The following is a 183,172-nucleotide window of genomic DNA, read 5'->3' as shown; positions in this document are numbered from 1 at the left end:
CGCTTGGGACATAGAGGATTTGGACGCGATCGCGCTCATGTTCGAGGTTCCGCTGGAATCACTCACAGCGGACCCCCCGCAGTACTTGAGCCGCCTGGGGGAATCGAACCCCCGACCTTTTCATTACGAGTGAAGCGCTCTACCGACTGAGCTAAGGCGGCGTGCCGTTTAGGCGACGCGAGTCTATCGCGCGCAGGGGTGGAACGCGAAAACGGGTGGTCAGGTGGTGCGGGCGGTGATGAGGGTGGCGACCATGGCGGCTACGGCGAAGCGGGGTTTCACGTTGAGGTCCAGCGCTTCTCGGCAGGCCAGGACTGCGTCGATACTGCGTAGGAGGCCTTCGGGGCGTACGCCGGTGGCTAGGTCGGTGATCTCGCTTGCCATGTCGGGGTGGGTGAGGGTGATGGGGGTGCCGCGGCCTGCGAAGCGCATGGCCAGGGCGTCGCGGTACATGCCCGCGATGTCGATGAGGGCGCGGTCGAGGGCGTCGCGGCCGGTGCGGGTGGCGCGGGATTTCTGGCGGCGTTCCAGGTCCTTGAGGACGCCTGCCGAACCGCGGGTGGCCGAGGCCGCGCCCTTGCCGGTGCCGCCCGCGCCGAGGGCGGTGGCGAGTTCGTCGCGTTCGTGGTCGTCGCGGTCGGCGCTCATCAGCTTGGCCTCGTCGTCGGCGGATTTCACCAGTTCGTCGCCGGCTGCGTAGGCGGCACCGGGGCGTTCGGTCGCGGTGACCAGGGCGAGGGCGCGTTTGCGTCGTTGGCGGGCATCTTCGTCGGTGGCGAGGCGGCGGGCTCGGCCAACGTGACCGCCACTCACCGAAGCCGCCCAGTCGGCGGTTTTCGCGTCGAGGTGGTCGCGCTCGCGCAGCACCTGGGCGATGGCGGGGACGGTTGGGGTCACGAGGTGGACGTGTCTGCAGCGGGAGCGCAGGGTGACGGAGATGTCCTCGGGGTCGACGGTAGGCGCGCACAGCAGGAAAACGGTGCGGGCCGGTGGTTCTTCGACCACTTTGAGCAGTGCGTTGGCCGCACCCTCGGTGAGGCGATCGGCGTCTTCGACGACCACGACCTGCCAGCGTCCGGTACTCGGACGCCGGGCCGCGATCTGCACGATCGCCCGCATCTCCTTGGTACTGATGCTCAGACCTTCGGGGATGATGCGCCGCACATCGCCATGAGTCCCGGCCATCGTGGTGGTACAGGCGTGACACTTTCCACAGCCGATGGCGTCGGGATCGGTGCATTGCAAAGCCGCCGCGAAACACAGCGCCGCTACCGACCTACCCGAGCCGGGAGGGCCGGTGAACAGCCACGAATGCGTCATCGCCCCGGTGACCACACCGGCCCGTGCGGCCTTCGCGGCAGCGGCCAGCTCGGTCTCGACCACGTCCTGGCCGACCAGTCGATCGAAGACACCTGCCACGCGCTACACCCTAGCCGCGGGGTCCGACAGGGCTGACGGACGGCCGGGGCACCGATCAGCCTTCTTCTGTCCCAGCGGACTTGGCGACAGCTTTCTTGGCCGGAGCTTTCTTGGCCGCCGTCTTCTTCGCGGTGGTCTTCTTGGCCGCGGTCTTGGTGGCCGTCTTCGTCGCGGTCGACTTGGCCGCGGTCTTCTTGGCGGGCGCCTTCTTGGCCGCCTTCTTCGCGGTCGTCTTCTTGGCAGCCTTCTTCACCGGGCCACGCGCTCGCCGATCGGCAAGCAGCTCGGAGGCACGCGCGTCGGTGATCGACTCGACCTCGTCGCCCTTGCGCAGGCTCGCGTTGGTCTCGCCATCGGTGACATACGGGCCGAAACGACCGTCCTTGATCACCATCGGCTTGTCAGTGGCGGAGTCGTTGCCCAGCTCACGCAGCGGTGCCGCGGCCGAGGCCTGACGCCCGCGACGCTTGGGCTCGGCGTAGAGCTTCAGCGCCTCCTCGAGCGTGACCGAGAACAGCTGATCCTCGGTCGCCAGCGAGCGAGAATCGGTGCCCTTCTTCAGATATGGGCCATAGCGGCCGTTCTGCGCGGTGATCTCCTCGCCCGAGGTGGGATCGTTGCCGACCACGCGGGGCAGCGAGAGCAGCATCAACGCGTCGTCGAGAGTGATCTCGGCCAGGTCCATCGACTTGAACAGCGAACCGGTGCGCGGCTTGACCTCCGCGGCCTTCTTGGTCTTCTTCGCGGGCGCCGCGTCGGGATCGGGTGCGGGCGGTTCCGGCAGCACCTCGGTGACGTACGGGCCGAAACGTCCTTCCTTGGCGACGATTTCGTTCCCCGACACCGGGTCGACGCCGAGCGAACGACCTTCCTGCGGCGTCGAGAACAGCTTCTCTGCGACCTCGGGCGTCAGCTCGTCGGGCGGCAGATCGTCGGGCAGGTTCGCCCGCTGCGAGATCCGATCACCTTCGGGGTCATCGGGATTGATGATCATCCGCTCGAGATACGGACCGAAGCGGCCGACGCGGACCACGACATCGCGGCCCTCTTCGTCGACGAACATCTTGATCGAGTTCACTTCGCGCGCGTCGATGTCGTCGAGCTGCACGGAGACCATCTTCTTGAGGCCACCCGAGCGCGCGACCGAACCCTCGGCGCCGGATTCGCCGCCGAAGTAGAAGCTGGACAACCAGTTTCCGCGCTGCTCGCGTCCACCGGCGATCGCGTCGAGGTCGTCTTCCATCGCGGCGGTGAAGTCGAAGTCGACGAGTCGACCGAAGTAGGCCTCGAGCAGACCGACCACCGCGAATGCCACCCAGGCCGGGGCCAGCGCGCTGCCGCGTTTGTAGACGTACCCGCGATCGAGGATCGTCTTGATGATCGAGGAGTAGGTCGACGGGCGGCCGATGCCGAGGTCTTCCAGCGTCTTGATCAGCGAGGCTTCGGTGTAGCGGGCGGGCGGGTTGGTGCTGTGGCCGTCGGGGTTGAGTTCGACAGCGGTGACGCTCTGGCCCTCTTCCAGTGCGGGCAAACGGGATTCGGCGTCGTCGGACTGGCCGCCCGCCTCCTCGTCCACACTCTCGACGTAGGCCTTGAGGAACCCGGCGAAGGTGATGGTGCGACCCGAGGCCGAGAACACACACTCCTCGCCGGTCCGCGCGGTGCCGGCGATGCGCAGGGTCAGCGTGGTGCCGCGCGCGTCGACCATCTGCGAGGCGACCGTGCGCTGCCAGATCATCTCGTAGAGCTTGAACTCGTCGTTGTCGACCTTCGAGGCCAGCTGACCTGGCGTCATGAAGGTGTCACCCGAGGGACGGATCGCCTCGTGTGCCTCCTGCGCGTTCTTGACCTTGCGGGTGTACTGGCGCGGCGACGGCGAGACGTACTCCGCGCCGTAGAGCTGGGTCGCCTGCGAGCGAGCCGCCGCGATCGCCGACTCCGACAGCGTCGTTGAGTCGGTGCGCATGTAGGTGATGTAGCCGTTTTCGTACAGCCGCTGCGCGACCCGCATCGTGCGCTCGGAGGTGAACCGCAGCTTGCGGCCCGCTTCCTGCTGCAACGTGGAGGTCATGAACGGCGGATACGGCTTGCGTGTGTACGGCTTGGCCTCGGCCGAGCTGACCTCGAGCGCGGCACCGTCGAGCGCCTCGGCCAGCCTGCGGGCATAGGCCTCGTCGAGCACGACCACACCGGTGACCGACTTGAGCTGACCGTCGGACCCGAAGTCACGACCGGAGGCGACACGATCGCCCTTGACCTGGACCAGACGCGCGCCGAACGTACGCGGGTTGGTCGAATCGGACTTCTCGTCGGGACCGGCGTCGAGTTTGGCGGCGATATCCCAGTACCCGGCCGAGCGGAACGCGATGCGCTCACGCTCACGCTGCACGATCACGCGGGTGGCGACGGACTGCACGCGACCGGCGGACAGCCGCGGCATGACCTTCTTCCACAGCACCGGCGAGACCTCGTAGCCGTAGAGGCGGTCCAGGATGCGGCGGGTTTCCTGCGCGTCTACCAGGTCGTTGTCGAGCTCGCGCGTGTCGGCGGCGGCGGCGAGGATGGCCGGCTCGGTGATCTCGTGGAAGACCATCCGGCGAACCGGGACCTTCGGCTTGAGCGTTTCGAGCAGGTGCCAGGCAATCGCCTCGCCCTCGCGGTCGGGGTCGGTGGCGAGATAGAGCTCGTCGGCATCGGCCAGCAAGCTCTTGAGCTCGGCGACCTTGGCCTTCTTATCCGGGTTCACCACATAGATCGGCTCGAAGTCGTGATCGACATCGACGCCGAGGCGTGCCCACGGCTGCCCCTTGTATTTGGCCGGCACGTCGGCGGCACCGCGCGGCAAGTCGCGGATGTGGCCCACCGAGGCCTCGACCGTGTAGTTGCGACCGAGGTATGGCGCGATCTTGCGGGCCTTAGTCGGCGACTCGACGATCACGAGACGACGCAGGGGTCGGCCCTGATCGGCTGAACTGCGGTCTCGTGTTGCCACCGGCGAACACCTTCCTTCTAGATCCGCGCGTCGGGAGGTCCGCTCGGTGCACGGCTGGGGCAGACGGCGACGTTCGGACATCACCACCAGTGACGTTTATACCCTGCGCACGTGGGGTAGAGGCATTTGCGGCGTTTCACGTCGCGGGCGCTGTCCTGGGCGATGCTACCCGGAAATGACTCGTCCCCCTCCTCCGCATGCGGAGGAGGGGGACGAGGCGTTGTTGTGTTTCGCAGCTCAGGAGAGCGCGCGAACGCCGGTGGCCTGCGGGCCCTTGGTGCCCTGGCCGACCTCGAATTCGACCTTCTGGTTTTCCTCGAGGGTACGGAAGCCCGTGCCCTGGATCTCCGAGTAGTGGACGAAGACGTCAGCGGAGCCGTCCTCGGGCGCGATGAAGCCGAACCCCTTCTCCGCGTTGAACCACTTCACAGTTCCCTGTGCCATTCTGTTTCCTTCTCTTTCTACCGGAATCGGCGGACAACTGGGTTCGTCCACCGGGCCCGTTCCGACCGCTGTACTGTTGGTCCCCCTGCAAGGAAATCCTGAGCACGGCGTTCGCAACAACGATCCTGCTGATGGTTTGGACCTTGGATCCGTCCCTCGAACACAGAAGCTTGCGACCGAGACCCAGTGAACCATGTCTCTGAGCAATTCAACAGTCGAGTTACCGAGTATTTGCAAAATTCATGATCTTGCGAATGTGCAGGTAAGGGACAGATTGGGTGTATCCATACTTTTGGTCTGTTTGCTTAGTGATAACCGAGTGAGCTTCCAGCAAACATGCTGTGACCCAGATCGCTACTGGGTTACGAAATCCCAGGTAGTGGTTGTCGCACACACACGTTTCACACTTCGTGTGTCGCGTGAGAGAAGGACTGGATGAATCCGGCAGACCGGACCGAGCTCCGAGAGCGCAATTCGAGCGAGAGCTACGGGCGATCGTTGCTGAATCGTGTCCTGACCGAAGCGGCCGCGGGCGGCAACCCGCTGACCCACGTGGCGGAGCTGCCCGCGCAGCGCGCCCGCACTACCGCGTGGCCGGAATGGGTGCCATCGCCGCTGGTCACAGCCCTGGACGCACAAGGAATCTCGCTGCCGTGGGAACACCAGACCCGCACGGCCGAGCTGGCGGTGGCCGGAAACCATGTCGTCGTGAGCACGGGAACCGCATCCGGGAAATCGCTCGGCTACCAGTTGCCGGTGCTCACCGCGCTGCACGACGAGCCGCGCGCGACCGCGCTGTACCTGTCCCCCACCAAGGCGCTCGGCGCCGATCAGCTCCGCGCCGTCGGCCGGCTGATCCATGACAACCCCCTGCGTGAGGCCCATCCGGCGAGCTATGACGGCGATACTCCCGCCGAGGTCAGGCAGTGGGTGCGGGCCAATGCACGCTGGATCTTCACCAATCCCGACATGCTGCACGTCGGGATTCTGCGCTCGCATCAGCGCTGGGCGCGGGTGCTGCGCCACCTGCGGTATGTGGTGGTCGACGAATGTCACGCATATAGAGGAGTGTTCGGATCGCACGTCGCGCTCGTGCTGCGCAGGTTGCGGCGGCTCGCCCGGTTCTACGGCGCCGATCCGGTGTTCGTCCTGTGCTCGGCCACCAGTGCCGACCCGGCCGCGTCGGCGAGCAGGCTGATCGGGGCGCCGGTTGTCGCGGTCACCGAGGACGCCTCGCCGCGTGGTGCCCGGACCGTCGCACTGTGGGAACCGCCGCTGAGCGCCACGGTGACCGGGGAGAACGGGGCCCCGGTACGACGGACCGCGACCAGCGAGGCGGCCAAGATCATGGCGGCCCTGGTAGCCGAGGGTGCACGGACTCTGACCTTTGTTCGCTCTCGGCGCGGTGCCGAGCTGATCGCGCTTGATGCGCGCCGCGTCCTTGCCGAAACCGCCCCTGAGCTGCAGGAACGGGTTGCCGCTTATCGAGCGGGTTACCTGGCCGAGGACCGGCGTGAGCTCGAGCAGTCGCTGTCGCAGGGGACGTTGCTCGGCGCGGCAAGTACCAACGCGCTCGAACTCGGCGTCGACATCGCGGGGCTGGATGCCGTGGTCATCGCCGGTTTTCCCGGGACGGTCGCCTCGTTCTGGCAGCAGGCAGGACGGGCGGGCAGGCGGTCGCAGGGTTCGCTGGTGGTGCTCGTGGCAACCGACGATCCACTGGACACCTACCTGGTGCATCACCCGGAAGCACTGCTCGATCGACCGATCGAGTCCACCATCACCGACCCGTACAACCCTTATATCCTCGGTCCCCAGCTGCTGTGCGCCGCGATGGAGCTGCCGCTCACCGATGAGGAGACGAGCGAGTTCAGGGCCGACGAAGTGCTTGCTGACCTGGCTGAACAAGGTTTGATCCGACGCAGGCCGAGCGGCCGTGGCACGGGCGCTCGCTGGCATATCACCGCGCATACCCACCCGCACGACGACGTCGATGTCCGCGGCGGGCTCGGCTCGCCGGTCGCGATCGTCGACGCCGAAACCGGGCGCCTGCTCGGCACGGCCGATGCGGGCCGGGCACCGGCGACGCTGCACACAGGGGCTGTCCATCTCCACCAGGGCGAGACCTATCTCGTCGACGAACTCGACCTCGAGGGTGGTGTCGCGTTCGTCAACGAGGTGGATCCAGGCTTCACCACCAGCTCCCGCCAGATCACCTCGATCACCATCGAAGGGGTGATCGAGGAGCACACGTTCGGTGCGGTTACCGCGGCATCGGCGCAGGTCGCGGTCACCAACCAGGTCGTCGGCTACCTGCGGACCCTGGTGACCGGCGAGGTACTCGACCAGGTGGAGCTCGATCTGCCCGCGCACACGCTGCACACCAAGGCTGTTCTGTATACCGTCGCGCCCCAGTTGCTCACCGCCGCCGACATCTCCGACGAGCAACTCCCCGGTGCGTTGCACGCGGCCGAGCACGCCGCTATCGGCATGTTGCCGCTGGTCGCGGGCTGCGATCGGTGGGACATCGGCGGTGTCTCCATCGCCGAACATCCCGATACGGGTGCGCCGACGGTGTTCGTCTACGACGGCCAGCCCGGCGGCGCCGGCTTCGCCGAGCGCGGATTCGCCCAGCTCACGGCCTGGTTATCCGCCACGCTGAGTGTGATCCGCAGCTGCGCGTGCCAGGACGGGTGTCCCTCCTGCGTGCAGTCGCCCAAGTGCGGCAACGGCAACAACCCGCTGGACAAGGGCGCCGCCGCGCGCCTGCTGGGAGCCGTTCTCGGCGAGCTGCGGACACAGGGCGACCAGCCTGCGGTTTCCTGATACGCGCAGGCCGACCTCGTGATCGGCGATACACCTCGCTGCCGGAATCCTGGTCATTCGTCCGAATTAGTGTTGACCAGCAGTGATATGCCGACCGGTGCCCGATACCCGAATAAAAAGGACCACTTTTCTATTAACTGGCCCATAGCCGACCAGCACTACCGGCACCGCCTAGCCATACTTTTCATTTTTTTCCTTCCAGATCAAAGAATGCGCATGAAAGAACGCAAACGCCTTTCGGCAAATGCCGAAATGGTTCGGTCCGGAACAACCACTCGACCAGTGATAACACTTGGGCGTCACCCATTCTCTTCCACCGGACCCGCACGGGCCGACGCGTACACAGTGCGCACACCGAACACTCCCGCCGACACATTCGCCTCGACTTCGACAACAACGTCCCATTGCGCGACCACACATCTCCGCACCCGAACCCCCATCCGCCGGGCAACGTCCCCGGCCTCGGCACACCCCGCCTCCGCGCCCTCTGCCAACACCACCGCCGCGCCCAACGCTCCGAGATCTGCGGCCCCCTGCGCCCGATGCCGAGCGACCACCACGGCACCCACCTGCGCAACCACCAACGTGAAACAGATCAACGCCGCCAACACCACACACACGAACACCGTGGCCCCACCCCCATCGCCATCCAGCCCAAGCCACGCCGACCTGGAGCCGACGTGCGCGTCTGCGGTTCCCTTCGCGGACGTATCGCGCCTTGCCGTCACGGGTTCGCTCCTGGCTCGGTGACGGCTACGGCCTCGGCGCGAAGGCGCAGGCCGGGCAGCAGTGGGGTACCGGCGGCGACAGTGGCTACTACTCGGTCGCCTTCGGTGCGGAGTTCAACCGTTGCGCCGGGCGGGGCGACGGACTCGCCCGCGGCGATCGCGCGCGAGGTGTCACCGCGGGCGGCCAGGCGGGCGGTTTCGCGGGCCGCGTCGATGCAGCGGACCTGGGTGGATCCTGCGAGGAGCGCACCGATGCACAGGGCCACGGCGCAGACCAAGGCGGCGAGGGCGATGGCGGCCTCGACCGTCACCGCACCCCCATCACCACCGAGAGTGCCTGTGCTGTCGCGGTTTACACGCTCGTGTTGAGCGCCTTGTCGATGATGCCGGTCAGCGCGTTGACGATGCTGTCCCCGGTCACCACCCCGTAGAGCACCGCTCCGAAGGCTGCCGCGGCGATCGTTCCGATCGCGTATTCCGCCGTGGACATGCCGTCGTCGTCGATCAGCAGACGGGTGAGTCGGGTGCGGACCCCCAGGTATACCGTGTGGACGAATGTCATCGTGATCCCCTCTCTGGTTGCACCGTGCGGCTGGTCCGCGCGGTGAAGATTCGGTGGCCTCGTCGAGGCCGGTCACAGCAGCCCACCGCCGCCGAGCACTCGGTCCGCGAGGCCGATAACGACCGGGACGATGCCGAGGCAGACGAAAGCGGGCAGGAAGCACAGGCCGAGCGGGCCGCCGATCAGCACGCCGGCGCGTTCGGCACGCGCGACGGCAGCGTCTTCCACGGCTTCGCGACGCTGCGTGGCCAGTTCCGCGACCGCGGCTGCCAGCGAGGCGCCGGACCGGGCCGAGCGACGTGCCATCCTGGCCAGCGACTCCACGTCATCGGCACCGGCCGACCCGACGGCATCCGCGGCCGCGCGCTCCCACGCCGTCGCCGCGTCGGCACCCAGCGCGAGCAGGTCTGCGGCCCTGAGCAATGCGGCCCGCAGCACGGGCGGCGCTGTCGGAGCACTCGCGCGCGCGGCCGCGGCCATCGGGAGTCCCGCCCGCAGGCAAGCAGCCAGCAGATCGAAGGCGGACGCGGATCCGAGCGGGTCTTCCTTCGTGGGCCCACGCGCCGCCGTGGCGCCGCCAACCGGCGCCGCCCCGAGCGCCCGCACCCGCCTGCTGACGGCAACCCGCCCCGGCAACAACACAATCGCCACCGCCGCGATCAGCAACGCTCCCGGCGAAGCAACTTCAGCCATCTCCTGCACAGCACTCCCCCTCGTTGATGTTTATCCACACCTGTCCACACCGGTCACCCTGCGCTCCCGCGGGGGCATCACATCTATCCACAGGGCTTCGCGAAATTGCCCACTACCGCTCACTGTTCGACCTCGACCGGGCCCGTGGCTCTTCTGTCCACAGGGCATTCGCACCACGGCCAACTGCCTCCGACTGGTCGCCCCGACACAATGCAGATCAGGCCGTGCTCTTGCGGGTGATGACATCTGTCCACAGCAATCCACAGCAGGCGAGGGCCGCGCCCAGTGGGAGGAGGAGTTCGCCGGCCGGGGAGGTGAACAGGATGGTCAGTGGGGCGGCGCCCATCAGTTGGCCGAGGCCGATGCCGACCAGCGGGAGGCCTGCCAGGACGGTGGCGGAGGCTCGGGCGCCGGCCAGGGCAGCTTCGGTACGGTCTCGGAAGCGGATGCGGCCGAGAAGGTCGGTTCTGGCGGCGGCGAGCAGTTCTGCCAGGGCGAGGCCGTGTTCTTCGGCCACGCGCCAGGCGGCGGCGATCCTCGACAGTTCCTCGGCGACAACTGAATCCGGCTGTGCCCAACCGTCGGCACCGGAACCGCCGAGGCGGCTGCGGCCCGCGCTGATCGCCAGTACGCGTGCGGCTTCGCCGCGCGATTCCACCGCGGCGGATTCGGCCGCCGCGCTCGGATGGGCGCCGACGCGGAGCTCGCCGACAACGGCCTCGAGGCCGGCCAGGAGGTGTCCACATTCCCGGCGTCGTTCGCGGTCACCTCGACCACGCCGCTTCCGCACCGCCACCGTGACTCCCAACATGAGAGCCGCCAGCCCGACACCAGGGCCGAAAATGAATGCCACGCACACCGATCCGATTCCTGCACACCACTCCACAGGCACTCGCCGCGCCGCCCTCCGCCCGTCCGCGCCGAACAGGCGCGCGAACCGCCGCTGCCCGCCAGCCACCGGAAGCACCAGCACCGCAACCGCACAACAGAGCAGAGCGCTACCCATGAACCCACCTCCCACAAGACGAAACCTGCTACTCGATCGGCACCGGCCGAACGTCTCGAGCCACGCCTGGCGCAGCGGCTCTCCCTGTCCACCAATCTGATTCGGTGATCTGGATACCGATCGGACGGTGACGCAGCCATGAGACCGCTCATCCGAGTCGCACTTCGAGTAGTCGCCGAAGTTCGGCGGCCGCGGGAGCGGGATGGCCGTCCGACCGCCAGGCCGGTGCGATGTGGACACCATCGGAATCGCGTTGCAGAACACCGATTTCGCGGAGCGCGCGGGTGCCGTCGGAGCGGCGGTGGACATGGAGGACCACCTGAACAGCAGCGGCCAGCTGGCTGTGGAGGGCCGCGCGGTCCATGCCGCCGAGAGCGGCCAGCGCTTCCAGGCGGGCGGGGACTTCCTGGGGTGAGTTGGCGTGGACGGTGCCCGCACCGCCGTCGTGACCCGTGTTGAGTGCGGTGAGTAGGTCGACGACTTCGGCACCGCGAACCTCGCCGACGACAATGCGGTCCGGGCGCATTCGCAGCGCCTGGCGCACCAGGTCGCGGACCGTAACAGCGCCCACCCCTTCGACATTGGCGGTCCGGGCGACCAAGCGCACGACGTGGGGATGGACCGGAGCCAATTCGGCGGCATCCTCGACGCAGACGATCCGTTCGGCGGGATCGACGGCAGCGAGCAGGGCGGAGAGCAAGGTGGTTTTCCCCGCTCCGGTACCTCCGACGACGAGGAAGGCGAGGCGGGCGCGGACGATGTCGCCGAGTAGTCGGCGGGCGTCCGGGGGAATCGAACCGGCGGCCGCCAGCGCGTCGAGGCCCTGGGTTGCGGGGCGCAGGACGCGAAGGGACAGGCACGTGCCGTCATGGGCCACCGGCGCGAGGACGGCATGGAGTCGAACGCCGAACGCATCGCCCAGTGTGGCCTCGGTTCCGGCGAGCTTGCCGTCGACCCAGGGTTGAGCGTCGTCGAGTCGACGGCCTGCGGCCAGGGCCAAGCGCTGGGCAAGGCGGCGAACAGCCGCTTCGTCGGCGAAGCGAACATCGGTCAGCTCCAACCCTCGACCGCGGTCGACCCACACCGAATCAGGGCCCGTGACCAGCACATCGGCCACCCGAGGATCGTGCAGCAACGGTTCGAGCAGCCCCGCCCCGGTCATCTCGGTTTGCAGCAGGCGCAGGGCCCGGAGCAGATCCGTGTCGGCGAGCACACCGCCCGCTTCGGTACGAATCGCAGCGGCCAACTGCGCGGCGTCGGGGACACCGGGATGCTCGGCGAGCCGCTCGCGGACACGCTCGAGGAGACCGACAGTGACGAAAGTGGTCATGGTGCAACAACTCCGACCACGGCGGATACCGCATCGAGGACGTCCAGATCTTCGATCAGCTGGACGGTGACGACAGCGGTCATGACGCGTCAGCTCCGACCATCGCGAGGACGGCATCGGCAGCGTCGCGGAGGGGACCGCGGCGACGGACGCTCAGACCGCCGCGTTCGAGGCGCGATGCCAGGCCGGCTTGTCCACGGACCGCGGCGAGCAGCGGCAATCCGAGCAGCTCCGCCACTTCCGCGCCCCGCAGACCGCCGGGTGCGGGACCTCGGACGATCAAGCCGCGGTTGGGGTTTCGCTCTCCCAGGTAGGCAGAGACGATTTCGGCGGCGGCGATGGCGCGCAGCCGCGCGGGGACGATGAGGACAACCAGGTCGGCGGCGTCGAGCATCGCGTCGGCTGCGGGGCCACGCTCGCACGAGACATCGCAGACAACGAGATCGCCCGCATCCCTGCCGGATTCGATGACCGCGCGCATCGCCGCCGGAGACAGTTCGGTCGGTGCGCAGCCGTTTCGAGCACGCCCGGCCACCGGCACCGACTCCGGCGCGGAATATCCGGCTCCCGTTCGTCCGGCCGCGAGCACCGACCCGGTCGAGCCTCCGATAGCCGCACGGGTCGCGGAAGCCGACTCGACATGAGGCCCGGTGCCTCCGTCGGCCCGTACCCGTCCGCAGGACAGCACCGCCAAACCGGGCGACGCGGCGGGCAGCGCATTGTGTAGCGCCGCGGCGGACACCCGCCCGTCCTCGATGACGAGGTCGGGCCATCGCAGCCCTGGGACATTCTCCATGCCCAACACCAGGTCGATCCCGCCGTCGAGCGGGGCGCCGTCGATTAGCACCGTGTCGCGGCGGACCCGGCGTGCGGCCCCGCGCAGCGCGGTGGCGGCGGCGAGGGTGGACGCCCCTGCACCACCACCCGCCCCGACCACCGCGATGACTATCCCTTCGCCCGTGCGGGATTCGGCGTGTTCGGCGAACTGTTCGACCAACGCGACGGCATCCGAAGGCAACGCGACCACTCGTTCGGCACCCACCGCCGTCGCCGCCTGCCAATCGGGCACGGCGGGTTCCCCTTCGGTGACCAGGACGACCCCTGTCCGGCGCGGGCAGCCGGCGACCGCCGCGGCAACGGCGGCGGCGGTATCGAGGATCACCATCCCGGCCCCAGCCCACGCATGCCTGCCGACGGGCATCGCCCGCTCCTCGGTGACTCGTTCGGCGGCCGCCGCGACCCGGCGGACCTCCGCGCGCAGCCGTTCGTCGCGCACGAGAACCAGAGCGGGTGCGATCCGCGGGACCGCGAGGGTGGTGTTCATGCGACTCAGCGTTGCCGAGCGAGGACGTTGTCAACACCCCGAAAGTGCCGATTGTGGATAACTCGGGGGTGTGGAGAACTTTTCCGATCGTGCCCGGAATAGAGGACGGCCCCAGCCGGGGGGGAGGAGGCTGGGGCCGTCGGGTTCAGCCCCGGGGGGTCGGGCTGAACGCGCCTGGAACAAGTCCAGGTGCCAGCAATACTACACCCACCCCCTGCCGCGGGCGCAAGTAGCATTCGCCGACATTCTTCGGCGATTCGCGCCACTCGGCGTCCACGGGGCAAACCCTTTTCGATGGTGCGGACAGTCGAATCTGCGGTGCGCGCAGGTCGTGCCTATTCTGTTGACGTGACGCCAGAACGCGACCAGACCTCGCCTACGGACACAAGACTCGGCACATCGGGCGCGGCCCCGGTGCCGGGCGGACGGGTGGCCGCGTTCTTCGATCTCGACAAAACGGTGATCGCGAAGTCGAGCGCGTTCGTCTTCAGCAAACCCTTCTACGCACAGGGTCTGATCAACCGCAGAGCCGTGCTGGAGAGCAGCTACGCACACTTTTTGTTCCTGCTTTCCGGTGCCGATCACGACCAGATGGAACGGATGCGGGCAAACCTCGCGAATATGTGCGCGGGCTGGGATGTGGAGCAGGTGAAAACCATTGTGGCCGAGACGCTTCACGATCTGGTCGACCCGTTGATCTACGCCGAGGCCGCCGATCTGATCGCCGATCACAAGATCCGCGGGCACGACGTGGTGATCGTCTCGGCCTCGGGTGAGGAGATCGTCGGACCGATAGCGGAGGTGCTCGGCGCCTCGCATACCGAGGCGACCCGGATGGTCGTCGAGGACGGCAAGTACACCGGCGACATCGAGTTCTACTGCTACGGCGAAGGCAAGGTGTCGGCGATCGAGAAGCTCGCCGCCGAGCAGGGCTATGACCTGTCGCGGTGCTACGCCTACTCCGACTCGGTGACCGACGTGCCGATGCTGAGCGCCGTCGGCCATCCGACCGCGGTCAACCCCGACCGCGCGCTGCGCAAGGAAGCGGCGAGCCGCGGCTGGCCGGTGCTCACGTTCTCCAATCCGGTATCGCTGTGGTCGCGGTTCCAGACGCCGTCGAGCACCACCGTCGCCGCGACAGCCGCCGTGGGACTGAGCGCGATCGTCGCCGGCGCGATCAGCTACCGACTGCTGCGCAAACGACGCTGACATGCACAGCTCGAGCACGAATTTCCGAGAGACACGCCGGTTTTATGGGGATTCGGTAATGCTCTCGAAACCCTTGATGTGAGTGCCGTCACAGTGTAAGAATGGAGTTACGGAAGGACGGAAGGCCAAGACGGAGCCGGAAGAGAAGGTTTCGCCTCCCATCCCACCCTTCCCAGCACGGACACCAGGCACCCACGCGGAGCGCGCCGCGACAAGGCCGAAAGAGTTGTGGGCCTGCGAAATTCGAGCCGACGTCGGCGAATGCCTCGCACAGGTTGCGGGGATGAACCGGCGGGGTTGGGATGATCGCCGAGGCCACCGAACACAACCCACCCTGCACGCTTGGTAACCGGGTGTTCCGTGCTAGCGGGCGGTGAGGTCGAGCAATCGGCAACGCCGCCCGTTTCGATGTGTGCGGCCGACTCAGCCGGCCGCGGCGTCGGCGATCGAGTTCGCCTCGCGGGCACCGTCTTCCAGCGCCCCCGCACAGAACAGCACCCAGCCGCCGACGCCCTCCGCGGTGCCCATGCCGAATCCGGCCGCCGCGTCGAGGTAGGCCTGACGACGGCGCAACCAGAACACCTCGGGCACGCCGAGGCTGTGCGGATCGAGCCCACTGGCCACCGCGACCAGGCGCGAAGCAGCGCGCGCGACGACCCCGTCACCGGTGCCGAACGGACGCAACGACAGCAGTTCGCCGTGCACGATCGCCGCGACCACGGGGGCGGGCGCCTTGCTCGACTGGACGGTTTGCGCGAGCATATCGAGCCGTTCGGCGACGCCCGGCGTCGAGCGCGGGCGGCCGAGCTCCTGCTCGTCGGTCACCAGGTCGGCGGCGGCGAGTAGGTGCAGCCGGGCCAGCGCTTGCAGCGGCGCGCGGCGCCAGGTCCCGACGAGGTTGGTGAGCGCGTCGCCGTCGAGCGCCTGACCCACCCGCAACGCGCCGGCCAGTACCGGATCGCTGACCTGGCCGTCGGCGGGCAGGTCGGTGCTCGCGCCTTCGATGGCGGCCGAGGAACGCGCGGCCCGGACGGCGGCTTCGGCGGCGGTGGTCGCCCAGCCACGCCGGTTCGACTTGTGCCGATGCACGGCCGCGAGCGCGTCGCGCGCCTTGTCGGCGGCTTCGCGCACGCCGGGCAGGTCGACCAGGGGCTGCAGCGGATCAGTCACGGCATGGAGGTTACCGCTCGTACAGTGACGCCCCCACGGTCACGTACAACCCGCGCACCGTCGGCCAGCTGCGATCCGGCCACGGCACCTCGGCGAGCCGCTTGGCCGCCGGGGTCACCGCCCTGCGCCGCCGCGCTTCCCGCTCGGCCAGCCGTTCAGCATCGATACGATCCACCGGCGTCTCCAACCCCTGCGATCCACACCGCCACCTCGGACGAACCCACGCTACGCCGATGAGCTGCGCTTTCGGAGAGGTTTCGGCGCGGCCTGCTTGCACGATCACGCCGGTCGCGGTTACCCGGTGAGCAGCTCCCGCCCCGGAATCGCCTCGAGCAGCGCCCGCGTGTAGTCCTCGCGCGGCGACGCGAACACCTCGTCGGTGGTGGCCGCTTCCACCACCTTGCCTTCGCGCATGACCAGCACGTTGTCCGCGATCTGCCGGACCACGGCCAGGTCGTGGGTGATGAACAGGTACGTCAGCCCCAGCTCGGCTTGGAGGTCGTTGAGCAGGGTGAGGATCTGGCCCTGGACCAGCACGTCCAGGGCCGAGACCGCCTCGTCGCAGACCACCATTTCCGGTGAGAGGGCCAGCGCGCGAGCGATCGCCACTCGCTGACGTTGCCCGCCCGACAATTCGTTGGGATAGCGCCGCAACACCGATGACGGCAGCGACACCTTGTCGAGCAGGTCACGCACCACCGCTTCGCGCTCGGTGGCGGTACCGATCTTGTGCACCCGCAGTGGTTCCTCGATCGTGCGGAAGATCGAGTACATCGGATCGAGCGATCCATACGGATTCTGAAAGATCGGCTGTACCCGGCGACGGAAAGCGAACGCGCCCTTGCTGTCCAGCTTCGCGACGTCTTTACCGTCGAAAGCCACTGTCCCCGAAGTTGGTTCGAGCAGGCCGAGCACCATCTGCGCGATGGTCGACTTGCCCGAGCCCGATTCGCCGACGATCGCGGTGGTGGTGCCGCGGCCGACCGTGAAACTCACGTCGTCGACGGCAACGAAGTCGACCGACTGCCACGGCCGCCTACCGCGAATCTTGAACGCCTTGGACAGGTTTCGCACATCGAGCACGGCGTCGGACAGATCGTCGGAGACCTTCTCCGCGGCCTCGACGGCTTGCGCTCGCACCTCGGCGCGCTGCCGCGACGACGACATCCGCGACGCCGCCAACGACGGCGCCGAGTTCACCAGCTTCTTGGTGTAAGCGTGCTGCGGATCACGCAGAATCTGCAGCGCCGGACCGGATTCCACCACCTTGCCGCGGTACATCACCACCAGGTGCTCGGCCCGTTCCGCGGCGAGGCCGAGGTCGTGGGTGATCAGCAGCACCGCGGTCCCCAGCTCGGTGGTGAGCTGCTCGAGATGACCGAGGATCTGGCGCTGGACCGTGACGTCGAGCGCCGAGGTCGGCTCATCGGCGATCAGCAGTTTCGGCCTGCACGACAGCCCGATCGCGATGAGCGCGCGCTGGCGCATACCGCCGGAGAACTCGTGCGGGTACTGGTTCACGCGGCGTTCGGCATCGGACATGCCCGCCTCGGCCAGTAGTTCCACCGAGCGTTTGCGGGCTGCGTCACCGGTGGCGATACCGTTGGCCACCAACGTTTCCCGGATCTGGAAGCCGATCTTCCACACCGGGTTCAGGTTCGACATCGGGTCCTGTGGGACCAGGCCGATACCGTTGCCGCGGATCGCGACGATCTCCTTCTCCGACGCCTTCGTGAGGTCCTTGCCGTCGAAGACGATCGAGCCGCCGGTCACCTTGCCGGTGCCGGGCAGCAGGTCGATGATCGCGTGCGCGGTGGTCGACTTGCCCGAACCGGATTCGCCGACGATGGCGACGGTCTGACCGGGATAGACGGTGAGGTTCACCCCGCGAACGGCAGGGATCTGCTTGCCGTCCGAGGTGAAACCGACATCCAGGTCACGGATTTCGAGCAGCGGCTCGGTTTTGTCGAGGTTCATCGGGTGCGCTCCTTCGGATCGAGCGCGTCGCGCACCGCGTCGCCGAGCATGATGAAGCTCAGCACCGTGATGGCCAGCGCGGTCGCCGGATAGAAGAGGATCGGCGAGGTACGGATCTCGGTCTTGGCACGGTCGATATCGGCGCCCCACGACACGATGCTCGGCGGCAGGCCGACGCCGAGGTAGGACAGCGTCGCCTCGGTGACGATGAAGACGCCGAGCCAGATCGTGGCGACCACGATCAGCGGGCTCGCCGAGTTGGGCAGCACGTGCTTCATCAGCGTGCCGAGACGCGACACACCCAGTGCCTTTGCCGCGGTGACGTATTCGCTGTTCTTGGCTTCGATCACCGCGCCACGCGTGATGCGCGCGGCCTGCGGCCAGGTGAAGGCCACCAGGATCGCGACGACCGTCATGACCCCAGCGGGCCGCAGCAGTTGCAGCAGCACGATCGCGGCCAGCACCATCGGAACGGCGTAGAAGACCTCGGCGACGCGCGAGACGATCGTGTCGAGCAGCCCACCGTAGAAGCCGGAGATCGCGCCGAGGACGCCGCCTACCAGTAGGAACAACACCGCCGACGCGATACCGACGGTCACCGACGCACGCGCGCCGTAGATGGTGCGCGCGAAGACATCACAGCCCTGCTTGTCGAAGCCGAACGGATGACCCTCGCGCGGGCCGTCCATGCCGAACTCGCCGAGGCACAGCCGCGGGTCCTGGCTGGTGAACAGCGAAGGCCACACCACCACGAGCATGACGAACACGATCAACACCACCGAGACCAGGAACACCGGGTTGCGCCGCAGTCGGCGCCACGCGTCGCCCCAGATGCTGGTCGGGGTGCCCTCGTCCAGCACACGGTCGGTGGCGAGCACCTCCACCTCGTCGGGTGGGGCCACGAAATGCTGTTGCTTGTCATGCATAGCGGATCCTCGGGTCCAGTACGGCATAGAGCAGGTCGATCACGAGGTTGACGAGCAGGAACAACACCACCAGCACCGTCACGAACGACACCACGGTCGGCGGCTCGCCGCGGATGATCGCCTGGTACATGGTGCCGCCGACGCCGGGAATGTTGAAGATGCCCTCGGTGACGATCGCGCCCGCCATCAGCGCACCGAAATCGGCACCGAGAAAGGTGACGACCGGGATCATCGAATTCCGCAGAATGTGCACGCTCACCACGCGACGGCGGCCGAGCCCCTTCGCGGTGGCCGTGCGAACGAAATCGGCGGATTTGTTCTCCGCCACCGAATTTCGTGTCAGCCGGAGCACATAGGCGAACGACAGCGACCCGAGCACGAACGCGGGCACGATCAACTCGCTCAGACTCGCTTTACCCGTGACGGTGACCGGGGCGATCCCCCACTTCACACCGAGCAGGAATTGCGCGAGATAACCGACGACGAACACCGGCAACGCGATGATCACCAGGCTCGCGATGAGCATGGTCGAATCGAACAGCTTGCCCTTGCGCAACCCGGCGATCAGACCGAACAAGATGCCGAAGAAGCCTTCGATCAGCACGGCGAGAAACGCCAGTTTGATGGTGATCGGGAAAGCGCGTTCGAGTTCTTCGCGCACCGGTCGGCCCGAGAACGAGGTGCCGAAATCTAAAGTGAGAATCCCCTTCAAGTAATGCAGATATTGCATGATGAACGGCTGATCGAGGTGATATCGGGCGCGCAGTACCGCCTCGGCGGCGGGCGTCAACTGTTTCTCGCCTGCCAACGCCTTGATCGGGTCACCCGGAATCAGAAAGACCATCGCATAGATGAGCAGCGTCGCGCCCAGGAACACCGGGATCATCTGGAGCAGACGCCGAAGTACATACCAAGCCATCGTTTCCTCCGAAAACGACTGGGGCCGAGCCACTTCGCAGTGGCTCGGCCCAGCTGTCGAGTTCTATTTCTCGATGTTCTCGAAGTCGAACAGGCCGTTCCAGGCGAGCTCGGCCTTGGTGACCTTGTCCGAGCGGCCCGCGTTGGCGACATAGTCGAACACCGGGATGTCGGCCATGTCCTTGATCATGATCGCCTGTGCTTGCGCGATCAGCTTGTAGGAATCCGCCTGTGTGGGGGCGGCGAGGGCGGCGTCGAACAGCCGGTCCACCTCGGGATTGTTGTAGTTGACGTTGTTGGTCTCGGAGAAGCTGTAGTACTGCGAACCGAGGAACTGCATCATCGTCGGGTAGTCACCCTGCCAGCCGTAGCGGAAGGCGGTGCCGATGGTCTTGGCGTTCACCGCGTCACGGATGTTCTTGAACGTCGGCATCGGGTTGGCGACCGCATCGATACCGAGGGTGTTCTTCACGCTGTTGGCAACGGCCTCGATCCAGGCCTGATGGCCGCCATCGCTGTTGTAGGTGATCTGGTACTGACCCGACCACGGCGAGATCGCGTCGGCCTGCGCCCACAGCTTCTTGGCCTCGTCGGGGTTGTAATCGAACACTTCCGCACCCGGCAGGTTCGCGTTGTGACCGGGCAGGGTCGCCGCGGTGAAGTCGCGCGAGGGCGTACGCGTGCCGTTGAAGATCTTGTCGATGATCTGCGGGCGGTTGATCGCCATCGAGATGGCCTTGCGCCGCAGCACGCCTTCCTCGCCACCGAAATGCGGCACCGTGGTCTGGATTCCGATGTGCTGGTTCTGCGCGGTCGGCTTGGTGATCGCGCGATCGCCGAGATCACTCTGGTAGGTGGTGATCGCACTGTCGGGAATGGTGTCGAGCGTGTCGAGGTTGCCGGCCTGCAGATCCGCGTACGCGGTGTCGTAGGACTGGTACATCACGAATCGCAGGCCCTTGTTCTTGGCCGGTCGGCCACCGGGGTAGTCCGGATTCGGCGTCAGATCGATCTTGACGTTGTGTTCCCACGAACCGAACGCGTAGGGGCCGTTGCCGATCGGCTTCTCACCGAACGCCTTCATATCCTTGAAAGCGGCTTCGGGCAGCGGATAGAACGGCGCATAGCCGAGCGCGCTCTCGAAGTCGATCGACGGCGACTTCAATTCGACGGTGAAGGTACGGTCGTCGACAACCTTCAAACCCGACATCGTCTTCACAGTGGGCTTTTCGGCGCTCACCTCGTCGAATCCGGCGATCGTGCTGTACACGTAACTTTGCAGCTGCGCGTTGTCGGCGAGCGCGCCGTAGTTCCACGCGTCGACGAAGGACTTCGCCGTCACCGTGGTGCCGTCGGTGAACTTCCAGTTCGGCTTGATGGTGATCCTGTACGACTTGCGATCGGTCGTCTCGATCTTCTCGGCCATCTCGTCGTGGGCTTCACCGTTGGCGTCGTAGTACTTCAGCCCGGCGAACAAACGGTCGACAACGCGCCCGCCCATGTTCTCGTTGGTATTGCTGGGCACCAGCGGATTCTGCGGCTCGCCCGCATTGGTGGTGACGATGCTCGCATCAGCACTGTCGTCGGACGAGCACGCGGTGAGACTGAGGCTTGTGGCCACCAGTCCCGCCGCGACCAGCGCGGTCGCTCTGATGAATCTCAACGCTCTCTCCCGGTTCAATTTCCGTGGCTAACGGTCGGAGGTTAGCGGCTCCGGCTGGATCTTTCAGCGATCCGAGCCTTTTTCACGTCACATGTATCAATACGGTTACTCGCTGGAAACGCAGGAAAAAATACCGAGCCCCTCCTGCTCGGCAGAAAAAAATGAACAAATATCGGGATCCGTCAGCTGAACCGTTGATTAAAAACGATAGCCCGCGACCGTCCGGTCTGTCCGGCGAAGTCGTCGGATGAACTAGACCTATTGACCGCGGGCAAACATCGCTGGGACAACGGGCCACGGTGGCGGGTCTGTTGACTACTGTCGAGACTCACCGGGCCGAACCCGGCGACCGACCCGACCGCACAAGGCATGTGAGGCTGAACCGACGTGACCGAAACCGCTGCAGGACACCAGGACTCGTTTCCGCCGAGTGCGGAATTCGCCGCCGCCGCCAACGCGGACGCCACGCTCTACGCCCGTGGCGAGACCGACCGCGACGGCTTCTGGGCCGAACAGGCCAACCGGCTGCACTGGCACAAACCCTTCACCGAGGTGCTCGACTGGTCCGCCGCGCCGGTCGCGCGCTGGTTCGGCGACGGCGAACTCAACGTCGCCTACAACTGCGTCGACCGCCATGTGATCGACGGATACGGCGACCAGGTGGCCATCCACTGGGAGGGCGAACCGGGCGATTCGCGCGACATCACCTACCGCGCACTGCTGGAAGAAGTCTCGCGGGCGGCCAACTACCTGACCGAACTCGGGCTGGAGGCAGGCGATCGCGTCGCCATCTACATGCCGATGGTGCCCGAGGCGATCGTGTCGATGCTGGCGTGCGCGCGACTGGGACTCACGCACTCGGTGGTGTTCGCGGGCTTCTCGCCGAGCGCGCTGCGTCAACGGGTCGACGATGCCGAGGCCAGATTGATCATCACGACCGATGGTCAGTGGCGGCGCGGTAAGCCCGCACCGCTCAAGGAGGCCGTCGACGAGGCACTCGCGGCCAAGGGTGACGTGCCGTCGTCGGTGGAGCACGTGCTGGTGGTGCGCCGGGTCGGCACGGAGGTGCCGTGGACCGACGGGCGAGACCTGTGGTGGCACGAAACCGTCGCTGCCGCTTCACCTTCCCACGAAGCACAACCCTTCCCCGCCGAGCACCCACTGTTCATCCTCTACACCTCCGGCACCACCGGCAAACCCAAGGGAATCCTGCACACCACCGGCGGCTACCTCACCCAAACCGCCTACACCCACCACAACGTCTTCGACCACAAACCAGGACAAGACATCTACTGGTGCACCGCCGACATCGGCTGGGTCACCGGACACAGCTACATCGTCTACGGACCACTGGCCAACCGCGCCACCCAGGTCGTCTACGAAGGCACCCCCAACTCCCCCGACGAACACCGCCACTTCCAGATCATCGAAAAATACGGCGTCACCATCTACTACACCGCCCCGACGCTGATCCGCACCTTCATGAAATGGGGCCGTGAGATCCCCGACGCCCATGATCTGAGCACCCTGCGACTGCTCGGCTCCGTCGGCGAACCGATCAACCCCGAAGCCTGGCGCTGGTACCGAGAAGTCTTCGGCGCCAACAACACACCCATCGTCGACACCTGGTGGCAGACCGAGACCGGCGCCATCATGATCTCCCCACTGCCCGGCGTCACCACCACCAAGCCCGGTGCCGCCATGGGCCCACTGCCCGGCATCTCCGCGACGGTCGTCGACGAAGAGGGCAAGCCGGTGCAGCTCGGCGAGACCGAGGCCAACGGGTACCTCGTGCTCGACAAGCCGTGGCCGTCGATGCTGCGCGGCATCTGGGGCGATATGGACCGCTACCGGTCCACCTACTGGGACCGCTACGCCGAGCAGGGGTGGTACTTCGCGGGTGACGGCGCCAAGCTCGACGCCGACGGCGATCTGTGGGTGCTCGGCCGCGTCGACGACGTCATGAACGTCTCAGGACATCGGATCTCCACCGCCGAGGTCGAGTCCGCGCTGGTCGGGCATCCGGCCGTCGCCGAGGCCGCGGTGGTCGGCGCCACCGACGCGACCACCGGGCAGGGGATCGTCGCGTTCGTCATCCTCACCGGTTCGGCCGTCGCGGCCGAAGGCCTCGTCGCCGAACTGAAGGCGGAGGTGTCCAAGGAGATCAGCCCGATCGCGAAGCCGCGCGAGATCCACATCGTGCCCGAGCTGCCCAAGACGCGCAGCGGCAAGATCATGCGGCGACTGCTGCGTGACATCGCCGAAGGGCGCGAGCTCGGCGATACCTCGACGCTGGTCGACCCGGGTGTTTTCGAGGCCATTCGCGCCGGCGACAACTGATTCGGACCGGCCGGTGACCTCCGATGTCACCGGCCGGTTCCGTTAAGATCGCGCAGAGGTATGCCGGGAAGTCTGGTCGGCATGCGGTCGTGAATCCGAGTCGATGAGCGTCCGCAGCCACGTCGACCCCTGCCGGAAGGATTGCCCTTGATCACGCGCGTCCGCTCCGAGCTAACCCGCTATCTCCGCACCGAAACAGTCGGCGGCGCGCTGCTACTCGTGGCCGCCGCGGTGGCCCTGATCTGGGTGAACTCGCCGTGGGGCGCGAGTTATCAGACGATGATCGACACCCACCTCGACATTTCCGCGCTGCACCTCGACCTCACCCTGGCCGACTGGTCGAAGGACGGGTTGCTCGCGATCTTCTTCTTCGTCGCCGGGCTCGAGCTCAAACGAGAGTTCGTCGTCGGCGAACTGGCCGACCCGAAACGGGCCGCGCTGCCGATCATCGCCGCGGTCGGCGGGGTGATCACCCCGGCGGTGATCGCGCTGGTGGTCGGCCACGGTGTGCCCGGCATGGACAACGGCTGGGCCATTCCGGTCGCCACCGATATCGCCTTCGCGCTCGCGATCCTCGCGATGACCGGCTCGCGGATCCCCACCAGCGCACGGGTGTTCCTGCTGAGCCTGGCCGTTGTCGACGATCTGCTCGCCATCGTTCTCATCGCCGTGCTGTTCACCGCCTCGCTGTCGCTGCTGTGGCTGGCCGCCGCGCTCGCCTGCTGCGGTGCGTGGGCGCTGGCCCAGAAGCTGCGACTGCACACGCCGCTGTTCTACATTCCGGTCGCGCTGGTGTGCTGGTACGCCCTGCACGAGGCGGGCATCCATCCGACGCTGGCCGGCGTCGCGCTCGGACTGCTCACCAGGGTGCGCAAGGATCCCGGCGAGAAAATCGCGCCCGCCACGCATCTCGAGCATGTGGTGCAACCGATCTCCGCCGGGTTCTGCGTGCCGATGTTCGCGCTGTTCGCCTCCGGTGTGCCGCTCAACAGCGCGGTGTTCGGATCGCTGTTCACCGACCGGCTCGCACTGGCGATCATCCTCGGGCTGTTGCTCGGCAAGACCATCGGGATCTTCGGGGTGAGCTGGGTCGTTATCAAGCTCGGCTGGGCGAAACGCCCAGCCGGACTGGAGTATCGCGACATGTTCGCCCTGTCGGTACTCGGCGCGATCGGGTTCACCGTTAGCCTTCTCGTGGCGGAACTCGCGCTCGCCGACGTCGGCACCGATGCCATCGATCTTGCCAAGGCCGCCGTTCTGGTGACCTCGATGGCAGCATCACTGCTCGGATCGGCGCTACTGTTGCGCCGAGGACGTGTGCACCAGGCGCGCCGCGATGCAGACCAGTTACCACAGGGAGAAGGGTCGACGAAGTGAGTTACACCCAAGGCGGAAATGACGGTCGGACGGTCACTTCGATCCCGTTGACCGACGCCAATCCGCCCGGATCGGCGAGCTTCGGCAGCCTCGTGCGCGATGCCACCGAGCAGATGTCGACACTGGTTCGCGCCGAGGTGGCGCTGGCCAAGGCCGAGGTCACCGGTGAGATCAAGAAAGGCCTCACGGGCAGCGTCTTCTTCATCCTCGCGCTGACAGTGCTGCTGTTCAGCTCGTTCTTTTTCTTCTTCTTCCTCGCCGAGCTGCTCGACATGTGGCTGTGGCGCTGGGCCGCGTTCCTGATCGTGTTCGTGCTGATGGTGCTCACCACCGCCTTGCTGGCACTGATCGGGTGGCTCAAGGTACGGAAGGTGCGCGCGCCGGAGAAGACGATCGGCTCGCTCAAGCAGGCCGCCGAGGTGCTGCCCGCCGCGTTCACCCACCGCGACACGACCGACGCGCACGCGGCCATCGGATCACGTGGTCATGGCGTCACTTCGCTGGACAAGTCGAGCAACCGATGACGCGCCGGGCGGGCCCGGTCGCGACAGCCGGACCCGCCCACTAGGCTCGATCGGCGTGTCGTCCAACTCATTCCCTGATCCCTCCAGCGTCCGTTTCGACGGACCGTGGACCCACCGGGACGTGCACGCCAACGGAATCCGTTTCCATGTAGTCGAAGCAGTCGTCGCCGACGCGGTCGGCGCGGACCGCCCCGAGGCGCCCCTGGTACTGCTGCTGCACGGCTTCGCCGATTTCTGGTGGTCGTGGCGCCATCAGCTGACCGCGCTCACCGACCACGGGTACCGCACCGTCGCCGTCGACCTGCGCGGATACGGCGATACCGACAAACCACCGCGCGGCTACGACGGCTGGACTCTCGCCGGTGACATCGCCGGGCTGATCCGGGCGCTCGGGCACACCGAGGCCACGCTCGTGGGGCACGCCGAAGGTGGACTGGTCTGCTGGGCCACCGCGGTGCTGCACCCGCGACTTGTCCGCTCGATCGCGCTGGTCAGCTCACCACATCCGGCCGCGCTGAAGAGCGCCGTCCTGCGCGACCCGGCGCAACGGGCGACCTGGCTGCCCGACTTCCTGCGCTATCAACTGCCGCGCTACCCCGAGAACCTGCTCACCCGGCGTGGCGGGGCCGAGGTGGAGCGATTGCTGCACGATCGGGTCGGTGAATCCTGGTCGCGCAGCGCGGAATTCGTCGAGACGGCGTCCCGGATGCGGCACGCCATCCGGATCCCCGGAGCCGCCCACAGTGCACTGGAGTACCAGCGCTGGGCGTTTCGCAGTCAGTGGCGGCCCGACGGCAAGCGGTTCATGGCGACGATGCGCACACCGATCGACATCCCGGTGCTGATGCTGCGCGGCGAGGACGATACGTATCTGCTGGACGCCACCTACCAGCGCGGGGCGGCGCTGTCGCCCAATCGCACGTTGGTGTCGATTCCGCGTGCCGGGCATTACGCGCACCAGGAGAACCCGAACGGGGTCAACGAGGTGCTGACAACGCGCTGGCGCGAACAGAACGGCGTGAACGGATCGCCACACGACGACCTCGTCTCACCCTGAACTCAGCTCAGTACGCAGGCTCCTGTGTCTACTGGGGCGCTGCTGGGGGCGGCGGCGGCCAGTTCGGTGGCGACCTCGTTCAGGGTCAGAACGTAGCCGGTGTCGTCGTCGGTGACGGCGGCGCCGAAGACGACGCCGAGTAGTTGACCGTCGGCGTCGACCAGTGGGCCGCCGGAGTTGCCCGCGCGGACCTGGCCGCGGACGGTGTACACCTCACGCTCCACGGTGCCGTCGCGGTGGATGGTCGGGCCGGTGAGGTCGAGGGTCTCGCGGACTCGGGCGGCGCTGGCGGTGTAGGGGCCGCCACCGGGGTAGCCGAGCACGATGGCGCTCTCGCCCGAACTCGCGGGCTCGGGGGCCTGGTTCAGGACCGGGGCGGTGAGACCGGGAACGGCAAGCACCGCGATGTCCTTCGACGGGTCGAACAGCACCACGGTGGCGTCGAGCGCACCGCGCGCGGTGTCCACCGACACGGTGTTGGTGCCCGCGACGACGTGTGCGTTGGTCATCACGCGTTCCGGCGCGACGATGAAGCCGGAACCCTCGAGCGCCCGCTGGCAGCTGGGTGCGGTGCCGCGGATGCGCAGCACGCTCTGCTGCAGCGACGCCGCGACCGGGCTCGCCAGCACTGACGGATCCGGCGGTTCGACGGCCGCGATCGGCGCCCGGCCGAACGGGCCGATCACATCGGGCAAGCCGGACGTGTCGAGCAACCTGGAGAATTCGTTGGGTACCTTGCGCAACCAGTCGGGCGCCACCGAGTTGACATCGGCGAGCACCTTCGACCCGTTGATCGCGGCGGCGACCGAAGGCTGGGACGCGGTGGCCAGCGGCAACGCGAGCAGCCAGGCCGCGACCAGCACGGTCACCGCCTGCAACACCGCGCCGACCACGCTGTCCACACTGCGCGCGACAGGCTGACGGATACCGGTGCGCGCGGCCCGGCCGAGCACCATGCCCGCGACCTCACCGACGATCACCAGCAACACGATCAGCAGGATGCCGCCGAGTACCCGGCTGCGGCCCTCACTGAGGTGTTTGAGGATGTGCGGTGCGATCAGAATGCCCGCGACCGCGCCGAGCGCGACACCGAAGAACGCCAGCGCCGACGCCACCGCGCCTTGCCGCCAGCCGGTGGACGCCGCGACCAGCGCGATCAGCACCACCGCGATATCGAGCCATACCGACGCGCTCACAGGGTCATTCCGACCGCAGCCAGCGAGCTCTCCAGGTCACGCACGTCGCCCCGATCCCAGTTTCGTTCCCACCCAGCGGATTTGATGATGCCGGCGAGGATACCGCCGGTGAGTCCCCACACCAGCATGCCGTCGACCTGGAACGCGGGGCTCTGGTAGCCGAGACTGCCACGCACCATGAATCTGTGTGCCGGATCGAGCAATTCGGCGAGCGGCACCCGCACGACACGCTCGGTTTCGCCCTGATCGACGACGCGAACGTCACTGGGTGCCCGCCAGTAGCCGAGCACCGGTGTCACGTCGAACTTCGACGGCGGAACGAACAGTTTCGGCAGCAGAGCGAACGGCTGGACACCCGCCGGATCGAGACCGGTTTCCTCGGCGGCTTCGCGCAGCGCGGTACCGACCGGGCCGTCGTCGCCAGGGTCCTCGGCGCCACCGGGGAAGGCGATCTGGCCGCGATGCTGACGCATGGTCGAGGCGCGCTGGGTGAGCAGGACGTCGGCGTCGGCGGGCAGGCCGCCGGGCGCTGACTCGTCGGCGTCGGGCGATCCGCCGAACAGTACGAGGACGGCGGCCTGGCGTGGTTTGCCGGTCACCGACATGACCCGGCGTAGCGCTCGGGAGGTAGCGAGGGTGTCGTCGGCGTCGGGTCCGCCGGATCTGATCGCGGTGCGCAACCAGGAGGGAACGCCGGAATCGTCGAGCCTCGCTACATCGTTCACGCCATCGCCTTCGATCCGCACGCCATCTTTACGTCCTCTGTCATACCGTGACCCCGAGCTTCGCGGCTACCGTATCCGCGATGTCGGCCACGTCGGCAAACGTACGCACTTCCACACTCGCGATGGTGCCGTCGGCTCGCACGAGCACCGAGACGGGCAGCACCGCCGGAGCACCGACCGCACTGCGCACCGCGGCCCGCGGATCCTCGACACCGGGCAGGGTGATGCCGAGCCCGCTCAGGCGCGACAGCGCCTTCGCCTCGTCGGGATCACTGTGCACGGTCATGACCGTGAGTGCCGAGCCCGCCCGCTGCGCGAATTCCTGCAGGTGGGGCAGCTCGACAGCACAGGGGCCACACCAGTAGGCCCAGAGATTGAGCAAGGCGGGCTTTCCCGCCAGCGCGACGCCGAGGTCGACCGCCTGGCCGTCGAACAGACAGCTCACCCCGAGACCGGCCAACGGCCCGGATACGGGCGCAAACGTCGGTATCGGCGTCGGGCACGGGGGCAACCCCGCTGCCGCCCGTTCCTCGGGCGACACGCCCGACGTGTGATGTGAAGTCTGCGAAACAGTGCCGGTCGTCTCGGAGCCCTGGCGCGGCCACAGCGCCACCGTGCCCGCGGCAACCAAGATCACCGCGGCGAGCACCCAGCGCAACGCGGGCCGCCGCAGCAGCGAGGGTTCGCTCACAGGCCGACCATATTCAGCAGGTGTTCGCGCTCCGGGCCCTTCACCAACTCCGCGGCCACCGCCGGATCGGTCGGGCCGAGCCCGAACGACGGGCAGTCGGCGGCGAGCACGCAGGCTCCGCACGCCGGTTTGCGCGCATGGCACACCCGTCGCCCCTGGAAGATCACCCGGTGCGAGAGCATCGTCCAGTCCTTGCGCTCGAACAGCGCGCCGACCGCGTGCTCGACCTTGACCGGATCTTCCTCATCGGTCCACTTCCAGCGGCGCACCAACCGGCCGAAGTGGGTGTCGACGGTGATACCCGGCACGTCGAACGCGTTGCCGAGGATGACGTTGGCCGTCTTGCGCCCGATTCCGGGCAATTTCACCAATTCGTCCAAAGTGTGAGGTAATTCACCGTCATATTTTTCGACCAGCGCCTGGCCGAGCCCGATCAGCGAACTGGTCTTGTTCCGGTAGAAGCCGGTTGGCCTGATGTATTCCTCCAGCTCCACCCGGTTGGCCTGGGCGTAGTCGTAGGCACTGCGGTACTTCGTGAACAGGGCAGGCGTGGTGAGGTTCACTCGAACGTCGGTGCACTGGGCGGACAGGATCGTCGCGACGGCCAGTTCCAGCGGAGTGGTGAAGTCGAGCTCGCAGTGCGCGCCGGGGAACGCGTCGGCGAGCGTGCGGTTCATCCGGCGTGCGCGACGGACCAGCCCGATCCGCGTTTCCGCAGCTATCGCACGGTTCTTGCGCTTGCGGGCGGCCGTGATGCCGGTGGGTACGGCAGTCGTGACCACTGCCGGATCGGCGTCGCCGGCACCGGCGGGGGCAGGGGAATCGGGCACTGCTTCACCATACGGAATCACTACGACAACATTGCCCGGCCAGTTTGGGCGCTGTGTTCCATCTGAGACCTGGACCGTGTTTACTGCCAGTCATGCAAGGACTCGCTGTGGTGCTCTTCCCAGTGCTGTTGATGCTGTTCGCGCTGGGGATGGAGCGGGTCGAGAATCGGCTCCGAAAGCTTCTCGAACCCGACGAAGAGGTTCAGCAGTACCTGGACAACGCCAGCAACGCCGAAGTGAAAGAGCTGACGAAGCTCGGCCTGCCCGCCGCCGTGGCGCGCGTGCGCAAGCGCCGCTCCCGCGACTCCGAAATGGACGTCGCCAGGGCAAGTTGAGCTGTAAACCCGACCTGGGACTTCACGTCGCCAGGTCAAGCTGTAGCTGTAATCCCGGCCCGGCACCGACCAACATTTTGACGTCGCCAGGGCCATCTGACCGATCGATTCACAGTGTGCGCACATCGCGCAATCCACTCTTTACGTGGTGTCTGTCACTGCGGTGCCGGAATGCCGCGTAGACTGCGCGGTTGGTCGATTCGCTCGACCAGGTTCGCAAGCCATATCCCTAAGGAGCACATTCGTGGACGAGGCCCTCGCCAGAGCAGGCATCTTCCAAGGCGTCGAGCCCACCGCGGTGGCCGCGCTCGCCAAGCAGCTGCAGCCCGTAGATTTTCCGCGCGGCCACGTCATCTTCAACGAGGGCGAACCCGGCGATCGGCTGTACATCATCACGACGGGCAAGGTGAAGATCGGCCGACGGTCCCCGGACGGCAGGGAGAACCTGCTGACCATCATGGGCCCGTCCGACATGTTCGGTGAACTGTCGATCTTCGATCCCGGCCCGCGTACCTCGACCGCGACCACGGTCACCGAGGTCCGCGCCGTGACGATGGATCGCGACGCACTCAAGTCGTGGATCGATCAGCGCCCCGAGATCGCTGAGCAGCTGCTGCGCGTGCTGGCACGACGCCTTCGCCGCACCAACAACAACCTCGCCGACCTGATCTTCACCGACGTGCCAGGTCGCGTCGCCAAGGCGCTGCTGCAGCTCGCACAGCGTTTCGGCACCCAGGAAGCGGGCGCGCTGCGCGTGACCCACGACCTGACCCAGGAAGAGATCGCCCAGCTGGTCGGTGCTTCTCGGGAAACCGTCAACAAGGCGCTCGCCGACTTCGCCCATCGCGGGTGGCTGCGCCTCGAGGGCAAGAGCGTGCTGATCTCGGATTCCGAGCGTCTGGCACGTCGCGCTCGCTGACGTTCGAACATCTGCCGTCCCGGTACGGCGGGGCCGCGTCTGCGTGTGGGCTCGTGAGGAGAGGGCCTCGTCCACACCATCGCGGTTTCGTCGTGCCGGGACGTCTGCGTTGTCGCCCGGACATCACTCGATCGCCGACACAGTAAGCGTGTCGGCGATCGAGTGAGTGGTTCAGTTCTGTTCGGCTCGCAGGTATTCCAGCTGCGCCTGCACAGAGCTTCGCGCAGCGGGCCACAGCCGTTTGTCCACATCGGCGTACACCTTGCGGACCACGGCGAGAGCGCCCGCGTCGGAACCCAGTTCGACCAGCGCGGCCCGCACCTGCTCGAGCCGCTCGCGCCGATGGTCGAGGTAGTACTGCACGACCGGCGCGGCGTCGGCGTGATCTGGCCCGTGCGCGGGCAGCAATGCCTTGCCCGCGCCCAACTCACGCAGCGTTTCCAGCGACGCCAGGAAGCTCGCCAGCGCACCCGGTGCGGATTCGAGCACGGTGGTGCCACGGCCGAGCACCGTGTCACCGGTGAGTACCGCGTCGTCGAGCAGCAGGCTAACCGAATCGGTCGTGTGTCCCGGCGTGCCGAGCACCGTGATCCGCAGGCCCGCGGCCTCGATCACCTCACCGTGCGCCAACGGCGGCACCGCACCGCGCAGGTACTTCGGATCCACCGATCGCACCGGCGTCCCGGTGGCCTTCACCAGGTGATCGATGCCGCCGGTGTGATCGTGGTGGTGATGGGTGATCAGGGTCAGCGCGATCCGACCGCCGGTGGCTTCGACGATGTCGGCGGTGTGTTTCCTGTCCTTCGGTCCCGGATCGACGACCACGTAGGAGTCGCTGTCCGGGCCGCGCAGCAGCCAGGTGTTGGTGCCGTCGAGCGTCATCTGACCGGGATTGTCGGCCAGTAGTACCGATGCCGTCGGGGTGACCTGCCTGACCTGGCTGTACGCGGGATGTTCTGATGCCATGACCGGCTGCCTATCCGACCTCGACGATCAATTCCACCTCGACGGGTGTGTTCTTGGGCAGTTCCGAGACGCCGACAGCCGAGCGCGCGTGCGTGCCCGCCTCGCCGAACACCTCACCGAGGAAGTCCGACGCACCGTTGATCACGATCGGCTGATCGCTGAATCCGGGCGCCGAGGCGACGAAGCCGACCACCTTCACGATCCGCACCACCTGGTCGAGCCCGACCAGATCGTGCACGGCCGCGAGCGCGTTCAACGCGCACAGCCGAGCGGCTTCCTTGGCCTGCTCCACATCCACCTCGGCCCCGACCTTGCCCACCGACGACAGCTCACCGTCGACGAAGGGCAGCTGGCCGGAGGTGTACACCAGCGAACCGGTGCGCACGGCAGGGATGTAGGCCGCGACGGGGGCGGCGACCGGCGGCAGTGTGACACCGAGCCGGTCGAGCGCGTCCTTCCACGCGGTAGCCACGGCTACTTCTGCCGCTTCAGGTAGGCGACATGCTGCTCGCCGGTCGGTCCGGGCAGCACCGAAACCAGCTCCCAGCCGTCGGACCCCCACTGATCGAGGATCTGCTTTGTCGCGTGCGTCAACAGCGGCACGGTCGCGTACTCCCAACGGGTGACTTCACTCATGGTGTGAGTTTAGGGCTCACCCCGAACGCCTGGGAGAAACGGGTTATAGGCTCGGCCACGTGGGAGCACCAACAGTAGAGCCGGTTTCGTCGGTTCCCGAACCGTCGACCGGATGGCCACAGCGCGCGGCCAAGGCCCGCTTGCACTACGTCACCGGCAAGGGGGGTACCGGCAAGTCGACCGTTTCGGCCGCACTCGCGCTCGCGCTCGCCGCGGGCGGACGCAAAGTGCTGCTGGTCGAGGTCGAGAGTCGCCAGTCCATCGCGCAGTTGTTCGACCGGCCACCGTTGCCACCCACCGAGACCCATATCGCCAGCGCCGACGGTGGCGGTGAGGTGACGGCGCTGGCACTGGACATCGAGTACGCGTTCCTCGAATACCTCGACATGTTCTACAACCTCGGCTTCGCGGGCCGGGCGATGCGCCGGATGGGCGCCATCGAGTTCGTCACCACCATCGCGCCTGGTCTGCGCGATGTGATCCTCACCGGCAAGATCAAGGAATGTGTGGTCCGCACCAGCAAGGACGGCACGCCCGCCTATGACGACATCGTCGTCGACGCGCCGCCGACCGGTCGGATCGCCAGCTTCCTCGACGTCACCACGGCCATGGCCGAGATCGCCAAGGGCGGCCCGATCGCCTCGCAGGCCGTGGGCGTGTCCAACCTGCTGCACTCCGATCAGACGATGATCCACCTGGTGACGATGCTCGAGGCGCTGCCGGTGCAGGAGACCGCCGACGCGATCGCCGAACTCACCGCCGACGATCTGCGGATCGGTACGGTGATCGTCAACCGGGCGGCCACCGCCCAACTCACCCCGGCCCAGCGCGACGCGGCCGTGGCGGGCGAACTCGACACCGCCGCCATCGCCGCCGACTTGGCGAAGGCCGGAATCACCCTGTCCGATTCGGACTTCGACGGCTTGATCGCCGAAACGGTCGACCATGCGACTGTGCTCACCGCGCAGAACGCGAGTGCCGCCGAACTGGCGCAGATCGATGTCCCCCAGCTGTCGCTGCCCGCCCTCGGCGACGGCATCGACCTGGGCGGCCTCTACGAACTGGCCGAACAGCTATCCGCGCAGGGAGTCCGATGAGCGAGCACGTTTCCACCCCGTTATTGGACGTTTCGAAGATCATCGCCGATCCGACCGCCAAGGTGATCGTGTGCTGCGGGTCCGGCGGGGTCGGCAAGACCACCACCGCGGCCTCGATCGCGCTGCGTGCGGCCGAATCGGGGCGCAAGGTCGTGGTGCTGACCATCGATCCGGCGCGCAGGCTGGCGCAGTCGCTCGGCGTCGCGGAGCTGGACAACACCCCGCAGCGCGTCGAGCTCGGTCCCGAGGTGCCCGGCGAGCTGCACGCGATGATGCTGAACATGCGCCGCACCTTCGACGACATGGTGCTCGAGCACACCAGCGCGGACAAGGCCGAGCAGATCTTCGCCAATCCGATCTATCAGACCGTGGCGTCGTCGTTCGGTGGCACGCAGGAGTACATGGCGATGGAGAAGCTCGGCCAGCTCACCGCGCGCAAGGAGTGGGACCTGATCGTGGTCGACACCCCGCCCTCGCGCAACGCGCTGGACTTCCTCGACGCGCCCAAGCGGCTCGGCACCTTCCTCAACGGCAAGATGATCCGGCTGATCATGGCGCCGGGGCGCGGTGTCGGCCGAATCGTCACCGGTGCGATGAGCCTGGCGATGCGCGGGGTGTCGACGATTGTCGGCGGGCAGATGCTCAAAGACGCCTCGACGTTCCTGCAGTCGCTGGAATCGCTGTTCGGTGGGTTCCAGGACCGGGCCGAGCGGACGTTCGCGATGCTGTCCAAGCCGGGCACCCACTTCCTGGTGGTCGCGGCGCCCGAGCCGGACGCGCTGCGCGAGGCGTCGTTCTTCGTCGACCGGCTCTCGACCGAGCAGATGCCGCTGGCCGGGCTGGTGCTGAACCGAACGCACCCCGCGTTGTCGGGCCTGTCCGGTGATCACGCGCTGACCGCGGCCGATCAGCTGGCCGAGACCGATCCGCTGACCGCGTCGGTGCTGCGCATCCACGCCGATCGGGTAGCGACGGCGGCGCGGGAGCGTCGGCTGCTGCATCGCTTCACCGGGGCGCACCCGCGGGTGAAGATCGTCTCGGTGACGTCGCTGCCCTTCGAGGTCTCGGATCTCGAAGCACTGCGCGCTGTCGGCGATCAGCTGACAGGTACACCGGCCTCGGGCTGAGGCGATTCAGACAAATCCGCTATAGCTCGCAATCCGGCAACACCCACCAACGGCGCCGATTCCGCAAACCAAGCGGTCTCGGCGCCGTGTGTGATATCGGCTCGGTCTCGCCTGCTAGATCGCCACCTGGTGCTGCCGCTGGGCGTTGAAGAACTCCGCCCACGACGTCACGTCGGGATGCTGTTTGAGCAGCGCACGCCGCTGTCGCTCGGTCATCCCACCCCACACTCCGAACTCGACCCGGTTGTCGAGCGCATCGGCACCACACTGCATCAGCACCGGGCAGTGACGGCAGATCGTTGCCGCCTTGCGCTGTGCCGCGCCGCGAACGAACAGCTGATCGGGGTCCACTTCCTTGCATCGCGCCTGGGCAACCCAAGCGATCCTCGCCTCGGCCTGCTCTACATCCAGTCGAGCGATGGGGGTTGTGATGTGCATTTGATGTGCCCCTTTGCAGTCCGAACACCGTTGTGCGGCGCTCCAGAATCGCGAGCGCGGATCACAGCAACCCAACTACCGCTGCGGTCCGCACCACATTCCACTTTGAGTGTTAGCTCTATCACACTGGGTTCTCAATCTAGGTAAAGGTATGGCCGTTACGCAAGACCACCCCCCGATTTTTTGGTACGGCCGTCCCTTCAAATCGGGGCAGAAGCGGGCAGTACTGCTGTTCACCGGCGTGGCCGGTCGCGACACGCCGATGTGATCATTTTGTTGACACGCCCGAGCAACCCCCCTGGCACCACCCGGACATTCTGGTCAGACCAAGCAGTCGAGCAGCACAGCCGTGAACCTCACCACGCCACCCTCTAGTCTGGGATCGTGCCGATCACTCAAACGCTCGCGAGGCTGGCCGGCAGCTGCGCGCTGGCCGCCGTGCTTGTTGCTGGGCTGTTGTTCCCCTTGGCCGGTGGATTCGGGTTCATCTCCAACCGTGCCGCCGATGCCGTCGACAATGTCTCCGCCGAATTGGTGGAGGGCACGGTCCCCGCCGTGTCGACCATGGTCGACGCGAACGGGTCACCGTTGGCGTGGCTCTACGAACAACGCCGCTTCGAGGTGCCGAGCGACAAGATCTCCAACAACATGAAGCTGGCGATCGTGTCCATCGAGGACAAGCGCTTCGCCGATCACAAGGGCGTGGACTGGCAGGGCACGCTGCGCGCGTTCCTCACCAACACCTCCTCCGGTGCGGTGCAGCAGGGCGCCTCGACCCTGGACCAGCAGTACGTGAAGAACTTCAACCTGCTGGTTGTCGCCAAGACCGACGCCGAGCGCCGCGCCGCGATCGAGACGACACCGGCGCGCAAGCTGCGCGAGATCCGGATGGCGCTCACGCTGGACCGCGAGCTGTCCAAGGACGAGATCCTCACCCGCTACCTGAACCTGGTGCCCTTCGGCAACGGCTCGTACGGCATCCAGGACGCCGCCCAGACCTACTTCGGCATCGACGCGTCCCAGCTCAACATCACCCAGTCGGCGATGCTGGCGGGCATGGTGCAGTCCAGCTCCAAGCTGAACCCCTACACCAACGTGGCCGGTGTCACCGACCGCCGCAACACCGTGCTCGACACCCTGATCCAGAACATCCCGCATCGCGCCGAGGAGTTCCGCAAGGCCAAGAGCGAACCGCTCGGCGTGCTGCCCGAACCCAAGGGCCTGCCGCGCGGCTGCATCTCCGCCAACGACAAGGGCTTCTTCTGCGACTACGCGCTGCAGTACCTGGCCGAGGCCGGGATCAGCCGCGAGCAGATCGACAAGGGCGGCTACCTGATCAAGACCACCCTCGATCCAGTGCTGCAGGAATCGGTGAAGCGTTCGGTGAACGAGCAGGCCGACCCCAACCTCGACAACATCGCCGAGGTCATGTCGGTGGTCGCGCCCGGTCAGGATTCGCATCCCGTCCTCGCGATGGCGTCGAGCCGCACCTACGGCCTCAACCGCGACGCCAACGAGACGCTGCTCGGCCAGCCGTACTCGATGGCCGGTGACGGCGCGGGCTCGATCTTCAAGCTGTTCACCACCGCCGCCGCGATGGAGAAGGGCCTCGGTATCGCCGCCCAGGTGGATGTGCCGGGCACCTACGCCGCCAGGGGCATGGGCTACTCGAACTCGCCGGGCTGCCCGGCCGACTCGTGGTGCGTGAAGAACGCGGGCAACTACCCGGGGTCGATGTCGGTGACCGACGCCCTCGCCACCTCGCCCAACACCACCTTCGTGAAGATGATCCAGGACGTCGGCGTTTCGGCCGCGGTGGACATGGCGGTGCGCCTCGGCATGCGGTCCTACACCAAGCCCGGCACCTCCGGGCGGGGCAATACGAGCCTCGCCGACCACATCAAAGACAACAACATGGGTTCGTTCACCCTCGGCCCGTTCGCGATCAACCCGCTCGAGCTGACGAATGTGGCCGCCACCCTTGGTTCGGGCGGCAAGTGGTGCCCGCCCTCGCCGATCAAGGAGGTCGTCGACCGCAGTGGCAAGGCCGTCCCGCTCACCCAGCAGGCCTGCGAACAGGTGGTCGACCCCGGTCTGGCCAACACCCTCGCCAACGCGATGAGCAAGGACGACACCAGCGGTACCGCCGCGGGCGCGGCGCGGGCCGCGGGGTGGGCGGCGCCGATGTCGGGCAAGACCGGCACCACCGAGAGCCACCGTTCCTCGGCGTTCCTCGGCTTCACCAACGCGCTGGCCTCGTCGGTATACGTCTACGGCGACAGCCCGACCCCCGGCGAGATCTGCTCGTTCCCGCTGCGCAACTGTGGCGCCAGCGATGCCTCCGGCCTGTTCGGCGGTAACGAACCGGCCCGCACCTGGTTCAACGCCATCAAGCCGTTGATGGATCGGTTCCCGCCGCCCGGTCTGCCGCCGGTGGACGACAAGTACGTCCGTGGCGCGAACAACTCCCAGGTCCCCGATGTGGCGGGCAAGTCGCAGGGCGAGGCCACCTCGATCCTGTCCGGCGCCGGCTTCCAGGTCTCCGCGGTGACGGGAGCGGGTTCGCAGCCCAAGGGCACGGTGATGGGCAGTTCGCCGAACGGCTCGGCCATTCCGGGCTCGATGGTCACGATCTACATCAGCGACGGGACCGTCCGAGTGCCCGCGCCGACGACTCCCCCGCCCGCCGCGCCCGCACCGGCGCTGCCGGGGTTGCCGCAGATCCCGCGCCTGCCACCGATCCCCATCCCGGTGCCACGCTAGTAACGCGAAAGGGCCGCCATCCCAGTTCGGATGGCGGCCCTTTCGTTTGTTTGCTACAGCCGGGCTTTGACCGCGGCCGAGATCCTGGAACCGTCGGCCTTGCCGTCGGCCAGCACCGTGGCGGCCTTCATGACCTGCCCCATCTGCCGCATTCCCGGCCGTTCACCGAGCTGCTCGGCGACCTGGGCGATCGCGGTGTCGGCCACCTGGGCCACCTCCGCGTCGTTGAGCTGAGTGGGCAGGTACTCCTCGATGATCTCTTCCTCGGCGCGCTCGTTCGCGGCCAGTTCGCCGCGACCGTTCTGCTCGTAGATCACGGCCGCCTCGTTGCGCTTCTTCGCTTCCTTCTGCAACAGGGCAATGACATCGTTATCGGAGAGCTCGTGCGCTTCGGTTCCCGAGACCTCGGAGTTCTGGATAGCGGCGAGCAGCATCCGCAAGGTCGCGAGACGCAGTTTGTCCTTGGCTTTCATCGCGGTGGTCATATCCGCGCGCAGCTTGGCTTTCAGTTCCGACATGCGGTTTACCGTAGTCGTTCGCCGTCGGCAGTCCCATCACATTTCCATCGCGGAGGAAATTCCGACCGTTTGTGCGGAAACACACGCGCCGATCCGGGAGGGGGTCGCCTATGCTGGGCAAATGCCCGTTATCTCGACGTCCGCTGTCCGCCGAACCGCGTTGGGAGCCGCTGGGGCCGCCGTCGCAGGTATCGGCTACGCCACGCTGATCGAACGGAACGCGTTCGTCCTGCGTGAAGCCACGATGCCGGTACTGGCGCCCGGGTCGCCCACGTTGCGCATTCTGCACGTCAGCGACCTGCACATGATGCCGGGACAGCAGCTCAAACAGCAGTGGCTGCGCGAACTCGACCGGCTCGAACCCGACCTGGTCGTGAATACCGGCGACAATCTTTCCCATCCCAAGGCCGTGCCCGCCGTTGTGCAATCCCTCGGTGCGCTGCTGGCTCGCCCCGGCTTGTTCGTGTTCGGTTCGAATGATTATTTCGCGCCGGTACCGAAGAATCCGCTGAAGTATTTCAAGAAAGATCACCGTCGCGTCTACGGCGACCCGCTGCCGTGGAAGGACCTGCGCGCGGCATTCACCGAACGCGGCTGGCTCGACCTGACCCACACCCGGCGCGACCTCGAGGTGGCGGGCATCCGCATCGCCAGTGCCGGCGTCGACGACCCGCACCTGCAGCGCGACCGCTACGACACGGTCGCCGGTGCGCCCAACCAGCTGGCGCAGCTGAGCATCGGTGTCACCCATTCGCCCGAGCCGCGCGTGCTCGATCGCTTCGCCGAAGACGGCTACGACCTGGTGTTGGCCGGTCACACGCACGGCGGGCAGCTGGTCGTGCCCGGTTACGGCGCGCTGGTCACCAACTGCGGGATCGACAAGTCACGGGTGAAGGGCGCTTCCCAGTGGGGCGAGCACACCCAGCTGCACGTCTCGGCGGGCATCGGCACTTCCCCGTGGGCGCCCTACCGCTTCTGCTGCCGCCCCGAAGCCACGCTGCTCACCTTGGTCGGCGCCCAGCCCAAACGGCCCTCCGCCGACACCGGCTTCGGCATTTCGACCTCGCGGGCCGTCGCCCGCTAGGGCCCGCCTCGAACCCCCACCTGACCAGCCAATTTAACGTTTCACGACCCCACGTTGTAAGCTACTTCAGGTTCGCCTCACGGGGTGTGGCGCAGCTTGGTAGCGCGCTTCGTTCGGGACGAAGAGGTCGCAGGTTCAAATCCTGTCACCCCGACGTGTTGGTTGAGACACAGAAGAGCCCCTGATCAGTTCACTGGTCAGGGGCTCTTCGCTTGTCTGTGGGGTTTTGCGGTCGAGGGGGTTCGGCCAGCAGATGGTGAAGGTCGTGAGGGAGATCAGCCCGAGGATGAGGGCCAGGATGGTGGGAGTCATGGGAATCGCCCTTCCGGGATGAGCGGAGTGAGCGCGGCGGTGGGCTCGTGGTTCGAGTGTGGGCGTCTGCGTGGCGGGTGGGATTGCCTGCGTGTTCGGGGTTGGTTGAGAAGTTCTCCCGTCGCGGGGCTCGGCGTGGTGAGGATGCCGGTGTGAGCGATCGATAACCTGGCGCTTACTTTCTGTCACTTGATAGAAATTAGCGATCGATAGCGTATACACCCATGTCGACAAGGGTGGATGCACCGGGCGAAGGCTCCGGAAGGCCGTTGCGCGAGGTCGTGTATTCGACGTTGCGCGGTGAGTTGATGAACGGGGACATCCGGTTCGGGGAGCGGCTCACCGAGCCGAAACTGTCGACCAGGTTCGGGATCTCTCGCACGCCGGTTCGGGAGGCGCTCACCATGCTCTGCTCGGACGGGCTGCTGCAGCGCGAGGAGTTCGGGTTCAGTCCGGTGCGGCCGAGTGTGGCGCGGATTCGCGATCTCTACGAGCTGCGGCTGACCCTGGAACTGGGTGGGATGACGCGGGTACGCGCGGATTCGCGGATCACCCACGACGAGGCGCTGCTGCGTGCCGAGCAGCGGAAATGGTTGGCCCTGCAGGCCGACCCGCCCGCCCAGGAGCCGGGATTCGTCGTTGTCGACGAGGAATTCCATGTCACCTTGCTGACCGCGGCGGGCAATGCCGAGATGGTGCGCGCGCTGGTCGCGGTGAACTCCCGGATCCGGCATGTGCGCATGTACGACTTCATGATCAACAACCGCATCGAGACCACGATCAGCGAGCACCTCGGCATCCTCGAGGCCGTCCTCGCCGGTGAGCTCACGCTGGCTCAGCGACTTCTGCACACCCACATCGGCGACTCGTTGGACGTGGTGCTCGAGCGCATCTCACGTGCCGTCGCCGCCATGTCGTTAAGCGAATAGAGGAGCTTCAATGTCTGTCACCCCATCCGCGCGGGTCGCCGCCGCCTACGCACGGATCGCCGAAGTGGATCGGCCCGAAGTATGGATCACGCTGCGTCCGCAGGAGGTCCTGACCACCGAAGCCACCGAGCTGGAACGCCGGCTCGCCGCGGGCGAGAAACTGCCGCTGGCGGGTCTGCTCCTCGCGGTGAAGGACAACGTCGACGTGGCCGGCCTGCCCACCACCGCCGCATGTCCTGAATTCGCCTATGAGGCAACGGAAACCGCTGAGGCTGTGCGACGGTTGGTCGCGGCGGGTGCGCTGGTGCTCGGCAAGACCAACCTCGACCAGTTCGCCACCGGACTCGTCGGCACTCGCAGCCCCTATGGCGCCGTGCGCAATGCCCTCCATCCCGAATTGATCTCGGGCGGTTCGAGTTCCGGCTCGGCGGCAGCTGTCGCGCTGGGGATCGCCGACCTCGCCATCGGCACCGACACGGCAGGCTCGGGCCGCGTACCCGCCGCACTGCACGGCATCGTCGGCATCAAAGCCACTCTCGGCGTGATCCCCGCCCATGGCGTTGTCCCCGCCTGCGCCGACTATGACGCGGTCACCATTTTCGCCGCCGATCTGGATTCAGCCGTCACCGCCGCAAAAGTCATGGCGGGCAAGGATTCTCGGGATCCGCGCAGCCGCGCATGGCCCGCAGACGTCCGTCTCGCAGTCTCCACCGAACCCGCGATCGCAATCCCTCGACCCGAAGACCTGGAACCGCTGAGCCCGGCCTACCGCACGGCGTTCACCGAAACTGTTGCGGCCCTGCATGCTCGAGGCCTGCACACCACCGAGATCGACATCTCGCCCCTGCTCGACGCTGCCCGCCTGCTCTACGACGGCGCGATTGTCGCCGAGCGATACGCGGCGGTCGGCGAGTTCGTCGACAAGGGCGCCCCAGGCCTGGACCGCACTGTCGCCGGAATTATCAGCGCCGCAGGAGAACTCGACGCACACGCCTTCGCGCAAGACCTCGATACCCTGGCCCGCGCCCGCACCACCGCGACAACACTGCTCGCCGACTTCGACGGCCTCCTGCTTCCCACCACCACCGAACACCCGTCGATCGCCGAAGTCGAGGCCGACCCACTCGCGATCAACCGCAGGCTGGGCACTTACACGAACTTCTGCAACCTCCTCGACCTCGCCGCCGTCGCGATCCCCGGCACACCCACCACCGACGGTCGCCCGTTCGGCGTGACAGTCGTAGTCCCGGCCTTCGCCGACCAGCTCGCCGTCGACCTCGCCGCCCGCATCACCGGCACCCCGACCCCGCTACTCGTGGAAACCGGTGTGCCCCTTGCGGTTTTCGGCGCCCACCTGCGCGGCCAACCCCTGCACTGGCAACTCGAACAACTGGGTGCCCGCTTCGCAGGCGAGATCACCACCACCGACGCCTACCGCCTCACCGCCCTCGACACCACCCCGCCCAAACCCGGACTGGTCCGCCACGGCGACGGAGACGGCGCGCCGATTCTCGGCGAACTGTTCCTCGTCTCGCCTGCGGGCCTCGGCCGATTCCTCGCCGAACTACCCCCGCCGATGGCGTTGACCAGCATCGATCTGTCCGACGGACGCGCGGTGATCGGCTTCGCGTGTAGCTACGACGCCGCCGTCGCCGCCACCGACATCACGCGGTACGGGAGCTGGGTGGCGTATCTACGGGATCGGTGACCTCGATGCCGAGCTCGGTGAGCAGGCCCGTCACGCGATGACCGATGTCGTCGCGGATGGGCCGCACATGCTCGACCTCTAGCCCGGCCGGATCCTCGATGATCCACTCCTCGTAGCGCACCCCCGACACCAGCGGACAGGTGTCACCGCAGCCCATCGTGATGATCACATCGGCGGCCCGGATGATCTCATCGGTCCACGGCTTCGGATACTCGCGCGAGATATCGACCCCGACCTCGGCCATCACCGCCACCGCGGCCGGATTGAGCTGCCCACTCGGCACCGACCCGCCCGACCAGGCCACCGCCCGGCCCAGCGCCAGCTCCTCGAAGTAGCCGAGCGCCATCTGCGAGCGGCCGGCGTTGTGCGTGCACAGGAACAGCACCGTCGGGCGCGGCTTGGCCACCTTGCCCTCGATCTTGGCCAGCGCCTGTAAGCGCTGGCGCCCGAATCGCTCGGCGAGCAGCGGTAAGTACAGCGTCACGGTCGCCCTGGCGACGAAGTCGTCGTAAGAGGAATGCAGGACACGATGGATCGTTTCCAGCTCGAACATTGTCGCGAATTCTTCGCGCAGCCGCACCTCGGCACGGTCGAGCGCGTCGGAGTGCTCCGCCATATCGACCATCCCTCAACACTTACCTGAATCCTGGCCATACGCAAACGTCCGGGCCGATCACCCCTCGATCAGATCGGCCCGGCACGCGTACTCACCGACACAACGTGGAACTCCTCGGCCCAGCCCGTCGGTGTGGTTACCGTCGGCAGTGCGTCTTCAGCGTCTGGAAGAGCCACCTTCTGGTCTGCACCGCCGGGCCCGACCGATCACCCCTCGAGACCGATCGGACCCGGTTGTTCCGGTGTCTGAAGCAACAATGCGGTGTCGGTCTCTAGAGCTTCTTAAGAACAACTTGTCGGCAAACGGGGGTCTTCGGCGATGATGGAGGTACCGACGCAAGGAGAGCCATCATGGAGACCGCGATCGTCTGGTTGTTGGCCAGCATTCTGTACTGGTTCAGCAACTTCTGACAGACACCCGATACCGCCAACGGGAGAGCCCGGGAACCAGGCCCTTCGCCCAGCCATGACACGAGGCAGGTACGCGATTGCGGTACCTGCCTCGTGCGTTGCGCGCATCACAGCGAGCCGTCGGAATAGTTCGCACACAGCCGCCGTTGAATCCACTGTCGACGTCCGAACAGCCCCGGGCCTCACCCCATAGTCGCTACGAGCGACCACCCGCCGAGAGGCGCTTGTGGGGCGTCGGCCCCAGCGAACGCCGCCAGGTCACCCTCATCGACCTGGCGGCGTTTTTTATCTGCCAGACAGACTGTCGGCGCTGCATTGGTACGGGTCGCCGGTCCTCGTCGGATGGCTGAAGATGGCCGTATGACTTCGGATGGGCGGTTGCGGCGGGGGTTGGGGCTGGGGGATTCGGTGGTGGTGGGGTTGGGGGCCATGGTGGGGGCCGGGATTTTCGCGGCGTTGGGGCCTGCGGCGGGGGTGGCGGGGTCGTGGTTGTTGGTCGCGTTGGGGGTGGCGGCGGTGATCGCTTATTGCAACGCGATGTCCTCGGCGCGGTTGGCTGCGCTGTATCCGGTGTCGGGCGGTACGTATGTGTACGGGCGGGAGCGATTGGGGGCGTTCTGGGGGTATCTGGCGGGGTGGGGGTTCGTGGTCGGGAAGACGGCGTCGTGTGCGGCGATGGCGTTGACGGTGGGCAGTTACGCATGGCCGGGGCAGGCGAGTGCGGTGGCGGTGGGGGCCGTGGTGTTGGTGACGGGGATCAACTATGTGGGGGTGCAGAAGTCGGCGCTGGCTTCGCGGGTGATCGTGGCGTTGGTGTTGGCGGTGCTGGCGGTGGTTGTGGTCGTGGGGGTCGGTGGGAATCATTCGGGGGCAACGGTTCTCGATGCGGAGATCGGGCCGTACGGGGTGTTGCAGGCGGCGGGGTTGTTGTTCTTCGCGTTCGCGGGGTATGCGCGGATCGCCACGCTCGGCGAGGAGGTGCGTACGCCGGAGCGGACAATTCCGCGGGCGATCATGCTCGCGTTGGCGGTGGCGTTGGCGGTGTACGCGCTGGTCGCGGTGGCCGCGTTGGTGACGTTGGGGTCGGGTGGGCTGGCTGCGGCACGCGATCCGCTCGCGCAGGTTGTCGAGGCCGCGGGTGCGGGGTGGCTGGCGCCGGTGGTGCGGGTGGGTGCGGTGCTGGCCGCGGCGGGGTCGCTGCTGGCGTTGATTCTGGGGGTTTCGCGGACTTCGCTGGCGATGGCGCGTGACGGTCATCTGCCGAAAGCCCTGGCCGAGATCCACCCGAAGTACGCCGTCCCGCATCGGGCCGAACTGGCGGTGGGTGTGGTGGTCGCGGTGCTGGCGGCGACAGTGGACCTGCGGGCGGCGATCGGGTTCTCGTCGTTCGCGGTGCTCGCGTACTACCTCGTCGCCAATCTGTCGGCGGCCACCCTGACGGCCGCCGAGGGGAGGCCGCGACGCTGGGTTCCGGTGGTCGGCGCGGTGGGGTGCGTGGTGGTCGGGTTCGCGTTGCCGATCGGATCGGTGCTGGCGGGGCTCGGGGTGCTCGCGATCGGGGCGGGGGTATACGGGATTCGCCGTGTTGCGGTCAGATGAACATGGCGGTGAACAGTGGCCGCGGCGGCCACGCTATACGGGTTACGGTGCGCGCCAAGGGCTACTCTCGCCCGCATGCGGCACATCACGAGCGTTTTCGCAGGAACGATCGCGGCAGTGCTGACCTCGGCGAGCCTGTTCGCCGTCCCCGCCCAGGCCGCGCCGAGCACGACCTGTGCGGTGACATCCGGTCGCGACCTGGAACGTGCCGAGCCCGAGCAGGTAGGGCTCGATTCGGCGAAACTCGAAGCGGCACTGCAGTTCGCGGCCACGCGCAACCGGCTCAACGTGCAGATCTTCCGGCACAACTGTCTCGTCGGTGAAGGACTGCGCAACGACGAGACCGGCAATACGCCGTGGAACATCTGGAGCGTCACCAAGTCGGTGGTGTCGATGCTGGCCGGAATCGCTTCCGACCAGGGAAAACTCGACGTCGCCGCGCCCATCGACCGGTATCTGCCGCCCGGCCTCGGCGACGCGGCGCACCGGTCGATCACCGTCGAGAACCTGCTCACCGAGACCTCGGGCATGAAGGTGGGGGTGCTGTCCGAGGGCATCACCGCGGTGATCCCGATCGACCCGCACTCGGCGGTGCAGGCGCTGTCGGTGGAGTTGACCAACCCGCCCGGTACCACCTTCAGCTACAGCCAGCGCAATGTCGACCTGCTGTCGTATGTGATCGAGCTGGCCGTCGGCGAACCGCTGCAGCAGTTCGCGCAGCGAGAACTGTTCGACCCGCTCGGCATCCCCCGCAGCGACTACTACTGGGCGAGCGACCGATCCGGCCACACCTACGGTTACGCCCACCTCATGCTGCCGCCCAACGATCTGGCCAAGATCGGGCTGCTCGTCTCGAACGACGGCCGCTGGGGCACCGACCGCGTGATCTCCTCGGACTACCTGCGCCGAGCCCGCACACCGTCGCAGGCGAACAGCTGCTACGGCTACCTGTTCTGGCTCGGTGCCGACTGCGGCGAGGCCCCCGACTTCCTGCCCGACGACTCGTTCTTCATGTCCGGCCTCGGCTTGCAGAACATCTTCTTCCTCCCGAGCCTCGACCTGACGGTGATGTGGACCGGCCCCTTCGGCAACCAAACCGCCTACGGCCCCAGCGGAATCCTCGCCCACGCCGAAGAACTCCCCCACGAATTCTTCCGCCGCCTCTTCGCCGCCATCACCGACACCCAGGTCCCGATCGCCGCACCCTACGTAGAACCCCCACTCGAATTCGACGCAGCCAAACTCATCGACGCCAACATCCTCCTGGCCGTCTTCGGCATCGGCCCCGGCGCCTACCCCGGCTGCACCGTCTTCGACTGCCTCGACCTGCCCCTAGCCGCCCCCTTCGCCGGCATCCCACCAGGCTGCGCCATCCTGGCCTGTGTAGGCAACGACCCTCGAACCCCAGGCATCCGCCCAATTCGCTGAGCACAGTAAGGCCGGGCCATCGCTGACGATGACCCGGCCTCGACTACGAGATTCAGCGGTTTTCCAGCAGAACTTCCGCGATCTGAATCGTGTTCAGCGCGGCACCTTTTCGCAGGTTGTCGCCCGAGATGAACAGTGCAAGACCGCGACCGCTCGGCACACCCGGATCCTGACGGATACGCCCGACCAGCGAATCGTCCTGACCAGCGGCGGCCAGCGGAGTCGGCACGTCGACCAACCGCACACCCGCCGCCTTGGCCAGCAGTTCCTTCGCCTGCAACACCGAAATCGGTTCGGCGAATTCGGCATTGATCGACAGCGAGTGCCCGGTGAACACCGGAACGCGCACGCAGGTGCCGCTCACCAGCAGATCGGGCAACCCGAGAATCTTGCGACTCTCGTTGCGCAGCTTCTGGTCTTCGTCGGTCTCGAAAGAACCGTCGTCGACGAGCGCACCTGCCAGCGGGATCACGTTGAAACCTATCGGCGCGACGTACTTGTTCGGCGCGGGGAACTCCACGGCCGAGCCGTCGTGCACCAGCTTCTCCGCGTCGGCGGCCACCGCGCGAATCTGCGAGGCGAGCTCCTCCACACCGGCGAGTCCGGAACCCGAAACAGCCTGGTAGGACGACACGATCAGGCGCTGCAGACCGGCGACATCGTGCAGCGGTTTGAGCACCGGCATCGCGGCCATCGTGGTGCAGTTCGGGTTCGCGATGATGCCCTTGGGCAGGTGGCGGGTGGCTTCGGGGTTGACCTCCGACACCACCAGCGGCACCTCGGGATCCTTGCGCCAGGCCGAGGAGTTGTCGATCACGGTCACACCGGCCGCGGCGAAACGCGGGGCCTGCACACGCGACATGGTGGCACCGGCCGAGAACAGCGCGATGTCCAGACCCGAGGGGTCGGCGGTCTCGGTGTCCTCGACGACGATCTCGCCGCCGCGCCACGGCAGCGTCTTGCCCGCGGACCGAGCGGAGGCGAAGAACCGCACCTCGTCAGCCGGGAAGTTGCGCTCTTCGAGCAGTTTGCGCATGACGGTGCCGACCTGACCGGTCGCTCCGACGACACCTACACGTACACCCATTGCCTAACGCCCCGTTCCGCCGTGGACGACAGCGGCTTCGTCGCCGCCGAGATCGAATGCCTTGTGCAACACCTGGACCGCTTCATCCAGTTCCGTGTCACGCACCAGCACCGAGATCCGGATCTCCGAGGTGGAGATCAGGTCGATGTTGACGCCGGCGTTGGCCAGTGCCTCACAGAAGGTGGCGGTGACGCCGGGGTGCGACTTCATGCCCGCACCGACCAGGGATACCTTGCCGATGTGGTCGTCGGAGAGGATCTCGGCGAAGCCGATCTCGGCCTGCCGCTCGGTGAGCTTCTGCACCGCGCGGACCAGGTCGGTCTTGGGGCAGGTGAAGGTGATGTCGGTCTTGCCCGTATCGACCTTGGAGATGTTCTGCAGCACCATGTCGATGTTGATCTCGGCGTCGGCCACCGCGCGGAACACCTTGGCCGCGTAGCCCGGCTCGTCGGGCAGGGCCACGACGGTCACCTTGGCTTCGCTGCGGTCGTGTGCGACGCCGGTCAGGATTGCCTGCTCCACGGGAATGTCCTCCATCGATCCGAAAACAGTGGTGCCGATCTTGTCGGTGTAGGACGACCGAACATGAACGGGAACGTTGTAGCGGCGCGCGTATTCGACGCAGCGCAGCATGAGCACCTTCGAGCCGCAGGCCGCCATCTCGAGCATCTCCTCGTAGGAGATCTTGTCGAGCTTCTGGGCGTCGGGCACGATGCGCGGGTCGGCGGAGAAGATGCCGTCGACGTCGGTGTAGATCTCGCAGACATCGGCTTTCAGTGCCGCGGCCAGCGCGACGGCGGTGGTGTCGGATCCGCCGCGACCCAGCGTGGTGACGTCCTTGCTGTCCTGGCTCACGCCCTGGAAGCCGGCCACCAGCACGATCTGCCCCTGGGCGAGGGCCTCCTGCAGGCGGCCCGGGGTCACGTCGATGATCTTGGCGTTGCCGTGCGCGCCGGTGGTGATCACGCCGGCCTGCGAACCGGTGAACGAGCGAGCCTCGGCGCCGAGTGTGTGAATTGCCATGGCCACCAAGGCATTCGAGATGCGCTCGCCGGAGGTGAGCAGCATGTCCATCTCGCGAGCAGGCGGCGCGGGGGCCACCTGCTCCGCGAGATCGAGCAACTCGTCGGTCGTGTCACCCATGGCCGAGCACACGACTACTACGTCGTGTCCCTGCTTCTTGGTCTCCACGATCCGTTCAGCGACGCGCCGGATCCGCTCGGCGGTAGCCACCGAGGATCCTCCGTACTTCTGAACTACGAGAGCCACAGCAGGTCCTTCACGATCGAGTGTCAGATTGGTATCAGCGCCCAAGAGTACCGGCCCCGGGCCACCGGTTTCGCTGCTACCTACCCTGCCTGTGGAAAACGACACAGGCTTGTCACCTGTGGCTGACCACCGGATTCAGCTCCGATCGAACCAGGTGACCTGCGTGCCGGTGGCGAATTCCCGGCGCCGGACAGGGGTGAAACGTGTCGGTTCGAAGGCGCCCGTGAACACCGATACCCCGGCACCCGCGACGACCGGGTAGCTCTTGAGGATCAGCTGGTCGATCTCGCCGATGAGCTGGGAGGCGAGATTTCCGCCGCCGCACAGCCAGATGTCCGCACCGTCCCGGCCCTTGAGTTCGCGCACGAATTCCACCGCGTCACCGGAGACGATCTCGACGTCGGGATGCTGCTGTTCGAGTGAGGTGGAGAAGACGTACTGCTTCATATGAGCGAAGGGGCTCGGTGCGCCCGCGGCGAGCCCCGGTTCATAGGTGCCGCGGCCCATCAGCACGGTGTCCCAGTTCTTGTTGGGCGTAGCCACGTCCATGCCGATGTGCGGACGCAGATGTGTGGGGATGGCTTCCGGAAATTCGGAGCCGAGGTCTGCGGCGTATTCGGGCCCGACCGGATAGAAGTCGACCTCGCCGCCGGGACCTGCGATGTAGCCGTCGAGGGAGACGCCGATGTAGTAGACAAGCTTTCGCATGGGTACCGCCTCAGTTGTTGTACTCTGCTTGAAGTGGTTTCAACGTAGTACTACAGATGGAGTGGTGTCAAGTGCGAACCAACCCCGAACGACGACAAGCCCTACTCGACGCGGCCATCGAGGTCCTCGCCGACGAGGGCGCCCGCGGCCTCACCTTCCGCGCGGTGGACAAGGCGGCCGCCGTCCCCGCGGGCACGGCGTCGAACTACTTCGCCAACCGCGACGAACTGCTCACCCAGGCGGGTGTCCGCTTCTACGAGGTGGTCCAGCCGAGCGAGGAGACGATGGCGCTGGTCAGCGACGGCCCGAAGGACGTCGAGAACATCACCGCGCTGATGAAAGAGGTGGTCGGCCGCCTCGAATCGCATCGCAAGGCCTATCTCGCGCTGCTGGAACTTCGGCTGGAGGCGACCCGGCGACCCGAACTGCGCGAGGTGCTCACCGAACGCGTCCGCGCCGACATCGATTTCAACGTGCGCAACCACCTGGCATCCGGCCTGCCCGGCGACGCGGAGTCGGTACTACTGCTCTACCTGGCGCTCAACTGGCTCATCGTCGAACACCTCACGCTGCCGGGAATCTTCACCGAGCAACAGAGCATGGCACTGATCGAAACCGCCGTAGAGCGTGTGATACGCAGCTGAGCCGGTCATTTGACCAGACCATAGACGTGTTGACGATCACTAGTACGACTGTGCACAATCGGGCGCGAATGCTGCGGGGGTTCGGAGGATAGACAAGATGCGCTCGAAGATCGACATCCGATTCACCGTTGACGCCGAGATCGACCAAGTGATGGACGCACTACTGGCCGTGGACCTGATGTCGGAGTGGTCGACCTCGCTCAGTGATGTCCGGGTCGGGCCACGCGATGCCGACGGCAGGCCGCGCCGGGTTTTCGCCACAGCCCATTTCATGGGCAACTCCGACGCCCAGGTGCTCGAATACTCCTGGGAGCGGTACCGGTCGGAATGGCGGGTCGTCGACAGCAGTCGCGGCTCCAAGGGGGGCGGCTATATCGAACTGCTCGACACCCCCGAGGGCACCGAGGTCGACTACCACGTAGAGCTGTCCCTGCCACTGCCCATTCCGGGAATCCTGTTCAACCGTTCGCTGCGCAAGTTGCACGACGAGACGGTCGCGAACTTCATCGACTTCGCCGAGCGGTTCCCTGAGATCAGGGGGTACGCGGTCGGCTAGCGTCGTCGATCGGCAGTCCGCGCGCATCGCCGCCCGGGGTGCGACGATTGACGCATGATCGGAAATCGACGGGTCCGGTTCCAGCCCGTGACCGAAGAGAACTCGGTGACCCAGCTGGAGTTGTTCTTCGACCTGGTGATCGTGTTCGCGTTCACGATGGTCACCGCACTGGCCGCCGACGAGACGACCGCGGCGAACATGCTGCGGGCGACGCTGGTGCTTGCCCTGATGTGGTGGCTGTGGATCGCGTATTCATGGCTGGGCAATGTGGTGCGGGCCGACGAGGGCATCACGCGGGTCGCGATGTTCGTCGCGATGGGCGGCGCGTTCCTGGCCGCGCTCACCATTCCCGAGGCGTTCACGGATATGACCGGCGGCTGGTTCGGCCCGCTGGTCTTCGCCATCGCCTACCTGATCGTGCGATTGGTGCATGTCACGGTGTTCTGGACGATCAGTGCCGGCGACTCCCAGCTGCGCGGGCAACTACTGCGCTGGGCGCTCGGCTCGATCACCGTCGGCACCGCGCTGCTGGTCGTCGCCGCGATGACGACCGGCCTGACCCAGATCCTGCTGTGGCTCGCCGCGATCGTCGGGGACATGGTGTGGACCTGGGCGGCGGGCACCGACTGGCGGCTCAACTCGGCCAAGCACTACGCCGAACGCTACGGACTCATCATCATCGTGGCGCTGGGCGAATCCATCGTCTCGATCGGCATCGGCGTGGCCGGGCTGCCCATCTCCTGGCCGATCGCGGTCGGTTCGATGCTCGGCTTGGCCATCTCGGGCCTGCTGTGGTGGTTGTACTTCGATGTCGCCGCGATCTCCATCGAGCACGCCTTCGCTCATGCCAAAGACGCACGGCAGATCAAGATCGCCCAGATCACCTACATGTACGGGCATTTCCCGATGATCGTCGGCATCATCGGGCTCTCGCTCGGGTTGAAGAAGGTGCTGTACTACGTCGGCGATTCGTCGCATCACACGCTCACCGATGCGCTGTACGGCATTCCGCTCGGCGCGCTCTACGGTGGTCCCGCGCTGTTCCTGCTCGGCATCACGTTCGCGAAATACTATGCGACCAAATCGCTGTCGACCGGACGGCTGATGGTCGCCGCGTTGCTGTTCGCGCTCATCCCGTTCGTTGCCCACCTGCCCGCGCTGGCTTCGCTCACGGTGCTGTGCGCGCTACTGGCCGCGCTGGTGATCTTCGAAACCGTGCGATTCGCCCAGCCGCGCGACGAGATCAGGCACGCTTGATCTGACCGAGGTGGTGGCGCACGCTGTGCTCGGCGGGCGTCGCCCCACGGTGCGAGGGCGGGACCTTCACCCCGGCGCGCACCGCGTCGTTGATCTGGTCGAGGTTCTCGCGCAGCATGTCGGCGACGAGTTCGTCGGTGCGCGGGTCGTCGAGCAGTTGGCGCAGCATGCGGTAGACCGTGTCGGCGACGAGCCGGATGATGTCGTCGTGGAACGGCACGTAGCGCAGTTTGCCGGTCTGCGGATCGTTCTTGATCAGGTCCATGATCAGCTGGTCGACCTCGGCGTGGTTCTCCTCGAGCGCGGCGGCGATGTTCTGGGTGTAGTGGCCGGCGCGCAGGACCTTGGAGACCTCGTCGAGGATCGCGATCGTCATCGGGCGCTTGATGACGTCGACGATCGTGCCGACGAACCGGTTGACGATCGTCGCGGTGACCCGCTCCCCCAGTGCCCGGTCGGCGACCCGGCCCAGCCGGATCAAGATCACCACGATCCGCAGCAACCGGAACCCGCGGAACAGCGGGCTGGTCACCGGGATCATGCCGAGGACCTCGTACCAATAGATGAACGGGTACGACCACGGCCAGCCCGCCCGCCGCCACCGCCACCCGAACTCGACGGCGAAAATCGCGCAGATCGAGGTGTCGACGATGACGATCGCGTGATAAGTCGAGCCACTGACGTCGAAGAACGTGATCCACACGACCAGCACCACCGAGATGATCGCGAGGATCAGCATGAAGATGTCGGTGCGCAGGGTGGGCGTCTTGGAGCGCACGTCCGGCAGGGCCTCGACCCGTTCGATCCCCGGTGAAGCCACTGTTGCTCCTGAATATCTGGCGGTCGGCGCCGCGTAGGTCGGCCTGGACATTCCAGCCAACGCTAATTGGTCGACCGGCGCCGCGAGGGGAGTTGCCGACGCCGGTCGGTGGCGTGTTCAGCCGCGCAGGACGGCCTCGATATTGCGTTCGGCCAGTGCGGTGATGGTCAGCGACGGGTTGACCGTCGCGGTGCTGCCGGGGATCGCGGCACCGTCCATCACGTAGAGGCCGGGGTGGCCGTGCACGCGACCGTAGGCGTCGGTGGCCTTGCCGAGGACCGCGCCGCCGAGCGGGTGCGCGGTGAACTGGGCGTTGGCGTCGTAGCCGAGCGCGCCGTATTCGGCGACCGCGCCCGCCCGTTCGGCGATCCGGTGGTCGACCGCGCGGGCCGCGGCGGCGACCGCGTGCTGCGTGCCCGCCGACCAGTTCAGGCCGACGCCGCCCGAGGCCGCGTGGTAGCCGAAGCGGGCGCGGGTCGGGTCGAGGACCATGCCGAGTGAGGCCAGCGCGCCGGTCTCGAACGGGATGCCGGGGATGTACCAGTTCTCCAGGGTGAGCGGGACGCTGGATTCGTCGTAGATCCGGCTGGCGCTCGGCACACCTTGGCCGTGGCCCGCGATGTTGCTCGCGCCGCGGGCAAGCACCACGTCACCGTTGGTGCCGAAGCCGTCGCCGATGTGCTCGTTGAGGTTGGGCAGCGCGCCGGTGGCCTGGGCGCGCACCAGCAGCTCCGAGGTACCGACCGAGCCTGCCCCGAGGAACAGCTTGTCGCAGGTCAGGTTGCGGGTGCTCAGCACCTGGCCGGTCGGGGCCAGCTTCGACACGGCGACGACGAATCTGCCGTTCGCCTCCTGGGAGATGGCGTCGACGCGGTGGCCGGGGAACACCTGGGACTTGCCGGTCTCGCGGGCGTAGCGCAGGTAGTTCTGGTTGAGGTCGAACTTGGCGCCGTTGGAGTTGCCGAGGTTGGAGCGAGCCGTGGTGGCCGAGGCACGCGAGGTTCCCGCGAGCTCGCTGCGCAGCACGTCCCAGGTGAAGGCCGAATCGTTGGGCAGCGGCTGGTAGCCGGCCGCGCGCACTTGGTCGTCCCAGGCGCGCGAGTGCGCGAACGGGGAGGACTGGTAGATGTCGGCGGGCATCGGGTCAAGGCGCAGCATCTGGCGCACTCGCGGGAAGTAGACGCGTTCCAGCTCGCCGTAATCGACGATGCCACCGAAAACTTGGTCGAACAGCCTGCGTTCCGGCGCCACCATCGCCCCGGTGAAGATCACCGATCCGCCACCGACCGCGGCCGCCCGCCACACCTCGATACCGGGATACTCGGTCACATCCAGCACCCCGCCGAACACGCCGAAACTCATCGGCACTTTCGTGACACCGGTGAAACTCGTGCGATGCCAGAAGCCGCGGCCGTCGGGCAGATCGTCGCCGGTGAAGATCTCACGCCACGGATCGTTCGGCCAGAGCGAGCCCCGCTCGAGCACGGTATTGGCGATCCCGGCCTCGGCCAGGCGCAGCGCGGTCACCGCGGCTCCGAAGCCGGATCCGATAACGATGGCCTGCGTATGCGCGGGCGCGTCCGGGATCGGCGCGAAGATCTCCGGCACCCAGGACTGGAACATCGCCTCACGCGGATCCGCCGAAGCGGACGCGCCGCTCAGCGTCGTCCCCACGGCACCGGCAACAGCCGCCAGTCCCGCCGCCTTGAAAAAGGCACGTCTGTGCACCAGGCCACCTCCCTCATCACGCATGGCCGACGCGAAGAATACCCGCAAACACGACGAATCGCCCGGTAGTACCCACATTTGTCGCAAGTCACGACGGGCGCGCGGCGCTCAGGTGGTGAGCAGGCGAATCACCGCGATCGTGCCGACCACCACGATCACCCCGCGCAGCACATTCGGCGGTAACTTCCGGCCCACCTTCGCGCCCAACTGTCCGCCGATGATGGAACCGACCGCGATCAAGGCGACCACCTGCCAATCCACCTCGGCGATCACGATGAAGATCACCGCCGACACCCCGTTCACGATCAGGGCGAGGGCGTTCTTCACGCCGTTGAGGCGCTGGATGTCCTCGTGCACGAATACACCGAGCAGACCGATCAGCAGCACACCCTGCGCCGCCCCGAAGTAGCCGCCGTAGATACCGGTGGCGAACACCGCGACCAGCAGAATCGGGCCACCGTGCTCGGGCGTCGCCGACTCACCGTCCGCCCGCCGCTTCTTCACCCACGCGGCCAGCCTCGGCTGCACCACAACGAGGATCAGCGCCACGATGATCAGGACCGGGACGATCGCCTTGAACGCCGCCGCGGGCATCGTCAGCAGCAGGATCGCGCCGGTGATGCCGCCGAGCAGCGAAGCGGTACCCAGCTGCAGCATTCGCGACCGCTGCCCGCGCAGTTCCCGCCGATACCCGATGACCCCGCTCACCGAGCCGGGGACGAGCCCGATCGTGTTCGACACATTCGCCGTCACCGGTGGCAACCCGAACGCGAGCAGCGTGGGAAACGTGATCAGCGTGCCCGATCCGACGATCGTATTGATGCCACCCGCCGCGATACCCGCGACGAAGATGGCCACCTGTTGTAACCAAGTCATTCGAATTCCTTTGGTACGTCTCGTCGGACGCGCAGGTCCGTACAAGCGTGCGTTATGAGGGAAACCGTACTGGGCAACTGAACAGCGAATTCGGCGAGGCCGATTCCTCAGGCCGCTGACAAGCGAGGGTGGGCACGCGGTAAGCTCGGAGGATCATGCTGCAGCGGGCTCTTCTTCTCGGCCGCCGCGACGGGTCCTGATACGGACCGGCTCCCGTCGCGGGGTTCCAACGCGCCGGTCGACCCGCTCCCATCAGGGAATCCTTCACACCCACGGAGAAACTTGCATGTCCTCGGCTGACGCATTCGTATCCGCTTCGCGCACCATTTCGGCCCCCGGCAAACCCGCACCGGCCGACCAGCCCACCTGGAACAACCAGAAGAACTCCTCGATGCCGTCGTTCCGGTATCGCCCCTTCGCCGAAGAGGTCGAGCCGATCACGGTGCCCGACCGCACCTGGCCGGACAAGATCATCGATCGCGCCCCCGCGTGGTGTGCCGTCGACCTGCGTGACGGCAACCAGGCCCTCATCGACCCGATGAGCCCGGCCCGCAAGCGCCGCATGTTCGACCTGCTGGTGCGGATGGGCTACAAGGAGATCGAGGTCGGTTTCCCGGCCGCGAGCCAGACCGATTTCGATTTCGTCCGCGAGATCATCGAAGACGGCGCCGTCCCCGCCGACGTCACCATCCAGGTGCTCACCCAGTGCCGCCCCGAGCTGATCGAGCGTACCTTCGAGGCCTGCGCGGGCGCACCGAACGTGATCGTGCACTTCTACAACTCCACCTCGATCCTGCAGCGTCGCGTGGTCTTCCGCGCCGATCGCGACGCGGTGAAGAAGATCGCCACCGATGCCGCGTCGCTGTGCCTGGAGATCGAGAAGCGCTATCCCGACACCGAGTGGCGCTACGAGTACAGCCCGGAGTCCTACACCGGCACCGAGCTCGACTACGCCCGTGAGGTCTGCGACGCGGTCTCCGAGATCATCGCGCCGACTCCCGAGAAGCCGCTGATCATCAACCTGCCCGCGACCGTCGAGATGGCCACGCCGAACGTGTACGCCGACTCGATCGAGTGGATGCACCGCAACCTGGCCCGCCGCGACTCGATCGTGCTGTCGCTGCACCCGCACAACGACCGTGGCACCGCTGTGGCGGCCGCCGAACTGGGCTACCAGGCCGGCGCCGACCGCATCGAGGGCTGCCTGTTCGGCAACGGTGAGCGCACCGGCAATGTCTGCCTGGTCACCCTGGGCATGAACATGTTCTCGCGCGGCATCGACCCGCAGATCAACTTCTCCGATATCGACGAGGTCCGTCGCACGGTGGAGTACTGCAACCAGCTGGCCGTCGCCGAACGTCACCCCTACGGCGGCGATCTGGTCTACACCGCGTTCTCCGGCAGCCACCAGGACGCCATCAACAAGGGCCTGGACGCGATGAAGGCCGCCGCCGACGAGCAGGGCGCCGACGTGTCCGACATCGTCTGGGAGGTCCCGTACCTGCCGATCGACCCGAAGGACGTCGGCCGCACCTACGAGGCCGTCATCCGGGTGAATTCGCAGTCCGGCAAGGGCGGCGTGGCCTACATCATGAAGACCGATCACGGGCTGGTGCTGCCGCGCCGCCTGCAGATCGAGTTCTCGCAGGCCATTCAGGCGATCACCGACGGTGAGGGCGGCGAGGTGACGCCCAAGGAGATGTGGGACGTCTTCGCCACCGAGTACCTGAACCCGCTCCTGCCGCTCGAGCGGATCAAGCAGAAGGTCACCGCCGCCGAGACCGACGGTGGCGTGGACATGATCATGGCGACCGTGAAGGTCGAGGGCGTCGAGCAGGAGATCAACGGCTCCGGCAACGGCCCGCTCGCCGCGTTCGTCGACGCGATCGCCACCGTCGGCTTCGACGTGCGGGTGCTCGACTACAGCGAGCACGCCATGTCCGCGGGCGACGACGCCCAGGCCGCCGCCTACGTCGAGGTCGCGATCGGCGACAAAGTCGTGTGGGGTGTCGGCATCGCCACCTCGATCACCACCGCCTCGCTGCGGGCCGTCGTCTCGGCCGTGAACCGCGCCGCGCAGTAGGTTGCTCTATGGCGGCCGGGACCTGAGGTCCCGGCCGCTTTTTGTCCCTGTGGATAGATTCTGAGCCTGTGGACAACTTCGGTTCGAAGGGCCGACCTCGTCCTGGATATGCCGGTTGAGCTGGGCGCATTCGAATCCGCCGCACGGTGTGAGAGCGCCTGCCCCCGGCGCGCGAAAATTGCCCCCGTGTTAGCGTTTTGGGGCATATTCAGCGCCGAGCTTTCTTGCTCGTTCAGCGAGCAAGTGGGGGAACTGTGACCAACAACGACCATAATCCGACCTCGCCGCCGTGGCTGCAGAGTCCGTCGGCTGACGCGTCCGAAGCTGCGTCCGGTCCCTCCGGTGTGCAGACCGCGACCGAAGACGACCTCGAGCCCGCCGACACCACCGCCGAGCCGACCGGTGAGGCAAGCGATCCGTCGACCGGTGAGCAGCCTGTCGCGGAGCCCGCCCATGCCGGCCTCGCCGACCAGACCGTCTACCAGCCGGCCGGTTTCGCGCCGCCGGGCCAGTTCGCGCAGGGCGCTCCGTATTCGGTGCCCGATCCGTACCAGAGCAGTGACGCGCAGCCGATGGTGAACGGCCCCGAGCAGCAGCAGCCGTGGTTGCCGAGTCAGCCTGGCGAGCAGCCGTGGTCGCCGGGTCAGCCTGGCGCCGAACAGCCCTATCCGGGTCCGCACGCGACCGGTGAGCAGCCGCACCCCGGTATGCCGCCGCAGTACCCCGGTGCCGAGGGACAGCCGCAGTATCCGGGTGCCGAGGGTCAGCCCTACCCCGGTCCCGAACAGCAGCAGCAGTTCCCCGCCCCCGAGCAGGGCCCGCAGTCCGAGCCCATCTACAGCTGGGCGCCTCCGCCGCCGCCGATGTACCAGCAGCCGATGCCGGGTGGGATGCCTCCGGGTCAGCAGCCTGAGCATCAGGGACAGTTCCCCGGCCAACAGGGACAATTCCCTGGTCAACAGGGGCAGTTCCTCGGTCAACAGGGGCAGTTCCCCGGCCAGCTGGGTCCGGCGGGTCCGCCGCCCGGCCAGCAGTGGGGAGGCGGCCCGGTGCAGCAGCAGCCGTTCCAGCCGCAGCACATGCAGGGACCTGGCCAGCCCGGCCATTCGGTCAACGATCTGAACCTGCTCAAGCGTGCGCGCAAGTCGCCGCGCAGCGGGTGGCGCAAGGCTGTGCACAAGGTGTCCGGCGGCGTGATCAACCCGGGTGAGTCGGCGGCCGATGTCGTCTACCGCGATCTTGGCGAGCGGGTCAACCAGCCCGTGCGCGGCGATTACCGGATCGCGATCCTCTCGCTCAAGGGCGGCGTCGGCAAGACCACCACCACGGTCGGTCTCGGCTCCACCTTCGCCTCCCAGCGTGGTGACCGCGTCATCGCCATCGACGCCAACCCCGACCTGGGCACGCTCGCCCACCGGGTGCCGCGCCAGACCCGCTCGACGGTGCGCAACCTGCTCGAAGACCAGCAGATCACCCGCTATTCGGACGTACGCGCACACACCTCGCAGGCTCCGAGCCGACTGGAAGTGCTTGCCTCCGAGCAGGATCCGGCCGTGTCGGAAGCCTTCAGCGAGGCCGACTACCGCAAGGCCATCGGCATCCTGCAGTCGTTCTACAACATCATCCTCACCGACTGCGGCACCGGTCTGATGCACTCGGCGATGTCGGGTGTGCTGGATATGGCGAGCTCGCTGGTGCTGGTCACCTCCCCCGCGATCGACGGTGCGCGCAGCGCGTCGGCGACGCTGGACTGGCTCGACCACCACGGCTACAGCAAGCTGGTCGAACGCACGGTCGTCGTCGTGAACGCTTCGCGCCGTGGCGCTTCCACGGTCGACCTGGACCAGCTGCGCAAGCTGTTCCTCGACCGCACCCGCGCCGTGCAGATCGTCCCGTTCGACGATCACCTGGCCGAAGGCGCCGAGATCGACCTCGAGCTGGTGAGCAAGCCGACCCGTCGAGCCCTGCTCGAACTGGCCGCGATGGTCGCCGACGACTTCGGCTACCACGCCCAGCAGCCACAACAGCAGCAGTACCAGCCCAGCCAGCCCTACCCGGGGCAGCCCTACCAGCAGCCGGGTCAGTTCTGATCTGAGCGTCCTCGCCGGAGCGCCGAGATCAGTGCGGTTCCGTCACCGCCCGCGCCGCGGTCTCGAAGGCGTCGAGCACCGTGGCGATGGCGGGGCTGCGGTGCGCTTGCGGGCGGGTGATGGTCTCGTAGACCCGGGCCGCGCGAACCCCGGCCAGCGGTAGTACCGACAGGTCGGGGTGGGCTACGGCGTAGCGCGGCATCAGCGCGACGCCGTAGCCGGAGACCACGAGCGTTTCGATCACCCGGAACTCGTTGAGCCGTTGCGCGATCCGCGGCCGTACCCCGGTGACAGTGGCGATGGACTCGAGCACGTCGTCGACCGGGAACCCGCCGCGCACGCTCACCCAGGTCTCGTCGGCGAGTTCTTCCGGACGCACCGAAGAACGCCCAGCCAGCGGATGATCCGGCGCGACAACGACATCGATCGGCTCCCGCATCAGCAATTGTGCCGACAACCGCGGCCCGGACAACGACGGCGCGCGTTCATCACGATGGGTGAGCACGATGTCGTAGTCGGCCAGCAGCTTCGACGCCTCGCTCGGCGGCAGATCCTCGTCACCCGCGACCAGCTCGACCCCGCTGCCCGCCATCGCGGCCAGCACCGGCGGCAGCAGCAACGCGGCCCCGGACGGGAACGACGCCACCCGCACCTGTCCGCGAGGTGAGCCCCGATAGTGCGCCATTTCGGCGGTGGCCCGCTCCATCGCGGCGAGCACATCGTCGGCCCGCAGCACCAGTGCCTGCCCCGCGTCGGTGAGCCGCACCCGTCGCCCGTCCGGTTCCAGCAGGGCGACCCCGGCCTCCCTGGCCAGCACCTTCAACTGTTGTGAGACCGCCGATGGCGTCATCGACAGCACCTCGGCGACGGCGGCGACCGTGCCGCGGTCGGCCAGCTCGCGCAGAATCCGCAATCGCTCGATCGAGAACATGAAGCAAAACTACGTTATCCGTCCATATTTATTCGATTGTGCTGATCTTTAGCCACCCGCACGATAAGGGCGTGACCTCCCGTGACCGCCTGCTCGGACTGACCGTCGTCGTGCTCTGGGGCCTGAACTTCCTGGCCATCCGCATCGGCCTCGACCATTTCCCGCCCTTCTTCTTCGTGGCACTGCGCTTCGCCGTCATCGCGATCCCCGTGCTGATCTTCATCCCGCGTCCCGCGGTGCGAACCCGCTGGCTGCTGCTCTACGGCACAGGTTTCGGCATCCTGCAGTTCGCGTTCCTGTTCACCGCGATGCGCGTCGGCATGCCGACCGGTCTCGCATCCCTGGTGTTGCAGTCCTCGGCCCCGTTCACGGTGGTGCTCGGCGCGGTGCTACTGCGCGAGCGGTTGCGGCCGGTGCAGATCGCCGGGCTTGCGGTGGCCGTGCTCGGCATGGTGGTCATCGGCGCCGACCGACTCGCGAACGCCACCCTGCTGCCGGTCCTGCTGACGCTGGCGGGCGGGCTCGGCTGGGCTTTCGGCAATATCGGCGCCCGCCAAGCTGGCACCGACTCCCCCGGCTACAACCCGATGCATCTCGCGCTGTGGATCTCGGTCGTACCCGTCTTACCGATGCTGGCGCTGTCGATGGCTGTCGAGGGGCCTGGAACAGGTTTCCGCGCGATCGGTACCGCCTTCTCCGCCGACGGTCTGCCCGCGCTGGCCGCGCTCGCCTACATCGCCCTGCTCGGGACAGTCTGCGGATCCGGCCTGTGGACCTACTTGATGAGCCGCTATCCGGCGGGCACGGTGGCGCCGTTGTCGCTGCTCGTGCCGGTGGTCGGCATCGGCGCGGCCTGGGCGGTCCTCGACGAAGAGCCGTCGGTGGCGGCGCTGATCGGCGGGGCGATCGTGATCGCGGGCGCCTTCGCGGCAACGACCACCCGCGGCATCCGCAAGACACCCGCACCCGCTCCCACCGCCGAATTGGCGCGAGCCTGAGTCCGAATTCAGCCCACGGCCGCCCGAGCTCTGGCTAGCATGTGGACCGGTCGCCCGATGCGTTTCCGCGCGACCGGTCGGTTTCGAGCTCGCGAACGACGCACAGGTCGATACAGCCAGGTCTTCGCCGCGCTCTAGAGTAAGAGCAAATTCCAGGCAATACTCGAGCAAGGCAGCGGAACAGCGTATGGCGGAACAGCGGTTGCCCGTTTCGCGAAGGACTATTCTTCGCGGCACGGTCGCAGCGGGGGTGATATCGGCGGGGGTCGTTGCCGGAGCGCCGGGATTCGCCGCGCCACCCGGCCGCCGGGTCGCAGTACTCGGCGGTGGTGTCGCCGGACTCACCGCCGCTCATGAGTTGGCCGAGCGCGGGTTCGAGGTCACCGTGTACGAAGCGCGGGCGCTCGGCGGCAAAGCGCGCAGCGTCGGCGTACCGGGCACCGGCCGCGACGGCAGGCCCGATCTGCCCGGTGAGCACGGGTTTCGTTTCTTCCCCGGCTTCTATCAGAACCTGCCCGACACGATGCGCCGAATTCCGTATCCCGGCAACGCCGACGGCGTGTGGAACAACCTCATCGCGGTGCCGGAAGCCAGGTTCTCGCGTCGCGACGGCGACGACATCCTGCTCGCCCTGCCCGACGGCATCACCGCCGCGCAGGCGACCCCGGATTCGATCAGGGAAACCCTAGCCGCCACCATCACCACCACCGCCAAGATGTCGGCGGCGGAGGGGATGTTCTTCGCCAACCGACTGATGGTGTTCAACACCAGCTGCGATGCCCGCCGGTTCGGCCAGTGGGAGCACACCTCCTGGTACGACTTCGTGCGCGGACACGAGCGTTCGCACGAATTCCGCGCGATCGTGTCCAGGTCGCTGACGTCGATCATGGTTGCCGCCAAGGAGGATCTGGCCAGCACCCGCACCATCGGCAGCATGGGCGAACAATTCCTCGGCAACCCGCTCGGCCTCGGCAACGACGGCGGCCTCGACCGCGTGCTCAACAACACGACCAACACCGCCTGGATCGACCCGTGGGTGCGCCACCTGCGTGGCCTCGGCGTTCGCTTCGACATCGGCGCACGGGTCAGCGAACTGGAAATGCGCGACCGACGCGTTCGAGCCGCTCGTATCACCGACGCCACCGGCGCACGCACCGTCGAGGCCGACTATTTCGTGGTGGCGCTGCCGGTAGAGCAGGCCAGAAAACTGTGGTCGTCGCAGGTGCTCGCCGTGGCACCGGAATTCTCCGCGATGGATCGGCTCTTCGTCGATTGGATGAACGGAATACAGATCTATTTCCGTGCGCCACTGCGTATTTCGCGCGGGCACACGGCCTATGTCGATTCGCCCTGGTCACTCACTTCGATCAGCCAGAATCAGTTGTGGACCGATGAATTGCCGTCCTTCGGCGACGGTTCGGTGGCCGATTGCCTCTCGATCGATATCTCCGACTGGCATTCGCCCGGCATGCTCTACGGCAAACCCGCCACCGCATGCACCCACGAGGAGATCTTCCGCGAAGTCTGGGCGCAGTTGAGCAGCCATCTCAACGATCGCCAACAACTACTTCGCCCCGCCGACGTCCATTCCTGGTTTCTCGATCCGGGCATCACCTGGCAGGGCAGTCGCAACGAGAATGCCGACCCGTTGCTCATCAACACCGCGGGTTCGTGGGATGCCCGGCCCGAGCCGCACGGTCCGATCGAGAACCTCTTCCTCGCAGGCGATTACGTGCGCACCGACATCGACCTGGCGACCATGGAGGGCGCCAACGAGTCGGCCCGCGCGGCGGTGAACGCGCTGCTCGACGTGGCGGGCTCGCCCGCGCAGCGCTGCCGTGGTTTCCGCCTGCGCCGCACCCCCGAACTCGAGCCGCTGCGGGTCATCGACACCGACCGCTACGCCCGCGGCCTACCCAATCTTTTCGACGACCGCACCTGACCCGCGACCACCGAACCGCACGTCACACCCGTCTCCCACGTGCGCGCAACACCGTGTGACACCCTCCCGCATGCGGCGCGTAACACCGCGTAACACCGCGCACATAGACTCGCGGCGTGGCAGATATCTCGGTGCGTGGGCGCTTGGCCTTGCGAGCAGCGGCGGCAGCGTCGTGGGCTTCGCAGAAGGCGGGTCGCGGCAAGGGTTCGATGATCGGCGGCCTGATCGCGTTGAAGATCGATCCGTCGATCATGACGCAGCTCGGGCGCGGTCGGCGAACAGTGCTGATCACCGGCACCAACGGCAAATCGACCACCACCCGGATGACGACCGCCGCGCTCGGCACGCTCGGCGCTGTCGCCACCCAGGCCGACGGCGCGAACATGGACGCGGGCATCGTGGCCGCGCTCAGCCTGCACCCCGGGGTGGCGCTGGCCGCGATCGAGGTCGACGAGCTGCACCTGCCGCACGTGAGCGACGCGCTCGACCCCGCCGTCGTCGTCCTGCTCAATCTCAGCCGCGACCAGCTGGACCGGGTCGGCGAGATCAACATGATCGAGCGCAAACTGCGCGCCGGGCTGTTGCGTCATCCCGACGCGGTCGTCATCGCCAACTGTGACGACGTGCTGGTGTCCTCCATCGCCTACGACCACCCGAATGTGGTGTGGGTGTCGGCGGGCAGCGGCTGGGCCGTCGACGCAACCAGTTGTCCGCGCAGCGGCGAGCCGATCGTCTGGGAGGGCGAGAACTGGCGCTCGACCGGTGCCGATTTCCATCGCCCGCAACCCGTTTGGTGGCTCGAAGGCGAAGATCTGTGCGGCCCCGAAGGTTTCCGGTCTCCGCTGCACCTGGCGCTGCCAGGTCGCGCGAATCGCGGCAATGCGGCCCAGGCCGTGGCCGCGGCGGTCGCGATGGGCGCCGAACCGGCGAAGGCAACCGATGCCACCGGCACCGTGCGCGAGATCGCGGGCCGCTACCGCACCGTCACCGTGGACGAGCACGACGCGCGCCTGCTGCTCGCCAAGAACCCCGCGGGGTGGCAGGAAGCGCTGTCGATGATCGATCCGGCCTCGGCCGGTCTGGTGATCGCGGTGAACGGTCAGGTGCCCGACGGTGAGGACCTGTCCTGGCTGTGGGACGTGCGGTTCGAGCACTTCGAGGGCGTGCAGGTGGTCGCCTCGGGCGAACGCGCCACCGACCTCGCCGTGCGCCTCACCTACGCGGGCGTCGAACACACGCTCGTCCCGGATCCCGTGCGCGCCATCGCCTCCTGTCCCCCCGGACACGTCGAGGTGCTGGCCAACTACACCGCGTTCCGCGATCTCAACCGTGACCTGGAGGGCCGCAGATGAGCGAGTCAACCGTTCGTATCGGCCTCGTCCTGCCCGACGTGATGGGCACCTACGGCGACGGCGGCAATGCCCTTGTCCTGCGGCAACGCCTGCGGATGCGGGGCTACGACGCCGAGGTCATCGACATCACCCTCGCCGATCCCGTCCCGGATTCCTTCGACATCTACACCCTCGGCGGCGCGGAGGACTCGGCCCAGCGCCTGGCCACCCGCCACCTCCAGAAGTACCCCGGCCTCCAGCAGGCCGCCGCCAAGGGCGCCCCCGTCCTGGCCATCTGCGCCGCCATCCAGGTGCTCGGCAACTGGTACGAGACCTCGGCGGGCGAAAAGGTCGACGGTGTCAGCCTTTTCGACGTCACCACCGCGCCCCAAAAGGTTCGCGCTATCGGCGAAGTGACCACCACGCCCCTGCTCCCCGGGCTCAGAGCACCCCTCACCGGGTTCGAAAATCACCGGGGTGGAACAACTCTGGGCTCCGATGCCGCTCCGCTCGCCCGCGTCACCCGTGGTGTCGGCAACGGCGTGGGCGACGGCACCGAGGGCGTGGTCCAGGGCTCGGTCTTCGGTACCTACCTGCACGGGCCCGCGCTGGCCCGCAACCCTGAACTGGCCGACCTCCTCATCGCCATGGCCCTCGGCATCCCGGCCACCGACCTGGCTCCCCTCGACCTCCCCGAGGTCGAGCGGCTCCGCAAGGAACGCCTGCGCGCCTGAGCCGACGCGATCACCCTGCGGCCCGGCTACTCCGCGGCTGCCTCGGCGGGCACCTGCCTGCGGGTGATGAGCCAGCCGACGAGTGCGGCGAGCGGGAACATCAGCACGCCGTACACCGCTGCGGGGATGGCCATTTCGGTGCTGTCGAGGACGCTGATCGCGATGGTGATGGCGATGGTGCTGTTGTGGATGCCGACCTCGAACGAGCAGGCGATGGCCTGGCGGTCGGCGACGCCGAGCAGGCGGGGCAGGAAGTAGCCGACTGCCAGGCTGATCAGGCAGAACACGACGGTGATGGCGCCGACGTCGGCGAGCGAGTCGGCCAGCGTTTCGCGTTCGCTGACGATGGTGCCGACGATCACCAGCAGCAGGGTGATCGCCGAGCCGATGCGCACCGGCTTGTCCATCCGGTCCGCGAACGCCGCCGACCAGCGGCGCACCAGCATGCCGAGGCCGACCGGAATCAGCACGATCGCGAACACCTGGATCACCTTGCTCAACTGCAAGCCGACGGTGCCGCCCTCGCCGGAGGGCTCGAAGTAGCCGATGGCGAAGTTGGTCACCAGCGGCACGGTGACGACCGCGACGATCGAATTGACCGCGGTCAGTGACACATTCAGCGCCACGTCACCACGGAACAGGTGGCTGAACAGGTTCGCGGTGGTCCCGCCGGGCGAGGCGGCGAGCAGCATCATGCCGACTGCCAGGATCGGCGAGAGATCGAACAGCAGCACCAGCCCGAACGCGACCACCGGGAGCACCAGCAACTGGCAGGCCAGCGCGATGGCGACAACGCGCGGCGTCTTCGCGATGCGGGCGAAGTCGGCGCCGGTGAGCGAGAGCCCGAGGCCGAACATGATCACCGCCAGCGCCAACGGCAGACCGACTGATACCAGTGGAGAGTTCATAGCCACACACTTCTCATCGAGCATTCCGAGCCGAGGTTGTCGACCGGATTGAGACGCGTCAGTCTCAAGCTCGCAGCATAGCCAGCTGTGACGCCTGTCGCAGCTGAATCGACAATGCGTTGCCGCGTTACACGATGGCCTCCGGCACAGCGGCCTGACTGCTGTTGCACAGTTCGTGGACGAAGCGCATCTTCTCCAACACCCGCTCGGGCAGCACGAAGGGGTAGAGGTCGTCGCGGCCCATCGAGCGGTTGACCATGTTCAGCGACCAGGTCAGTGGCAACCAGAGCTCGATGATCTTGTCGAACCCGGCCCGCCCGATCTGCGGACGGTCCAGCGTCGCGCCGGCGGGCGCGATACCGAACGCCGCCGCGGTATCGAGGGTGTCGCGGATATGCAGGTAGTGAGCGAAGGTCTCGGCCCAGTCCTCGGCGGCGTGCATCGTGGCGTAGGAGGAGACGTAGTCGCTCTTCCAGCCTTTGGGCGCGCCCTGCGAGTAATGGCGGTCCAGCGCTTCCTGATAGTCGGCGAAGGGGTCGCCGAACAGCTCGCGAAAGCGTTGTAGCGCAGCGTCCTCGGCGACGAGCACGGGGAAGTAGTAGTGCCCGATCTCGTGCCGGAAGTGACCGAGCAGCGTGCGATACGGCTCAGCCATCTCGACGCGCAACTGCTCGCGATGCGGGTCGTCGGCTTCGGCCAGGTCGAGGGTGACCACACCGTTCATATGGCCGGTGATCACATCGTCGGTGCGGCTGGACAACAGATCGAAGGCCAGTCCCTGCTCTGGGTCTTCCTCCCGGCCGACGATCGGCAGACCCAGCTCGACCAGTTCGAAGATCAATCGCCGTTTGGCCTTCTCGGCTTCGGCGAACTCGACGAGCCCGACTTTGTCGGAATTGTTGGGCCGAGTCCTGGTGAGCTTGCACGAGACACACAGACCGGGGCCGGACGCGTCACCGTCGACCAGCCAATTGCACTGCGCCACATGCAGGTTGTCGCACAGGCGGAAGCGATCACTGTCCACGACACCCGCCACGTGATCTATCGGTTCGTCGCCGGGTGGGACACCGATCACCACCAGCGCCCGCTCACTGAGGCTCAAACCCAGTGCGCTACGACACGACAGGCAGACAGAATTCTCGAATGCCAGCTGCTGACCACAATTCGGACAGACGAAATCACGCACGGACTTACACCTCCATCGGGGCTACATCAATCGGGGCTACATCAACTGAGACTTTGATCGTCGACTGCTTCGAGTCCGTGTAGATGATGCCACGCAGCGGCGGAACATCCTGGTAATCGCGGCCCCACGCCACCGTCACGTAACGCTCGTCGGCGAATTGGTCGTTGGTGGGGTCGAAGGCGATCCAGCGGCCGGTGCGGTCGGTGTCGTCGGTGTCGGGCAACCACACCGCGGCCCAGGCGTGCGTGGCGTCGACGCCGACCATGCGTTCTTTGCCCGGGGGCGGATCGGTGGCTAGATAACCGGAGACGTAGCGGGCGGCCAGACCCTGGGAGCGCAGGCAGGCCACGCCGATCCGGGCGAAGTCCTGGCACACGCCTTCGCGGGCGGCGAACACGTCGGCCACGCTCGTGCTCACCGTGGTGGAGCCCGATCGGTACTGAAAGTCGTTGTGGATGCGGGTGTTCAGCTCCGTGACGGCTTCGAGCAGTGGCCTGTTCGGTGGGAAACTCTCCGCGGCGTAGTCGATGACGTCGGGGGTGATCTCGGGTGGGAGCAGGTCGAGCGTGAACTCGACCGCGAGCGGGCCGGTGGCAGTGTTGGGACGTGCTGCTTCCCACGGCATGTCGGCGCCCGGCAGCGTCTCGGGGTGCTCGCCGTCGACATCGACCAGGGATTCGCCGGTGACCTCGAGGTTGCGGTGTTCTGAGGTCACATGGAAGTACGTGGTGGTGTTGCCGTACACGTCGGTGCCCGCCGAGCGGTCCGAGGGCACCGGGTCGATGTAGATCTCGTGTTCGAGCAGTCGCTGACCCGGATATTCGCGCGGGGTGAGATAGGCGCGACCGTAGGAGCTGGTCACCTCGGCGGAGTAGCTGTAGGTGGTGCGGTGCACCACCATGTATCGCCGGGTCATCCGACCATCCTCGTGTTGCCACCGAAACGGTGTACTGCCGCGTATCGCCCGCTCATCCGACCATCCTCGTGTTGCCACCGATGCGGTGTACAGCCGCGTATCGCCAGCTCATCCGACCATCCTTGTGTTGCCCCACAGGGGCTGAATTCCCAGCGGTACAGCGAGTTTGGTGGTTTCGAACGATTCGGCCAGCTTGCGCAATCGCAAGTGCACCCCCTCCAGCAGTTCCACCAGCTCGGTGCGGACGCCGTCGTCGTCGGCGTGTTCCAGGTCGGCCGGGTCGACGCGGCGCAGCATGCGCTGGGCATCGGCGAGCAGGCGCTGCGAACGCGAAGCGCCGGAACCGCCCGGCAGCGCTTGGAAGTCGGTCTCGAGACGGTCGAGCTGATAGATCAGGGAACGCGGATTGCCCGGATCGAACAGCAGCAGCCCCGCCAGCGCGGCCACGTGCGCCGAACCACGGTGGCGGCGACGGTAACTCACCGCCGACTCGGTCGCGGTGAGCACCGCCTCCGCGACCACACCCTGTACCTCGGCCGTACTCTTGCGCCCCAGCGCGGCATTGAACAGCGATGTCACGGCGAGCCCACGCTCGATCCGTTTGCCGATATCCATGACGTACCAGCCGGTGTCGCGCACCAGCGATTCCGCGCCGATCCCCGACAGCGACAACAACGCCGCCAGCGTCAGCGAATGCACCGCCGACAGCGCCGTCTCCTGTTCGGTACTGGCACTGCGGAATTCGGCCAGCGCGCGATCGACAGCACCGACGACCATCCAGGTGTCACCGGACAGCTGATCGCGCACCCCCCGCGCGGCGGACCCGTAATGGTCCACCGCATACGACAGCGACCCGGACAACTCCCGATCCCCGGTCAACGAGGCCAGGTACTGGAACCCCTCGGCGGAAGCACCAGCCACCGCCCGCCGCGCGGCCACCCCTTCCTGACCACTGGAATCCATCGCACGATGGGTGAACTGCCCCTGCGACTGCCGCGACCGCGCGAGAAGCGGCTCGGGCTCGGGCTCAGGACCCGGCACCGGTTCCGCCCCACGCTCGGGCGTGACACCGGTGGTGCGCAGCGCACGAGCCAGCGCACTGGTCCCCGCCCGCTCCCACGGCGCCTCCGCTTCGTCATCCTCGGAGTCGATTTCTACCCCCTCCGCGCCGGTCAGATCCTGCCCAGCCGACAGACCTGGCCCTGCGGACTGACCCGGCCCCACGGACCGACTCTGCCCGGCCGACTGGCCCTGGCCAGCCGACTGACTCTGCCCAGCCGACTGACTCTGCCCAGCCGACTGACTCTGGCCAGCCGATTGGCTCTGCCCGGCCGACTGGCTCTGCCCGGCCGACTGACTCTGCCCGGCCGACTGACCCTGTCCCGCCGACTGGCTCTGCCCCGTGGAATGGCTCTGCCCAGCCGATTGCCCCTGCCCTGCGGACTGGGTCTGCCCCTCCGACTGTGATGCCTCCAGATCAAATGCCGAGTCGTGAGGTGATGCGTTCGTTGATGTTTCGTCGTTCGATGAGGATCGGGCCGACGGTGTGTCCGTTGAGTCGCGAGTCGAGCCTTCGCCATCGGCGGCCGAATCATGTTCTTCGACATCTGGATTCGAGGACTTCGCAACGGAATCGGCGGACCGCACGGACACCAACTGGCCTATTCCGTTGGGCAGCACCGACTGTGGCGCGACCGTGCCCGTGGTGATCGACAGGGCGCGCATGAGGATCGGTAGTGCCTCCGCGCCGTCGAGCCAGGGGCGGTAGCGGTAGTCCTGGTAGACGTCGTGGGTGGCGGCGAGCAGGCGAACCACCGCCTCGGCGCGTTCGCTGTAGCGGCCCATCCAGAACAGGTCGTTGAGCACGCGCGGCGAACTGATCGCCTCGACGACCGGCACCGCCCTGCGCAACCGTTCCTCGTGCGGCGCTTCGGAACCCACCGCGGGAACAGTGGCCGGGGCCGCGCGGACCCACACGTCCTTGGCGGCCACCTTGATCACGCTGCGGGTCGGTTCGAGCCGCATGCGCTGCTGGCCGAGTCCGCCCGTCATCGCCGTGTAGCCGCCCCGCCTGGCCAGCGAGAACAATCGCATGCCCACCGGCGCGGGCGCCAACCCCGCAGGCCCGTCGACCGCGGGCGCCACCGAGAACTCGGCGGGTTCCTGCCCGACCCACTTCCACCGCTCGACCTCGATCCGGGCGGCGAAGTCGGCGCGTTCGGCGGCCGACAGGCTCGGTCCGAAGATCGTCGAACCGTCGACGGCAGAGCGGAGTACGAGGTCACCGACGTGCGACACCATATGCGCGCGCTCGGTATCGTCGCCACCCCAGTAGGCGGGGGTCGCGTCGAGCAGCAGCTCCTCGCCGAGCACAGAGCGGGCGATGCGCGGCAGGAACGGGCTCAGCGCGGGCGATTCCAGCAGCCCGCTACCGAGGGTGTTCACCACCGTCACCGCCCCGCGGCGCAATACCTCGACCAGCCCGACCACCCCGAGCCGCGAATCGGGACGCAGATCCAGCGGGTCGGAGAACTCGGCATCGACGCGCCGCAGCACCACATCGACCCGTTCCAAGCTGCCGAGCGAGCGCATCCACAGCGCGCCGTCGCGCACCACCAGATCGGAGCTCTCCACCAGCGGAAAACCGAGCATCTGCGCGAGATAGGCCTGGTCGAAGGCGGTTTCGGAATGCGAACCCGGGCTGAGCACGACGACGACCGGCTCTTCCCCATCGGCCAGTTCGGGCGCCGCCTCCTCGAGCATCAACCGCATGGCCCGCGCGAACGGGCTCAGTGGTCGCGGCCCCGCGTGCTCGAAAGCTTCGGGAATCGCCGAGGCCACCACGCGGCGATCGGCCAGGGCGTACCCCGCGCCCGATGGTGCCTGCGCCCAGTCGGCCAGCACCCGGAACTGCCCGTCACTCCACCGGCTGATGTCGCATGCGTGCAGGAACAACTGGTGGGTGCCCGGGATCGTGATGCCGTGCGCGGCCCGCACATACCCGGTGCTGCCGAATACCACCTCCGGCGGCAGCAGACCCGAGTTCAGCAGCCTGCGCGGGCCGTACACATCGGTGAGTACCTCGTCGAGTACCCGCGAACGCTGAACCAGCCCGGATTCCAGGTGGGTCCAGTCCTCGGCGGAAACCAACAGCGGAATCGGATCGAGGCGCCACGGCTGCGGGATCGCGGTGTCGGTATCGCCGCCGAGGCCGACCTCGGTGTAGGTGACACCGTCGTCCTCGATCTGCCTGCGTACCCGGTGATCGATCCGATCGATCCCACCGACGCCCTGGTCGATGAAGTCGGCCGACAGCTCCGACCACATCGACCGCACCCGCCCGCGCCCGTCGACCAATTCGTCGTAGTACCCCGTGGTCGGGCGACCGCACTCGTCGAAGCGCGCATCCGCCGAACTGTGTGCCCGATACCGCGCGAACTGCTCAGCGACCTGAGCGCGCGCGCCCGAACCCCGGCGATTCCCGTCCCGTTGCGCTACATCGCGCTGAGTCACCGAGCCTCCTGTAGTGATTGCGGCTGGCGCCAAATGACCGACTACGTACCCCACACTGTCCGCGCGCGGCGTAGGTCCAGGATGCCTGGTGCGCCGACATCGGTCGACTGTGCCGAAATCTTCGCACGGAGTTCGGCGGGATCCATCGGGTTCACCGTATGTCCGGCGGCCTCGAAGCGACGGTTCCGGCGTGACTGGGCGGCAACGGCGTTGACGGGGGCGTCGTCGTAGGCACGCCCGCCGGGGTGCACGACGTGGTAGGTGCAGCCGCCGCGGGAGATGCCCGTTGTGGCGTCTACCAGGTCGAACACCAGCGGAGCGTCGACGGTGATCGAGGGGTGCAGGGAGTTCGGCGGCTGCCAGGCGCGGTAGCGCACACCCGCCACCTGCACGTCGGATTTGTCGGTGGCCAGTAGTGGGACCGGCATACCGTTGCAGGTCAGGATGTAGCGACCGCGATCGGCGCCGACCAGGCGCACCTGCAGACGTTCCACCGACGAGTCGACGTAGCGTGCGGTGCCCTGGCCGGTGGTTTGTTCCCCGAGGGTGAGCCACGGTTCGATCGCGCCGCGCAGTTCCAGCTCCGCCTCACCGATCATGGCGGTACCGATGCGGGGGAAACGGAATTCGGTGAAGGGGTCGAGCCAGGCGGTGTCGAAGTCGACACCCGCCGCGCGCAGGTCGGCGGCGACTTCGGCGATGTCGTTGTTCAGGAAGTGCGGCAACAGGTAGCGGCCGTGCAGGTTGGCACCGTGGCGGATCAGCGGCGCGCGCAGCGGCTTGTCCCAGAACATCGCGACCAGGCCGCGCACCAGCAGCGACTGCACCATCGCCATCTGGAAATGTGGCGGCATCTCGAAACCGCGCAGTTCCAGCAGCCCGAGCCGACCGCGAGCGGAGTCGGGGCTGTACAGCTTGTCGATGCAGAATTCGGCGCGGTGGGTGTTGCCGGTGAGGTCGGTGAGCAGGTGCCGCAGCGCACGGTCGATATGCCAAGGGGCCGACTGGATTTCGTAGGGCGTAGGTCCCGCGGTTTGCGCGGACAACCTGGCGACCTCGGCGAAGGCGATCTCGAGCTCGTAGAGTGCGCCTTCGCGACCCTCGTCCGCGCGGGGCGCCTGCGAGGTCGGGCCGACGAAACGGCCCGCGAACAGGTACGACAGCGCGGGGTGACGCTGCCAGTAGGTGAGCATGGAGACCAGCAGGTCGGGGCGCCGCAGCATCGGCGAACGCGCGGGCGTGACCCCGCCGAGGGTGATGTGGTTGCCACCACCGGTGCCGCCGTGTGTGCCGTCCACGTCGAAGGACTCGGTGCTCAGCCGGGCGATCCTGGCCTGCTCGTAGAGGGTGTTCAGCACCTCGGCCTGCTCGGCGAACGAGCTGGTCGGCATGATGTTCACCTCGATCACACCGGGGTCGGGCGTCACCGAGAAGGTATGCAGCCGTGCATCACTGGGCGGCGCGTAACCCTCCAGCACCACCGGCTGACCGATCGCCACCGCCGCCGCCTCGACCTTGGCGATCAGATCGAGGAAGTCGTCGAGCTCGGTGACCGGCGGCAGGAACACGTGCAGTCGCCCCTGCCTGACCTCGGCGACCAGCGCGGTCGTCGGCGTGAAATCGGCCGACTCCACCGCGGCGGGCGGCTCGACCCGTTCCGCGCGCAACGGCTGCTGATACAGCGGGTCGCTGTCGGGCAGGATCGGCGGCGCGTGCCATGACACCGATCCGATCGGAAGGCGAAGTCCCGCAGGCGAATCACCGTCGGCCAACACGATCCGGCCGCGGCCGTCCGCAGCACGCCCACGCCGCAGCTGCCAGTCGGCACTGGCCCACCCCGCGCCATCCGAGCGCCGATGAATCGGCAACACATAGGCCGACGGCTGATCGACCGACTCCTCCAAACTCTCGAGCAGTACCCGCCGCACCTCGGGCGAGTCCTCGGTCGGGTCGATATCGGCGGGCGGTGGATCGCCATACGGCGCGCTCACCGTCGCCGCCAGCCGCGCCAACGGATCCTCGAACGCGGGCCGCACCTGCACATCCGGCAAGCCGAGGGTGCCTGCGATCTCAGCGATCAACGCCTTGGCCGCGCCGATGTCGGCAGCGGGCGCCCGGTCGGGGATCACCCCGGCGGCCGCGTTGATCGGCTGCGAGCGGGCCAGCTGGATAGGCGGGAAGACCGATCGCGGCGCGCTCCCAGCGTCCTTCTTGCCGCGAAGCTTCTTCTTCCCCACGACTTTCCGCCGTTCGACCTTCTCGGCTGCCTTGGCCGACTCCTTCGCTTCCTTCTTCGAGACCTCGGCCGTCTTCGCCGGGCGGACGGTGCCACCGGCGTCGGCGCAGGCCTGCTGAATCTCCGCGGCCCGCCGATGTTCGGCGGCGACCAACTCGACGGGCTCCTCGATCAGCGCCGGTCCGTCATCGAACTCCACTTCATCCAGATCCCCTACCTCGTCGGCAGGTTCCGCCACCGCCGCCGCGAGATCATCGGCGCGGTCGAGCCGATCGACACCGCCCGACTCGCCCTTCCCTCGGCCATCGTCTTCCTCGGCGAGCCCCAGCGCGACAACCGCGGCGGCGACTTCGTCACCTCCGACCCGAGGACGCGCATCGAAGACCGCGACCATGTCGACCGGGGCGACGGGCAGATGCGCATCGAGTACCGATACCGCGTCGGGCTCGTCCGCGTCGACCGAGCCGGGCACGGCATAGGACGCGTCAACGCCGTTTTCGTCGGCCAGCCCCAGCGCGACAACAGCGCTCGCGACCTCGGCCCCGGCCGGCGCATACCCGTTCGAGTGACCGTTCCCCACCGTTGCGGCGGCAACCGGTGGCACCGGCGTGTGCTGCGCCACCGGCGTCCACGGATCGGTGAGCAGATCCTGACGCTGCCAGATCGGCTCACCGTCGGCCCGCCACGCGATCGCGATCTCCCAGCGCGGCAACGGCTCTCCGGGATACCACTTGCCCTGGCGGTACTGCACGATGCCGGTCGGCGCGTAGATCGCGCGGAGGCGGTCGGCCAGGTCGACCGCGCGCTCGCGTTTGTGCCTGCCGTCGGCGTCGGTGGTCCATTGCGCGCTGACCTGGTCGTCGATGGAGACGAAGGTCGGCTCGCCGCCCATGGTGAGGCCCACATCGGCCGCGGCCATTCGCGCGTCGATCGCGGCACCGGAGGCGACGATGCGCTCCCACTGAGAATCGGTGTAGGGCAGGGTGACTCGCGGATCCTCATGGATGCGCCGAACCACATTGCTGAAATCGAGGGTGGCCTCGGTGATCCCGGTCGCCCCGGTGATCGGAGCCGCGGCGCCGGGATGCGGAGTCGCGGCGAGCGGAATGTGGCCTTCGCCCGCGAACAGGCCGGAGGTGGGATCCATCCCGACCCACCCCGCGCCGGGCAGATACACCTCGGTCCAGGCGTGCAGGTCGGTGAAGTCGGCGGTCGGGCCCGACGGACCGTCCAGTGACGGCACGTCGGAGGTGAGCTGGACCAGGTAGCCGGAGACGAAGCGCGCGGCCAGCCCCAGCTCACGCAGCACACCGACCAGCAGCCAGGCCGAGTCGCGGCAGGATCCGAGCGCGGTGCGCAGGGTGTGATCGGGCGTCTGCACGCCCGCCTCCATACGCACGGTGTAGTCGACCGAGTTGCGCAGCGCGTAGTTGAGTTCGACGAGATAGTCGATGGCACGGATCTGCCCCTGCGGCCGATGCACCCGCGCCCATTCCCGCAGCAACTCCCCCGGGCCGCTCCCCGGCTCCCCCTCGTCGACGCGCCGCAGATACGGCGCGAGATCCTCGGCGAGCGCGGTCTCGTACTCGAACGGGAAGAACTCCGCGTAGTCCTGGATGAAGAAGTCGAACGGGTTGACCACCTCGAGGTCGGCGATCAACCCGACGGTGATCGACAACTCCTTCGTCGGATTCGGGAACACCAGGCGCGCAACGAAATTGCCGAACGCGTCCTGCTGCCAGTTGACGAAGTGCTCAGCCGGGGACACCTCGAGGGAATACGCCTCGATCGGGGTCCGCGAATGTGGCGCCGGACGCAACCGCACTTCGTGCGGGTGCACCTCGACGAGACGATCGAAGGAGTATGCCGTGCGGTGCTCGAGTGACACCTTGATGCCCATTCACCAAGTTGACCACACACCACCGACACCGCGCGGGCCGACGAAACCGGAATTTCCCGACCGGCCCCCCTTTCGAAACACCGCGGTAATAGCCCGACACCGACGGTCTCGGCCCGCCCCGCCTCTGGACTGACCGGAGGGTGCGACGAAGGAGTACCCGGAGGGAGGGAAGAGGCGGGTTACAGGGCCGAGACCCGCGGCGCCAGCCGCTAGGATAACGCTGTGAGCTACGACCACATACTGCTGCCGTCCGGCGTCGCCAGCTCCGTCGACGAGATCGACGCGTATCTGGCCGCCCAGGAAGGCGTCACCGAGTCCGAACCGATCGCCGAGATCGCGGCCGAGCTCAATACTCGCAACGCCGAACTGCCGGTGGACGACTCGTTCCTCAGCGTCGAATCCGTCGGCGGCCCCAGCGGCAACACGCTCTACATCCCCTCGCCGTACGACGCCATCGGCTTCGTCCGCAACCTGCTCTTCGACCTCGCCACCCCGCGCGGCTACGCCGTCTACGACCCGCAGCTGACCTGGTTGATCGACCCGGCAGGCCACATCCCGATCAATGTCACGCACGGCGGCGCGGGCGAATTCCCGTATCTCACCGAGGAATTGGCCCACCTGTGGGTCGCCGGGCTCGCCGCCCCCAACCCGTACCTCATCGTCGAACAGGGCGAACAGCGCTACATCCAGACCTACCGCGACACGAGTGGCCCGTACACCCTCGAATACCGCGACGGCGCCCGCGACCGGCACTTCGGCACGACCCTCGAAGACCCGGCGCAGGTCGCCGACATCATCTGGGACTGGGCCAACGGCAAGCCCGCCACCGGCGACGGCGTCACCTGGACCCGCGTCGACCTCTGATTCCGACGTGACCGGCGGCGCCCCGACGCCACCGGCCCACCGGTCCTACAACGTCCGCCTGCCGGACAACGCACGCCCGAGGGTCAGTTCGTCGGCGAACTCCAAGTCGCCGCCCATCGGCAGCCCGGAGGCCAACCGCGTGACGGTGAGCCCGGGGAAATCGCGCAGCATCCGCACCAGGTAGGTGGCCGTCGCCTCGCCCTCGGTGTTCGGGTCGGTCGCGATGATCACCTCGCTCACATCGATGCCGTCCTCCTGATTACCGATGCGGGTGAGCAGTTCCCTGATCCGCAACTGATCGGGCCCGACGCCACTGAGCGGATCGAGCGCACCACCGAGCACGTGATAGCGACCACGGAACTCGCGGGTGCGCTCGATCGCCTGCACATCCTTGGGTTCCTCGACCACACAGATCATCGTGCGGTCGCGGCGTTGGTCGGCACAGATACGGCACAGCTCACCATCGGCGACCGTGCCGCACGACACACAGAACTGCACGCCGTCGCGCACCTTCTGCAGGGCGGCCTGCAGCCGGTCGATATCCGGCGGCTCCACCGCCAGCAGATGAAAAGCGATGCGCTGTGCGCTCTTCGGACCGACGCCGGGCAGTTTGCCCAGCTCGTCGATCAGATCCTGAACCGGCCCCTCATACATCAGAAGTCGGGCAGACCGGGCACCGAACCGCCACCGAGACCCTGCGACAGCGGGCCGAGGCGTTCAGCCGCGAGCTGCTGCGCATTGGCCATCGCGTCGTTGATCGCGCCGATGACCAGGTCCTGCAGTCCGTCGACATCCTCTGGATCGACCACCTTCGGGTCGATCGTCAGCGCGATCACCTCGCCGCTGACCTTGATCGTGGCCTGCACCAGACCGCCGCCTGCCTGACCGGACACCTCGGTCTCGGCGAGCTCGGCCTGCGCCTGCATCACTGCCTGCTGCATCTGCTGAGCCTGGGCAAGCAGTGCCTGCATATCGAACTGACCATCACCGGGTTGCACAACACTCCTGTGTTTTCGGCGGCCGGGGCCGCGGGGATCGGGCACGTGCCGTCGTCAGTTTAGTCGGGGGGAACCCTCACCTGAGGGGTGGATCCGTTGGCGGTTCGGGATACGATCATGCGAGGTAGGGCAATGATTCAGCAATCTCTAGGAGATCAGATGAATGCATCCCGTGCGCGGCTGATGTCAGCGTCGGCCTTGTGCACCGCTGTCGCCAGCCTGCTTCTTCTCTCACCCGCCGCCGCGTCGGCCGATTCCGCGGCCGGGATCGCCGACTACGGCAACGGCTGCCTGCTCGATCCAGGAAATCGGGCGGTGACCGTTGATTCGTTGCGCTTCCGATGCTCTGTCACGCAGCAGGATCAGATCTATCGCGACGCGCAGGCCGGTGCGATCGCGACGGGTCTCACCAACGGCTGGGTGACGCGCCCACCGCAGCTCGAGGCGGCCGCGCCCGCGCTGTGGATCGGCAAGGTGTTCCGCACCGGACCCGACGGTGGGTCACTCACCAATCGGGTCACCGGTGCCGGAATCGAGGCGTTCCCGGCCGATGTCTATCGAGCACCGTCGATCCTCGACGGCGCCCCCACCTGGGCGCTGAACTACGCGCCGTCGCCCACTCCGCAGGTTTATGACGAGATCCGTGAGGTGACCCCGGGCGTCTGGTTCGGCTACTCGTGGTGGCGTGAGGGATCGTGGCCGCTGCTGGCCGCCTTCGTTTTGACGCCCGCATAACTATCTTCTTGACCCTCCACTGACTGGAGGGTGTTTTCTGGACCTCATGACAGCAACCGTGGCGATCGGCGAGTTCGCCCGCCTCACCCATCTGAGCGTCAAGACGCTGCGGTATTACCACGAGATCGAGCTACTCGAGCCCGCCGCGGTGGACGTGGGCACCGGGTACCGCCGATATTCCACCGACCAGGTGGAACGGGCACATCTCATCCGCCGCCTGCGCGACTTGGAGATGCCGCTGCCGGAGATCCGCACCGTGCTCGCCGCGGCCGATCCCGCCGAGCGCGACACCGCCCTGCGGGGGCATCTGGCCCGGATGGAGGCGGCGTTGGATCGCACCCGCGAGGTGGTGGTCTCACTGCGCGCCCTGCTCACCGCGCCGCCACCGCCGATCGAGGTCGACTACCGGATCGAGCCCGCGTTCACCGCGCTCACGCTCACCCATCAGGTCGAGCGCTCCGCCATCGCCGACTGGTGCGGTACCGCATTCGAGCAGCTGTACACCACCCTGCTCGAGTCGGGCGTCACCCCGGGAGGCGTTGCGGGCGCGACCTATTCGAACGAATTCTTCACCGACGACAACGGCATGGTCACCGCGTTCGTGCCGTTGCCACCCGGCGCGGACGTCGTTCCCACCGGCGCCTTCGCGGTCGTCGAATTCCCGGCAGGCAATTTCGCCGTGGCCGTGCACGACGGCCCTTTCGAAGACTTCGACCGCACGTACGGCGCACTCGGCAGCCACGTCGCCGAGCACGGCGCCACACTTCCCGACGCACCGGTCCGCGAGCGCTATCTCGTCGGCCCGGATGTCACCGACAACCCGGCCACCTACCGCACCGAAGTGTGCTGGCCGATCACCGAAAGAGAGATCTGATGACCATCGCCCTGGCGAATGTGACGATCGACTGCGACAACGCCGCCACCTTGGCCGAGTTCTACGCCCAACTGATGGACACGACCGTCGATCCGCAAGCATCGGAGTTCTTCGCGACCGTCGGAAAATCCGCGGGCGCCACCCCGCTGCTGATGTTCATCAAGGTCCCGGACAAGAACCCCGGCAAAAACGTCGTTCACCTGGATTTCGCCTCGGCACAGGCACTGGACTACATCGAGCGTGCGATCAGCTTGGGCGCCGAGCACATCGCCGACGTCGACGAATACGGCATGCGGTGGACAACCCTTGCCGACCCCGAAGGAAATCTCTTCGACATCGGCAAGGTCTGACCAACGAGCAGGGCCTGGGTTCAGGCCAGTTCGCGCGCGAGGTTGCCCAGCACCTCGGCCTGGATCTTCTTCAGGCCGAGCGGGGCGAAGATGCCCTCGAAGATGCCCGAGATGCCGCCCGCGCCCTTCCAGGTGGTCTCGACGGTGACCTTCGAGCCCGCACCGTCGGGGGTGACGGTGTAGGTGGTGACCATCGTGGAGTTGGCGTCGCGTTCGGTGAGGACCGAATCCGCCACCGTCACCGTCGCGCGCACATTGCGTGTGCGCTTCTCGGTGGCCTGCAACGTCCACTCCACCACGGTGCCCGCGCCCTGACCACCTTCGACAACCTTGTAGTCGCGGTAGTGCGCGGAGAGAATGCGCGGCCGGATCGTCTCGTAGTCGCCGATCGCCGCGAGCGTGCGCTGCGGATCCGCGGCGACGGCGACCGAACTGCTGGCGCTGACCTGTCCCACTGTTGACTCCTTGCTGGGTGGTGGCGATATATCTCGACCGGGTTACATCCTGCCCTGTCCCCGACCGGTTCTCCCGACCAGGCCGGGACGGTGCGGGAACATGTGCGTGACTTTTTGTCGCGGCGCGCAGGTATCCGGTGGCTCGGCGGACGGGGTCGTACTAGCGTCAACGGGGTGGCAGTGAGTCTTTTGGGTAGGGCTGGTCACGAACCGGCCGCACGCGAATCCGGATATGCCGCGCATCGAGCGGGCGTGGCGCGATTGCTGGAAAGCTATCGCGCCATTCCGCCCGGTGCCGTCGTCCGACTGGCGAAGAAGACATCGAACTTGTTCCGGGCCAGGGCGGCAACCACCGCGCCCGGTCTCGACGTGTCCGGCCTGGGGCAGGTGATCGCGGTGGATCCACAAGCCCGCACGGCCGACGTCGCGGGCATGACCACCTATGAGGACCTGGTGGCGGCCACCCTCCCGTACGGGCTTGCGCCGCTGGTTGTTCCCCAACTCAAGACCATCACGCTGGGCGGGGCGGTGACCGGCCTCGGCATCGAATCGACCTCGTTCCGCAATGGTCTACCCCACGAATCCGTGCTGGAAATGGACATTTTGACCGGTTCCGGCGAGATCGTCACCGCGACACCGGATGGCGAGCACGCCGATCTGTTCCACGGCTTCCCCAACTCCTACGGCACCCTCGGGTACTCCGTCCGGCTCAAGATCGAGCTCGAACCCGTGCCGGGGTTCGTGGAACTGCGGCACGTGCGCTTCCACGACCTGCGCGAACTGGAAGCCGAACTCGAACGGATCGTCGTCGAACGCCGCTACGAGGACGAAGACGTCGACTACATCGACGGCGTGGTGTTCAGCGCGGACGAGAGCTACCTGACCCTGGGTCGCAAGACCGACGAGCCGGGCCCGGTCAGCGACTACACCGGCATGGACATCTTCTACCGCTCCCTGCAGCACGCGGACGGCGTGAAACGGGACCGGCTGACCATCCACGACTATCTGTGGCGCTGGGACACCGACTGGTTCTGGTGCTCGCGCGCCTTCGGCGCCCAGAACCCGAAGATCCGCAGACTCTGGCCGAAGTCGCGCCGCCGCAGCAGTTTCTACTGGAAACTGGTCGCGCTCGACCGCAAGTACCACTTCGACGATCGCAGGCAGGCCCGCAAGGGCAACCCCCCGCAGGAACGCGTCGTGCAGGACATCGAGGTACCGGTGCAACACACCGCCGACTTCGTCGAATGGTTCCTGCGGGAAATACCGATCGAGCCGATCTGGTTGTGCCCATTGCGCTTGCGTGCGACCGAGGACGCGTCGGCGACGGACGGTGCACGTCCGTGGCCGCTGTACCCGCTCGAACCACAGCGCACCTACGTCAATGTCGGATTCTGGTCGGCGGTGCCGACCGAGCGAGGTCAACCGGAAGGGGCGGCCAACCGCGCCATCGAGAAGATCGTGTCCGCGTTCGACGGACACAAGTCGCTCTACTCGGACTCCTACTACGACGAAGCCGAGTTCGCCGAGCTCTACGGCGGCGACATCTATACCGAACTGAAGACCCGTTACGACCCGGACCAACGACTGCTGAATCTGTATTCGAAGGCGGTGCAACGCAAGTGACGACATTCAAGGACCGATCCGATAAGGCCGTTGGCCTGACCGAACTGGGAACCCGGCTCAATATCGCCGAGGTCGTCGAAAGCCTCGTAGACGGCGATATCCCCGTCCGCGTCACGGCCTACGACGGCAGCGCGACCGGCCCCGAGGGCGCGCCCTACACCCTCGACATCAAGACCCCCCGTGGTATCAACTACCTGGCAGGCGCCCCCGGCGACCTCGGCATGGCGCGTGCCTATATCGCGGGCGACATGGCTGCCGGCGGAGTACATCCCGGCGACCCGTACGACCTCTTGAAAGCCATGCAGGACATGAAGTTCCATCGTCCTTCGGCACTGTCACTGGTCACCATCGCCCGTTCGCTGGGCTGGGAGCGGCTCAAGCCGATCGCACCCCCGCCACAGGAGACGCTACCGCGCTGGCGCCGGATCGCGCTGGAAGGCCTGCGCCACTCCAAGACTCGCGATGCCGAGGCGATCCACCACCACTACGACGTCTCCAACAAGTTCTACGAGTACGTCCTCGGCCCGTCGATGACCTACACCTGCGCGGTGTACGGCGACGAGAACGCGACCCTCGAGCAGGCGCAGGAGAACAAGTACCGCTTGATCTTCGACAAGCTGCGGCTGAAGGAAGGCGACCGGCTGCTCGACATCGGCTGCGGCTGGGGCGGCATGGTCCGCTACGCGGCACGCCGGGGCGTGCGGGTGATCGGGGCGACACTATCGGCCGAACAGGCCGCCTGGGCCCAGCAGAAGATCGCCGAGGAAGGCCTCGGCGAGTTCGCCGAGGTCAGACACAGCGACTACCGCGACATCCCCGAGGGCGAATTCGACGCGGTCTCCTCGATCGGCCTCACCGAACACATCGGCGTGCACAACTACCCGTTCTACTTCGGCTACATCAAGGACAAGCTGCGAGTGGGCGGCCTGTTCCTCAATCACTGCATCACCCGCCACGACAACACCCGCACCACCAAGGCGGGCGACTTCATCGACCGCTATGTCTTCCCCGACGGTGAGCTGATCGGCTCCGGCCGCATCATCTCCGATATCCAGAACGTCGGCCTCGAAGTGCTGCACGAGGAGAACCTGCGCGAGCACTACGCGCTGACGCTGCACGAATGGTGCAAGAACCTGGTCACCAACTGGGACGAGGCCGTCGCCGAGGTCGGCGAGGGCACCGCGAAGGTGTGGGGGCTGTACATGGCGGGCTGCCGACTCGGCTTCCAGCGCAACGTGATCCAGCTGCACCACGTGCTCGGCGTGAAACTGGATTCGAACGGCGCCTGGGATGTCCCGTTGCGCCCGTGGTGGCAGCCTTAGACCGGGTGAGCTCAGGCAAGTAATTCGTCGAGGAAGCGGCGGGGCAGGTCGTGCAGGATCGGATGTTCCTGCCCGTCATGGGATTGCGTGCGCAGCACATGGAGCAGGCCGACCACACCCGGCCCCGCGTCCAGCAGCGGCCGGGTCCAGCCGAGGTCGGCGCAGGTGCGCAGGACCGGCAGTACCAGCCCGGTCGCTTCCCCGACCCACCCGGCCGAGGCCAGGCACTCCGCGAGCAGCAGGGTCGCGTCCATTTCCGCGCGGGGACGTGCTTGCTCGAGCGTTCGCGCGTAGATCACCCTGGCGTGGCGCGCGGCCCGATCGTCGGCGCGTAGCCGCTGCTCGCCGAGCAGGACCCGGATATCGGCGATGGCGCGCGCCTCGGTGATCAGCACGGCGGCGCCCTTCTTGCGCCGGGCACCGTTACCCGAGGCGTCGGGGGCGAAGTTGTCGTCGCCGGTGGGCAATCCGAGCCTGGACTGTTCGGCCCGCACATGGGCATCCAGACGGGCCAACCCGTTCTCCGCGGCCACGCGCCCGCCTTCCGCGAGCCGGGCCGAGGCCGTGTACTGGTCGCCTAGCGCGGCCTTCACCCTGGCCCCGATCACGAAGGTCGCGATCAGGAAGTCGACGGGCCCGACCCGGGTGACCAGCTGGTGGCTCTCGTCGAGCAGCCGGTCGGCCAACGCCAGATCACCACGGCGATAAGCCAGTTCACCGAGCATGGCCGCCGCGATGCGGGCGGCGTCCGAGCGTGGACCCGCCCTGACCCGCGCCGTCTCGTAGGCCTGCTCGAAACAGGTGGTGGCGGCGCCGATATCGAGCCGCTCGTACGCGGCGTCGCCCAGCGCGCAGAGGCCGAACACCGGACCGAGCGGGTCCTTCGACTGTGTGTGATAGTCCGCGGCCCAGTCCTGCAGCGCGGTCACCGCGTCGAAGTCGAACTCGCAGAGCCGAACGAACGACATCAAGTTGGCGGCGGTCGAGACGGTCCAAGCGGGCAGGTCACCGGGTTCTTCCAGGAGGCCGGCCAGGCTGTCGGCCACCTCGGCGGTGTCATCGTGGGCCACCCGGTCGGCAGCGTCCAGAACGGTTGCCACGCAACGCTGTTCGGTCAGCTCCGGCGCGCCGGGCGCGCTACGGGCCAGCAGGTTCGAGAGCCTGCCGAGCGCGCTGCGAGCGGTTCCGGTCTGCTGCATGTTCATATTCGCCCTGGCCACCGCCATCAACAGCTTCGACCGCGAAGTCACCTGCTGCACAGGCAGTTTCGAGACACTGCCGAGCAGGGTGGCCAGGCGGGAGCCGTCGATCAGGTCCATGCCGCCGCTTTCGAGCAGGTCGGCGGCGAGTTTGAGATCGGTCGCGGCCAGCGCGTGGTCCACCGACTTGCGCAGCAGTTGGTGCTCGGCGTACCAGCGAGCCGCCCTGCGGTGCAGCACTTTCGAACGGCCGGGATGCTCGCGTTCGAGCCGGGCGCGCAGATGCTCGGCGAACAGCGGTTGCATGCGGTACCACTCCGGATCGTGCTGGATCCGGTGCAGGAAGAGCTCACGCTGCTCGGCCTGTTCCAGCAGCACAGCGCCGTCGGTGACGTCGGCCAGTAGCGCGGCCAGTGATCCGTTCACCCGCTCGACCACCGAGATCGCCATCAGGAACTCGAGTTGCTCCGGCGCCAGCGCGTCGAGCACGTTCTCGGCCAGGTACTCCCGCATCCCGTGGCCGCCCTCGGCGAGCGAACTCAGCAGCTGCGCCGGATCGGCCTTCCCTCGCAGGGTCAGGCTCACCAGCTGGATCGCGGCGGGCCAGCCGTCGGTCGCGGTGTGGATCTGCTCGACCTGCTCATCGGTGAGCGCGAAACCGTTGCGCTCCACCAGGATCTGCCGGGTCTCCGATTCCGTGAGCCGCAGTGCGGCGGCGTCCAGCTCCACCAGCTCGTCGCGCACCCGCAATCTGCTGATCGGCAAGCCGGACTGATCACGACTGGTGATGACGAAACGCACGTGGTGGCAGCCGTTGTCGAGCAGCGTCGCCATCGCGCGTTGCACGCCGGGGTCGCGCACGCGGTGCCAGTCGTCCACCACGACGACCACCGGTCGCCCGCTGGCGTGGACCTCATCGATCAGGGTGGCGATCACGTAGGCGACCGCGTCGGCCGGGCGCTCCTCCAGCACCTGCTCGAGGCCCGCGCCGACCTCTGGGCGCACCCGGTGGATGGCCTCGATGAGGTGGGCGAGGAACCAGATCTCGCTGTCGTCGTCCTGGTCGACGCCGAGCCAGGCCACCGGAATATCGCGGGTGGCCAGGTCCGCGCGCCACTGGGTGGCGATGGTGCTCTTGCCGAAACCGGCGGGCGCGTGGATCAGGGCGAGTCGACGATCGCCGCCCTCGCGCAGCACGTCGAGCAACCGTTGGCGCGGGAAGGGCTCGCGCGCGGGCGTCGGCGGGCGGAACTTGGTGGCGGCGGTCGGCGGCAGGGTGCCGGTGGTCGAGCTCGGCATGGGTACCGAGGCACCGGCGGGCTGCAGCGTCAGCGGCCAGCTGCGACGGCCGGTGACCGATTTCAGGACCTCGGGTGTGTCCTCGGTGGGTTCCGCGGAGTCGAGCAGTGCCATTTCGTCGGACATCTGGCCGTGCGCGCGCTGGACATCGCGCAGCAGTTCGCCGAATTCGTAGGCCGAGGCCGGGCGGTCGGCGGGATCGGGCGCCATGGCCCGTTCGATCACCGCGGCCACGTCGGCGGGGAAGTCCTGGGCGCGCAGGTCGGGGACGTGCTGGGTGGTGATGCGCAGGAACTGGGCGACCACCTTCTCGCCCGTCTGGCGTTCGAAGGCGGCGTGGCCGGTGAGCAGGGCGAACAGGGTGGCACCGAGGCCATAGATATCAGACCGCACGGTTGGTTCATGGCCCTTGAGCACCTCCGGGGCGGTGAACGCGGGCGATCCGGTGATCAGGCTGCTAGACGTCTGGAAGCCGCCGGGGATGCGCGCGATGCCGAAGTCGGTGAGTTGCGGTTCGCCGTAGCCGCTGATCAGCACGTTGGCCGGTTTCACATCCCGGTGCAGGATCCCCGCCCGATGCGCCGACTCGATCGCCGCGGCCAGCTTCACCCCGGCGCGCACAGTGTCCGACCAGGTCAGCGGGCCGCGATCGTGGATGAGTCGTTCGAGCGAGCCGCGCGAGCAGTACGGCATGACGATCAGCGGCAGCCCGGTCTCGGTCACATCGACCTGCAGGATGTCGACGATGTTCGGGTGCCCGGACAGCTTGCCCATCGCCTGTTCCTCGCGCAGGAACCGTTCCCGGCTCTCCACATCGATCTCCGAGGACAGCACCTTCACCGCCACAACCCGATCCAACGCCGGCTGCAGAGCCCGGTACACAACACCGAACCCGCCGCGCCCGATCTCCTTGGCTCCCGTGAGCCCCATGGCGTCCAACTCGGCGATCACGGCCTCGTCGGGCTCCCCCGGAGCCTTCGTCCGCTGCGTATCGAGACCCACCGGTGCCGCCTCGACTGGCCCGCGCCGCATACGCGTCGGCTCCGGATCCATGTGACCACCTCTCACAAAATCGGCGGCACCGGCATTTCGGTCGGTATGCGGAATCGACATCACCGCACATATCCAAGCTAGCGCGATCCGGCATCTATCGGGTGGAGATTCGATGCTGTGGCGGCAACGGTTGTCCGAACCGTGTTTCAGCGCACGGCGAGCGCGATCAGTTGAGTGCGCTGTTCGGCCGCGAAGTTGTTGTCCGCGACCAGCACCAACGTGCGCTCACCCGACGGCAGGCGCGGGCCCCACGTCATCGCTTCGATGTTGTCGACGGCCTCGATCCCGAGATCGGTCAGATCGGCGACCAGCCGCTTGGTCACCGGGCGCGCACCCGCGATCGGCGCGTCGAGCACGTTGCTCGCGGCCGACGTGTCGATCTCGAAGATCCGCACCCGGTTGCCCACCCCCTTGGCGAAAGCCCGTTCCACCACCAGCAATCGCGAGGGATCGAGCGCGTCATCGGCCAGAATCGCGGTGACGCCGTTACTCGCCTGGCCCGCCTCCGGCTGTGACTCGGCAAACACCGGTTCCAGCGGATACGCGTACTGCGCCAGTACCGGCCCGAACCTGGCCTGCACGGTGATCCGCGTCGTAGCGCCCGCCGTCGTGGTCGCCCCCGGCCCGTCCTGGAGCAGCGGCCCTTCCATCGCGGTCACGAACAACGCCCCGCCCGCCGCGAACGTCGCCCCTTCGAGCGCCTGATTCTGCCGAGGACCTGAATCAGCCTGCATCCGTTCGTTTTCCGGTATCGGGAGTTCCGCGACGAACCCGCCATCGGCGCGAGCGACCCGCACCGACGGATCCACGAGCACCCCACCGGCCCGCTCACCTTCCTGCGTCCAGAAGTAGTCGCCTGTCCACGGGTCGACCCGAATATCTTCCGGATCCACCGACTTCGGCGCATACACCGCCCCGTCGGCACGCCGCAGCGGTGTCGTCCCGGTGAAGCTCACCGGACCGATCCCGCTCTCCCCCACCGGAATCCGGGCGGTATAGACCCGCGCGGGCCCCTTCTCCGACCGATCATCACTGATCAACACGTATTCCCCGGTACCTGCCAGATAGTCGATCCCCGACAACCCGCCGACCACAGTTCCCCGGAAGTCCGAGTCGTGCGCGACAACCTGCTCCCCCAGTACCCGAACGCCGGGATCGGCCACCGCCCCCGGCGCGCTCACCCCGACCACCATCGCACCGAAAATTGCCGCGGCTACCCGACGTCCCATGGGCCGCAACGCTATCCACCCCAGCACACCGCCGGGTGAACACCATCCGAACTGTCTGCCCGCTACGACAATGTCACCGACGTCTGCGCAAAGTAGGGTCGATGGCACTAACCGGACGGGCTCGGGGCCGTCGGGACAACAAGGGGGAGTTCGGTCATGACGTATCCATCGGGGCAGCAGGATCCGGCGGCGTGGGGACAGCCGCCTGCCACCTACGCACAGGAGATCGCGCCGCTCGGCCCGCCGCCGAAGTCGAACGCGGGGTGGATCGTCATCGCCCTGGTGGTGATCGCCGGGCTGATCGTCGGCGCCGGGCTGCTCATATCGGCTGGTAGCCACGTTGCGGGCACCGCGGTGGCCGCGTCGGCGACCGGCAAGCCGTCTGCCACTTCCACCACCTCCGCGAAACCGACAACGACCACCAAGCCCAAGCCCAAGGCTGGGGGGCGGTTGACTTACACCGACTACGAAGGCCCGTGGAACTTCAAACTCGGCGATGTCGAGATGAAAGCCGACTGGGTGGAGGGACGCGACCACAACGATTGCGCGCCGATCGCCAAGGGCAGCAAGATCACGGGTCTCGGCTGTCAGCACGCCACCGAGATGCTGCTGACCGCCGAGGGCGGGGCCGTGAAGTTCACCCAGTTCGTGCTGGCGATGAAGGACGCGGCGGCCGCCGAGACCGCCGCCGAGCAGATCGAGGAAGAGGATCTGAACGTGCGCGCCGCGGGGATGATCGACGACTTCGCGACCGGCAAATGGAAGGCCGGAGCCTCCAAGGAGTTCGTGGTGATCACCCTGGTGACCGCGACCGGGGCAGTCGAGGAGGCGCGCGTCGAGAAGTATCTGCGCTACCGCCACGGCGACATCGTCGGCGCGATCGCCTTCCGCTAGGGCACTTGCGACCCACCCCGAATCAGCGAAGAATTGGTTCCTCGGTGAGCGCGGCCGTGGGCCGTGCTGGCTTCCACACGGTGGACCACGACATGACCGCTCATCACCCGAGCAGAAGCGAGATGTCATGTCCGCGCTGGTACGTATGAGTTTCGACGCGCCCGAGGAAACCCGGCCGTTCGAGCAAGGTAAGGGTCGACTCGACCTGGTCAACGTCGAAAACGGCCCGGTCGGCCGTGCCGTCTTCGAACCCGGTTGGCGTTGGAGCGACCACGTGAAGCCGATCGCGGGCACCGACAGCTGTCAGGCCCCGCATATCGGCTACTGCCTGTCCGGTCGGCTCGTGGTCCAGATGGACGACGGCGAACAGCAGGAATTCGGGCCCGGCGATGTCATGATCGCCGCCCCCGGTCATGACGCGTGGGTCGTCGGCGCCGAGCCGTGCGTGATGCTCGACTGGCAGGGCTTCGCCGACTACGCCAAACGCTGACAACGACGCAACGCCCGCCACCTCAGCGAGGTGACGGGCGTTGCGACCCGGCCGAAACCGGAACTACCTACTTACTTGCGCAGCGAGGCCGGAACCTCGAAGCGCGGGCCGAACTTCGCGGCCAGCTCGTCGGCGCGGGCCACGAAGGCCTCCTGGCCACCGGGGTAGCCCACGATGAACTGGTGCGAGCCACCCGACCAGGCCGGGAAGCCGATGCCGAAGATCGAGCCGATGTTCGCGTCGGCGGTGCTGGTGAGCACGCCTTCGTCGAAGCACTTCTGGGTCTCGATGGACTCGGCGAACATCATCCGGTCCTTGAGATCCTGAAAGGTGACACCCTCCGGGAGCTCACGGCTCGTGTTGAAGATCTCGCGCAGGTCGTCCCACAGGCCGGTGGCCTTGCCGTCGACGTACTCGTAGAAGCCGGCACCGCCCAGCTTGCCCTTGCGGTCGTACTTCTCGACCAGGGTGTCGAGGACCTCGGCGGTCTTCGCCGACGCGGCATTGAGCTCGCCACCGGCAGCGACGATGGCCGCGGAGGTCTCCTTGTAGATCTTCTGCATGGTGGTGAAGTTCAGCTCGTCGCTGAGCTTCAGCGGCGCGGCCGGGTAGCCCGCCTGCAGACCGGCCTGCTCGACGGTGGCCGGGTCGACACCCTCGGCGACCATCGAGATGGCCTCGTTGATGAAGGTACCGATCACGCGCGAGGTGAAGAAGCCACGGCTGTCGTTGACGACGATCGGGGTCTTCTTGATGGCGAGGGTGTAGTCGTACACCCGGGCCAGCGCCTCGTCGGAGGTGTTCTTGCCCTTGATGATCTCCACCAGCGGCATCTTGTCCACGGGGGAGAAGAAGTGGATACCGATGAAGTCCTCGGAGCGCTTCACACCTTCGGAGAGCAGGGTGATCGGCAGGGTGGAGGTGTTCGAGCCGAGCAGGGCATCGGCGTCGACGATGTCCTCGATCTCCTGGAAGACCTTGTTCTTGAGCTCCGGGTTCTCGAACACGGCCTCGATCACGAAGTCGACACCCTTGAAGTCGGCCGCGTCGGCGGACGGGGTGATCCGAGCCAGCAGCGCGTCGGACTTCTCCTGGGTGGTCTTGCCACGCGAGAGTGCCTTGGCCTCGATGGCCTCGGCGTAGCCCTTGCCCTTGACGGCGTTGGCGAGCTCGACGTCCTTGAGCACGACCTCGTAGCCGGCCTTGGCCGAAACGTAGGCGATGCCCGCGCCCATCATGCCGGCGCCGATGACACCGATCTTCTTGATCTCACGCTTGGGCACATCCTCGACCGACGGACGCGAGCCGCCACCGTTGATGTGGTTGAGGTCGAAGAAGAACGCCTGGATCATGTTCTTCGCGACCGGACCGGTCAGCAGGCTCGTGAAGTAACGGCCCTCGATGGTCAGCGCGTTGTCGATGTCGACCTGCGAACCCTCGACCGCCGCGGCCATGATGGCGCGCGGGGCCGGCATGTTGGCGCCCTTGATCTGCTTGCGCAGGTTGGCCGGGAACGCGGGCAGGTTCGCCGCGAAGGCCGGGGTGGACGGGGTGCCGCCGGGGATCCGGTAGCCCTTCTTGTCCCACGGCTGCGCAGCGTCGGGGTTGGCCGCGATCCACACCTTGGCGGCGGGGACGAGCTCCTCGACGGTGGCGACGACCTCGTCGATCAGGCCGATTTCCTTGGCCTTGGTGACGCGGTGACGCTGGCCCTGCAGCAGCACCTGCATCAGCGCGTTCTGCAGGCCGAGCATGCGCACGGTGCGGGTCACGCCGCCGCCACCGGGCAGCAGGCCGAGGGAGACCTCGGGCAGGCCGATGGCCGAACCCTTGACGTCGGCCGCGATGCGGTAGTGGGTGGCCAGCGCGATCTCCAGGCCGCCACCGAGGGCAGCGCCGTTGATGGCGGCGACGACCGGCTTGCCGAGCTGCTCGAGGCGACGCAGCGGGGCCTTGACGTCGGTGACCATCTTGACGACCTCGGCCGCGTTGTCCGGGCCTACCTTCATCATGTTCTTCAGGTCGCCGCCGGCGAAGAAGGTCTTCTTGCCCGAGGTGATGACGACACCGGTGATGTCGTCCTTCTCCGCCTCGAGGCGATCGACGGTGGCGTTCATCGACGCGAGGTATGCGTCGTTCATGGTGTTGGCGCCCTGGCTGGGGTCGTCGATGGTGAGGACGACCACGCCGTCGGCGTCCTTCTCCCAGCCGATGATGTTGTCAGTCATAGTTTTTCGTTCTCCTGTGAGAAGTTTCGGCCGGGAATCAGACGCGCTCGATGATGGTGGCGACGCCCATGCCGCCGCCGATGCACAGGGTGATCAGGCCGTAGCGCGCGTTGCGACGCTCCAGCTCGTCGAGCACCGTGCCGGTGATCATCGCGCCGGTGGCACCCAGCGGGTGGCCCATCGCGATCGCGCCACCGTTGACGTTCAGCTTCTCGTCCGGGACGTTCAGGTCCTTCTGGAACTTCAGCACCACGGAGGCGAAGGCCTCGTTGATCTCGACGAGGTCCATGTCCTCGATCGTCAGACCGGCCTTGGCCAGCGCCTTCTTGGCGGCCGGGGTGGGACCGGTCAGCATGATCGTGGAATCCGCACCGGAGGTGGCGGTGGCGACGACGCGGGCACGCGCGGTCAGACCCGAGTTCTTGCCCGCCTCTTCGGAACCGATCAGCAGCAGGGCGGCGCCGTCGACGATGCCCGAGCTGTTGCCACCGTGGTGGACGTGATTGATCTTCTCGATGTAGGTGTACTTCTGCAGCGCGACAGCGTCGAAGCCACCCATCTCACCGACACCGGCGAAGGACGGGTTCAGCTTGCCCAGGTCGGCGGCGGTGGTGCCGGGACGCATGTGCTCGTCGCTGTCGAGCACGACGAGACCGTTCTGGTCCTTGACCGGGACGATCGACTTGGCGAAGTAGCCGCCGGTGGTGGCCTTGGCCGCCAGGTCCTGCGAGCGCACGGCATAGGCGTCGACATCGTCGCGGGAGAATCCCTCGATGGTGGCGATCAGGTCGGCCGAGACACCCTGCGGCACGAAGTAGCCGTCGTAGTTGGTGGCCGGGTCGAGCGCCCAGGCGCCGCCGTCGGAGCCCATCGGCACGCGCGACATCGACTCGACGCCGCCGGCGATGACGAGATCGTCGAAGCCGGAGCGCACCTTCTGCGCAGCCAGGTTCACGGCCTCGAGGCCGGAAGCACAGAAGCGGTTCAGCTGGAAGCCACCGACGGTGTCGGGCAGGCCGGCGATGGTGACCGCGGTGCGGGCGATATCCATGCCCTGGTCACCGACGGGGGTGACCACGCCGAGGATGAGATCCGAGATCTGGTCCTCGTCGAGGTTCGGGAAGCGGCCACGCAGCTCCTGGATCAGACCAACAGTCAGATCGATCGGCTTGACCGAGTGCAGCGAGCCGGTCTTCTTGCCGCGGCCGCGCGGAGTGCGGATGGCCTCGTAGATGTAGGCCTCTGTGGTCATATCGGAGTGTTTCCTTCCTTGGGGTGCGGTGGCCGCACGAACGCCATGACCGATCGCCTCAGCGCCGTACAAATCCCGGCAAGCACCAGCGGAACATAGGACCATGCTCAACTGCCGTTCCCGGCCACCCGTTCATACTACCGTGGTGTGCGAACTCCGGTTAACTTAACGCGGTGCGGACGGTGGCTGTCAACCATCCAGACTCTTTGCTCCGAACTGTTCACGTAGCAACGCCAGGGCGACCTCGTCCGGGTCTTGACGGTCACCCGGGGCCACCGGCACCGCGGCGGCGGCCAGCATCTCCCGTTCCTCCTCCGCGGTCGGCGGTCCGAGAACGGCGGCGGCGCGTGCGGAATCGTCGCCGGACCGGGACTCCGATCCCTCTTCCGGGCCGGGGTCATCGGGTAGGTCAGGGAAATCGGGCGGCGGAATGTCATCGTCGGACGGTCGGTTCGCCCGGTTCGGCGGCTGGTTGCCCCCGGCCTGACTCGGCCGCGAGAACTTCGGCCGACCCGCGGGCTTGCTCTCGGGATTTCCGTTCCCCCGCGCAGGCCCGGACTTGGCGGCGGGCGCGGGTCGCGGCGCGGGCGCCCCGGTCTCCCAGCGCACATCCAGCTCCCGCCCGAGCACGGCTCGCACCGCCGACCGCACCGCCTCGATATTGCGCGGATCGGACAACCGCTGCGCCAACGGCGGACTCTGATGCGCGAAAACGATCACCTCACCGTCGACCCGCGACACCGCCGCCCCCGACAACAGCGCCTGCAAGGTGGCCCCGAACTCCCGCACCCGCCCCTTGATCTCCGGCCACGCGGCATCGACGATCCCGACCAGATCCTCGGTGGGCGCCGCCGCCCGCGCCGCGCTGACCTGCGGCTCCGCCGGTAGGTCCGGCGCGGCTTCGGGCTGCTCGTCCGATGCCGAGTCAGTCTGTGGCGCTTCGACATCCGCCGGAGCAATGGATTCGACCGGCGCCGGGACAGGATCAGGGCTTTCGGCGGGCGGGTTGTCGACGGACTGGGCGACCGCAGCTTCTTCTGTCGATCCGTCCTCAGGCGAAGAGGATTGGGGTGCAACGGCTTCCGCCGGTGGCGGCACGTCCGCTGCCGTCCGCACCGGCGGAACGGGCGGCGTGTCTTGCACAGGCGGTGCGGTTTGCGCGGGCGGCACGTCTAGCACCGGCTGGGCGGGTCGCGCGGGCGGTGCGGTTTGCTCCGACGGCGCGGGTCGCACAGTCTGGGCAGCTCGCACGGGCGGTGCGGTTTGCACCGGCGAGACGTTCTGCACAGACGGTACGGTTCGCGCGGGCGGCACGTCTTGCACCGGCTGGGCGGTTCGCAGCGGCGGTGCGGTTTGCACCGGCGACACGTCTTGCACCGACGGCGCGGGGGCAGCCGGGACCTCTGGTGTGGCCTGAGCGGGGCTGTTCCCTTCCGACGCCGCAGGGCCGGCAGCGGTCGGAGGTGCTGAACTTCCTGCGGCAGCTTCCTTTTCGGCGCGGACAGCGGCGAGAAGTTCCGCACCTCGGCGGCCGACGCTGGACGACGGCGCGGAGGGGCGCTCGACAGGCGATTCACCCGCGGCCGGTCCTGGCCGGGCGGGAGCCGGGACGGAACCACCGGCGAATCCGCGTTCCAATCGCTCCAGCCGTTGCAGCGTCGCCGACTCGGTGTCGGAAACCGAGGGCAGGAGCATGCGGGCGCAGATCACTTCGAGGAGCAGGCGAGGCGCGGTGGCGCCGCGCATTTCGCCGAGGCCCTCGTGCAGGAGTTCGGCGTAGCGGGTGAGGGTGGCGGGACCGAGGCGTTCGGCCTGATCGCGCATGCGCTCCATGACGTCGCCGGGGCCGGAGACCAGGCCGCGGTCGGCGGCGTCGGGGACCGCGCGCAGCAGGATCAGGTCGCGCAACCGTTCGAGCAGGTCGACGGCGAATCGGCGTGGGTCGTGGCCGGCCTCCATCACCGAGTCGACCGTGTTGAACAGGGCGGCACCATCATTGGCGGCCAGCGCGTCGATGGCATCGTCGATCAACGCCACATCGGTGACGCCGAGCAGCGACACCGCGCGCGGGTAGGTGACACCGTCGGGCCCGGCACCGGCCAGCAGCTGGTCGAGCACGCTCAGGCTGTCGCGCGGCGAACCACCACCGGCCCGGATGACCAGCGGATACACCGCCTCCTCGACCGGCACCTGCTCCTGCTCGCAGATCTTGCCGAGCAGTCCGCGCATGGTGGCGGGCGGCAGCAGACGGAACGGATAGTGGTGCGTGCGTGAGCGAATCGTCGGCAGCACCTTGTCCGGCTCGGTGGTGGCGAAGATGAAGATCAGGTGGGCGGGCGGTTCCTCGACGATCTTGAGCAGCGCGTTGAAACCGGCCGTGGTGACCATGTGCGCCTCGTCGACGATGAACACGCGATACCGCGACTCGGCGGGCGCGTAGAACGCGCGATCGCGCAGCTCACGGGTGTCGTCGACACCACCGTGACTGGCCGCGTCGAGCTCGATGACGTCGAGATTGCCGGACCCACCCGGCCCGAGCGCCACGCACGACGAGCACGTACCGCACGGCGTGGACGTCGGCCCGTCCACACAGTTCAGCGAGCGCGCGAGGATCCGGGCGGACGAGGTCTTACCGCAGCCACGCGGCCCGGAGAACAGGTACGCGTGGCTGATCCGGCCGGTGTCCAGCGCTGTACTCAGCGGGTCGGTGACGTGCTCCTGACCCACTACTTCCGCGAATGTCGCCGGTCGATACTTCCGGTACAGAGCCACGACCCACAGGCTACCGACGGTGTCCGACACGGTTGATCGGCGGCTGGCACTGCGGCGGTGCGAGGTTACGAAGGCTTCACCATGATGTGACTCAAATCACATTGGATTTTGCGGTATGGAGCGTACTGCCAAAGCATGCCGCTGGGCGCAACAGTCGAGCTATCGACTGCCACTCACGCGGTGAATTCACCATCGAACAGTCAATTGATCCTGGTTGCCCTGGCAATGCAAACCAATTCCCTGGTTGGAGGCTTCTTACTGGATGTAACGAAATCATGAACGGTCGTGACAGTGGCGCAAGTGCCTGGCTACCGTGGATCTCGGCAACTTCGGTGGCCAAACCTTCATCAGGTTGGTGACCCCGGCCGGTCCCTCATCCCGACCGGGGCACAACCTTCGCGCACCGATCGCTCCCCCACCGCACCGACCGGAGGAACGTTTCCCCGTGCTGTCGTGTGATGACATCGCATCCGCCTGGCTCGCCCACACCGACTTCGCCGGCGACAACGCCGCGGTCGGGCTACTGAGCCGGGCGATCAGCCCACAGGACTTCGACATCAAACGCGACTCGTTACCCGTCGCGGCCGCGGCCGACCCGGCGACCGCCGACGCCATCCTGCAACTGCTCGAACGCGGGCAGGTACCCACGATGGCGGCCATTCGCACGCTCACCGCGCAGAACGAAATGCGCCGCGAGGCCGAACGAATCGAGCGGCTCGGCCGCCGCGCCCAGCGCAGTATCGACGAGTTCGGTCGCGTCCTTGCCCGCCTCGCCGCGGCGCACTGGACCGACCACAACATCGGTCCCACCAGGCGCGATATCCTCGCCGACGCCGAGGTCTGCCAGCTCATCGCCGATCGGGTCGGCGAGATCGCACCGTCGGCGGTGAAGCATCTGTGGCTGATCGAACGGGCGCAGCGGGCGGGCTGGATCGCCTCCAACGCGAGCCCGGGTTCGCTGTGCCCGGCGCGGCGCTGGCACACCGCGAAATACGGCAATCGGGTCTCGCAGAAACCGGTCAACATAGTCGGCAAGCTGGTTGCGGGCTTCGTCTCCGACCACACCGCCGCCCGCGGCAAGCCGCCGAGCTGGGCGGTGCTCGCCCGTGACGCGCGCGACGACCGCGGCCGCCGCCTGTTCTTCGACGTGGCCGACGCGCACGCCCAGCGCCGCTGGCTCACCACCGCCGAATGGCTGGGCGACTGCGATGACCTGCCCATTCCGGGCAAGCGCGGCGCACGGGCACTGGCCAAGGAAAACCGGGGCTAGCGCTGCCGCCCGAGGTGAGCGTTCGGTAACTTTCTCGCAACGCACTCACGCGTGAAAGGAGTTACCGTGCCCGCAACGATCGACCCCGCGGCCACTGCTTGGCTACTCGCGGCTACCGCCATGGTGCTGTTGATGACGCCCGCACTGGCCGTCTTCTACGGCGGGATGGTGCGCTCGACCGGCGTGCTGAACATGCTGATGATGAGCTTCATCGCGATCCCGCTGGTCACCGTGGTCTGGCTGGTCGCCGGTTACAGCCTCGCGTTCGGCGATGATGCGGGTGGTGGCCTGATCGGCAATCTGGAACATTTCGGGCTGGCCGGGATCACCCCCGGCTCCGTCCGCGGCACCATTCCGGAACTGCTGTTCGTCACCTTCCAGCTGACCTTCGCGATCCTGACCGCCGCCCTGGTCTCGGGCGCCATCGCCGATCGCGCCAAGTTCGCGGGCTGGATGGTCTTCGTTCCGCTGTGGACGCTGGCGGTGTACGCGCCGATCGCGCACTGGGTGTGGGGACCCGACGGCTGGCTGCTGAACTTCGGCGCGCTCGACTACGCGGGCGGCCTCGTGGTCGAGATCACTTCCGGCGCTTCCGCTCTGGCCTTGGCGCTGGTCCTCGGGCCGCGGATCGGTTTCAACATCGATGCGATGCGTCCGCACAACCTGCCGTTCGTGCTGCTCGGCGCGGGTCTGCTGTGGTTCGGTTGGTTCGGTTTCAACTCGGGCTCCGCGCTCGGCGCCACCGGCACGGCGGCGGCGGTTTTCCTGAACACGCTGGTCGCGGGCAGTCTGGGCATGCTCGGCTGGCTCATCGTCGAACAGATCCGCGACGGGCGGCCCACCACCTTCGGCGCGGCCTCGGGTGCGGTGGCCGGTCTGGTCGCGATCACCCCGTCGTGCGGCGTGGTGAACACCCTCGGTGCGGTAGTGGTCGGCCTGGCCGCCGGTGTGCTGTGTTCGTTCGCGGTCGGCTGGAAACACAAAGCGGGCTATGACGATTCGCTCGACGTGGTCGGCGTGCACTTCGTCGGCGGCATCGTCGGCACGATCCTGATCGGCCTGCTGGCCACCCAGGTGATGACCGGCGGCGTGAACGGCCTGTTCTACGGTGGCGGCTTCGCCCAGCTCGGCAAGCAGCTCGTCGCGGTGCTGGTGGTCGCGGCCTACGCCTTCGCGGTCTCGTGGGTGCTCGGCAAGGGCATCGACAAGATCATCGGCTTCCGCGTGAGCAAGGAAGACGAGACCGCGGGCATCGACTTCGCCCTACACGCCGAAACCGCCTATGCCGAAGGGGTACACGGCAGTTCGCCGCGCCGCTTCGGCGAAGGCCACTACGGGACCTAGTTCACTTCGCTCGCGGCGACCGTGAAGGTGTTGCACTGGGCGGTGAGGTTGCGGTCGAGGCCGGCTTCGAACCACTGACCGCCGTGCTCGGCGGTGCCGTGGTCGCGCATGTCGCCGGGGCCGTCGCCGCGGCCGTAGGAATCCCTGGTGGCGACCGTGACCTGCGACGACGTCAGCGAGCCACCGCCTTTCGACGAGGCGATGAACATGCCGTCGAAGCAGTTGGCCTGCAGCTCGACTCGGCGCGAGAGCTCCAGGCCCTTGGCCGAGCGGGCGCCCGCGTCGACGCGCTCGCTGTTGGCCTTGCGCAGGATGCCCGACTGGGCCTGCACGTGGTGGCCGTACTCGTGCGCGAAGACCGACAGGTACACGACCCAGTTGTCGCGGAACTGTTCGGTCTGCAGCTGGCTGATCGGCATGTAGATGGTCTTGTTCGCCGGGCAGTAGAAGGCGGCGAAGTTGCTCGTCGATCCGGTGCACGGGGTGGTGATGCCGTCGGTGGTCGCGGTGATGCTGAGGGTCGGCGACTCGAAGGGCAGATTGTTTTCCGCCAGCAGCGGTTTCCACGCCGATTCGAGGCACTGCGCGGCCGATTCGAAGAAGGCGCGGGCCTTGTCGACCTGGGTGCCCCACGGCGCGTAGTCGCACGATGCGGGGATCAGGGTGCCGTCGGCGTCGGTGAGCAGGGGGTTGTCGCCGGTCGCGGCGGGCGCGATGCCGGGTTGGGGGGCGTAGGTGGTGGTCGGCTCGGGGCCGATCGCGCCGATTCCGAGGTCGACGCCGGTATCGACGGCGTACTTCACCAGGCCGCCGACCAGCAGGAAGATGACAACGAGGATCAGCGAGGTGAACCCGCCGCCGCGTTTACGTGGCGGCGGAGTCGGTCTGCCGGGCGGGCCGTAGGGCATCGGTGGTGGGCGGTACCCCGGCGGCGGACCATATGCCGGACGCTGGCCGAAACCCTGTGGATAACCCTGAGGCTGTGGATAACCTTGCTGCCCGTACCCCGGTTGTGGCCGGTACCCCGGGGGCGGACCATAGCCGGGGGGTGGTGGAACCGGTCGTCCACCTGGGCCATTCGGCCCATAACCGTACGGTGGTTGAGTCACTCCCCCGTACCCCCCTCGTCTCATGAGTATTATCGTCGACAGCCGCTGACGCAGAATAGCAAGCTGTCTAGAGTAAGCACCCATGCTGACTTTTCGGGGGGGCGCCGCGGGCGCGCTGCTGCTCGCTGCGGCGGGTGTGCTCGTGGCCGCGCCGGTAGCCCACACGCAGCCCGCGACCTCCGGTGTTTCGATCATCGCCGACCTCACCCTCACTGAAACCGGTGTGCTCGAGGTCATCGAAACTGTCGCGGTACCCGCCGGTGGAAATTTCACGATGTCGCTGCCGTTGCGCCTCAAGGTCGGTGACGACGTCGAACGGGTTTTCAAGGTCACCGATGTGACCGCGAGCGGTAGCGGCACCGCGACCACCGTCAACGACCAGTTCGTCGTCGAGGCCGAGCCCGGCGAATCGAAGTTCACGTATACGGTGCACAACACCGTCTCGGACATGCCAGGCACCCAGGTGTTCCACTGGCTCGGCGTCCTCAATGCCGACATCGCCGTGCTCGATGTCTCGGTGATCAGCCCGAGCTTCCAGATGGGCATCGTGGACTGCAAACTCGGCTCCGCGGGTAATGCCAAGCCGTGCGCCGATGTCCACACCGAACCCGACGGCGTGCTGTACCTGCACCAGACCGACCTGCGCAAGGGCGACGCCATCGACCTCACCCTGCAGATGCCCCCCGGCACCGTGCCCGCGAATGCCGATGTGCGCGGCGGTGGTACGGGTCCGTTCGCCTTCACCACGCCCGTGCTCGCCGCCTTCGGCGCTCTCCTTCTCGCCTTGGCCGGCATGATCGCCTACGTGCTGCTGGCGCGAAAGCGGGCCGCCGCGGCTGTGGCGGGCAGCGACGCGTTCGATCCGCTGATCGACCAGGGCGGGCGCGTGGAGTTCACCTCCCCCGACGGCGTGCTCCCCGGCGAAGCGGGCCTGATCATCGACGAACACGCCGACCCGGTCGACATCGCCGCCACCGTCGTCGATCTCGCCGTCCGGCGCTACCTGTGGATCACCCCCGTGAACGCGCGCGGCGAAGACGATTGGCGCATCAGCCGCGTCAACGCCCCCGACGACCAGCTGCGCGAATACGAACGCACCGTCTACGACATGCTGCTCCCCGAGGGCACCGACACCGTCGCCGTCCGCGAACTGCGCGCCCCCGGCCGCCTGCAACTGGACCCGATCCGCGCCGCCATGCGCAACGACGCTGTTGCCACCGGCGCCTTCGCCGACCCGAAACAGCGTGCCCTCCCCCGCTGGATCGGCGCCGCCCTGATCGCCCTCGGCCTGGTCATCACGGTCACCCTCGCCCTGACCGCGGGCCACGCCCTGGTCGGCGTAGCCATCGCCCTCGCAGGCGGCGCGGCCGTGCTGCTGCCCAACTACCTGCCCACCCGAACCCCCCTCGGCGACACCGTCGCAGGCCGAATCCGCGCCATGCACCGCGGCCTCGACACCGTCACCCGCGACCGCATCCCCCCGATCGACCAGGAAACGATCTTCTCCCGCGCCCTCCCCTACACGGTGATCAGCGGCCGAGCGGACAACTGGATCCGCACCTTCCGCGACATGAACCCCGCCGACGACTCACAACCAGGCCTCTACTGGTTCGCCGGCTACGACCGAGACCCCAACCTCCACCGCTTCGCCGCCCAATTCCCGTTCTTCATAACAGCATTGGAAGGCGCTTGTTCCGCCTCTCCGCGTATTTAGCGGAGCGCCCGGGAGCTCGACTGTTGGCTCCCGGCCTTACGTCGGGTGTGTAGTAGGTGGGAGGTGGTTGGGGAGTTACCCATGTTCTTGCGTGATCAGTGGGTTGCGCGTCTTCCACGACACTAAACCCGGCGAACAGCCGCCAGCGGGTCCGCGTACAGCGCACTCAGCGAGGTAACCACCGCGGCGAACTCCTGCACCTTCCCCCCGAATCCGCTGATCCGAATATCCGTGGCAGCCAACTGCGTGCTCTGCGAAAACGCCCGAGCCACATGTCCCAGCGCAGGCCGGTATCCCGTAAAGGCCTGCCCGCCCAACACGACTCGATCCGGGTTCAGCATGTCCCGCACCAGCGCGACAGTCTGCCCGAGCATCGTCGCCCGCTCGGCGAGCAGTTCCCGCGCCGACTCCGACCCGGACTCGGCGGCCCGATACAGATCGTTGATCGTCGTCCCGGCAGTCCCGTTGTGCGCCGGGATGATTCCGCGACCCACGGCCCGAGCCTGCAACGCCCGATCACCGACGGTCACTTCCAAGCACCCACGGCGCCCGCAGGTGCACTGCACATCGGACCCGGTCGGGAGGTGCGCGATCGACCCGGGACCGTTGCTCGGCGTATGGACCCGGCCGTCGAGAGTGACGGCGATTCCCGCGGTCTCACGAACATAGAAGTAGAGGCTGCTGCCGTGCTGAGCGGCGGGAAGTTCGGTATCGGGTTCGGGCCTGCGTGCGTCGAAGGTCGGCAGCAGCAGTTCCGAAGCCGCCATCGCCTCGACGTGCGGTGCGACGGAAACCGGCAGCTCGAGCACATCACCGAGCACCTGCCCGATCGGCGCGCCCTTCCATTCCAGCTTCGGATGGTCGACCACACCGGTCTGCGGATCCACCCGCCCACCGATCGCGACACCCGCCCACAGCGGCGTGCGTCGATGCCACCGCTGCAGGAACGCCTTGGCGCTACGAGCCACGGTGGTGACCGCGAATTCCTGGCCGGTCTGCGGGGTCGCGATGGCGAGTCCACCGAGAATCCGCCCACGCAGGTCCGCGGCGACGATCTTCGTCGCCTCGGCGCCGATATGGATGCCCAGCGTCAGATACGAGTCGTGATCGATCTCGAACGGTACCCGCGGCCTGCCGACAGCACCGGCTGCGGTGAGATCGGGCCGCTCACGCAGCAGCCCAGCCGAAAGCAGTGACGCCACTTGCCGATTCACGGTGGCGATACTCAAACCTGTTGCCCGCGCGGCATTGTCACGCGAAACGGGCCCGGAAGCCGCGGTGCGCAATACCGCGGCGGCGGGGTTGTCGCTGCGCCGCAGTTCCGGCGGCACAACGGGTCGGGACACACGAGGACGACCAGCACTCGTCCGGGAGACGGGGCGATCGATGATGGGAGCAGACATATGAAGTTCCTTGCCAAAAGCCCGTTATCCCAACGGGATTGCCTACACGTACGACGTGGCAGCCAAGGGAGCCGGAAACGACTCAGCCGCAGTGGCAGGAACGACACAGTTCACGCGTCAACGGCAACCGCAAACCCAGAGCGGCGGTCACGTAGGTGACCCGCTGGGCGGTGAGATCGTTGCCGGACATAACAATCAAGTTAACACCGAATCCGGACCCATCCAAGCCGAACCGGCGAATTGTGCGATGCGGCACACTATCACCGCAGGTCAGCGCGACGCCGTGGCAGCGAAATAGCGGTATACGAAAACCCCCTGCCGAAACCGGAGTTCCCGTGCAGGGGGCTCGAAGACCGGCTGACGTTACTTGGCCGGAGGGGTGAAGGGCTGGTTGATCGTGGTGAAGTACTGCACGGCAGCGGCGAGCGCGACCGGGCCGGTGATGAAGATCTGGCCGATCAGCACACCGATGAAGCCGACAGCGCCGGCACCGGCGATGCAGGCCACGACCGGGCCCGCACCGAACAGGGTGGCCAGCGCGGCGGTCACGACGGTGCCCGCGATCGCACCGGCGATGCAGCCGATGGCCGCACCGGTGAGGCCGCCGACCAGGGTGCCGACGGTGGCGCCCAGCGCGATGGTGGAGGTCAGACGGCTCCAGGCGGCCTGCTCACGCTCGTACTCGGTCTTCCACGGTGCCTGGTTCTCGTAAGGCAGGGCGACCGGCTTGTAGACGGCCCTGGCCGGGTCGACCACGGGGGTCAGGGTCGCGGTGTTACCCGAGATCTCGGCCGCGATCGGCAGCTGATAGTCGTCGAGCTGGTAGGTCAGCGCGGTCGAGGCGACGGTGATGCCGCTGGGGGCCTTGATCTTGAACAGGCCGTCTTCGGCGACGAGTGTGCCCGCGTCGGTGGTGATGACGGCCTTGGAACCATCGGCGACCTCGGCGGTGTAGTTGATCGGAGCGGCCTCCTGCTCGGCCGGAGCCGCGACAGAGGTACCCGCGGAAACACCAGTTGCCATCGTCAAGAGTGCCGCAACCACGGCGAGCTTCCTCATCTTCATAACTTGCCAATCCCTCATCTTGGTGGAGCTGTTCGAATTGCCAGCTTCGAGCAGTTCCACTCCCGTGACGAGGGAAAAAAGCAGCCGGATCTTAACTAAGAATTCATTTCGAAGTCTTCGCCGCCGCCTTGGCCTGCTTCTTGAATTCCCTTACCTCCGACAATGTCTCGGCGTCGACCACATCGGCAACCGAGCGTCGGGACCCGTCATCGCCATAGGATCCGGCCGCTTTCCGCCAGCCGTCGGGCTGCACGCCACGCTGTTTGCCGAGCAGTGCGAGAAAGATCTTCGCCTTCTGCGCCCCGAACCCCGGCAGGTCCTGCAATCGGCGCAGCACCTCTTTCCCGTCCGGGTCGCCCGCGGTCCAGATCCGCGCGGGTACACCGTCGTAATGCTCGATCACGTACTGGGCCAGTGCCTGCGCCCGCCGCGCCATCGACCGGCCGTAGCGGTGAATAGCGGGCGGAGTCGCCGCGAGCTCCTCGAATTCGGCCGGATCCGCCTCGGCGATCTGCCGCAGCGAGAAACTCCCCATCCGCTCGGCGAGTTTGCGCGGCCCACGAAACGCATGCTCCATCGGGTACTGCTGGTCGAGCAGCATCCCAAGCAGCAGCGCGAAATCGTCGGTGCTGAGCAGTTCGTCGGCCTCGGGTTCCTGCGCGAGGCACAGCGTGCGAGTCACCGCAAAAGCTCCGAGGAAACCCGTGGCTTCAGCCATAGGGAGGAGCCGAAGTGCTGGTGACGGGTTCTTCTGGTTCTCCACATAGTGATGCCTTCTCCAAGGGACGCTGGTCAACCGTGCGACGAAGTATGAGCTAGCCCACAGCGGTAGGTATAGTCGAACATATGGTCGAGACCGTGCGCTACACCTACCGCCTGCGCCTCGGCGCACGGGCGGAGCGCGCACTGTTCGAGGAGTGGCACCGCTGCCGTTTCCTGTGGAACGAAGCCGTCCACCAGCAGCGTAGCGGAGGGAGGCCCACATTCTGCAAGCTCTCCAAGTTGCTCACGACAGCTCGCGCGTCGACATCGTGGCTCCGCGACGGGTCGCAAGTCACCCAACAACAGACGCTGCGCACCTACGCGGCCGCCCTCACCGATTCCTACCAGGTTATCGGTCGTGGTCGTCCGAAGGTCAAGGCGCGGAAGACGACGCTGCCGTCGCTCGAGTACACCACTCGCGGATTTACCATCCGTGACCGCCGACTGCGGCTGGCCGGTGGGGTGACTGTCCCGGTTGTGTGGTCGCGTGAGTTGCCGTCTGCACCGACCTCGGTCCGCGTCTATCAGGACTCGTTGGGGCACTGGTACGCGTCGTTCGTGGTCCGCTGTGAGGTCGAGCCCCTTCCCGCAGCCGAGGGCAGAATCGGTATCGACTGGGGCGTCACGACAACCGCGACCACCACCGACGCCGCCTATGACCTGCCCTACGTCGGGCACCGGCGCCGCTGCGCGGCCGAACTCGCGAAGGCACAGCGGAAGATGGCCCGCCGCAAGCGTCCGAGTGGAGCCGCCCCGTCGAAGGGGTACCAGCAAGCTAGGCGGCAAGCCGCACGACTACACAAGAAGGCGGCCCGGCAGAACACGCATGCCGCCCGGGTGTGGGCGCGTCGTGTCGTGGCCGATCACCAGACAATCGCGGTGGAGGACTTCAAGCCGAAGTTTCTGGCCCGCTCGACGATGGCGCGCAAGGCCGCGGATGCCGCGATCGGTGCGGCCAAGCGGGAACTGATCGAGCGTGGCGTGCGGGCGGGCCGGAAGGTGGTGTTGGTTGCGCCCGCTTACACCACGATGACGTGCTCTGAGTGCTTCGCGATAGCCAAGCAGCGACTCGGGCTCGCCGAACGAATCTTCCGGTGCGAGGGCTGCGGTCACACCGCGCACCGTGACCGGAACGCTGCCAGGATAATTCTGGCCACGGTAGAACTCGACCGTGCTGGTGCTGACGACATAAGACACTGCTCGCCTCCCTCCTAGGATGCGGGCTGCGCGATCCGAGCCAGAAATCCCCGGCTTTAAATCGCGGGGAAGGGTTAACGTGACACATTTCACCAGTAGCCTCTGAGTCCATGCTCACGAGGACTGCTCCCACACTGGCGGTGCGAATGACCGACTACACCCCGCGACCGGCCCGCTTCGACCAAGCGGCCCGGGATCAGCTGATCGACGCCCATGATCTGGAAGTCACCCAACCCGGCATGCGCGCACTCGGCGCGTGGAGTCACTCCGCGCTGGCGCTCGCGCCCGGCGAGAGCGCCCTCGATATCGGGTCCGGCACCGGATCGGAGGTGATCACCTTCGCCGAACAAGTCGGGCCCGACGGCACCGCGGTCGGCGTCGAGCCGGATCCGAATCTGCTGGGCTCGGCGCAGCGCAGCGCGGTCGAGTCCGGGTCGAGCGCGACATTCGTCTCCGGCGATGCCTACGGGCTGCCGTTCGGCACCGACACCTTCGACGCGGTGCTGTGTGAGCGGGTGTTCCAGCACCTCACCGCACCCGCGCGAGCCGCCGCCGAGATCGCCCGGGTGCTGCGCCCCGGTGGGCGCGCGGTGGTGGTGGACTGCGATTGGTCGACCGCGATCGTGCATCCCGGCAACCCGCGGGTGGTGAGCGCGGTGATCGACACCCTGATCTCCTCCACCACCAACCCGCACTCGGGCCGTCGTCTCGCCGGACTCCTCACCAGCGCAGGCCTGGTAGTCGACGAGATCGGCTCGCACGCGCTGGTCCAGGACCGCACGGTCGGCGCCGGCTCCCTGGTCCGCCGAATCGCGGACCTGGCCGCCCTGCGCGGCGTGATCACCGCAACCGAACGCGACCAACTCCTCGCCGACCTCCGAGCAGGCGCGGACCGAGGCGACATCCACATCTCGGTAACCCTGTTCGGCGCACTGGTACACAAACCGAACTGACATCGGGGCCGGGCGCTCGACGCGCCCGGCACCGATGGCTCAGTGCTCTTCGATCAGCTTCTCGGTGGCCGCCAGCAGCACACAGGTCGCCAGCCCGTCCATCGCCTTCTCCAGCTCCGGCAATTGCGGGAAACTGGGAGCGATGCGGATGTTCTTGTCGTCGGGATCCTTGCTGTACGGGAAGGCCGAGCCCGCGGCGGTGAGCGCGATGCCCGCCTCCTTGGCCAGCGCGATCACCCGAGCGGCGGTGCCGTCGAGCACATCGAGACTGATGAAATAGCCGCCCTTCGGCTCGGTCCACGACGCCACCTTCGACGCGCCGAGGCGGTCTTCCAGGACGCGGCGCACGAGCGCGAACTTCGGTTCCAGCAGCGCGCGGTGCTTCTGCATGTGCTCACGCACGCCCTCGGCGTCGGTGAAGAAGCGCAGGTGGCGCAGTTGGTTGACCTTGTCGGGCCCGATGCTCTTCTTCGAGGCGTGCGACAGGTACCAGTCGATGTTGGCCTGTGACGCGCCGAAGAAGCTCACGCCCGCGCCGGCGAAGGTGATCTTGGAGGTCGACGCGAACACCAGCGGACGATTCGGGTTACCCGCCGCCGCGGCGAGGCCGAGTACGTCGACCACCGGGTCCGCGGTGTCGGTGAGCGGGTGCACCGCGTAGGCGTTGTCCCAGAACAGGCGGAAGTCCGGCGCCGCGGCGGGCATCGAAACCAGTTCGCGGACAATCTCTTCGGAGAAGGTGACGCCGGTGGGGTTGGCGTAGTTCGGCACCGCCCACAGGCCCTTGATCCGCGGGTCGTTCGCCAGCAGCGCGGCGATGGCGTGGGTGTCGGGGCCGTCGTGGCGCATCGGGATGGCGATCATCTCGATGCCGAGTGCCTCGGTGATGGCGAAGTGCCGGTCGTAACCGGGGGCCGGACACAGCCACTTGATCGGCTCGTCGTCGACCCAGCGGCGCGGGGAATCGGGGGTGCCGTAGAGCATCGAGAACACGATGATGTCGTGCATGATCTCGAGGCTGGCGTTGTTGCCCGCCAGCAACTGCTCGACCGGGATGCCGAGCAGTTCACCGAAGATGGCGCGCATTTCCGGCAGGCCGGTGAGGCCGCCGTAGTTGCGGCAGTCGGTACCCGAACTGTCGCGGAAGTCGCCGTCGCCCGGTAAGGACAGCAGCGGCGTGGACAGGTCGAGTTGTTCCGGCGACGGCTTACCTCGGGTGAGGTCCAGCGTGAGCTTCTCGGTTTTGAGCGTCGCGTAATTCGCGGTCTGGGACTCGTGCTCGGACACGAGTTCCTCGTGGCTCATCAAACCGATCTGCGTTTGCCGGGGCATCCTGGGCAGCCTTTCGAAGCAGCAAGGTGGGGGAATGCACGCTGTGCGTGCCAACACCCGCAACGTTACCCGGCTGTTGCTCGGAATCGGCGGGGTATTCGGACCCGGATCAGGCTCGCACGCTGCGAAGGTGCGTAGGCCGATCGATCGAACGGGGACCCCTGGAAATTAAAGGGGACCCCGCGCACCCGGCAGAGCCCGTTGACCCTTGCTGCCTTCCGGCCCTGGGGGAGTTCACAGGATGCGCGCCGCGCGGGATCCGTCGGCCAGTGTAGCGGTAGTTGCGGCTACTAGCGATTCCGGTCTTCGAACAGCAGGTCGGCGGCTCGGGTGAGAACTTCCACGCGGGTGCGGCCCGCGTGGTCGGCGGCCAGGAAGTGACTGCCGATGGTGGCGCAGAAGGCGAGCAGGCTCCTGGCTTCGACCTCGTCGGGATCTTCGCAGAACACGCCGATTGTCTCGCGCAGCAACGCCATTCGCGCGTTGTCGACGCGGCGCAGGCGTTCGGCGACGGCGTCGTCGCGGCGGGCCCAGTCGCGGATCGCGAGGTCGATCGGGAGCAGCCGATTGCTGGAGAAGGTGAGCAGCCCGGCCACCCGCGCCTTGGTCTTGGGGTCGAGTGTCTCGACGCGCTCGAGCACCTGGTCGGTCGCCTCGCTCTCCCACACGTCGAGCATGGCGGTGAGCAGCGCGTCGCGGTCGGAGAAGTAGCCGTAGAACCCGCCTTTGGTCACGCCGATGCGCTTGGCCAGCGCCTCGATCCGCACGGCGTCGACACCCGAGGACGCCAGCACGGCCAGACCTTCCTCGATCCATCTGGCCCGGGGAGTTCGCGCGGTACCCACGACGTGTTCCTCCTCATATTCCTCGGCTGTCACCACAATGAGCGCCCGGTCCCCGAGTGTACGCAACCGTATAGTCACCACCTTGTCGTCGACGCTGGCTACGATCTACCCGATATCGGCAGCGGGGGTTCGGTGTTCCCCATGACAGAAGAGGGGGGCTCGATCGTGACCGGCCCGAATCAGCAACCACCCGGCGGCGGCGTGCCGCCGTCCGACCCTACTGTCGCCTGGTGGGAACGCCCCGGCGAAGGCGCAGGTCAGAACCCCGCACAAGCCGACCCGACGGTGCTGCGCGGCAATATCGGCGCGCCCGGCCCGTACACCGCACCGCCCGCGGCCACGCCATATCAGAGCGGCGCCAACCCCTACACCGCGCCGCCGACGCCATATCAGAGCGGCGCGAACCAGCAGCCGTTCGCGCAGCCGCAGCAGTTCCCACCGCCGCAGCCGTTCGCTCAGCCGCACTATCAGGCTCCGCAGCCGCAGTGGGGCGCGCCGCCGCGCCCACCCTCATCCGGCAACAAGACGCTGTGGTGGGTGCTCGGGTCGATCGCGGTCGTCGCCGTCCTGGTGATCGTGGGCATCGCCGTCGCGGTGAACAAGGCCACGGACTCGTTCGGTCCCGACTCGGACAAGTGGGCGGGTGACTACGAGTTCCAGAAGGGCAAGAACGCCTGCGACCTGGTGGATCTGTCGGTGCTGAACCAGTGGGCCACCACCCGTGAGACGACCACCCACACCGAGCGCGAACCCTACGAGTACATCGGCGGCGGCTCCTACAACTGCGACGCCAAGAACAAGGACTCCGGGCGCAACGCCGACGAGGCGAGCCTGTCGCTGCAGGTCGAGTTCAAATCCGACACCGGCATCGAATCGGACTACGCCCGCTGGAAGAGCTCCGACACCAGGACCACCGGCAAGGGACACGAGAACGGCCCGGTGAGCGGCCTCGGCAGTGAGGCCTACTACGCCAGCGAGCAGCAGATCTACGGCTCGATCCCCAACGACTACACCTACGTCGTCGCGGCGATCGACAGCAACGTGTCGGTGAAGGTGGAGATCGAAGTGTCCACGATGGGCAGCTACGACCGCGCCGCGATGTCAACGGCCGCCGAAGCACAGGTCCGCAAGGCCATGGCCGCTCTGAAGAAGTAGCAGGTCAGACCTGGTCGCCGAGGGCCGGTTTGGCATCGACCCCCTGCGACCCGCTATGCTGCTCCACGGAGGATTCGCCTAGTGGCCTATGGCGCTCGCCTGGAACGCGGGTTGGGTTAACGCCCTCAGGGGTTCAAATCCCCTATCCTCCGCAACAGCAGGGCCCTGATCGGTTCGCCGGTCGGGGCCCTGCTCGTTTAATCGGTGGATCTGTCAGTGGGCTTCCGTAGAGTGAGCCCCGATGGTGCGGGAGACCCCCACCACACCCATGTACCGTCGTCGCCGCCCCAACACAAATGTGCGTGCCGACACAGTCCATTGGGTACCCAGCCTTAGCGCCGGTCCGCGTTCGGACCGCGCCGGTCGATGCCACGAGCGCGTCGACCGCAAAAAATCAGAAAGTACAAGAACGAAGTGAATACATCACCTGAAACGAGCATCGGGCGCGACGCGTCCGGGCAGATCCGGCTGATGCTGCGTGATCACAAAGCCACCACCGGGCCGATCGACGGCGCCTGGTGGCCACGAACCGATCAGCCGATGACCGAGTTGCACCAGTTGGTGGCGGCGGTCGGACCGCGGATCGGCAAGCTGGCCCGGCTCGGATTCGACTGGACCGCCAGTGAATCCGGTGACAGCACAGCCCGCAACGACCAGGCCGCGCGCATCATGCACGTGGTCGGCAGCAACGGCGCCGAGCTCGCGCTGCTGGTCATCCCGGCGGCCACCGAAGCACCGGCCGCCCGCAGCCAGATGCGCTGGGCGGCAGGCAAGCCGCGCATCCAGGACCCGGCGCCCGCCGACAGGGCGGCCGCGGGGCCACGCACCCTCGTGCAAATCTGACCAGCACCCTCGTGCAAATCTGACCAGCACCCTCGTGCAAATCTGACCAGCACCCTCGTGCAGATCTAGTTCATCGGTCACTGGTGTAGGTCGGGTCGAAGTCGCGCGGCGCACCGCGGCGACTCAGCAAGCGGTCGAACCATTCACCAAGGATGACGCCCGCGGCCAGCGCGCAGCCGACACCGAACGCACCGAGGATCTGCCCGAAACCGAGCACGGTCTCATCGTCGAGCAGGGCATACAGCCCGCGATACACCTTCAAACCAGGCAACAGCGGCGTGATGCCCGCCGCCGCGACGACCAACGGCGGCGTGAGCGCGCGACGCGCCATCAGACCACCGGCGAGACCGATCAGCGTCGCCGCCAGGCCCGAAGCCACCACCGGCCCGAACCCGATGTACTGCGCACCGAGGAAGGCCATGGTGCCGCCCGCGCCGCTGAGCCCGGCCGCGACCAGCGCCCGTCGCTCCGCGTAGCAGGCCAGCGCGAACGCGATCGCCGCGACGGCACCCGCGATCAGTTTGATCGGCAGATATTCGATATCTCGGCCGGCGCTCGCCGCGATCTGCGGCACCGCGATCCCCATCATGGTCGAAACGCGCAGCGCCAGACCGATCCCCGCGACGATGCCCGCGGTCATCATCACCACTTCGAGCATGCGGGCCGCGGCGGTGATCGGCGCGCCGGTGATCGCGTCCTGCACCGAACCGACCAACTGCAGACCCGACAGCAGCACCGTGATCCCCGCGGCCACGATCAGCGCGGCATCGGCGCGCCAGTGGTCACTGAACGCGGCGAGCGCGATGGCGGGGGCAGCGGCGATGACACCACCGATCATGTGCTGGAAGAACAACGGCAGGCCGAGTTGATGCAACACCCGGTTCACCACGTCGATCACCGCGGTGGTCGCGAAACTGATGGCGGCGAGCATGAACCCGCCGCCGAGCAGCACCGCGATCGCCGCCGCGAGCAGCGACCAGCCCGCTGTCGACACCCAGCGCGGATAGGGGTGGCGCGACGAGATGAGCTCGTCTAGGGCGGCGTGCGCCTGGTCGACGGGGACGAGCTGGCTGCGGATGCGGCGGGTGAGCCGGTCGACCGCGGCCAATCGGGTGAAGTCGAGCGAGCGATACTTCACCACCCGCATATCGCTGGCGGGTGGCAGTCGCGTCCCGCGGTCGGCCCAGATGCGGATCGCGTCGAAGGTGACATCGATGTCGCAGTTGTTCAGACCGTAGGTGGAGGCGATGAAGCGGACCTGCGCGGTGGTGTCACCGACACCGGTGCCCGCCGCGAGCACGACCTCACCCACCCGCACCGCCAGATCGAGCACCCGCGAGACCTCGGCGTCGTCGGCCAGGTCGATCGGCTGGAGTGGGGTGGGTGCCGCGACGATGTTGTCCGCGGTGGCGCGTTGCGACGGCAGAATGAACGGTCGGCGCAGTCGCCACCATCGGTGCCGAAGACCCGGGCGTTCGATAACAATGGCGCCGTCGCCTTCCGCCAGGTGGTCCGCACTCATACCTCGACGGTAACGGCGATCGCAGCGGCTTCGTCTTCTCGCAACCAGTTCGTCAACGTGTCGGGGCCGCCGACCTGGACTTCACGCTCAGATGTCCTCGATCAAGCCGGTGCTGTACGCCGTCGCCGCCAGGTGCTGTAGGCAGCGAGGGCCGCATTCGTTGTGCTGAGTCAGCACGAAACGGGCCTGCTGGAGCGAAGAAATGGAAGAATCGGCCACACAGTCGGCATGTGCGGCGCGCCAGTGGTCCTCGTCACGGAGGGTGGCGGCGCGCGAGGTCGGCGGGTCTGGTGCGGATGTGTCCAGCAGGGTGTGACGGGAGGGGCAGGCGATGGAGGCGATGACTGTATGAACACCGGGACGGGGAAGGTGATCCAGGAGCGGCGCAGGCTGCTCGGGCTCTCCCAGCCCGCGCTGGCCACCGCGATCGGGGTGAGCTCGCGCCAGATCACCAGGTACGAATCCGAGGAGCAGTCGCCGACGCTGCCGGTCGCGGTCCGATTGGCCGACGCGTTGCAGGTCTCGCTGGCGGAACTGGCCGGCATCGTGGACAACCGCGTCGACCTGGCGGGCCACTGGTGGGCAGCCTGGCAGAAACCGGCGAATCACCCGGACGAGGTCGAGATAGCGGCGGTGACGATCCGGCACGAGGGCGACCATCTGATGCTCGACTCGGCCGCCGAACCGCCTGCGCCCGAGACTGATCCGACCACTCAGATGCGTGGCGAGATGCGCGTGTGGGAGGGCGAGGCGCTCACCGGCTGGATGCGTGGCATGGATATCGCGTTCCCGGTCGGCACCATCTACTACGCGCTGCATCCCCAGGGTGCTCATGCCGTCGGCTCGTGGACGACGAAGTCCGGTCCCGACGGTCTGGTGCGCGGCTGGAGCGTCCTGGCGCGGGAGAAGTCCGACGCCGAGAAGCTTCTCGCGGAGATGTTGCGCACCGACGGCAGCGTCGAGTCGTGGCCCGGTCCTTCGCGCTCGGCCTGAAGCCGTCGGCGGATCTCGGCGACGCTGGAGCGCGTGCGCGCGGCGGGCGGCGTGAGTAGTAGGTAGCGGCTCAGCGCCCCGAACACGCACAGCGCCAGAGCAATCCACAGATAGATCTCCATCGGTTCCCCTCCGAACGAGTCAGTGCTTGCACGAGTGGCGCGGTATGGTGGGAGCTGAGCCGCCACGAAAAGTATGGTCGCCGCCAAGACCTTTTGGACAGCAAAAAGCGTCTACAAACGTCTACAGTTCTCTACGATGGGTTCATGTCCAGTCGGGGCGAGCAGGGGAACGGCGTCGTCGGAGCTCGGTTGCGGCGACTGCGGGAAGAAGCAGGATTATCGCTGGCCGCGTTGGCCACTCGCGTTCCCTACAGCAGAGCGGCGCTGGGGCACTACGAAACCGGTACGCGCGCCGCATCTTTCGAGGTCATCACCTGGTACGAGCGGGTGCACGCACAGTCGGCGCCCGCGCTGCCCGCCACTCGTCGACGGGATCCGCGGGCTGCCGATACCGCTCTCGCGACGGCGATCTCGGCCGCGCACCGGCCCGGACCGCTCATCGAGATCGGGCGACCGCACCGGACAGACAGCGGATCCGGGTACTTCTGCCCGTTCCGTATCGACGGTGTGATCGAAGGACAGGCCGCTGGAACGGATCCGGCGACGGCGCTGCACTCGGCGCTACTGGCGGTGGGCGCCGAGTTGAACCGAGCGGGAAACAGCGTCGGCCCAGGTCGAATTCGGTGATGTCGGTGGCGCCGCCCGGGCATGTAGGCGATCAGCGGTGCGCCGCGACAACCGCAGCCAGCGACTCGGCGAGCAGTTCCAGGTAGCGGTCGGGGTCGGGCACTGCCCGGAGATCGGAATGCACTGACAGCGTCACCGTTTCGCCGATTCCGTGCACCCCGTGAGTCAGGTGCATGACGGTGCCGAGGGCAGGAAAACCGGCGGTGAACAGGACCGAGGCGCCCGCGAAAGCGAGATCTGCCCGGCCCCGATAGACACTGGAGACGACCGTGTTGCCATCGAGAACCGCGGGCACGTTATCCAGGTCGGCGCGTTCGACATCGCGTCTCGCCAGGACTGCAGGGACCGCCTCGCCGACTCGATCCTGGACGGAGAGCAGCGGATTCAGTGCTCGTTCGCGACGGGCGGCGAGGTCGTCGGCGATCAGATTCGCCCGGATCCGCAGGTCGGGTTCGTCGATATGCAGGTCGATGGACAGTCCGCGGTAGTTGTTGCGGGCCGCGCTCGGCGCCGGAAGTGCCATCGGCAGGGCCGTCCCCAGTCGTTCCGGTCGCGCACCGCGCTCGGTGAGGTAGTCGCACATTGCTCGCGAAATCGCTGTCAGCGCAACAGTGGTAACGGTTTTGCCCGGAATGCGCAGGCTGCCGACGTCGACAACCAGCATGCGAACGTGGTGTTCGTCGCCCGTGACCGCGGGATTCAGCACACACGGCGCGAATCCGGTTGCGGCCGCGGGCACCTCGCCGGCAGCCGTCCGGTCGGCCAATTCCCGTTGTGCCTGGTAGGCGGCGCGGCCGCGCCACGCCGTCGCCGCCAGTTGTCGGGGAAGACGCAGCACTCCAAGCACTCTCGGAGCTACCCGTCGAGCAATCCATCCACAGGGTTGTCCACAGGAATCCACAGGCTGTGTGGGAGTTTGCGCAGGTCCGACCGGGCGATATGCCGAGTTATCCACAGGCGCACCGGGTGTGCTGTGGACAACAGCGGGATCGGCAGCCGCACTGAAGAGTGCGCGCGCGATGGCGGCGGCACGGGTGCCATCGGCCAGTGCGTGTGAAAGTTGTAGCACCACCACCACAACGGGCTCCGCCGCCTGCGGCGCGGTGTGAATATCGCGGAAAACATGTATGCGCCAAGGGAATTCGGTCGGCTGGACACCGGTTCCCAGGAGTTCGCCCAGATTCGTGAGCAGTTCTTGCCATGACCGGCCGTCCGGCCGGTGGTGCACGAATTGCTGGGACGCGAATTCGGCCGGAACCCAGCGCGGATAGCCGAGATCGCCCGGTATCTCCTGTAGGCGGATCCGCAGATCCGGAATGCGCGCGGCGCGCGCGGCGACGAAAGCGCGGAGTTCATCGGTGGCGGTGTCGGTTTCGGCGAAAGCGTAGAGCATGAACACATCGTTGACGGTGCGGCGCGACAGCCAGAACATCGTCGCGTCTCGCGCGGCCATCGTGGTCATCCGGCCACGATAGGCCAACCCTACGAGGTCACTGAGAAGGCCCCGAGTCCGCTCGACTCGGGGCCGGTATTGCCCGTTCGAGATGCACCACGCGATTCAGCCGCGCGCGAACTCTCCCGAGGTGACATCGGCGAGAAAGGCTCGCCACTGGCCTGGACCGAAGGCCAGCACGGGTCCGCGGCCGCGATCCTTGGTGTCGCGAACGGCGATATCGCCGCCGGCGAGAAAGGCAACTTCGACGCAGTTCCCATCGGGTCCGCTGTAGGTGCTCTTCCGCCACACAGCGTCGGTCACATCAACTTCCACGGCACTTGTCTCCTTTGGTTCATCGAGAAGAGGGATAACTCCTGGAATCGTTGAACATTGTCGAAATCCGGCGCGACCGACGAGTTACTTCGCGGCACACACGGCACTGCCACGCGGCGCGCGCAACCGACCGGCACGAACCAGCACAACAAGGCGTTTCCGCCCCCCGGGGCTGCCCCGGCGGAAGAAACACTAGCAGGTCTTCCGCAATGTTGCGGAAGAGAATTTGCTTTCCCATATCGTTTTGCCAAGCTTGCGAAGCTTCACGTTTGCGGGGGCATTGCCAGGCCCTCTTACCCATTCCTGATCCGGTTGACACCTCTTGATTTACTTCCATGTGATTAGTCCGTGATACGTCAATTTCTCGCGCACCACATCCGTCCCACGAGCACCATCCAGGGCAGGCGTGGATCATGGGGTAATGATCTCCCGTGACCGAGACACCGCAGGTCGTGCCCGTAACGACCGCCCCCGCGATCGCCTGGGCCGACCGCTGCCCCCCGGCAGTGTCGGAGTCGCCCGAATTCCCGACGACCTCGAGCTCGGACCCCAGCAAACTCTCACCTTCGCTCAGCAACTGCTGGACGACGGATTGGCATTCAACGCCCACGAGGTATTGGAGGCGGCATGGAAGAACAGGCCGGTTGCCGAGCGGATGCTCTGGCAGGGGTTGGCGCAGTACGCCGTCGGTCTCACCCACATCCAGCGTGGCAATGCCAAAGGCGCGGGTACCCTTCTGCGCCGCGCGAGCGAGCGGCTCGGGTCATATCCGGCGAATGCCCAGCAGCACGATGTGGACCGGACCGGGCTGATCGCGCACGCGCAGGAGTTACTCGACGCGCTCGATGCCGGTGAGCTCGTCGCCGAGGAGCGGCTGCGGACGCGACTGTGCCGAGCGCCCGCCTAGAATTCAAGGGTGCCGACGAGTCCGCCGACCAGCCACGGCGCGCCTGCGAGTTCCGGCGCGGCCGACGACAGCGCGCGCACCGGAGCGGGACGCTACGCCCCGAGTCCGTCGGGCGAGCTGCATGTGGGGAACCTGCGTACGGCAGTGCTGGCCTGGCTGTTCGCGCGAACCTCGGGGCGCGAGTTCCTGATTCGCGTCGACGACCTGGACCGTGTTCGCCCCGGTGCCGCGCAGCGACAGCTCGACGACCTCGCCGCGATCGGCATCGATTGGGACGGCCCCGTGGTGTACCAATCCGAACGACTGTCGCGCTACGAGGCCGCGGTCGCCGAACTGACCGCGGCGGGGCGCACGTACGAATGTTTCTGTACCAGACGAGAAATCCAGCAGGCCGCCACCGCGCCGCACGGGCCGATGGGCGCCTACCCCGGCACCTGTCGTGACCTGAGCGAGGCCGACCGCGCGGCCCGGCGAGCCGAAGGACGCGTCGGCGCAGTGCGTTTGCGTGCCGACGTGACCGAGTACGAGTTCACCGATCTGCTGCACGGCCGATACCGGGGCGCCGTCGACGATTTGGTGTTGCGCCGGGGCGACGGTGTCCCCGCATACAACCTCACCGTCGTGGTCGACGATGCCGCCCAGGGCGTTGACCAGGTAGTTCGCGGTGACGACCTACTGCCGTCCACCCCGCGTCAGGCGTATTTGGCGCAACTTCTCGGACTCGCCGTCCCGACCTACGCCCACGTGCCGCTCGTGCTCAACGAGCAGGGCAAGCGGCTCGCTAAACGTGATGGAGCCGTGAGTCTTTCGGATCAACGCGCCCTGGGCAACACGCCCGAGGACGTGGTAGCGGCAATCGCGAATTCGCTGGGTTATACCGCACGGACGACTGCCGCGCTACGCGAAGTTTTCGACCCCGCCCGCATCCCTGAAAAACCGTGGATACTCGAGCCTATCGGGTTGTTCTGACCTGAGGGATGTCCGTAACGTACGCATCGACCGATCTAGAAGATCAAAACGAGGACTGAGATTATGACCAGCGGTGGTTACGACCCCAACCAGTACCCGCAGGGCGGTCAGCCCGGCGGCTACGGCCAGGACCCCTACGGCCAGCAGCAGCCGCAGCCGGGCTACGGACAGCAGCAGCCGTACGGCCAGCCCGGACACGGCGGGGCACCCCAGCCCGGTTACGGCCAGCCGGATCCCTACGGTCAGCAGCAGCCGGCCTACGGGCAGGACCCGTACGCTCAGCAGCAGCCGTACCCGCAGGGTGGCGGCCAGCAGCAGGGCTTCGTCGGGACGCAGCCTGCCGACCTCGGCATCCGGATCGGCGCGCGCATCATCGACCAGCTGATCGTCGGCATCCCGCTCTCGATCGTGGTCGCGCTCATTCTCGGCGGCGGCAACAGCTTCCAGCTCGTCGGCGGTGCGCTCATCTCGCTGGCTGCCTACGGCTACTTCGTGGCCATGGAGGTCACGCAGCAGGGCCAGACACTGGGCAAGAAGATCCTCGGCCTGCGGGTGCTCGCGCCCGGCGGCGCGCCTGCTCTGACGCCGGAGCAGTCACTCAAGCGCAACCTGTTCGTGGTGGTCGGCGCGATCCCGTGCCTCGGCTCGCTGATCAGCCTCGGCCTGATGATCTACATCATGGTCACCATCTCGCAGGATCCGAACAAGCAGGGCTGGCACGACAAGTTCGCCGGCGGCACGCAGGTCGTCAAGGGCTGATCCCCTTCACCTGACGAAACAACAGGGGCGCTTCCGGATTCCGGAAGCGCCCCTGTTCGTTGTCGAGGTCAGTAGGTCGTGGACGAGTCGAATCCGCCGGCGATGCCGAGCACTACGAAGAAGAGAATGTAGAGGATCCAGCCGACGATGGCGAGGACACCGATCCAGATACCCGCCTGGGCCATGCCCTTGCCTTCACCCCCGCGCTCCTTGATCTGGTTCAGCGCCATCACACCGAGGACGATGCCGACGATCGAGCCGATGCAGGTGCACAGGCCGACCAGCGAGGCGATCAGCGCGCCGATCGCCAGACCGTTGGTGCCCTGCGGCTGCGGGTACTGCCCGTACGGCTGATAGGCACCCGAAGCCGGATAACCGCCGCCGTACTGCGGCGGCTGCCCATAGGCGGGCGGCTGGCCCGGCTGCTGGTACTGCGGCTGCGACGGTGGCTGTTGCGGATACTGCGGCTGCGAAGGGGGCGGCGTCGGCTGCTGTGGGTACTGCGGCGACGACGGGTAACTGGAAGGCTGCGACGGTTGGGCGGTGGGATGCTGCGGCACCGAACCCGGCGCGCCGGACTCCGGCGACACGCCAGAGCCGCCGTACTGCTTCCACCACTCGTCGGAATCGCCGGGATTCGTCATAAAGACAGCGTATTCCACAACCGCCAAGCGTGGCGCATCGCTTCCTTGGGAGAATAGGGGCCGTGACTGATACGAACTCGCTAGACAAACCCGCCCAATCTGGGCACCCCGCGCCGGAACATGCGGCATTCGCCCAGGTTGCGCGGGGGTTCTATCCGGTAATCGTCGCCCTGTTCACCGCGACGCTGATCATCTCCAACATCTGCGCCACCAAGGGTGTGGAGTTCTTCACCGACAGTTCGGTGATGCTCGGCCCGATCCAGATCCTGCCGATCGCGACCGACGGTGCCTTCTTCCTGTTCCCGCTGGCCTACATCCTCGGCGACGTGCTCAGCGAGGTCTACGGCTTCCGCGCCACCCGCCACGCCATCTACACCGGTTTCGGCGCGCTGCTGCTGACCGTCGGCTGCTTCTATGTGGCCATCCAGCTCCCCCCTGCCGGGTTCTACGAAAACCAGGAAGCCTTCCGCACGGTCCTCGGCACCACTCCCCAGCTGGTGCTCGCGGGTCTCGCCGGCTACTTCGTCGGCCAGCTGCTGAACTCGGCCACCCTGGTGCTGATCAAGGAACGCACCAAGGAAAAGCACCTGTGGGCTCGCCTGATCGGCTCCACCGTCGTCGGCGAGTTCGCCGACACGCTGATCTTCTGCTCGATCGCCGCTACCGCCATCGGCATCAACACCTGGCAGTCGTTCATCAACTACGTCATCGTCGGCTTCCTGTGGAAGACCCTGTGCGAGGTGCTCGTCATGCCGATCACCTACCGCGTCATCGCCGTCCTCAAGAAGACCGAACCGACCTACGCCCCGGCGAAGGCCGGCGCGCTGCACGACTAGTCGCGGTACGGCGGCGGATCCGCGAGGTCCGCCGCCTACTCCCCCGGCACCTTGATCCGACCGCGCCACTGTCCCAAGAACTCTTTCTTGAACTCGTCGAAGTAGCCGCCTTCGATGCTGGCTCTGATCCGATCGACGAGCCGAATCGTGAAGCGCTCGTTGTGAATCGTGCACAACGTCGCCGAGAGCATCTCTTTCGCCTTGAACAGGTGATGCAAGTAGGCGCGGGTGTAGTGGGCGCAGGTGTAGCAGTCGCACGTCTCGTCGATCGGTGTGAAGTCCCGACGGAACCGCGCGGTGTTGATGTTGAACCGCCCCTCGTCGACATAGATCGCCGCGTTCCGTGCCACCCGCGACGGATTCACGCAGTCGAACGTGTCCGCCCCGTTCTCGATCGCGGTGAACATGTCCTCCGGCTCGCTGATCCCCAGCATGTGCCGCGGCTTGGCCTCGGGCAGCTCATCGCAGCACCACCCGACGGTCGTTCCGAGATTGTGCTTTTCGAGGGCCCCACCGATCCCGTAACCGTCGAATTCCGTGCCGCCTGCCCCCCGAATCGTCTCCAACTCACGACAGGCCTTGCGTCGGAGGTCTTCGTACTGCGCGCCCTGGATCACCGCGAACAGCGCCTGATACGGCCGATGACTACGCACCGCGGTGAGCCGTTCATGTTCGTCGATGCAGCGCTGCGCCCATTCGTGCGTCCGCTGCAACGACTTCTCCTGATAGCCACGGGTATTCATCAACGTGGTCAGCTCGTCGAAGGCGAACATGATGTCGGCCCCGAGCTCGTGCTGGATCCCCATCGACACCTCGGGCGTGAAGCGATGCTTCGAACCGTCCAGGTGCGAACGGAAGGTGACCCCGTCGTCGTCGACGGTGGCCAGTCGCTCCTTGCCCGCCGCGATCACCTGGTCGGATCGGATATTTACGGCCTCCATGGCGAGAACCTTCTTGAACCCGACTCCCAGCGACATCACCTGGAAACCACCACTGTCGGTGAAGGTGGGCCCCGGCCAGTTCATGAACTTCCCGAGCCCACCCGCTCCATCGACAACGTCGGCGCCGGGCTGCAGATACAGGTGGTAGGCATTGGCCAGCAGCGCCTGCGCCCCGATCTCCCGCATCGTCTCCGGCAGCACAGCCTTCACCGAAGCCTTCGTGCCCACCGGAATGAAAGCGGGCGTGGCGATCTCACCGTGCGGGGTGGAGATCACTCCGGTCCGACCGTGCCTGCCCCCGTCCAGACGGGTGCCTACTTCGAAGGAGAACTCGCTGCTATCGGCCACCGACCCATCGTGCCAGGGCCGCGATGCCGCGTTCTATTGAGCCGCTGCGAACTGGGCGTTGTACAGGTTGTAGTACGGCCCGCGCTCGGTGAGCAGCCGCTCGTGGGTACCGTGTTCGACGATCCGCCCCTTGTCCATCACCACGATCAGATCCGCGTCCCGGATCGTCGAGAGCCGATGCGCGATCACGAAACTGGTGCGATCGCGACGTAGCGCCGCGGTGGCGTGCTGGACCAGCGACTCGGTGCGGGTGTCGACCGAGCTGGTCGCCTCGTCCAGGATCAGGATCGACGGCTTGGCCAGGAACGCGCGGGCGATCGTGATCAGCTGCTTCTCACCCGCGCTCACCCCGCCGCCCTCTTCGTCGATGACCGTGTCGTAGCCGTTGGGCAGCGAGTGCACGAACCGGTCGACGTAGGCCGCCCTGGCCGCGGCCAGGATGTCGGCTTCCGACGCCGCCGGGTCGCCGTAGGCGATGTTCTCGCGGATGGTGCCCTTGAACAGCCAGGTGTCCTGCAGCACCATGCCGATGCGCGAGCGCAGATGGTCGCGGGTGATGGTGGTGATGTCGACATCGTCGATCGCGATGGTGCCCGCGTCGAGTTCGTAGAAGCGCATCAGCAGGTTCACCAGCGTGGTCTTGCCGGCGCCGGTCGGCCCGACGATGGCGACCACGTGGCCGGGATCGGCGACCAGCGAAAGTCGTTCGATGACAGGTGTTTCCGGGTCGTAGCCGAAGGACACCGCCTCGAACTCCACCCGCCCACGATCCACCGGGCGCGCGATCTCCACCAGCGGATCGGGGCTCTGTTCCTCGGCATCGAGGATCTCGAAGATCCGTTCCGCCGAGGCCACGCCGGACTGCAGCAGGTTCGCCATCGCACCGATCTGGGTGAGCGGCTGGCTGAACTGGCGCGAGTACTGGATGAACGCCTGCACCTCGCCAAGCGACAGGTTGCCGGTGGCCACCCGCAGCCCGCCAACCAGCGCGATGAACACGAAGTTCACGTTCCCGAGGAACATGATGGCGGGCATGATCAGGCCGGAGATGAACTGCGCCTTGAAGCTGGCGTCGTAGAGCTTGTTGTTGCGCTTGTCAAACTCCTCGCCGACTTCGCGGCCGCGGCCGAACGCGGTGATGATCTCGTGGCCGGTGTAAGCCTCTTCCACCGAGGAGTTCACTTCGCCGGTGAACTTCCACTGGTCGACGAAGTGCGGCTTGGATCGCTTGGCGATCTGCGCGGTGACCACGATCGCGGCGGGCACGGTGAGCAGCGCGATCAGCGCCAGCAGCGGCGAGATCCAGAACATCATGATCAGGATGCCGACCACGGTGAACAGCGAGACCAGCAGCTGACTCATCGTCTGCTGCAGGCTCTGCGAGACATTGTCGACGTCGTTGGTCACGCGGCTGAGCACGTCACCGCGCGGTGCGGTGTCGAAGTAGCGCAGCGGCAGCCGGTGCAGCTTGTGCTCCACCTCGTCGCGCAGGCGCTTGACGGTACGGTTGATGACGATATTGAGCAGATAACCCTGCAGCCAACCGAACACCGACGCCGCGACATACAGCGCGAGCACGAGCATCAGCACCCGGCCGACGGCATCGAAGTCGACGCCGGTACCGGGGATCACGTTCATCGCCGAGAGCATGTCGGCGCGGGTGGTCTCACCCTGGCTACGCAGCAGTTCGACCGTCTGGTCCTTGGAGAGACCGGGCTCGAGCTGCTTACCGACGAACCCGTCGAACACCAGGTTCGTCGCCTTGCCGAGCAGGTACGGGCCCAGCGTATTCAGTACGACCGAGGCGATCACCAGCGCGACGATCATGCCCGCGGTGAACTTCTCGGGAGCCAACCTGCTCAGTAGTCGCTTCAGCGACGGCGTGAACGACTTGGCCTTCGTCCCCGGCGCTCCGGGAACGGGTCCACCTGGCCTCATCGGGCTTCCTCCACGCTCAGCTGGGACTCGACGATCTCGCGATACTCCGAGCAGCGCTGCATCAAGTGGTCATGGGTACCGATGCCTGCCATCGCGCCGTCCTCGAGGACGACGATCTGGTCGGCGTCGCGAATCGTCTGAATCCGCTGGGCCACGATGATCACCGACGCGTCGACGGTCTCTGGCTTCAGCGCGGCGCGCAGTCTGGCATCGGTGGCGACGTCGAGCGCGGAGAACGAATCGTCGAACAGGAAGATCCGCGGCTTGCGCACCAGCGCGCGGGCGATACACAGTCGCTGCCGCTGACCGCCCGACACGGTGGTTCCGCCCTGGGCTACCGGAGTGTCGAGACCCTGCGGCATCTCGCGCACGAAATCGGCCGCCTGGGCGACCTCGAGCGCGTGCCAGAGTTCTTCGTCGGTGGCCTCGGGCTTGCCGTAGCGCAGGTTGGTCGCGATGGTGCCGGAGAACAGGTACGCCTTCTGCGGCACCAATCCGATTCCGCTACGCAACAATTCGAGGTCGAGGTGACGCACGTCGGTGCCGCCGACATAGACCGCGCCGTCGGTGACGTCGATCAGGCGCGGGATCAGGTTGATCAGTGTGGTCTTACCCGAACCGGTGGAACCGACAATCGCGGTGGTGGTGCCGGGCGTGGCCTCGAACCGGATGCCGCGCAGCACGGGCTTCTCCGCACCGGGGTAGGCGAATTCGGCGAATTGCATATCCACCGTGGCCTGGTCGCCCTTGAACGACTGCGGCAGCCGGGGCGGGCGGACCGAGGATTCGGTCTCGAGCACCGCGCCGATCCGATCCGCGGAGACGGCCGCACGGGGGGCCATCATCGCCAGAAACGAGGCCATCATGACGGCCATCAGGATCTGCATGACATAGGACAGCATCGCGGTGAGCGAGCCGATCTGCATCGTGCCGTTGTCCACGTGGTGACCGCCGAACCAGATCACCCCGACCGCGGTCAGATTGCTGATCAGCATCACGGTCGGGAACATCAGCGCCATCAACTTGCCCACCCGCAGCGAAGTGTCGGTGAGCGCGGTATTGGCCATCCCGAAGCGCCAGATCTCCTGCCGCTCGCGCACGAACGCGCGCACCACCCGGATCCCGGTGATCTGCTCGCGCAGCACCCGGTTGACCCCGTCGATGCGGTCCTGCATCTCCCGGAAGCCCGGCACCATTTTGGCCACGATGGTGCCCATCGACAGAGCAAGGGCGGGCACCGCGATCAACAGCAACCACGACAGCCCGAGGTCTTCGCGCAGCGCCATGATGACGCCACCGACGCACATGATCGGCGCCATCACCAGAATCGTCACCGACATCACGATGAGCAGCTGGACCTGCTGGATGTCGTTGGTGGAGCGGGTGATCAGCGAGGGCGCGCCGAACATTCCGACCTCCCTGGCCGAGAACGTCTCCACCCGGTGCAGCACGCCACCGCGCATATCCCGACCGGCGCCCATCGCCGCCTGCGCACCGAAGTACACCGACGCCGCCGAGGCCAGGATCTGCACGCAACTCACCGCGAGCATCCACAGACCGGTGGTCCAGATGAAACCGATATCGCCCTTGGTGACACCGTCGTCGATCAGGTCGGCATTGAGGCTGGGCAGGTAGAGCATCGCGATAACCGAGATCAGCTGGAGGACCAGCACAGCCACCAATTGGGGCCGGTAGGGGGTGAGGTAGGTCCTCAGCAGGGTGATCAACATGATGGATCGAAGGCTACCTCGCGCCGGTCACCGACGCCCCGCCCTTTTACCCACCCTGTGGATAACTTCGAGCCTGTGGACAACTCAGGTTCCGGCGGGGGTGCGCGGTTCGCGCCGCACCCATGCGCCCGGGTCAGCGACCAATTCGCCGATAAAACCGGGCAGTCGGTCGGTAGCGATATCAGCGATCGAAACGTTCTCGAGCACCGCTCTGATGTTCACTCGCAGCGCGATCCACACCTGCTGCAACGGCTCCCCCGCACCCGGATAACGCACATCCTCCGGCCGCTGCCCGCGCACCGAGGCCAGCGGCGATTCCACCGCGCGAATCACATCGGCCACCGAGATCTCCGTCGCGGACCTGCCGAGTCGATATCCACCGTCGGGCCCGCGCCTGCTCAGCACGAGCTCGGCGCGACGCAGTTCGGCCAGCACCGTCTCCAGCACCTTCGGTGGGATCTGCGCGGCGGCGGCGATGACCTCGGACTTGACGACTCCGTCGGCCGCGGCGAGTTCGAGCAGCGTTCGCACCGCGTAATCGACCCTGGCGGTGATATGCACGGTGTCGAACTTACGCGGTGCCGCACGCTGTGAGCACGCAGGTCGCCGCGTCGAGGAGGGTCTTCTCGACCTCCTCGTCGGTGGCGCCCGGTGCGAGCTCCGACGACAGCAGTGCCACCCCGAGCACCTCGATGGCCGCGGAAGCGCGCAACGTCGAGGCACGGGTCGGATCGGGTCCGGCCAGCCACAGCCGCAGCTCACGGGTGGGTTCCATCAGATCGGGGTAGCGGTCGGCGATGGCGTTGACGATGGCCGCCGTGTCGCGCACGCAGAGCGCGCCCGCGTCGCGGTGGCGGATCATGCCGCGCAGATAGGTACGAAGGACCGCGCGGATCCCCTCGTCGTCGTACGGGACGGCGTCGATGTCCTCGACGATGCCGCGCATGTGATCGATGATGGGATCGATGATCGCGAGGAGCAGATCGAGCTTCGACGCGTAGTGGTAATACAGCGACGCCTTCGTGATTCCCACCACATCCGCCACTTCGCGCAGGCTCGTCTGCTCGAAACCCTTGGCGGCGAAAAGGGAAACCGCCGCGTCGCGGATCGCCTGTTTGGTGCCCCCACCTGCGGTGACGGTGTCGGCGATGTGTCGGGCAGGCATGGCGCCAATCCTCCCATGGTTCGGTGTGGCGGAACCTGTGCCCTCAATATCGAGGTTGCTCCTCCACTTATCCACTAGGTAGTCTACCTACCGCACGGTAGGCAGAAAACGATGTTGTGGAGGCGGGTCCCGCAGGGGTGGCCCGCGAGTGCTGTCTACGAGCCATGCCACACCCACCCGTTCTTCGCGCTAGGAGCACCCGCGTGTCCGTATACCTGTACAGATGGGGAAAGTTCGCTTTCCGCCGCAAATGGATCGTGTTGCCCGTCTGGCTACTGCTACTCGTGCTGCTCGGCGGCCTCGGCGCCGCGCTGAGCAAGCCGATGTCCAACGACTTCAGCATGCCCGAGCTCCCGTCCGCTCGCGCCAACGAGATCCTCGACAAGCACTTCGAAGGCATGTCGGCGCAGTTCTCGATGGATGCCGTCACCGGCACCTACGTCATCGGCGCCCCGGAGGGTGAGAAGCTCACCGACCCGGCCAACCGGGCCGCGATCGACGCGTTCATCGCCAAGCTCAACGACCTGTCGATCGTCGATCACGACAAGAAGCTGACCAGCCCGGTCGCGGCCACCGAGGAGATGGGCTGCCTCACCGCCCCTGACCCGTCGAAGTGCTCGTCCGCCCCGCTCAATGTGCTGAGCGAGACCGCACCCGACACCGTCGGCGTGCTCAGCGTCCCGTTCACCATCAAGGCCGTCACCGACGTGACCGACGCCGAGCGCGACGCCGCCTTCGAGGTCGGTGCCGAAGCCCGCAACGCCGGGCTGACCGTCGAGCTCAGCGGCTCGATCGCGATGAAGCAGGAACAGCCGAGCGGCAAGGCCGAACTGATCGGCATGGGTGTCGCGCTGATCGTGATGGTGGTGGCCTTCGGCGCCATCGTCGCCGCGGTCGTGCCCATCATCACCGCCATCGTCGGCCTCGGCGCGGCGACCTCGCTGATCATGCTCGGCACCTCGGTGATGGAGGTGCCCGGCTTCACCACCTTCCTGGCCTCGATGATCGGCATCGCGCTCTCGATCGACTACGCGCTGTTCATCGTCTCCCGATACAAACACGAACTGGCCGTACGTGATTCGGCCGAAGAAGCCGCGGGCACCGCGCTCGGCACCGCCGGTTCGGCCGTGGTGTTCGCGGGTCTCACCGTGATCATCGCGCTCGGCGCACTCGGCATCGTCGGCGTGAACTTCCTGACCTTCATGGGTCTGGGTGGCGCCATCGCCGCGGCATTCGCCGTACTCACCGCCATCACCCTGATGCCCGCGCTGATGGGCGCCTTCGGCAAGGCACTGTTCAAGCCGAAGCTGCCGATCGTGGCGCAGCACGACCCCGAAGACGAGACCTCGGTAACCACCGGCCAGCGTTTCGCCAAGCTGATCGCCAAGGCACCGTGGGTCGCGCTGATCCTGTCGGTGCTCGTGCTCGGTGCGCTCGCCGCGCCCGCCGCGGGTCTGAACCTCGGCCTGCCCGGTGACGACAGCATGCCGAAGACCTCCACCATCCGTAAGGCCTACGACCTGCGGACCGAAGGTTTCGGTGAAGGCAGCAACGGTGTCCTCATGGTCGTCGCGGATTTGACTGCGACGCCCGAGGCCGAGCGTGAGGCCGCGGTTGGAGCGCTGCGTGCCAAGCTCGAGTCCTACGAAGGCATGGATTACGTCACCGAGCCGGTGTGGAGCAAGGACAATCAGGGCGCCATGCTCAACGGTGTCCCGGAGTCCGGTCCGAACAACCAGGACACCAAGGATCTGGTCGCCGAAGCACGTGGCGCGGAAGCGGATCTGAACGCGCAGTACGGCATGGAGTACGGCATCACCGGCACCACCGCCATCTACGCCGATGTCGACCAGGTGCTGCTCAGCAAGATCCTGCCGTACCTGGCGATCGTGGCCGGTGCCGCGTTCATCCTGCTGATCCTGGTGTTCCGCTCGATTCTGGTTCCGCTCACCGCGGCGCTGGGCTTCCTGTTGTCGATGGCGGCCACCTTCGGTGCGACCGTGCTGATCTTCCAGGAGGGCGCGTTCGGCCTGATCGAGGATCCGCAACCACTGGTCAGCTTCATGCCGATCATGTTGATCGGCTTGGTGTTCGGCTTGGCGATGGACTACCAGGTGTTCCTGGTGACCCGTATGCGCGAGGAGTTCGTGCACGGTAAATCGCCCAAGGACGCGATGGTCTCCGGCTACCACCACGGTGCCCGCGTGGTGACCTCAGCCGCGATCATCATGATCTCGGTGTTCGGCTCCTTCATCCTGGAAACCGACGTCACCGCCAAGTCGTTCGGTTTCGCGCTGGCCGCCGGTGTGGCGATCGACGCGTTCATCGTCCGCATGATCGTCGTCCCCGCGCTGCTGGTGATCATGGGCAAGTGGGCCTGGTGGATGCCGAAGTGGCTCGACCGCGTCGTGCCCGATATCGACGTCGAAGGTGCGAAGCTCGAGCAGCTGCGCAACGAGACCGTCGAAACGGTGAAACACCCGGTTTCGGTCGGCTGATCCGGCACTGAACCGCACGGCCCCGCAATCCGCTCCAGGATTGCGGGGCCGTTTGTTTTCGGCATCCGCGCTGGAGGGGTGCTTGATATCGCGGTTGCCGGACAGCAGACTCAGGGCTAGTTCGACCCGGCTATACCTCCGATCCGCGCTCTGCACCGATCCACGAGGAGAAGAACCGTGTCCATCTATCTCTACCGGTGGGGCAAGCTGGCCTTTCGCCGCAAATGGATTGTGCTGCCCGTCTGGTTGCTGTTGTTCATGGTGCTCGCGGGACTGGGATCGTCGCTGCAGAAGCCGATGACCGACGACTTCTCCATGCCGGACCTGCCCTCGGAACGGGCCACCGAAATTCTCGACAAGCACTTCCCCGGCATGTCCGAGGCCTTCGCTTTCGACGCGGTGACCGGCACATATGTCGTCGGCGCGCCTGCGGGGCAGAAGCTCACCGACCCGGCCAACCGGGCGGCGCTCGATGAGCTGATCGGCGGACTCGGCCGACTCGACATCGTCGACCACACGAAGCCGATCGAGAATCCGATCACCGTGACCGAGGAAATGGGCTGTCTCACCGGGCAACCCGATCCGTCGACCTGCAGCGGCGCGCCGCTGAACGTGCTGAACAAGACCGAACCCGACACCGTCGCCTTCTTCAGCGTTCCGTTCACGATCACCGACTTCGCCGATATCACCGCCACCGAACGCGAAGCCGCCTACAACGTGGGCGATTCCGCCCGCGCGGCCGGGCTGACGGTCGAGATCAGCGGCACCATCGCGATGGAACAGGAGATGCCGAGCGGCAAGTCCGAGATGATCGGTATGGCCGTGGCATTGGTGGTGATGATCGTGGCGTTCGGCGCGATCGTGGCCGCGTTCGTGCCGATCATCACCGCGATCGTCGGACTCGGTGCGGCGACGTCGCTGATCTTCCTGTCCACCTCGGTACTTTCGGTGCCGAGCTTCACCACGTTCCTGGCCTCGATGATCGGCATCGCGCTCTCGATCGACTACGCGCTGTTCATCGTCTCGCGCTACAAACACGAACTGGTGGTACAGGATTCAGCCGAGGAGGCAGCGGGCACCGCATTGGGTACCGCGGGCTCGGCGGTGGTGTTCGCCGGGCTCACCGTCATCATCGCGCTGGTCGGACTGAGCATCGTCGGCGTCAGATTCCTGACGTTCATGGGTCTGGGTGGCGCCATCGCCGCCGCGTTCGCCGTACTCACCGCCATCACCCTGATGCCTGCCCTGCTCGGCGCCTTCGGCAAGGCCCTGTTCAAGCCGAAGCTACCGCTGATCGCCCAGCACGATCCCGAGGACGACAGCGTCGTCACCAACGGCACCCGCGTGGCCAAGGTGATCGCCAAGTTCCCCGCGATCACGATGATCCTGGCCATCGTGGTGCTCGGCCTGCTCGCCGCGCCCGCGCTGAACCTGAACCTCGGGCTGCCCGGCGAGGACAGTCTGCCCAAGTCGACGACTGTTCGTAAGGCCTACGACCTGCGCACCGAAGGGTTCGGCGAGGGCAGCAACGGCGTGCTCCAGGTGGCCGTTGACCTCAGCGACACTCCCGTCGACCAGCGGCCGGAAGCTCTGAAAGCCTTGCGCGACAAGCTGTCCTCCTATCCCGACATGGATCTGGTCACCGAGCCACAGCTGAGCGAGGACGGGGCGGGCGCGCTGATCAACGGCATCCCCAAGACCGGACCCAACGCGCAGTCGACGAAGGATCTGGTGCAGTCGGCGCGTGACGCGGAAGCCGATCTGCACGAGCAGTACAACATGTCGTACGGCATCACCGGCACCACCGCGATCTACGCCGATATCGACCATGTGCTGTTGAGCAAGATCGTGCCGTACATGGCGATCGTGGCCGGTGCCGCGTTCATCCTGCTGATCCTGGTGTTCCGCTCGATTCTGGTTCCGCTCACCGCCGCGTTGGGCTTCCTGTTGTCGATGGCGGCCACCTTCGGTGCGACCGTGCTGATCTTCCAGGAGGGCAAGCTCGGGCTGATCCAGGACCCGCATCCGCTGGTCAGCTTCCTACCGATCATGTTGATCGGCTTGGTGTTCGGCTTGGCGATGGACTACCAGGTGTTCCTGGTGACCCGCATGCGCGAGGAATACGTCCACGGCGCCGAGCCCACCGAGGCGGTGATCAAGGGCTATCACCACGGAGCCCGCGTGGTGACCTCGGCGGCGATCATCATGATCTCGGTGTTCGGTTCGTTCCTGCTGGAATCCGATGTGACCGCCAAGTCGATGGGCTTCGCGCTGGCGGTCGGCGTGGCCTTGGACGCGTTCGTCGTCCGAATGGTGCTCATTCCCGCTTTGCTTGTGCTGCTGGGCAAGTGGGCGTGGTGGATGCCGAAGTGGTTGGACCGGATCGTGCCCGATATCGACGTCGAGGGCTCGCGGCTGCGCGAGATCCAGACCGAACAGCGAGTGGTCGCGCCGGTGCACGACTGAGGACCGATAGCCGGGGGCGCAGGTCCCCGGCTATTGACTCGGTTGTGGCACTTGACATTCGGTGACGCGCGGATTGAGCCCGATGTAGTTGGTCGGCCCCGCCGCGGCGGTGACCGCGATGGTCGCCCAATCCGAGCATTTCTTGGGCAGATGTGCGAAGTGATGTCGCTGACCGGCCGCGAGCAGCCCGATGGCGACCCAGCTGAGCACGACCAGAACCATAAGTTTTCCCCCGAGCCCCATCCCGGACTTCGCGGGTGGCGGCCGTCGCCCGCGCATAATCATCGTTCCTTCCCGGATTCGGTGTGACCCAGTCTATTACGCGAGGAATACACCGCAGGTCGGACGAGGTGAATACCCGACGACAGATCTTGCCGCTACCGGGTGGTCCGCACTCCCCCGCACTGCGGCTTCCGACTGCCGGGCCGAGCCGCGGCAGGCGGGCGGATGCCGTGCCTGATCGCGTTCGCGGCGTGGATTCCGATGGCGAAGTCCTTCAGTTGCTTCAACATATCTCCATGGTCCGACTTCCGCGTCATCGGCAGAAGTGGCATAGATGACGACTATCGCTAAGATTTAGACATGAGCTCTGTTTCCGTGCTGGCCTACGACGGGATGACGGCGTTCGAAACCGGCATCGTCGTCGAAGTCTTCGGCCTGACCTGGCCCGATATCTCCCAGCCCTGGTACGAGCTGAAGATCTGCACCGAAACCCCCGACCCCGTCCGCGTGATCGGCGGCGCGACCCTGTCCAGCCCGCACGGTCTCGCGGAGTTCGCCGCCGCCGACACGGTGGTGGTCCCGAGCGTCGCCGACCCCCGCGCGCCGACCTCGCCGGCCTTGATCGACGCGCTTCGCCATGCGCACAGCAACGGCTCACGCATCGTGTCGATCTGCTCAGGCGCCTTCGCCCTCGCCGCCGCGGGCCTGCTCGACGGCCGCCGAGCCACCACGCACTGGCGATACGCCGACCTCCTGCGCGAGCGCTACCCCCTGGTCGAGGTCGACCCCGAACCCCTCTACACCGACGAAGGCGACATCCTGACCAGCGCGGGCTGCGCGGCCGGCCTCGACCTCGCCCTCCATCTGGTGCGCAACGACCTCGGCGCGTCCGTCGCCAACGCGGTCGCCCGCCGCCTCGTCATCCAGCCCCACCGCACCGGCGGCCAAGCCCAGTACATCGAAGCCCCCATGCCCCCCGAACCTCTCGACGCCCCCATCGCCCGCAGCCTCTCCTGGGCACTCGAACACCTCGCCGACCCGATCGGCGTACCTGACCTAGCGAGAGTGGCAGGCTTGTCCCCGCGCACCTACCTACGCCATTTCGTCCGCGAAACCGGTTCGACCCCGAGCAAATGGCTGATCGCCCAACGCATCCAGGCAGCCCTGGCAATGCTCGAGACGGGCGACGCCCCGATCGAGGAGATCGCGACCGCCGCCGGTTTCGCCACACCGGTCACCTTCCGCCACCACTTCGCGAAAGCGGTGCGCACCTCCCCGTCGGCTTACCGACGCACTTTCCAGACAAGAAAAAGCCCCTCACCTGCGTGAACAAGTGAGGGGCTTTGGCGGTGGCGGAGGGATTTGAACCCTCGGAGGGGGGTTACCCCTCACACGCTTTCGAGGCGTGCTCCTTAGGCCGCTCGGACACGCCACCGCCGACTACGGTACCGGACCGGTCCGAGGATTGTTAAATCGGCTGGTCAGCGTTGGTTTTTGAAGAAGGTGTCGAGCAGGGCCACGCAGTCGGGTTCGAGGACGCCGCCGCGGACTTGGGGGCGGTGGTTGAGGCGGCGGTCGCGGACTACGTCCCAGAGAGAGCCGACGGCACCGGTTTTGGGTTCCCAGGCACCGAAGACGACCTTGCCGATACGGGCCAGGACCAGAGCGCCCGCGCACATGGTGCAGGGCTCGAGGGTGACAGCGAGGGTCGCGCCTTCGAGTCTCCAACCGTCGCCGTTGACCGCGGCGGCCGCGCGCAAGGCGAGGACTTCGGCGTGCGCGGTGGGGTCGCCGAGGGCTTCTCTGGCGTTGGTGGCGCGGGCCAGTTCGCGGCCTCGTGCGTCGAAGACGACGGCGCCGACCGGCACATCGCGCGGGTCGGCGTCGGCTGCGGCCGCCAGGGCGGCGCGCATCATCTCTTCGTCGGTCACCTCGGCATTTTGTCCAGGACCGCGGCGAATTCGTCGGCGAAACCGAGGCGCTGGGCGATCATGCCGAGCTGCTCGTCGGGGTAGAGGTCGGTTTCGGCGATGATCACGCTGAGGACCGGTTCCGGGAGGCCGAGGTCGGCGAGGACACCGAGGTCGCCCTCTTCCCACGGTTCGACGTCGTCGAGGTCGTCGGGGTCGATGTCGGGGATCTCTACATTGAGCGCGTCGAGGACGTCGGCGGCGATGTCGTAGTCGATCGCCGCGGTGGCGTCGGAGACGAGCAGGCGGGTGCCGCTCGGCGCCGGACGCAACACGATGAAGAATTCGTCGTCGACGTCGATCAGCCCGAACACCGCACCTGAGCTGCGCAAAGACTTCAGTTCGGTCTCCGCGGCCGACAGATCGTGCAGGGCTTCCGAGCTGAGCGGACTGACCCGCCACGTGCCTTCTTCGCGGACCACGGCCACTGCGAACCCTTCGACGTCGAAGTCGTCATCCGACGTCGCCCTGTTCGTGCCCGAGCGCTGTGCTGCCATGGACCAAACGGTAGTCTGTCGGACCCCTAATGATGAACTCGTGTGCCAATCTGTTCGGATGAACATCGACCAGCGTGGGCCTGTTTGCGTCCTCGGGACCGGCCTGATCGGCGGTTCACTGCTGCGCGCCGCCGTCGCATCCGGGTACGCGGCGTTCGGGTACAACCGCTCCGAATCCGGGGTTTCCGCGGCACGTCTGGACGGATTCGATGTCTCCGGCGACCTGTCCGCGGTGCTGCGCCGGGCCGCCGAGGTGGACGCGCTGCTGGTGATCGCGGTGCCGATGCCCGCCGTCGAATACCTGCTGGCCGACATCGCGGTGCTGGCACCCCGATGCCCGCTGACCGATGTCGTGAGCGTGAAGGGGCCGGTGTTGGACGCGGTGCGAAAGCACGGGCTCGAGGCTTTGTACGTGGGTGGACACCCGATGGCCGGTACGGCCGAATCCGGTTGGGCTGCTACCGATTCCACGCTCTTCCAGGATGCCGTGTGGGCGGTGGGGGTGGACGAGGGCACACAGGTGCAACCGTGGTCGCGGGTGGTGCGGCTCGCAGTGGATTGTGGGTCGGTGGTGGTTCCGGTGCTCGCCGAAGAGCACGATCAAGCCGTCGCGCGGATCTCGCATCTGCCGCATGTGCTGGCCGAAGCGCTGGCCGCCTCCGGCGCTACCGGCGGGAAGCTGGCGCTCGGTCTGGCAGCGGGTTCGTTCCGCGACGGGACCCGCGTCGCGGGCACCGCCCCCGACCTCGTTCGCGCCATCTGCGAACCGAACGCGACCGCACTGCAACAGGTACTCGACGAAGCCATCGAGACACTGGTCACTGCCCGTGATGCCCTGCGTACGGACGGCCACCTCGGCGAACTCGTCGAGACGGGTTTTCGCGGCCGCACCGCCTACGACAACCGCTCGACCTGGGATATCTCCGGCATCACGCCGGGCACCGCCGACTGGCTCGGCGCATTGCATCGCGCTGGTCGAGACGGCGGTGTACTCCGCGCGATCTGATCCCCTGCGGGTCAGGCGCGTTCGGCAAGTCCCGGGTAATCGAGTACGAAGCCCTCCGGATCAACCGTCAACGTGGCGCTCGAGACCGGGGACAGGACGTTGATGCCGTCGGCCGCGCTCGAGTAGGTGAGCTCGGCTTCCTGCACCAGCAGGTCGGGCAGTCGCACGTAGACGACGGGGACCTGGACGTCGCCGACGGCGTTCTGGAGGCAGAAGCGGCGGATCGGCAGGGTGTTGAAGAACGGGCTCAGCACTACGTCGACATCGAGGGCGCCACCGAAGGTGGAGCGCACATGGGTGCCGCCTGCGTCGACGAGCCAGTAGTTCTCCTCGTCGCGCGAGATCGACGCGTGGCGTTCACCGGCCGCGGTGGTGGTGCGCAGCGACAGCCGCCTTGTCGCCCCCGCTTCGTCGGTGACCAGGTCGTACGACGCGCTGAACGCCGGGTGCTCGTCGCCGGCACAGCCGATCATCCGGCCCGCGGCCCTGATCCGATTGCCGTTCACCGTCACCCGCACCGACTCGATGCGGGTGTTGTCGTGGGCACGCCAGGTGAGCACCGCGGGCCACCGGGAGGCCGGTCTGATCTCGGTGGGGCCGTCGGCCGGGCCCGGGGCTGGGGTCGTCACCTCTCTACGGTAAGCGACACCGGCCCCACCGCTGCACAACACGGTCGCTTCACACCAGCGAATCCCGCCACGCGGCGTGCAATCCGGCGAAGCGTCCCTGGCCGGCGATCAACTCGGCCGGTGCGCCGTCTTCCACGATCCGGCCGCCGTCGAGCACCAGCACTCGGTCGGCAATGGCCACGGTGGACAGCCGATGCGCGATGATCACGGCCGTCCGGTCGCGCAGCAGGGTCTCCAGCGCGTGCTGAACGAGCCGCTCACCGGGGATATCCAGGCTGGAGGTGGCCTCGTCGAGCACGATCACCGCCGGATCGGCCAGGAACACCCGCGCGAACGCCACCAGCTGACGCTGCCCCGCCGAGAGCCTGCCGCCGCGCGTCCGCACGTCGGTGGCATACCCGTCGGGAAGTCCGGCGACGAACACGTCCAACCCCACCGCCCGCGCGGCCGCGGCGACCTCGGCGTCGGTCGCGTCGGGCCTGCCGAGCCGGATGTTGTCGGCGATGGTGCCGGAGAAGAGGTAGGCCTCCTGGGTGATCATCACGATGTGCCTGCGCAGCTCGGCATCGGCCAGGTCGCGCAGGTCTACGTTGTCGAGCGTGATGACGCCACCGCTCGGGTCGTAGAACCGGGTGAGCAGTTTCGCCAGCGTCGACTTGCCCGCGCCGGTGGCACCGACCAGCGCCACCACCTGCCCGGCCGGGATCGCCAGATCGAATTCCGGCAGCACCGAGGTGGTGTTGTAGCCGAACCAGACCTTTTCCATCCGCACCGCACCGGTGGCCCGTTCCAGGACGACCGGGTGTTCGGGTTCGGCGACGACCGGTTCCTCCTCGAGCACGCCGGAGATCTTCTCCAGCGCCGCCGCGGCGGACTGGTAGGAATTGAACACCTGCGCGAGTTCGTCGAGCGGACCGTAGAACTGGTCGAGGTAGAGCAGGTACGCGGCGAGCACACCGATCGCGAGATTGCCCTCCATCACCTGCCAGGCGCCGACCAGCAGCACGATCACCGTGGTCAGTTTGCCGATGAAATTGGACAGCCCCACGTAGTCGCCCATGCCGCGGACCGCGGTGGTCGTCGCCTTCTGGTACGCCGAGTCCTCGACGCCGAGGACCTCCTCGTTGCGATGTTCACGACGGAACGCCTGCACCGCCCGCATGCCGCTCATCGACTCGACGAACTGCACGACCACCCGCGAGATCGCACCGCGCGTGCGCCGGTACCCGGCCCGCTGACGCCGCTGCGCCCACCGGGTGACCAGCACCAGCGGCACGAACCCGATCAGCACGATCGAGGCCAGCAGCGGGTCGAGCCAGATCAACAGCGCCGCGATGGTCACCACCGAGATCACCGCGCTCAGCGCCTGATTCAGCGCCCCTTCGAGCAGTTCCTGCAGGGCTTCGATATCGCTGGTGAGCCGGGTGACGACCTTGCCCGAGGTGTACGTCTCGTGAAACGACACGCTCAACCGCTGGGTGTGCCGGAACGCGCGCACCCGCAGGTCGAACAGCACCCGCTGACTCAGCGACCCCGAGGCGCGCAGGAAAGCGAACGTGGTGAACCCCGACAGCAACGTCACCGCGACGAACCCGGCGACGGTCGCGATCATCGGCGTCCAATTGCCTTGGCGGCCTTGGTTGATGCCGTGGTCGAGCCCGTAGGCGATGAACAGCGGCAGCGACACCTTGGCCGCGTTGTCGAGCAGGATCAGGACGAAGGTGAGGATCGCCTGTTTGCGGTAGGGCCGCACCAGGTCGATGAGCAATCGCCGGGATCGCCCGGCCAGCACCAGGTTTCCGGTGCCGGTGACGGTGTCGTCCTCCTTGGCGATACCACGCCAATCGGCCGCCAGATCGGATTTCTCCTCCGGCGCTGCCTTTTCCGTGATCTCGGTGCTCATGCTTCACCTCCCATCAGTTCGCGGTAGTGGCTGCTCGTGCGCAGCAATTTCTCGTGACTGCCCTCGGCGACGATGCGCCCGTCGGCGAGCAGGGCGACTCGATCGGCCAGTGCGGCGGTGGACGGCCGGTGCGCGACCAGCAGGGTTGTCGCGTTGGAGAGGACAGCCCGCAGCCGATCCTGCACGCGCTCTTCGGTTTCCACGTCCAGCGCCGAGAGCGGATCGTCGAGGACCATGATCCGGCCGTGCGCCTCGGTATCACCGGTGAGCACGGCTCTGGCCAGTGCCAGACGCTGGCGCTGGCCGCCGGACAGACTCATGCCCTGCTCACCGATGCGGGTGTCGAGCCCCCACGGCAAGGCGTCGACGAACTCGCTCGCCTGCGCGATATCGAGCGCCTGACGCACATCGGCGTCCGTGGCCCGCGCGTCGCCCAGCGCCACGTTCTCGCGCACGCTGGCCGAGAACAGCACCGGCTCCTCGAAGGCCACCGTCACCACCCGGCGCAGCTCGGCCAGTCGCAGGCTGGCGATGTCGACCCCGTCGATGGTGATGCTGCCGCCGCTCACGTCGTAGAGCCGGGGAATCAGTTCGAGCAGCGCGGTCTTTCCGCTGCCCGTCGCGCCCACCAGCGCGACCGTCTCCCCCGGTCGGATCCGCAATGAAATCTCTTCCAGCACGTCGTTTTCCGGGCTGTCATCGGATCGCGGGTAGGCGAAGCGAACCCGGTCGATGACCAGCTCCCCGTGTAGCGCGACCGGTAGTTCCGTCGGATGCGGTGGGTCGGTGATGTCGAGCGGGGTGTCGATGATCTCCCAGAAGCGATCCGCCGCGGTGCGCGCCTCGAACAGCTCCGACAACAGGAAACCGAGCCAGATGATCGGCCACTGCAGAAACGTGGCCAGCGTGATGCTCGCGACGAGCGTGCCCATCGTCATCGACCCTTGAACCACCGAGTAGCCACCGACCCCGAGCGACAGCGCGATCGACACGGTCGGCAAGGTCACCAACGCCGACCACAGCGTGGCATCCAGGCGCACCTTCTCCATTTCGGTGCGCTGCAGTTCTCGGGAGAGAGCGGTGAAACGCGCACCGAAGAACCGGCCGCGACCCAGCGCCTTGAGCACCCGCACGCCCTGCGCGGATTCCTGGGCGATGGTGGCCAGGTCGCCGGACTGGTCCTGCGAACGCCGCGACGCCACCTCGAACCGGCGCACGAATCGCGCGCAGAACAACGTCAACGGCAGCGACGTCACCGTGAATATCAGTCCCACTTGCCAATTCATCGCGAACAACACGATCAGCCCGGTGGGCATGATCACCCCGTTGACGATGAGGAAAGGGCCGGCGAACGCGACGAACCGCCGCATCACCGACAGGTCGTCGATGGCGCGCGAGAGCAACTGACCCGACTGCCAGCCGTCGTGACGGCCGATCGAGAGCGCCTGCAATTGCGTGAAAAGCTTGGCACGCATGGCGATTTCGAACATCGTCGAAGGCTTGGACACCAGCCATCGCCTGCCCCACATGCCGAACGATTCGAGCGAGCCGAGCAGGAAGATCAGCGCGACCGGCGCCAGCAGACCGACGAAGTCGCGCCGCGCGATCGGCCCGTCGATCACCCGCGCGATGACGAGCGGAATCGCGATCGCGGTACTCGCGGTGACGATCGCGAGCGCGTTGGCCAGCAGCAGCGGCACCCGATACGGCCGGAGATAGGGCAGAAATCGCCGCAGCGACCGCATTCCCCCACTCGGCCGCGGCGTGCGCCGCTCCGATCTGTCGGCCTCCGATTCGGCGGCCGCCAGCTCTGATGTGACAGACAAAACTCCCCCTTGATGCCCGGTCGGTTGGTTGGTTTCCGGAAACGGACGCATGGTGATGTTCGCACCAGGGTCCGACAAGTTCGGCCCATCAAGAGTCCCAGAGCACCCCCACCCCCGGCCACCGATTTTCCTCGGCCCGAGCGCGCCCGTCTACCCCTGCCGCCCGACTGGTCACCCTGCGTCGGGGAGGATTCGTGCGCGGCCTGTCCGTGTGCGGCGGACCGATACAATTCGCCGCAGGCGCGAGGGAACGCTGACGAGCGGACACCCGGTGGCCGCTGACCCGAGCGCGCCGGCGCTCCAACACACACAGGAGTCTCGTTGTCGCGGATGGTCGGGTTGTTCGCCGGGATCGGCGGGCTCGAACTCGGTCTGAGCGGGCACGGTTGGTCCTCGGAGTTGCTGTGTGAGATCGATCCCGGCGCTCAGGGCGTGCTGGCCGCGCGATTCCCCGACACCGACCTGCACGGCGACATCACCCGATTGCGGTCCCTGCCCGCCGGTACCGAGCTGGTCGCGGCGGGTTTTCCCTGCCAGGATCTCTCGCAGGCCGGGCGCACCGCGGGCATCACCGGTCGCCGATCCGGCCTCGTCGACGAGGTGTTCCGGTTGGTTCGCAGGCAGCGTGGGCCGCGGTGGTTGTTGATCGAGAACGTCCCGTTCATGCTGCAGCTGGGTCGTGGTGCGGCCATGCGTCACATCACCGCCGCGCTGGAGGAGCTGGGGTACAGCTGGGCGTACCGGGTCGTCGACGGGCGCGCGTTCGGCTTGCCGCAGCGGCGTCAGCGCGTGCTGATGCTGGCTTCGCGCACCGAGGATCCACGTCAGGTGCTGTTCGGTGACGACGCCGGTCCGCGCGACTACGGCGACCCGGACTGCGATCCGTGCGGTTTCTACTGGACCGAAGGTGTCCGCGGGCTCGGCTGGGCGGTGAACGCGGTGCCGACCCTCAAGGCCGGTTCCGGTCTCGGCATCGCCAGTCCGCCCGCGGTCCGACTGCCCGCGGGCGAGATCGTGACGCCGGGCATCGTCGACGGCGAGCGATTACAGGGCTTCGACGCCGATTGGACCGCCCCCGCCCTCGACGTCGCGGGCGTGCGCCAAGGTCATCGTTGGAAACTGGTCGGCAATGCGGTGAGTGTGCGGATGGCGAACTGGGTCGGCGAACGCCTGGCGGCGCCGTCGGACCCGCTCACCCTGGGTGAGCCGCTCGGCGCAGGCCAACCGTGGCCGAGCGCCGCTTGGGGTCACGCGGGCGTCGTGCACCGCGTTCCGCTGTCGACCTGGCCGGTCCACGAACCCTACGAGGACCTGAAGAACTTCCTCACCGAGCCCCGCCTGCTCTCCCCGCGCGCCACCGCCGGATTCCTACGGCGCACCTCGATGGGGAACCTCCGCTTTCCCCCCGGCTTCCTCGACGATGTCCGCGACCACCTCGACCGCATGGGCGGCTGGGCGGCATGAGCGCATCGGCCGCGCGAAAGCTCGTGACCGACTCGGCGACCAGTGCGCGAATGTCCAAACAGCGGCGTGCGAATACTGCTCCCGAGCTGGCATTACGCCGCGAATTACACCGGGCGGGCCTGCGCTATTTCGTCGATCGTCCACCCATCAAAGGCCAACGTCGACGCGCGGATGTGGTGTTTCCGCGGTTGCGCATCGCCGTCTACGTCGACGGCTGTTTCTGGCATCGATGCCGCGATCATGCGACCGAGCCGAAGAACAACGCGCAGTGGTGGGCCGACAAGCTGGCAGGCAATGTGGCCCGCGATCGGGCTACCGATGCCGCGTTGACGGCGGCGGGTTGGGAGGTCGTGCGGGTGTGGGAGCACGAGGATCCACAGGCGGCGGCCGAGCAGATCACTTCGCTCGTGAAGCGCTCCCAGCCCAGCTGAACCGCGGTTTTTCAGCGACGATGCGGGCTACGTTCGGCGCGGACCCGTACCCGTGCGCGCGACGCATCCGCCGCGACGAAGCCGGACACGGCCAGCGCGAGAACAGTGGCGAAGCTTGCCAGCGCGATCACGTAGCTCATCGAGGACCTCTCCGTTGGTTACCAACCACCCTGCACGGTGAACCTGACAGCAACCTGTGCGTGCCTGTGATGCTAGCTCTCGACGCGCCTGCTTCGGGCGGTCGAGACCGGACCCGCACAATGTCGGTGTGACCGAATCCGCACGGCACACCCGTGGCTACTCGTTGCTGATCGCCATCGCGATCGCCATCGCGGGCCTGTGTTATTCGTCGTGGCTGCTCGAATTCGTACTTCCGATCGACACCGACCCGGTCAACGACTTCCTCAGCGAACTCGACGCCGAGGGCAAGCCCTACCGCGAGGTGTTCGGCACCGCCGACAAGCTCGTCGGCCTGTTGCTGATCCCGGCGGCCCTGGGTGGACTGCTGGTTTTCCGGCGCCGTCGGCTGACCACGATCGGCTGGGTCGCCCTGCTGTGCTTCGGCGCGTCCACCATCGCCGACACCCTGTTCCCACTGAGCGATTGCGACCCCGGTACCAACGCTTGCGGCAGCGGACTGTTCCCTCAGCTACACCAACCACACGCGCTGACAAGCACCCTGGCCGTCACCTCGATCGCGGTGGCGGCATTCGCCTTCAGTGCCGCGGCTTTCCGCTACCGACGCTGGCGGATCCTGCGCGAATTCGGCGTCGCCGTGCTGGTCCTCGGGTCGGCGGCGACCATCTGGATGATGGTCGCCGACAACCTCTCCGGCTCCTACGCTCTCGGCATCGCCCAGCGAATCCAGGTCGGCGCCATGTCGCTGTGGCTACTCGCCCTGGCCGCCGCGGTCCTCGTCGAGGGACGCGAGTTGACTACTCGACAGTGATCTTCACCGTGTAGCCGTCGAGCTTCGCAGGGAGTTTGGTGGTGTCGACCTCGAGCACCTCGCCGGTGTCCTGGGTGCCGTTGGGCAGTGTCTTGGGCTTCAGACCGAACGGCGGCTGTTCGCCCTGGCTGGCGGCCAGGCCGAAGTCGCTGTCATTGGCGATGTAGATGGTCTTGCCGCCATCGAGGGTGGCGATGCCTTCGATCTTGTCGTGGCCGAAGAACCGGCCCTTCTCATCGAGCAGGGCGACCAGCGCGGACAGGTCGAGGTTGCTCGTCTTCGCGACGGGGGTGACGCCCACCTTGGTCAATGCGGCGACGGCGTCGGCGGTCGGGATGACGCCGATCAGCGTTTCCAATGGCTTGCCGTCGATCAGCAGGCCGCCCTTCTCCGCGTCATAGATAGCGCCGGGCACCTTGGACTGTGGGCCTACATCGGTCGCGCCCGCGATGTCGATGGTCCAGATCTTCTTGTCCGACTCGGGTGCGAGGTTGCCATCGCGCTCGGCGACCAGGAAGGTGGTGGCGCTCAGCGCGGTGATCTCGGAGACCGCGACCTTGGACTGCTTCGGGTTCTCCAGCGGGTACAGGAATTCCTTCTGCGCTTTGCTCATCAGATCGACGGTCACGATGCGTGTGAACGGCACCTCCTTGGCCGAACCGTTCAGGCCGGGAGTATTGAGCGCGCTCTGGACCACGCCGACCAGGGTCTTGCCGTCGGGGGTGATGGTCAGCCCCTCCATGCCCTGGTTGGGGGTGCGCAACGCGATTTCCTTCGGCAGTCCCTTGCCCGGTGCGAGCCGCTCGATCTCGGTGCCCTTGGCATCGAAATGCACCAGGAACGGACCGTATTCGTCGGAGATCCAGAAAGTGCCGTCGGCCATCGCGACCAGGCCTTCGGGGTCGAGGCCGTGGTCGGTCGGCGGCAGGACATTGCCCTGTAGATCCTTGATGGTCTCGCCGGTGCTGGCCGAGATGTCGACCTGGCCGTTGAACGGTGCGCCCGACTTGCTGCGCAACTCGATGCTCGACTGCAGGACGGCCTTGTCGTCGACCAGCTTGAACCGTCCGATCTTGGGCACGAAACTCGGTGTCGGCGTGAGCTTCTCGTTCTTGGCGGGCCCATCGACGTTCGGGCCACGGTCGGTGAGCCCATAGAACTCGCCGACGCTACCCGGTACCGCGGTCCAAGCCGAGCCGAAACCGCTGCCCTGCACCGTGGTACCACCGAACTCGCCGAGCACCGGAATGTCGGTGGTGTAGAGGCGAACCGCGTCGGTGGTGGTGACGGTGAACTGGTCGAAGCCGGTGTAGTCGGCGCTCGGGGTGTACACGTAGGCGCCGTCGGCGCGGCGAGTGACATTGCCGTGCTCGGGCTCGAGACTGACCCCGAGCTCCGCACTGGCGCCCGCCTTGTCCAGCAGTTCGTCGAGCGAGATCACCAGCGGCTGATCCTTGCCTGTGGCGAAGCGGTCAGCGGTATCCGGTGCGCAGCCTGCCACAACGGCGGCGGCGCACAGAGCGGCGGTGAGGGGAAAGAGGCGAAGACCTGGACGTGCGTTCACCTGCCATACATACCGTCGCGAGCCGACCAACAGGCGACCGGCAAATGAATTGCCCGCCTTCACTTGGTGGACCATTCTGGCAATCATGACCACAACTCGGGTGAACATTTCCTCAGCCTCCGATTTCGAAGATGTCGTCGGGTATTCGCGGGCGGTACGGGTCGGCAACCAGGTCGTTGTCAGTGGCACAACGGCCGCTGTCACCGGTGGTGGTGCTGTCGGCGGCGACGACATCGGCGCCCAGACCCGTGAGGTCTTGGCCCGCATCGCCACTGCTCTCGAGCAAGCAGGCGCGAGCCTGCGCGATGTGGTGCGCACACGCATGTTCGTCACCGACATCGCCCGCTGGCCCGAGGTCGCGGCCGCCCATGCCGAGGTGTTCGGCACGATCCGCCCCGCGGCCTCGATGTACGAGGTCACCGCGTTGATCGCCCCTGGCCTGCTGGTGGAGATCGAGGCCGACGCGATCATCGCTGGCTGAATCGTCACACGCGCAGGCACCGACGCGCAGGCGTAGACGACCGATTTATGCCCAGTTATCCACAGGCTCAGAGTTATCCACAGGGCAATGTCGACGCCGTCGTTCTCGGGTGTGCGCCGACCGTGGAGCACTACTCTCGAATTCGTGACCAGCGAAACGGCAACTCCCACCGACCTGCTCGATCAGGTCGCCGCGTCCACCGCGCGCGTCGACACCGCGATCGGCAGGCTCACCGATGAGGCATTGGCCGATCCGTCCCTGCTACCGGGATGGACCCGCGGTCATGTGCTGGCTCATCTGTCACGCAATGCCGACAGCCTGCTGAACCTGCTGCTGTGGGCCCACACCGGAATCGAGATGCCCCAGTATCCGAGCGTGGAAGTCCGCGATGCCGATATCGAGGCTGGCGCACCCCGCCCACTCACCGTGCAGCACGCCGACTTCACCGCCACCGCGCACCGCTGGCAGGCCGTCGCCGGCACCATGCCCGCCGGCGACTGGCAGGCCGAGATCCGCAACCGCCAGGGCGGCACCCTCACCGCCGACCAGATCCCGTGGATGCGCCTGCGCGAGACCGAAATCCACCACGTAGACCTCGACATCGGCTACACCCCCGCCGATTGGCCCGCCCCCTTCGTAGCCCGCCTACTCCCCGAAACCATCATCGACCTCTCAGCCAAGCTCCGCCCCGCAGCCACCCCCACCTTCGACATCCAGTCCACCGACACAGATTTCATCGCCACCGTCGGCCCCGGCCGCCCCCACCACACCGTCCTGGGCCCCGCCTGGGCCCTCCTGGGATGGCTCCTCGGCCGCACCTCCGGCAGCGACCTGACCGGCCCACTACCGCCGCTCCCCGCCTGGAAGTAGGCACGGCCGGGAGTCCGCGCGGTCATCGAATACCGATTTCGGGTGAGGTCAGCGATTGCTGAAGATCTCGTCCGTGGTCAGCCTCGAAATGACCGACGCCCACCAACAAAAAATCGACCCCGCATCAGCTGATACGGGGTCGATCTCGGTGCGCCCGAAGGGATTCGAACCCCTAACCTCTTGATCCGTAGTCAAGTGCTCTATCCGTTGAGCTACGGGCGCATGGTCGTGCTTTTTCAGTTGTACCCAGCGAGCTGGGTGTGGCGGAGGCGAGAGGATTTGAACCTCCGGTCCCCGTGAAGGGACAACTCATTAGCAGTGAGTCCCATTCGGCCGCTCTGGCACGCCTCCTGGAGCCTTCTCTTTCGAGGGCACCGGTCCTTGTCGAACCGCCGGGAATGAAGATTACACGAGCGTGGGTAGTAGTCCAAAACGCCTGGTCAATCAGCGTAAGTTGCTGTCGAACCAGTCGTAGATACGGGTCTGGGAATCGATCCGGATGGCGGCGGCCGCGTCGTCCTCGGGGTCGGGGCGGTCGGCGCGGTGGCTCAGGCCGGGATAGGTGATGGTGAGACTGGCCACATTCGCCTTGGCCGTGGCCTCGCGCAGGCGTTCGACCGCTTCCGGTGGGGTGGCCGGGTCGTTGTCGCCGAACAGGCCGAGCCAGGGAGCTTGGAGGTCGGCGGCGACGTCGACCAGGGCTGCGTGCTGATCGACGAGCGGCTCGGTGATGCCGGGGGCGGACACACTCACCGCGGCGCCGATCGGGCGGGTGGCGGCGACGAGGAAGGCGGCGGTGCCCGCGCTGTCGAAGCCGAGGACACCGATCGTGTCGGGAAAGACGCCGCGGCCGGTGAGCCAGTCGAAGCCGGCGTCGAAATCGTCGAAGAGTTCCTCGCCGAACACCTCGTGTACCTGCGGGTCGGTGATGCGGTCGAAAAGATGCGGGGCGACGACGATCCAGCCCTCGGCGGACAACGCTCGCATCAGATCGAGCAGTCGAGGCGAGAATTCCCGGGATTCGTGCAGGACGACGATGCCGCCGCGGGCCACCCGTTCGGGCTCGACCACCGTGATGGGCACGGCGGTGCGTCGCACGACTGCGACCGACTCGGCATCCGCCGACCGTAGGGGGGCGACATCATCGTAAGTGCCCGGCATCAACCCAGCGTAGGCGGCAGAACTGGACTTGGGTAGGCCTGGCGGGCCGCGCCGCATGTCGCGACGGCCGACAATCGTAGAGTGAAGGCGTGACCGCGCACATCCGCCCCGACCTCGCCACCATCCCGGCCTACGTTCCTGGCCGCAACCACCCGGGTGCGGTGAAGCTCGCGTCCAACGAGACGACCTTCGGACCGTTGCCGAGCGCGGCCAAAGCGATCGCTGAATCCGCCGAGCAGGCCAACCGCTACCCGGACAACCAGGTCACCGAGCTGCGCGCGGCACTGGCCGAGTTCCTCGGCGTCACCGTCGCGAATGTCGCGGTCGGCTGCGGCAGCGTGGCTCTGTGTCAGGAGCTCGTGCAGATCACCTGCGACGCACCCACCGACGAGGTGATGTTCGCGTGGCGCTCGTTCGAGGCATACCCGATCGTCACTCAGGTCGGCAACGCGACCGCGGTGACGGTGCCGCTGACCGAGGGCTACCTGCACGATCTGGACGCGATGGCCGACGCGGTCACCGAGCGCACCAAGCTGATCTTCGTCTGCAATCCGAACAACCCCACCGGCACCGCACACGGGCGCGCCGAGCTGGAACGGTTTCTGGATCGGGTGCCCGCGCACGTCCTCGTCGTGCTCGACGAGGCCTACTACGAGTACATGCGGCTGACCGCCGATACCCGCCCCGACGGCATCGAGATCGGGCGCACGAGGCCGAATGTGATTGTCCTGCGCACTTTCTCGAAAGCGTACGGTCTGGCCGGTTTGCGCGTCGGCTACGCGGTGGGCGATCCCGAGGTGATCACCGCGCTGCTGAAGGTGCACATCCCGTTCAGTGTGAACCGCGTCGCGCAGGCCGCCGCGATCGCCTCGCTGCAGGCACGCGGCGAGTTGCTCGATCGCACCGAAGTGCTGGTGGCGCAACGGCATCGGCTGCGTGACGCGCTGCTGGCCGCGGGCTACGAGGTGCCGTCGAGCGAGGCCAATTTCGTGTGGTTGCCGTTGGGCGAGCGCAGCATCGAGTTCGCCGAGGCGAGTGCCGCTGCGGGCGTGCTGGTTCGGCCGTTCGCCGGTGACGGTGTGCGGGTGACGGTCGGTGATCCGCACGAGAACGAGCAGTTCCTCAGCTTCGCCACGGCGGGCGAAACGGCTGCCCGATTCCGTTAGCTCGGGACACCGTCAGCCTCCCTTGACGCGGGTTGCGATGTGATTACCGCGAATTCGAGCACACTGCCAGCACACCGGTCGTAGGCTTGTCCGAAGCTGATTCACGTCGATCGATTATTCGGTCGGCGCGCGCCACCGGTCGAGTGTGTGTGTTCTCGGCGGGCAATCTCCCCGCATCCCGGGCACGCCCGCACGGCCCGCACCCTGCTGCCCGACCGGAGATGCACTGTGAACCAAGGCTCTCGCCCCGCCGTCTGCGAAAACCCTGCCCGCATAGTCACTTCGGCGGCCGACATCGAGCTCGCCCGGCCGCAGGCGCTCGAACTGGACCGCCGTTTACGCGACTGCGACGAGTTCTTCCGCTACCCCGAGCTAGGGCACCTGCCGACGCAGCGTCGTCTCAGCGCGCTCGCCGAATTGCGTGATACCGGCACCTACCACCAGACCGCCGAGGAGATCTTGATCGGCGCGAAATTGGCGTGGCGCAACCACGCTCGCTGCGTCGGCCGCAAACACTGGCGGACGTTGAAGCTGCTCGATGCCCGGCGAGTAACTACCGCGCGGGAACTGTCCGAGGTGTGCTGGCAGCATCTGCGCCTGGCCACCAATGGCGGCGCGATTCAGTCGATGATCACGGTCGGCCCGGCGCGCGAACCCGGCGGTGGTGAATACCGGATCGAGAGTTCGCAGCTGATCCGCTACGCCGGCTACCGCAACGGCGACGGCACCGTCACCGGCGATCCGGCCAATATCGCGGCCACCGAACAGGCCCGCGAGCTGGGCTGGCGCGGGGAGCGCACGCCGTTCGACGTGCTGCCGGTGCTGATCAGCACGCCCACCGAGGACGTGCAGTATTTCGACGTTCCGCGCGAGCTGGTCCGCGAGGTCGACCTGATTCATCCCGACTACCCGTGGTTCGCCGGACTCGGACTGAAATGGCATGCGCTGCCCGCTGTTTCGAATATGGATCTGGACATCGGCGGCGTTTGCTACCCCTTCGCCCCCTTCAACGGCTGGTATGTCGGCACCGAGATCGGGGCGCGCAATCTCAGCGACGCCGATCGCTACAACATGCTGCCGCTGATCGCCGACATGATGGGACTCGACACTTCGTCGGTGCGGACGCTGTGGCGCGACAAGGCACTCATCGAGCTCAATCATGCTGTGCTGCACAGTTTTCGGGCATCGGGTGTGCACATGGTCGACCACCACACGGTAGCCAAGCAGTTCTGTGATCACGTCCAGCGCGAGGAGGCCGCCGGGCGCGCCTGCCCGACCGACTGGAGTTGGGTCAACCCACCCATCTCGTCGGGCCTGACACCCACCTTTCACCGCTACTACGACGCCCCGGACCTGGACATTCGACCTAATTTCGTTCGGCGAGACTGATCGGCGGCGGGTTGTCCGGCCTGGATTTCGCTGCTCGGCGACGGGTTACGCAGGCCCCGGCGCGGGCGTAGGGTTCTCGGTACGGGCCGAATCGCCCTGGTCCGGCTCGTTTCGACGAGCAAAGGAGACCCCGATGAGCACCGCATCCAGTTCGGGATTCGATGCCGACGCACTGCGCCGCGGCATCGAAAACCGCGATGCCGCAACACTGCTGACGCTCTACAGCGACGATGCCGACATCCGCATGATCGACCACCGCGACCAACCGAGCCATCCCCGGGTGCTGCACGGCCGCTCGGCGATCAGCGCGATGTTCGACGACGTGTGTGCCAGGGAGATGACCCACTCCCTCGACAGCGTCCTGATCGACGGCGACCACATCGCCTTCGTGGAATCCTGCCGCTATCCGGACGGCACCCGCGTCCTCGCCCACTCGATGGCCGACCTACGCGATGGCCGCATCGTCGACCAGACCTCGATCCAAGCGTGGGATGAGGGATAGTCAGCCGGAAGGCCTCATCGACGGCCACCTGGTGCCGAAAGCTGCGGAGATGCCCACCGCAGCGACGGTGGGCGGCTGGAGGTCCGTGCAGATCAGACGACGATCAGGGCCACGTACGCCGCCAGCATGATGAAGACGAACACCAGCGCGATATAGCTGAACACCACGCCTGGGGCGCTCTGACGCTCGGCAGCCAGCATGCCCTTCATATAGATCTGCGCGGGCGCGGTGTAGTGCACCTCGGTGGTGTACCCGGGGAAGACCTGGACCTGGGCGAAGTTGCCACCGTAGGCCATCCCCCACTGCGTCGTGTCGACTGACACCGTGTGCGTACCGGGTGGTCCGGGCACAAAGTTGGCACCCCACCGGGAGTTGGGGATCTGATAGCCGTTGACCGAGATCTTCGTGCCGATACCGAAGGCGATCGGAAGCTTCCACGTGTGGATGACGATTCCGGTCTGCCCCGGCACCGCGCGGAACTGTTGCTGCGCCGGAACGGCGGGCCCGGGTACGACACCGGTCATGAGATTCCCCTCGAGCTAACTGACTGACGGGCCCGAGCCCGCGTTTGCGGAGACGGAGGGATTTGAACCCCCGATGGTTTTACCCATGCTCGCTTTCAAGGCGAGTGCATTCGGCCGCTCTGCCACGTCTCCCTAGGAGGAGATGGTAGCTGATCCGACTGGGCCGTCGCTCCTGGATTCCGACCGGCCTCGGAGTCGCGACATGGCGGTGCGGTCCTGGTGGCGGGAGGAGCGCGGGTGGAGGATTGGCACCATGTATGCGATTGCGCTGAACGGATTCGGTGAGCCCGATGTGATGGAGTGGACCGAGGCGGTCGATCCGGAGCCGGGGCCCGGTGAGGTATTGGTGGAAGTTGTTGCGGCGGGGGTGAATCGGGCTGATGTGATGCAGCGGAGGGGGTTCTATCCGCCGCCCGCCGGTGCCAGTTCGATTCTCGGGTTGGAGTGTTCGGGGACGATTGTGCGGTTGGGGGCGGGGGTGACGGACTGGCAGGTCGGGGATCGGGTGTGCGCGCTGCTGGCCGGGGGCGGGTACGCGCAGTTGGTGGCGGTGCCCGCCACGCAGCTGTTGCCGATACCGGAGGGGATGGATGCCGTTGCCGCCGCGGGGTTGCCGGAGGTGGCGGCGACGGTGTGGTCGAACCTGGTGATGACGGCGGGTCTGGAGTCGGGGCAGCTGGTGTTGATTCATGGTGGGGGCGGCGGGATCGGGACGCACGCGATCCAGGTGGCGCGGGCACTCGGGGCGCGGGTGGCGGTAACGGCCGGGTCGGACGAGAAGCTGGCCAGGTGCGCCGAGCTGGGAGCGCAGATCCTGATCAACTACCGGACCGAGGACTTCGTCGCGGTGGTCGCGGAACAGGGTGGTGCCGACGTGATCCTGGACAACATGGGCGCGAAGTATCTGGAGCGGAATGTGGAAGCGCTCGCATCGCAGGGGCGGCTGGTGGTGATCGGGATGCAAGGCGGCGTCAGCGGGACACTGAATATCGCCGCGCTGCTGCGTAAATGGGGCACCGTCCACGCGACCAACGTGCGCAGTCGGCCACAGGTGGGAGCGGGGAGCAAGGCCGAGATCGTCGCGGCGGTCCGCGCACAGCTGTGGCCGCGGGTGAGCGCGGGCGAGATCGTGCCGGTGATCTCCGCCGAGTTGCCGATCACCGAGGCGGCCCGCGCGCACGAGATGCTCGACGAATCGCAGACCTTCGGCAAGGTGATCCTGCGGGTCCGGGAGTGAGCGTTCACCCCGGCGCGAACTACTCCAGCGCGCTGAGCGCCCGTCCGAGCTGGTCGATCTCGTGGCGCGTCGTATAGGGCGCCACACCGATCGTCACCGCCCCGCCCTCGTCGTTCACGCCGAGCGCGTCGAGCAGTCGACTGCCGCCGTGCACACCGCTGACCGTGCCGATCCTCGCGTCGGCCAGCTTGGCCGCCACCTTCTCCGCCTGCATCCCGGCCATCGTGAAACTGACCGTCGGGATGCGGGTGGAGGCGCGGCCGATCACGGTGAGGTTCTCGACCTTCTCCAGCACCTGCATGAGGTGGTCGAAGAGCTGATCGTGGTAGTCCTGCAGCGAGGTGATCGACATCTCGAGGCGTTCGCGGCGGGTGCCGGTGGCGCGTTCGTCGAGTCCGGCGAGGAAGTCGATGGACTCGGTGAGTCCGGCCAGCAGCGCGTACTGGTGGCCGCCCACTTCGAGGCGTTCAGCGCCCTTGGCATAGGGGTTCAGCGACATCGACGGGATGCGGTCGAGGAACGCCGGGTCGCGGAAAACGAGCGCGCCGACCTGCGGGCCACCCCACGACGGTGCGCTCAGCGCGACCACGTCGGCGTTGAGATCATCGATGTCGATCAGCGCGTACGGAGCCGCGCCGAACGCGTCGGCCACCAGCAATCCGCCCACGTCGTGCACCCGATCGGCCGCCACCCGGACACCCGGCGCCGAACCGACGATCGGGGACGCCGCGGTGAGCGCGACCAGGCGCGCGGTGGGTCCGATCAGCTCCTCGAACTGCCACGACGGCATCTCGCAGGTCTCGATCTCCACCTCGGCCCAGCGCACATGCGCGCCGTAGCGGTTGGCGATGCGCAGCCACGGGGCGACGTTGGCCTCGTCGTCAAGACGGGAGAGCACGATGCCGGTGCCGAGGCCGAGGCGTGAGCTCAGCGACTCCGCCAACCAGGCGAGCAGCACCGCGCGATCGGGTCCGAGCACGACGCCGGCCGGATCTCCACCGACCAGGTCGGCGACCGCTTCCCTGGCGGCGTCGAGGATCGCGCCGCTGCGCGATGCCGCACCGTGGCGGCCGACATGGGAGAACGACGAGGTACGGAAACCCGTTGAGACGGCACGCGATACCGAATCGGGAACCAGCATCCCCGCCTGCGGGTCCAGATGGATCCAGCCGTCGCCCAGGGACGGTATCAGGCCCCGAACCCTCGCGACGTCATAAGTCATGGTGGCCACTTTAAGGGCAGGGGGCGTCCCGGGGTAACCGCGTGGGGGTTTTCGCGCGAACCCGGCACACGCGCAATGATAGGGACATGACGCACTCGGAGGATGTCCCCGAATCCATCGTCGTGATCGGTCCCGACGGCCGTCCACTGACCGTGCCCGCCGACGGCGACGCGCCCACGTTCACCGGGCAGGTCGTGCCGGACGACGAGAAGCCGGCGAGTGATTCCGGCGAGTCGCTGACCGACATGGTCGAACAGCCCGCCAAGGTGATGCGCATCGGCACCATGATCAAGCAGCTGCTCGAAGAGGTGCGCGCCGCTCCGCTGGACGACGCCAGCCGCTCGCGGCTCAAGGAGATCCACAAGTCCTCGGTCCGCGAGCTCGAACAGGGCCTGGCGCCGGAACTGCGCGAGGAACTCGAGCGCCTCACCCTGCCCTTCACCGACGACTCGGTGCCATCGGACGCGGAACTGCGCATCGCTCAGGCTCAGCTCGTCGGCTGGTTGGAGGGCCTGTTCCACGGCATCCAGACCGCGCTGTTCGCCCAGCAGATGGCCGCGCGCGCCCAGCTCGAGCAGATGCGTCAGGGTGCGCTCCCGCCGGGAATGCACGCCGCCGAGACGAAAGCCGGTGGGCATGTGGGCGGCGGACAGTACCTGTAGTCCCGGGCCTCGAACACCCGGCGCCAGCCGGAAAACAACACTGTAAGGTCGGGGACCGTGCCCAGCGCTGCCGCCCGTCCCGACTCTGATCTGAGTGACGCGCGTACTGAAGAGAGCCCCGTGCAATCCGAAGACACTCCTACCGACGCCGAACTGGCCGAAGACGCCACGGCCGAGCACACCACCGACGCACCCCTGCTGGTGAAGACGCCGATGGTGTCGGATTCGCAGACGTTCGGGCGTGCGTTCAAGGACATGCGCGACGGCCTACATCAGCGCGAGCTGTGGTTGTCGCTTGGCTGGCAGGACATCAAGCAGCGTTACCGCCGGTCGGTGCTCGGTCCGTTCTGGATCACCATCGCAACCGGTTTGCAGGCGCTGGCGATGGGGCTGCTGTATTCGACGCTGCTCGATCAGCCGATCAGCGAATACCTGCCGTATGTGACCGTCGGTTTGATCGTGTGGAACGTCATCAGTGCTTCGATTCTCGAGGGCTCCGATGTGTTCATCGCCAACGAGGGCCTGATCAAACAGTTGCCCTCGGCGCTGAGCGTGCACGTATATCGCCTGGTCTGGCGCCAGTTCCTGTTCTTCATCCACAATGCGGCGATCTACGCGGTGCTGGTGGTGGCGTTCTCGATCTGGCGTGATCTGAACTTCTCGGTCCTGCTGGTGATACCCGCGATTCTGCTGCTGTTCCTCAATGCCATGTGGGTGACGATCGTCTTCGGCATCTTCTCCACCCGCTACCGCGACATCGCCCCGATCCTGGGCTCGATGACGCTGATGCTGTTCGTGCTGACCCCGGTGATGTGGTCGACGAAGGCGCTCGAGGACTCGGTCGGCGGCGCGGGCGACCGGGCCAAGCTGCTCGAGATCATCCCCACCTACCACTACCTGGAGATCGTGCGCGCTCCCCTGCTCGGTGAGCCCTCGGAATGGCATCACTGGGCGGTCGTCGTCGCGATCACCGTGGTCGGCTGGGTCGTGGCGATCCTGGCGCTCAAGCAGTACCGTGCCCGCGTCCCGTACTGGGTTTAGGAGCAGTTCTCGATGAGCCGTGTGAGTATCGAAACCCATGAGGCGTGGGTCGAGTTCCCCATCTTCGACGCCAAGTCGCGATCGCTGAAGAAGGCGTTTCTCGGCAAGGCGGGCGGCGCCATCGGGCGCAACAGCTCCGATGTGGTGGTGGTCGAGGCGCTGCGCGACATCAACCTGTCGCTGAAGGAAGGCGACCGGGTTGGTCTGGTCGGCCACAACGGCGCCGGTAAGTCGACGCTGCTGCGACTGCTCTCCGGCATCTACGAACCTTCGCGCGGCAGTGCGCGCATCCGCGGCCGGGTGGCGCCGGTGTTCGACCTCGGTGTCGGCATGGACCCGGAGATCTCCGGCTACGAGAACATCATCATCCGCGGCCTGTTCCTCGGCCAGACCCGCAAGCAGATGCTGGCCAAGATCGACGAGATCGCCGACTTCACCGAGCTGGGCGAATACCTGTCGATGCCGCTGCGCACCTACTCCACCGGTATGCGGGTGCGGCTGGCGATGGGTGTGGTCACCTCGATCGACCCCGAGATCCTGCTGCTCGACGAGGGTATCGGCGCGGTCGACGCGGAGTTCATGAAGAAGGCGCGCACACGACTGCAGTCGCTGGTGGCGCGGTCGGGCATCCTGGTGTTCGCCAGCCACTCCAACGAATTCCTCGCCCAGCTCTGCGATACCGCGATGTGGATCGACCACGGTCAGATCCGCGAACAAGGCGGGATCGAGGACGTTGTGCGAGCGTATGAAGGGCCCGAGGCGGGTAATCACGTGGCACAGGTGCTACGTGAGCTGGAAACCGAGGGCGCTGACAGCGCGACGGGCGAGAAGAAGCTGGAGCAGAATCAGGTATGAGCGGTCAACGTGACGAGGCTGCCCCGGCCGCCGTGCCGGGTGGGTTCAGCATGACCGACCGCCTGGAGGCTACGACCCCGGCGCCGATCGAGCCCGCCGCGGTACTGCCGGAGGAAGCCGCGCACGGCAACGTCGTGCTGGCCGATGACGCGGAATTGCCCGTTGGTGCCGAACCCGCCGACCTCACCACCGAGACCGGGCCTGCCGCGCGGATCATCGCGGTGGTCGTCACGCACAAGCGCCGTGAGCTGCTCGCCGAATCGTTGAAAGTGCTTGCCTCACAGTCGCGTCCGGTCGATCATCTGATCGTCGTCGACAACGCCAACGAGGACGCGGTGGCCGAACTGGTCGCCCAGCAGCCGATCGAGGCGACCTACCTGGGGTCGCGCCACAATCTCGGCGGCGCGGGCGGTTTCGCGCTCGGCATGCTGCACGCGCTCACGCAGGGCGCGGATTGGGTCTGGCTGGCTGATGACGACGGGCGGCCAGAAGGCCCCGAAGTGCTTGCGACACTGATTGATTGCGCGCGCAGGCACAACCTGGTCGAGGTGTCGCCGGTGGTCTGCGATATCGCCGAACCGGATCGCCTCGCGTTCCCGCTGCGGCGTGGCGTGGTGTGGCGGCGGTTGCGATCGGAGCTCGGTGACGAGGACTTCCTACCCGGCATCGCCTCGCTGTTCAACGGTGCGCTGATCTCGGCGAAGGCCGTCGACCTGATCGGTGTGCCCGACCTGCGGCTGTTCGTGCGCGGTGACGAGGTGGAGGTGCATCGCCGCCTGGTCCGCTCCGGGCTGCCGTTCGGCACCTGCCTGCAGACCGCCTACCTGCACCCCAACGGCGCCGAGGAGTTCAAGCCGATCCTGGGCGGGCGGATGCACACCCAGTACCCGGACGACCCGGTGAAGCGCTACTTCACCTACCGCAACCGCGGGTACCTGATGTCACAGCCGGGTATGCGAAAGCTGTTGCCGCAGGAGTGGATTCGGTTCTCCTGGTTCTTCCTGGTGACCCGCCGCGACCCGGCCGGACTCAAGGAATGGTTCCGGCTGCGGTCTCTCGGCCGCAACGAGCACTTCGGCAAACCGGACTAGCCCACCGTCCTCTCCGGTCCCGCGCTGTGCCTGGCCGCACCCACTCTGCTGGCGTGCGATGTGAACATCATCGTCCTGACTTCACACGAAACACCCGCGTGCGGGATGGGTGTCCGACGGTGCGCGAAAAATAGGTTGCCGGGTGCTGCCGGGGTGCGGCAGAGTTGACGGCGAAACGTTGGAGAGGAGGTGGATGTCCGTGAGTACACGCGTGTGGATTGCCGTGGCCGGGGGGCGTGATCGTGCGCCCGCCCTGGTTGCTCCGGACATCACCTCTACTCGCTGAACCCCTCGTTCGGGTTCGGCACCCGACGAAGGATTTTCTCACCATGGTCGACTACGACCTGCTCGTCCCTTACGGCTGGACTGAAGCCGTAGCCGCTGAATACCTGCCGCTGGTCGGCGATCTCGTGCCTGCTCGCATCGTGCGGATGGATCGCAGTGAATGCGACGTGGTGACCCCGCGTGGCCCGGCGAGAGCCTCCTGCCCGCGCGACATCACCGGACTGTGTACCGGTGACTGGGTCGGGCTCGATCCCGAAGGCGCTGTGCGTCAACTGCTTCCGCGCAAGTCGGCGATCATGCGATCGTCGGTGTCGGGGCGCTCGGTGGGCCAGGTGCTGGCTACCAATGTGGATACCGTGCTGATCTGTTCGGCCGCCGACGGTGATGTCGACCTGGGGCGGATCGAGCGGATGCTCGCTCTGTCGTGGGAGAGCAACGCACAGCCGGTGGTTGTTCTCACCAAAGCCGATGCGGCGGACTATCTTCCGCTCGATGAGGTCCGTGCGGTCGCGCCCGGTGCCACGGTGGTGGCGGTGAGCGCGGCCGCCGAGGTCGGCCTGGATGTCCTCACCGCGGTGCTCAGCGGCACCGTGGCTTTGATCGGCCCGTCCGGTGCGGGCAAGTCGACCCTGGCCAACGCACTGCTCGGCGCGGAAGTGTTCGCCACCAACGCGGTACGTGCGGTGGACGGCAAAGGCCGACATACCACCGTGCACCGTGAGCTTCGGCCGCTACCCGGCGGCGGTACCCTCATCGACACCCCCGGCCTGCGCGGCATCGGCCTCTACGACGCCGCCGACGGTATCGGCAAGACCTTCAGCGACATCGAATCCCTCGCCGCTGATTGCCGTTTCGCCGACTGTGCCCATGAAGCCGAACCCGGCTGCGCGGTCCGGTCCGCCCTCGCCGACGGCACCATCACCGAACGCAGGCTGACCAGCTACCGCAAACTGGCCAGGGAGAACGAGTGGATGGCCGCCCGCACCGACAAGCGCCTGGCCGCCGAACGCGAACGGGTCTGGCGCGACATCTCCAAGCAGCAGCGCAAGCAGTACCGCGAACGAGGACGACGCTGATCCCGAACAGTCGCTCGTAGCGGGGCCCACTTGGACAATCGATCACCAGGCCATCAGGGAGACATCGCCCGAGAGCGAAAATCCCTGAGGGCCTGGTGATCTTGATCGGCGGTATGCGATCAGCTTGGGTCGATGCCGTAGAGGCGGGCCCAGTTCTCGCGGCTGGTGAGTTCCGGTACCGCGGCGCGGTATTCGGCTTGCAGCGCGGGCAGGTCCTTGCGGAGCTTGCGCAGGGTGCGGTAGGCGCGGATCAGCAGTGTGCGGGCGCGGGCCTTGTCGCGGCGGCGGACACGCACGCCGGACTGGGAGGCGTCGGTGACGACCACGTGGTCGAACAGGCCGACGTGCCACCAGTGCGCGTCCTCGCGGGTGACGCCGATCAGGCCGGGCTGGGTGCGGCCGGTCCACTGGGTGATCGCGCGCTTGATCAGAACCAGGGTGACGCGGCTGGGTTCGCCGCTGGCTCGGCGCACGGTGATGTCGGCGGAGTTCACCGGTGGGGTGGCCGCGGGGTGCTTGATCGTTTCGGGGTAGTCGTTGCGGGTCGAGCGGGCGGCGGCGAGGGCGTCGATACCGCCGTCGCGCAACGCCTTCGGGCCCTTCATGAAGTCTTCGATGCCCTGCAGCGTGGTGTGCACGAGGCCGTACTGCATGCCGACGAGGTGCTCGGCGATGTAGCGGAAGAACTCGCGCGTGATCGCCTTGCCGTCGAGATCGGTGTGCAGTGCGCCGACGATGAGCGAGTTACGGGTGGAGAAGTAGCGCGCCCAGTCGTCGTAGTCCTTCCAGTAGAAGTCGGCATGCCACACGGCCGCGTTGGGGAGCGTGACGGTGACGAAACCGTGCTCGCGCGCGCGGATGCCGTACTCGACGTCGTCCCACTGGAAGAAGATCGGGACCGGAAGGCCGATCTTCTTCACGACCTCGGCCGGGATCAGGCAGGTCCACCAGGCGTTGTAGCCCGCGTCGACCCGGCGCTCCTGGTTCTTCTTCAGCATGGAGGTGTTGCGCAGCGCCTTCGGCACCTTCTGGCCGTGCTTGAGCTCGTGCAGGTGCACCTCCTCCGCGCCGACATTGAGGAAGTCGGGGTTGAGCAGGAACAGCATCTGCGCGCCGACCAGGGTCGGTTCGACGGTCAGGTTGGCGAAGGCCTGCAGGCGCAGGACCGTCTCGGGCTCGCAGAGGATGTCGTCGTCCATCAGGATGACGTCGGCGTGCTCGTTGGCCGCCGACACCTCGTACAGGCCACGGGTGAAGCCACCCGCACCGCCGAGGTTGGGCTGACGGATGTAGCGCAGCTTGTCGCCGAAATCGGGCCGGACCTGCTGGAACAGCGGACGGTCCTCGACCGGGTCGGTGCCCTGGTCGACCACGTACACCGCGTCGATCGCGGCCAGCACGGTCGCGTCCGAGGCCAGCGCGGCGACGGTGTGCGCGCAGTCCTCGGCCCGGTTGAAGGTGCAGATCGCGATCGCGACCGGGCGCACGGTCTCGGGCGCCTGTGCGGTCCAGGCCAGTTCGGTGATATCGAGTTCGCCCCCGACGGCGTCGAACTCGAGCCACAGCGCGCCACCGTCGACGTACTGATCCAGCGGCGCGGTCAGCGAGACGTGCCCGCTGCTGGTCGCCACCAGCGAGGCGATGATCCGGCGATGCCCGGCGATATCGGAGGCGACCAGGCGCACGTTCGCCTTGTGGCCGACCGTCAGCTGCGCGCCGACCGACACCTCGGTGACGGTGGTCCAGCGCTGCCAGTAACTGGCGGCGAGCCGACCGAAGTAGGTGTTGGTGTGCGCGGTCGCGCCCTTCGGCAGGTGCAGCGAGTGCCGTTCGCGGACCGCAGCACCCCCCTTGACGACGGCGTAGAGGTCATCACTCACCCTGGCCGACGGCCCGGTGAAAATGCCTCGGGCCAGCACGAGCCGTTCGGGCGCTGAGTGTTCGCCCCGCAGCGATGCGGGCGCGTCCTCGCGCCGATCGTTCGACTCGGTCACGGCTGTGGTAGCCGACTGCTCCATGAAGTCCTCGAAATTCTCGGTATCGACTGCGCCGGCGCAGGCAGTCACGTAAAGAAGGGCGCGGCGGGCGGGGCGAGGATATCAATCACGGGCCACCCGCGCGTCGTCAGTGAGGCGTAGTCGCACCCCGCGCGTGTTGCTCACCACTTGCCGATGAGCCGGTGAAAACGAACTTTCCGTAGGCCCAATAGCGGAATACGACCGCCATGGTCTGGCCGATGACAGTGGCGGAGATGTTGTCCGCCAGCGGCGACGACAGATCGAGCACATAGCGGGAAAACCCGAGGCAGCCGAGTTGCAGGAGGATCGCTACGACATTGACGATCGCGTAAAGAAGATATTCCCGACCCGGGCTCTCGGACTTGCGGTGGGAGTAGGTCCACCACTTGTTCCCGAAGTAGGTGACCACCGTCGCCACCACGATCGCGATGATCTTGGCAACCAGCGGCGAGTGATAGAGCACACCCTCGGAGAAGCCGAATCCGCCACCCCAGAACACCAACAGGTTGTAAGTCCCCGCGTCGACGAGAAACCCGACCGCCCCGACAACGAGGAACGCGGCACCTTGCCGCAACCCCGCCACAACCCTCGACATCAGGGGAACAGCAGACGGTTCAACAGATCGCGACACGCCCTGACGGTAGCCAACCACCACCCCGACCCCTAGGGAGGGTCGGCCACGCAGTGGCCGGTCCGCGGCCGGGTCGCCGGTCAGGTGCCGTTGCGTAGGCGACGAAGGAGCAAGCAACGGTGCCTGACCGGCGGCCCCTCGGGGCCGCGGACACCCGGGCCCCGGCCCGGCAACAATCCTGTAGCCTCCCGGTGTCCTAGTTGCTGCCTAACACCGAGGATTGACCCAGGTGGACTCCACCGAGCTTCGTATTGCCGCCGTGGTCCCCTGCCACAATGAAGAGGCCGCGGTCGCCAAGGTCGTCGCCGACCTCAAGGCCGCCGTGCCGGGGATCGTCGTCTATGTCTACGACAACCTGAGCACCGACCGTACCGCCGAACGCGCCCGCGAGGCCGGGGCGATCGTGCGCTACGAGAACACCAAGGGCAAGGGCAATGTGGTGCGCCGCGCCTTCGCCGATATCGATGCCGACGTCTATCTGATGATCGACGGCGACGACACCTACGAGGCGTCGGCCGCACCGCTGATGATCAAGACGCTGCTCGAAGGCCCCTACGACCACATTCTCGGCGTGCGCAAGCAGGACGACGCCGACGCCAGCGCCTACCGCAGCGGCCACGAGACCGGTAACAAGGTGCTCAACGGCGTGGTCGGCAAGGTGTTCGGCGAGAACGTCGAAGACATGCTGAGCGGGTTCCGGGTGTTCTCGCGCCGGTTCGTGAAGAGCTTCCCGGCGGTGTCGCGTGAATTCGAAGTCGAGACCGAACTGACCGTGCATTCGCTGCACCTGCGCGTGCCGCAGACCTCGGTATCGGTCGGCTTCCGCGACCGTCCCGCGGGCAGCGAATCCAAGCTGCGCACCTACCGTGACGGCACCAAGATCCTCGCGCTGATCCTCGGCCTGGCCCGTCACGAACGCCCCGTCGCGTTCTACGGCCTGTTCGGCACCATCGCCTGGTTGGTCTCGGTGATCCTCACCGTGCCGATCGTGATCGAGTTCTACAACACCCACCAGGTGGCGCGGTTCCCGACGCTGTTCCTGGCCTTCACGCTGCTGCTGCTCGGCAGCCTCGCCTGGACGGCCGGCCTGATCCTGGACGGCATCCGCCGTTCGCGTCACGAGACCGCGCGGCTGGTCTACCTGCGGTATTCGGCCGCCGGGGTGAACGAAGACGTCGCGGCCGGAGATCGTCGGTGACCACCTCTGTCGAGCCCGAGAAGACCGTCGAGCTCACCGAAACTCCCGCGCGTAAGGATCGAGCCCTGGCGCCGGTGCGTGCGCTGACCCAGCGTTTCGGCGCGGCGACGGTCGCGTTCGCGCTGGTCGCGACCGTATTCGGTGCCGTGTTCGCGGTGCTCACGCCCGCCTTCTGGGGCCACGACGAGATCACCCAGTTCGGCCGCGCCTACCAGGTCGCGCACGGCGGCGTGTTCCCGCAGCGCATCGTCGACGATCGCGGTGTGGCCTACGGCGGACAGATCCCCGTCAGCGTCGACGAGCTGATGGGCTACGCCTTCACGGACTACAACGACAACCCCGACGAGCCCGACGCGATGGTGGCCGACCCCGGCGCCTACGACCGGCTCGGCGCGGCCGAGGTCTCCGCGACGACGCGGCAGATGTGGTTCACCAATACCGCCGCCTACTCGCCGGTGCCGTACGTGCCTGCGGCCATCGGCATTCGGCTGGGTGAGGCGCTCGGTCTCAATGTGGGTGGCATGTATTTGCTGAGCCGCTTCGCCGGGCTGGTCGCCTATCTGTCGGTCGTCGGATTCGGGCTCTACGCGCTGCGTGAGCGGCGTTCGCAGTGGCTGGTATTCACCGTGGCGGTGCTGCCGATCGCGCTGTTCCAGGCGGGCACCGTCACCGCGGATACGCTCACCAACGCGCTCGCCATCATGGTGTCGGCGCTGCTGCTGAAAGCGCTGTTCGTCGGTGATCGATTGCACCGCACGGAAACCGCCGCGCTGCTCGCCGCGACGATCGCGCTGCCGCTGAGTAAACCGACCTACGTATTGCTGGCGATGCTCGTCGTCGTTGTCCCCGCCGACCGGCTCGGTTTCACCGGAAAACTGAAATTCGTCCCGTGGGCATTCGCGGTGACCGGCGGTGTGCTTTTCCTCGCCTGGACGAAGATCGCGGCGCCCACCGGCGACGGCATGGGCCTGATGCGTCCGCCGCACCAGTGGGGTCAGGTGCGCCCCGGCGATCAGCTCAGGGGAATCCTCAGCGACCCGGTGCAATTCGTGCACACCTTCGGCGAGAGTATCGCGCTGCGCGACCATCGCTGGTTCAACCAGTTCTTCGGTGAACTCGGCTTCGCGTATGTGGACGTGCCCGCGATTTCGATGCTGGCGTGCCTGCTCGCCTTCGCGGTGAGTTTCGGGATCATCGACCGAATGAGTACTGCCACAGCCACTTTCCGTCGCACGCTGATCGTGGCGCTCACGGTGCTCGCGAGTGTGGCGATGATCTATGTGACGCTGTACATGTCGTTCACGCCGGTCGATTTCTATCTCATCGACGGTGTGCAGGGTCGGTATTTCGTGCCGCTGGCGATCATGGGCCTGGCAGTGCTGGCGCGCGTTGTTCCGCTGCGGCTCACCAATTCCGACGGTGTGATTCCGACCCGCGGGACCGCGATCACCGTCGCCTGCGCGTCGACCTTCGCGCTTATCGCAACTGCCGCAACGTATTACACCGTCGTCTGGGGATAATTCCCCAGACGACGGTGGGGAATTACAGCGTCTTTTCGCCCGCGGCCGCGTAGGCGCGTTCGGTATCGGCCTTTTTCGGCCGCCACCACTGCTCGTTGTCGCGGTACCAGGCGACGGTGTCGGCCAGGCCCGCGCGGAAGTCCGCGTAGCGCGGTGACCAGCCCAGCTCCTCGCGCAGCAGGCTCGCGTCGATGGCGTAGCGCTGGTCGTGGCCGGGGCGGTCGGTCACATGATCGAAATCCGTGGGATCGCGATCGAAAGCCCGCAGAATGAGCTGGACCACAGTGAGGTTGTCGAGTTCGCCCTGCGCGCCGATGAGGTAGGTCCGGCCGGTGCGGCCGCGCTCGAGAATGTCCCAGACCGCGCGATTGTGGTCGTCGACGTGGATCCAGTCGCGCACCTGATGGCCCGCGCCGTACAGCCGCGGGCGCACACCGTCGATCAGATTGGTGATCTGACGGGGAATGAATTTCTCCACGTGCTGGTACGGGCCGTAATTGTTGGAGCAGTTCGACAGGGTCGCGCGGACACCGAAAGACCTGGTCCAGGCGCGAACCAGCATGTCGCTGCCCGCTTTGGTCGCCGAATACGGGCTCGACGGGTTGTAGGCGGTGGATTCGGTGAACCCCGGCTCGTCGGGGGTGAGATCGCCGTACACCTCGTCGGTGGAGATGTGGTGGTAGCGCACGTCGTGGCGGCGCACCGCCTGCAGCAGCGAGTAGGTGCCGACGATATTGGTCTGCACGAACGGCCACGGCTCGGCCAGCGAGTTGTCGTTGTGGGATTCGGCCGCGAAATGCACGACCGCGTCCACGCCGCTGACCAGATTGTCGACCAGATCGAGATCGGCGATATCGCCGTGCACGAATTCGATCCGATCCGCTACCGAATCCAGCGACGCTCGGTTGCCCGCGTAAGTGAGCGCGTCGAGCACGGTCACTTGGACATCCGGGCGCGTGGCCACGGTCTGCTGGACGAAATTTGCACCGATGAACCCGGCCCCGCCGGTTACGAGCACTCGCACTCGGTCAACGATACGGGCATTGCGCGGACCCTCGTGACGAAAGCGGCACCGTTATGTGTTGCTGGAACGTCTCTGTCCTGTGACCGAGCGTATATTTACAGAGTGATCTCCGTCACACTACCTGCAAGTAGGTTAAGACTGAGAGTCGGTTTTCCTGAGAAAAACCCCGGTCAACGCTCAGGTTTCTATCAGCGCACCGGTGTCGGAGTATCAATGGTGAACAAAACTTGAACTAACAGTCACAGCAGGTTCACCTCTGGTTAGCTGCGAGAGCATTTGATCTACCAGTCCCCTCCGCACGCTCCAAACTTGAGGTTCAACAAAAATGCTGATGAGGAAATTCGCCGCCACCTCGGCGCTGCTGATCGCTGCCATGGGCGTCACCGCCGGCACCGTCAACGCCGCGCCGGTCGAAGAGGCCGCTGCAATCAACTACACCGCCGAGGTCGTCGACGGTTCCAAGTCCATCATCACCATCGACTCGGGCTCGCTCGTCGCCGAGGATGGCCAGTTCAAGATCAAGGCCGCCGATGGCAAGACCGTTGCCTCGACCGCACTGGCCTACCAGCTCGACGACTACCAGCTGCCGATCGCGGCCGAGATCTCGGGTAACACCGCGACCCTGACCCCCGTGGTCGACCCGGCCCAGGCCGTCTACAAGCCGGTCGCCCTGCCGTACGAGAACCAGGCACCGTGGAAGACCGAGTACGAGCGTGAGCAGGCCGCCTGGAGCCGTCTGACCTCCACCATCTCCATGGGCGCCACCATCGGCACCCTGGTCGGTGGCCTCGCCGGTGGCGCCATCGGCTGTGTCGCCGGTGCGCTCGCGGGTACCGTCGTGACCGCCGCGCTGGCCACTCTGTTCGGCGCCGGTCCGGTTGTCGGCTGCATCGCGGGTGCGGGCGCTGTCGGCTTCATCGGTGTGCTGATCGGCCAGATCCTCGTGACCGGCCCGGTCGCGATCGCTGCTGCGATCCAGTACTTCACCACGATCAACCAGCCCTTCACCCCCCCGGCCAAGTAATTTCGCCGTAGGACAGAAGGAAAGCGGCCCCGGCCCGGAGAAATCCGAGCTGGGGCCGCTTCTTTGTGTCCGAGTACCGAGTGTGGCTCGGTCGGCCGACCGTGATCAGGACCGCCCGAGCCGTTCTCAGGCCGTCCGCGCTCGCTGCGCCGGTTCCACCGCACCACGGACGAACTTCGCCACCCGCCCCAGCGCCGAACGACTCTCCGGCATGCTCGGCAGAATGCTCATGAACGCGTGCACCTGCCCCCGCCACAGCTCGAGGGTGTTGGGCACGCCCGCGGCGGTGAGCCGATGGGCCATCAGTTCGCAGTCGTAGCGCAGCAACTCGTCCTCGGCGGCGATGAGCAGCACCGGCGGCATCCCGGCGAGGTCGGCGTTCACCGGCGACAGCGCGGGATCGAGGGGGCCCGCGTGCTCGGCGCCGAGGTGGACGACCGCCTCGAGCCCTTTGAGCGGGATGTAGGCGTCGCGGTCGATATTGACGTACCCCTCTTTGGCCCGGTAGTCCAGATCGAGCAGCGGGCTCAGGCCGATGAGAGCGGCTGGCAGCGGCAGGCCGAGTTCGCGGGCGCGGATCGCGGTCGCGAAGGTCAGGAACCCGCCTGCCGAGTCACCGGCGATCACGATGCGCGCCGGATCGGTGCCGTGGCGAAGCAGCCAGCGGTAGGCGAGTACGCAGTCGTCGATCGAGGCGTCGATCGAGCCGGGCAGTTGCCGGTATTCGACGTTGAGGACGGGCAGCCCGGTGCGCCTGGCCAGTCCGGCCGCGATCGGCCGGTGCGTGCGCAACCCGCAGACCGCGAAACCGCCGCCGTGCAGATAGAGCACCGCGCCGTGGCGCAGTGCGCGCGAGCCGCCCGCGGGGCGCAGCATTTCCATGAGGAACCCGTCGAGCTTGATCTGCTCGCGTTCGACACCCTGCGGATCGGGGCGAAGTCGCGAGAGCAGGTCGACCGCGACGGCGCCGACCGGGATGGTGGCCCGATTGATGGGGACGGTGCGCAGCAGCGGTCCGATCAGACCGAGGCAGGCGCCCATCAGGACCCGGGAGGAGGTGCTGGTCCGGCCGGAGTTGACGATGATGCCCGGCTCCGGCCTACTCGCCGTGCTGATCGGGGCCACGGGCGCGAGCCCACCCATCACGCCGGTGATCTTCGCGGTTACCATCGCGCACCTACCTCACAGCTGGCGCGTCGACCCCAGACCAGGCGTAAGCCCCCCGGATCGGATGTCGGCGCTGACATCTAACACAGTGATGTTTCACACATCGACACTCACATAATCAGATGAGCGTCGTGTCTGTCTCAGTTATCGCCCGACACGCCCGGTCACCAAACCTTCGTGATCAATTCGCCGACGTGTCGGAACCTCCCCGACGCCGAGGAGGACGGAACTGGCAGACTTGCCACCTATGCGCGGAATCATCTTGGCGGGCGGCACCGGTTCACGGCTGCACCCGATCACGCGCGGGGTGAGCAAGCAGCTCGTCCCGGTCTACGACAAACCCATGGTCTACTACCCGCTGTCCACCCTCATGCTGGCAGGGATCGACGACATTCTGGTGATCACCACGCCGGAGGATGCCGACGCGTTCGCGCGTCTGCTCGGCGACGGCAGCCAGTTCGGCATCGCGATCAGCTATGTGGTGCAGCCCGAACCCGACGGCCTCGCGCGCGCCTTCACCCTCGGGGCCGCGCACATCGGCACCGAACCGGCCGCGCTGGTCCTCGGCGACAACATCTTCCACGGGCCGGGCCTCGGCGCCAGTCTGGAACGCTTCCACGACATCGACGGCGGCGCGGTGTTCGCCTACTGGGTGAAGGACCCGACCGCCTACGGCGTGGTGGAGTTCGATCACGGCCGCGCGGTCTCCATCGAGGAGAAGCCGAAGGTCCCGCGCTCCAACTACGCCATCCCCGGCCTCTACTTCTACGACAACGACGTGGTGCAGATCGCCCGCGAGCTGAAGCCGTCGGCGCGCGGAGAATACGAGATCACCGACATCAACCGCGCCTACCTCGAACAGGGCAGGCTCAGCGTCGACGTGCTCGCCCGCGGCACCGCCTGGCTCGACACCGGCACCTTCGACTCCCTGCTCGACGCCGCCAACTACGTGCGCACGATCGAAGAGCGGCAGGGCCTCAAGATCGGCGTGCCGGAGGAAGTGGCGTGGCGCCGCGGCCTGATCTCCGACGAGCAGCTGTGCAAGCTCGCCGAACCGATCGTGCGTTCGGGCTACGGCCGCTACCTGCTCGACCTGATCGACCGCGGAAAAGACTGGTAGGCATGGAGTTTCGTGAACTGGCGATCCCTGGTGCCTGGGTGGTGACTCCGCGGCTGCTCGGCGACGACCGCGGCATGTTCTGCGAGTCGTTCAAGGCCTCGGAATTCGAGAAGGCCACCGGTCGCCCGTTCGAGCTGCACCAGGTGAACACCTCGGTCTCGGCGGCCGGCGTGCTGCGCGGGATCCACTACACCGACGATCCGCCCGGTCAGGCCAAGTACGTGACCTGTGTGCGCGGGGCGTTCCTGGACGTGGTGGTCGACCTGCGGCCCGGTTCGCCCACCTACGGCCGGTGGGACAGTGTGTTGCTCGATGACGTGGCCCGCCGCTCGGTGTTCCTGTCCGAGGGCCTCGGCCACGCCATCCTCTCGCTGGAGAACCGCTCGACGGTGACCTACCTGTGCTCGCTCGAGTACTCCCCCGAATTCGACAGGGACATGGACGCTTTCGATCCACGCCTCGGTATCGACTGGCCGACCGAGGGCCGCGACGGTCGCCCGCTCACCTATGTTCGCTCGGCGAAAGACGAAGCGGCGCCGAAGTTCTGATTCACGTGAAACGCTGAACGGCACCACCTGCGCAAGGTGGTGCCGTTCAGTGTTGTGACGATCAGGCCGGCTCGAGAACCTTCGCGTCGACGGCCGGTGCGCCCTCGACCGGCTTGCGGAACCGAGGCAGGAACACCGTCAGCGCCAGCAGCGCACCGACGACGGTGACACCCGCCGCGAACTGCAGACCCGGCCGGTAGCTGTCGAGCATCTCCTGCGGAGTCGCGCTCGTGCCGTGCCCGCCGGAGGTGACGATGGCGGTGGTCACCGCGAGCACGATGGCCGCGCCGACCTGCATGGAGGTCTGCAGCACGCCCGCCGCGAGACCCTGCTCGTCGTCGTCGATACCGCTGGTGGCCTGCACATTGATGGCCGGGAACCCGACCCAGCCGATGCCGATCAGCAAGATGGCGGGCAGCAGCATGGTCCAGTAGTCGGGCGCGGTGTCCAGACGCAGGAACAGCAGGTAGCCGATGGCCATCACGCTCAGGGTGACCGCGATGACCGGCCCGGTGCCGAAACGGTCGATCAGCTTCTCGGAGAAGAAGGCCGACCCCACGACCATGATGCCGACCGGCAGCAGCGCCATCGCCAGCTTCAGCGCCGACCATTCCAGGGTGTCCTGCATGTACAGGGTCACGATGAACTGCCAGGAGAAGTAGGAACCGGCGACCGCGATGATGGCCAGGCTGGCCCGCACGAGCGTGGCCTTGCGCAGGATGCCGAGGCGAACCAGCGGGTGCTTCACCCGCTGCTCGGTGATCACGAACGCGGCGAACAGGGCGATCACGGCGAGGAACGAGCCGATGGTGCGCACCGAGGCCCAGCCGACTTCCGGCGCGGTGACCACGGTGTAGACCAGCAACAACATGCCCGCGGTGGACAGCAGCGCACCGAGTAGATCGTGTCCGCCTTCTTCGGCCTTACCGTCCTTTGGCACCAGCGCGAACGCGGCGATCAGGGCCGCGATGGCGATCGGGACGGGCAGCAGGAAGGTCCAGCGCCAGCCGACGCCGGTCATCAGGCCACCGAAGAGCAGGCCCATGGAGTAACCGCCCGCGCCGAACACGGTGTAGATCGACAGCGCCTTGTTGCGCGCTTTTCCTTCCGCGAAGGTGGTGGTGATGATCGACAGACCGGTCGGCGCGGTGAACGCGGCGGCCAGGCCCTTGATGAAACGGGTGGCGATCAGCAGGGCCGGGTCGCTCACCAGTCCGCCGATGAGCGAGGCGACGGCGAACACCGCGAGAGCGATGAGGAAGACCTTGCGGCGCCCGAGCAGGTCGGCGGTGCGTCCACCGAGCAGCAGCAGGCCGCCGTAGCCGAGGATGTAGCCGCTGACGAGCCACTGCAGGGTGGAGGTTTCGAGGTCGAGTTCGGCGCCGATGGACGGCAGGGCGACGCCGATCATCGAGACATCGAGGCCGTCGAGGAACAGAACGATGCACAGGGTGATCAGCAAGCCCCAGAGGCGGAGCGGCCATCTGGTGGGATCGGTCGCCTGATCAGCGGCCGAGAGCGAGGCTGTCGAAGTCATGCGAGGGACATTACATGCGCACGCATTAATTGCCAACACATAAAATGACGTTGCATGAACATGCTCGCACCTCTAAGATGGGGCCATGTCGAACCCGGCCGTCACGTCAGCTCGGCGCAACGAAGCGCCCACCGAGCTGGTCGGTCAGTGGCGCGAACTGCTCGGTAGGCACGCCGCCGTGAGTTGCGCGCTGGAGAAGGCGCTCCAAAAGGACCACGAGATCGGCCTCAGCGAATTCGAAACGCTGGACCGACTCGTCGACGCGGCATGTCAGAAGTACCGCATGACGGAACTGGCCCAGGACATCTACCTGAGCCAGAGCGCGCTGTCCCGCGCCGTGGCCAGGCTGGAACGCGACGGCCTGGTCGAACGCAGCATGTGCGATATCGACCGCCGCGCCATCTTCGTCCGGCTCACCGACAAGGGCAGGGCGGTCTACGACCGGGCCCTGCCCACACACCGCTCGGTGCTCGCAGGCACCTGGGACAGCCCTACAGCGTGCCCGTAGCCGCCACCGCGATATCGGTGAACGCGCGACGGTAGCGATCGCACTCGGCGGGTTTGTCCAGATAGGTACTGCCCGCGAAGGTTTCCACGTAGACCACCGGCGGCTCCGGTCGATCCACCGAATCGTCGACCTCGAAATCCAGGATCACGAACCGGCCCGATTCGAGTCCGGCGTGATAGCCGGAATCGGCCGGAACCACCCGGATACGCACCGATTCCCGTTCGGCCAGCTCCCGTAATCGCGCGAGCTGGCCCGCCCGCACGCGCTCGTCACCGATCGTGCGGGTGAGCACCGACTCGGCCAGCACCACGTCCAACCGCAACGGGGCTTCGGCCCTGGTGACCAGCGCCTGCCTGGCCGTCAACACCCGCAGCCTGCGCTCGAGTTCCGACTCGGTCAGCGCCGGTATCGTCTGCTCGAGCAGCGCTTTCGCGTAATCCTCGGTTTGCAACAGCACCGGGATCAGCCCGTCCTCGTAGAGGCACAGGCCCGCAGCGGCCTCCTCGAGGCCGATGTAGACCTCGAATCCCTCCGCGATCACGTCGCCGTAGCTCGTCCACCAACCCCGTGCCTTGGTTTCACGAGCCAACGCGGCCAGCGGTTCGATCAGATCGGCAGGCGCGCCGTACACCTTGCACATGGCCTCGACGTCGAGGCTGCGCAACGACGTCTGCCCCGTCTCGATCCGCCAGATCTTCGCTTCCGACCACTCCAGTTGCGCCGCAGCGGTTCTCGTCGTCATCCGCGCACGATTGCGCAGGTCACGCAGGTGCCTGCCCAGCTGCCTGCGCGGCATGGTCGAACCGGTGACGCCCTGTGGTGAAGCCATAGTTCCCCCCTGTATCCGAACTCCGGTCCGCGGACAGAACTTTCGCCAGACCGGCCTACGCAGCCGACATATCGCCGGATCTGCGTACGGATTGTTTCACAATGAATCGGACACCGCGCAAGACCTATTTTTTCTTCCGGAATCGCCAGAACTGCACTGCTCGAACGTCTTCGGAGAGCTGGCTCACCGGCTCGGCGACATCGGACAGCGCCTGGAACAGGCCATCGGCCAGGTCACTGATGTGTTCGACCCGACCGGCCAACCGGGCGGCGTTGTCGGCGAATTCGAGCATCAGGCGCACCGAGGCCGCGATGGTGAGCCCCAACGGAACCGCCACCAGCGCGGCGAACACCCCGAGCACAGCGGAGGTCTTCCACATCAGCACCGTGAAGGCGATCGGCAGGCCGATGCCGAAGGACGCGACGCCGAGCACGTAGGCCAGCGGCAGCAATGTCCTTGTCGCAGGCCTACGGAACTGCACGTCGAGCAGGGAACGGGCGGCTTCGGCGGCCCACTGTTTGGCGGAACCGGTACTGCGGAACGGCTCTTCGAACCCCGAGTCGCGGGCCAGGTCGGCCTGGTAGGAGACTTCACCGGAACCACCCGGCCGCTTGCCGTCGGCCTCTTTCCAAGACAGCCAACGTGATTCGGCGTCGAATTCCTCGGCATCCTCATCGTTGGGCTCAGGAGGGCCCGGCGCTTCGGTCATATCCGAATCCTGCCCGTTTTCGCCCCCGGCGCCAACCTGGGCGGACCGTTACCTGCGATAGCGAAGGTTACCGAACTGAGACGAAGCAGACACTCTCGAATATTTTTCGGTAACGGCGTAACGACTCGACCACCCCGCGCCGATACGCCCATGAACGCAGGAACAGAGCTTTTCGGGGAAATGGAGAAAACAGTGCGCACGACGTTTCCGACCACCACTACGGCCGCCGACAAAGGTGCCGCCGCGCAGGAGTACGCCGCGCGTGGATGGACGGTTGCCGAAACAACCAACGGCCTCTGCTTGATCACCGACGACGAGGTCTCGGCCATCGAGATCACCGGCGAGATCGCAGGCGAGGTCCGCCGCTTCCTGCGCGCCAACAACCTGTCCGGCCCCGTGATCGAGATCCCGGGCGCCGAGCGTCGCGAGATCCACCTGGTCACCGGTGTCAACAAGGCCGCCATGGCGATCGAGGCCATGCGTGAGGCAGGCGTCATCGTGCACACCGACGGTGCCAGCATCCCGCTGCCGCCGACCCAGCTCGCCGCGGGCAGCGCCTCCTGGGGCGTCGCGCCCTCCGAGGCCCGCTGGATCCCGCCGGTCGTCGCCCTCGGTGCGGCTGTGCGCTCGGCGGTGTCGCGCAAGCAGTCCCGCAAGCGCGCGACGCTCACGCTGGCCAGCTGAACTGAACCTCCGCGAACCCGCGGCCGCGACGCCTCCCCGACGTCGCAGCTCGCGGGTTTTCGGCGTTTGGCGGCCATCGCCTGCCCGCCTGCGCTAAGCATGAGAGATGGCTCCGCGTTCGCTGCTCCGAACCTGTCCGCTGTGTGAGGCCGTCTGCGGTCTCACCCTCACCCTCGACGACGCCGATCGGGTGCTGTCGGTGCGTGGTGACCGCGACGACCCGTTCAGCAAGGGCTTCCTGTGCCCGAAGGGCGCCAGCTTCGGCAAGCTCGACGACGATCCCGACCTGGTCACCACACCGCTGATCCGCGACGGTGCCGGGTTCCGCGAGGCGAGCTGGGACGAGGCGTTCGACCTGATCGCGGCCGCGTTCGCCGAGATCCCCCGTGGCTCCTCGGCCGTCTACCTCGGCAATCCCAACGCACACACCGTCGCGGGCGCGCTCTACGTGCCCGCCTTGATTCGCGCGCTGAGCACCCGGCATGTCTACACCGCGAGTTCCGCCGATCAGATGCCCAAGCAGGTCGCGGCCGGGCTCATGTTCGGCGACCCGCTCACCGTGCCGGTCCCCGACCTCGATCGCACCGATTTCCTGTTGATGCTCGGCGCCAATCCGCTCGAGTCGAACGGGTCGCTGTGTACCGCGCCTGACTTTCCCGGCCGATTGAAGGCGTTGCAGGCTCGCGGGGGCAAGCTGGTCGTGGTCGATCCGCGCGAGACCAGAACCGCGGCGCTCGCCGACCAACACCTGTTCATCCGGCCGGGTTCGGACGCGTATCTGCTGTTCGGGGTCGTGCACACGCTGTTCGACGAGGGTTTGACCGACGTGCGCGTCGACGTCGCCGGGCTCGACGAGTTGCGCGCGGCCGCAAACGACTTCCCGCCCGAAGCGGTGGCCGCGCGCACCGGCGTCCCCGCCGACACCATCCGCACGCTCGCTCGCGAACTCGCCGCGGCGCCCACCGCGGCCGTCTACGCGCGGATCGGTACCTGCACCGCCGAGTTCGGCACGCTCACCCAGTGGCTCGTCGACGCCGTGAACGCCCTCACCGGCAACCTGGACGCCCCCGGCGGCGCCATGTTCGCCACGGCGGCAGCGGGCGGCGTCCAGCGCAGCAGGCCGTTCCGGCTCGGCCGCTGGACCAGCCGCGTCCGCGCACTGCCGGAGGCGATGGGCGAGCTGCCCGTCGCCACCCTCGCCGACGAGATCGAAACACCGGGTGAGGGGCAGATCAAGGCGCTGGTGACGGTGGCGGGCAACCCCGTGCTCTCCGCGCCGAGCGGTGCGCGGCTGGACAAGGGTCTGGCCGGGCTGGACTTCATGGTCAGCGTGGACAGGTACGTCAACGAGACCACCCGGCACGCGAACGTGATCCTGCCTCCGCCGCGCTCGGTGCAATCACCGCACTTCGATTTCGCGCTGCTGCAGTTCGCGGTGCGCAATTACGCGCGCTACTCGCCGCCGCTGGTCTCCCTCGGCGAGCGGCCGTCGGAATCGGCGGTGGTGGCCCGGCTGGCGGCCGCGGTGAGCGGTCAACCGCACGCCGGGACCGGCGAGGCGAGCCCGATCGCGATGGTCGACGAACTCGTCATCGCCGGCACCTTACACAAAGCGGACATCAGCGAGCGCCGCGACGAGCTGACCGGCGCGAACACCACCGAACAGCGCCTGGACCTGATGCTCAAGCTCGGGCCGTACGGTGCGTGGAACGGCGGCGAACTGAGCCTGAAGACCCTGCTCGACAACCCGCACGGCATCGACCTCGGCCCGCTACAGCCGCGCCTGCCCGGCGTCTTGCGCACCGCGTCGAAGATGGTCGAGCTGGCACCGCCGCAACTGCTCGCGGATGTGGCGCGCCTGCGGGCCGGGCTGTCGAGCACCGCGCCCGCGATGGTGCTGATCGGACGACGGCAGCTGCGCTCCAACAACAGCTGGATGCACAACATCGCCGGCCTGGTCGGCGGCTCCAACCGCTGCACGCTGCAGGTCCACCCCGACGACGCGACCCGCCTCGGCCTCGGCGAACAGGCCGAGATCACCTCGGCGGCAGGCTCGTTGACCGTGCCGGTCGAGCTGACGCCGACGATCATGCCCGGTGTGGTGAGCCTGCCGCACGGCTGGGGCCACGGCGCGAGCACCACCCAGTCGGTCGCGCTGGCGCATGCCGGAGTGAATGCCAATGTGCTGACCGATGACTCGGTGGTCGACATGGTCTCGGGGACCGCCGTGTTCAACGGGGTGCCGGTGACGGTAGGTCCAGCCTGATCAGTCCTGACCTGGGAACCGTTGCGCAAACTCGGCTTTCATCCCATTCGCAACAATGGACACGCCCCACCGGCTGTGATGGTCCCCTAGACTGAGTGGAGATTGCGGTCACAGCGGGGGTTTCGTCTAGAAACCCGCACCAACCGGTACGGCTAGCAGAGGGGGCCCGATGCCCGAGAAATTCGTCGGCAGCGACGGAGAACACGAGCTACAGGACACGTTGGGCACCTCGGAGAGAGCCGAGCGCTTCTACGACGACCAGGTGATCGACTATCTGAACCCCACGATGGTGGATTTTGTCGCTCGGATGGACATGGCCTTCATCGCCACCTCCGATGCACACGGCGAATGTGACTCCAGCTTCCGGGCGGGGACCCCCGGATTTCTGCACGTGATCGACGATCGCACAATTGCGTACCCCGAGTATCGAGGTAACGGGGTGATGGCCAGCCTCGGCAATCTGCTCGAGAACCCACACGTCGGGATCCTGATGATCGACTTCGTCCGCGACCTCATCGGCCTGCACATCAACGGGAAAGCCCGCATGGTCGCCGACAGCGAGTTGCGTGGCACCGTCACCGACCTGCCGCCGGCCGAGCGGGGTAAGACCTCGCAGGTCTGGGTGGTCGTCGATGTCGAAGAGGCCTACATCCACTGCCGCAAGCACATTCCGCAGATGGTGCCGGTCGCGCGGGATCAGCGCGAATGGGGCACCGACAACGTGCGGGCCAAGGGTGGCGACTACTTCGGGGTGAAGGCAGGCAAAGGTGCCCCGGCCATCGCCGAGGCCAGCTGACCTACTTGATCTTGAAGATCACCACACGCTGCACGATGAAGTTGATGACGGTTGCGGTGCCCTGCGCGATCACGAACGCCAGTGGCTGCCGCCACCACTCGTCGGGCAGCGCGAAGTAGAGCGCCGCGTTGATCCCCACCTGCACCGCGAACGTCACCGCGTACAGCGCGACCACCGCGAAGAACCGTGCCCGGCTCGGCTCCGCCTTGAACGTCCAGCGCCGGTTGATCAGGTACGCCGTCGTGGTGCCGGCGACGAAACTGAGCGCCTTCGCCAGGCTCACCGGCCACCCGAGCAGATTCAGCAGCAAGCTGTAGATGCCGTAGTCGACGATCGCCGACAAACCGCCGGTCAGCGTGAACCGCACGATCTGCGTCTTGAGGTCTACATCGGTCCCGCCGGGCTCGTCGACCAGGGGAATTTCGGCGGGCAGCGGCAGATGCGGTTGGGCTTGCACGTGAGGAAGACTACGAGACCGGCCGTGTGTCGCGCCATGCATGTAGCCTCTTAGCCGATGTCTGAGAACATTTCGACCACCAACGATGACGCGTTCGCGCTACCTACGCGTACCCGCAAGCTCACCGGCTGGGGTCGCACCGCACCCACCTCCGCAGAAGTGCTCTCGACCAGCGATCCCGAGTTGATCGCCAAGGCCGTGAGCATGGTCGCGCAGGACAACGACTCCAAGCCGGCGCATCTGCGACGCGGCGTGATCGCGCGTGGCCTAGGCCGCTCGTACGGGGACAACTCGCAGAACGCGGGTGGCCTCGTCATCGACATGCCCGCGCTGAACAAGATCCACAGCATCGACGCGGCCACTCGCCTCGTCGACGTGGACGGCGGTGTCGACCTCGACCAGCTGATGAAGGCAGCGCTACCGTTCGGTCTATGGGTCCCGGTGCTACCCGGCACCCGTCAGGTCACCATCGGCGGCGCCATCGGCTCCGATATCCACGGCAAGAACCACCACAGCGCGGGCAGCTTCGGCAACCACGTGCGGTCGATGGATCTGCTCACCGCCGACGGAGTCGTCCGCACGATCACCGCCGCATCCGACCCCGAACTGTTCTGGGCGACCATCGGCGGCTGCGGCCTGACCGGCATCATCCTGCGGGCCACCGTCGAGATGACCCCGACCGAAACGGCGTACTTCATCGCCGACGGCGACGTGACAAGCACCCTCGACGAGACCATCGCCTTCCACAGCGACGGATCCGAGGACAAATACGAATACAGCTCGGCCTGGTTCGACGCCATCAGCCCGCTGCCCAACCTGGGGCGGGCGGCGATCTCACGTGGCAACCTGGCCAAGCTCGACCAGCTGCCGAAGAAGCTGCAGAAAGATCCGCTGCGCTTCAACGGCAAGACCTTCTTCACGCTGCCCGATGTATTCCCCAACGGGCTGGCCAACAAGTACACCTTCGGGCCGATCGGTGAGATCTGGTACCGCAAGTCGGGCACCTACCGCGGCAAGCCGCAAAGCCTGACCGCCTTCTACCACCCGCTCGACATGATGGGCGAATGGAACCGCGGCTACGGCTCCAACGGCTTCCTGCAGTACCAGTTCGTGGTTCCGCCGGAGTCGGTCGAAGAGTTCAAGCGCATCATCATCGACATCCAGAGCTCGGGCTTCTACTCGTTCCTCAACGTGTTCAAGCTGTTCGGCGAGGGCAACCAGGCGCCGCTGAGTTTCCCGATGGCCGGCTGGAACATCTGCGTCGACTTCCCGATCTCGCGCGGGCTCAACGAGTTCGTCACCGATCTGGACCGGCGTGTGCTCGAGTTCGGCGGGCGGCTCTACACCGCGAAGGACTCGCGCACCACGGCCGAGACCTTCCACCAGATGTACCCGCGGATCGACGAGTGGATCAAGGTCCGCCGCAGCGTCGACCCGAATGGCGTGTTCATGTCCGATATGGCCAGGAGGCTGGAGCTCCAGTGATCAACGCAGTTGGCAACCCGCAGACCATCCTGCTCTTCGGTGGCACCTCCGAGATCGGTCTCGCGATCTGCGCCGAGTACCTGCGCAAGGGCCCGGCCCGGGTCGTCCTGGCGAACCTGCCCGGCGACCCGCTGCTCGAGAACGCCGTCACCACGCTGAAGGCCGCCGGTGCGACCCAGGTCGACGTCATCGACTTCGACGCGCTCGACACCGAGTCGCACCCGAAGGTCGTCGACTCCGCGTTCGCCGCGGGTGATGTGGACGTCGCGATCGTGGCGTTCGGTGTGCTCGGCGATGCCGAGGAGCTGTGGCAGAACCAGCGCAAGGCGGTCATGACCGTCGGCATCAACTACACCGCCGGTGTCTCGGTGGGCGTGCTGGTCGGCGACAAGTTCAAGGCGCAGGGCCACGGCCGGATCATCGTGATGTCCTCGGTGGCCGGTGAGCGCGTTCGCCGCTCCAACTTCGTCTACGGCTCCACCAAGGCGGGGCTTGACGGCTTCTACCTCGGTCTCGGCGAGGCGCTGCGTCCCTTCGGGCCGCGCGTCACCGTCATCCGGCCGATGCAGGTCCGCACCTCGGCGACCAAGGCCCACTGGGAAGCCACCGGTTCCAAGGAAGCCCCGCTCACCGTCGACCCGGAAGACGTCGCTCGTCTCGCGGTCGCCGCCTCGGAGAAGGGCACCGAAATCGTGTGGGCCCCGAACGAGGCCCGCTTCCTGATGTCGGCCCTGCGCCACGTGCCGCGCCCGATCTTCCGCAAGCTCCCGATCTGATCGACTGCGAAACGGACTGCCGCATCATCCCCGGATGGTGCGGCAGTTCTGCTTTGTGGCTCCACTAGGCTGACCCGGACCGTGGAGCACAGTGAGCCGGAGGATTGCGCGCCGATGACGACCAATGACGAGGTGCGGGCGGGGCGCAGGATCTGGACCGGGGTCGGCGAAGGGGCTGCCGCCGCGGGGGTGGCACTGGTTGTGGCCGTGGTTGGGCTGTTCGCTTTTTCGGCGGTGCAGTGGCCCGCGTTCAACTCCTCCAATGTGACTCGCGCGCTGACCACGGTGGGACAGGTGGTTTCGGTCGCGCTGCTGGTGGTCTCGGTGCTGCTGATCCGGCGGCGCTTGTGGCCGGTAGTGGCGAAACTGCTGTCCTGGGTGGGCATTTCGAGCTTTGTCACCGTCACGCTCGGGATGCCGTTGGCGGCGACGAAGTTGTATCTGTTCGGTGTTTCGGTCGATCAGGAATTCCGCACCCAATATCTGACCCGGCTCACCGACAGTGCCGCGCTGCGCGACATGAACTATGTGGATCTGCCGCCGTTCTATCCGGCCGGATGGTTCTGGCTGGGCGGGCGCGTGGGCAATGTGCTCGGCATGGACGGCTGGGAAGTGTTCAAGCCGTACGCGATCGGGCTGCTCGCCGTCGCCGCCGCGGTGGCGTTGGTGTTGTGGATGCAGTTGGTTCGCGCCGACATGGCGGTGGGCGCCGCGGCCGCTGTCACGGCGATGACGTTGGCTTACGCCTCGCCCGAGGCTTATGGCGCGGTGCTCGTGGTGTTCGTTCCGCCGGTGCTGGTGCTGGCATGGGGTGCGCTGCATCGGCGCACCGGCGGTTGGGGCGCGGTGCTCGGGACGGGGCTGTTCCTCGGGGTCGCGGCATGTTTCTACACGCTCTACCTGGCGATCGCGGCGTTCACCGTGGTGCTCATGGGAGTCGTGGCGGCCGGTGCCGCTGTCTACGCGCAGCGCGCGGCGGGACGCCACGGGGTCGGCGCGCGGGCCGGTTCGTCGGTGGCGGTGCGGCAGCCCGCGTGGCGGGCCGCGATCGCGCCGTTGACGAAGCTGATGGCGATCGGCGGTATCGCGATCGTGCTCGCGTTGGTGGTGTGGACGCCCTATCTGCTGAAGATGCTGTCCGGCGCGAAACTCCCTTCCGGCAGCGCGTTCCACTATCTGCCGGAATCCGGCGCCCAGCTGGCCTTCCCGATGCTGGAGTTCTCCTTGCGCGGCGCGCTGTGCATGGTCGGCGTGCTGTGGCTCGTGGTGCGGGCCGGGTCGTCAAGGCGCGCACAGGCATTGGGGATCGGTGTCGTATCGATCTATCTGTGGACGCTGCTGTCGATGCTGGCGACCGCCGCAGGCACCACCCTGCTGTCGTTCCGGCTGGAGCCGGTCCTGCTCGCTTTGCTCGCTGCCGCAGGCGTTTTCGGCTTCGTCGAAGGTGCCACCGCCATCTACCAAGCCTTGAACGAACCGGCGCCCCTGCGAACCGCGGCCGCCGCGATCGCAGTCCTCGGCGCCGTGGCCTTCGCCCAGACGATCCCCACCGTGCTCACCCACGAGATCGACACCGCCTACACCGACACCGACGGCAACGGCGAACGGGCCGACCAACGTAAGCCTTCCGCGGTCTCCTACTACCGCGACATCGACGCGGCACTGCTGGACCGAACCGGGCGTCCCCGAGACGAATCCGTCGTCCTCACCGCCGACACCACCTTCCTGGCGTTCTACCCCTACTGGGGCTTCCAGGCCCTCACCTCCCACTACGCGAACCCCTTGTCCGACTTCAAGGCCCGCGCCGCCACCATCGCCGACTGGAGCAAACTCCCCAACTCACCCGCCCTCGTCGAGGCCCTCTCGAAGTCCCCCTGGCGAGCCCCCGACGCCTTCCTCTTCCGCAACGACGGCGACAACTACACCCTCCGTCTGGCCGAAGACGTCTACCCCAACGACCCGAACGTCAAGCGCTACACGGTGTCCTTCCCGAAGTCCCTCTTCACCGACCCCGCCTTCACCGCCACGGAATTCGGCCCCTTCACGCTGATCACCGTGCGCCGCTGACGTACTGCCTCCTGCCGAAGGCGGCTCCGGCTCAGACGGTGGTGCGGCCGAGGTAGTGGAGGAGTTCCTCGGTCGCGCCGGTGGCGTCTCCCTCGACGATGGGGGCGTAGGCGCCCCACTGGCGCAGCGGTTCGATGATTTCGGCGTCGGTGCCGCTGCCAGGGGCCGGGTGAACGGTGCGGGCGGCGGTCAGCAGGTGGGCGGAGAACTCGTCGGTGAGGGGAGACGGCTGGCCGGTGGCGATCGCGATGTCCCAGGCGTGGACTGCCGCGTCGAGGGCGGCCAGAGTCGCGGCGACGGGGGTGGGGAGGTCGCCGTGCGGGAGGGGGGTGGGGACGGTGGTGGTCTCGGTGGAGACGGTGGTCCAGGCCGCGGCGGTGTGGTCGATGGCTTCGCGGACCAGGGCGGCGGCGGTGCCGTCGATGGTGCCGGACGGGTCGAACGGGTTGTCGGCGGGGCCGGGGCCTACGCCGAGGGCGGCGGCGAAGGCGAGTTGGTCGCCAGCCGCGTGCTGGATCACCTGGGTGACGGTCCATTCCGAGCAGGGGGTCGGCAGGTTCCACTGGTCGTCGGCGATGCCGGCGACCACGTCGCTGAGGGCCTGGTAGGAGGTGGCGACCACGTCGCGCCAGACGGTTTCGAGGGAATCGGTGGAGTTCATGATGGAGCCTTTCGTTTCGGTGGTCACTGTTTCGGTGATGACTCCAGCCTAGAAACCCATTAGGCTCGTTTCTTTCCTAATTTTCGACGAGGTGGGAAATGGCTGCGACAACCCCGCGCGTACTACGTCTGCTCGCCCTGCTGCAGGACCGCGCCTATACCGGCCGCGAGCTCGCCGACCGCCTCGACATCACCGAACGCACCGTGCGCAACGACATTTCGCGACTACGCGAACTCGGCTATCCCGTGCACGCGGAACGGGGCGCGATCGGCGGCTACCGCCTCGGCCGCGGCGCGACCATGCCACCACTACTCCTCGATGACGAGGAGGCCGTCGCGGTCGCGCTGTCCATCGCCGTAGCGCACGACGGCTCGCTCGCCGTCTCCGACATCGGCGACCAGCTCACCAGAGCCCTGCGCAAAATCGAACAGATCCTCCCGAAACGCCTGCAGCGCAAAGTTTCCGCGTTGCGCGATGCCACCGAGATCGGCCCCGCCACCACCGGCTCACGCGAACCGGACGCGCCGGTCGCCACGGGCATCCTCACCACCCTCGCCGACGCGGTCCGCCGCACCACCGCCGTGACGGTCCAAACATCCGACGGCACAACAGAACTCGAGCCCTACCGACTGATCAACTGGCAACGCCGCTGGTACGTCGTCGCCTACAGCATGCGGACCCATGACTGGACCGCGATCCCCGCCGCCGGAATCATCAGAGCGGAGAGCGGCGCTCGCGTGTTCGCCCCACGCAAGCTCCCCGACGACGACCTGGTCGCCTTCGTCATGCGCCACATCGCGTCCACCGGCTGGCGCGTGCACGCCCGCGTCACGGTCCTCGAACCCGCCGAGACCGTCATCGCCAGGATCAACCCCGCGGTCGGCGTGGTCGAGCCGATCGACGAGCACTCCTGCGTGCTGCTCACCGGCGCCGACGCGATGGAGACGATCGCGATCTACCTCAGCATGTTGATGATGGATTTCCGCGTCGACGGCCCGCCGGAACTGGTCGCGCACCTGCGCACGCTGGCCCGCCGCTACACCGAGTCGGTCGGCACTCAGGCGGGCTAATCATGTCCCGGAACCAGGTGTTCATCCCACTTCACAGCACTACACTGACGGGTGCGGCATGGTCTCCGTCGGCGGTTGAACAACTCCCCGGCGGCTGGCGTTGGAAACAGATCCTGCACGTCACGGGTCCCGGCGACCCGCTACCGGAGGAGGACGTATGTCCGATCCGTTGCACACGAGGGTGTGCCTCACCGGTCTGAACTGTTCATGCCCGAGCATCAGCGTTTTCCTGGTGCCCGAACCGCTGGTTCTCGGCGGGCAGATGATGCACCTGCTCGAACAGGCGCCCGTCGCCGGGCGAATACCCGAGCCGACCCCCGACGCCGCGCTGATCGACCTGATCCAGGCCGTGCGCACACCGCTGGACACCCGTGGACTCGCCCGCGCGCAGCAGGTCGCGTTCTCGGGACCGCGCCACGATCCGCCCGCCGCGCGGGCGGTGCTGCACGACCACCTCATCGAAGAACCGTGGGGCCTGGACGTGGACGATCCGGCCGAGCTGACCCGGCTGCGGATGCTGCCCGAACGGCGCATCGGGGTGCGGCGCATCGACGATTTCCAGGCACACTCGGTCCGCCAGGCGATGGCGGCCGTGTACCAGTATTTCGCGATCGATCAGCGCATTCCGCTGGTCTATCACGGTTTCGCCGACCCACGTGACGGCTGGTTCGCGCTGCGGGCGTCGGCGGCGTAACCCGAAGCTGTGTCGATCGACACCCGGTAGCCACTGATGTGCGGACGAGCGATAGACCACATTATTTCGGTCATGGTCGACAAACCGCACAGTCGGTGTGGCGGGCCGTGTACGCTGCGAAATGTTCACATTTCGGCCGACCGAAATCAGTTTGTGGTACCGCTGATCGGTACGGATGCAGAGGTATAGCTATGACGCTCAGCAGACCGGAGCGGATCGATCTTCTCTTGGCACGAGATCGTGAACCGGAACCGCGAGAACAGCTCGAATCGCTCGGCGCGATCGAGCGGTTCGTCATCGACACCACCATCGCCATGCTCGCGCCCGGGCAGAAGTTCGCCCTGCTGTGGTCGTTGCAGGTCGGCGAGCAGGCTGTCGCCGGGGTGCAGATCAAAGAGCGTGACGGCACGGTCACCAACCTGATGCCGCCCATCGAGGTGCTCGAATACCTCACCGATCACAAGCGCATGTCCTACAACCCGGACATCGGCGCCTGGCTCAGCGCCGAGATCTTCATCGCGGGCCCCACCCGCTACAAGACCAACTACTCCACCGTCGCCGTCGCGGACTGGATGCCGGAGGTCACGACCGACGACCTCACCGCCGAGTTCGCCGCCTTCCCCCGTCCGGACGCCGAGATCCCCGACTGGGCCCGATCCCAGCTCGACTGGGACGCCCGCCGCACAGGCTAGAGCGGCACCGTCGGCGCCCGTTGAGGGCGGCGCCCACCCGCGCACAGGTTCGATGGATAGCATCAACCCCCGTGCCGGACCGATCTGAACGTGCGTTCACCCGATACCGCCTGATCGCCCTCGTCTGCGGGCTGCTCGGGTTCGTGCTCGCCCTGCTCACGCCGCTGTTGCCGGTGCGCCAGGACCGCGCGACTCTGGACTGGCCGCAGGCGGGCGCGACCAGTGTCGAGGCGCCGCTGGTGTCGTATGTGCCCCAGCAGCTCGACGCGCAACTGCCGTGC

At 66.9% G+C, this 183,172-nt stretch carries 162 protein-coding genes, 7 tRNA genes and 1 other RNA gene (1 of these 170 only partly in view); 82 read left to right on the top strand and 88 right to left on the bottom strand.

Features of this window, described 5'->3' with window-relative positions; all coding sequences use genetic code 11:
* Positions 1-88: 88 nt before the first annotated feature.
* The 4 genes from ACLJPD_RS11455 to ACLJPD_RS11440 form a co-directional block, all read right to left on the bottom strand.
* Positions 89-161 (bottom strand) — tRNA-Thr (locus ACLJPD_RS11455).
* A 58-nt stretch (positions 162-219) separates the two neighbouring features.
* Entirely contained in the window at positions 220-1,419 is a 1,200-nt protein-coding gene (locus ACLJPD_RS11450) for a DNA polymerase III subunit delta' (RefSeq protein WP_410871861.1), read from the bottom strand.
* Between the two features lie 55 nt (positions 1,420-1,474).
* On the bottom strand, positions 1,475-4,411 hold the full coding sequence (gene topA, locus ACLJPD_RS11445) for a type I DNA topoisomerase (protein ID WP_410871860.1): 2,937 nt from the start codon (positions 4,409-4,411) through the stop codon (positions 1,475-1,477).
* A 237-nt stretch (positions 4,412-4,648) separates the two neighbouring features.
* The gene (locus tag ACLJPD_RS11440) at positions 4,649-4,855 is read right to left on the bottom strand and encodes a cold-shock protein (RefSeq protein WP_019044597.1); all 207 of its coding nucleotides are present in this window, start codon (positions 4,853-4,855) and stop codon (positions 4,649-4,651) included.
* A 435-nt stretch (positions 4,856-5,290) separates the two neighbouring features.
* On the opposite strand from ACLJPD_RS11440, the gene ACLJPD_RS11435 reads away from it, so the two are divergent.
* Positions 5,291-7,681: a DEAD/DEAH box helicase gene (locus ACLJPD_RS11435; RefSeq protein WP_410871859.1), complete on the top strand. Its 2,391-nt coding sequence runs from the start codon at positions 5,291-5,293 to the stop codon at positions 7,679-7,681.
* A 299-nt stretch (positions 7,682-7,980) separates the two neighbouring features.
* On the opposite strand, the gene ACLJPD_RS11430 is transcribed toward ACLJPD_RS11435, so the two are convergent.
* The 7 genes from ACLJPD_RS11430 to ssd form a co-directional block, all read right to left on the bottom strand.
* A complete protein-coding gene (locus ACLJPD_RS11430; protein WP_410871858.1) occupies positions 7,981-8,409 on the bottom strand; it encodes an Rv3654c family TadE-like protein in 429 nt (142 codons plus the stop codon).
* Positions 8,406-8,720 carry a TadE family type IV pilus minor pilin gene (locus tag ACLJPD_RS11425; RefSeq protein WP_410871857.1) on the bottom strand — a complete coding sequence of 105 codons (315 nt, stop codon included), beginning with the start codon at positions 8,718-8,720 and terminating at the stop codon, positions 8,406-8,408. The genes ACLJPD_RS11430 and ACLJPD_RS11425 overlap by 4 nt, the downstream gene beginning before the upstream one ends.
* Positions 8,721-8,761: 41 nt before the next feature.
* Complete coding sequence (locus tag ACLJPD_RS11420) at positions 8,762-8,971, bottom strand: DUF4244 domain-containing protein (RefSeq protein WP_410871856.1); 210 nt, start codon at positions 8,969-8,971, stop codon at positions 8,762-8,764.
* A gap of 72 nt (positions 8,972-9,043) precedes the next feature.
* Positions 9,044-9,664, bottom strand: coding sequence for a type II secretion system F family protein (locus tag ACLJPD_RS11415; protein WP_410871855.1), 621 nt, complete (start codon positions 9,662-9,664; stop codon positions 9,044-9,046).
* 217 nt (positions 9,665-9,881) lie between these two features.
* Positions 9,882-10,460: a type II secretion system F family protein gene (locus ACLJPD_RS11410; RefSeq protein ID WP_410871854.1), complete on the bottom strand. Its 579-nt coding sequence runs from the start codon at positions 10,458-10,460 to the stop codon at positions 9,882-9,884.
* Between the two features lie 358 nt (positions 10,461-10,818).
* Positions 10,819-12,000, bottom strand: a complete 1,182-nt coding sequence (locus tag ACLJPD_RS11405) for a TadA family conjugal transfer-associated ATPase (protein WP_410871853.1) — start codon at positions 11,998-12,000, stop codon at positions 10,819-10,821.
* Positions 12,001-12,079: 79 nt separating this feature from the next.
* On the bottom strand, positions 12,080-13,324 hold the full coding sequence (gene ssd / locus ACLJPD_RS11400; protein ID WP_410871852.1) for a septum site-determining protein Ssd: 1,245 nt from the start codon (positions 13,322-13,324) through the stop codon (positions 12,080-12,082).
* A 294-nt stretch (positions 13,325-13,618) separates the two neighbouring features.
* Between ssd and ACLJPD_RS11395 the strand changes: the two genes are divergently transcribed.
* A complete protein-coding gene (locus ACLJPD_RS11395) occupies positions 13,619-14,533 on the top strand; it encodes an HAD-IB family hydrolase (protein WP_410871851.1) in 915 nt (304 codons plus the stop codon).
* A 423-nt stretch (positions 14,534-14,956) separates the two neighbouring features.
* Here the strand turns inward: ACLJPD_RS11395 and ACLJPD_RS11390 are convergent, their stop codons facing one another.
* The 6 genes from ACLJPD_RS11390 to ACLJPD_RS11365 all read right to left on the bottom strand — a co-directional run bounded on the left by ACLJPD_RS11390 (position 14,957) and on the right by ACLJPD_RS11365 (position 21,187).
* Positions 14,957-15,703 carry an oxidoreductase gene (locus ACLJPD_RS11390; protein WP_410871850.1) on the bottom strand — a complete coding sequence of 249 codons (747 nt, stop codon included), beginning with the start codon at positions 15,701-15,703 and terminating at the stop codon, positions 14,957-14,959.
* Between the two features lie 10 nt (positions 15,704-15,713).
* Positions 15,714-15,878 carry a hypothetical protein gene (locus ACLJPD_RS11385; RefSeq protein ID WP_410871849.1) on the bottom strand — a complete coding sequence of 55 codons (165 nt, stop codon included), beginning with the start codon at positions 15,876-15,878 and terminating at the stop codon, positions 15,714-15,716.
* A gap of 119 nt (positions 15,879-15,997) precedes the next feature.
* Positions 15,998-17,680 carry a dipeptide ABC transporter ATP-binding protein gene (locus tag ACLJPD_RS11380; RefSeq protein WP_410871848.1) on the bottom strand — a complete coding sequence of 561 codons (1,683 nt, stop codon included), beginning with the start codon at positions 17,678-17,680 and terminating at the stop codon, positions 15,998-16,000.
* Entirely contained in the window at positions 17,677-18,606 is a 930-nt protein-coding gene (locus ACLJPD_RS11375; RefSeq protein ID WP_410871847.1) for an ABC transporter permease, read from the bottom strand. The genes ACLJPD_RS11380 and ACLJPD_RS11375 overlap by 4 nt, the downstream gene beginning before the upstream one ends.
* On the bottom strand, positions 18,599-19,525 hold the full coding sequence (locus ACLJPD_RS11370) for an ABC transporter permease (RefSeq protein ID WP_410871846.1): 927 nt from the start codon (positions 19,523-19,525) through the stop codon (positions 18,599-18,601). The genes ACLJPD_RS11375 and ACLJPD_RS11370 overlap by 8 nt, the downstream gene beginning before the upstream one ends.
* 63 nt (positions 19,526-19,588) lie before the next feature.
* Positions 19,589-21,187 carry an ABC transporter substrate-binding protein gene (locus ACLJPD_RS11365; RefSeq protein ID WP_410871845.1) on the bottom strand — a complete coding sequence of 533 codons (1,599 nt, stop codon included), beginning with the start codon at positions 21,185-21,187 and terminating at the stop codon, positions 19,589-19,591.
* 387 nt (positions 21,188-21,574) lie between these two features.
* On the opposite strand from ACLJPD_RS11365, the gene acs reads away from it, so the two are divergent.
* The 4 genes from acs to ACLJPD_RS11345 all read left to right on the top strand — a co-directional run bounded on the left by acs (position 21,575) and on the right by ACLJPD_RS11345 (position 26,485).
* A complete protein-coding gene (gene acs / locus ACLJPD_RS11360; RefSeq protein WP_410871844.1) occupies positions 21,575-23,527 on the top strand; it encodes an acetate--CoA ligase in 1,953 nt (650 codons plus the stop codon).
* Positions 23,528-23,674: 147 nt separating this feature from the next.
* Positions 23,675-24,904: a Na+/H+ antiporter NhaA gene (gene nhaA, locus ACLJPD_RS11355; RefSeq protein ID WP_410871843.1), complete on the top strand. Its 1,230-nt coding sequence runs from the start codon at positions 23,675-23,677 to the stop codon at positions 24,902-24,904.
* Entirely contained in the window at positions 24,901-25,428 is a 528-nt protein-coding gene (locus tag ACLJPD_RS11350) for a phage holin family protein (protein ID WP_410871842.1), read from the top strand. The genes nhaA and ACLJPD_RS11350 overlap by 4 nt, the downstream gene beginning before the upstream one ends.
* Before the next feature lie 55 nt (positions 25,429-25,483).
* The gene (locus tag ACLJPD_RS11345) at positions 25,484-26,485 is read left to right on the top strand and encodes an alpha/beta fold hydrolase (protein ID WP_410871841.1); all 1,002 of its coding nucleotides are present in this window, start codon (positions 25,484-25,486) and stop codon (positions 26,483-26,485) included.
* Between the two features lie 2 nt (positions 26,486-26,487).
* Here the strand turns inward: ACLJPD_RS11345 and ACLJPD_RS11340 are convergent, their stop codons facing one another.
* From ACLJPD_RS11340 to nth, 4 genes are read right to left on the bottom strand one after another with little or no spacing between them, the layout of a single operon-like run.
* Entirely contained in the window at positions 26,488-27,681 is a 1,194-nt protein-coding gene (locus ACLJPD_RS11340) for a MarP family serine protease (protein ID WP_410871840.1), read from the bottom strand.
* Positions 27,678-28,406 (bottom strand): NUDIX hydrolase, encoded by a 729-nt coding sequence (locus ACLJPD_RS11335; RefSeq protein WP_410871839.1) that lies wholly within the window; start codon positions 28,404-28,406, stop codon positions 27,678-27,680. The genes ACLJPD_RS11340 and ACLJPD_RS11335 overlap by 4 nt, the downstream gene beginning before the upstream one ends.
* 40 nt (positions 28,407-28,446) lie before the next feature.
* Positions 28,447-29,097 (bottom strand): redoxin family protein, encoded by a 651-nt coding sequence (locus tag ACLJPD_RS11330; protein ID WP_410871838.1) that lies wholly within the window; start codon positions 29,095-29,097, stop codon positions 28,447-28,449.
* Positions 29,094-29,852 carry an endonuclease III gene (gene nth, locus ACLJPD_RS11325; protein WP_410872011.1) on the bottom strand — a complete coding sequence of 253 codons (759 nt, stop codon included), beginning with the start codon at positions 29,850-29,852 and terminating at the stop codon, positions 29,094-29,096. Before nth ends, ACLJPD_RS11330 begins: the two co-directional genes overlap by 4 nt.
* A 167-nt stretch (positions 29,853-30,019) precedes the next feature.
* On the opposite strand from nth, the gene ACLJPD_RS11320 reads away from it, so the two are divergent.
* Both ACLJPD_RS11320 and ACLJPD_RS11315 read left to right on the top strand, forming a co-directional pair.
* Complete coding sequence (locus tag ACLJPD_RS11320; protein ID WP_378908754.1) at positions 30,020-30,262, top strand: hypothetical protein; 243 nt, start codon at positions 30,020-30,022, stop codon at positions 30,260-30,262.
* A gap of 244 nt (positions 30,263-30,506) precedes the next feature.
* Entirely contained in the window at positions 30,507-31,181 is a 675-nt protein-coding gene (locus tag ACLJPD_RS11315; protein ID WP_040703546.1) for a Crp/Fnr family transcriptional regulator, read from the top strand.
* A gap of 171 nt (positions 31,182-31,352) precedes the next feature.
* Here the strand turns inward: ACLJPD_RS11315 and ACLJPD_RS11310 are convergent, their stop codons facing one another.
* The 3 genes from ACLJPD_RS11310 to ACLJPD_RS11300 are packed head-to-tail and all read right to left on the bottom strand — an operon-like array spanning position 31,353 to position 32,783.
* Positions 31,353-32,147 carry an MBL fold metallo-hydrolase gene (locus ACLJPD_RS11310; protein WP_410871837.1) on the bottom strand — a complete coding sequence of 265 codons (795 nt, stop codon included), beginning with the start codon at positions 32,145-32,147 and terminating at the stop codon, positions 31,353-31,355.
* 10 nt (positions 32,148-32,157) lie between these two features.
* Positions 32,158-32,619, bottom strand: coding sequence for a RidA family protein (locus ACLJPD_RS11305; RefSeq protein ID WP_410871836.1), 462 nt, complete (start codon positions 32,617-32,619; stop codon positions 32,158-32,160).
* Positions 32,620-32,621: 2 nt separating this feature from the next.
* On the bottom strand, positions 32,622-32,783 hold the full coding sequence (locus ACLJPD_RS11300; RefSeq protein ID WP_266297640.1) for a DUF4177 domain-containing protein: 162 nt from the start codon (positions 32,781-32,783) through the stop codon (positions 32,622-32,624).
* A 59-nt stretch (positions 32,784-32,842) separates the two neighbouring features.
* Between ACLJPD_RS11300 and ACLJPD_RS11295 the strand changes: the two genes are divergently transcribed.
* On the top strand, positions 32,843-33,880 hold the full coding sequence (locus ACLJPD_RS11295; RefSeq protein ID WP_410871835.1) for an ArsA-related P-loop ATPase: 1,038 nt from the start codon (positions 32,843-32,845) through the stop codon (positions 33,878-33,880).
* A complete protein-coding gene (locus ACLJPD_RS11290; RefSeq protein ID WP_410871834.1) occupies positions 33,877-35,007 on the top strand; it encodes an ArsA family ATPase in 1,131 nt (376 codons plus the stop codon). The genes ACLJPD_RS11295 and ACLJPD_RS11290 overlap by 4 nt, the downstream gene beginning before the upstream one ends.
* Before the next feature lie 114 nt (positions 35,008-35,121).
* Here the strand turns inward: ACLJPD_RS11290 and ACLJPD_RS11285 are convergent, their stop codons facing one another.
* Positions 35,122-35,445: a WhiB family transcriptional regulator gene (locus tag ACLJPD_RS11285; protein ID WP_056821932.1), complete on the bottom strand. Its 324-nt coding sequence runs from the start codon at positions 35,443-35,445 to the stop codon at positions 35,122-35,124.
* A 384-nt stretch (positions 35,446-35,829) separates the two neighbouring features.
* Between ACLJPD_RS11285 and ACLJPD_RS11280 the strand changes: the two genes are divergently transcribed.
* On the top strand, positions 35,830-38,208 hold the full coding sequence (locus tag ACLJPD_RS11280) for a penicillin-binding protein (RefSeq protein WP_410871833.1): 2,379 nt from the start codon (positions 35,830-35,832) through the stop codon (positions 38,206-38,208).
* Positions 38,209-38,261: 53 nt separating this feature from the next.
* Here ACLJPD_RS11280 and ACLJPD_RS11275 read toward each other — a convergent pair whose 3' ends face one another.
* Positions 38,262-38,726 (bottom strand): GatB/YqeY domain-containing protein, encoded by a 465-nt coding sequence (locus tag ACLJPD_RS11275; RefSeq protein WP_410871832.1) that lies wholly within the window; start codon positions 38,724-38,726, stop codon positions 38,262-38,264.
* A gap of 121 nt (positions 38,727-38,847) precedes the next feature.
* On the opposite strand from ACLJPD_RS11275, the gene ACLJPD_RS11270 reads away from it, so the two are divergent.
* From ACLJPD_RS11270 to atzF, 4 genes are all read left to right on the top strand, one after another.
* The gene (locus tag ACLJPD_RS11270) at positions 38,848-39,810 is read left to right on the top strand and encodes a metallophosphoesterase (protein WP_410871831.1); all 963 of its coding nucleotides are present in this window, start codon (positions 38,848-38,850) and stop codon (positions 39,808-39,810) included.
* A gap of 80 nt (positions 39,811-39,890) precedes the next feature.
* Positions 39,891-39,964: transfer RNA gene (locus tag ACLJPD_RS11265), tRNA-Pro, on the top strand.
* 382 nt (positions 39,965-40,346) lie between these two features.
* Positions 40,347-41,051 (top strand): GntR family transcriptional regulator, encoded by a 705-nt coding sequence (locus ACLJPD_RS11260; protein WP_410871830.1) that lies wholly within the window; start codon positions 40,347-40,349, stop codon positions 41,049-41,051.
* A 10-nt stretch (positions 41,052-41,061) separates the two neighbouring features.
* The gene (atzF, locus tag ACLJPD_RS11255; protein WP_410871829.1) at positions 41,062-42,759 is read left to right on the top strand and encodes an allophanate hydrolase; all 1,698 of its coding nucleotides are present in this window, start codon (positions 41,062-41,064) and stop codon (positions 42,757-42,759) included.
* Here the strand turns inward: atzF and ACLJPD_RS11250 are convergent.
* Positions 42,716-43,384 (bottom strand): arsenate reductase ArsC, encoded by a 669-nt coding sequence (locus ACLJPD_RS11250; RefSeq protein WP_410871828.1) that lies wholly within the window; start codon positions 43,382-43,384, stop codon positions 42,716-42,718. The genes atzF and ACLJPD_RS11250 overlap by 44 nt on opposite strands.
* Positions 43,385-44,145: 761 nt before the next feature.
* On the opposite strand from ACLJPD_RS11250, the gene ACLJPD_RS11245 reads away from it, so the two are divergent.
* Together ACLJPD_RS11245 and ACLJPD_RS11240 are read left to right on the top strand one after the other, a co-directional pair.
* A complete protein-coding gene (locus ACLJPD_RS11245) occupies positions 44,146-45,384 on the top strand; it encodes an APC family permease (protein WP_410871827.1) in 1,239 nt (412 codons plus the stop codon).
* A 75-nt stretch (positions 45,385-45,459) separates the two neighbouring features.
* Positions 45,460-46,812 carry a serine hydrolase domain-containing protein gene (locus ACLJPD_RS11240; RefSeq protein ID WP_410871826.1) on the top strand — a complete coding sequence of 451 codons (1,353 nt, stop codon included), beginning with the start codon at positions 45,460-45,462 and terminating at the stop codon, positions 46,810-46,812.
* A 52-nt stretch (positions 46,813-46,864) separates the two neighbouring features.
* Here ACLJPD_RS11240 and ACLJPD_RS11235 read toward each other — a convergent pair whose 3' ends face one another.
* The 3 genes from ACLJPD_RS11235 to ACLJPD_RS11225 form a co-directional block, all read right to left on the bottom strand.
* Complete coding sequence (locus tag ACLJPD_RS11235; RefSeq protein ID WP_410871825.1) at positions 46,865-47,899, bottom strand: aspartate-semialdehyde dehydrogenase; 1,035 nt, start codon at positions 47,897-47,899, stop codon at positions 46,865-46,867.
* Between the two features lie 3 nt (positions 47,900-47,902).
* On the bottom strand, positions 47,903-49,168 hold the full coding sequence (locus ACLJPD_RS11230) for an aspartate kinase (RefSeq protein WP_410871824.1): 1,266 nt from the start codon (positions 49,166-49,168) through the stop codon (positions 47,903-47,905).
* A 135-nt stretch (positions 49,169-49,303) separates the two neighbouring features.
* The gene (locus ACLJPD_RS11225; protein WP_410871823.1) at positions 49,304-49,876 is read right to left on the bottom strand and encodes a dihydrofolate reductase family protein; all 573 of its coding nucleotides are present in this window, start codon (positions 49,874-49,876) and stop codon (positions 49,304-49,306) included.
* 71 nt (positions 49,877-49,947) lie between these two features.
* Between ACLJPD_RS11225 and ACLJPD_RS11220 the strand changes: the two genes are divergently transcribed.
* The 3 genes from ACLJPD_RS11220 (at position 49,948) to ACLJPD_RS11210 (ending at position 52,333) form a co-directional block, all read left to right on the top strand.
* Entirely contained in the window at positions 49,948-50,520 is a 573-nt protein-coding gene (locus ACLJPD_RS11220) for a TetR/AcrR family transcriptional regulator (RefSeq protein WP_410871822.1), read from the top strand.
* A gap of 97 nt (positions 50,521-50,617) precedes the next feature.
* Positions 50,618-51,076 (top strand): SRPBCC family protein, encoded by a 459-nt coding sequence (locus ACLJPD_RS11215; RefSeq protein ID WP_410871821.1) that lies wholly within the window; start codon positions 50,618-50,620, stop codon positions 51,074-51,076.
* 54 nt (positions 51,077-51,130) lie between these two features.
* Entirely contained in the window at positions 51,131-52,333 is a 1,203-nt protein-coding gene (locus ACLJPD_RS11210; protein WP_410871820.1) for a low temperature requirement protein A, read from the top strand.
* Here ACLJPD_RS11210 and ACLJPD_RS11205 read toward each other — a convergent pair.
* The 3 genes from ACLJPD_RS11205 to ACLJPD_RS11195 all read right to left on the bottom strand — a co-directional run bounded on the left by ACLJPD_RS11205 (position 52,320) and on the right by ACLJPD_RS11195 (position 55,757).
* On the bottom strand, positions 52,320-53,153 hold the full coding sequence (locus tag ACLJPD_RS11205) for an ion transporter (protein WP_410871819.1): 834 nt from the start codon (positions 53,151-53,153) through the stop codon (positions 52,320-52,322). The genes ACLJPD_RS11210 and ACLJPD_RS11205 overlap by 14 nt on opposite strands.
* 117 nt (positions 53,154-53,270) lie before the next feature.
* Positions 53,271-54,881, bottom strand: coding sequence for a GMC oxidoreductase (locus tag ACLJPD_RS11200; RefSeq protein WP_410871818.1), 1,611 nt, complete (start codon positions 54,879-54,881; stop codon positions 53,271-53,273).
* A gap of 108 nt (positions 54,882-54,989) precedes the next feature.
* A complete protein-coding gene (locus tag ACLJPD_RS11195) occupies positions 54,990-55,757 on the bottom strand; it encodes a sulfite exporter TauE/SafE family protein (RefSeq protein ID WP_410871817.1) in 768 nt (255 codons plus the stop codon).
* A 286-nt stretch (positions 55,758-56,043) separates the two neighbouring features.
* Between ACLJPD_RS11195 and leuA the strand changes: the two genes are divergently transcribed.
* Together leuA and ACLJPD_RS11185 are read left to right on the top strand one after the other, a co-directional pair.
* Positions 56,044-57,840: a 2-isopropylmalate synthase gene (gene leuA, locus ACLJPD_RS11190; protein WP_410871816.1), complete on the top strand. Its 1,797-nt coding sequence runs from the start codon at positions 56,044-56,046 to the stop codon at positions 57,838-57,840.
* Between the two features lie 572 nt (positions 57,841-58,412).
* Positions 58,413-59,930, top strand: a complete 1,518-nt coding sequence (locus ACLJPD_RS11185) for an AAA family ATPase (RefSeq protein ID WP_410872010.1) — start codon at positions 58,413-58,415, stop codon at positions 59,928-59,930.
* 28 nt (positions 59,931-59,958) lie between these two features.
* Here the strand turns inward: ACLJPD_RS11185 and ACLJPD_RS11180 are convergent, their stop codons facing one another.
* Positions 59,959-60,861 (bottom strand): LysR family transcriptional regulator, encoded by a 903-nt coding sequence (locus ACLJPD_RS11180; protein WP_410871815.1) that lies wholly within the window; start codon positions 60,859-60,861, stop codon positions 59,959-59,961.
* Between the two features lie 71 nt (positions 60,862-60,932).
* Here ACLJPD_RS11180 and ACLJPD_RS11175 point away from each other — a divergent pair, with 71 nt between their 5' ends.
* From ACLJPD_RS11175 to ACLJPD_RS11160, 4 genes are all read left to right on the top strand, one after another.
* On the top strand, positions 60,933-61,859 hold the full coding sequence (locus tag ACLJPD_RS11175) for an EamA family transporter (protein WP_410871814.1): 927 nt from the start codon (positions 60,933-60,935) through the stop codon (positions 61,857-61,859).
* 187 nt (positions 61,860-62,046) lie between these two features.
* Positions 62,047-63,801 carry an FAD-dependent oxidoreductase gene (locus ACLJPD_RS11170; RefSeq protein ID WP_410871813.1) on the top strand — a complete coding sequence of 585 codons (1,755 nt, stop codon included), beginning with the start codon at positions 62,047-62,049 and terminating at the stop codon, positions 63,799-63,801.
* A gap of 116 nt (positions 63,802-63,917) precedes the next feature.
* Entirely contained in the window at positions 63,918-65,153 is a 1,236-nt protein-coding gene (locus ACLJPD_RS11165) for a MurT ligase domain-containing protein (protein WP_410871812.1), read from the top strand.
* Positions 65,150-65,866, top strand: coding sequence for a type 1 glutamine amidotransferase (locus ACLJPD_RS11160; protein WP_410871811.1), 717 nt, complete (start codon positions 65,150-65,152; stop codon positions 65,864-65,866). Before ACLJPD_RS11165 ends, ACLJPD_RS11160 begins: the two co-directional genes overlap by 4 nt.
* A 26-nt stretch (positions 65,867-65,892) precedes the next feature.
* Here the strand turns inward: ACLJPD_RS11160 and ACLJPD_RS11155 are convergent, their stop codons facing one another.
* The 5 genes from ACLJPD_RS11155 to ACLJPD_RS11135 all read right to left on the bottom strand — a co-directional run bounded on the left by ACLJPD_RS11155 (position 65,893) and on the right by ACLJPD_RS11135 (position 76,525).
* Positions 65,893-66,774 (bottom strand): bile acid:sodium symporter family protein, encoded by an 882-nt coding sequence (locus ACLJPD_RS11155; protein WP_410871810.1) that lies wholly within the window; start codon positions 66,772-66,774, stop codon positions 65,893-65,895.
* A 127-nt stretch (positions 66,775-66,901) separates the two neighbouring features.
* The gene (locus tag ACLJPD_RS11150) at positions 66,902-67,960 is read right to left on the bottom strand and encodes a putative zinc-binding metallopeptidase (RefSeq protein ID WP_410871809.1); all 1,059 of its coding nucleotides are present in this window, start codon (positions 67,958-67,960) and stop codon (positions 66,902-66,904) included.
* 4 nt (positions 67,961-67,964) lie between these two features.
* Entirely contained in the window at positions 67,965-68,876 is a 912-nt protein-coding gene (locus ACLJPD_RS11145; protein WP_410871808.1) for a transglutaminase family protein, read from the bottom strand.
* A 108-nt stretch (positions 68,877-68,984) separates the two neighbouring features.
* A complete protein-coding gene (locus tag ACLJPD_RS11140) occupies positions 68,985-72,389 on the bottom strand; it encodes a circularly permuted type 2 ATP-grasp protein (RefSeq protein WP_410871807.1) in 3,405 nt (1,134 codons plus the stop codon).
* 41 nt (positions 72,390-72,430) lie between these two features.
* On the bottom strand, positions 72,431-76,525 hold the full coding sequence (locus ACLJPD_RS11135; protein ID WP_410871806.1) for a transglutaminase family protein: 4,095 nt from the start codon (positions 76,523-76,525) through the stop codon (positions 72,431-72,433).
* 222 nt (positions 76,526-76,747) lie between these two features.
* Here ACLJPD_RS11135 and ACLJPD_RS11130 point away from each other — a divergent pair, with 222 nt between their 5' ends.
* Positions 76,748-77,389, top strand: coding sequence for a hypothetical protein (locus tag ACLJPD_RS11130; RefSeq protein ID WP_410871805.1), 642 nt, complete (start codon positions 76,748-76,750; stop codon positions 77,387-77,389).
* A 45-nt stretch (positions 77,390-77,434) separates the two neighbouring features.
* Here ACLJPD_RS11130 and recR read toward each other — a convergent pair whose 3' ends face one another.
* Both recR and ACLJPD_RS11120 read right to left on the bottom strand, forming a co-directional pair.
* Positions 77,435-78,043 carry a recombination mediator RecR gene (gene recR, locus ACLJPD_RS11125; protein ID WP_410871804.1) on the bottom strand — a complete coding sequence of 203 codons (609 nt, stop codon included), beginning with the start codon at positions 78,041-78,043 and terminating at the stop codon, positions 77,435-77,437.
* The gene (locus ACLJPD_RS11120; protein ID WP_410871803.1) at positions 78,043-78,387 is read right to left on the bottom strand and encodes a YbaB/EbfC family nucleoid-associated protein; all 345 of its coding nucleotides are present in this window, start codon (positions 78,385-78,387) and stop codon (positions 78,043-78,045) included. Before ACLJPD_RS11120 ends, recR begins: the two co-directional genes overlap by 1 nt.
* Before the next feature lie 159 nt (positions 78,388-78,546).
* Between ACLJPD_RS11120 and ACLJPD_RS11115 the strand changes: the two genes are divergently transcribed.
* The 3 genes from ACLJPD_RS11115 to ACLJPD_RS11105 are packed head-to-tail and all read left to right on the top strand — an operon-like array spanning position 78,547 to position 80,346.
* Positions 78,547-79,122 (top strand): hypothetical protein, encoded by a 576-nt coding sequence (locus tag ACLJPD_RS11115; protein ID WP_410871802.1) that lies wholly within the window; start codon positions 78,547-78,549, stop codon positions 79,120-79,122.
* 46 nt (positions 79,123-79,168) lie between these two features.
* Positions 79,169-79,996: a MerR family transcriptional regulator gene (locus tag ACLJPD_RS11110; protein WP_410871801.1), complete on the top strand. Its 828-nt coding sequence runs from the start codon at positions 79,169-79,171 to the stop codon at positions 79,994-79,996.
* A complete protein-coding gene (locus ACLJPD_RS11105; RefSeq protein WP_410871800.1) occupies positions 79,996-80,346 on the top strand; it encodes a VOC family protein in 351 nt (116 codons plus the stop codon). Before ACLJPD_RS11110 ends, ACLJPD_RS11105 begins: the two co-directional genes overlap by 1 nt.
* Positions 80,347-80,366: 20 nt before the next feature.
* Here ACLJPD_RS11105 and ACLJPD_RS11100 read toward each other — a convergent pair whose 3' ends face one another.
* Complete coding sequence (locus tag ACLJPD_RS11100) at positions 80,367-80,801, bottom strand: SRPBCC family protein (protein WP_410871799.1); 435 nt, start codon at positions 80,799-80,801, stop codon at positions 80,367-80,369.
* Positions 80,802-80,981: 180 nt separating this feature from the next.
* Here ACLJPD_RS11100 and ACLJPD_RS11095 point away from each other — a divergent pair, with 180 nt between their 5' ends.
* Positions 80,982-82,424: an FAD-binding oxidoreductase gene (locus ACLJPD_RS11095; RefSeq protein WP_410872009.1), complete on the top strand. Its 1,443-nt coding sequence runs from the start codon at positions 80,982-80,984 to the stop codon at positions 82,422-82,424.
* Positions 82,421-83,746 (top strand): class I SAM-dependent methyltransferase, encoded by a 1,326-nt coding sequence (locus tag ACLJPD_RS11090; protein ID WP_410871798.1) that lies wholly within the window; start codon positions 82,421-82,423, stop codon positions 83,744-83,746. The genes ACLJPD_RS11095 and ACLJPD_RS11090 overlap by 4 nt, the downstream gene beginning before the upstream one ends.
* Before the next feature lie 11 nt (positions 83,747-83,757).
* Here the strand turns inward: ACLJPD_RS11090 and ACLJPD_RS11085 are convergent, their stop codons facing one another.
* Positions 83,758-87,297, bottom strand: a complete 3,540-nt coding sequence (locus tag ACLJPD_RS11085) for a protein kinase domain-containing protein (protein ID WP_410871797.1) — start codon at positions 87,295-87,297, stop codon at positions 83,758-83,760.
* Positions 87,298-87,443: 146 nt separating this feature from the next.
* Positions 87,444-88,526: an esterase-like activity of phytase family protein gene (locus ACLJPD_RS11080; protein ID WP_410871796.1), complete on the bottom strand. Its 1,083-nt coding sequence runs from the start codon at positions 88,524-88,526 to the stop codon at positions 87,444-87,446.
* 156 nt (positions 88,527-88,682) lie between these two features.
* Between ACLJPD_RS11080 and ACLJPD_RS11075 the strand changes: the two genes are divergently transcribed.
* Together ACLJPD_RS11075 and ACLJPD_RS11070 are read left to right on the top strand one after the other, a co-directional pair.
* Entirely contained in the window at positions 88,683-89,420 is a 738-nt protein-coding gene (locus tag ACLJPD_RS11075) for a hypothetical protein (RefSeq protein WP_410871795.1), read from the top strand.
* Positions 89,421-89,547: 127 nt separating this feature from the next.
* A complete protein-coding gene (locus ACLJPD_RS11070) occupies positions 89,548-89,910 on the top strand; it encodes a cupin domain-containing protein (RefSeq protein WP_410871794.1) in 363 nt (120 codons plus the stop codon).
* 71 nt (positions 89,911-89,981) lie between these two features.
* Here the strand turns inward: ACLJPD_RS11070 and ACLJPD_RS11065 are convergent, their stop codons facing one another.
* From ACLJPD_RS11065 to ACLJPD_RS11055, 3 genes are all read right to left on the bottom strand, one after another.
* Complete coding sequence (locus ACLJPD_RS11065) at positions 89,982-92,138, bottom strand: 3-hydroxyacyl-CoA dehydrogenase NAD-binding domain-containing protein (RefSeq protein ID WP_410871793.1); 2,157 nt, start codon at positions 92,136-92,138, stop codon at positions 89,982-89,984.
* 37 nt (positions 92,139-92,175) lie between these two features.
* Entirely contained in the window at positions 92,176-93,390 is a 1,215-nt protein-coding gene (locus ACLJPD_RS11060) for an acetyl-CoA C-acetyltransferase (protein WP_410871792.1), read from the bottom strand.
* A gap of 189 nt (positions 93,391-93,579) precedes the next feature.
* Entirely contained in the window at positions 93,580-96,162 is a 2,583-nt protein-coding gene (locus tag ACLJPD_RS11055) for a DNA polymerase III subunit gamma and tau (RefSeq protein WP_410871791.1), read from the bottom strand.
* A 445-nt stretch (positions 96,163-96,607) separates the two neighbouring features.
* On the opposite strand from ACLJPD_RS11055, the gene ACLJPD_RS11050 reads away from it, so the two are divergent.
* Positions 96,608-97,432, top strand: coding sequence for a hypothetical protein (locus ACLJPD_RS11050; protein ID WP_410871790.1), 825 nt, complete (start codon positions 96,608-96,610; stop codon positions 97,430-97,432).
* A gap of 66 nt (positions 97,433-97,498) precedes the next feature.
* Positions 97,499-98,776 (top strand): ammonium transporter, encoded by a 1,278-nt coding sequence (locus ACLJPD_RS11045; protein ID WP_410871789.1) that lies wholly within the window; start codon positions 97,499-97,501, stop codon positions 98,774-98,776.
* Here ACLJPD_RS11045 and ACLJPD_RS11040 read toward each other — a convergent pair.
* Positions 98,773-99,684, bottom strand: coding sequence for a neutral zinc metallopeptidase (locus tag ACLJPD_RS11040; RefSeq protein WP_410871788.1), 912 nt, complete (start codon positions 99,682-99,684; stop codon positions 98,773-98,775). The genes ACLJPD_RS11045 and ACLJPD_RS11040 overlap by 4 nt on opposite strands.
* A gap of 283 nt (positions 99,685-99,967) precedes the next feature.
* Here ACLJPD_RS11040 and ACLJPD_RS11035 point away from each other — a divergent pair, with 283 nt between their 5' ends.
* Positions 99,968-101,599: a DUF2207 family protein gene (locus ACLJPD_RS11035; protein WP_410871787.1), complete on the top strand. Its 1,632-nt coding sequence runs from the start codon at positions 99,968-99,970 to the stop codon at positions 101,597-101,599.
* Between the two features lie 122 nt (positions 101,600-101,721).
* On the opposite strand, the gene ACLJPD_RS11030 is transcribed toward ACLJPD_RS11035, so the two are convergent.
* The 3 genes from ACLJPD_RS11030 to ACLJPD_RS11020 all read right to left on the bottom strand — a co-directional run bounded on the left by ACLJPD_RS11030 (position 101,722) and on the right by ACLJPD_RS11020 (position 104,749).
* The gene (locus tag ACLJPD_RS11030; RefSeq protein WP_410871786.1) at positions 101,722-103,002 is read right to left on the bottom strand and encodes an ROK family protein; all 1,281 of its coding nucleotides are present in this window, start codon (positions 103,000-103,002) and stop codon (positions 101,722-101,724) included.
* 363 nt (positions 103,003-103,365) lie between these two features.
* Positions 103,366-104,067: a hypothetical protein gene (locus tag ACLJPD_RS11025; protein ID WP_410871785.1), complete on the bottom strand. Its 702-nt coding sequence runs from the start codon at positions 104,065-104,067 to the stop codon at positions 103,366-103,368.
* 103 nt (positions 104,068-104,170) lie between these two features.
* Positions 104,171-104,749, bottom strand: a complete 579-nt coding sequence (locus ACLJPD_RS11020) for an HhH-GPD-type base excision DNA repair protein (RefSeq protein ID WP_410872008.1) — start codon at positions 104,747-104,749, stop codon at positions 104,171-104,173.
* A gap of 164 nt (positions 104,750-104,913) precedes the next feature.
* Here ACLJPD_RS11020 and ACLJPD_RS11015 point away from each other — a divergent pair, with 164 nt between their 5' ends.
* Positions 104,914-106,044: an RNA-guided endonuclease InsQ/TnpB family protein gene (locus tag ACLJPD_RS11015; protein ID WP_410871784.1), complete on the top strand. Its 1,131-nt coding sequence runs from the start codon at positions 104,914-104,916 to the stop codon at positions 106,042-106,044.
* Between the two features lie 128 nt (positions 106,045-106,172).
* Positions 106,173-106,979: a methyltransferase domain-containing protein gene (locus ACLJPD_RS11010; RefSeq protein ID WP_410871783.1), complete on the top strand. Its 807-nt coding sequence runs from the start codon at positions 106,173-106,175 to the stop codon at positions 106,977-106,979.
* Positions 106,980-107,018: 39 nt separating this feature from the next.
* Here ACLJPD_RS11010 and ACLJPD_RS11005 read toward each other — a convergent pair whose 3' ends face one another.
* From ACLJPD_RS11005 to ACLJPD_RS10995, 3 genes are all read right to left on the bottom strand, one after another.
* Complete coding sequence (locus ACLJPD_RS11005; protein ID WP_410871782.1) at positions 107,019-108,311, bottom strand: aminotransferase class I/II-fold pyridoxal phosphate-dependent enzyme; 1,293 nt, start codon at positions 108,309-108,311, stop codon at positions 107,019-107,021.
* A gap of 169 nt (positions 108,312-108,480) precedes the next feature.
* Positions 108,481-108,575: signal recognition particle sRNA small type (ffs, locus tag ACLJPD_RS11000), an RNA gene on the bottom strand.
* A 26-nt stretch (positions 108,576-108,601) separates the two neighbouring features.
* Positions 108,602-109,156, bottom strand: a complete 555-nt coding sequence (locus tag ACLJPD_RS10995; protein WP_410871781.1) for a TetR/AcrR family transcriptional regulator — start codon at positions 109,154-109,156, stop codon at positions 108,602-108,604.
* A 141-nt stretch (positions 109,157-109,297) separates the two neighbouring features.
* Here ACLJPD_RS10995 and ACLJPD_RS10990 point away from each other — a divergent pair, with 141 nt between their 5' ends.
* The 3 genes from ACLJPD_RS10990 (at position 109,298) to ACLJPD_RS10980 (ending at position 111,154) form a co-directional block, all read left to right on the top strand.
* Positions 109,298-110,311 (top strand): hypothetical protein, encoded by a 1,014-nt coding sequence (locus ACLJPD_RS10990; RefSeq protein ID WP_410871780.1) that lies wholly within the window; start codon positions 109,298-109,300, stop codon positions 110,309-110,311.
* A gap of 67 nt (positions 110,312-110,378) precedes the next feature.
* A tRNA-Ser gene (locus ACLJPD_RS10985) sits at positions 110,379-110,463 on the top strand.
* A 262-nt stretch (positions 110,464-110,725) separates the two neighbouring features.
* Positions 110,726-111,154 (top strand): DUF5994 family protein, encoded by a 429-nt coding sequence (locus ACLJPD_RS10980; protein ID WP_410871779.1) that lies wholly within the window; start codon positions 110,726-110,728, stop codon positions 111,152-111,154.
* Between the two features lie 70 nt (positions 111,155-111,224).
* On the opposite strand, the gene ACLJPD_RS10975 is transcribed toward ACLJPD_RS10980, so the two are convergent.
* Complete coding sequence (locus ACLJPD_RS10975) at positions 111,225-112,676, bottom strand: threonine/serine exporter ThrE family protein (protein WP_410871778.1); 1,452 nt, start codon at positions 112,674-112,676, stop codon at positions 111,225-111,227.
* Positions 112,677-113,024: 348 nt separating this feature from the next.
* Here ACLJPD_RS10975 and ACLJPD_RS10970 point away from each other — a divergent pair, with 348 nt between their 5' ends.
* Together ACLJPD_RS10970 and ACLJPD_RS10965 are read left to right on the top strand one after the other, a co-directional pair.
* Positions 113,025-113,669, top strand: a complete 645-nt coding sequence (locus ACLJPD_RS10970; protein WP_410871777.1) for a helix-turn-helix domain-containing protein — start codon at positions 113,025-113,027, stop codon at positions 113,667-113,669.
* A gap of 266 nt (positions 113,670-113,935) precedes the next feature.
* Complete coding sequence (locus tag ACLJPD_RS10965; RefSeq protein WP_410871776.1) at positions 113,936-114,418, top strand: helix-turn-helix domain-containing protein; 483 nt, start codon at positions 113,936-113,938, stop codon at positions 114,416-114,418.
* A 31-nt stretch (positions 114,419-114,449) separates the two neighbouring features.
* Here ACLJPD_RS10965 and ACLJPD_RS10960 read toward each other — a convergent pair whose 3' ends face one another.
* Together ACLJPD_RS10960 and ACLJPD_RS10955 are read right to left on the bottom strand one after the other, a co-directional pair.
* Positions 114,450-115,880, bottom strand: coding sequence for a WS/DGAT domain-containing protein (locus ACLJPD_RS10960; protein ID WP_410871775.1), 1,431 nt, complete (start codon positions 115,878-115,880; stop codon positions 114,450-114,452).
* 96 nt (positions 115,881-115,976) lie between these two features.
* Positions 115,977-116,186: a DUF397 domain-containing protein gene (locus tag ACLJPD_RS10955; RefSeq protein ID WP_378911156.1), complete on the bottom strand. Its 210-nt coding sequence runs from the start codon at positions 116,184-116,186 to the stop codon at positions 115,977-115,979.
* A gap of 421 nt (positions 116,187-116,607) precedes the next feature.
* On the opposite strand from ACLJPD_RS10955, the gene ACLJPD_RS10950 reads away from it, so the two are divergent.
* The 3 genes from ACLJPD_RS10950 to ACLJPD_RS10940 all read left to right on the top strand — a co-directional run bounded on the left by ACLJPD_RS10950 (position 116,608) and on the right by ACLJPD_RS10940 (position 118,821).
* Positions 116,608-117,093: a DUF309 domain-containing protein gene (locus ACLJPD_RS10950; RefSeq protein WP_410871774.1), complete on the top strand. Its 486-nt coding sequence runs from the start codon at positions 116,608-116,610 to the stop codon at positions 117,091-117,093.
* 9 nt (positions 117,094-117,102) lie between these two features.
* Positions 117,103-118,062 carry a tRNA glutamyl-Q(34) synthetase GluQRS gene (gene gluQRS / locus ACLJPD_RS10945; protein ID WP_410871773.1) on the top strand — a complete coding sequence of 320 codons (960 nt, stop codon included), beginning with the start codon at positions 117,103-117,105 and terminating at the stop codon, positions 118,060-118,062.
* A gap of 63 nt (positions 118,063-118,125) precedes the next feature.
* On the top strand, positions 118,126-118,821 hold the full coding sequence (locus ACLJPD_RS10940; protein ID WP_410871772.1) for an RDD family protein: 696 nt from the start codon (positions 118,126-118,128) through the stop codon (positions 118,819-118,821).
* 68 nt (positions 118,822-118,889) lie between these two features.
* On the opposite strand, the gene ACLJPD_RS10935 is transcribed toward ACLJPD_RS10940, so the two are convergent.
* A complete protein-coding gene (locus ACLJPD_RS10935; RefSeq protein WP_410871771.1) occupies positions 118,890-119,465 on the bottom strand; it encodes a DUF4190 domain-containing protein in 576 nt (191 codons plus the stop codon).
* Between the two features lie 62 nt (positions 119,466-119,527).
* Here ACLJPD_RS10935 and ACLJPD_RS10930 point away from each other — a divergent pair, with 62 nt between their 5' ends.
* Positions 119,528-120,301 carry a queuosine precursor transporter gene (locus ACLJPD_RS10930; RefSeq protein WP_410871770.1) on the top strand — a complete coding sequence of 258 codons (774 nt, stop codon included), beginning with the start codon at positions 119,528-119,530 and terminating at the stop codon, positions 120,299-120,301.
* A 35-nt stretch (positions 120,302-120,336) separates the two neighbouring features.
* On the opposite strand, the gene tgt is transcribed toward ACLJPD_RS10930, so the two are convergent.
* From tgt to ACLJPD_RS10905, 5 genes are all read right to left on the bottom strand, one after another.
* Positions 120,337-121,590, bottom strand: a complete 1,254-nt coding sequence (gene tgt, locus ACLJPD_RS10925; RefSeq protein ID WP_410871769.1) for a tRNA guanosine(34) transglycosylase Tgt — start codon at positions 121,588-121,590, stop codon at positions 120,337-120,339.
* Between the two features lie 33 nt (positions 121,591-121,623).
* A complete protein-coding gene (locus ACLJPD_RS10920) occupies positions 121,624-123,528 on the bottom strand; it encodes an ABC transporter ATP-binding protein (RefSeq protein ID WP_410871768.1) in 1,905 nt (634 codons plus the stop codon).
* Positions 123,525-125,258 carry an ABC transporter ATP-binding protein gene (locus tag ACLJPD_RS10915; RefSeq protein ID WP_410871767.1) on the bottom strand — a complete coding sequence of 578 codons (1,734 nt, stop codon included), beginning with the start codon at positions 125,256-125,258 and terminating at the stop codon, positions 123,525-123,527. The genes ACLJPD_RS10920 and ACLJPD_RS10915 overlap by 4 nt, the downstream gene beginning before the upstream one ends.
* An 84-nt stretch (positions 125,259-125,342) precedes the next feature.
* On the bottom strand, positions 125,343-125,819 hold the full coding sequence (locus ACLJPD_RS10910; protein ID WP_410871766.1) for an RrF2 family transcriptional regulator: 477 nt from the start codon (positions 125,817-125,819) through the stop codon (positions 125,343-125,345).
* A gap of 10 nt (positions 125,820-125,829) precedes the next feature.
* Positions 125,830-126,423 carry a TetR/AcrR family transcriptional regulator gene (locus tag ACLJPD_RS10905; protein ID WP_410871765.1) on the bottom strand — a complete coding sequence of 198 codons (594 nt, stop codon included), beginning with the start codon at positions 126,421-126,423 and terminating at the stop codon, positions 125,830-125,832.
* A 203-nt stretch (positions 126,424-126,626) separates the two neighbouring features.
* Here ACLJPD_RS10905 and ACLJPD_RS10900 point away from each other — a divergent pair, with 203 nt between their 5' ends.
* Together ACLJPD_RS10900 and ACLJPD_RS10895 are read left to right on the top strand one after the other, a co-directional pair.
* Positions 126,627-128,921 carry an MMPL family transporter gene (locus tag ACLJPD_RS10900; protein ID WP_410871764.1) on the top strand — a complete coding sequence of 765 codons (2,295 nt, stop codon included), beginning with the start codon at positions 126,627-126,629 and terminating at the stop codon, positions 128,919-128,921.
* A 177-nt stretch (positions 128,922-129,098) separates the two neighbouring features.
* Entirely contained in the window at positions 129,099-131,387 is a 2,289-nt protein-coding gene (locus ACLJPD_RS10895) for an MMPL family transporter (protein WP_410871763.1), read from the top strand.
* A 30-nt stretch (positions 131,388-131,417) separates the two neighbouring features.
* Here ACLJPD_RS10895 and ACLJPD_RS10890 read toward each other — a convergent pair whose 3' ends face one another.
* The gene (locus ACLJPD_RS10890) at positions 131,418-131,597 is read right to left on the bottom strand and encodes a hypothetical protein (protein ID WP_410871762.1); all 180 of its coding nucleotides are present in this window, start codon (positions 131,595-131,597) and stop codon (positions 131,418-131,420) included.
* Between the two features lie 167 nt (positions 131,598-131,764).
* A complete protein-coding gene (locus ACLJPD_RS10885; RefSeq protein WP_410871761.1) occupies positions 131,765-131,899 on the bottom strand; it encodes a hypothetical protein in 135 nt (44 codons plus the stop codon).
* Positions 131,900-131,969: 70 nt separating this feature from the next.
* On the opposite strand from ACLJPD_RS10885, the gene ACLJPD_RS10880 reads away from it, so the two are divergent.
* On the top strand, positions 131,970-132,938 hold the full coding sequence (locus ACLJPD_RS10880) for a GlxA family transcriptional regulator (protein WP_410871760.1): 969 nt from the start codon (positions 131,970-131,972) through the stop codon (positions 132,936-132,938).
* Positions 132,939-132,953: 15 nt separating this feature from the next.
* Here ACLJPD_RS10880 and ACLJPD_RS10875 read toward each other — a convergent pair.
* From ACLJPD_RS10875 to ACLJPD_RS10865, 3 genes are all read right to left on the bottom strand, one after another.
* Positions 132,954-133,044, bottom strand: a tRNA-Ser gene (locus ACLJPD_RS10875).
* 46 nt (positions 133,045-133,090) lie between these two features.
* Positions 133,091-133,525: a nucleoside deaminase gene (locus tag ACLJPD_RS10870; protein ID WP_410872007.1), complete on the bottom strand. Its 435-nt coding sequence runs from the start codon at positions 133,523-133,525 to the stop codon at positions 133,091-133,093.
* A gap of 11 nt (positions 133,526-133,536) precedes the next feature.
* On the bottom strand, positions 133,537-134,076 hold the full coding sequence (locus tag ACLJPD_RS10865) for a tRNA adenosine deaminase-associated protein (RefSeq protein ID WP_410871759.1): 540 nt from the start codon (positions 134,074-134,076) through the stop codon (positions 133,537-133,539).
* Between the two features lie 58 nt (positions 134,077-134,134).
* Between ACLJPD_RS10865 and ACLJPD_RS10860 the strand changes: the two genes are divergently transcribed.
* On the top strand, positions 134,135-135,082 hold the full coding sequence (locus ACLJPD_RS10860; RefSeq protein ID WP_410871758.1) for a prephenate dehydrogenase: 948 nt from the start codon (positions 134,135-134,137) through the stop codon (positions 135,080-135,082).
* Positions 135,083-135,093: 11 nt separating this feature from the next.
* On the opposite strand, the gene ACLJPD_RS10855 is transcribed toward ACLJPD_RS10860, so the two are convergent.
* The 3 genes from ACLJPD_RS10855 to ACLJPD_RS10845 are packed head-to-tail and all read right to left on the bottom strand — an operon-like array spanning position 135,094 to position 139,440.
* Positions 135,094-135,711 (bottom strand): putative glycolipid-binding domain-containing protein, encoded by a 618-nt coding sequence (locus ACLJPD_RS10855; protein ID WP_410871757.1) that lies wholly within the window; start codon positions 135,709-135,711, stop codon positions 135,094-135,096.
* Positions 135,712-135,760: 49 nt separating this feature from the next.
* Complete coding sequence (locus tag ACLJPD_RS10850; protein ID WP_410871756.1) at positions 135,761-137,614, bottom strand: ABC transporter ATP-binding protein; 1,854 nt, start codon at positions 137,612-137,614, stop codon at positions 135,761-135,763.
* Positions 137,611-139,440: an ABC transporter ATP-binding protein gene (locus ACLJPD_RS10845; RefSeq protein ID WP_410871755.1), complete on the bottom strand. Its 1,830-nt coding sequence runs from the start codon at positions 139,438-139,440 to the stop codon at positions 137,611-137,613. Before ACLJPD_RS10845 ends, ACLJPD_RS10850 begins: the two co-directional genes overlap by 4 nt.
* 330 nt (positions 139,441-139,770) lie before the next feature.
* Here ACLJPD_RS10845 and ACLJPD_RS10840 point away from each other — a divergent pair, with 330 nt between their 5' ends.
* Both ACLJPD_RS10840 and ACLJPD_RS10835 read left to right on the top strand, forming a co-directional pair.
* Positions 139,771-140,904, top strand: coding sequence for a DNA cytosine methyltransferase (locus tag ACLJPD_RS10840; protein WP_410872006.1), 1,134 nt, complete (start codon positions 139,771-139,773; stop codon positions 140,902-140,904).
* Complete coding sequence (locus ACLJPD_RS10835) at positions 140,901-141,335, top strand: very short patch repair endonuclease (RefSeq protein WP_410871754.1); 435 nt, start codon at positions 140,901-140,903, stop codon at positions 141,333-141,335. Before ACLJPD_RS10840 ends, ACLJPD_RS10835 begins: the two co-directional genes overlap by 4 nt.
* Positions 141,336-141,346: 11 nt before the next feature.
* Here the strand turns inward: ACLJPD_RS10835 and ACLJPD_RS10830 are convergent, their stop codons facing one another.
* On the bottom strand, positions 141,347-141,475 hold the full coding sequence (locus ACLJPD_RS10830) for a hypothetical protein (RefSeq protein ID WP_410871753.1): 129 nt from the start codon (positions 141,473-141,475) through the stop codon (positions 141,347-141,349).
* A 128-nt stretch (positions 141,476-141,603) separates the two neighbouring features.
* Between ACLJPD_RS10830 and ACLJPD_RS10825 the strand changes: the two genes are divergently transcribed.
* On the top strand, positions 141,604-142,284 hold the full coding sequence (locus ACLJPD_RS10825) for a DUF998 domain-containing protein (protein ID WP_410871752.1): 681 nt from the start codon (positions 141,604-141,606) through the stop codon (positions 142,282-142,284).
* On the opposite strand, the gene ACLJPD_RS10820 is transcribed toward ACLJPD_RS10825, so the two are convergent.
* Positions 142,271-143,848: an esterase-like activity of phytase family protein gene (locus ACLJPD_RS10820; RefSeq protein WP_410871751.1), complete on the bottom strand. Its 1,578-nt coding sequence runs from the start codon at positions 143,846-143,848 to the stop codon at positions 142,271-142,273. The genes ACLJPD_RS10825 and ACLJPD_RS10820 overlap by 14 nt on opposite strands.
* 85 nt (positions 143,849-143,933) lie before the next feature.
* On the opposite strand from ACLJPD_RS10820, the gene ACLJPD_RS10815 reads away from it, so the two are divergent.
* Positions 143,934-144,329 (top strand): RidA family protein, encoded by a 396-nt coding sequence (locus ACLJPD_RS10815; RefSeq protein ID WP_410871750.1) that lies wholly within the window; start codon positions 143,934-143,936, stop codon positions 144,327-144,329.
* A gap of 144 nt (positions 144,330-144,473) precedes the next feature.
* Positions 144,474-145,199 carry a maleylpyruvate isomerase family mycothiol-dependent enzyme gene (locus ACLJPD_RS10810; RefSeq protein WP_410871749.1) on the top strand — a complete coding sequence of 242 codons (726 nt, stop codon included), beginning with the start codon at positions 144,474-144,476 and terminating at the stop codon, positions 145,197-145,199.
* A 149-nt stretch (positions 145,200-145,348) separates the two neighbouring features.
* On the opposite strand, the gene ACLJPD_RS10805 is transcribed toward ACLJPD_RS10810, so the two are convergent.
* The 3 genes from ACLJPD_RS10805 to ACLJPD_RS10795 all read right to left on the bottom strand — a co-directional run bounded on the left by ACLJPD_RS10805 (position 145,349) and on the right by ACLJPD_RS10795 (position 146,360).
* A tRNA-Arg gene (locus ACLJPD_RS10805) sits at positions 145,349-145,421 on the bottom strand.
* Between the two features lie 39 nt (positions 145,422-145,460).
* Positions 145,461-145,550: transfer RNA gene (locus ACLJPD_RS10800), tRNA-Ser, on the bottom strand.
* A 93-nt stretch (positions 145,551-145,643) separates the two neighbouring features.
* Complete coding sequence (locus tag ACLJPD_RS10795) at positions 145,644-146,360, bottom strand: dienelactone hydrolase family protein (RefSeq protein ID WP_410871748.1); 717 nt, start codon at positions 146,358-146,360, stop codon at positions 145,644-145,646.
* An 89-nt stretch (positions 146,361-146,449) separates the two neighbouring features.
* Between ACLJPD_RS10795 and hisC the strand changes: the two genes are divergently transcribed.
* The 3 genes from hisC to ACLJPD_RS10780 all read left to right on the top strand — a co-directional run bounded on the left by hisC (position 146,450) and on the right by ACLJPD_RS10780 (position 149,417).
* A complete protein-coding gene (gene hisC / locus ACLJPD_RS10790) occupies positions 146,450-147,526 on the top strand; it encodes a histidinol-phosphate transaminase (protein WP_410871746.1) in 1,077 nt (358 codons plus the stop codon).
* Between the two features lie 273 nt (positions 147,527-147,799).
* Positions 147,800-148,915, top strand: a complete 1,116-nt coding sequence (locus tag ACLJPD_RS10785; protein ID WP_410872005.1) for a nitric oxide synthase oxygenase — start codon at positions 147,800-147,802, stop codon at positions 148,913-148,915.
* 133 nt (positions 148,916-149,048) lie between these two features.
* Positions 149,049-149,417, top strand: coding sequence for a nuclear transport factor 2 family protein (locus ACLJPD_RS10780; RefSeq protein WP_410871745.1), 369 nt, complete (start codon positions 149,049-149,051; stop codon positions 149,415-149,417).
* A 92-nt stretch (positions 149,418-149,509) separates the two neighbouring features.
* Here ACLJPD_RS10780 and ACLJPD_RS10775 read toward each other — a convergent pair whose 3' ends face one another.
* Positions 149,510-149,941 (bottom strand): hypothetical protein, encoded by a 432-nt coding sequence (locus ACLJPD_RS10775; protein ID WP_410871744.1) that lies wholly within the window; start codon positions 149,939-149,941, stop codon positions 149,510-149,512.
* A gap of 47 nt (positions 149,942-149,988) precedes the next feature.
* A tRNA-Ser gene (locus ACLJPD_RS10770) sits at positions 149,989-150,073 on the bottom strand.
* Between the two features lie 121 nt (positions 150,074-150,194).
* On the opposite strand from ACLJPD_RS10770, the gene ACLJPD_RS10765 reads away from it, so the two are divergent.
* Complete coding sequence (locus tag ACLJPD_RS10765) at positions 150,195-151,178, top strand: NAD(P)H-quinone oxidoreductase (RefSeq protein ID WP_410871743.1); 984 nt, start codon at positions 150,195-150,197, stop codon at positions 151,176-151,178.
* Between the two features lie 19 nt (positions 151,179-151,197).
* On the opposite strand, the gene ACLJPD_RS10760 is transcribed toward ACLJPD_RS10765, so the two are convergent.
* Positions 151,198-152,400: a cysteine desulfurase-like protein gene (locus tag ACLJPD_RS10760; protein WP_410871742.1), complete on the bottom strand. Its 1,203-nt coding sequence runs from the start codon at positions 152,398-152,400 to the stop codon at positions 151,198-151,200.
* An 86-nt stretch (positions 152,401-152,486) separates the two neighbouring features.
* Between ACLJPD_RS10760 and ACLJPD_RS10755 the strand changes: the two genes are divergently transcribed.
* The 5 genes from ACLJPD_RS10755 to rsgA all read left to right on the top strand — a co-directional run bounded on the left by ACLJPD_RS10755 (position 152,487) and on the right by rsgA (position 157,410).
* Positions 152,487-153,062, top strand: coding sequence for a bacterial proteasome activator family protein (locus tag ACLJPD_RS10755; protein WP_410871741.1), 576 nt, complete (start codon positions 152,487-152,489; stop codon positions 153,060-153,062).
* A 213-nt stretch (positions 153,063-153,275) separates the two neighbouring features.
* Entirely contained in the window at positions 153,276-154,103 is an 828-nt protein-coding gene (locus tag ACLJPD_RS10750) for an ABC transporter permease (RefSeq protein WP_410872004.1), read from the top strand.
* A 12-nt stretch (positions 154,104-154,115) separates the two neighbouring features.
* Complete coding sequence (locus ACLJPD_RS10745; protein ID WP_410871740.1) at positions 154,116-154,958, top strand: ABC transporter ATP-binding protein; 843 nt, start codon at positions 154,116-154,118, stop codon at positions 154,956-154,958.
* On the top strand, positions 154,955-156,049 hold the full coding sequence (locus tag ACLJPD_RS10740; protein ID WP_410871739.1) for a glycosyltransferase: 1,095 nt from the start codon (positions 154,955-154,957) through the stop codon (positions 156,047-156,049). Before ACLJPD_RS10745 ends, ACLJPD_RS10740 begins: the two co-directional genes overlap by 4 nt.
* A gap of 329 nt (positions 156,050-156,378) precedes the next feature.
* Positions 156,379-157,410, top strand: coding sequence for a ribosome small subunit-dependent GTPase A (rsgA, locus tag ACLJPD_RS10735; protein WP_410871738.1), 1,032 nt, complete (start codon positions 156,379-156,381; stop codon positions 157,408-157,410).
* Between the two features lie 119 nt (positions 157,411-157,529).
* Here rsgA and ACLJPD_RS10730 read toward each other — a convergent pair whose 3' ends face one another.
* Complete coding sequence (locus ACLJPD_RS10730; RefSeq protein WP_410872003.1) at positions 157,530-159,428, bottom strand: glycosyltransferase; 1,899 nt, start codon at positions 159,426-159,428, stop codon at positions 157,530-157,532.
* A 106-nt stretch (positions 159,429-159,534) separates the two neighbouring features.
* The gene (locus ACLJPD_RS10725) at positions 159,535-160,023 is read right to left on the bottom strand and encodes a GtrA family protein (RefSeq protein WP_410871737.1); all 489 of its coding nucleotides are present in this window, start codon (positions 160,021-160,023) and stop codon (positions 159,535-159,537) included.
* A gap of 265 nt (positions 160,024-160,288) precedes the next feature.
* On the opposite strand from ACLJPD_RS10725, the gene ACLJPD_RS10720 reads away from it, so the two are divergent.
* Together ACLJPD_RS10720 and ACLJPD_RS10715 are read left to right on the top strand one after the other, a co-directional pair.
* A complete protein-coding gene (locus ACLJPD_RS10720; protein ID WP_410871736.1) occupies positions 160,289-161,257 on the top strand; it encodes a glycosyltransferase family 2 protein in 969 nt (322 codons plus the stop codon).
* Entirely contained in the window at positions 161,254-162,777 is a 1,524-nt protein-coding gene (locus ACLJPD_RS10715; protein ID WP_410871735.1) for a DUF2142 domain-containing protein, read from the top strand. Before ACLJPD_RS10720 ends, ACLJPD_RS10715 begins: the two co-directional genes overlap by 4 nt.
* A gap of 22 nt (positions 162,778-162,799) precedes the next feature.
* Here the strand turns inward: ACLJPD_RS10715 and rfbB are convergent, their stop codons facing one another.
* Positions 162,800-163,801 (bottom strand): dTDP-glucose 4,6-dehydratase, encoded by a 1,002-nt coding sequence (gene rfbB / locus ACLJPD_RS10710; protein ID WP_410871734.1) that lies wholly within the window; start codon positions 163,799-163,801, stop codon positions 162,800-162,802.
* A gap of 325 nt (positions 163,802-164,126) precedes the next feature.
* Here rfbB and ACLJPD_RS10705 point away from each other — a divergent pair, with 325 nt between their 5' ends.
* Positions 164,127-164,825, top strand: coding sequence for a hypothetical protein (locus ACLJPD_RS10705; protein WP_410871733.1), 699 nt, complete (start codon positions 164,127-164,129; stop codon positions 164,823-164,825).
* 126 nt (positions 164,826-164,951) lie between these two features.
* Here the strand turns inward: ACLJPD_RS10705 and ACLJPD_RS10700 are convergent, their stop codons facing one another.
* Positions 164,952-165,995: an alpha/beta hydrolase gene (locus tag ACLJPD_RS10700; RefSeq protein WP_410871732.1), complete on the bottom strand. Its 1,044-nt coding sequence runs from the start codon at positions 165,993-165,995 to the stop codon at positions 164,952-164,954.
* 244 nt (positions 165,996-166,239) lie between these two features.
* Between ACLJPD_RS10700 and rfbA the strand changes: the two genes are divergently transcribed.
* Both rfbA and ACLJPD_RS10690 read left to right on the top strand, forming a co-directional pair.
* Positions 166,240-167,112, top strand: coding sequence for a glucose-1-phosphate thymidylyltransferase RfbA (rfbA, locus tag ACLJPD_RS10695; protein ID WP_410871731.1), 873 nt, complete (start codon positions 166,240-166,242; stop codon positions 167,110-167,112).
* A gap of 2 nt (positions 167,113-167,114) precedes the next feature.
* Positions 167,115-167,660, top strand: a complete 546-nt coding sequence (locus ACLJPD_RS10690; protein ID WP_410871730.1) for a dTDP-4-dehydrorhamnose 3,5-epimerase family protein — start codon at positions 167,115-167,117, stop codon at positions 167,658-167,660.
* A 61-nt stretch (positions 167,661-167,721) separates the two neighbouring features.
* Here ACLJPD_RS10690 and ACLJPD_RS10685 read toward each other — a convergent pair whose 3' ends face one another.
* The gene (locus ACLJPD_RS10685; RefSeq protein ID WP_410871729.1) at positions 167,722-169,197 is read right to left on the bottom strand and encodes an MFS transporter; all 1,476 of its coding nucleotides are present in this window, start codon (positions 169,195-169,197) and stop codon (positions 167,722-167,724) included.
* A gap of 85 nt (positions 169,198-169,282) precedes the next feature.
* Here ACLJPD_RS10685 and ACLJPD_RS10680 point away from each other — a divergent pair, with 85 nt between their 5' ends.
* A complete protein-coding gene (locus ACLJPD_RS10680; protein ID WP_410871728.1) occupies positions 169,283-169,705 on the top strand; it encodes a MarR family winged helix-turn-helix transcriptional regulator in 423 nt (140 codons plus the stop codon).
* Here ACLJPD_RS10680 and ACLJPD_RS10675 read toward each other — a convergent pair.
* Positions 169,689-170,534 carry a helix-turn-helix domain-containing protein gene (locus ACLJPD_RS10675; protein ID WP_410871727.1) on the bottom strand — a complete coding sequence of 282 codons (846 nt, stop codon included), beginning with the start codon at positions 170,532-170,534 and terminating at the stop codon, positions 169,689-169,691. The two genes, ACLJPD_RS10680 and ACLJPD_RS10675, sit on opposite strands and share 17 nt — an antisense overlap.
* A 124-nt stretch (positions 170,535-170,658) precedes the next feature.
* Positions 170,659-171,243: a DUF4282 domain-containing protein gene (locus ACLJPD_RS10670; protein ID WP_410871726.1), complete on the bottom strand. Its 585-nt coding sequence runs from the start codon at positions 171,241-171,243 to the stop codon at positions 170,659-170,661.
* 180 nt (positions 171,244-171,423) lie between these two features.
* Here ACLJPD_RS10670 and ACLJPD_RS10665 point away from each other — a divergent pair, with 180 nt between their 5' ends.
* From ACLJPD_RS10665 to ACLJPD_RS10655, 3 genes are all read left to right on the top strand, one after another.
* Positions 171,424-171,927 carry a hypothetical protein gene (locus tag ACLJPD_RS10665; protein ID WP_410872002.1) on the top strand — a complete coding sequence of 168 codons (504 nt, stop codon included), beginning with the start codon at positions 171,424-171,426 and terminating at the stop codon, positions 171,925-171,927.
* A 106-nt stretch (positions 171,928-172,033) separates the two neighbouring features.
* Positions 172,034-174,193, top strand: a complete 2,160-nt coding sequence (locus ACLJPD_RS10660) for a molybdopterin oxidoreductase family protein (RefSeq protein ID WP_410871725.1) — start codon at positions 172,034-172,036, stop codon at positions 174,191-174,193.
* A 169-nt stretch (positions 174,194-174,362) separates the two neighbouring features.
* Positions 174,363-174,989 carry a pyridoxamine 5'-phosphate oxidase family protein gene (locus ACLJPD_RS10655; protein WP_410871724.1) on the top strand — a complete coding sequence of 209 codons (627 nt, stop codon included), beginning with the start codon at positions 174,363-174,365 and terminating at the stop codon, positions 174,987-174,989.
* 1 nt (position 174,990) lies between these two features.
* On the opposite strand, the gene ACLJPD_RS10650 is transcribed toward ACLJPD_RS10655, so the two are convergent.
* Complete coding sequence (locus ACLJPD_RS10650; protein ID WP_410871723.1) at positions 174,991-175,488, bottom strand: GtrA family protein; 498 nt, start codon at positions 175,486-175,488, stop codon at positions 174,991-174,993.
* 15 nt (positions 175,489-175,503) lie between these two features.
* Here ACLJPD_RS10650 and ACLJPD_RS10645 point away from each other — a divergent pair, with 15 nt between their 5' ends.
* The 3 genes from ACLJPD_RS10645 to ACLJPD_RS10635 all read left to right on the top strand — a co-directional run bounded on the left by ACLJPD_RS10645 (position 175,504) and on the right by ACLJPD_RS10635 (position 179,774).
* Positions 175,504-176,931 carry an FAD-binding protein gene (locus ACLJPD_RS10645; RefSeq protein ID WP_410871722.1) on the top strand — a complete coding sequence of 476 codons (1,428 nt, stop codon included), beginning with the start codon at positions 175,504-175,506 and terminating at the stop codon, positions 176,929-176,931.
* Positions 176,928-177,707 (top strand): decaprenylphospho-beta-D-erythro-pentofuranosid-2-ulose 2-reductase, encoded by a 780-nt coding sequence (locus tag ACLJPD_RS10640; RefSeq protein ID WP_410871721.1) that lies wholly within the window; start codon positions 176,928-176,930, stop codon positions 177,705-177,707. Before ACLJPD_RS10645 ends, ACLJPD_RS10640 begins: the two co-directional genes overlap by 4 nt.
* Positions 177,708-177,821: 114 nt before the next feature.
* Entirely contained in the window at positions 177,822-179,774 is a 1,953-nt protein-coding gene (locus ACLJPD_RS10635; protein ID WP_410871720.1) for an arabinofuranosyltransferase, read from the top strand.
* Between the two features lie 31 nt (positions 179,775-179,805).
* Here the strand turns inward: ACLJPD_RS10635 and ACLJPD_RS10630 are convergent, their stop codons facing one another.
* Positions 179,806-180,435 (bottom strand): TIGR03086 family metal-binding protein, encoded by a 630-nt coding sequence (locus ACLJPD_RS10630; protein WP_410871719.1) that lies wholly within the window; start codon positions 180,433-180,435, stop codon positions 179,806-179,808.
* A 98-nt stretch (positions 180,436-180,533) separates the two neighbouring features.
* On the opposite strand from ACLJPD_RS10630, the gene ACLJPD_RS10625 reads away from it, so the two are divergent.
* The 4 genes from ACLJPD_RS10625 to ACLJPD_RS10610 form a co-directional block, all read left to right on the top strand.
* The gene (locus ACLJPD_RS10625; protein ID WP_410871718.1) at positions 180,534-181,505 is read left to right on the top strand and encodes a helix-turn-helix transcriptional regulator; all 972 of its coding nucleotides are present in this window, start codon (positions 180,534-180,536) and stop codon (positions 181,503-181,505) included.
* 232 nt (positions 181,506-181,737) lie between these two features.
* Complete coding sequence (locus tag ACLJPD_RS10620; RefSeq protein ID WP_410871717.1) at positions 181,738-182,199, top strand: hypothetical protein; 462 nt, start codon at positions 181,738-181,740, stop codon at positions 182,197-182,199.
* A 191-nt stretch (positions 182,200-182,390) separates the two neighbouring features.
* Complete coding sequence (locus ACLJPD_RS10615; protein WP_410871716.1) at positions 182,391-182,891, top strand: hypothetical protein; 501 nt, start codon at positions 182,391-182,393, stop codon at positions 182,889-182,891.
* 113 nt (positions 182,892-183,004) lie between these two features.
* Positions 183,005-183,172, top strand: the beginning of a protein-coding gene (locus ACLJPD_RS10610) for an arabinosyltransferase domain-containing protein (RefSeq protein WP_410872001.1). It continues 3,138 nt past the right edge of the window; the window shows 168 of its 3,306 coding nt (coding positions 1-168); the start codon lies at positions 183,005-183,007; its stop codon lies off the right edge, out of view.

This window comes from Nocardia sp. A7 (assembly GCF_046549215.1).
Taxonomy (GTDB): Bacteria; Actinomycetota; Actinomycetes; order Mycobacteriales; family Mycobacteriaceae; genus Nocardia.
Note: the sequence above shows the minus strand (reverse complement) of the source record. Positions and strands in the feature narration are given on the sequence as shown.

Excerpts from the sequence above, each read along its gene's own strand:
- ACLJPD_RS10970 (WP_410871777.1), top strand. The coding sequence starts at position 113,025 with ATGAACACCGGGACGGGGAAGGTGATCCAGGAGCGGCGCAGGCTGCTC.
- ACLJPD_RS10690 (WP_410871730.1), top strand. The coding sequence starts at position 167,115 with ATGGAGTTTCGTGAACTGGCGATCCCTGGTGCCTGGGTGGTGACTCCG.
- ACLJPD_RS10725 (WP_410871737.1), bottom strand. The coding sequence starts at position 160,023 with ATGTCGAGGGTTGTGGCGGGGTTGCGGCAAGGTGCCGCGTTCCTCGTT.
- ACLJPD_RS10870 (WP_410872007.1), bottom strand. The coding sequence starts at position 133,525 with ATGATGCGCGCCGCCCTGGCGGCCGCAGCCGACGCCGACCCGCGCGAT.
- ACLJPD_RS10675 (WP_410871727.1), bottom strand. The coding sequence starts at position 170,534 with ATGGCTTCACCACAGGGCGTCACCGGTTCGACCATGCCGCGCAGGCAG.
- ACLJPD_RS10615 (WP_410871716.1), top strand. The coding sequence starts at position 182,391 with ATGACGCTCAGCAGACCGGAGCGGATCGATCTTCTCTTGGCACGAGAT.
- ACLJPD_RS11010 (WP_410871783.1), top strand. The coding sequence starts at position 106,173 with ATGACCGACTACACCCCGCGACCGGCCCGCTTCGACCAAGCGGCCCGG.
- ACLJPD_RS11440 (WP_019044597.1), bottom strand. The coding sequence starts at position 4,855 with ATGGCACAGGGAACTGTGAAGTGGTTCAACGCGGAGAAGGGGTTCGGC.
- ACLJPD_RS11435 (WP_410871859.1), top strand. The coding sequence starts at position 5,291 with ATGAATCCGGCAGACCGGACCGAGCTCCGAGAGCGCAATTCGAGCGAG.
- ACLJPD_RS11235 (WP_410871825.1), bottom strand. The coding sequence starts at position 47,899 with ATGGGTGTACGTGTAGGTGTCGTCGGAGCGACCGGTCAGGTCGGCACC.
- ACLJPD_RS11285 (WP_056821932.1), bottom strand. The coding sequence starts at position 35,445 with ATGCACATCACAACCCCCATCGCTCGACTGGATGTAGAGCAGGCCGAG.
- ACLJPD_RS11110 (WP_410871801.1), top strand. The coding sequence starts at position 79,169 with ATGACAGCAACCGTGGCGATCGGCGAGTTCGCCCGCCTCACCCATCTG.
- ACLJPD_RS11225 (WP_410871823.1), bottom strand. The coding sequence starts at position 49,876 with ATGCGAAAGCTTGTCTACTACATCGGCGTCTCCCTCGACGGCTACATC.
- ACLJPD_RS11160 (WP_410871811.1), top strand. The coding sequence starts at position 65,150 with ATGAGCGAGTCAACCGTTCGTATCGGCCTCGTCCTGCCCGACGTGATG.
- ACLJPD_RS11030 (WP_410871786.1), bottom strand. The coding sequence starts at position 103,002 with ATGTCTGCTCCCATCATCGATCGCCCCGTCTCCCGGACGAGTGCTGGT.
- ACLJPD_RS10815 (WP_410871750.1), top strand. The coding sequence starts at position 143,934 with ATGACCACAACTCGGGTGAACATTTCCTCAGCCTCCGATTTCGAAGAT.
- ACLJPD_RS11155 (WP_410871810.1), bottom strand. The coding sequence starts at position 66,774 with ATGAACTCTCCACTGGTATCAGTCGGTCTGCCGTTGGCGCTGGCGGTG.
- ACLJPD_RS11025 (WP_410871785.1), bottom strand. The coding sequence starts at position 104,067 with ATGAAGATGAGGAAGCTCGCCGTGGTTGCGGCACTCTTGACGATGGCA.
- ACLJPD_RS11040 (WP_410871788.1), bottom strand. The coding sequence starts at position 99,684 with ATGCCCTACGGCCCGCCCGGCAGACCGACTCCGCCGCCACGTAAACGC.
- ACLJPD_RS11275 (WP_410871832.1), bottom strand. The coding sequence starts at position 38,726 with ATGTCGGAACTGAAAGCCAAGCTGCGCGCGGATATGACCACCGCGATG.
- ACLJPD_RS11245 (WP_410871827.1), top strand. The coding sequence starts at position 44,146 with ATGACTTCGGATGGGCGGTTGCGGCGGGGGTTGGGGCTGGGGGATTCG.
- ACLJPD_RS11135 (WP_410871806.1), bottom strand. The coding sequence starts at position 76,525 with ATGGGCATCAAGGTGTCACTCGAGCACCGCACGGCATACTCCTTCGAT.
- ACLJPD_RS10775 (WP_410871744.1), bottom strand. The coding sequence starts at position 149,941 with ATGACCGGTGTCGTACCCGGGCCCGCCGTTCCGGCGCAGCAACAGTTC.
- ACLJPD_RS11300 (WP_266297640.1), bottom strand. The coding sequence starts at position 32,783 with ATGAGTGAAGTCACCCGTTGGGAGTACGCGACCGTGCCGCTGTTGACG.
- ACLJPD_RS10835 (WP_410871754.1), top strand. The coding sequence starts at position 140,901 with ATGAGCGCATCGGCCGCGCGAAAGCTCGTGACCGACTCGGCGACCAGT.
- ACLJPD_RS11240 (WP_410871826.1), top strand. The coding sequence starts at position 45,460 with ATGCGGCACATCACGAGCGTTTTCGCAGGAACGATCGCGGCAGTGCTG.
- ACLJPD_RS11170 (WP_410871813.1), top strand. The coding sequence starts at position 62,047 with ATGGCGGAACAGCGGTTGCCCGTTTCGCGAAGGACTATTCTTCGCGGC.
- recR (WP_410871804.1), bottom strand. The coding sequence starts at position 78,043 with ATGTATGAGGGGCCGGTTCAGGATCTGATCGACGAGCTGGGCAAACTG.
- ACLJPD_RS11260 (WP_410871830.1), top strand. The coding sequence starts at position 40,347 with ATGTCGACAAGGGTGGATGCACCGGGCGAAGGCTCCGGAAGGCCGTTG.
- ACLJPD_RS10650 (WP_410871723.1), bottom strand. The coding sequence starts at position 175,488 with ATGCATGGCGCGACACACGGCCGGTCTCGTAGTCTTCCTCACGTGCAA.
- ACLJPD_RS10685 (WP_410871729.1), bottom strand. The coding sequence starts at position 169,197 with ATGACTTCGACAGCCTCGCTCTCGGCCGCTGATCAGGCGACCGATCCC.
- ACLJPD_RS11085 (WP_410871797.1), bottom strand. The coding sequence starts at position 87,297 with ATGGATCCGGAGCCGACGCGTATGCGGCGCGGGCCAGTCGAGGCGGCA.
- ACLJPD_RS10670 (WP_410871726.1), bottom strand. The coding sequence starts at position 171,243 with ATGACCGAAGCGCCGGGCCCTCCTGAGCCCAACGATGAGGATGCCGAG.
- ACLJPD_RS10680 (WP_410871728.1), top strand. The coding sequence starts at position 169,283 with ATGTCGAACCCGGCCGTCACGTCAGCTCGGCGCAACGAAGCGCCCACC.
- ACLJPD_RS11185 (WP_410872010.1), top strand. The coding sequence starts at position 58,413 with ATGGTGAACGGCCCCGAGCAGCAGCAGCCGTGGTTGCCGAGTCAGCCT.
- rsgA (WP_410871738.1), top strand. The coding sequence starts at position 156,379 with ATGGTCGACTACGACCTGCTCGTCCCTTACGGCTGGACTGAAGCCGTA.
- atzF (WP_410871829.1), top strand. The coding sequence starts at position 41,062 with ATGTCTGTCACCCCATCCGCGCGGGTCGCCGCCGCCTACGCACGGATC.
- ACLJPD_RS10655 (WP_410871724.1), top strand. The coding sequence starts at position 174,363 with ATGCCCGAGAAATTCGTCGGCAGCGACGGAGAACACGAGCTACAGGAC.
- ACLJPD_RS11065 (WP_410871793.1), bottom strand. The coding sequence starts at position 92,138 with ATGACTGACAACATCATCGGCTGGGAGAAGGACGCCGACGGCGTGGTC.
- ACLJPD_RS10935 (WP_410871771.1), bottom strand. The coding sequence starts at position 119,465 with ATGACGAATCCCGGCGATTCCGACGAGTGGTGGAAGCAGTACGGCGGC.
- ACLJPD_RS11310 (WP_410871837.1), bottom strand. The coding sequence starts at position 32,147 with ATGGCATCAGAACATCCCGCGTACAGCCAGGTCAGGCAGGTCACCCCG.
- ACLJPD_RS11145 (WP_410871808.1), bottom strand. The coding sequence starts at position 68,876 with ATGACCCGGCGATACATGGTGGTGCACCGCACCACCTACAGCTACTCC.
- rfbA (WP_410871731.1), top strand. The coding sequence starts at position 166,240 with ATGCGCGGAATCATCTTGGCGGGCGGCACCGGTTCACGGCTGCACCCG.
- ACLJPD_RS11080 (WP_410871796.1), bottom strand. The coding sequence starts at position 88,526 with ATGGGACGTCGGGTAGCCGCGGCAATTTTCGGTGCGATGGTGGTCGGG.
- ACLJPD_RS11070 (WP_410871794.1), top strand. The coding sequence starts at position 89,548 with ATGTCCGCGCTGGTACGTATGAGTTTCGACGCGCCCGAGGAAACCCGG.
- ACLJPD_RS10660 (WP_410871725.1), top strand. The coding sequence starts at position 172,034 with ATGGCTCCGCGTTCGCTGCTCCGAACCTGTCCGCTGTGTGAGGCCGTC.
- ACLJPD_RS10750 (WP_410872004.1), top strand. The coding sequence starts at position 153,276 with ATGGTGTCGGATTCGCAGACGTTCGGGCGTGCGTTCAAGGACATGCGC.
- ACLJPD_RS11105 (WP_410871800.1), top strand. The coding sequence starts at position 79,996 with ATGACCATCGCCCTGGCGAATGTGACGATCGACTGCGACAACGCCGCC.
- ACLJPD_RS10700 (WP_410871732.1), bottom strand. The coding sequence starts at position 165,995 with ATGGTAACCGCGAAGATCACCGGCGTGATGGGTGGGCTCGCGCCCGTG.
- ACLJPD_RS10765 (WP_410871743.1), top strand. The coding sequence starts at position 150,195 with ATGTATGCGATTGCGCTGAACGGATTCGGTGAGCCCGATGTGATGGAG.
- ACLJPD_RS11375 (WP_410871847.1), bottom strand. The coding sequence starts at position 18,606 with ATGCATGACAAGCAACAGCATTTCGTGGCCCCACCCGACGAGGTGGAG.
- ACLJPD_RS10705 (WP_410871733.1), top strand. The coding sequence starts at position 164,127 with ATGCTGATGAGGAAATTCGCCGCCACCTCGGCGCTGCTGATCGCTGCC.
- ACLJPD_RS10850 (WP_410871756.1), bottom strand. The coding sequence starts at position 137,614 with ATGAGCACCGAGATCACGGAAAAGGCAGCGCCGGAGGAGAAATCCGAT.
- ACLJPD_RS10730 (WP_410872003.1), bottom strand. The coding sequence starts at position 159,428 with ATGGAGCAGTCGGCTACCACAGCCGTGACCGAGTCGAACGATCGGCGC.
- ssd (WP_410871852.1), bottom strand. The coding sequence starts at position 13,324 with ATGAACACCACCCTCGCGGTCCCGCGGATCGCACCCGCTCTGGTTCTC.
- ACLJPD_RS11180 (WP_410871815.1), bottom strand. The coding sequence starts at position 60,861 with ATGTTCTCGATCGAGCGATTGCGGATTCTGCGCGAGCTGGCCGACCGC.
- ACLJPD_RS11060 (WP_410871792.1), bottom strand. The coding sequence starts at position 93,390 with ATGACCACAGAGGCCTACATCTACGAGGCCATCCGCACTCCGCGCGGC.
- ACLJPD_RS11395 (WP_410871851.1), top strand. The coding sequence starts at position 13,619 with ATGGTGCGGACAGTCGAATCTGCGGTGCGCGCAGGTCGTGCCTATTCT.
- ACLJPD_RS10755 (WP_410871741.1), top strand. The coding sequence starts at position 152,487 with ATGACGCACTCGGAGGATGTCCCCGAATCCATCGTCGTGATCGGTCCC.
- ACLJPD_RS11420 (WP_410871856.1), bottom strand. The coding sequence starts at position 8,971 with ATGACATTCGTCCACACGGTATACCTGGGGGTCCGCACCCGACTCACC.
- ACLJPD_RS11005 (WP_410871782.1), bottom strand. The coding sequence starts at position 108,311 with ATGCCCCGGCAAACGCAGATCGGTTTGATGAGCCACGAGGAACTCGTG.
- ACLJPD_RS10965 (WP_410871776.1), top strand. The coding sequence starts at position 113,936 with ATGTCCAGTCGGGGCGAGCAGGGGAACGGCGTCGTCGGAGCTCGGTTG.
- ACLJPD_RS10740 (WP_410871739.1), top strand. The coding sequence starts at position 154,955 with ATGAGCGGTCAACGTGACGAGGCTGCCCCGGCCGCCGTGCCGGGTGGG.
- ACLJPD_RS11035 (WP_410871787.1), top strand. The coding sequence starts at position 99,968 with ATGCTGACTTTTCGGGGGGGCGCCGCGGGCGCGCTGCTGCTCGCTGCG.
- ACLJPD_RS10975 (WP_410871778.1), bottom strand. The coding sequence starts at position 112,676 with ATGAGTGCGGACCACCTGGCGGAAGGCGACGGCGCCATTGTTATCGAA.
- ACLJPD_RS10905 (WP_410871765.1), bottom strand. The coding sequence starts at position 126,423 with ATGCCTGCCCGACACATCGCCGACACCGTCACCGCAGGTGGGGGCACC.
- ACLJPD_RS10645 (WP_410871722.1), top strand. The coding sequence starts at position 175,504 with ATGTCTGAGAACATTTCGACCACCAACGATGACGCGTTCGCGCTACCT.
- ACLJPD_RS10950 (WP_410871774.1), top strand. The coding sequence starts at position 116,608 with ATGATCTCCCGTGACCGAGACACCGCAGGTCGTGCCCGTAACGACCGC.
- ACLJPD_RS11250 (WP_410871828.1), bottom strand. The coding sequence starts at position 43,384 with ATGGTCGATATGGCGGAGCACTCCGACGCGCTCGACCGTGCCGAGGTG.
- ACLJPD_RS10630 (WP_410871719.1), bottom strand. The coding sequence starts at position 180,435 with ATGAACTCCACCGATTCCCTCGAAACCGTCTGGCGCGACGTGGTCGCC.
- ACLJPD_RS10940 (WP_410871772.1), top strand. The coding sequence starts at position 118,126 with ATGACCAGCGGTGGTTACGACCCCAACCAGTACCCGCAGGGCGGTCAG.
- ACLJPD_RS10760 (WP_410871742.1), bottom strand. The coding sequence starts at position 152,400 with ATGACTTATGACGTCGCGAGGGTTCGGGGCCTGATACCGTCCCTGGGC.
- ACLJPD_RS11405 (WP_410871853.1), bottom strand. The coding sequence starts at position 12,000 with ATGACCACTTTCGTCACTGTCGGTCTCCTCGAGCGTGTCCGCGAGCGG.
- ACLJPD_RS10780 (WP_410871745.1), top strand. The coding sequence starts at position 149,049 with ATGAGCACCGCATCCAGTTCGGGATTCGATGCCGACGCACTGCGCCGC.
- ACLJPD_RS10635 (WP_410871720.1), top strand. The coding sequence starts at position 177,822 with ATGACGACCAATGACGAGGTGCGGGCGGGGCGCAGGATCTGGACCGGG.
- ACLJPD_RS10840 (WP_410872006.1), top strand. The coding sequence starts at position 139,771 with ATGGTCGGGTTGTTCGCCGGGATCGGCGGGCTCGAACTCGGTCTGAGC.
- ACLJPD_RS11195 (WP_410871817.1), bottom strand. The coding sequence starts at position 55,757 with ATGACTTGGTTACAACAGGTGGCCATCTTCGTCGCGGGTATCGCGGCG.
- ACLJPD_RS10960 (WP_410871775.1), bottom strand. The coding sequence starts at position 115,880 with ATGACCACGATGGCCGCGCGAGACGCGACGATGTTCTGGCTGTCGCGC.
- ACLJPD_RS10885 (WP_410871761.1), bottom strand. The coding sequence starts at position 131,899 with ATGTTGAAGCAACTGAAGGACTTCGCCATCGGAATCCACGCCGCGAAC.
- leuA (WP_410871816.1), top strand. The coding sequence starts at position 56,044 with ATGTCCTCGGCTGACGCATTCGTATCCGCTTCGCGCACCATTTCGGCC.
- ACLJPD_RS10745 (WP_410871740.1), top strand. The coding sequence starts at position 154,116 with ATGAGCCGTGTGAGTATCGAAACCCATGAGGCGTGGGTCGAGTTCCCC.
- ACLJPD_RS10830 (WP_410871753.1), bottom strand. The coding sequence starts at position 141,475 with ATGAGCTACGTGATCGCGCTGGCAAGCTTCGCCACTGTTCTCGCGCTG.
- ACLJPD_RS11270 (WP_410871831.1), top strand. The coding sequence starts at position 38,848 with ATGCCCGTTATCTCGACGTCCGCTGTCCGCCGAACCGCGTTGGGAGCC.
- ACLJPD_RS11415 (WP_410871855.1), bottom strand. The coding sequence starts at position 9,664 with ATGGCTGAAGTTGCTTCGCCGGGAGCGTTGCTGATCGCGGCGGTGGCG.
- ACLJPD_RS10865 (WP_410871759.1), bottom strand. The coding sequence starts at position 134,076 with ATGGCAGCACAGCGCTCGGGCACGAACAGGGCGACGTCGGATGACGAC.
- ACLJPD_RS11215 (WP_410871821.1), top strand. The coding sequence starts at position 50,618 with ATGCGCTCGAAGATCGACATCCGATTCACCGTTGACGCCGAGATCGAC.
- ACLJPD_RS10990 (WP_410871780.1), top strand. The coding sequence starts at position 109,298 with ATGACAGAAGAGGGGGGCTCGATCGTGACCGGCCCGAATCAGCAACCA.
- ACLJPD_RS10915 (WP_410871767.1), bottom strand. The coding sequence starts at position 125,258 with ATGTTGATCACCCTGCTGAGGACCTACCTCACCCCCTACCGGCCCCAA.
- ACLJPD_RS10625 (WP_410871718.1), top strand. The coding sequence starts at position 180,534 with ATGGCTGCGACAACCCCGCGCGTACTACGTCTGCTCGCCCTGCTGCAG.
- ACLJPD_RS10860 (WP_410871758.1), top strand. The coding sequence starts at position 134,135 with ATGAACATCGACCAGCGTGGGCCTGTTTGCGTCCTCGGGACCGGCCTG.
- ACLJPD_RS11075 (WP_410871795.1), top strand. The coding sequence starts at position 88,683 with ATGACGTATCCATCGGGGCAGCAGGATCCGGCGGCGTGGGGACAGCCG.
- ACLJPD_RS11210 (WP_410871820.1), top strand. The coding sequence starts at position 51,131 with ATGATCGGAAATCGACGGGTCCGGTTCCAGCCCGTGACCGAAGAGAAC.
- ACLJPD_RS10920 (WP_410871768.1), bottom strand. The coding sequence starts at position 123,528 with ATGAGGCCAGGTGGACCCGTTCCCGGAGCGCCGGGGACGAAGGCCAAG.
- ACLJPD_RS11380 (WP_410871848.1), bottom strand. The coding sequence starts at position 17,680 with ATGAACCTCGACAAAACCGAGCCGCTGCTCGAAATCCGTGACCTGGAT.
- ACLJPD_RS11015 (WP_410871784.1), top strand. The coding sequence starts at position 104,914 with ATGGTCGAGACCGTGCGCTACACCTACCGCCTGCGCCTCGGCGCACGG.
- ACLJPD_RS11320 (WP_378908754.1), top strand. The coding sequence starts at position 30,020 with ATGCAAGGACTCGCTGTGGTGCTCTTCCCAGTGCTGTTGATGCTGTTC.
- ACLJPD_RS11290 (WP_410871834.1), top strand. The coding sequence starts at position 33,877 with ATGAGCGAGCACGTTTCCACCCCGTTATTGGACGTTTCGAAGATCATC.
- ACLJPD_RS10880 (WP_410871760.1), top strand. The coding sequence starts at position 131,970 with ATGAGCTCTGTTTCCGTGCTGGCCTACGACGGGATGACGGCGTTCGAA.
- ACLJPD_RS10795 (WP_410871748.1), bottom strand. The coding sequence starts at position 146,360 with ATGCCGGGCACTTACGATGATGTCGCCCCCCTACGGTCGGCGGATGCC.
- ACLJPD_RS10665 (WP_410872002.1), top strand. The coding sequence starts at position 171,424 with ATGGAGAAAACAGTGCGCACGACGTTTCCGACCACCACTACGGCCGCC.
- ACLJPD_RS11370 (WP_410871846.1), bottom strand. The coding sequence starts at position 19,525 with ATGGCTTGGTATGTACTTCGGCGTCTGCTCCAGATGATCCCGGTGTTC.
- ACLJPD_RS11115 (WP_410871802.1), top strand. The coding sequence starts at position 78,547 with ATGAATGCATCCCGTGCGCGGCTGATGTCAGCGTCGGCCTTGTGCACC.